Below are 207,383 nucleotides of genomic sequence, written 5' to 3' on the forward strand. Positions count from 1 at the left end.
CTCGATCGCCATGTCGGCCGGCATGCTGCCCTCCGCGCTCGGCGTTGGTGAAGGCGGCTCGTTCCGCGCGCCGATGGCGATCGCCGTGATCGGCGGTATCATCGTCTCGACGGTGCTCTCGCTCGTTGTCGTACCGTCCTTCTTCCTGATCATGGACGACCTTTCCCGCCTGCTCGGCTGGATCTTCGGCCGTCTCGTCGGCAGAAAGGACAACGAGGACCTGCCGTTGTCACGCGAAGACCTCACCCGCCTCGCCCGCGAGAACAGCAGCGATATCGATGCGCTGGAAGAGCGTCTGACTGCGATCGAGAAGCCCGAAAGCAAGCGCAAAATCGGCAACGACACGAACGTGCTGCGGCTGCCGCCATTCGCGGCCGAGTAACCAGGACATCACAAGAGAAGAGGCCGGGCATCGACCCGGCCTTTTTTGTTTTCCGGACTTATCGCAGCCTTGGCTTCGCGGTGCTGTCTCTCACGACCAGTTCGAGATCGAGGGCCTCATGGTCTGCCGGCAGCGCATTTTCGAGGATCGCCGTCACTGCGCGCCGGGCGATTTCGGCAAAAGGCTGGGCGACCGTGGTCAGGCGCGGCAGCGAGGTCGCCGCCTCGGGCACGCCATCAAAGCCGATGATGGAGACATCTTCGGGCACCTTCAGCCCCTGTTCGGCCAGCCATTGCATGGCAAACAGCGCAACCTTGTCCGACATCGCCAGAATGGCCGTCGGCGGATTGTCGGAGGAGAAGAGGGCTTCCATTGCCGTCAGCGTGCTCGGCCTGTCATGCAGTGTTCCTTGGATCGGGACGGCTTCACGTGGGATGCCGTATTCTGCCATCGCCTGCCAGTAGCCGTGCATGCGGTCGCGTGGCGTGGCCTCCATTTCGGGGTTCACACGCTCCGGCGCCACCAGGCCGACAAGGCCATCGACATCGCCGATCGACAGAATCGCGATGTCACGGTGCCCGAGTTCCAGCAGATGCCGCGCAGCCACCGCCCCGCCCGAGACATTGTCGATCCCGATTGCCGGAATGGTCTCGTCCTCGATGCCGAGCGCAAGCGCGATGAACGGCAGCTGACGCTGCCGGGTGAGCTCCACCAGCCTCTCCCCGCCTTCCACGCACAGCAGGATGAAGCCGTCGACAAGCGCGCTGTTGATGTTCCAGGCAAGCCGCTCCTCGTTCATTGCCGATACGACAGCAATACCGGTGCCGCTTGCATCACAGACCTCGCCGATCGCGGTCATCAGGGAGCGTGCCCAGGGATCGTCGAAAAAATAGGCGAGCGGCTCGACGGCGGCGACGCCGATCGCGTTCACCCGCCCTGCCCTGAGCAGCCTGCCCTTGATATCAGGCCCGCCGTAACCGAGTTCGCGGGCGACATTGAGCACCCGTTCCCGCACTTCCTCCCGGACCACGTCCGGACGGCTGAAGACATTCGATGCCGTACCCTGCGATACGCCTGCCGCCTTGGCGACATCAGCCAACCTCACATGCCCTTTGCCCAAAGCTACTCCTTGCAGGTACGAATTTGGCGCACTCTAGCAAAAGATTGTATCGGTTCAAAATAAACTTGACATCGCCAAGGATTGGGAAGAGGATTGAATCGGTTCAACAACTCCACTGAGGTTTTGAATCGATTCAATATTGAGGAGACAGAGCGATGCTCCCGATCAGTTCGCTATTCAAGGATCTCTATGAAGACCGCTGGGGTATCCCGCGCAACAGGCAGCTTGCCGAGGAGGCCGAACGCGGCAAGCGTCTGTTGGTGCTCCTGCTCTTTATCCGCCGGTTCACCTGCAACCGTAAGGATCCGGACGCCTGGTCCTTTACCATCCCGATCGATCGCCGGCTTCGATGAGAGGCTCACCTGCAGCGTTTGACCAAAATCAATCCCTCCGCGCTCCACTTCCCCTATTCTGGCATCATCAAGGGGATATTGGCGGCATCAACCGCTGCCGGAGGCCGGAACATGAACAGAATGCTGATGCCGAGCAGCCGCGACCGCGTGCTGCTTTCCAGAGCCGGAATATTTGCAGAACTGGACAGCACGGAGACCGAGGCGCTGCGCGCCTGCTCCACCGTGATCTCTTCCGTTCCGCACGACATTCTCTTTCAGGAAGGCGAACCTGGCGTTTATTTCTACATCGTGCTGGAGGGCTACGTCCGGCTCTTTCGTTTGAACGGAGAGGGTCGCGAGGCAGACATCCGCATCTGCGAGCCGGGCGACAGCTTCGCCGAATGTCTGATCCAGGCAGGCGGCGTCTATCGTTATGGCGCCCAGTCGATGGACAACACGGTGCTTGCCCGCTTCCACATCGGCAAGGTACGAGCCCTCTTGGCGGAACACCCACAGATCGGCACCGCAATCATGCGCAGCCTGTCGCTGCATCTGCTGTCGACGATGGAATGCCTTGCCAATGACCGGATGCAGACGGCACCGCAGCGCGTGGCGCACTACCTTCTCTCGCATTGCGTGGAGGAAGGACCGGCAACGGCATCGCTGCGGCTGCCCTTCCCGAAGAACCTGCTCGCGCGCAAGCTCGGCCTGGCGCCGGAGGCATTATCCCGTGCCTTCTCGACGCTCAAATCGGCAGGCGTTACCGTGCGCGGCCGCTTCATCGCCATCAGCGACGTTAATACGCTCAGGCAGATATGAAACTAGGAGACCAGGTCCCAGAAGCCATACTTCTTGTCGTGTCGGCGTTTCAGTTCCGCGAGATAAGCTTCGTGGGTGCCGGCGCTGCTGAAATCAGTGATGTGTGGGGAGAGAGACACGCATTCCGCGAGATGTCGCGCCGCATGCTTGTAGCGGCTGGATCGCCCGCTATCGAGCGTAAAGTCGATCATTGAACGCAAAACGAGTGTGGCCGCGAGCGGATGTTTCTCGGCCAGCGCTTCGGCAGCCGGTGTCATCAGTTCGTAAAAGTCACCATCGAGTTCTGCCTTCCGCTTGACGACAAGCTTTGCCGCCTCTGCTAGCGCCGGCCAACCCAGGAAAAAAGTCAGCGCCCGGTGCACGTCCGGGAAAGCATGGACATAGACGAACGCCTTTTCCTCGGCCTCGATATCATCGAAGTCTGGCAATCGCTTCAGGAATGCGCGCAGATGCACGTCGTTCAGCGACTGCTCGAACGACTTCCATCGATCGGCCTGAGCCTCGTCCGCGCGTCCCAAGGCGTCGAGCGTCTCGGCGCGGGCGAGTTGCCACTCGACGGGAATTTCAGTTCGGCCTCCGGTATCGACTCCGTCCAGCATCTGAAGTGCTTCGTGAGCGCGCCCTGAGAAAAGCAGACGGCCGGCGATATCTGCAGCCACCAAGGGGAACCTGCGAGTCTTTTCGGGCTGCTGGGCGATATATGCATCGACATCGCCCTGAGCGTCCGCGATCTCCTGCAGAGCGATACGCACCGTCAGCTCACGCTGATTCCCATAGACTTCGTCCTCGTAGATCGGACCCTTGGCGCTCCAGCCGATGACCCGGCGGTCGTCGGCTGCGGGCTTTGTCTGAGGCTCTTTCGACCACTGCACGAACAAGGTTTTCAGATATTCAAGGCCATCGTTGCCGAGCGCTGCAACCATAGCCGTGATCAGCTCGTCATACTGGCCGTATGCGTTACCTTGAACGGCTGCGAAGATCTTGTCGGCGAGGGTCTCGGCATCGACACCCGCCGCCCTGGCGATAACACCGGCATCTGTGCAAGCTTGATGAAAACTCTCCATGAGCGAGCCGCTGCCGTCGTCGGATCGCTCGAAGATCGAATCGGCGAGCGCCAGAAATTGCCAGATCAGCTCAAAGCCTTCTTTCGGATCGTCCACGGCAACGATATCGACAATCGCCTTGCGCTGCGTTTCGAGATCCGCCTTGAGCTTCTTTACCTTGTGCCAGTCTATGAAGGTACGGGCGCGAGCGATACTTGCGAGCCGCTTGCGTATTTCACGCGCCATTTCGGCGCTGCTTGCGTTGCCGGCGAGCTCCATGCGAAGCCGTTGCTTGTGAGCGGCGCTGCCGGTGCTGATTTCGATCAGCAGCTCGGCAAGTCGCTGCGCACCGAGCGCTTCCAGGTTCTTCGCATTGAGGGTCGTCTTCGCCGCCATCGCTCTTCGTTCTCTGATTTGTGCGAACGTTACCCTGCAAGGCGTGTCAGTCCAAGATCGGGCGCCGGATAATCCAAAGCCCTTCCTGATCGGATTGAAACATTCCGTCCGTCCGAACGGCGTCGGGTGGTCGACCATCCGGCGCGCCGTTGCCGGGCTCACATCTAGAGACCGCCCTGCACCCGCAGGAAGTCGACGATCGAACTGATGCCGTCGCCGCGCTTCATGTCGGAAAAGACAAAGGGGCGGGTCGCCCGCATGCGCGTCGCATCTCGGTCCATCACCTCGAGGTCAGCACCGACATAGGGCGCCAGATCCGTCTTGTTGATGACGAGAAGGTCCGATCGGGTGATGCCCGGCCCGCCCTTGCGCGGAATTTCCTCGCCCTGGCAGACGGAAATCACATAGATGGTGATATCGGCGAGATCGGGCGAGAAGGTCGCAGCCAGGTTGTCACCGCCGGACTCGATGAAGACGACATCAAGATCCGGGATGCGCTCGTTGAGATTGGCGATCGCCTGCAGGTTGATCGTCGCATCCTCGCGTATGGCAGTATGCGGGCAGCCGCCGGTCTCCACACCGACAATGCGTTCGGACGGCAGCGCCTGCATGCGCACCAGCGCCTCTGCGTCCTCGGTCGTGTAAATGTCGTTGGTCACGACAGCGACGGAATAGTCGTCACGCATCGCCTTGCAGAGCTTTTCGGTCAGCGCCGTCTTGCCCGAGCCGACCGGCCCGCCGATACCAACCCGCAGGGGTCCGTTTCTTGATTTCATGTGTCTTACTCCAATCGAAGTCAGATGATAGCGAAGCGCTGCTTTCCCGCCACCGTCAAATGACGCAGCTGCGCGGATAATTTCACCTCACGAGCGGAACAGCCGTGTCTGCTGCGTCTCGTGACGAAGGCCCGCAATATCGGCCTGAACCGTCGCCGAACCCAAATCGTCGAGGCTGGAGCGGGCTGCACGCGCGGCAATGTTTATTACATGCTCCTCCAGTCCGGCGAGGATGGCAACGCCGTCCTTCTGCCCCGCAACACCGAGCCGGATACCGGCGGAAACGGCCTGGGAGAGATAGGCATGCAGAAAGGCGGCAAGTGCCTTGTCCAGCTGAATGCCATGCGCACCCGTTACCGCGCCGATGGCGACTGGATAGGCTGCTCTTTTCGGCAACCGACCGAAGACATCGTCCGGCCAGGCTTTTGCAGCGGCAAGGAAAGCTTCCCCGAGGAAGATCGTTTCCTGATGTCGTTCGCGCGAGCCGGCAAGGGCAGCGGCAAGTTCGGCAAGCCCAGCAAGGTGGGCCGCGTCGCTATGGCTGCGATGACCTTCGGCAAGGAGCACCGCATCGTTCCATACGGAGCCATTGCCGGTCAGCGTCTCCAGCCAATGCCGCAGCATGCCGGCATCTTTGACGAGACCGTCGGCCACGGCCCGCTCAAGACCGCCCGAATAGGCGAATGAACCAACGGGAAAAGCCGGAGAAAGCCATGCCGTCAGACGCAGCAGAGCCTGCAGCTCGCGATCCTCACCCATCAGGTTTCAGTCGTGCTTGTGATGATGGCCGTGGTCGTGTCCATGCTCGTGGTCATGGTCGTGATGATCGTGCCCATGCTCATGGCTGTGCCCGTGATCATGGTGGTCGTGGTCATGATTGTCATGCCCGTGCGAATGCCCGCCATGCGAATGATAGGCGCCGCGTGCCGGCTGGAAGGGCTCGTTGATCTCGAGCACCATCGCGCCCAGTCCCTGCAGCATGCTGCGAATGACGTGGTCGCGCAGGATCAGGATGCGATCCTCCTCGATCTGCGCAGAAAGATGGCGGTTGCCGAGATGCCAGGCGAGTTCGATCAGATGCGCGCGGTCGCGGCCGCGCACTTCGAACAGCTTTTCATCGGCAGCAAGGATTTCGATCAGCTCGCCATCCTCGCGCACCAGCATGTCGCCATTGGCAAAAAGCACCGGCTCCTTGAGATCGAGCATCACCATCTCGCCGTTCTCCAGATGCAGGAGCTTGCGGCGCAGGTGCCGCAGATCATGCGGCAGCTTGACCTGCGCGGTCGGGTGAGAGGAAGGGGTGCCGGCGGGAACATAAGAGGTGACGCGCTGCATGACATATCCGTTAAACTGGGACCTAGACCATGCAAAATAGCCCTTCGCGATGCAAGCACCAATGCACGTTTCGTAAACGCCCCTTCGGAAAAGGTCCTAAATTCCGGATGCCTGCAGCAGGCTCATCTCATTGGGTCCAATACCCTGCACGCCAAGCCCATTTTCGACAAGGCCATGCCAGGCATGATTCAGCCCTTCCCGCTCATGAACGACGCGATTGCGGCCGAGCGCCTTGGCGAGATAGAGCGCCTTGTCGGCAGAGGCATAGACCGCCTCCTTGTCGCGTCCCTCATGGAGATCGGCAATGCCGCCCGATATCGTGATGGCAACCTCATGCCCGTCCGCCAGAATCGGCCGCGCGGCAACCTGTGCCCTCACCCCTTCGATGCGCGCCACCCGTTCCGCCGGCGTCCCGCCCTGAACGACGACACCGAACTCCTCACCACCGAGCCGCGCTACGACCGACGCGCCATCAAAAGCCGCGGAAAGCATGGCTGAGACGGCAGTGATGACAGCATCTCCGCAGCCATGGCCGAAACGATCGTTGATCGCCTTGAAACGATCGACGTCGAAAATGGCGAGACAGGCATCCCCTTCCACCTTCTCCAAAGCATCGGTGAAAGCGCGTCGGTTCAACAGCCCGGACAGCGTATCGGTGCGGCTGAGCTTTTCGAACTTGGCACGCGAAACGGTCAGGTCATGAATGGCGAAGCCTGCAACGAGCGACAGCACGCCCGACACCATTCCACCGATCAGCCAGGAAAGGAGGATGGCGAAGACCATGGCATGCCCAAGAGTGATCGGCAGCATTCCCATTAAGTCGAGCGGAGGCAGCGTTATCAGGATGATGAAGCCGGACAGGATAACCGCCAGAAAACTCATCTTCAGCGCAAAAGTATAAACGGTTCTGCGATGCTCGAAACTGCCTAGCTCAGCCTGAAGCGATATCCAATTTTCCATGAGAATCGACCTTCCTGCTCAGCGTTTCCTGGGCATTGATAGGGGCGCAATTGCTGCGGGGGTCTTAATCCAATCGCTAAAATTCGAGTGATTTCAGGGGATTCAGTCAATCTGTTTTTTCTAGCAGGAGGTGCAACTTTTCGGGACAGGAATTATCATTATGAGAAATAAACATAAGACACTGATTCTAAAGTAACTTTATAGAGTATAATCGAGGCCTGTTTCAGAATGATCTATGGCTGAAAAACCACAGTCTATCTCCTGATTTTCACAACCCTCTGGAGAGTGATGTTCAGATTTCACTTTAAGGGCCGCAACGCGGCGAAGCGCGTCAAAAAGACAAGGGCCAAAACGGAAAATAACGCGGCGTCATCAGCAGCGCCAAAGTTGTGGGACCACGATTGTACTTCAATTAAAGAGGAGAAGTGAAAGCGCCAAAGTTTGCGGCAGCGGGTTCCAGAAACCGCTTCGCAAGCCGCCTTTGCACAGGGCAGCCGCAGTCTAGAGCAGATCCTGCGATCGATGAATCGATTGTGAGGTGACGCGGCGCAGCGAAGCTGATTCAACATCCACAACGAAGAGGTGGATGATGGCACGAGCACTGAGCGACGATCTTCGATTACGCGTATTGAAAGCGTCTGCGGCTGGCATGTCAGCGCGGCAGGCGGCTGTCCGGTTCGGGGTTGGGATTTCGACGGCAATCCGGTGGATCGCGAGAGCGAAAGACGGCGAGCCGACCCCCCGGCCGCAAGGTTGGAGACGACCGTCGGCTCTCGACGCACACGCGGCTTTCGTTGTCGAGATGATCGACGATCGCAAGGACGTGACGCTGGATGAAATGGTCGAGCGTCTGTGCGTTGAGCGGCAGGTCGGCATCAGCCGGAGTGCGCTCGGTGCTTGGCTGCGAAGCCGCGGGTGGACGTTTAAAAAAAGTCCGCACATGCATTGGAGCAGGATCGACCAGATGTCTTGAAGCGGCGGCGAGCCTGGTTTGATGGCCAGCTCGATCTCGATCCAGAAAAGCTGATCTTTATAGACGAGACCGGTCTGTCGACCAAAATGGCGCGCCTGCGCGGACGCGCAATGCGAGGCGAGCGTTGTCGAGCAGGTGTGCCGCATGGCCATTGGAAGACTACGACTTTCACTGGAGCGTTGCGCCTCAGCGGAATGACCGCCCCCTTCGTCTACGATGGCGCGATGAACGGCAACGTCTTCCTTGCTTATGTCGAACAGGTGCTGCTGCCCACCCTGAAAATCGGCGACGTGGTTATTATGGATAACCTGCCTGCGCACAAAACAGCCGGCGTCCGCGATGCCATCGAGCGCGCCGGCGCCAAACTCATGTTCCTGCCGCCCTACAGTCCTGACTTCAATCCCATTGAGAACGCATTCTCCAAATTGAAAGCCATGTTGCGGGCTCGGGCGGAGCGAAAGATCGACGCTTTGTGGGATGCGGTGGGCGCCTTGATGCCTCGCTTCACGACGGCAGAATGCGCCAACTACTTCAAGGCCGCGGGATATGACCCAGATTAAACAGGATCTGCTCTATGTGTTTGCCTCCGGCAACATCGACATGCATAACCGATCTGTCGATCGTCAACGCGCGAAACACCGGCATCGGCTTCAGGTCAGCCGAGGTCGGCGTCTCCAGATAGAAGGAATGACCGCCCCATCCGAAAATCAGTCATTGGGCGGCAGGATCGCTCAGCGGAATGCCCGCATCTTCAAGAAAGGAAAACGACGCCCGGAGCCGATCATCGAGCGGGATCGCAATATCCGTATGGATCGGGCCGGAAAGCAGCAGAATGCGTTGCGAGGGTGTCATACCAGAGGCTTCGGCTGCGACGAGCAGCGGCCTTGGAATGAAGGTGCCACCCGCCGCCAATAGCAGAAGCAGCGCGGTTGCCCGTATCAGCCATCGCGCTGCCAGCTTTAAACCACCCACAGATGAAACGGCCTCAAAACAGGAAGTAACGCTGCGCCATCGGCAACACCGTTGCCGGTTCGCAGGTCAGCAACTCGCCATTTGCCCGCACCTCGTAGGTTTCCGGATCGACCTCGATATCAGGGGTGAGATCATTGTGGATCATCGACGCCTTGGAAATGCCGCCACGGGTGTTCTTGACGGCAACGAGATCCTTGGCGACACCGAGACGACCCTTGATGCCGGCATCGAGCGAAGCCTGCGAGACGAAGGTGACCGAGGAATTCGTCAGGCTCTTGCCGAAGGAGGCAAACATCGGCCGGTAATGCACCGGCTGCGGCGTCGGAATCGAAGCGTTCGGATCGCCCATCGGAGCCGCCGCGATGGAGCCGCCGAGCAGCACCATATCCGGCTTCACGCCGAAGAAGGCCGGGTTCCATAGGACGAGGTCGGCACGCTTGCCGACTTCGATGGAGCCGATCTCGTGCGACAGGCCATGCGCGATCGCCGGGTTGATCGTGTATTTGGCAACATAGCGGCGGACGCGGAAATTGTCGTTGTCGCCCTTTTCTTCCTTCAGGCTGCCGCGCTGGCGCTTCATCTTGTCGGCCGTCTGCCAGGTGCGGATCAGCACTTCGCCGACACGGCCCATGGCCTGGCTGTCCGACGAGATGATCGAGAAGGCGCCGATATCATGCAGGATGTCTTCGGCCGCGATCGTCTCCTTGCGGATACGGCTTTCGGCAAAGGCAATGTCTTCGGGGATCGACGACGACAGGTGATGGCAGACCATCAACATGTCCAGATGTTCGGCGATGGTGTTGACCGTATAGGGCCGCGTCGGATTGGTAGATGACGGAATGACGTTCGGCTGGCCGCAGATCTTGATGATGTCGGGTGCGTGACCGCCACCCGCACCTTCCGTGTGGAAGGCATGGATGGTGCGGCCCTTGATGGCGCCGATCGTATCTTCCACGAAGCCGCTCTCGTTCAGCGTATCCGTGTGGATCATCACCTGCACGTCATAGTCGTCGGCAACCGACAGGCAGCAGTCGATGGCGCCTGGTGTCGTGCCCCAGTCCTCGTGCAGCTTCAGCGAGGTGGCGCCAGCCAGCACCATTTCCTGCAGCGCGCCCGGCAGCGACGCATTGCCCTTGCCGGCAAAGGCAAGATTCATCGGGAAGGCATCGGCAGCCTCGATCATGCGCGCAATGTGCCAGGGGCCGGGCGTGCAGGTCGTCGCCAGCGTGCCGTGTGCCGGCCCTGTGCCGCCGCCGAGCATGCAGGTCACGCCGCTCATCAGCGCCTCCTCGATCTGCTGCGGGGCGATGAAATGGATATGGCTGTCCATGCCGCCAGCCGTGAGGATCTTGCCTTCTCCGGCGATCGCTTCCGTACCGGGACCGACGATGATATTGACGCCGGGCTGCATATCCGGATTGCCCGCCTTGCCAATCGCCGCGATACGACCGTCCTTCAGGCCGATATCGGCTTTGTAGATGCCGGTGTGGTCGACGATGACGGCATTGGTGATAACGGTATCGACCGCCCCACCTGCCCGCGTCACCTGGCTCTGGCCCATACCGTCACGGATGACCTTCCCGCCGCCGAACTTCACCTCCTCGCCATAGGTGGTGAAATCCTTTTCGATCTCGATGAAAAGCTCCGTATCGGCAAGGCGGACCTTGTCGCCGGTGGTCGGACCAAACATGCGGGCATAAGCCGCGCGGGAGATCTTGTAGGGCATCTATCAGGCTCCTTGGGAGGAAGAGACGAGCGGTTTTCCGGCAAGCCGCCTGAGGCGGCCGGCTGCAATATAGGAATCGACGAGCTGCTTCTCGGCGGCAAAGGGATGCCATTCCCAGCCCACATGGCCGAAGCCTGCGAGTGTCACCTCGTCGTCGGGAAATCTGTCGAGCACTTCGCCAATCACGATCATGCCGCTGCTCGGCACGACATAAGGCGCTGGCGAGAAAGCAGAAAGCGCCTGATCGACGGCGTCATGAATCTCTTTGTCAACGACCCAATGCTGCTTGCCAGCTTGCATGCAGAAGTCACTGAATTGGCTGGTGTAATCGTCGCAGAAATCATCGAGTTCGGGATGAGAAACGGCAAGCGGCGCGCGCATCGCCTCGAATTTTGCGGGATCGCGCACACTCCAGATTTCGGAGGCTTCGACAACACCGGGATGGGTGCGCCAGCTTTCGGAGCCGAGCATGGTCTTGGCGGGACGGCCGGTATTGCACACGGCGACCACATCGGTATGCGTGCCGCCAGCATCATAGGAGCGGCACTCGTTGAAGCGGATGACAAAGTCGGCGGCATCGATGATCTCCGCCGCTCCTTCTCCGACTTCGCCGTTGCCCACGATCATGATTGTCCTGCCCACTTAATTGCCCATTCCTTCGGCGAGCGCCTTAAGCTCTTTGGTTCTCAGATCCGTCATATCGGCAAGGCAACCTGCCACCAGCATTGGCTCCATCGTGCCGCCGCGTGCCTGGAAGCCGTAGTTTTCGCACTGGGCGTCGCGATAGGTGATCCAGGCGCGCTGCGCCTTGAGCAGCGCCTGCTCGGCGCCCTTCATGTCGGCATCGAGATCCTTGTCGATCGCCACCATGGCAGCACGGGTCTTCTTGTATTGGGCATTGAGCCCCTTGTCGGCCTCTTCATAGCGCGCCTGCGCGCAGCTCGTCATGTCGGATTGTGTCTGCGCATTGTCGCAGTCTACGTCCTCGGCATGGGCGGCACCAGCGGCAAGCAGCATAAGCGCTCCACCGATGAGCCCTATCTTCATGCGCATGAATGTCCTCCCGTCATTTTCTTTTGATTAGAGCCGGCCCATGACGAGCTGGCGGAAGCCATAGACTTCGCGTTTGCCGGACAGCGGAATGAGCGTCACCGAGCGGGTCTGGCCAGGCTCGAAGCGCACCGCCGTACCCGAGGGAATATCGAGCCGCATGCCGTGGGCCTTGTCGCGATCGAAGGACAGGCCGGCATTGGTCTCGGCAAAATGATAGTGGCTGCCGACCTGTACGGGACGGTCGCCGGTATTGGAGACCTCGAGCGTCACAGTCGGCGCGCCGGCATTGAGCTCGATCTCGCCGCCTACAGCAATGATTTCGCCAGGGATCATCTGTTTCTCCTTAAGCCGCCTTGGGCGCGCAGCCCTCGGCCTTCAGAACACGTTTCGTGGAGGCCGGATTGTTCGCAAGTTTTGCCGCAGGCCGGATCGGCCTGACAACGAGATTGCCACCGCAATTCGGGCACTCACCCTTGAGGATATTGTCAACGCAATCCGCACAGAACGTGCATTCGAATGTGCAGATCATAGCTTCCGCGCTGTGAGGCGGCAGATCCTTGTCGCAGCATTCGCAATTGGGTCGAAGCTCCAGCATGGCGTACTCCTCAGCGGATCGGTTCGTGCACGGTCACCAGCTTCGTGCCATCGGGGAAAGTCGCCTCGACCTGCACGTCATGGATCATCTCGGCAATGCCCTCCATAACCTGGTCGCGACTGATCACATGGGCGCCGGCCTCCATCAGTTCGGCGACCGGGCGGCCATCACGCGCGCCCTCGACGACGAAATCACTGATAAGGGCAATGGCTTCCGGATAGTTCAGCTTGACGCCGCGCTCCAGCCGTCGGCGCGCCACCACGGCGGCCATGGAAATCAACAGCTTGTCTTTTTCTCTCGGGGTGAGGTTCATCGTCTATCCGCTTGTTTAACTCATAGATTCCAGACTTTCGGCACAGGCGCTCCATTGCGCAAGGCGGAAATGACAGGGATGAGGATTTTTCTGAGCGCAAAGCCATCGGCTGCGGCAAGGCGCACGACAATCTTGTCGCTCCAGGCGCTTGCCCCGCCCATATGCCCGTCCACCAGCGGCCGGACCTTGGCAAGATAGGCTTCCGACATCGGCCCGGCATACAGCACTGTCGCAAAGGCAACCTGCCCGCCAAGCACAGCCTGCTCTGCCGCCAGTAGCGCCACCGCATCGGAAAGGCGCAGTTCCTCGGCATGAACAAGTTGGCCCGAGCGGCGGATGCGCCAACGATCGCGAAACAGCCCCGTCTCCACCGTCTCACCCATTGCCGTGCGGCCGAGCAGGATGGCTTCGACGGCAAGGAACTCCGCGCTTTCGTCGAGATCGACATCCAGACGGCGAAACAACGAGGCGCGATCGAAAAGAATGGTCTCCTGCGGCAGCCAGTCGACGCGGGCACCCGGCCCGACCTCGATCTGCGTCGTCACTTCTGCCGTGCCGGCCGATGACTTGTAGATCTTCTCGCAGGCCTGCGTCGTTACATCGATGCGCGTACCCGCCCCCGCCGATACGCTCCAGTTCATCCGGTCGCCACCGGTCAGCCCGCCGGCCGTGTTGATAATAACAGCCTCCATCGAGGCATCGAATGTATCCGGCAGACGGATCTTTGCCGCACCTTCCTGATAAAGCTCACGGATTCGCGTACGCCCATCCTGCACCTTGGCAGCAAGATGCCCGCGTCCTTCCGCTCTCTGCGGTCTCGTGATACCCGCCGCCGCGCCTGTCATGCCACCCCCGTGCAGATGCCATCCTGTCTGGCATCTTGCGTTGAATGTGTCTGTTGACTGCAACAAAGCAAGTCCCGTGCCGCTTTCCGAAAGCCCGCACCCCCACGGGCCATAAGGATGGCGCGGAAGGCATCTGCCGCAAAATGCGGCAGATGCCAGCGCGTTGGCCAGAAAGATCATACGGTTAGATGGCGGCGCGCTTCCGGCGTATCCAGCGTCTCGGCAAGACCCTCATGCACGATCTCGCCGCGATCCATGATGTAGACATAGTCGGCAAGCTCGCGGCAGAAATCGAGATATTGCTCGACCAGCAGGATCGCCATGCCGGTGGAATCGCGCAGGTAACGGATCGCCCGGCCGATATCCTTGATGATCGACGGCTGGATACCCTCGGTCGGCTCGTCGAGTACAAGAATTTTCGGCCGCGTGACCATGGCGCGCCCGATCGCCAACTGCTGCTGCTGCCCGCCCGAAAGATCGCCGCCGCGACGCGACAACATCGACTTCAGCACCGGGAAGAGACTGAAGATATCGTCGGGGATGTTGCGGTCGCGGCGGCCAAGCGGAGCAAAGCCAGTCTCGAGGTTTTCCTTGACGGTCAGCAGGGGAAAGATCTCACGCCCCTGCGGCACATAGCCGATGCCTTGCTTGGCCCGGGCAAAGGGCGGCAAGCCATTCAGCTTTGCCTCATTGAAGGTAATCGTGCCGGCCGAAAGCGGATGCTGGCCGGTGACGGCGCGCAGCAGCGAACTCTTGCCGACGCCGTTACGCCCGAGCACGCAGGTGATCTTGCCCATCTCGGCCTTGATCGAGATGCCGCGCAGCGCCTGCGCAGCACCATAATGAAGATTTGCGTTTTCAACGGTCAGCATCTCAGCGCCCCAGATAATTCTCGATCACTTTCGGATCGTTGCTGACGAAATCGATGGATCCTTCCGCCAGCACCGAGCCTTCCGCAAGGCAGGTCACCTTCACACCGAGATCGCGGATGAAGCCCATATCGTGCTCTACGACAACGACGGATCGTGTCTTGGCAATATCCTTCAGCAGGATCGCCGTTTCCGCCGTCTCGGCGTCCGTCATGCCGGCAACAGGTTCGTCGACAAGCAGCAGCTTCGGCTCCTGCGCAAGCAGCATGCCGATCTCCAGCCACTGTTTCTGCCCATGCGACAGGTTGGCGGCGAACTCATCGCGGCGATGCGTCAGCCGCACCGTTTCCAGGATCTCATCGATACGGTCCTTATCTTCACCTGACAGCCGATAGAACAGCGTCGAAAACACCGTGCGGCGGCGGTTGAGCGCCAGTTCGAGATTGTCCCAGACCGTATGGCTTTCGAAGACCGTCGGCTTCTGGAATTTCCGGCCGATGCCGAGCTGGGCAATATCGGCCTCGTCTCTCTTGGTCAGATCGATATTGCCATTGAAAAAGACCTCACCTTCATCCGGCCGGGTCTTGCCGGTGATGATGTCCATCATCGTCGTCTTGCCGGCACCGTTCGGGCCGATGATCGCTCTCAGTTCACCCGGTTCAATGACGATAGAGAGCGAGTTCAGCGCCTTGAAACCATCGAAGGAGACCGAGACACCATTAAGATAGAGCACGCTGTTGGGTTTGACGTCGGGGATCATGGGTCTACTCCGCAGCCTGGATTTTTGCGTCGACGCCTTCTTCATCTGCCGCTGGCGGCACGCCGTTGGATACAGGCTTCCGCTTGCCGAAATATTGGGCGAGCGTGCCGACGATGCCCCTCGGCAGCAAAAGCGTGACAAGCACGAAGAGACCGCCGAGCGCAAACAGCCAGTAATCGGGGAAGAGGCCGGTAAAGATCGTCTTGCCGCCGTTGACGAGGATCGCACCGATGATCGGCCCGATCAGCGTCGCCCGCCCGCCGACAGCCGTCCAGATGACGACTTCGATGGAGTTGGCCGGCGCGAATTCGCCGGGATTGATGATGCCGACCTGCGGCACGTAGAGCGCGCCGGCAATGCCCGCCATCATCGCCGAGACAACAAAGGTGAAGAGCTTGAAATGCTCGACACGATAGCCGAGGAAGCGCGTGCGGCTTTCCGCATCACGCACGCCGACCAGCACCTTGCCAAATTTCGACCGCACGATCGCCGAGGCAATCATCAGCGAGAGTGCCAGGAAGATTGCGGTGGCTGCGAAGAGCGTGGCCCGTGTGCCGTCCGCCTGCACGTTGAAACCAAGGATATCCTTGAAGTCGGTCATGCCATTATTGCCGCCGAAGCCCATGTCGTTGCGGAAGAAGGCAAGCAGCAGCGCATAAGTCATGGCCTGCGTGATGATGGAGAGATACACGCCGTTGACGCGCGAGCGGAAGGCGAACCAACCAAAGATGAAAGCGAGCAGACCGGGTACGAGCAGCACCATCAGTGCCGCAAACCAGAACTGGTCGAAACCGTACCAGAACCAGGGCAGTTCCTTCCAGTTCAGGAAGACCATGAAATCCGGCAGGATCGGATCGCCATAGACGCCCCGCGGGCCGATCTGACGCATCAGATACATGCCCATGGCATACCCGCCGAGCGCGAAAAAAGCGCCATGTCCGAGCGAAAGGATGCCGCAGAAGCCCCAGACGAGATCGAGCGCCAGCGCCAAGAGCGCATAGGTCAGATACTTGCCGAACAGCGCCATGATATAGGTCGGCACATGCAGCGGATTATCCGCCGAGGTCGCGAGGTTCAGCACCGGCACCAGCGCTGCGACAGCCAGCAGGATGGCAATGGCAATGGAGATCCGGCGATCGAGAGACCGGAGAAGGAAGGCCGTAATCATGCTTCCACCGCCCTTCCTTTGAGTGCGAAGAGCCCGCGCGGACGCTTCTGTATGAAGAGAATGATGAGGACAAGCACCAGGATCTTGCCGAGCACGGCGCCGGCAAAGGGCTCGAGGAACTTGTTGACGACACCGAGCGACAGAGCACCGACCAGCGTGCCCCAGAGATTGCCGACGCCGCCGAAGACCACGACCATGAAGCTGTCGATGATGTAGCTTTGGCCGAGGTTCGGCGAGACGTTGTCGATCTGCGAGAGCGCCACACCCGCCATGCCGGCAATGCCGGAGCCGAGCGCGAAGGTGAAGGCATCGACCCAGCCGGTGCGGATACCCATGGAGGAGGCCATGCGCCGGTTCTGAGTGACGGCGCGCATCTGCAGGCCAAAGGCAGAGCGCTTCAAGAGCATCAGCAGCGCCACGAACACCGCCATTGAGAAGACGATGATCCAGAGACGGTTCCAGGTGATCGACAACCCGCCGAGTTCGAAAGCACCCGACATCCAGCTCGGATTGCGCACTTCACGATTGGTCGGGCCGAAGACCGTGCGCACCGCCTGCTGCAGGATCAGTGACACGCCCCAGGTGGCGAGCAGCGTTTCCAGCGGCCGGCCGTAGAGATAGCGGATGACGATGCGCTCGATGATCAGACCGACGAAACCGGTGAAGACGAAGGCGGCAGGCACGGCAAAGGCCAGCGAATAGTCGGCCATGCCGGGAAAATTCGCGGTGATATATTCCTGCACGACATAAGTCGTGTAGGCGCCGATCATCACCATCTCGCCGTGCGCCATGTTGATGACACCCATGACGCCGAAGGTGATCGCGAGGCCGATGGCCGCAAGCAGCAGCACCGAACCGAGCGATAGCCCGTACCAGACGTTCTGGACGATGTTCCAGAGGGCCAGGCTGCGGTTGATTGTGCTGACATGTGCCTGAATGGCAGGCTTGAGATCATCAGGCGCGGTTGCCAGCGCCGTGGTCAGGATGGTCAGCGCATCGCGGCCGCCGCGCGCGGCAACCGTATCGATCGCCTGCCGCTTTTCATCGGCGCTCGCATCGCTCTTCAGCACCATGACGGCTCGCGCCGCTTCCATCGTGCTCTTGATCTCGGCGTCCTTTTCATCCGCCAGTGCGGAATTGAGCAAATCAAGATTGGCTGGGTCGGCATCCTTCAGGAGCCCCTGGGCGGCCGCGAGGCGGGCACCACGATCAGGGCTCAACAGCGTCATCTGGCTCATCAATGTGCCGATGAGCGTACGCACCGAATTGTTGATCCTGACCTTCGACATCGTATCGGGATCGATATCTGCAATTGCTTCACCGGTGAGCGGATCGGAAAAGGTCGGCTCGTCATCCGTGCCGCCCTGAACGAGGACGGGGCCTCCCGCATCGGAATTGACGTAAAGAAGGCCATCGCTCAGTTGCTGCAATATCTGGCTGACATGCGCATCCTTGGAAGCGACGAGCGCCTTGATGGCCGCTTCGCGCTCCGGAAAACCGCCGACGCCAAGCGCATCGACAAGAGCGTGGACATCATCCTGTGCCTTCAGGCCTGCCGTCACGCCGGTAAGCGTCAGGCAAAGGGTTAAAAGAAAGATCTTGATGGCGCGATACATCGGCTTTCCCGCCTAAATCGTTGGCCTGTCGGCAATACCGCTGGGGACGGAGCTTCCGCCCGGATATGAAATCCGGACGGAAGTCTTAATGGCTCATGTCGGACAGGCGAACTCAGGACCCCTTGCCGCCGCACTTGCCGGTAGCAACGTTGAAGTTGCCGCAGTTCATCGGCTTGCGCCAATCGGAGATCAGGTCCTTGGAGTCCGGCAGGAAATCGGACCATTCGTCGCCGACGACTGCGGGGGTCTGCTGGACGATTTCGAACTGGCCGTTCGCCTGGATTTCACCGATCAGCACCGGCTTGGTGATGTGGTGGTTCGGCATGACGGTCGCCGTGCCGCCCGAGAGGTTCGGAACAGAGACGCCGATAATGTGGTCGAGAACCGCATCCGTATCGGTCGTGCCGGCAGCCTGAACGGCCTTAACCCAGGCATTGAAGCCGATATAGGCAGCTTCCATCGGGTCGTTGGTCACGCGCTTGTCGTTCTTGGTATAGGCATGCCATTCCTTGATGAACTTCTTGTTGATCGGCGTATCGACCGATTCGAAGTAGTTCCAGGCGGCGAGATGGCCGACGAGCGGCTTGGTGTCGAGACCTGCAAGCTCTTCTTCGCCAACCGAGAAGGCGACGACCGGAATATCGGTTGCCTTGACGCCCTGGTTGCCGAGTTCCTTGTAGAAGGGCACGTTGGCGTCACCGTTGATGGTGGAGACGACGGCGGTCTTCTTGCCGGCCGAGCCGAATTCCTTGATCTTGGAGACTTCCGTCTGCCAGTCGGAGAAACCGAACGGCGTATAGTTGATCAGGATGTCTTCCTTCGGAATGCCCTTGGATTCGAGATAGGCTTCCAGGATCTTGTTGGTCGTGCGCGGATAGACATAGTCGGTGCCTTCGAGCACGAAGCGCTTCACGCCTTCGGTGTTCATCAGGTAGTCGACGGCCGGGATCGCCTGCTGGTTCGGAGCGGCACCCGTGTAGAAGATATTGCGGGAGGATTCTTCACCCTCGTACTGGACCGGGTAGAAGAGCAGCGAGTTCAGCTCTTCGAAAACCGGCAGGACCGACTTGCGCGAAGAGGAGGTCCAGCAACCGAAAACGGCCGCAACCTTGTCCTTTTCGATCAGCTCGCGGGCCTTTTCGGCAAAGAGCGGCCAGTCGGAAGCCGGATCGACGACGACGGCTTCGAGCTTCTTGCCGAGGAGACCGCCCTTCTTGTTCTGCTCGTCGATGAGCATCAGCATGGCGTCTTTCAGCGTGGTTTCGGAAATCGCCATCGTGCCGGAAAGCGAGTGCAGAACGCCGACCTTGATCGTGTCGTCGGCGGCAACCGCACCGTGGAAGGCGGCCGATGCGGCCATGACCGCGCCGAGTGCTGCGCCTGTAATAGTGGATTTGAGATTCATCTGGTTGAACTCCCCTCTTCTTGTTCCGCAACAGGGCCGGAAACGGAGATTAACTGTTGCTTAAAGAACTATCGGGTGCTGCAACGCAAAAACACATACGCAAAATGACGTAGGCGGCAGGGGCAAACGGGCAGGTAAAGACAAGACAGGGCATCCCGCAGAGAGGACGCCCTGCCAGTTCGATATTATCCGCCGATCGTCAAGGTGACCGACGTCGGGCCATAGGAAAGGGTCGCCTTGTGGCCGGAGATGGTGAACCTGTCGAAGATGCCGGTGACGGCTCCTGCTCTAAGAATCTCGATCTTCGTTCCGGGCGCCGGGGCGTAGCCCGAGGCAAGTGTGACGTCGAGGTCGCCGGAGAGCGCCGCATTGCCCGCGATGATCAGGGTGCCCGCGCCGTCGGCGCCGAGCGTCGGCTTCGCCACGGCATTGGCGAGCTGCTGGTAATCACCGCCCACGGTGAGGGGCTTATCGGCCGCCAGGACGAGAGAACCGCCCTTCACGGACAGTCCGCCGGTGCCGAAGGCCGAGGGCGAGCCTGCCACCAGCACGCCTTCTTCCAGCACCGTGCCGCCGGCATAGCTGTTGACGCCGGAAAGGCCGAGAATGCCGCTACCGCGCTTCGCCAGTTTGCCCTTGCCGCCAATATCGTTGCGCCAGGTATCGATCGCATTGAAGCCGCCCTTTGCGGCATCCATCGTCACGGTCACGTCCTGATCGAAGGCGCCATAGCCGTCTGCGGCGGCAAACAGGTTGAGGCGACCGTAGCCTTCAGCATCATCGAGCAGCGGATAGCCAGAGGCGATCTCCGTCGTGCCAAGCACGTCGCGGCGCTGCTCGCCGTCGAGATAGGGCAGACGCGTTTCGAGAAGCGCTTCGGCTCCTTGCGGCACGCGGGCCGGCTGGTCGGTCCCATGGATGGTGGGCAGGCCGTAGCTCAGGCGCTGCAGCACGTAAGCGCGGTTGGCGTCATGATCAGCGAAACGGTCTGCGGCGAGCGGCGCTGCATGAGCCACGACTTCGAGAGCGCCCGCATCCGCAACGCCCGATTTAGCAATGAGCCATGACTGCGCTTGGGCGTAAGCATCGCTCTTCAGCGCGGCGTTGTCGGCCTTGCTCAGATTATAGACGACCGTGGCGGTGCCGAGCATGCGACCGCCCATCACGTCGAGCGGAGAATGCATGCCGGCAAGGATACGGTCTTCGCCCAGTTCGGCGGCGCGCGTGATCATTTCCTGGAAGCGCTGTGGCACGAGATAGGCCATGGCGAGCGCATCCCGCCAGGCCTCCGCCGTGTGCCCGCTCGGGAAGCCACCGTCCTCGACCGGCTTGCCGCTCTTGGCGGGCTCAAGCGTCGGCACCACCGACACCTCCTGGCTCCAGCGGTAGGGACGGCCATATTTGAAATAACGCTTTGCAGGCTCCGTCGAACCGTCACCGCTTGCGGCGTTGATGAAGTCGATTGCAAGCCCCATGTCCGGATTGGCGTCGGTTTTGTTTTCCGCGTCCGGCTTGCTGCCGGCGCCGCGATTGTTGCCCTTGTCGTCATGTTTGACCGTCGTCGCATCGGCCGCGACCTCAGTGATCGTCGTGGTCTGCTTGGAGCCCGCCTTCCAAGCATCCATCAGCGGGCCGAGGCCATCGACGATGCTGGCATTCTTGCCGCGGCGATCGTCGAGATAGGCGGCTACCGCCTGTTCGGCCGTCCGCGCCTTCGTCGCCTTGACGACATAAGCGATATTCGCATCGTGGACGAGCTTGTTGACGACCTGGCCGTCGGTTTTGCTGAAGGGAATGCCGTCCCAATCCGTTTTGGCAACCGCGGGGCAATTGTCCTTGGCTGGGGTCTCTATGCCGGCATCGACGAATGGCGTGCGCGGCGTCCATACGTCGAGGAAGCCGGAGAGAAGATGGACGGCGGCATTGGTGTCCACTGTCGAGAAGCAGGCATCGCCGCGCTTGTTGGTGTTTCCGGCCTCCGAATAAGGCGCTTTCGCCGCCGTTGCCTGCTCGGCAGCGGCAAGCGATGGCACGATCGAAAGAAGGCAGACGAGCGCGGTGCTCAGGCGGCAAAGGCTTGGAACAGACATGGTGATACCCGAGATGGTTGAACGGACGGCGGGAGAGTTAGAGCCCTTATGTGACAGACCAGTTTCAAAAATATTGCCGTTCTGTGAATCTGTCGGCGTTCCGCCTCTTGCCTTTCCCGCCCATCCCGCCAAAAGTGGCTCGGAGACGATAAGCTGACCGGAACGCCGGAAAGAGGGCATGACAGCGCGCCAACGCATCATTCCGGTGAGACGCGAATATAATCGCTGGGTCGCCAACCAGACGCTCGAAGATTACGCGCTGCGTTTCACCGCAAAGAGCGCCCGACGCTTCTCCTCCCAGCGCATCTCGCAAACAGCGATCGGCGCCATTTCCTTCCTGGCGCTGGAAGCGATCGGCGGCGCCATCACGCTGTCCTACGGCACGACCAACGCCTTCTTCGCCATCATCGTCGCCTCCATCGCCATGCTCGCGATCGGTCTGCCAATCAGCCGCTATGCCATCCGCCACGGCGTCGATATCGACCTGCTGACGCGCGGCGCGAGCTTCGGTTACATCGGCTCGACGATCACCTCGCTGATCTATGCAAGCTTCACCTTCATGCTGTTTGCAATCGAGGCCTCGATCATGTCGGGCGCACTGGAACTGACGCTCGGCATACCCCTATGGATCGGCTACATCATCAGCGCCGTCATGGTGATCCCGCTCGTCACCCACGGCGTGCGGCTGATCAGCAAGTTCCAGCTCATGACCCAGCCCTTCTGGATCGTCCTGAATATCCTGCCCTTCATCTTCATCGCCCTGATGGATTGGCAGCAATTCGATGTCTGGCGCGCTTTTGCGGGCATCCGCCATGCCTCCGGCCCGCCCGGCACGGTCGCAGATTTCAATCTTGTGGAATTCGGCGCGGCCTCCGCCGTCATCCTCGCGCTCATGTCGCAGATCGGCGAACAGGCGGACTTCCTGCGCTTCCTGCCGCCGGATCCGCAGCGCAAATGGCGCCACCGCCTCGCCGTTTTCCTCGCCGGTCCCGGCTGGGTCATCATCGGCGCACCGAAACTGCTGGCCGGTTCATTTCTCGTCGTGCTGACTTTCACATCCGGCGTGCCGGTCGACCGGGCCGCCGACCCGGCACAGATGTACCTGACTGCCTTCGGCTATATGATCCCCTGGCACAATGCCGCCCTGTTGCTCATGGTCGCCTTCGTGGTCGTCTCGCAGCTGAAGATCAATGTGATGAATGCCTATGCCGGCTCGCTCGCCTGGTCGAACTTCTTCTCGCGCCTGACGCACAGCCATCCCGGCCGCGTTATCTGGTTGGTCTTCAACGTGGCAATCGCCCTGCTGCTGATGGAGCTCGGCATCTATCGGCTGCTTGAAGAAACGCTCGGTATCTTCTCGATCATCGCCATGGCCTGGCTCTGCACCATCTCGGCCGATCTCTTCATCAACAAGCCGCTCGGCCTTGCCCCTCCCGGTATCGAATTCAAGCGCGCCCACCTCTACGATATCAATCCGGTCGGCCTGGGCGCCATGACATTGTCGGCCGGCATCGCGCTGATTGCCCATTTCGGCACCTTCGGTTCGATCGCCGCCTCGCTTGCCCCTTACATCACGCTTGTGATCGCGCTGGTCGCCTCGCCTGCGCTCGCCTGGGCAACCAAGGGCAAGTTCTACCTCGCCCGCAAGCCGCGCCATGCCTGGAAGAACCTGACGACCATCACCTGCTCCGTCTGTGAGCACCCCTTCGAGCCCGAAGACATGGCGTGGTGCCCGGCCTATGCCGCGCCGATCTGCTCGCTCTGCTGCTCGCTCGACAGCCGTTGCCACGATATGTGCAAGCCGAACGCCCGCCTCAACGCGCAGGTCGGCGCCGTCGCAAAGACCCTGCTGCCGGAAACCATCGTCCAGAAACTGACGACCCGCCTCGGCCGCTACGGCATTGCTGTGGCACTGGCACTGACGGCCGTGGGCGCGATCCTTGCGATGATCGCCCATCAGGTGGCCTCGGCCTCGCCGGAGACCGCCGAAGTCGTCAACCGCACCATCCTGATCGTCTTCTTCGTCTTCTCTGTTATCGCCGGCATTGCCTGCTGGTTCTATGTGCTCGCCCATGACAGCCGCGTCGTTGCCGAGGAGGAATCCTCCCGCCAGAACACGCTTCTGCTCAAGGAAATTGCCGCTCACAAGAAGACCGACGCAGCCCTGCAGACCGCCAAGGAAACGGCCGAAGCCGCCAACCGCGCCAAGAGCCGCTACGTTGTGGGCTTGAGCCACGAACTGCGCACGCCGCTGAATGCTGTCCTCGGTTACGCCCAGATCCTCGAACGCGACGAGACGATCCCCGCCCCGCGCCAATCCTCCATCAAGGTCATCCGCCGCAGCGCCGAGCATCTTTCCGGCCTGATCGATGGCCTTCTGGACATCTCGAAAATAGAAGCCGGCCGCCTGCAGGTCTATTCGAACGAGATCAACATCCAGGACTTCCTCGACCAGATCGTCGACATGTTCCGGCCGCAGGCGCAGGCGAAAGGCCTGTCCTTCATTCACGAACGCTCGCAGGCCCTGCCGCAATTCGTGCGCACCGACGAAAAACGACTGCGCCAGATCCTCGTCAACCTGCTCTCCAATGCGATCAAATTCACCGATGAAGGCAGCGTCACCTTCGATGTCGGCTACCGCAGCCAGGTCGCAACCTTCACCGTCTCCGACACCGGCCGTGGCATCGCCGAACAGGATCTGACGCGCATTTACGAACCCTTCCAGCGCGGTGAAGCAGAAAGCGTGCGGCCCATGCCCGGCCTCGGGCTTGGCCTGACCATTACACGCCTTCTGACCAACACGCTCGGCGGCGAAATCGCGGTCACCAGCGAAAAGGACAAAGGCTCGACCTTCCGCGTCCGCCTGATGCTGTCTGCCGTGATCCGCCCGGCCGCTCCGCCGCAGGAAAAGAAGATCGTCAGCTATGACGGCCCACGCCGCACGATCGTCGTCGTTGATGATAACGAGGATCATCGCGAGATGATGCGCGAGATCCTGGTGCCGCTCGATTTCATCGTGCTGACGGCCGCAAGCGGCCTGGACTGCCTGACGCTCGTTGAAGGCATCGAGCCAGATCTGTTCCTCGTCGATATCTCCATGCCAAGCATGAACGGCTGGCAGCTCGTTTCCCGGCTGCGTGAGACGGGACGCGCCGCGCCGATCGTGATGCTGTCAGCCAACATCGGCGACGCAGCCGCTCACAGCGACAGCGACGACAGCCACAATGATGCGATCGGCAAGCCGGTCGATATCAAACAACTGCGCGATAAGCTGGCCCTGCATCTCGGCCTGAAGTGGCTCTATGCCGACGATCAGGCGCCGGCTCCGGCACCTGCAGCCATATCTCTGAAAAGCCCGGGAGCTGCACATCTGCAGGAACTGCTGCGGCTTGGCGAGATCGGCTACATCAGGGGCATAGAAGCCAAGCTCGCCGACCTTGCCAAAGTGGAGGCAAATCAGCCATTCACCGAGGAGCTCCGCTCCTATGTCGCCGCTTTCGATCTCGCCGGCTTCATGGATTTCCTGCACAAATTCGAAGAAAAGGGTGAAACCGTTGGCTGAGCTTCCTCGCGACATCGTTCTCTTGGTTGACGATTCGCCCGAAGCGCTCGGCTTTTTGACCGACGCGTTGGAACAGTCTGGCTTTTCCGTGCTGATCGCCACATCAGGCTCGGCCGCGCTCAATATCGTTGAGCGCATAACGCCGGATCTCATCCTGCTCGATGCGGTCATGCCTTCGATGGACGGTTTCGAAACCTGCCGCAGGCTGAAGGCCAATGCCGCCGTCGCCCAGGTACCCGTCATCTTCATGACGGGGCTGACCGAAACTGAGCATGTCGTACATGCCTTGGAATCGGGCGGAGTCGACTACCTGTCGAAACCGATCAACATCGATGAACTGCGTGCCCGCATTCGCGTTCATCTGCGCAACGCCCGCTCGGCCCAAAGCGCGCGCGTGGCGCTCGATGCCGCCGGCCGTCACCTGCTGGCCGTGAAGGGCAATGGCGCGATCCATTGGTCCACGCCACAGGCCACCCGCCTCGTCAATGCCGCCATGGGAAGCGACGATGGCATGGAGGTCGTCTCCCGCACAATCGGCACCTGGATGAAGGAGCGTGCCACTGCCGCGCGTGACGCCCTCATCTCCATCGCTCATGTCGGTCAGGCCGCTCTTCAGCTCGCCTTCCTCGGCGCCATCGGCCCCGACGAATATCTCTTCCGCCTGACGGCTGCCAACCAGCGCAGCGACGACGAAGTGCTGCGTCGGCATTTTTCACTGACGCAGCGCGAATCCGAGGTGCTGATGTGGATCGCCAAGGGTAAGGCCAATCGCGATATCGGCGAAATCCTCGGCCTCTCCGCACGCACCGTGAACAAGCACCTCGAACAGATCTACGTGAAGCTCGGCGTCGAAAACAGGGCATCCGCCGCCGTGAAGGCGGCGCATGTGCTGCATGAGATGTGAGAGTGTCGGAAGGCCTCAGACAACCCGATCCGGCACGTCCCGCCCTTCGAAAAATGCCGTCACATTCTCCACGACCTTCACCCCCATCGCTGTGCGCGTTTCCTCGGTCGCGCTGCCAAGATGCGGCAGCAGGACGACATTTTCCATCCGCCGCAGCGCTTCCGGCACATGCGGCTCCGCCTCGTAGACATCGAGCCCTGCGCCCCGGATCGTGCCTTTGGCAAGTGCGGCAATCAGTGCCGTCTCATCGACCACGTCACCGCGCGCGGTGTTGATGAGGAAAGCGCCCGGCCTCATTGCTGCGAACCGTGCCGGATTCATCAAATGCCGGTTTTCCGCTCCTCCAGGGCAATGCAACGAGACGAAATCGGAAGCCGCCAGCACCGCCTCCACCGAAGCAAGCTGACGTGCGCCGTAGCGTACTGCTTCAGCCGGATCGACCTGTGAGCGGTTGTAGAACACGACATCCATGCCGAAACCGAAATGGCAGCGTTGCGCGAAAGCCTTGCCGATCCGCCCGAAACCGATGATGCCGACAGTCTTGCCGGTCACCTTCGTGCCGATCATATGTGTCGGGCACCAGCCCTTCCATTCCCCGGCACGCAGCTGCCGCTCGCCCTCTCCGCCGCGGCGCGCGACGGACAGCAGGAGCAGCATGGCGATATCGGCGGTGCAGTCGGTCAACACGCTAGGCGTATTCGTCACCGCAATGCCCCTCGCCTTGGCTGTGGCGATATCGATATGATTGAAGCCGACCCCGAAATTGCCGAGGATCTTCGTGCGGAGATCACCCGCAAAGACCGCTGCCGGCAGCTTGTCGGAGACGGTCGGCAGCACCGCATCATAATCCGCCAGCGCCTGACGCAGCTCGTTTTCGCCGAGCGGCACATCATCCGTATTGAACGTTACGTCGAAACGCTCGGCGAGCACGGCTTCAACCGCGCCAGGCCAGCGCCGGGTGACGAGAATGCGGGGTCTGGGCATCGATCTGGTTCCTCCATCCTTTGCCTTTGGCTTAGGACATGCCGGCCGGGAATGGAATGGTCTTTGAGTTGACGAGCACCAATCCGATGCCGCTGGGCAAGACGAAAGAAGCCCGGTCGATGACCGGGCTTCCATGAGAGGCATCACTGCCAGAAGCTGAAATTAGTCGGCCTTCTGGAAGTAGCTGTACTTGCCGTCTTCGCCCTTCTTCCATTCATACATGACGTAGCCCGGAAGCTTCGGGTCGCCCTTTTCGTCGAAGGAGATGTCGCCGAGAACGGTCGGGAACGGACCCTTTTCCTTCATGGCCGCAGCAACCGCTTCAGCGTCCGTAGAACCGGCAGCCTTGGCAGCAGCAGCGATCGTCTGCAGCGCAGCGTAGGAATAGAGCGTGTAAGCTTCCGGGTTGAAGCCGGCAGCCTTGAACTTCGCGACGAGGTCCTTGTTGGCCGGGTTGACCGTCGGATCCGGGCCGAAGGTGTTCAGGGTACCGGCAACGGCGTCACCAGCGATGGAAGCAAGTTCGTTCGAGACGATACCGTCACCCGAAACGAGCGCTGCCTTCAGGCCCTGGTCGGCCGACTGGCGGATGATGAGACCGGCTTCGGTGTGCAGACCGCCCCAATAGATGATGGTAACGCCGGCTTCCTTCATCTTTGCGATGAGGGCCGAGAAGTCCTTGTCGCCGACGTTGACGCCTTCGTACATGGCTTCGGTGACGCCAGCGGCATTCAGAGCCTTCTTGGTTTCGTCAGCGAGGCCCTGGCCATAAGGAGTCTTGTCGTGAATGACGGCGATCTTGGCGTCCTTGAAGTGGTCGGCCAGATACTTGCCGGCGATGGCGCCCTGCTGGTCGTCGCGGCCGCAGGTGCGGAAGGTGTTCCAAAGGCCACGCTCGGTGAAGACCGGGTTGGTAGCAGCCGGTGTGATTTCGAGAATGCCGTTTTCGGCATAAACTTCCGAAGCCGGGATCGAAACGCCCGAGTTGAAGTGGCCAACAACGAACTTCACGCCGTCAGCAACGAACTTGTTGGCAACGGAGATACCCTGCTTCGGGTCAGAAACGTCGTCGCCGAGCTCGATTTTGATCATCTCGCCGTTGATACCGCCAGCAGCGTTGATGTCAGCAGCTGCCTGCTCGGCACCCTTCTGCAGCTGCGCGCCGAATGCAGCGTTTGGACCCGTCAGCGGGCCGCCAACGCCGACAAGGATGTCAGCTCGTGCGATGCCGCCGAAAGCGACGATCGCCGTCAGTGCCACCGCTGACAAGAGAGACTTCTTCATATTGTTACTCCCAATTTTTGGGCGGGTTCTTCCAAGGCCCGACGCAAACCCCACCTTTGACTGCGCCGGGAAAGCTGTTCCGCTCTGAAGGCAATTCATGCCTAGTTTCAACGGGCTGTCAATGTTTCTCCTTCCACGAAAACGCGGAAGTTTTTTCGTACAGCCAGTAATAGTTGTTGACCATTTGATTGGTACGGCGATAGCGGAACCCGGCTGTCGAGAAGATCAGCAAAGTTACGAAATCGATAATATAGAAGAGGGCGCTGAGCATTGGGCCGTTAAACAGCGCATGATGCAGGAACTGCATCGCCCATGCGAGCAGGAACGTATAGAAGACGACCAGCGGATAGTTGTTCCAGCCGTCCGCAACCGCCCTGCCGGCACGCCACGCCGTCCAGAAACCGATGAGCACAACGAGAGCTCGGATGACGAGCTTCACGCCGTTGTCGCTTTCGAAGAAAAGTCCCTGCATAATCAAACTCTCCCTTCTGCCGCGATCAATGCCGCCCGCCTTCGAGATAGGCAGCACGCACCTCAGGATTAGCAAGCAGTTCCTTGCCGCTGCCGCTCATCGTTACCTTGCCGTTGACCAGCACATAGGCCCGGTGCGACAGCTTGAGTGCTGCGAATGCGTTCTGCTCCACGAGGAAGACGGTCAGCCCCTCCTTCTCGTTCAGCATCTTGATAGCTTCGAAGATGCCCTTCACAATCAGCGGAGCGAGGCCGAGCGACGGTTCGTCGAGCAGCAGCAGCTTCGGGCGCGCCATCAGCGCGCGGCCAATCGAAAGCATCTGCTGTTCGCCACCTGAAAGCGTGCCGCCACGCTGCGACTGACGCTCCTTAAGACGCGGGAACATAAAGAAAATCTTTTCTACATCCTCATGAAAGTATTTGAGATTATCGAGACCGGCGCCCATCTGGAGATTTTCCAGCACGGTCATTCGCGGAAAGATGCGTCGTCCTTCGGGCGACTGAGCGATACGTAACCGCGCGATCTCATGCGTCGGCAGCTTGGTGATATCCTGACCGTCGAAGACAATCGAGCCGGTACGGGCCTGCGGGCTGCCGCAGATCGTCATCATCAGCGTCGACTTGCCGGCGCCGTTCGCGCCAATGAGGCTGACGATTTCACCCTTCTTTACCTCAACATCGATGCCGGCGAGCGCGCGAATATTGCCGTAATAGGTCTCGACGCCCTGGACCTTGAGAAGCTGTTCTCCGGCCGCCATCAGATTGCGCCCCCTTCTACGGTCGCGATGACCTCTTCGACTTCTTCATCCTCGACACCAAGATAGGCTGCAATAACCCTCGGGTCGTTCTTCACGTGGTCGGGGTTTCCGTCGGAAATCTTCTGGCCGTATTCCAGAACGATGACGTGGTCGGAAATTTCCATGACCACCGACATGTCGTGCTCGATGAGCAGGATAGAGGTGCCGGTTTCGGTGCGAATCCCTTTCAGCAAAGCATTGAGCGCTGCCGATTCACGCGGATTGAGACCGGCAGCCGGCTCGTCGAGGCAAAGCAGCTCCGGACCGGTGCACATGGCGCGAGCGATTTCCAGACGACGCTGGGCGCCGTAAGGCAAGTCGCCGGCCGGATCGTCGGCACGGTCGATAAGGTCGGCCTTCTCCAGCCAGTGGCGTGCAAGCTCGATGGCTGCTGCCGCTTCCTTCTTGTAGGGACCTATGCCGAGCAGGCCGAGCACCGTGTAGCCCGACGCTTTCATCAGCTTATTATGTTGGGCGACCAGCAGGTTTTCCAGAACGGTGAGGCCCGAGAACAGGCGGATGTTCTGGAAAGTACGGGCAACCTTGGCTTCCTTGGTGATGCGGAAGTCCGGCAGGCGCTCGAGAAGGTACTGCTTGCCGCTGTTCTGCGTCAACGTAATCATGCCCATCGTCGGCTTGTAGAAACCGGTGATGCAATTGAAGACGGTCGTCTTGCCCGCACCGTTCGGGCCGATCAACGCGGTGATTTCGCCGCGCTTGGCCTCGAAGGAGAAGTCGTTGATGGCCATCAGGCCGCCGAACTTCATCGACAGGTGCTCGACCTTGAGCAAAGTGTCATTCGACATCGTATTCTCGACGGGGCTCATCAACCATGGCCCTCCTTGGTAAAGCTTCCGGATACGGCCTTACGTTCCTTCAGGAAGGCAGTCGGCTCACGGGAGCCGACGAAACCGCGCGGCTTGAACAGCATGACGATGACCATGGCAAGGCCGAAGAGCAGCATGCGGTAGAGTTCAGGCGTGAACTCCGGTCCGAAGACGACTTTGAGGAAGTCCATTTCGCGGAGCACTTCCGTACCGCCGACCATGACGACGGCGGCGATCGCAATGCCCGTCAGCGAGCCCATGCCGCCGAGAACGACGATCGCGAGGATGACAGCCGACTCCAGGAACACGAAGGATTCCGGCGAGACGAAGCCCTGACGTGCGGCGAAGAAGGAGCCGGCGAAGCCACCAAACATCGCGCCGGTAGCGAAAGCCGTCAGCTTCGTCGTCACCGTGTTGATGCCGAGCGAGCGGCAGGCAATTTCGTCCTCGCGCAATGCTTCCCACGCACGACCGATCGGCATGCGGCGCAGCCGGATCGTCACATAGGCGGTCAGCATGCAGAGCGCCAGGATAACGTAGAACAAGAAGATTTTGTAATAGGCCGATGATGACGGCAGGCCGAAGGCCTTGGTGAAGTTGTTCGCCTTGCCGACATCGAAGGTCCAGATACCGAAGACCGAAGCCTTGGCGATCCCGGAGATGCCGAAGGTACCCTTGGTCACTTCCGTCCAGTTGATGATGACGAGGCGAATGATCTCACCGAAGGCAAGCGTGACGATCGCCAGATAGTCGCCGCGCAGGCGCAGCACGGGGAAGCCGAGAATAACGCCCCAGAGAGCGGCAAAAATACCGGCGAGCGGCAGCAGCACCCAGAAGGACAACCCGAAATGGGCCGACAACAGCGCATATGAATAGGCGCCGACTGCGTAGAAGGCAACATAGCCCAGGTCGAGCAGACCGGCGAGACCAACGACGATATTCAGACCCCAGGCAAGCATCACGTAGATCAGGATCTGGATGCCGAAATTGTCCACCCACTTCAGCGCGCCCTGCGGACCGAGGAAATAGGCTGTCAGCAGCGGATAAACCACCAGGAACAGCAGGGCGATCTTCAGGAAATGCGTCCGGAAGAAACCTTTCTCCGTCGAGATCTCCAGTTCACCATGACGCGCCTTCGAAAGCTTGCGCTGATCAAGATGCGGCCTGACGAAAACGACCATGATGAAACGGCCGATGGCAGCAACCAGCACGAAAATGGCCAACAATCCCCAACGCTGAACGACGATCAACTCGTTGTTGATGTTCTGCTGCGTGCCGAGACCGACATAGAGGACGAACAGGCCAAGTGCGATGAGGCCGGAGAAGAAGGCTTCCCTAAGCCCCTTCTGGACAAGCCCGGCGTCGGACTTGCCAGCGGAAGTGTCGATGTTTGCCATGACTTATACCTTCTCGACTTCCGGCCGGCCGAGAATGCCCGTCGGCTTGAAGATCAGCACGAATGCAAGAATGGCGAAGGTAGCGACATCCTTGTACGCGATGGTGAAATAGGCCGACCACAGGGATTCGATGAGACCGATCATCAGCCCGCCGAGAACAGCGCCCGGCAGTGAGCCGATGCCGCCGAGAACGGCCGCAGTGAAGGCCTTGACGCCCGGGATGAAACCATCATTGAACGACGCGACACCATAATACATCAGGTACATCGTGCCGGCGACAGCTGCGAGTGCCGCACCCATTATGAAGGTAATCGAGATGGTCTGGTCGACATTGACGCCCAGAAGGGCGGCCATCTTGCGGTCCTGTTCGGTCGCGCGCTGAGCACGTCCGAGTGCCGTCTTGTTGACGAGATACCAGAAGGCAGCAAGCAGAACGACGGTCACGACAATGATGATGATCTGCTTCAGCGAGATCGAGAGACCGCCGATATTATAAACCGTGCCGACGAGTGGTGGAATCGGCTTGTTGCGCGGACCCTGCGTGACCTGGATGAAGTTCGACAGCGTGATCGACATGCCGATCGCGGTAATCAGCGGTGCCAGGCGGAATGAGCCGCGCAGCGGGCGGTAGGCGACGCGCTCTATCGTCCAATTCCACAAACTCGTCATCAGCATCGCGACCACAAGCATCGCCAGCAGCAGCACGGCTACCGGAAGACCTGCGAAGATGGATGTGAGAACGAGAAAGACGATAAGAGCAGCGAAGCCACCGAGCATGAAAATGTCGCCATGGGCGAAGTTGATCATGCCGATAATGCCGTAAACCATCGTATAGCCAATAGCCACAAGGCCATAGATGGATCCGAGAGTCAGCCCATTGAAGAGCTGCTGGACGAAATACTCCATATGTCATTTCCCCTGGATGCGAACCAAATTTTAAGTTGCATCTCTTATTGGTTTTATCGCTCATGCTTTCACATGCGCCACTAGCTCGCATTGCATAGCGGTTTCGTCGGAAATGTGAAGACAAAAAGGATTTACTGCGTCAGAATCTTGGGCAAACAGGCGTAGATGGCGCAATTCGAACCAAAATCCACACAAAAGCGGCATCGTTTGGCAAATTTTTAGCCAGATCAGGCTTCGTCAATTAATCTTTGGGCACCGAACGAAACCGAAGATGCTCGCCCTCTGCGCAAACTGTTCCACACGTAAGGAAGTTGACGAAATTTCAAACTCCAAGATGCCATCTATTGCAAATGACATTTCACGGGCAGCCGCTTCTGACGCGGTTTGTGCAAACCTCGCGAGCCTGTGCTAATGTTGCGGCATTCCGGCAAAAGGGTGCGGCATCACTTCCTATACATTATATGTAGCGCGGTGGTCTCAAGACGAATTTGCAGACGAACGGCAGGAATATGCTGAAAACATTTGAACGGGCGGCACTCGAAGCCGGCAAAGCCATCATGGAAGTCTTCTGCGATGGCTGCCCAGTGGAAATGAAAGCTGATGAAAGCCCGGTGACGATCGCTGACCAGGAGGCCGAGCGCACCATACTGGCGCATCTGAAACGCAGTTTCCCTGGGATCCCCGTTATCGCCGAAGAATCGGTAGCCGCTGGCAGAGTGCCTGATATCGCCGGAAAGTCCTTCTTTCTGGTCGATCCGCTCGACGGCACCCGCGAATTCCTGGATAAGCGTCAGGAATTCACCGTCAATATCGCCTATGTGGAAGATGGCATTCCCGTCGCCGGAATCGTCTATGCCCCAGCGCTCGGCATCGCTTTTTCCGGCGACCGCGGAAGCGCGGAGAAACTGCTGATCGACGACAACTTTGCGATAACGAAGAGAATGCCGATCAAGGTGCGCAAACAGCCGGCAGAGAGTATGGCGCTCGCGAGTTTCCGGCATGACAGCCCGGAGACCGGTCTCTTCCTCGCCAGGCATGCAATCTCCAAATGCACCAACATCGGCTCCTCCCTGAAATTCTGCCTGCTGGCGGAGGGCAAGGCCGACGTCTACCCGCGCTTCACCCGCACCATGGAATGGGATACCGCGGCCGGCGATGCGGTCTTGCGGGCGGCCGGTGGATCGACTGTCACGATGGATGGCCAGCCGCTCATCTACGGCAAAACCGGTGCAGCTGCCGATTTCGACTTCGCAAATCCCCATTTCGTCTCTTGGGGCGGCACCAAGCCTGCGCTCGAGCGGGCATGACGGGACGGTCGCCGAAGTTGGCCTCTTTCGGCCTCTTCGCGTTAATATTGCAGCAGGGCGATCTTACATCGGCGCCCGGATGCCCCTCGGCCTGGAGAATCACTCGATGATTTCCGTCTCCGGTCCTCACTTTCGTTTCGGAGCCAGCGCCTTTTCCGTTCCGGTCGCATGCTCTCTCGACACAATGTCGCCACAATCAGCAAAGCGCACGTCGTGTGACTTCGGTAACATTGCTGCGGCAGGAAGACACAATTATGGTAGCTAAACCATAGTTTCGGAATATCGGCTCCAGCAGTTTCTCTGCTCCCATTCTGGCACAATAGACGATAAATTCGATCCTGGTGAAATCGGGATCGCCCCGGCCCTGCCGGGAATGAACCGTTTTGGCACGGTGTAAGCCACAACCAACGCAACCGTCGTTTGCTGTGTCGAATCTGCCAAGCACATATAATTCCTAATAAAAACCCCGGTTGAAAAATAAAACTCCTGATTTTGCATTAACTTAACGCAACTGCGAAGTTTGCTGCGATGCGAAATTTCTCTGGACTCGGTTAAACAAATGTCGCAAATTTAGGATGTAGTAGGGTTAAACGTCGCCTAACATTGTCGCGCCTTAATCTGGCGCTAACCAAGCCATCGAATGACACCGCCGAGAGCTTCAAAATACAAAGGGTAGATCCTTGAGCGTCATGGACCTTAACAAAAGTATTTCTGAAGAGAGCTTTCGCGTTACGCCTGTTCATCAGGTCAACGCGAGGTTCCCAGTTGCCGCACTCGACAGCATCGTTCTGCCACCTGCCTCCGTGCAGTTCGCGCTGAAACGAGCCTTCGATATTTTTGCTTCGATCAGCGCACTTATCGTGCTTGCTCCGCTTCTTCTGGTCGTCGCCGCCCTGATCAAGATGGACAGCCCCGGTCCGGTGCTTTTCAAGCAGACCCGCTGGGGCAAGAATTGCCGCGCCATCAAGGTCTACAAGTTCCGCTCGATGCGTACCGACATGTGCGACGTCACGGGCGTTGCCCAAACCGTGAAGAACGATCCACGCGTCACCCGCGTCGGCGCTTTCCTGCGTCGCTCGAACATTGATGAACTGCCGCAGCTTCTCAACGTACTGAAGGGCGACATGTCGGTTGTCGGGCCGCGCTGCCATGCAATCGGCATGCGTGCCGGCGGCATGCTCTACGAAGAGCTGGTTCCGCAATATCATCACCGCCACGCCATGCGTCCCGGCATCACCGGTCTGGCGCAGATGCGCGGCCTGCGTGGCCCGACAGACCGCCCGGCCAAGGCCCGCGCCCGCATCGCCAGCGATCTCCATTATGTCGAGAACTTCTCGCTGGTGATGGACATCCGCATCATCATCGGAACGCTGATTTCCGAACTGAACGGCGGCAAAGGCTTCTGATTGGAAAAAGAGAGGGTATCGGCCGTCAGAGCAGCCGATACCGGAATGCGCGGGCGACAGCCTGCATGCGGTTGACCGAATCCAGCTTTCGCATGGCGCTCTTCAGATATCCCACCACTGTATGCGACGAGAGATCGAGAATGATTGCAATTTCGTCGCTGCTCTTGCCCGCGGCCGACCAGCGCAGGCATTCGATCTCCCTCCGTGTGAGGCTTTCCGATGGCCGGTCTTCCGGCTTCTCGTCGCTCGGAAGCGTGTCCAGAAGCTCCATGCAGCCATAAAGCAGCGTCGTTGCTTCTTCGCGAGAGGGCATCGCACGCGTACCCGAAAAAGCGAAGATGTATTGTTTGAGGTCAGCGTCGTGCAGCGCGAAAGCGAAGGTATGCTTCAGCCCGTGCATCTGAAACATCGTGTTCAGACGACGGTTTTCCTGATTCGCTGCATTGCCGCCAAAAGGCCCCTCATCGCAGAAGACGGGCATAATGGTGCGCTTCATGACAGCAACCAGCTTGCTGCAATAGAAAAGGTCCGCCTCCTCGTAAAAGTTGACGAGGCTCTGCGGCCAGTTGCTGATCAGCTTGTTTTCGAGAAAGGCCGTTCGATCCCCACGCGGGAATACGGAAAACAGGTGGAATTCGAACCCGGCAGCCTTCGTCAGCTCGTCCAGGCGGTCTGCACCGTCGACGGCGGAAATGCCCGTAGAACCGGCTCCGAAAGGCGAAAATGCGGTATCATCGGCGCAGTCACGGACTGCGCGTTCACGTCTCTTCATTCTCTTTGTTCCTTCACGGGCCTGGCTTCGGCTCGGCCTCGCAACCGGCCGCGGATTGGACGCGCCGGACGATCAGGAAAGACAGCGTTTGCCCCGCATCCGAAGGATACGAAGCATTCAAATGGCAATCTTTATTGATACTGCGAGAAGAACGGAGACGAAGTCTTTGCGCTCATACTTATGTTGCAGCGCTTATAAAATTATCTGGGAAAAATATGTAACATTTATTCCGCATGGCTCCCATGCAGCCGCCTCAAATTGACGTAACGGCAGGAGATCCGCAAATCACCGGCAACTGGCGTCTAAAGTTGTTATCAAAGTCTTACGATGGGTTTAGGCAATTTTTAAATGTGGCAAGTTAGAGTGGCGTCCGTGGTCTTGCGTTGTGTAGAGAGTCCAATGACCGAAATGATACGTCCCCGAGTAAAATATGTCATCGGCCCCGATGGCAGCCCCCTGACGATTGCGGATCTCCCGCCGCCAAATACGCGGCGCTGGGTCATCCGCCGGAAGGCAGAGGTTGTCGCGGCCGTTCGCGGTGGCTTGTTGAGCTTGGAAGAAGCCTGCGAGCGTTACACGCTCACTGTCGAAGAATTCCTGTCCTGGCAGTCCTCCATCAACAGCCATGGTCTCGCCGGCCTGCGCACTACGCGCATCCAGCAGTACCGCCACTGATCACGTTCCAGTCGATTTGATTATTTCGGGCCGGACGCATTTCCCTCGAGGGAGTGAAGAAGGCCCGAAATCATTGCCGAGGCTGCGTAACACCAGAGGCCGGGCTGCGTAAACGCATTCGCAAGTCCGGTCGTCTTCGCCGCCGCAATCACGATCGCGACGAGCAGCACGTCCATCATGGACCACTTGGACAGATGCGGCACGACGTTGCGATAAAACAGGCTGCCGGTACTGCCGGCAGCCATGGATTCCGCCGCGACCCCGATCATCTTCAGAACCGGCAGCACAATCGAGACGAGCGCAACGAGTGCCGCAAGCGCCACGTCGTCGCCACTCCAGAGCGAAGCCACGATTTCCAGGAGCGACGGCGTCTCGTCGAAGAACCAGAGCTTCTCGAAGCGGACAAGCGGCAGGACAAGGCCAAGCGCCAGAAGAAACGGTGCTGCCACCAGCAATATGGGCCGGACTGCCGAAAGCCTGTTCAATTTCCCGCCTCCTCTTTGAACACACTGTCTCCTGCCGCCACGGCTTGGCATGCCGATGCCGCCATGTCACGTTCCCGATCACATAATTCGTCAGGAGACAGACATGGATATCAGGATTGAGGAAAATACGTCAGGCGGCCGCTATGTTGCAGCGCTGGAAGGCCATGAAGCGGAAATGACCTATTCCCGCACATCGCCGAAACTGATCATCATCGATCATACCGGTGTGCCGGACGCTTTGCGTGGTAAGGGCATCGGCCAGGCGCTCGCCCTTCATGCGGTTGAGGCCGCCCGAAATGGCGGTTGGAAGATTATCCCGCTCTGCCCTTTCTTTAAATCACAGGCGCAGCGCCACCCCGAATGGAACGATGTGGTGAACTGATCGCGCCCGTTATCCGACGGAAACACCAAAAGCCATGCATGACGGACACCGCGCCCGTCATGCATGGCTTCTGTGGTTATCTCCCAAGGCGCCGGGATCGGCGCCTGCAATATTCGTCAGGCCCGGGCGCGAACTGCGCCGTCGCGCTCTTCGAGTGCGGTTGCCCTGGCATATTCCGCCTGCATTTCCTCCAGCACCAGTTCCAGCGCCTCCTCCTGAACCTTCAGTTCCTTGATCGAAACCTGAAGATTGTCGGCGCGCTGACGTGCGGCCTTTGCAAAGGTCGGATATGCGAAGTGATTCGGGTCGGAAATACCGGACTTCTTTTCCTCGACGACGATCTGACTCTCCAGATCCTTCGTCATCCGTTCAAATTCGGACATCATCATCTGCAACTGCTGCAGCTGACGACGTTTTTCGTTCACCTGAAACTCTTTCAGACGAACGAGGCTCTCTCGCGACTTCATACGCATTACTCCCGTGATGCGAGACCCCGGCTCAACTTGAAACCGCCCTTACGCGCCGCTTTGACACGGTTTGCCGAAAAAATTCCTGCGATATTAACAAAAACCTACCGCTGGTAACCTTTCGTTTACGGGCATCGTTAATGATAGGCCCGATGATTTAAGGGTCGGTAAACACCAGGACAGGAATGCCGAACCTTTTCATTGGCGAGTCAGATGAATCACTTAGCGCGGCTTCTTAATGTCATAGTTGAGAAATGTGTTTTGAGATTCCTATTGGAAAACAGTGAAATGGAAAAATTATTTAATAAATTCGATACACCTTGCCAGAGTGAATTAGAATTTGTTAACCATTTCGTGGCAGCTTCCAAATCACGTAGCTTATTCGGTATCGCGTAGGGGGCCATGCCACCTTTCGGCGGCGGTAAAGGGGATAATTATGCGGGTACTTCTCATTGAGGACGATAGCGCTACGGCGCAGAGTATCGAATTGATGCTCAAATCTGAGAGTTTTAATGTTTATACGACAGATCTCGGCGAAGAAGGCGTGGATCTGGGCAAGCTGTATGATTACGACATCATCCTTCTGGATCTAAATCTTCCCGACATGTCCGGATATGAAGTGCTTCGTACTCTCCGCCTGTCGAAGGTCAAGACACCGATCCTGATCCTCTCGGGCATGGCCGGTATCGAAGACAAGGTTCGCGGTCTCGGCTTCGGTGCCGACGACTATATGACCAAGCCCTTCCATAAGGATGAGCTGGTCGCCCGCATCCACGCCATCGTTCGCCGTTCCAAGGGCCATGCCCAGTCGGTCATCGTCACGGGCGAGCTTATCGTCAACCTCGACGCCAAGACCGTCGAAGTCGGCGGCCAGCGCGTTCACCTGACGGGCAAGGAATACCAGATGCTGGAGCTTCTTTCGCTCCGCAAGGGCACCACGCTCACCAAGGAAATGTTCCTGAACCACCTTTACGGCGGCATGGACGAACCGGAACTGAAGATCATCGACGTCTTCATCTGCAAGCTGCGCAAGAAGCTCGCAAATGCTGCCGGCGGCGCCAACTATATCGAAACCGTCTGGGGCCGCGGCTACGTGCTGCGCGAGCCCGATGGTGCAGAATACGCCGAAACCGCCTGATCCGCCGAATCCCCTTATCCTTAAAAATCCCGCCCTCGTGGCGGGATTTTTGTTTTGGCGCTGCTATCCCGACATGAAAAAGCCGCCCCGAAGGACGGCTCCCGTTAACGATTTGCGCGACCTGCTCAGGCGGCGATTGCGCGATTTCCGAACACGGCGGTGAGGATCTTGCGGTCGAAAGGCTTGAGCAGGAAGTCGGTGGCCCCTGCCCGCTTGCCGGCCATCAGCTTCTTCAGGTCGGCCTCGATGACACAATAGTAAATCTTCACCTCTTTGCCGCCGTCCATGGTACGGATGCTGGCGATGAGATCGAGCGCGCCTTCCATACCTGAATCGACGATCAGATATTCGGGAAGTTCGGCCTGGCAGTGCTGCAGCGCCTCTTCGGCACTCGAAGCTTCGCTGACCAGAAAATCGAGTTCGGAAAGGATTCGCTTGCCGACCTTGCGAACAATGTCCGAACTGTCGGTGATCATGAATCTCTGCATGGCGGCTCCTTATCCCTCGCGCTGTCTCCGTCGAGGGCCTTCCTAACCTTTGAGGATAGGTTCATCAGGCTAAGGAATCGTTACCGCACCCGCGTCGGCCAGCGATCGATGAATTAGGCTGCGGCGACCTTGGCCGTGAAGACGATCTCTTCGGCGCTGGCCGAATAATCCAGAATCATGCCGCATTCTTCCGCCAGCAGCACAGTATAATAAGGCTGGATCGAATGCGCATCGATCGCTTCCTCGACGGTACCGGTGGCGATTTCGACGAATTTCGGCGGCATGCGCATCAGTTTGCCCCTGGCGACGAGCCTGAAGCTGGCATCGAATTCGGGGTTTTCCAGCGTAATATCCAGATTGCCGCCGCGCGGAATGGACGAATAGGCCACGAGGAAGAGATTGAGAAGCAGCTTGACCCTGTTCTTGGCGACGATCGCGCGCGGGCCGCTCCAGCTCACTTCGGTCTTCTTCTCGGCCGCGGCAAAATCCTTGGCTGCACGTTCGGCCTCGCCGGTATCGATCGAGGCGCCGACGGAACCGGATGCACCGAAGGCAAGGCGAGCGAATTTGAGACGGACCGAAGCATTGAGCGCACTGGTGCGGATGAGATCCATCGCGTCCGAATCCGCTCCGCCTTCGTCAAGAAGCTCCAGACCGTTATTGATCGCGCCGACCGGCGAGATCACGTCATGGCACACACGACTGCACAGAAGCGCAGCCAGGTCCGGGCCGGACAGAGTGAGATTCGGGTTCTTGGACATCATCGTCTCCTGAGGGCGGCAGTGTCATTCCGCCCGGTAGTGTGCCTGATCAAAATTGCGCGAAGTTTGCGACCGTACTCGTCGCCATAATGACACCATATTTGGTAAACCGATTGTTAAGACGATCGGCGCAAAATGCATCAAATGCCAATGCCCCGACAATGACGAATGGATGACATCATGCGCCTCCAATTTCTCGGAAGATTTATCGGCTTCTGCAAGTTGCTGACCGCTATCATGGTATCGTCGGTGATGATTACGGGACAAGCCGCAGCGCAGCAGAACAACGGCCAGTACACGGTGCAGGAAATCGTCGATGCCGGTCACTCCTTCTTCGGCGAGACCAGCGGCGGCCTTGCCAAGGTCGTTGAAAGCGCCTTTCAGAAATACGGCCTGCCGAACGGCTATATTCTCGGCCAGGAAGGCGGCGGCGCGTTCATCGCCGGCCTCACTTACGGCGAAGGCCAGCTCAATACGAAGAATGCCGGCGAGCACCCGCTTTACTGGCAGGGTCCGTCTCTGGGTCTCGACTACGGCGGCCAGGGCTCCCGCGTCATGATGCTGGTCTATGACCTGCCCTCCATCGACTCCATCTATGCGCGCTTTGGCGGCGTCAGCGGCTCCGCCTATGTCATCGCCGGCTTCGGCATGACGCTTCTCAAGAACAACAATGTTCTGGTCGTGCCGATCCGCACGGGCGTCGGCGCCCGCCTCGGCATCAATGTCGGCTATCTGAAAATCACGCCGAACCCGACCTGGAACCCCTTCTGAAAAGCTGAAATCGGCGCTAATATCCTTGGGAATATGGTCTTGCCGGTGCCCGCAGCCTTGCCGATGCGCCCACTGCGTGCTTAATCAACCGGACTGACCCGTATCAACCTTCGAATCGATGGCCGCGCCGTGATCGAATATGCTCTCTTGTTCGGATTGGGCTTCCTGACCGCGGCCTTTCTCGTCTTTCTGATCTCGCCTGCCGTTCACCGCCGCATCGTCTGGTATACTGAAAACCGCCTCAAGGCGACGATGCCGTTGAGCCCGCAGGAAGTGCGGGCGCAGAAGGATATGGTACGCGCCCTCTACGCCGCCGAAAACGCCCGTACCGCGCAGGACCTTCATCGCGAACGCGAGAAGTCGCTTTCCCTGCAGCTTCGCCATGATTCCCTCGCCGTCGATGCCGGCAGGCTTGCCTCGGAAGTCAATGAGGCGCGCGCGCAGATCGGCGAAATGCAAGTTGAGGCTGCAGAGCAGCGCTCACACCTGCGCAAGGACGAGAACTATATAAGCCAGTTGAAGACGAGCCTGCATATTGCCGAACAGGCGGGCTCCAACAAGGATACCGAGCTGGAAACGCTGCGTGCCCGGCTTTCCAGGCTCGCGGAGCAGACCGACAATCTGAAGATCGATCTTGCTGCGCGCGATACTGAGGCCGAGAGCCTGAAGTTCCGCGCCAATGCCCTGCGCGACGAACGCGATACGATGCGCCAGGACATGACCGTACTGCAGAAGCGCGCCAAGGACGCCGAACAGAAGCTCAGCCAGCAGCAGCACATGATCATTCGCCTGGAAGACAAGGCTGCCCGTGAGGCTGCCTCTGCCGCGGACAAGGAGGCCCTGCTCGGCCGCCGGCAACAGGAAATCGCCAAGCTGAAGGATCAGTTGAAGGCTGCCAATGCCGAACTCCGCAAGGTAGCCAAGGTGCTGCGTGATGCGGGCCTCTCCAAGGCTGTTGCCGATCTGCCCGCCGAAGCGACCAGTGAAACAGAAACCTCTGAACTCGATCTCTCTGCTGTGACAGCGCAGATGAGCGACAATGTGCGCCGGCGCAGCGCAGCACTTGCCGACCATCTGCAGAAGGCAAGAAACAATACCGGCCGTGATGGCGCTCTTCGCGAGGAAATCACCTCGATCGCCGCCAACGTAGTAGCGCTCACGGCGCTAAAGGAAGGCCCGTCCTCTCCGATCCTGCCCCTTCTGCCTGATGGCAGGGAGAAGAAGGGAGCAAACGATCGTGTGAACCTCGCGGACCGCGCAGCTGCTGTTATCGCCGATCCGCAGCGCTGAACCCGTCAGATACGCGCCATCGCCGAAGATATGGCAAAGAGCGCAATGCCCGTCGCCGTCGCCACGTTGAGGCTGTCCAGCCCTTCGGACTGCGGAATGCGTGCGCTGCGGAAACGGGAAAGCACCGCCTCCGGCAGCCCCTCGCCCTCGGTACCGACGACGAGCGCCATGCGATCAGAAGCCGGTATCCGCCGGATATCCGTCTCGCCACGTGGGGAAAGCGTCCAGATCGCAAAGCCGCGCTCGGCAAGACCAGAGAGAAGAGCGAGCGCATTGCCGCCGCGATGATAGGGCATGCTCAAGACCGAACCGACGGAAACACGCAGCGCCTTGCGATAGAGCGGATCACAGCAGGTCTCGTCGAAGAGGATCGCATCCGCCTTGAAGGCAGCGCCGTTGCGAAACATCGACCCGGCATTGTCGTGATTGGAAATGCCGCAGCCGACGAGCACAAGCGCCTGCTCCGGCAGCGTATCGAGAAACACGGTTTGCGCCGACTGTTCGCGGCGACCGAGCGCTAACACACCGCGATGCATGTTGAAGCCGACAATGCCGTCAAGAACATCGGCGTCCGCCACATAGACGGGCACGTCGTCGGGAAAGCGGTCGAGAATGTCCGCCACGCCGTCGAGCCGGTTGCGGAGCAGCAAGATCTTCTCCGCCGAAAATTCCCTGCCTGAGGCATGCGCCGCGGCGAGCATGCGCAACACGACGGTACCCTCGGCGATAAAGCGGTTCTGCCGGCCCGTCAGGTCGCGCTCACGAATATCACGAAATTCCACAATACGCGGATCGTCGGCGCTTTCGATCGTGAGGGGCGTTCCGGCCATGCAGGCCTCAATTGCCCGATAGCGTGATGTCGGCCACGATGCGGCTCGCCCTGATATCGAAGACCAGCGCCTTGCGCTTGCCGTTGACATCTGTGCCATAGAACAGGATCTGCCCGCCTGAAAGCGACGTTTGCTCGACCTTGAAGCCAAGCGGCAGTGAGGCCGTCGAACTCACCGGCGCGTCTGAGGGAACACCGGAAGAGCCTGCAGATGCTGTGGTCTGGGAGGGTTCAGCGCGCGTCACCTTGTAGACAACGGCGCCGAAGACCGCCATAAGGCTCACGAACATGATGGCGCCTGAGACGATCTGCAGGCGAACCATCTTGCGCCGGACACTTTCCATAGCCGGGTCGAGGGGCTTTTCTTCCTGCTCGTCGTCGGCTGGCTCGAATTTCGTCATCTATGGCGTCCCGTTCTAAAAATACGTCGGAGAAGAAGCGTCTTGAGCGACCCCTTTAAACAAGCAGATGACAATAGAAAAGTCCTGACCGCCGACGAGACAGCCGAAGGCCGTCTCGACGCATGGCTGACCGCGCAGGTTGGCGAGGAATTTTCCCGCAGCCGCATCAAGGCACTGATCAAGGACGGACAGGTCTTTTTGAAGGGCGCGCCGATTACCGATCCTCAACGGAAGGTGCGAGCCGGCGACAGCTACGAGATCACCCTGCCCGAGCCCGAAGATCCGGCCCCGAAGGGCGAGGACATTCCGCTCGAGATCCTCTACCAGGATGAAGACGTCATCGTCATTTCCAAGCCGGCTGGCCTGGTCGTTCACCCTGGCCCCGGCAACTGGACGGGCACGCTCGTCAACGCGCTGATCCACCATTGCGGTGACACTCTCTCCGGCATCGGTGGCGTGCGCCGCCCCGGCATCGTTCATCGCCTCGATAAGGATACGACCGGCGTCATGGTCGTCGCCAAGAACGATATGGCGCATCGCCATCTCTCGCTGCAGTTCGCCGACCACGGCCGCACCATGCCGCTGGAGCGCGCCTATCAGGCGATCGTCTGGGGCCGTCCGCGCTCGCTCTCTGGGACGATCGACGCGCCGCTCGGCCGCGCCACCGGTGACCGCACCCGCCGCGCCGTCAAGCGCCCCGAAAACGAGAACGCCGACGAGGCGATCACCCATTACGAAGTGCTTGAGCGCTTCCATGAAAGCCCGGATGCGAGCGCGCTTGCCTCCCTCGTCGAATGCCACCTGGAAACCGGCCGCACACACCAGATCCGCGTCCACATGGCTCATATCGGCCATCCGCTGCTGGGCGACGCCGTCTACGGCGCCGGCTTCAAGACCAAGGCCAATCTTCTGCCTGACGAAGCCCGCAAGATCGTCAAGGCTTTCGACCGCCAGGCGCTGCATGCCTACATGCTGCAATTCGAGCATCCGCGCACCGGCGAGGTGATGCATTTCGAAGTGCCCCTGCCGGATGACATGGTGGAGCTAGCTGACGCCCTGCGCGGATGAGACATGGCCGCTGCTATTTCTTGGAGCCGGCACCCAGAACCCGATGCGTGGCATTGTCGAGAGCATGGCTGGTGTCACGCCCGTCCTGCGCCAATCCCCTTGCGGTATTCCCACAGGATGAAAGAGCGGCCGAAAGCGAAAGCAGCAGGATGACGGCAAGAGCTGGTCTGATCATCAGGTTCCCTCATCAAAGCGGCTGGGCAAGAGTGCCACCGCCACTGGAAAAATGCGGCAGCTGTCGGTAAAATCAATGCCTCTGGTTGGCTCTGGCAAAGACCGGATAACGCCCTCGTGAACGCCGAGGCGACCTTGAATCCCTGTTTCGCCATACTTATTTGTAAATAGACTTATTGCGGGCTTGGAGAGAGCCGCATGTCCCGGTTTGCCTTTAACGCGAGGGCGCGTTCCATCGGGAACCGGAATCCATATAAGGAGGGTGCATCATGGCCCGAAATAACTTGCCGTCCATTACCGCCGGCGAAGCCGGTCTCAATCGTTACCTCGACGAAATCCGCAAATTCCCGATGCTGGAACCGCAGGAAGAGTACATGCCCGCCAAGCGTTACTCCGAGCATGGCGATCGTGATGCCGCCCACAGGCTCGTCACCAGCCACCTGCGTCTCGTCGCGAAGATCGCCATGGGCTATCGAGGCTACGGCCTGCCGATCGGCGAAGTCGTGTCGGAAGGTAACGTCGGCCTCATGCAGGCCGTCAAGAAGTTCGATCCGGAACGCGGTTTCCGCCTTGCCACCTACGCCATGTGGTGGATCAAGGCCTCGATCCAGGAATATATCCTGCGCTCATGGTCTCTGGTGAAGATGGGTACGACCGCCAACCAGAAGCGCCTGTTCTTCAACCTGCGCCGCCTGAAAGGCCGTATCCAGGCCATCGACGACGGCGACTTGAAGCCGGAACACGTGACCGAGATCGCCACCAAGCTGAACGTCTCTGAGGAAGAGGTCGTTTCGATGAACCGCCGCCTTTCCGGCGACGCTTCGTTGAACGCGCCGATCAAGGCTTCCGAGGGCGACAGCGGCCAGTGGCAGGATTGGCTCGTGGACGACCACGACAGCCAGGAAGACGTGCTGATCGAGCAGGATGAGCTCGATACCCGTCGCCGCATGCTGGCCAAGGCCATGAGCGTCCTGAACGACCGCGAACGCCGCATCTTCGAGGCCCGCCGCCTCGCCGAAGATCCGGTAACGCTGGAAGACCTTTCGGCCGAGTTCGACATCAGCCGCGAGCGCGTCCGCCAGATCGAAGTACGTGCCTTTGAAAAGGTGCAGGATGCGGTCCGCAAGGAAGCGCTGGAGCGCGCCAAGGCTGTGCGTGTGGTCGAAGCCACTGCGTAAGCCGATTGTGTCTGTATGAAATCAAAAAAGGCGGGTCCTTATGGCCCGCCTTTTGTTTTGCGTGATTTTTAAGCTCCGGAAGAACCGGCCTTACTGGCTGGTGGAAAGGTCCCCGAGCGCAGTCCATTCCTTAATCGCCGTGGTGAACGCATTCCCGCCGGTGGCGCCCTTCTGCATGGTCAGCAGCGCACGACGACCGTTGCGGTAGGTGATTGGAATGTCGATCCAGTCGCGGGTGCCAAGCAGATCCAGATTGGCCTTGCGCGCATCCGGATAGTCGTTGAGCGCGATCATGTGGAAATCGTCGGTAATCTTGGCGGGCACGGCAATCAGCGGATCGCCGCGATCCTGCTCCGTGCGCTTCATCGAGATGCGCTGGACGCTGTCGATGCTGCCGCCCTCGAAATTCGGCGGAACGGAGAAGACGATCTCGACGAGATGGCTTGCCGGCAGCGACGGGTCAGAATTGCGCTTGAAGGTCAGGAGAGCAGAAAGGTTACGCTCCGGCACGGTGACGTTGCCCTGCACGGTGGCTTCCTGCCGGCCGTCTTGCCCGGCTTCATGCTGTATGGTCCAGACAACCGAACCTTCGATGGCCGTCGGCGAGCTTTCGCCGATCCGCTCCTCGTAGAGGAACATCTTTTCCGTGGTGCCGACTGGCGTATTCTGCGCCGGTGCGGCCACCGGACCATTCGGCGTCAGATTTTCGGCAGGCGCAGCATCGGACTGGACGCTCGGCGTGCTGGTATCGGCTGCAGCGACGTTCTGCTCGGCAACCGACTTGCCTTCCGCCGTCGGCGTACCCGGCATTGCTGCCGCGCCGTTATCGACTTCCGTGCCATCGGCGAGCAGCCGCTGGGTGAACTTGGTATTGGCGGCCGAGCCGTCCAACGAGGCAACTTCCTGATTGGGTCGCGCCGGAGGCACCGCGGCACCCTGATTTGCCGGCGGCGTCGTGGCCGGCGTACTGCTCGGCGACACCGATGTTGTCGCCGGCGTGGCTGTCTCGTTGTGCACGGCTTGTGACGGTGCGGAGCTGACGAGGCCGTCGACCATCTCCTTCACCGCCTCGCGGTTCATCCAGCCGGCATAGGCGCCACCACCGATAATGCCGAGCGTAACAAGGATCGCCAGAATGGTCCCGATGCCGAAGCGGCGACGCTTCGGCTCCATGCGGAAGCTCTTGCCCTGCATCTTGGAAGCGACGATCTGGTCCAGATCCATCGGCGGGTTGCCGTCGTCGTCATCGGCAACAGCAGCGTTGCGGCGGTCGTAACCGCGCAGCGCACGCGCCTCACGCCAGCCTTCGCCTGGCGCGGCCGGTGCTGGAGCCGCAGAGCCGGAACCATTGCCGGCATGTACTTCGGCGAAGATATCGACGTCGTCGAAATGAGCTGAAGCCGGTGTCTTCTTGCCCGTGCCGGCCTCGAGCGGCGGCAGGTCGTCGAAAGCGGCCGCTTCCCAGGAGAAATTCTCCTTGGCTGCCGGCATGACGGCCGGCGAAGCGCTGTTTCCGAGCGTCGAGATGACCTCATCGAAAGCGCGTGCCGAAGCATCGGCGGGAATGGCAGGCGCAGCCTCTGCATAGGACTGGAGTTCTTCGCGCGCCCATTCGGTCTCGGCTTCCTGTGGCGCAGGGGCCGGCGTTTCCGCAGCCGGTTCGGACCACATACGATCGAAATGAGCCGCCGCATCCGCAACAAGCGGCTCCTCGCGTGTATGCTCGACGAATTTCTCGACTTGCGCCGGCGGCTCGAAATCGGCCATCGGCTCTACGAGCCGGTTCGACGCACGCTCCATGCCGCGTGGAACCGGCTGCTGAACCTCTTCGTGCCGAAGCTCTTCTTCCACTTCGTGAACGGTTTCGGCCACCGGCTCGGCAGCGACCTCTTCGGGCAACGGCTCTTCCGGATAGTGCTCTTCTGGATGATGCTCTTCTACAGGCTCATGAAGACGCACGGGTTCGGCATGAATCTCTGCCTGCTCCGGCGCACGCCATTCCTCTGCTGGAGTCTCTTCCTCATGAGGCGGATGCCACTCGGCATGCTCGGGCACTACCTCTTCGGCGGAAGTGGCCGCATGAACGACCTCTTCCGGTTCGGCGGGCTGCTGCTCGGGGGCGGGATGTTCTGCTTCCTGCTGCTCAAGGCTTTCATCAGCAGAGGCTACGGCAACAGGCGCTGCCGCTGCGACAGGCTCGTGTTCTAGAGCAGGTTCCTCTTGGGAGATCTCGGGCTCCGGAGCGGCTGCGACCGGCTCTTCGACATCGGCAGCTTCTGCATGCTCGGCCTCGACGTCACGGATTGCGGCCTCGAGCTTGTCCAACTGGCGTTGCAGCATCGCTTCCGGCGGACGCGGCTTCATGTTCTCGAGCTGCCGCTGCACAGCGCCGCGCGCACGCTCGTAGACCTTCACCCGCATCTCGGGCGTATTTTCAGACAGGCCGTCGACTGCCCGCCGAATAACTGCAATAAAATCCGCCATCAGTACTTTCTCAAGAAGTCCGGCACACTCCCGAACGGTCGCCCTAGGTGACCCGCGACATTAATCCTCAAACGGATCGGTCACAAGTATGGTGTCGTCACGCTCAGGACTTGTGGAAAGAAGCGCGACAGGCGCCCCGATCAGCTCTTCGACCTGGCGAACATATTTGATCGCCTGCGCCGGCAGATCCGCCCAGCTGCGGGCGCCGACCGTCGATTCCTTCCAGCCTTCCAGCGTGACGTAGATCGGCTCCACTCGAGCTTGCGCCGCCTGGCTTGCCGGAAGATGGTCGATCTGTTCGCCATCGAGCATGTAGCCGACGCAGATCTTCAATTCATCAAGGCCATCGAGCACGTCGAGCTTTGTCAATGCAATCCCGCTGATGCCGTTGGTGGCGACCGACTGGCGAACGAGTGCGGCGTCGAACCAGCCGCAACGGCGCTTGCGGCCCGTCACCGTGCCGAATTCATGGCCCTTCTCGCCGAGGAACTGACCGATCTCGTCCGTCAGCTCGGTCGGGAACGGACCTTCGCCGACGCGCGTCGTATAGGCCTTGGTGATGCCGAGGATATAGCCGAGCGAACCCGGACCCATGCCCGAACCGGCAGCGGCCTGACCGGCCACAGTGTTGGATGAGGTCACGAAGGGATAGGTGCCGTGATCGATATCGAGCAGGCTGCCCTGCGCACCTTCGAAAAGGATACGGGCGCCTTTGCGGCGCTGCTTGTCAAGGAACAGCCAGACCGTATCGCGGAAGGGCAGAACGCGGTCGGCGATCGACGTCAGTTCGTCCATGATCGTCTGGTGGCTGACTTCGGCAACGCCCAGACCACGGCGAAGTGCGTTATGGTGGGTCAGGATGCGATCGACCTTGCCCGGCAGAGCTTCGAGATCGGCAAGATCCATCACGCGGATGGCGCGGCGGCCGACCTTGTCTTCATAGGCCGGGCCGATGCCGCGCCGCGTCGTGCCGATCTTTGTCCCGCTGTTGGATGCTGCATCTTCGCGGTAGGCATCGAGCTCGCGGTGCAGGGAAAGAATGAGGGTCGCGTTGTCGGCGATGCGCAGATTTTCCGGCGTGACCTTCACGCCCTGCGCTTCCAGCCGGCCGATCTCGGCGATCAGCGCATGCGGATCGACGACGACGCCGTTGCCGATGACGGCCATCTTGCCGGGGCGCACGACGCCGGAGGGCAGGAGCGAGAGCTTGTAGCTCGTGCCGTCGATGACGAGCGTATGTCCGGCATTGTGTCCGCCCTGATAGCGTACAACGATGTCAGCACGTTCCGAAAGCCAATCGACAATCTTGCCCTTGCCTTCGTCACCCCACTGCGAACCGACCACGACCACGTTCGTCATCAAACTCTTCCTGTTACCGGCGGAGAACCGCACACCTGCTCAAACCCGCGCATCTATAAAGCTTTGTTTTTGGGAAAGCGACCCTGTTATCACCGCAGATTCGGCTTTTTACGTGACAAATCAGCCGCCGGCAGGCTAAGCCCGGTCATGAAAGCCTGCCAGAGACGCCCCAAAGACGACAAAGACGGGAAGATCACCCTTTGCAAGCCACAGCCTATATCTGCCTCGTCATTGCAACTCTTTGCTGGGGCGGCAATGCCGTTGCAGGCAAGCTGGCACTCGGCCATGTCAGCCCGATGATGCTGACTTTTCTGCGCTGGTTCCTGGCCGTCGTGCTGATCGCCGCCGTCTCGCTGCCGCAGTTGCAGAAGGACTGGCCGGTGGTGCGCAAAAACCTGCCCCTCCTCTTCTTCTATGGCGTGATCGGCTACACGACCTTCAACGCCATGCTCTATTCGGCCGTGCAGTACACGACGGCGATCAATGTCGCCATCGAACAGGCCGGCATTCCCATGCTGATCTTCCTGCTGAATTTCGTCTTTTTCCGCACCGGCGTTTCGCTGGCCCAGGTCGTCGGCTTCGGCATGACGCTTGTCGGCGTCGCATTGACGGCTGCCCATGGCGATCTCGTCACCCTGCTGCAGCTCAGCCTCAACCGCGGCGATGCGCTGATGCTGATCGCCGTCGCCGCCTATGCCGTCTATACGATCTTCCTGCGCTGGAAGCCTATCGTCGACTGGCGCACGCTGATGGCAATCCCAGCTCTCGGCGCGGCCCTGACCGCCCTGCCCTTGCTCTTGTGGGAAGCCTCCCGCAGCGCGGCCCAATGGCCTGACGCAGAAGGCTGGGCGATTGCCTTCTACACGGCGATCTTCGCTTCCCTGCTGGCGCAGATACTTTATATCAGAGGCGTCGAGGAAATCGGCGCCAATCGCGCCGGCCTGTTCATCAACCTCGTCCCGGTTTTCGGCACGCTGCTTTCGGTCGCCCTGCTCGGCGAAACGCTGCAGCTTTTCCATATGATTGCGCTGGCGCTGACACTCGGCGGCATCGCCATCGCCGAAAAGGGACGGCCGAAGGGTTCCGCAGCCACGGTGCCCGCTTCGCCTGTCGACTAACCAAGCTCCAGTGTCGTCACGCCATAGACGTTCTTCAGCGGGATTTCCGGCGCCGGACCGCGATACATGCGTGCGGTTTCCATAACCGGCTCGAGCCCCACGCTTTCCGCCAGCGAGATCGCCTCGGCATTGGCAGCAGGGATATCGATAAAGATCGACGCGCCGTGCGCCTGGGGGATGAGGCCGGCCAGAAGGGCGGCGGCACTGTCCGCATCACTCGCGAAAAGCGGACCGATCTTATAGCCTTCATAACAGCGGCGGATCGTGCCGTAACCGCGGATCTTGCCGTTCTTGCGCACGACGAGCGAACTGCGCCCCTTGCGGCCCGTGCACCAGGCGGCAAGGAAAGCGGCACGAGGCTGCGGAAAAATACCGCTGTCGTATCGCACGAGGCCTTCGAGTCGCGCATCGGGAACCGGCTGCGCGACGAGCGATGCCTGCGGCACAGATGTCGGCACGCCGCCATAGCGGATTGTCGTGTAAGCGGCGTCGAAACCGGCTTTGCGATAGGCTTCCTGCTGGGCGGCAACACCATCGAGACCGATCGTACGGTCTCCCGCCGAAGCGATGCCGGCGTTCCAGATCGCCTTGCCGAAACCCTGGCCACGGAAATCGGGATGCACGATGTAAAGACCAAGGAAGGCGAAGGTATCGCCATATTTGACGACCGAAATGGAGCCGACCGGCACCTCGCCGATGGCACCAACAAAAAATCCGGAAGGATCGGCTTCATGGAATGCGATCGCATCGTCGAGGCCTGGATTCCAGCCCTCCTGACGTGCCCATTCCAACGCAAGCTCCAGTTCACCGGGCCGCATGGAACGAACGGCAAATTCCGAATTCATGCAACCTTCCCAGATTGAGACCCGCAAGTCCATTCCGCGATCCACCCAGCAATCGTCAAGTCGATTGTCAATATGCTCAGACCGGTCATGATGAACTCGCGTTCACGGCTTGAATGATGCGTGTCGTCGTTTTTCAATACAATGCAAAAGAACTTCGACCCCGCATTACCATGAAACAATGTAATTGCAATCTCAAGAAAATTACTGCGCCCGCACGATGCTTCCGGCGGGCGCAAATCGAAAAACGGCAGCATCAAGTATTTAAGCTTCAGCGCAGAAACGGACCCAGCGCTTCGGCAGCACCGATGGTCTGGGCAGCCTGGGTCAGAACGCTGTCGAAAACGAAGCCGACGACGATGGTCAGCTGGCGCGAATAGGCTTTCAGCTCATATCCCTCGCTCTCGGCCTGAGCCGGCGCGTGCAGAGCGAAAGGAACGTTCGGGCGAACGAAGCCGGCGCTCGTGGTCAACGGCTCCTCCGGCATATGACCAATGGCCGAGGTGTACATGAGGTCGCGGCCGAAACCACCCGGGCCAAAAGCAAAAGCCGGCTGGCTTGCGGTCGATACAGTGATTGCGAGCGTCGCGGCAAGAAGAAGTCTGCTCATCTTGAGTTCCCCGTTTTCCAGTCGGCCGGGCGATGTCTGCCTGGCCGCAGCGCCGGTCGCATCTGTCCATGCCCGGTCACTTTCATGAGGGTCACTCTACATGCCGGTATTTGCAGGGTTTTTAAGCCGATCCGTACAATTTTATTGAAACGCGATTTTTTAGACTGCCGCTCTTCAAGCAGAAAACAATCTTTACCATACGCCTTGACGGTATCTTCGCATCCTTACTTCTAAGGTGCCTCAAAACGAAACAGGGGCAAAAACGATGCACGAAGTTCCAGTCAAATCCAGGATTATCCAGAACGTCTATTTCAGCCAGGAGGATGGGCGCCTGCGCATCTGCTTCCGCAACGGTGAAGAGCGCTTGTTCGAAGGCGTACCGGCCGACGACGTCAATACGATGGTGACGGCACCCTCGCCGGGTCAGTATTACATCGACCGGATCAGAAAACAGTACCGTCGCATCGCGGCTTAACGCGCTTCGATATTTTTCCCGGCGTGGCTTTAAATCGAATATGCCACGCTCCGGTCGAGATCGATTGCCACATCGGTGCGAGCCTTATAAATGATGACTTCCGTTGTCCGAGGTCTCGCGAACTGACGATGCCATCGTCCGATCAGAACATGAAACTGGCGCCGCAGCCGCGAAAGGGCCGCGCCGTCATGTGGCTGTTGATTGTTCTGTCCGTTTCAATAGTTGGCGCAACGGTGCTGCTGTCGAATGACATGCGGCACCTGAAGTCGCTGGCTCACCACTTCGGCATAGAGCTTTTCCCGCCCGCGGCACCCCCGCCTCCCCCGCCGCCCAAGGTCTTCCGCCGCACCGAACCCGTCAGTGTCAAGATCCCGCCGCGCATGTTCGAGCAGCCGCAGCCGGCTCTCGCGAGCGTTTTCCTGCGAACCTGGCGGATTTCCGGCCCGGCCATGTGCGAGGCGCTGCGTTCTGCCGGCATCGAAACAAGCGAATGGACGGAAACGGCCTTCAATTCCGATACGTTCGAATGCTCTTACGAGCATATCTATAAGAAGGAGAAGGACCACGTCGTCAGCTCGCTCTTCCTCGTCGTGCGCGGCAATGGCAGAGGCACGATTACGAGCATGCGCGTGAAGCTCGTTGGTCCCGCGACCGACGGCAACGGACAGCTCGATCCGAGCATATTGCGCGTCTTCGAAACCATGCTGACGCAGCCGGCGTGGCTGGATTTCCATGATGCGCTGGCGGCAATCCGCAATCTCAGGGATGTGAAGGAGGAAGGCTTCGGTGCCCTCATCAACTTCACTCAGGAATATTCGCGGCCGGGCGCCTTCAACTTCACGCTCCTGCTTCAGGAGACCTCCGCCCAACAGCGCCGCACGAAGGATTATTTTTCCCCTAAGACCTGGTTGCCCGCGCCCAATCCCTCCTGGCAGGTGCCGGAGCTCATCTTCTGGCGACGCGCCTGATCATTTCGCGCTGGCAACGAACTGTACCTCAGGCATGTCATTGAGCAGCCCGGCAAGGTCCTGACCGTCCCGCCGGCAGAATCACCCGCAAGGACATCCCCATTTCAAAGCCGGACGAAACGCCTTGAACGCTCGCTGAGAGAGCATTGTTCCGCTGCAGGTTGCGCTTGATTGTCATAATGCTCCCGGCTCAATTTAGCGCGTCAAACTTCAGGCGCATTTAACTCAAAATAGGTGCGGCCAAGCTCTTTCGATCCTTGACTTGAATCGGCCAGGGATTAGCTTTGACGCTGTCTTGAACCGCTCGTCGGATCCAGCAGCCACTTCTCTCGCGCTAAACACTTCGGGGAGTACCGCATGGAAACTAGACTGCAGTCCAAACTCATTGAAGCGATCGATTACAAGCGCGAGACCCGACACCTCACGCTCTATCTGACCAACGGCCAACGCCGTCATTACGAAGATGTCCCTGAAGGCATCGTCGTCGGACTCGCCGCAGCTGCTTCTCCTGGCGACTTCTACATGAGCCAGATCCGGGGCCGCTTCCGCACGACCTGAAAAGTACGGCACGCACCCAAGGCGTGCCGTCTCGGTGCATCGAGGTTTACTTCGACGCATTCAACAATTGGACCATTCGCAACCGAGATTGGTTCTCTTCCATTCATCGATTACATTTATACGGTCTGAGAAACTTCAGCCGGTCACACTGCGCGATTTGTCGTTGTGGCCGGTTGGTGCAAGAAGGTGTCCCATATCGGCGGCGCTTGAGGGATAGCCGAGCGCAAAGCCCTGCAGGCTGTCGCAGCCCAGCCATGACAGCGTGAGGGCATGAGCTTCGGTCTCCACCCCTTCGGCGATCACTTCCACACCGAGAGCCTTGGCGATTTCGACGATCGATCCGACCACACGCCTCTGCTCAGCCGATTCCACGACATCGGTGACAAGTTGGCGGTCGATTTTAAGTCGCTTCGGTTTCAGTCGTACGAGGCCGATGAGCGAGGCGTGACCGGAACCGAAGTCATCGATCTCGATATCGATGCCCATCTGCTTGATGAGGTCGATATTGGCGAGGAATTTCTCATCGCAATCGTCGAGGAAAATCGTTTCCACCAACTCGAAGACGATGGCGCCCGGCGGAATGGCGAGCCGGCGCAGCTTGTCCAGCAGAGCTGGATCGGCAAGACGCGCAGGCGAGATATTCACGGCGATGCGCGGCACACTGCAGCCCACGGCCTGCCAAGCGGCGCGATCTTCGAGCGCGCGCTGGAGGACCATGGCATCGATCTCTGCGGAGAGCCCATATTCGTCGGCAATGCGGAGGAAGACGCCCGGCGCAAGCACGCCCTTTTCCGGATGGTTCCAGCGTACCAGCGCTTCCAGTCCGGTGATCTCGCGAGTGCGCGCATCGAGCTGAACCTGATAGTAGGGAACGACCTGACCCTGCTCCAGGGCTTGAGCGAACTCCTCGGCGAGGCGGCGCCTGCCGCGCAGGTCTTCTTGAAGCTGCCAGCTGAAAAATTCGATACGGTTGCGGCCGAGTTTTTTCGCCTGATAGAGCGCCAGATCGGATTCAGCGAGCAGATTGCGCGCCTGCCTGTCGCTGCTCCAGGATACGCCGATAGACGCGCCGGATTGCAGCATCTCCTGCCCGAAACGGATTTTCTTCCGCAATCGCCGCTGCATATCCTCGACGATAGCCTTCAGTTCGTCGAGGCCGACGAAGTTGGTCAGCACGATGACGAATTCGTCGCCGCCGACACGCGCAGCCATGCCATTTGCGGGAATGGCAGCGGCGATTCTGAGCGATGCCGCGCGCAACACGGCATCGCCGGCGGCGTGACCATGGCTGTCATTGATCTGTTTGAACTGGTCAAGATCGAGATGCAGAACGGCAAGCGTGGACACGCCCTTGTCCGTTGGCAGTTCCGCAAGCCGCTTATCGAGCAGACGCCGGTTCGGCATTCCCGTCAAGTAGTCGTGGTCGGCCACATGCTCGATCCGCGCATTGCTTTCCTCAAGCGCCTGCGCCCGGGTCTCGGCCACCATCTTCTGCTTGCCGAGTTCGACGTTGAGCAGCACGTCAGATGTCACGTCCCATTCCGCGCCGATGAAGGACGGAGTGCCTTCCTCATCGACGTAGAAATGTGCACGCGACCTTAAATGCCTTATCTCTCCGCTCGGCAGAATGATGCGAAACTGCGAGTCATAGGCGCCGCGGGCGGCGACCGCTCGCTCGAAATCCTGCTCGGCCCGTTCCCGGTCCTCAGGATGCAGGGCATTCGACCAGACCCAGGTCGGCACTGTCGGCTCCGCCTGGCCGGTACTGTATAGGCGATGCATCTGCGCATCCCAGAGAATAACATCCCGGTTGATGCTGTGCTCCCACACACCGATCTGCGAAGCGTCCAGCGCAAGCTCCAGCCTCCGGAGAAGATTCTGGAACTCTCGCTCGGATCGCGTTGGTTTGTCCTCGGGCAATTCGGTTTCAGCCTTCGAAGCCTGCAAAACTCATAGTATAGTCGCAAGCCCCCATTAATGAAGGCTTTTCAGAAGTACCGAACTAGTTACTAGGTGAACTGTTCGTACGACTGCCTCCTTTTCGATCAGTGTTGTTTTTAGCCGGAAATCCCCTCAATCAGTGATTGTGGCGCGGTGAATTCTTGGCAATCTGCCGGAAGTCAGCTGCCCCCTCGATGACAGCACCGTCCGAGAGTTGTGTCACCGAGTTGCGGTAGATGCGCTGCCACGGCGTTGCATCGGCCAGCACTGGCGGAATTCCGTCGCCTTTGCGTCGTTCAATTTCGGCCTCGCCGACCAGCATATCGCAACGTCCATGGTTGAAATCGATGCGGACGATGTCGCCCGTCCGGAGCCAGGCAAGTCCACCGCCGGCGGCACTTTCGGGCGAAGCATTGAGGATCGAGGGGCTGTCCGACGTGCCGGACTGGCGCCCATCACCGATCGTCGGCAGACTGTTGATGCCACGCTTCAGGATATGATCAGGCGGCTGCATGTTGACGACTTCGGCAGACCCCGGCCAGCCGAGCGGACCGGCACCGCGGATGATGAGGATCGTGTTCTCGTCGATACCAAGCTCCGGATCGTTGATGCGCTTGTGGTAATCCTCGGAGCCATCGAAAACGACGGCCCTGCCTTCGAACACGCCTTCGCGGCCCGGTTCCTGCAGATAACGCTTGCGGAAATCCTCGGAGACGACGCTCATTTTCATAATGGCGAAATCGAAGAGATTGCCCTTGAGCACAAGGAAGCCGGCCCGCTCCTTCAAAGGCTCGTTGTAGGGCTTGATGACATCGCGGTCGCGCGCCTCACGTCCTCTCAGATTCTCGGCCATGGTCTTGCCGGTGACGGTGCGACAATCCCCGTTCAGCTTATCCGCCTGCAGCAGCTCCCACATGACCGCAGGCGTGCCGCCGGCACGATGGAACTTCTCGCCAAGATAGGCCCCTGCCGGCTGCACATTCGCCAGCAGCGGAATGTCAAAGCCGTGCACCTGCCAGTCCTCAGGGTAGAGCTCGACGCCCGCATGTTTCGCCATGGCAGCAAGATGCGGCTGGGCGTTGGTCGAGCCACCGATTGCAGAATTGGTCTTGATGGCATTGAGGAAGGCGTCACGCGTCAGGATATCCGACGGCTTCAGGTCTTCGAACACGATCTCGACGGCGCGACGGCCGGTGCGATAGGCCATCTGGCCGCGTTCGCGATAGGCGGCGGGGATGTTGCCACAGCCCGTCAGTGACAAGCCGAGCGCCTCGGCCAGCGCGTTCATTGTCGAAGCCGTGCCCATAGTGTTGCAATGACCGACGGAGGGTGCCGAATCGAGCGCCGTCTGCAGAAATTCCTCTTCGTCGATCTCGCCGGCCGCAAGCTTCCGGCGTGACTGCCAGATCGCCATTCCGGAGCCGGCAAGCTTGCCCTCGTGCCAGCCATCGAGCATCGGCCCGCCCGAGAGAACGATGGCGGGAATATCGACCGTCGACGCCGCCATAATTGCCGAAGGCGTTGTCTTGTCGCAGCCCGTCGTCAGGACGACACCGTCGAGCGGATAGCCGTAGAGGATTTCAACGAGGCCGAGATAGGCGAGGTTGCGGTCGAGTGCTGCCGTCGGGCGCTTGCAGTTCTCGAAGATCGGATGGGTCGGAAATTCAATCGGGATGCCGCCCGCGTCGCGAATACCGTCACGCACGCGCTTGGCCAATTCGATGTGGACGCGGTTGCAGGGCGTCAGATCGCTGCCGCTCTGGGCAATGCCGATGATCGGCTTGCCGGACCGCAATTCCTCGGGCGTCACACCGTAATTCATGAAGCGCTCCAGATAGAGTGCCGTCATATCGATATGATCGGGATTATCGAACCAGTCCTGCGAACGCAGGCGGCGCTTGGCGGTCTTGCTATCGGTCATCTCTTTCCTCCCGGTCGGGCATTCCTGTCTTCGAGATGGAGCAACAGGGCACTGTGATCTGTCTCGCCGTTGCCTTTGGCAACAAATTCGGTGAATTCGGCATGCACCGCTTCCGTCAGCGGCAGCGTGAGGGATAAGGCCTTCGCCGTTGCCATGACCGCGTCGAGATCCTTCAACTGATTGGCTGAAGAACCGCCCGGCGCGAACTGCCGGTCGATCATGCGTTTGCCGTGGATTTCCAGAATGCGGCTGTCGGCAAAGCCGCCGCGCACGGCATCCCGGAACGCCGCCGGCGAACCACCGCCGGCCTCGATCAGCATCATCGCCTCTGCGACAGCGCCGATCGTCACTGCAACGATCTGCTGGTTGGCGAGCTTGGCAAGCTGCCCTGACCCATCGGGCCCGACATGGGTGACGCGCCCCATCGGCGCGAAGACATCAGCCAATTCGGTAATGAGGGAAGCATCCCCGCCCGCCATAATGGCAAGCGTCCCGGACGAGGCCCCGACCACGCCGCCGGAAACCGGCGCGTCGATATGGCGGATACCCTGTGCGGCAAGCTTCTCCGCATGCGCGCGCGCGAAAGGCGGCGCGATGGAACTCATGTCGATGACCACAGCGCCTGGTCTCATGGCTTCGGCAGTGCCCATGTCGAACAGCACCTGTCCTACGGCCTGGGCATTGGTCAGCATGGAGATGACGATATCGGCTGCAGAGGCGGCTTCGGCGGGCGTGGAAGCGACATTGGCGCCATCGCTGGAAAGAGCCTCCGCCTTGGCGCAATCACGGTTCCAGACAGTAAGGGAAAAGCCTGCGCCAAGCAGTCGCCGCACCATCGGCGCCCCCATGAGCCCGGTGCCGAGGAAAGCGATCTTGCGCTTTCCGCTGTCATCAGATGCGTGTGTCACCCAGCCCTCCCCGAACTGTTGCCTGCCCTTGATAATATCCTCACCTCAGCATGCAACCGTTTTGACGGACGTAACGCATTTTTGTCGCAGCGCTCACAAACGAAACGGGCGAGGACCAAGGTCCCCGCCCGATTTACCCGACAAAGGAGAGGTTACTCCGCAGCGACCTTCATATGGTCGTCTTCGTCCTGCGGATGATTGTCGTTGTGCTGGATGAGCGGACGGTTGCCCGTCATCCGGCGCAGGAGCACATAGAACACCGGCGTCATGAAGATGCCGAAGAAGGTCACGCCGATCATACCCGAGAACACCGCGACACCCATGGCCGCACGCATTTCCGAACCGGCACCAGTCGAGGTGACGAGCGGCACGACGCCCATGATGAAGGCCATGGAGGTCATGAGGATCGGGCGCAGGCGCAGACGGCTTGCCTCGATTGCGGCTTCCCGCGGCGTCCTGCCTTCGAACTCCAGTTCGCGGGCAAATTCCACGATCAGGATCGCGTTCTTGGCCGATAGACCGACAAGGACGACGAGGCCGATCTGCGTGAAGATGTTGTTGTCTCCGCCGGTGAGCCAGACGCCAGTCAAGGCGGCAAGAACACCCATCGGTACGATCATGATGATCGCCAGTGGCAGCGTCAGGCTCTCATACTGGGCAGCGAGCACCAGGAAGACGAGCAGCAGGGCGAGCGGGAAGACGACGACGCTGGAGTTGCCGGCAAGGATCTGCTGGTAAGTCAGGTCGGTCCACTCGAAGTCGATGCCGGCAGGCAGCGTCTCATTCAGGATCTTTTCGATCGCAGCCTGTGCCTGCCCGGACGAGAAGCCCGGAGCCGGACCACCGTTGATATCGGCAGCGAGGAAGCCGTTATAACGGTTCGCACGCTCCGGACCCGTACTTGCATCCACCTTCAGGAGAGCTGCGAGCGGAATCATCTGGCCCGATGCCGAGCGAACCTTCAGCTGGCCGATATCTTCCGGCTGAGCACGGAACTTGGCATCGGCCTGTACACGAACGCTGTAGGTGCGGCCGAAAGCGTTGAAGTCGTTCACGTAGAGCGAACCGAGATAGATCTGCAGCGTCTGGAAGACGTCGGTGACGGAGACCCCAAGCTGTTCGGCCTTGGCACGGTCGAGATCGGCGTAGAGCTGCGGCACGTTGATCTGGAAGCTGGAGAACAGGCCGGCAAGTTCGGGCGTCTGGTAGGCCTTGGCAAGCACGGCCTTGGTTGCTTCGTCGAGCGCCTGGTTGCCCAAGCCTGCTCGATCCTCGATCTGCAGTTTGAAACCGCCCGTCGTGCCGAGACCGTTGACCGGCGGCGGCGGGAACATGGCGATGAAGGCATCCTGAATGGCACCGAACTTCTGGTTCAGGGCCATGGCAATCGCCCCGCCCGAAAGATCGGGCGTCTTGCGTTCCTCGAAATCCTTCAGCGTCACGAAGACGATGCCGGCATTCGACGAGTTGGTGAAGCCGTTGATCGACAGGCCCGGGAAGGCGATCGCGTTGGCAACGCCCGGCTGCGCCAGAGCGATGTCGGTCATGCGCTTGATGACGTCTTCCGTGCGGTCGAGGCTTGCGGCATCCGGCAACTGGGCAAAGCCGATCAGATACTGCTTGTCCTGCGACGGCACGAAACCGCCCGGCACCGTATTGAAGATGCCGTAGGTCGCTCCGACCAGCGCAAGGTAGATCACCATGACGATGCTCTTGCGCGACACGAGACCACCGACGCCCTTGCCATAGGCGTTCGAACCGGCGCCGAAAGCGCGGTTGAAGCCGCGGAAGAACCAGCCGAAGATCGCATCCATGAACCGCGTCAGCCAGTCCTTCGGCGCATGATGCCCCTTCAGAAGAAGGGCAGCGAGCGCCGGAGACAGCGTCAGCGAGTTGAAGGCAGAAATGACGGTCGAGATCGCGATCGTCAGCGCGAACTGGCGATAGAACTGACCCGACAGGCCGGAGATGAAGGCGAGCGGCACGAAGACCGCGACGAGTACCAGCGCGATCGCGATGATCGGGCCGGAGACTTCCTTCATGGCCTTGTAGGTCGCCTGGCGCGGACTGAGCCCGGCCTCGATGTTGCGTTCGACGTTTTCAACGACGACGATCGCGTCGTCCACGACGATACCGATCGCCAGCACCAAGCCGAAAAGGCTGAGCGCATTGATCGAGAAGCCGAACATATACATGACCGCGAACGTACCGATGATCGATACCGGAACGGCAATCAGCGGAATGATCGAGGCACGCCATGTCTGCAGGAACAGGATAACGACGAGAACAACGAGCGCGATGGCTTCGAGCAAAGTGTCGATGACCTTCTCGATCGAGGCGCGAACGAACTTCGTCGTATCATAGACGATCTCGTACTTCACGCCTGTCGGCATGGCGAGCTGCAGCTCATCCATGGTCGCTCGGACATTGTCGGCGATCTCGATCGCGTTCGAACCCGGCGCCTGGAGAACGGCGACAGCGACAGCCGGCTTGCCGTCGAGCAGCGAACGCAGCGTGTAGTCGGCAGCACCGAGTTCGATCCGGGCCACGTCGCGCAGGCGGGTGATTTCGCCATTGGCGCCCGTCTTGACGATGATGTTGCCGAATTCCTCGGGCGTGCGCAGTCGGCCCTGGGCATTCACGTTGAGTTGGAGATCGACCCCCGGCTGGCTGGGAGAGGCGCCGATGATACCGGCAGCAGCCTGGACGTTCTGTGAGCTGATCGCGTTACTGATGTCGCTGGCGGCAAGATTATGCTCGGCAGCCTTCTGCGGATCGATCCACACGCGCATCGAATAGTCGCCAGCGCCGAAGACCTGCACCTGGCCGACGCCGGCGATGCGGGCGAGCCGGTCCTTGATGTTCAGCGTCGCATAATTGCGCAGATAGGTGATGTCATGGCTGTTCCCATCGGAAACGAGGTTGACGACCATGATGAAGTCCGGCGAGCTCTTGACCGTGGTAATGCCGAGCGCACGAACTTCGGCCGGCAGGCGGGGTTCGGCCTGCGACACGCGGTTCTGAACGAGCTGTTGCGCCTTGTCCGGGTCGGTGCCGAGCTTGAAGGTGACCGTGACGTTCAAAACGCCGTCCGATGTCGCCTGGCTGGACATATAGAGCATGCCCTCGACACCGTTGATCTGCTCTTCGAGCGGTGTGGCCACCGTTTCGGCAATGACGGTCGGGTTCGCGCCGGGATAGGTGGCGCGCACGACGACCGACGGCGGCACGACCTCGGGATATTCCGAGATCGGCAACGCCCTGAGGCCGATCAGGCCGGCGACCACGATGAGGACCGAAAGAACACCGGCAAACACCGGGCGGTCGACAAAGAATCTGGATATGTTCATTTTAAAGCCCTCTCCGGGGTGAACATGGATGCAAAATCCCTCCCCGGCGGCCTGAAGGCTCGCCGGCGGGTCATGTTATTTCGGCCAATGCCCCCTCCCTGAGGGAGGGGACTGCATCTTATTGAGCGGTCGCGACCTTCTCTTCCATCTGCGGTGCGACGACTGCGCCCGGACGGATGCGCTGCAACCCATTGACGACGATCTTGTCGCCGACCTTGAGGCCGCCTTCGATCACGCGTTGGCCATCGAACAGCGAGCCGAGCTGGATCTGCCGGTAATTGACCTTGTTTTCACCGTCGACGACGAAGACAAACTTCTTGTCCTGGTCGGTGCCGACGGCGCGGTCACTGATAACGATCTTGTTCTCGGCCTTCGGCTGGCCCATGCGCACCCGCACGAACTGGCCGGGGATCAGCCTGCCGCCGGGATTGTCGAAGACTGCCCGCACGGCAATGGTACCGCTGGCAGCATCGACTTCGTTGTCGACGAGCTGAAGCTTGCCCTTGATCGGCGTTCCCTCATCGGCAAGCGTGCCGATTTCGACCGGGATCTGTTCAACCGCCGGCAATGCGGCGTCAGTTGCCGGAAGCTCCGAAAGAGCCTTCGTGACCATCTCTTCGCTCGCGTTGAAGCTTGCATAGATCGGATCGACGGAGACGAGCGTCGTCAGCTCAGGCGAAGCCGAACCGGCAGCGACAATGTTGCCGACCGTGACCTCGATCTTGCCGATGCGGCCGGAAACCGGAGCGCGCACCTGCGTGTAGTCGAGATCAAGCTGCGCGGACTGGAGGGCGGCCTGCGCCGAACGCAGGCTTGCCTGGGCTTCAGCCAGCGTGCTCTGGCGCTGGTCGAGATCGCTCTGTGAGATTGTGCGGTTGTCCGAGAGACGGCGGCCACGGTCGAGTTCGGTCTGCGCCAGGCTGACCTTGGCTTCGGCCGAAGCGACCTGGCCCTGCGCCTGAGAGACGGCCGCCTGATAGGGAGCCGGATCGATGGCGAACAGCAGGTCACCCTGCTTGACCAAGGCACCTTCACGGAAATGGACCGATTGGATGGCGCCCCCGACGCGGGGACGGATCTGCACACGGTCGATAGCCTCTAGACGACCGGAGAAGTTCTCCCAGTTCGTCACGTCGCGGCTGGCGACGACAGCAACTGTCACCGGCACGGCCGGAGGCTGCGCAGGTTCGGAGGCGGCCGTGGCGGTTGCGCTCATCGGCAGTTCGAAAAAGATGGCAGCGGCCGAAACGGACGCAGCAACACCCAGACCGGCGCCCACCAGGGCCCAGCGCTTACTTCTGGACGTCATTGGTACTCTCCTTGCGGCCCCGAATGGCCGTAAAAAATCAGTTCGTCTTCAATGTAATTGTGGCTGAACGCTCACGTCCTGAAGGAAATCTCCGAAGTGGCGGCTGACGTTGCCCTGCCACGTGGAAATCCCCTCAGATTTTCCGCCGTAAATGGATGGCCAACCTGTCCCGGCGGGGAGAACATGCTGGCGCACGCCAACGCCTGCCTTCTTCAGGCGAGCGGCGTAACCGATTGTTTCGTCATGCAGCGGATCATCCTCCGCCGTAAAAATCAGGGCCGGCGCAACACCGGCAATACGCGAACAGAGGCACGGCGCAGCATAGGGATGGCAGCCGCCGCCGCTCAGATAATGGCTCCAGCCTTCCGTCCAGCGCTGGCGCATACCGATCCTGTCCGCCTTGCGAATCGAAGACGTACCCATGAAAGGATCGAGAAGAGGAGAAATCAGGATCTGGCCGTCAAGCGCATCCGGAATCTGGTCACGCGCCTTTAGCGCGACGCCGGCGGCGACATTGCCACCCGCCTCTTCACCGGCGACGAAAAGCAGCGACTTGCGGTCACCAAGACCAGCTTTCTTGAGGGCAAGATAGGAAAGGATCGAGAAGGAAACTTCGAGCGCCTTCGGAAAAACGTTGCCCGACAGCGTGCTGTAATCGGCAGATACGACGATCGCACCCGCCTTTGCGAGGCTGCTGGCGATTGGGCGGTCGGCATTCGGATCGCTATCGAGGAATGCCCCGCCATGCAGATAGAGCACGATCGGCGGCCCCTTGCCGAAATCAGCGCCCATATAGACGCGCGCAGAAACGGGGCCAGCGGCCACCTTTTCCAGCACCATGTCTTTGATCTCGGGCACCATCGTCTCTATCTCTTTGCATATGACGGATAACGCCCGCCTCTTGCATTTTGAACCAAAAAGATATTGTTATTCAATTCGGGGAATAAGAAGCGATATCGCGATAACACTATTCCAAATTCCGAACAATGTTGCAACGCAAACTGCGGACTTGAACCGATGGATCAACTCTCGGCAATGCGCGTCTTCATCCGCGTGGTGGAGACGGGCAATTTCACCCGCGCCGCCGACATGCTCGCCATGCCCAAGGCGACGGTGACCAATCTCATTCAGGGGCTGGAAGCGCACCTGCGCACCAAGCTCCTCAACCGCACCACCCGCCGCGTCATGGTGACGACGGACGGTGCCCTTTACTACGAACGCGCCGCGCAGATCATTTCCGAACTTGAGGAGCTGGACGGCAGTCTTTCAAACTCTCAGAGCCTGCCGACGGGACGGTTGCGGGTCGAGATGGCCGGTGCCTTTGCCGACTCCATCATCGTGCCGGCGCTTTGCGATTTCTACCAGCGTTACCCCGATATCCGCATCGACCTCGGAGTCAGCGACCGCACTGTCGATTATCTCGCCGAAAACGTCGACTGTGCGCTGCGTGCCGGCACGCCGGCCGACCAGTCGCTCATCGCCAGACGCGTTTCCGAGATCGAAATGATCACCTGCGTTGCGCCTCTTTATGTCGAGAAATTCGGCTTGCCGCAGCGGCCGGAAGAGCTTGAAACGGAACATTATTCCGTCAATTATTTCCGCGCCCAGAACAATCGCACGGTGCCCTTCGAATTTCGCAAGGACAATGAGGTTGTCGAGGTCAATCCGCGCTACATTGTTTCCGTCAATGACAGCCGCACCTACATGACCGCGGCTCTTGCCGGCCTCGGCCTCGCCCAGATTCCGATCTTCATGGCACGTGAACCACTGGCAAAAGGCGAGCTGGTTCAGACCCTGAAGGAATGGACGCGTGAGTCACTGCCGCTCTACGTTGTCTATCCGCCTAACCGGCACCTCAGCAACAAGGTTCGTGTTTTTGTCGACTGGCTGGTGAAACTGCTGGCGGATGCAAATCTCAACGCCCGCTGAAAACGCCGACTCACAAAAAGAAAGCGGCCCGTGACGGGAGGGATAACCGTCACGGGCCTTGATCTGATGTCTTGAACTGAAGGCCTGTCGCACCGCAGGAAGGCGCGGCAGGCCCTGGAGTGGAGGTCAGGACGCTGGCGGCAGTGTGCCACCCGCGTCCGTCTATCCTGATATAGGCGCGCTTAGCCGGATAGTAAGGGGCTGTACTCAGCAGACTGTTCACAACTTTGCGACAGGCGGTTATCTCCTGATAGCAGGTTTCAGCAGATCCTCGATGCCAATGCGGCGGAAGAGTTCGGCCCGGACACGATCGGCAACGCCGTTGACGATTTCCGCACCGTCTTCCGACGGGTCGATATGTGTGCGAAACGGCCGCTTGCCGAAAGGCATATTCACCACATCGACAATGGCAGTCGCAACGGAAGCAGCATCCGCATCGGCAGGTTCGAGCGAGGCAAGACCCTTCAACGCCAGTTCCGACAGACCCCTATAGGGACCTTCGTTATATTCAGCAGCGCGGGCCGTATCGGCAGGCGAACCGGAATGGGCGAAGTGGTTCGTGCCCTTGGTGAAGGCACCGGGAACGATGATCGTCGTTTCGATGCCCCAGCGTGTCAGTTCACTGGCATAGGAGACGGCAAGCGAGTCCATGGCGGCCTTGGCGGCGAAATAGGGAGCAAGATAGGGAGGCGTGCCGCCGCGTGCGCTCGAAGAGGAGACCCAGACGACCAGCCCCTGCCCCTGCTTGCGCAGATGCGGAAGCACTGCGCGGTTCACGCGCTGGGTCGAAAGCACGTTGATATCGAAAAGCTCAGCATATTGCTGCGGCGTGAAGGCTTCGGCCGGGCCGAAAGACATATGGCCGGCATTGTGGATGATCGTGTCGATTTGGCCTTCGGCGGCGATCACCTTCGCGACACCGGCTTCGACGGAAGCATCGGAAGCGACATCCAGTTCGACAGCCTTCAGATTGACGCCGTTTTCTCTGGAGAAGGCTTCGACGGCCTCGACCTGCGGCCCGTTGCGGCCTTCGGTTTCGCGCATCGAGGCATAAACGGTATGGCCGGCCTTGGCGAGCGCGCGAGCGGCAAGGGCGCCGAAACCGCTGGAAGCGCCGGTGATGACGATGACTTGCTTGTTCATGATCCTGTTCCTTCTGTGCGTGGGGTTGGTTGAAAAAATGCGAGGGAAAACCTTGGCGGCGCGTCACGCCGCCACGAAACCTGCGTCAGACCATGCCGCCATTGGCGCGCAGCACCTGACCGTTGATCCATGCGCCGTCAGAACCGGCGAGGAAGGCAACGACGCCTGCTATATCCTCCGGCGTGCCGAGGCGTTCGAGCGGGTTTGCCTTGGCAAGGCGGTCGATCAGCTCGTCGGACTTGCCGTTGAGAAAGAGGTCGGTGCCTGTCGGGCCGGGAGCGACCGTATTGACGGTGATCTGGCGGCCACGCATTTCCTTGGACATGATAGCGCTCATCGTCTCGACGGCGGCCTTCGTGGCGGCATAGACGCTGTAGGTTTCCGGCTTCAGGCCAACGACCGAGCTCGAGACGTTGATGACCCGGCCACCGTCATGCAGACGCTTGGCAGCCTCACGCAGCGTATTGAACGTACCCTTGAGGTTGACGCTGATCTGACGGTCGAAGGTCGCGTCGTCGACATCGGCAAGGCGGGAAAGCAGCATGATGCCGGCATTGTTGACGAGGACGTCGACACCGCCGAAGGCTGCCTCTGCAGCGTCGAACATACGGCGCACGGCATCGGCATCGGCAACATCGGCCTGTGCCGTCAGCGCCTTGCCCCCGGCCTTTTCGATCTTCTGGGCCAGTTCCTCGGCACGTGCCGCATTGCCTGAATAGTTGATGACAACGGTGAAGCCGTCCTTTGCAAGACGTTCGGCGATCGAAGCGCCGATGCCACGGGAAGCGCCGGTAACGAGAGCGACCTTGTTTTGATTGGCAGACATTTTTCTTCTCCTTTGGTTCGGCGCCCGCAGCGCCCTTTCGATGAGAAGAAGATGTCCCTTTTCACTTGACGGATAATGAGCCATTATTCGGCATCACTATCCGGAGAATACGAACAAACAAAATGGACAGGTTCGATGCCATGCGGGTCTTTTCCCGCGTCGTGGAGCGCCGCAACTTCACGCTTGCCGCCGAAGATACCGGCCTGCCGCGCTCGACGGTGACGGATGCGGTCAAGCAGTTGGAGGCGCGCCTTGGCGTGCGCCTGCTCCAGCGCACGACGCGCCATGTCAGCCCGACGCTCGACGGTGAGGCCTATTATCAGCGCTGCCTGTCGATCCTCGCCGATATCGAAGATGCTGAAGGCGCTTTTGCCGGCGCCAAGCCGAAAGGGCTGCTGCGGGTGGACGTCCATGGCACGCTGGCCCGACATTTCGTGCTGCCGAGCCTGCCATCCTTTCTGGAGACCTATCCCGATATCGAGTTCTATATGAGTGAAGGTGACCGGTTGGTGGACCTGGTGCGCGAAGGCATCGATTGTGTGCTGCGCGTTGGCATACCGCAGGATAGCGACATGGTCGCCCGGCGGGTCGCCATGCTGGACGAGATTACCCTCGCCTCGCCGTCCTATATCGCCGCTTTCGGTCTGCCCGAGCATCCCGACAGGCTGGATACGCATCGCATGGTCGGCTTCCGCGCGACCGGCAGCGCCGGCCCGCTGCCGCTGGAATTCATCATCGATGGCAACGTCCGCAACATCACCATTCCCGCAACCGTGACCGTCAACGCCGCCGAGAGCTACATTTCCGCCGCCCGAATAGGCCTCGGCATGATCCAGGTCCCGCGTTATCACGCCGAGCACGATCTTGCCGCCGGCACTCTCGTCGAAGTGCTCGCCGATTTTCCGCTCACGCGGACGCCGGTATCGCTGCTTTATCCACGAAACCGCCAGCTTTCGCCGCGCGTGCGCGTCTTCATCGATTGGCTCGTTAAGGTCTTTGCTCGACAAACCGCCGAAAACACGGTTCACTCATATTAGCGTTTTCGGAGGAACGGACATGGCACTCAGCGATATCATCGTCTACCAGACCGGTGAAGGCTTCGTCGTCGAGTTCGGCGGTGAAGGCGAAGACCGGATCGCGGTCACCCTGCGCGAAGCGTCCGATCTCACCCATGACAATGCAATCGCCAAGGCCAGAGCGCTGCTGACCTCCGCATTCGAACCCGTTCACGGTGATAGCGCCCGCAGCAAGGATGCTGCAGTGCTGGAGGAGGAATTGAACGAAGGGTTGGAGGATTCCTTCCCGGCAAGCGATCCGGTCTCCGTGACCGTCACCTCCATTCCAATGCGCGATCCCAACGCCGGACACTAAACCTGTGTCGAGACGATGTTATCGACGCGGACCTCACCGCGCACGATGCCACGCTCGGTGATCTCAGTGTGCGCCGCTTCTTCGATGACGGTATAGAGTTTTTCGTTGCGGAACGCGCTCGCATTCTTTGTCGACTTGTCTTCCGCCGGCGAACCGTCGATTTCCAGAAAATCGAGCTCGGCTTCTGCAGCGACGATACGTGCATCGCCAGGCGTCAGAGCTGCAACGACCACCACGCCATGGGAAGGCGCAAGATCCCAGTTGGGATCATCAGGAGCGGCGACAGGCACCAGCCGATAGAGCTTGAGATCATCCATGATCCATTTCCTTGTAATTGTTGGCTTGCGTTCCAAACGCCAGCCGGCAAATCATTGTTCCGGGTGGTGGATGAGCAAAGAGGATGTTATCGGCACTCTTCATGACAACCGACATGATCAATGGCGCGATCGGCGCCGGCCCGCTTGCCGGGGAAAGCCTGCGCCATTTCTTTGAACGTGATGCGATCGAGGTCGCCCGCGACCTGCTCGGCTGCCACCTCACGGTCAACGATGCAGGCGGGCGGATCACCGAGACGGAAGCCTATTACCCCGACGACCCGGCCTCCCACAGTTTCCGCGGCCCGACCAAGCGCAACGGCGCTATGTATGGCCGTCCAGGCAATGTCTATATTTACCGCATCTACGGCATGTACTGGTGCCTGAACTTCGTCTGCTCACCGGGCTCGGCGGTGCTGATCCGTGCCCTGGAGCCGGAAATCGGCCTGCCGGTCATGATGGAGCGGCGGGGCACCGATGTGCTGGCGCAACTCTGCAGCGGCCCCGGCAAGCTCTGCCAGGCACTCGACATCGATATAGCCATCAACGACCGGACGCTCGACAAGCCGCCTTACGCGATCTCACCGTCTGCGCCCGTACCAATCGTCTCGGGCAAGCGCATAGGCATCACGAAAAATGCCGAAGCACCGTGGCGCTTCGGCATTCAGGGATCGCGATATCTGAGCAAGCCGTTCCGCTAATGGCGGAACTTCACTGTCACTCCATAACGGCGCTGTGGTCCACGGCCGGCGCAGCCTTCGGCTTGCGAAGCAGCAGCACCAGCGGCATGACGGCAAGCGACATCAGCATCAGCAGTTTGAAGTCATCTATATAGGCGATGATGGTCGACTGCAGCGTGATGACGTCGTTGAGCGCCGCACGGCCGATCGCCGTCAAAGGACTCAGGCCCTGTGCCGCCGTCGCATTAAAGGCGTGGTTGAACGGCGTCACATAGGCCGCGATCGACTCGTGATTGCTCTGCGTATTCTCGACGATCAGCGCCGAAACGATCGAGATGCCGACCGAGGAGCCGATATTACGCGACAGATTATAGAGGCCCGTTCCGTCGCCGCGCATCTGGGCTGGCAGCGTCGCAAAGGCAATTGTCGTCAGCGGCACGAAGAGGAAACCGAGGCCGGCACCCTGGATGAAGCCGACCGAGATGATCGTCCACTGCGACACGTCAGGCGTCCAGCCGGTCATGTCGTACATTGCCCAGGCCGTCAGGCCGAGACCGAGCAGCAGCAGCCAGCGCGTATCCACCTTGCCGATCAACCGGCCGACGATGAACATGCAGAGCATGGTGCCGAGGCCGCGCGGTCCCATGACAATACCCGCGGTGATGACCGGATAGCCCATCAGCGTCTGCAGATACGGCGTCATCAGCGCCAGCGAGGCGAGATAGGTGATGCCGATCACGAAGATGAAGACCATGCTGACGGTGAAATTCTGGTCGAGGAACAGCCGCGGATTGACGAAGGATTTCTCCGCCGTCAGCGTATGCACCAGGAGCAGATAGAAGGCCGCGGCGCAGACGATCGCTTCGATCATGATCTCGCCGGAGGAAAACCAGTCGAGCTGCTCGCCGCGGTCGAGGAAAAGCTGCAGCGAAGCAATAAACAGGCTCATCATCCCGAAGCCGAACCAGTCGAGCTTGGCGAGCACATCCCTCTTCGTCTCCGAGACGAATATGACGATGCCGGCAAAGGCGAGCGCACCGATCGGAATGTTGATGTAAAAGACCCAGCGCCAGCTGATATTGTCGGTCAGCCAGCCGCCGATGACAGGACCCAGAACCGGCCCGACCATGACCGAGACGCCGAATAGGGCCATGGCCGAGCCGCGCTCCTCGACGGAATAGATGTCGAGAAGGATGCCCTGGGAAAGCGGAACCAGCGAGGCGCCGAACAGGCCCTGCAGCAGGCGGAAGGCGACGATCTGCGGCAGCGATTGCGCCAGACCGCAGAGCACGGAGGCGACGACGAAGCCGACGATCGCCGTCAGCAGTACGCGCTTGCGGCCAAACTTGGCGGCAAGAAAGCCCGACGGCGGCGTCATGATCGCGGCAGCGACGATGTAGGAGGTCAAAACCCAGTTGATCTGGTCGGCGGAAGCCGAAACGCTGCCTTGGATGTAGGGCAGCGCCACGTTGGCGATCGTCGTATCAAGCGCCTGCATGATGACGGCGAGAATAACGCAGGCCGTGATCGCGCCGCGATTGGCAACCGGGGTTGCCGGTGATGCAGGAGCAGTGCTCATGGCCGTTACTCTTGGCTCTTGGCTTGGCCCAGGAGATTGTTGACGAAATCAGGCAAGCCCCGCGCATGACCTGTATCGACATCGACGACCGTGCTCATGCCGACGCGGAGCGGCGGTTTGCCCTGAGAGTCGTCGATGCTGACGCGCATCGGAATACGCTGCACGACCTTCACCCAGTTGCCGGTCGTATTCTGTGCCGGCAGCAGCGAGAAAGAAGAACCCGATGCCGGGCTGATGCTCTCGACCTTGCCCTTCCACAGGACGCCCGGATAGGTGTCGACGTAGATATCGACCGACTGGCCGGGCTTGACGTAGGTGAGTTCGGTTTCCTTCGGGCTTGCGGCGATCCACAGGTGCGAGGTCGAAACAAGCGAGAAGGCCTGCTGTGAAGCCTGCAGGTAGGAGCCGACCTGCAATGCGTTCACGTTGGTCACGACGCCATCGAACGGCGCCTTGACGACGCTGTGATCGAGCTCGCGCTGAGCGTTGTCGACCTGCGACTTGGCCTGCAGGTACAGCGGATTTTCCTCGACTGGCTGGTCGGCATTGCCGCCGAGCTGGGCAAGCGTCGTTGCGGCTTCCGCCTTGGCGACCGAAACCTTCTGCTGCGCGGCCTCGAGATTATGCTTGGCTTCGTCATAGGCCGATTGCGTCGCGCTGCCGTTGTTGACGAGGCTCTGCTGCCGGTCGAACTGCTCCTGGTAATAGGGCAGATCGGCTTCGGCCTGGGTGATCTCGGCAAGCGACTGCTGGTAGCTGGCCTTGAGGTTCATGATCTGGTTGCGCTGCGCGCCGAGCTGCGCCTTGGCGCCGTCAAGCGCGATCCTGAAGGCGTCGGACTGCAGGCTGAAAAGCACCTGTCCCGCCTTGACCTGTTCGTTCTCATGCACGTTGATCTTCGCGACGATGCCCGAAACATCGGTCGTGATGCCCACCATGTCCGCCTGGATATAGGCGTTGTCGGTCGACATGACCTGGCCGCCATTGACGTAATAATAGCCGCCGACGACGAGCGCCAAAGGCAGCAGGGCAAAGAGGACGGGGCGGGTGAAGCTGCGCCGGCGGCGGACCTTGTTGCCGCCAGGCGCAGCCACCGCGGCAGCCGCGGGCGCTGAATTGGATGAAGGCGCCTCAGCCACCGTTTCCGGTTGTTGGGGAATGTCTTTTTCTTCGAGAGGGTTCTTGGCATTCGCGTCGGACACGACGCGCAGCGAGGATTGGTCAGCCATGTTTTGTCTCATTCTCGGCGACCGGAGACCGGCACGCCTGCACCAGGTTCGTCTTCATTACGGACAGGATGTGGAAAAGCTGGTCGCGCTGTTCGGGCGTGACGCTTTCCAATGCTTCGCCGCGCGTCACGTCGCCGATTTTGCGCATTTCGGCGAGAATCGGATGGGCTGCTTCACGCATGTAGAGCAGCCAGATGCGCCGGTCGGTCGGATGCTGGCGGCGTTCGATCAGGCCGCGCTCGGCAAGCTTGTCGAGGATGCGGACCAGCGTGATCGGTTCGATTTCGAGGATCTCGGCAAGCCCACTCTGATGGATGCCTTCATTATTGGCGAGATAGGCAAGTGTCTGCCACTGAGACCGCGTCAGCCCAAGGTCCTTTGCGCGCTGCTCAAACCGCTTGCGAAGCAGGCGGGCAACGTCGTGCAGAAGAAAACCGAGTGTTGGATTGTTGGTCATATACCTTCGCCGGCTAGTAATAAGCATCCTTATGATGTTAATAGATATATTGAGCATGTACGGCGCACAAGGATGCAGCCTCAAGATTCCGCACCTGCGGCCAAAATGCCGCAGCCGGCACTAAGGAGGGCCTTCGATCCGGTCTTTCGAGAGATTCAAGCAGCGGCCGAAACTCGTCACAGCAATGCGATAAAGCGACACATCGGCAGAAGTGCCGGGGTTAGAGGAACTCCAAATCAACGCAATCAATTGACATTTGCAATTTTTGGATTCTCCCGTTTATAGTCTGCCTTCATAGAGTTAGGGGGGAAGCAGAATTTTCTCCCTCCGGTTGATTTCGAGGCGCTGGCTTGCACCTGTCATCTTCCCGGCAGCCAAGCATGACTAGAATTCGGACTTGGGACGAAGGCTCATGCTTTCGTTCCAGCAGGTATGAACAGCTTATCTCAAGCATAGGTTCAGGCGGCTGCATTCGGCCGCCCGCAAGGGGGACCGGAATGGCTTATTCACTTCGACAGACACTAGCGCTCGGCTGCTTCGCGGCCCTCCTGCCGCTTACCGTTGAGGCGCAACAGGCGTCTGCTCCCCCACCCGTCACCGTTGCCAAGCCCGTGGTGCGCGATGTGGTCGACAATGATGAGTTCATCGGCCGCTTCGAGCCTGTCGATGAGGTATCCGTCCGCTCGCGGGTCGGGGGTTACCTGCAGGAGATCGACTTCACCGACGGCGCTCTGGTGAAACAGGGCGACCGCCTCTTCGTCATCGATCAGCGCCCGTTTGTCACCGCGCTCAATCAGGCGAATGCCGCGCTCGAGGCGTCGAAATCGGCTCTGGTCTTTGCCGATGCGCAATATAAGCGCGCCCAGTCGCTGGCTTCGAGCGGCAGCCAGTCGGCGCAGACGCTGGACGATCGCCGCCGCGAATTCGATTCAGCCCAGGCCAATGTCCGCGGCGCTCAGGCTGCAGCCGATCGCGCAGCTCTCGACATGGAATATACGGAGATCACTGCGCCGCTCAGCGGCCGCATCGACCGGCGCCTGATCTCTGCCGGCAATCTCGTGCAGACAGATCAGACCGTGCTCACGACGATCGTCTCACTCGATCCGATCGATTTCTATTTCGATGTCGACGAGCGCCGCCTGCTCAATTTCGCTGACACTGCACGCAAGCTCGGCAAGGACCTCCAGCAGGGCGGCGGCGGACTGGATGTGACAGTCACGATCTCGGATCCCAATGCCAAGCCATTCAAGGGAAAACTCGATTTCGCCGAGAACCGGATCGACAATGAGAGCGGCACCATTCGTCTGCGTGCCCGCTTCCCCAACCCCGATCTCGTCCTTCAGCCCGGCCTCTTCGGCCGCATTCAGGTCGAAGCCTCGAATACCTATCAGGCCGTTCTTGTCCCCGACGAGGCGATCGGTTCCGACCAGAACGAGCGTGTCGTTTACGTCGTCGGCGCCGACGGCACGGTTTCGACCAAGCCCGTGAGGCCCGGCCCGCGGCTCTATGGCTACCGCGTCATTCGCGAGGGACTCGACGGCACCGAGACGATTATCGTCAATGGCCTGATACGCGCTCGGCCCGGCGCAAAGGTCACGCCTCAGATGACCGAATTGCCGAAGGAGCGGACGGACGCGCCGCCGGAAACCGCCGGTGCGGAGAGCGGCCAATGAGATTTGCCCATTTCTTCGTGGACCGGCCGATCTTTGCGGCCGTCATCTCCATTGTTCTTCTCGTCGTCGGCAGTATTGCTTACACGCAATTGCCGGTCTCCCAATATCCGGAGATCGCACCGCCGACCATCGTCGTTCGCACCTCCTATCCAGGCGCCGACCCGCAGACGATCGCCGATACGGTTTCGACCCCGCTCGAACAGCAGATCAACGGCGTCGAAGACATGCTCTACATGTCTTCTTACTCCAGCGCCGACGGCGCCATGTCGCTGACGATCACCTTCAAGCTCGGCACCGATCTCGACAAGGTGCAGGTTCTTGTGCAGAACCGCGTTTCCATCGCCCTGCCCCGTCTTCCCGAGGAAGTCCAACGGCTTGGCGTGACCACCGACAAGAGCTCGCCTGACCTGATGATGGTGGTGCATCTGCTGTCGCCGTCGCATCGTTATGACCAGCTCTACGTCTCGAACTATGCGCGCAACCGCATACGCGACGTTCTCGTGCGCCTTGATGGCGTCGGTGACGTGCAACTCTTCGGTGAACGCCAGTATTCGATGCGAATTTGGCTGGACCCGGAGAAGCTCTCCGCCTACGGGATGACTTCAGATGACGTCGTCGCCGCATTAAGAGACCAGAACGTCCAGGTATCGGGAGGCAAGATCGGCGCTCCGCCGGTGACCGGCAAGAATGCGTTCGAATATACGGTACGAACGGACGGGCGTTTCTCGGATGTCCGCCAGTTCCGGTACGTCATTGTGAAATCGACGGCCACCGGCCGGCTCGTGTCGCTGCAGGATGTCGCCCGTATCGAACTTGGCGCACAGGATTACGTCACCAACAGCTATCTCAATAATGACCCTGCCGTTGCTCTCGGCATCTTTGCCCGGCCAGGAACCAACGCACTGGATACCGCCCATCAGATCCAGGCCATCATGAAGGACCTGTCTCAGAATTTCCCGCAGGGGCTGGAATATCGCATCGTCTATGACACGACCGAATTCATCTCGGATTCGATCTACGAGGTCTATAGGACCATCGCTGAAGCGGCGATCCTCGTGGCGATCGTCGTCCTCGTTTTCCTGCAATCCTGGCGAACCGCCCTCATTCCGATCATCGCCATCCCCGTATCGCTGATTGGCACTTTCGCAGTCCTGCTCGCCTTTGGCTTCTCGCTCAACATGCTCACCCTGTTCGGCCTCGTACTGGCGATTGGTATCGTTGTAGACGATGCGATCGTGGTGGTGGAAAATGTCGAGCGAAACCTGGCGCGCGGCATGACTCCGAAACAGGCGGCGCACGTCACGATGGACGAAGTCGGAACCGCCGTCGTCGCCATCTCGCTGGTGCTGATCGCAGTCTTCGTGCCGACGGCCTTCATTCCGGGGATTTCCGGTCAGTTCTACAAACAGTTTGCGGTGACGATATCAGTCACCACGGCAATTTCCGCATTGAATTCACTGACCCTTTCGCCTGCGCTCGCAGGCATCTTGCTCAAAACCCATAATCATGAAAGCAAGCGCAGGAATATCTTCTCCCAGTTGGGGAGCGGTCTTGCAAATGGCTTCAACCGCGGCTTCGATCGAATGAGCTTGGGCTATTCCTGGATCGTCCGGCATCTGGTCAGCAGCTGGGTCGGATTGACCGCTTCGCTCGTCGTCTTCGCCTGCCTGCTGGGCGCGACCTGGTATATGGGACAGAAGGTTCCCTCGGGCTTCATCCCGACTATGGACCAGGGTTATGCGATCGTCGTCATCCAGCTTCCGGACGGCGCCTCGCTGGCACGTACCGACGCCGTCGTCAAACAGGTGGGTGACATCGCCCGCACGGTGCCAGGCGTCGGTAATGCCGTGCAGTTTGCCGGTTTCAGCGGGGCGACCTTTACCAATGCCTCGAATGCCGGCGTCGTCTTCGTCCCGTTCAAATCCTTTGCCGACCGTGAAGAAGGCGGCGAGACCGCCAACAAGATCATCGGCGAGCTCTACGGCAAGCTTCAGAGCATCCAGGAAGCCTTCATCATTGCCATCCCGCCGCCATCCGTGCGTGGCGTCGGCAATTCGGGCGGCTTCAAGATGCAGATTTTGGATCTTGAGAGCTCTGACATGACGCGTGTCCTGGGTCTCGCTCGCCAGATGATGGGCGCCGCTGCAACGACCCCGGGACTGACCGGCGTCTTTACGACATTCTCGGATGCAAGCCCGCAATATTTCCTTGCAATCGACCGCGACAAGGCACGTTTCCTGAACGTGCCGATCCCCAATATCTTCAACGCATTGTCCATCAACCTTGGTGTCGCCTATGTGAACGATTTCAATGCGTTCGGGCGCGTCTACCAGGTTCGCGCCCAGGCTGACCGGCAATATCGCATGGATAGGGACGACATTCTCGCGCTGAAGGTTCGATCGGCAACCGGCGCGCTGGTTCCGCTTGGCACCCTGATGGATATCCAGGATTCCAGCGGTCCGGCACTTGTCCAGCGCTACAACATGTATGTCTCGGTGCCGCTTCAGGGCAATCCGACGCCCGGCACATCGACCGGCGACGCGATCAAGAAGATGGAAGCGCTGGCGGGGCAGATCCTGCCGCCCGGAACGAGCTTCGAGTGGACTGAGCTTGCCTATCAGGAAACCCACACCGGCAACACCGCGATCTATATCTTCGCCCTATCGGTGATCTTCGTCTTTCTTGCGCTTGCGGCACAATATGAAAGCTGGGTCCTGCCTCTGGCAATCATCCTCATCGTTCCGCTCGCAGTGCTCGCCGCATTGATCGGCGTGTGGCTCAGGGGGATGGACAACAACGTCCTGACACAGATCGGCCTGATCGTGCTGATTGGTCTTGCTGCCAAGAACGCCATCCTGATCGTCGAGTTTGCAAGACAGGCGGAAGAGGAAGGGAAAAGCGTCGTGGATGCCGCAATCGAAGCAAGCCATCTTCGCCTGCGCCCGATCCTGATGACGGCCTTCGCCTTCATTTTCGGCGTCCTGCCGCTTGCCATCGCCACCGGCCCCGGTGCTGAAATGCGTCAGTCGCTCGGCACGGCCGTCTTCTCCGGCATGCTGGGTGTAACGTTCTTCGGCCTGTTCCTGACGCCGGTCTTCTACGTCGCGCTGCGCCGCTGGCGCAAAAAGCCGGCGAAGGTACCGGCTGCTCATGCAGATGCCGAGGAAAACGCAGCCTAGAGCAACTCCAGCAGCAAAGGTGCTTAGCGGTCCTGCCTCCGGAATTGCGAGAAAACAAAGGGAGGACATTTCGTGTTTCGAAGAAAAACGGAAATACTCTCAGGCTCAGGTGGAGAAGAGGTGAACCTGCCCCTGCCAGAAACGGGCAACGGAGAGCTTGCCGCTCCTGAAGGCGCGGGTATCGAGGTTCAGCCGCATCGGCTGTACATCCGGCTGGTCGCTGGGTGTATGTCCGTGCACGATGAGTTTCGGCAGCGGCAGTGGGCTTTCCAGGAAGCGCTGGCGGATGAAGGCCAGGTCGTCATCCGCTTGCTCTTCGAGCGGCACGCGCGGATCGATACCGGCATGCACGAAGACGACGTCAGGCGTATCAAGCATGATCGGCATGGCGCGGATAAAGTCGATATGCGTATGCGGCAGCGACTGGCGGATGAAGGCGTCCAGCTGCGCACCGGAGCGGAAGACAAGCGGCAGATGATCGGGATCGAGGCCGTAAGATCGCAGAAGCTCGGCAGCACCCATGGTCATCCAGTCGTCATAGGATGCCCAGCCGTCGATATAGTCGAGCATGACGATCTCATGGTTGCCGGCAAGGCAGATGCGCTCGAAGCCTTCGGGCGCCGGATCCATGAGATGGCTGAGGACATGCGCCGATTGAGGGCCGCGATCGACATAATCGCCGAGCATGACGATGAGCTTGGTGCCCGGCAGATGCTCGGCATCGCGCACGATCGCCTCTTCGGCTTTCTGCAGCAGGTCGAGACGCCCGTGCACGTCGCCAATGGCATAGGTCGGGACTTCGGCTATATCCATGCTCACGCGCGGACGCGGCTGACGTCCAGCCTTCGAACCCTCGCGGTTTCGTGCAAGAGAATCGCTCATCATCATTCCTGATCACTTGGCCGTCCCTTAACCATAAGTAGAGCATACGGCAAGGCGATCAAGCTGGTAAGAAAATTCGGCCGGCCGGGCTTTTGTGGAAAAACCGGCCTTACCTAAGCCGATGCAATCGCGCACTTTTTTAACACTAGGAAAGAGTGGCAGATGGGCACCGTATCGCAGTTGCACGACAATGTGCGCCCTCCGGCGCACCGCATCGAGACCGAGGAAGAAGCCGTCTCCGCGGCCCGCAAGCTTGCGGCTGCCTTTCGCCGGCAGGCAAACGAGCGCGACATCAACCGCCTCATGCCCAATGCCGAGCTCGACACGCTCTCGCAATCCGGCCTGACGGCAATCACCGTGCCCCCGGAATATCAGGGACTCGATGTTTCGAACGCCCTGCTCGCCGAGATCGTCGCCATCATCGCCGAAAGCGACGCCTCGATCGGCAGCGTGCTGGCATCTCACTTCCGCGTGCTGGAAGGGCTGCGCAACCAGCCTTCGGAAGAGCTGAAGAGCACCCTCTTTGCCCGCGCACTGGACGGCGACCGTTTCGCCGCCACCCGCTTTAGCGATCAGGCAACCCTCGTTGCCGAAGGCTCCGGCTTTCGCCTGACAGGCCGGTCGGAACAGGCACCAGCCATTCTCTTTTCCGACTGGATCGCCGCGGCAGCGATCGATCCCGGCGGCCGCAGGGTAACGCTCCATCTTCAGCGTGACAGCGACGAATTGCAGGCGGTGGACGATTGGGACGCCTTCGGCCTGCGCACCAACGGCACGGCAACGCTGATTGCCGGCAAGCTGCATGTGAATGCCGATACCGTCACCGCCGCCCTATCCGGCGATTACGCCACGGAAAAATCCTTGGGCCTTCTGCTCCAGGCAGCCGTCGGCCTCGGCATAGCCCGTGCCGCCTTTTCCGATCTGCTTGTCATGGCGAAGGACCCCTCTGCCCTCTCTGGCAAAATCGGCGAGCATGCAATCCGTATCGAAACCGCGACCGGGGCACTGGAACAGGCGGGCCGCAAGCTTGATATCGCCCAGGTAAGCCCCGCCGAAGCAGCCATGGCGGAAGCCTGTTTCTCCGCCTCATCCGCCTGCCTTGTCGCAACCGAGGTGGCGCTGAACACGGCAAATGCTCTCTTCGAACTGGCCCGAGGTGCGACCGGCAGCATAGCGCTCAACCTCGACCGTCACTGGCGCAACGCCCGTATTCACGACATGGCGATTCACCGCGAGCCACTGCTGAACGCAGCTGGGGCGCATATTCTGAAAATCAGGGAAAACTGAAGCAATTCCAGCAGAAGTGTACAGCGGTTTTGCTGGAATTGCGGAAAACGAAGAGAGCGGATCAGCTCGCGGCAGAAACCGGGAGCTTCTCCTCGACGGTTTCGATACCGCCTCCGGCAACGAACTGCTCGAGCGTCATATTGTCGAGAATGGCGGCGATCGCGTCCCGGACTTCGGTCATCGAGCGCCGCACCTGACAGGTCTCGGGATCGGCACAATCGTCGCAGGCCTCGTAAGCCGTGCGGCTCGCGCACCGGATCGGCGCAAGCGGCCCATCCAGCGTGCGGATGACGTGACCGATGCGAATCTCCGACGCGGGCCGCGAGAGCGAATAGCCCCCGCCCGGCCCCTTCTTCGATCGCAGAATGCCGACATTGCGCAATTCCAAGAGGATCGTATCGAGAAACTTCTTCGGGATGTTGTTGCGCGAGGCGATATCGTTGATGAAGGCGGTTTCGCCCGGCGCCAGCCGAGCCAGATCAACCAGTGCCTTCAATCCGTATTTTCCCTTTTTCGTCAACATTTGGGTCGCCCTGCACTTTGCGGCATTATGCTTTTGTAATAGCAGGCAAATAGAGTCAAAACCATGAAGAGACAACAAAATAACCCGTTTTTATAGGTTATTTTGGCGATTTATGTTGCCGCAAAACCGCTCTTCCGAAGTCTTCTGAAGTTTAATGCCGGTCCCCACACCAACAGGCTGATGCGGGACCGGAAATCGCGGGAGCTAGACTGTTTTCAGCATGCCGCCATCGACGAAATAGGTAGAACCGATGCTATAGCTCGACCGGTCGGAGCAGAGGAAGACGAAGAAGTTTGCGAGCTCCTCCGGCGTGCCGAAACGCTTGGATGAGGCATGTTCATCTGCCACGCTCTGCAGGTAACCCTCCCAGTCACCGCCAGTCTCGGCCGTCAGTTGCTTGGCAGTCTTGATCCAGTCGGGTGTCAGGATGAGGCCGGCATTGACGCAATTGACGCGAATCTTGTCCTTCACGAGCTCAGTGGACAGCGTCTTGGAAAACATCATGAGCGCCGCCTTTGTGACATTGTAGATCGGCTCGTACCACAGCGGCTGCACTGCGCAAATCGAGGCATTGTGAAGGATTACCCCGCCGCCGCGCTTCTTCATCTGCGGCGCAATTCCGCGGGCAAGGCGCACCGCGGCCATCACATGCAGATCAAAATACGCCTGCCACTTCTCGTCGGGCGCTTCCATGACAGTCTCGTTTGAGCCGGTGCCGGCATTGTTGATGAGAATATCCGCTCCACCACGGTCGGCTGCCGCCGCGATGATCGCCTCCGTACCTTCGATAGTCGCCACATCGCTTTCGACCGCAATGGCACTGACGCCGTATTTTTCAGCGATGCGCACGGCTTCGGCATCCAGCCGCTCGCGTCCACGCGCAGACAAAATGAGGTTGGCGCCCTCGGCCGCCAGCCCTTCGGCGATCGCCAGCCCGATGCCGACGGAACCGCCGGTGATGACCGCAGTCTTTCCCTTCAATCCCAGATCCATGAAATCCTCCCGAATGCGGCCGGCAGCTCCGGCCGATCCGTCAACTCTTCCGGCATTGGTTCTGCCCGTCAAGCCGTGACGGAAAATCATCGGCGTCAGAACCCGATCCCTCTTGCCGCAAGCTGCGATCTGTCGCATGCCTGCAGGCGTGGCGGAGGAATTTTCATGCGACTTTATTCAGCTTGCATCGAATGGCTGTTTGCCGAAGAAGGCGATCATTTCGCTGATCGCATCCGCCGCGCCCATGCCGCCGGTCTCGAGGCGATCGAATTCTGGCGCTGGACGGACAAGGATCTCGACGCGATCGAAGCTGCATTGAAGGAAACCGGCCTCAAGGTAACGAGCCTTGTCGCCGAGCCGATGATTGCGCTCACCAACGCCGCCAATCGCGAGACCTGGCTGAAAGGCCTTGCCGATTCCGTTGCCGTCGCAAAACGCCTCGGCGCGCCTGTCCTGATCGCGCAGGCCGGCGACGATCTTGCAGGCTTCACGCGGGATGAACAGCGCAAGGCGCTCACCGAAACGCTGCGGGCCGGCGCCGATATCCTTGATGGCAGTGGCGTGCGCCTCGGCGTCGAGCCGCTCAACATCCGCATCGACCATATCGGCTATTTTCTCGATTCCACCAGCGAGGGGCTGGATATCGTCGATGAAATCGCCCGGCCGGAAATCGGCATCGTCTATGATATCTATCATTCCGCCGTGATGGACGAGCGCTCGGAAGACGTTCTGGCCGGCCGTGTCGACCGCGTCTTCCACGTCCATGTCGCCGACCATCCCGGTCGCAATGAACCCGGTACCGGCACCATCGATCTCGCCGACCGCCTCAACTGGATCTTCACTGCCGGCTACACCGGAGCTGTCGGTCTTGAATACAGGCCGACAGCATCGGATGCCGATGCGCTAAAAGCGGCAATTGCGACCTTGGGCTGACGCTCAGTATTCTGCCGTCCTCCGGCAGCATCAGCCCGATCACGTTACAAGAGCGCTGTGCTGGTCGGTTTCCGATCCAGGCCTTGCGTGATCGGCAGCTGCCACCACCTTGCACGGACCGGCCGAACGGCGCACGACGATGCGTGACGCGATCATCACGCGTCGGGCAGGCATGCCGGGCAAGCGCGGATTTTCGATACGTTCGAGGAGCAGTCGGAGGCCGACAGCCCCGCCTTCCTGTCCTTCCATCTTCACTGTCGTCAGCGGCGGAGAAATCTGCGTAGCCGGCGAGAAATCACCGAAACCGACGACCGAAACATCGTCGGGAATACGATAACCCTGCCCCAGCAGCTCGGAAACCACCGTCAGCGCCAGTCCGTCATGAGCGCAAAAGAAGGCCGTCGGATGGATGCCTTTTGCTTTGAGGTCCCGGAAGACTTCGCCGAAGCCGATCTGCTCATCGAACCGCAACACATGCAGCGAAACGTCCTCGTGGCGTTCGGCAATCTCGCGCGCGCCATAAAAGCGTTCACGACGGCCACGGAAGCCAGGCGTGCCGTTGACATAGGCGATCGATCGGTGCCCGAGCTCGATAAGGTATTGCAGGACCGCCTGTCCCGCCTCATGGTCAGTCCCGGTAACCTGATCGGCCTGTTCCAGCGGATCGACCCAACCAAAGCGCACGATGGGAACTCCGGTGGCCGTTGCCGCCATGATCGCTTCCCGATCATGCGGTCCGACGAGCAGCAGACCTGCGCAGGAGCGCCCCAGCTCTTCCAACTGATCGGCACTATGGGTCCAGCGGATGCGCAGGGCCATGCCCAGCCGATGGGCCTCGCGCTGCACACCATTCTGGATCTGCATGTAGAGTTCACTGTTGACGGCATCGAGATCATGGAAGACGACGGCGATATCGTTCGTCTGCGATTGGCCGACAGGACGCGTATAGCCCAGCCGCTCGGCCGTCGCGCGGATCAGCGCGCGCGTCTCCTCACTGACGCCGCTCTTGCCTGCCAGCGAGCGCGAGACCGCATATTTCGAGAGGCCGACCTCCCGCGCAATCGTCTGTAAGGTGACTCGCCCCCTGCTTCCCACTCTACACCTCGATTTCCCGTCCGGCTTTCGGAGCGCTTCGCTACACCTTCCCTACCGGAATTGCAAATTCTTGCACTAACAAAACATAACGCTTTACCTAACAATATCCAAATGTATTCTTTCTGTTATCCCATCCTGACGCCAAAAATAACGATAAGGGCTGGGAATTTTTGGAGGAGAACCCAATGATCAAGCTGAAACGTCGTGCGTTTCTGGCCGGGACTTCGGCCGTTCTGATCCTGCCGGCCCTGCCGGTTTTTGCCGCCGACCTCAAGGAAGCGGATATTCTGAAGGAGAAGGTTTCAAGCGGCGCGCTGCCGGCCCTGAAGGACCGGCTGCCGGAAAATCCGCTCGTTGTCAAACCGGTTGAAAGCGTCGGCAAATATGGCGGCGACTGGAATATGGCGCTCGTCGGCGGCGGTTCGCTGTCGATGCTCTTCCGCTATCAGGCCTATGAGCCCCTGCTGCGCTACACGCCCGACTGGTCCGGCGTGACGCTCAACGTCGCCGAAGCCTTCGATGGCAATGCGGATTCCACCGAATACACCATCCGCCTGCGCAAGGGCATGAAGTGGTCGGACGGCCAACCCTATACCACCGCGGACGTGAAATTCTGGTACGATACCATCCTGACCGACAAGCGCGTTGCCGTGAACGGCCAAGGTCACTGGAAAACTGCCGGCAAGCCGGCCAAGCTCGAAATCGTCGACGAACAGACGTTTAAAGTTATCTTCGCAAAACCTAACGGTATGTTCCCGCTTCAAGTCGCCTGGTCCAACAGCGACCACACGACCCGCTGCCCCAAACATTACCTCGAGCAGTTCCATATCGACTATAACCCGAAGGCCGACGAGCTTGCCAGGGAACGCGGTTTCGAAACTTGGATCGCCGCCTTCCAGTCCGCCTCCGGCTTCCAGGACGACAATGCCTTCTTCCTGAACTCCTCGAAGAAGCCCTGCCTGCATGCCTGGATGTTCACGACAGCGCCCGGCGAGAATACCGAACGCGCTATTGCCGAACGCAACCCCTTCTACTGGAAGGTGGATACGGAGGGTAACCAGCTCCCCTACATGGACCGCATCGTCTATCAGATGGTCGCCGATCCGCAGGTGCTGCTCCTGAAGGCCATGCAGGGCGAAATCGACCTGATGGACCAGTATATCGCCACGCCGAACAACAAGTCGGTGCTCTACGATGCGCGCGAACAGGGCAAGTATGATTTCTACACGCTGACTTCGACCGAAGCCAATGTGATGAATTTCGTCTTCAACCTGAACCACAATGACGAGACCAAGCGCCAGCTCTTCCGCAACAAGGATTTCCGCGCAGCACTCTCCATGGCGCTCGATCGCCAGTCGCTGATCGATGCCGTGCTCGTCGGCCAGGGTGCGCCTGCCCAGCCTTCGATCAAACAGACCGATCCGCTCTACAACGAGCAACTCGCCACACAGTTCACGGGCTACGATGTCGACAAGGCGAATGCCATGCTCGATACGCTGATCCCGAAACGCGACGACCAGAACTTCCGTCTCGACGAGAAGGGCCGCCGCCTGACGGTGATCTTCGAGATCGACCAGGCGCGCGCCGTCTTCCTCGATCTGTTCCAACTCGTCATCCCGATGTTCCAGGCGGTCGGCATCGATGCGCAGATGCGCACTATGGACCGTTCGCTTTGGGAAACCCGCGTCCGCCAGGGCCGCGATTTCGATGCGACGGCCCACCAGTTCGGTGCGAATGGCGGCGTCGCTGCGATGCTCGACCCGCGCTACTACGTGCCGACGGATTCGAATGCCATGTACGCTCCGGCCTGGCAGCTTTGGTATCTCGACCGCAACAATGCCAATGCGGAAGAACCGCCGGAAGAAACGAAGAAGCAGCTCGAACTCTACGACAAGCTGAAATCGACCTCCGACCCGGCGGGTCAGCAGGAGATCATGAAACAGATCCTGCAGGGTGCTGCCGACAACTTCTATGTCTTCGGCATTTCCCTGCCGCCGGATGGCTACGGCATCGTCAAGAACAACATGAAGAACATCACCAAGACCATGCCGAATTCCTTCGGCTGGCCGACACCCGCGCCCACCATGCCGGAGCAGTTCTACAAGGTCTGACGGCCTAAAACAGCTTGATGCATTGCAGGCGCCGGCCCCGCTGGCCGGCGCCGCGGCCCCTCCTTTGCCGATGATTGGATGAAGACGATGCTCGACGCCAGAAGACAGAATACCGACACCCTGCGAACGCCCGACTGGTTCAAGACCGCAACGCGCTGGACCCAGCTCACCTTCGTGGAGGACGACCCGGAGAAATATGATCCGGCCTTCTGGGTCGACGTCTTCAAGCGCACGAAATCGAATGCGGTCTGCCTCAGCGCCGGCGGCTATATCGCCTATTATCCGAGCGAAGTGCCCTATCACTACGTAAGCAAATATCTGGGTGATAAGGATATTTTCGGCGCGCTCGTCGATGCCGCCCGCAAGCTCGACATGCATGTCATGGCCCGCGTCGACCCGCATGCGATCCATGACGATGCCGCCAAGGCTCATCCCGAATGGGTGATGATCAATGCCGACGGCACGCCGCGCCGCCACTGGGCCTATCCGGATGTCTGGGTCACCAATGCCTATGGCGATTATAACACCGTCTTCATGCCGGAAGTGGTCAAGGAGATCGTCCGCAAATACGATATCGACGCCGTCTTCGCCAATCGCTGGCAGGGCCATGGCGTCGATTACAGCGAAGACAGCGCCCGCCGCTTCAAGAATATGTTCGGCCACACCCTGCCGAAGAAGCCCGATGCCGAGGATCCGGCATGGCAGGCCTGGGTGCAATGGCGCCGCCGCGTTCTGACCGACATGATCGCCCAGTGGGACCAAGCGGTTAAAGCGATCCGTCCGCACGCGAGTTTCATCCCGAATATGGGCGGCGCCTCGCTGATGGAATTCGACCTCTCGGTCATCGCCAAACACTGCCCCTTTCTCGTCGTCGACCATCAGGGCCGCAAAGGCCTCGAGCTCGGCTGGTCCGCCGGCCGCAACGGCAAGCGCATCCGCGCCACCTTCCCCGATCGGCCTGTCGTCCTCATCACCTCGATCGGTCCTGAGGAGGAATATCGCTGGAAGGATGCTGTCACCTCGGGCGAAGAGATGCAGCTCTGGATCAACGATGGCACGGCCCATGGCCTCTATGCCTGGTTTACCAAGTTCAACGGCGTCGTGCCCGACAAGCGCTGGGTGGAACCAGTCGCCGAGGCCTTTGCGTTGCAGGCAGCCGTCGAGCCGGTGCTCGAAAGCATGCATCCGACGGCCGAAATCGCTGTCATCGATCCCTCAACCACGCTCCGCCACTGGGCGCCGGAAGAGCGACACAGCGCCGAGAAGCATGATCTCGGCTTCTACCATGCCCTCGTCGAAGCCCGCTTGCCCTTCGAGCTTGTCTCCGATCAGGTTCTGACGAAGGAAAATCTCGACCGCTTCAAGCTGATCATTCTCGCCAACGCTTCCTGCCTTTCGGATGCTCAAAACGAGGCGATCCGCGCCTATGTGGAGCGCGGCGGCAGCGTCATCGCCTCCTATGAAACCTCGCTTCGCGACGAGTTCGGCAAGAAGCGTAGCGAGTTCGGCCTCTCCGACGTGCTGGGCGCCAAATTCGTCTCCGGCCCGCGCGGCATCGTCAAGAACACCTATGTAGCGCTGTCGGGCGATCATCCCATCAATCAGGGCTATGACGGTGCCGAACGCATCATCGGCGGAACACGCCTCATCCATGCCAACCCGACCGGCAATGCGACGACGCCTTTCCTCTACGTGCCCGATTTCCCGGATCTGCCGATGGAAGAAGTCTATCCGCGCAAGGCTCCGGAAGGCGCCGGCGTTATCGCCCGTGAAACCGGCAAGGGCGGCCGCACGGTCTATATCCCCTGGAACATCGGCGAAATCTTCTGGGAAGTCTTCGCCGTCGACCATGGAAGGTTGATTGCCAATGCGGTGCGCTGGGCGCTGGGCAAGAACTCGCGCGTCACCGTCGAAGGTCCTGGCGTCATCGACATAGCGCTGCGCGAAAATGCCGAAGGCATCGCACTCAGCCTCTTCAACCTCACCAATCCGATGATGATGAAGGGGCCGATACGCGAAAATTACCCTCTGGCGGCTCAGACGGTTTCAGTGGAAATTCCTCAGGGCCAGTCGGTAGCCAAGGCTTGGCTGACGGTGTCCGACCGCGCCGCAGACTTCAGCGTCAAGGATGGTCGTGCACTGGTGGAGGTGCCGGGCATTGAACGGCTGGAGGTGTTGCACCTCACCTGGAAATGAGGTGGACGAGCCCAAGAGGAACGCTTTCGGCCTGGAGAGGCCGAAAGCGGATGGGAGATCCGAAGGAAGCGCCTGACCGGCGCTCTCAACGGGAGGAGAAACATTCCGATGCTTGGCTATATTTTCAAGCGCGTACTCTACATGATTCCGACGCTGATCGGCATGTCGCTGATCTCGTTCCTGATCATCCAGCTGCCACCGGGTGACTACCTGACCTCGATGATCGCGACGATGAGCGACAGCGGCCAAGCCGTCGATCCCGCGCAGATCGAGCGGCTGAAAGAGATCTACGGCTTCGACGATCCCTTCTACATTCAATATCTCAAATGGATGTGGGGCATCGTCAGCCGCGGTGATTTCGGCTGGTCCTTCGAATGGAACCAGCCGGTCTCCGGCCTCATCTGGGCACGCATGGGCTCGACGCTGGTCATCTCGCTATTGAGCCTTCTCTTCGTCTGGATCGTCGCCCTGCCGATCGGCATTTATTCCGCCGTGCGCCGCCACTCGATCAGCGACCACGTCTTCACCTTCTTCGGTTTTATCGGACTGGCAGTGCCGAACTTCATCCTGGCGCTGACACTGATGTATGTCGCCTATCGTTATCTCGGCCAAAGTGTCGGCGGCCTCAACTCGCCCGAATTTGCCGAGGCGCCCTGGAGCCTCGCCAAGGTCGGCGATTTCCTCGCCCATCTCTGGATACCGATCATCATCATCGGCGCGTCGGGTACGGCCGCCCTCATCCGCATCCTGCGCGCTAATCTGACGGATGAGTTGCACAAGCCCTATGTCATCACCGCGCGTGCCAAGGGATTGCCGGAATACAAGGTGATCATGAAATACCCGGTGCGCATTGCACTCAACCCCTTCGTCTCGGCGATCGGCTGGGTACTGCCGCATCTCGTCTCCGGCGTCACGATTACCGCCATCGTCCTGAATCTGCCGACCGCGGGTCCCCTGCTTTTCCGTGCGCTTGTCTCGCAGGACATGTACCTCGCCGGCAGCTTTATCCTGCTGCTCTCGGCATTGACCCTCGTCGGCATGCTCCTGTCGGACCTGCTGCTTGCGCTGCTCGATCCGCGCATCCGGTTCAATTGAGGAGGCGCCGATGACGCACGAAACATTCGCAACCCATAACGGTCCCCTGCATGTCGCCGCCGACGGCCCTTCGATCAGCCCGCTGAAGCAGGGCAAGACCGTATCGACAGCAGCCATCGGTCCCTGGCGGCTGATTGCCGGCAAGCTGATCCGCCAGAAGGTGGCGATGGTCGCCGGCGTGATTATCCTGCTCCTCTATCTCATCGGTCTCTTTGCCGAATTCCTGGCGCCTTCCCTGCCCACAACCTCCAAGCCGCAATATACCTACGCGCCCCCGCAGGGCCTCAGCTTCTTCGTTACCAAACCGGATGGCAGCTCGGAATTCAATTTCCATGTGAAAGGCTACAAGGTGGAAATCGACAAGGTGGCGCTGAGGCGCACCTTCGTAGTCGACGATAGTAAGGTCGTGCCGGTCGGTTTCTTCGTCAGGGGCCCAGCCTATTATCTATGGGGCCTGATCCCGATGACCACGCACTTCTTCGGCCCGATCAATCCTGACGATCCCATGTACCTGCTCGGCGCTGACCGCCTCGGCCGTGACGTTCTCACGCGGCTGATCTACGGCACCCGCATTTCCATGTCGATCGGCCTCGTTGGCGTCGCCATGTCACTGGTGCTCGGCGTCGTGCTCGGCTCGATCTCCGGCTTCTACGGCGGCTGGGTGGATACGCTGATCCAGCGCGTCATCGAAGTCGTCAGCGCCATGCCGACCATCCCGCTCTGGCTCGGCCTGGCCGCTGCGATCCCACTCACATGGTCGCCGGTCAACGTTTATTTCGTCATCACCATCATCGTCTCACTGCTTGGCTGGACAAGTCTTGCCCGCGAAGTGCGAGGCCGCTTCCTGGCACTGCGCAGCGAGGATTTCGTGACCGCCGCGAAACTCGACGGCTCAAGCGAAGCAAGGCTGATCTTCCGCCACATTCTGCCCTCGCTGACGAGCCATATCCTCGCCGTCGTCACACTCGCAGTGCCGACGATGATCGTTGCCGAAACCTCGCTTTCCTTCCTCGGCATCGGCCTCAAGCCGCCTGTTGTCAGCTGGGGTGTGCTGCTGCAGGACGCCCAGAACATCCGCACGGTCGCGACCGCGCCCTGGCTGCTGATCTGGCCGTCACTGGCGGTCGTCATCGCCGTCCTGTCCTTCAACTTCTTCGGTGACGGCCTGCGCGATGCGGCCGACCCCTATGACAATTGAGGAGGAAGCCATGACCGATCTTCCCGATGACGTCGTCCTCTCGGTTGAAAACCTCTCGATCGACTTCCGGCTGCGCACGCATATCCTGCACGCCGTCGAAGATGTCAGCTTCCAGCTCAAGCGCGGCCAGACGCTCTGCCTCGTCGGCGAAAGCGGCTCGGGCAAGAGCGTGACGGCCCGCTCGTTGTTGCAGATCGTCGACAAGCCCGGCACCATCGTCGGCGGCCGGATCCTCCTGCGCAACGGAAGCGAGATCACCGATATCGCCACCTTTCAGCCCGGCAGCCGCACCATGCGGGAGATCCGCGGCCGGCGTATCGGCCTTATCTTCCAGGAGCCGATGAGCTCGCTCTCACCGGTCCACACGATCGGCTCGCAGATCGTCGAGGCGATCCGCCTGCACAGCAATCTCGACAAGAAGGCGGCCCGTGCCCGCATGGTCGAGCTGCTGCGGCAGGTCGAGATCCCCAATCCCGACAAGATGGCCGATCGCTACACGTTCGAATTCTCCGGCGGCATGCGCCAGCGCGCCATGATCGCCATGGCGCTAGCAGGCAATCCTGACATCCTGATCGCCGACGAGCCCACGACCGCTCTCGACGTGACGACGCAGGCAGAAATCCTCGATCTCATCAAACGCCTGCAGGTGGAGCGCGGCATGGCGATGCTGCTCATCACCCATGATATGGGCGTGGTCGCGGAAGTGGCTGACGACGTCGCCGTCATGCGCTTCGGCCATATCGTGGAGCGCGGCTTGGTCGATACCATCTATCACGCCGCCACCCATCCCTATACGCGCCAATTGCTGGCCTCGACGGTGAAGCTCACCCATCACGTCGAAGGCAGGCTGCCGGCCATCGCGCTCTCACCGGAAGCGCCGCAGCCGATCCTGTCGGTGCGCAATCTCAGCAAGACCTTTGGTTGGCACGGCAATGCCAATACGCTGCGCGCCGTCGACGACGCCAATTTCGACCTCTATCCCGGCGAAAACCTTGGCATCGTCGGTGAAAGCGGCTCGGGTAAGACGACGCTCGGCCGCCTTATCCTGCGCACCGTGGAACCGACGACCGGTACCGTCCTCTATCGCGGCAGGGACGGAGGCGAGACCGACGTCACCAAGCTCGGCAAGAAAGAGCTTCGCAACTTCCACCGCGAAGTCCGCCTAGTCTTCCAGGATCCTTTCGCCTCGCTCAACCCACGCATGACCGTCAAAGAGGTGATCGGCGACCCGCTGATCGTCAACGGCCTTGCCAAGGGCAAGGCGCTGGAAGATCGTGTCGCCGAATTGATGCGCCTCGTCGGCCTCGATCCGATGGGCATGGAGCGCTATCCGCACGCTTTCTCGGGCGGCCAGCGCCAGCGCATCGGCATCGCCCGCTCACTCGCGCTCGATCCGCGCATCATCATCGCCGATGAAGCAACCTCGGCGCTCGACGTGTCCATCCGCAGCCAGATCCTCGACCTTCTGCTCGATATCCGCCAGCGGCTGAACCTGAGCTTCATCTTCATTTCCCACGATATTTCCGTGGTACGCTACTTCTGTGACCGCGTGGCCGTCATGCATCGCGGCAAGATCGTCGAACTCGGCGAGGCCGAACAGATCTGCACCGCGCCGCAGGAAGCCTATACGAAGAGCCTCATTTCAGCCGTTCCCAATCCCGACCCGCGCGATAAGCGCATGCTGCACCGGCATCGTTTCATCGCTACCGCCAATGCCTGAGGATGTTCCAGTGCCGAAATTCTCCGCCAATCTTTCCTTTCTCTATCAGGACCTCGCCTTCCTTGACCGTTTCGCCGCCGCCGCAAAAGACGGCTTCGGTGCGCTCGAATATCTCGGCCCCTATGCCGAACCGAAGGAAAAGGTCGCCGATGCGCTCAAGGCAAACGGCCTGAGGCAGGCGCTCTTCAACGTTCCCTCTGGCGATTGGGCCGGCGGCGAACGCGGCATTGCCTGCCTGCCGGATCGCATCGAGGAATTCCGCAACGGCATTTCGCTGGCCCTCGACTATGCCAAGGCGCTCGCCTGCCCGCAGGTCAACGTCATCTCCGGTCTCGTGCCTGATGGTGCCGATCTCGATACGCTGGAGAAGGTGCTGGTCAAGAACCTGAAATATGCCGCTGAGCGTGCTGCCGACGCCGGCGTGAAGCTGCTGATCGAGCCGATCAACTTGCGCGATATTCCCGGCTTCTTCCTGTCCAGCACCGATCATGCCGAGCGCATCCTCGACAAGGTCGGTTCCGACAATCTCTACATCCAGTATGATTTCTACCACATGCAGATCATGCAGGGCGACCTGATCCCAGCCTTCATCCGGCTGAAGGACCGGATCGCCCATGTGCAGATCGCCGACAATCCCGGCCGCAACGAACCCGGCACGGGCGAGATCAATTACGGCTTCATCCTCTCCGAACTCGACCGCCTCGGCTACGACGGTTGGGTTGGCTGCGAGTACAAGCCCAAGGCCGGCACCAGCGAAGGTCTTGGCTGGATGAAACCCTATCGGAAATGAGCGAGACATGAATATCGGTTTTATCGGACTGGGCGTCATGGGCCGCCCGATGGCGGAACACCTGATCGATGCCGGCCATTCGCTGCATCTGAGCCGCGTGAAGGAAGCCTCCCAGCATCTCGTCACCAAGGGCGGCAAGCCTGCTCACAGCGCTAGGGCTGTCGCGGAAGCCGCCGACATCATCATCCTGATGCTGCCGGATACACCTGACGTCGAAGCCGTGCTCTTCGGCGATAACGGTGTTGCCTCCGGCTTGTCTGCAGGCAAGCTCGTCATCGACATGAGCTCGATCTCGCCTGTCGCCACCAAAAGCTTTGCCAAGCGCATCGAAGCGCTCGGCTGTGACTATCTCGATGCGCCGGTCTCCGGCGGAGAGGTCGGCGCCAAGGCCGCCTCGTTGACGATCATGATCGGCGGCAAGGAAGAAGCTTTCGAGCGCGCCCGGCCGCTCTTCGAGAAGATGGGCAAGAACATCACGCTGGTCGGCGGCGTCGGCGACGGCCAGACGGCCAAGGTCGCCAACCAGATCATTGTTGGCCTGACCATCGAAGCCGTCTCCGAAGCTCTGCTCTTTGCCAAACGCGCCGGCGCCGATCCGGCCAAGGTTCGCGCCGCCCTGATGGGGGGCTTTGCCGCCTCGCGCATCCTGGAAGTTCACGGCGAACGCATGGTCAAGGAAACCTTCGATCCCGGTTTCCGCATCCGCCTGCACCGCAAGGACATGACGCTTGCCGTAGACGCCGCCCGCGCGCTTGATCTGTCGTTGCCGAACACGGCGGCCACCCAGCAGCTGATGAATGCCGCTGTTGCCAATGGCGACGGCGAACGCGACCATTCCGCCCTTATCCGGACGCTCGAACTCCTCGCCGGAGGGCCGCGCTAGATCAGGACCACCTAGAACACCCGGACAACATCTTCGATTGCCTCCTGCCGGAGCCTTTTCTCCGGACGGCGAAGCCATGTCCGGACATCGATAGAGAAGGACAGGACAATGCTTAGAAACGATATCCAATTCCCTTTCGGCGCCGTCTATTTTCGCAAGTCCAATCCGCCGCGCGACGATTGGGAACGCGACTACACGACGGCAGGCGAAGATGGCCTGAACATCTTCCGCCACTGGTTCATGTGGAGTGCGATCGAAGTGACCCCCGGCGTCTACGACTGGGAAGAATATGACCGCCAGCTCGATCTCGCCGCCAGGAACGGCATCAAGACTGTTATCGCCGAACTCATTCATGCCGTGCCGGACTGGGCGGTACGCAAGTATGCCGATGCACTGCAGGTCAATGCCGACGGCACCAAGCTCGGCTCCTATATGGGCGTCTCGGCTGCAACCGGCGGCTTTTCCAACAATGGCGGCGGCGCCGGTGCGCTAACTCTGAACTGCCCGGAAGTGAAGGAGGCGGCCGGCAGGTTCCTGACGGCACTCGCCACTCGCTACAAGGATCACCCGGCGATCTACGGCTATGACGTCTGGAACGAGGTCAACTATTCCGCCGATGTCGATTACAGCAGCTATGCCAAGGCCGCCTTCCGCAAATGGCTGGAGAAGAAATACGGCAGCCTGAAAGTGCTGGCCAAAGCCTGGCATCGCTACAGCTACGCCGAATGGGATGATGTCGAGCCGCCGGTCCACATGGCTCCCTATCCCGAATGCATCGACTGGCTGCAGTTCAAGCGCGACAACTTCTATGGCCAGATGCAGTGGCGTATCGATACGATCCGCGCCGTTGATCAGAAGAATGTCATCGCCGCCCACGGCATATCAGGCGCGATCCCCAACATGGCCGCCAATGGCTGCGACGACTGGCTCGCCGCCTCCAAGGTGGAAATCTACGGCTTCACCTGGATCCAGGCCCGCAAGGGTACCGAACCCTGGAAGACCTGGTATGGTGTCGATATCAACCGCGCCGCTGCCCGCGGCAAACCCTTCTGGCATGCCGAGCGCCAGGGCGGGCCGCTCTGGCTGCAGCCGCAGGTCATTGGCCGCGACAAAGAAGACGGCCGTGTCGCCGAGCCCGAGGATATCCGCATCTGGAGCATGACCTCCTTCGCTGGCGGCGCCCGCGGCGTGCTGAACCTACGCTGGCGCCCGCTACTCGACGGCCCGCTCTTCGGCGCCTTCGGCGCCTATGGCATGGACGGCAGCCGCACGCCGCGATCCGACATGCAGAGCGCCATGGCAAAGTGGGCGAACGACCCGGCGCAGAAGACACTCTGGGACGCAAAGCCGGTGCGTGGCGAAGTCGGCATTCTCGTTATCCCCGAGACGCAGGAATGGGATTATCTGCTGAATTACGACCGCAAGGAAAAGCCCTATCCGGAAGCCATGTGGGGCGCCTATCGCGCCTTCCTCGCACAGGGACTGCAGCCGGATTGGGTCCATATCGACGATATAGACGCCTACGATTTCCTCTATTTCCCCTACCCGATCATGTTTACCGCCGAACAGGCAGCACGCCTTAAGGCCTGGGTGGAAAAGGGCGGCACGCTGATTGCCGAGGCCTGCCCCGGCTATTTCGGCGACCGCGGCCATGTCGGCCAGGTGCAGCCGAATATGGGGCTCGACGAGGTCTTCGGTGCCCGCGAGGAAGAAGTGGAATTCATGCCCGATATCGGCAACCGTATCCACTTCAAGTTCGACGACTTAGCCGTCGATGGCGGCGGTCTCCTCCAGTCCTACCGCCTGACCGGCGGCACCGGCCGCGGCACGTTCGATGGCGGGCGTCTTGCCGTCGTCGAAAACCGCTTCGGCAGGGGTCGCACCCTTCTGATCGGCACCAACCCCTCGGTCGCCTTCTACCGCACCGACGGCAAGGCCAATGCCGCCTTCTTCGCCGAACTGGTGAAATGGAGCGGCAGGACACATCATGCGACGCTTTCCAATCATGCGGTCTTCGCCCGTATCCATAAGGGCGAAAAGGGCAGCTTCCTCTGGCTGGTCAATCCGACGCGCAAGCCCCAGACAACGACAGTCACGCTCGCAAACGGGAAACTGTCAGGCGGCAAGCCGGCATGGCCGGTAAACCATGCCTATAATGCCGAGCGTATCGAAGTGCCGGCCCGCGATGTCCTGATCTTGCCCCTCGCGTAACTAGCGTGCGGCAAGCTGCTCGACCCAGCCGCCTTGCGAAAGCGCGGCGCGGTCGAGTTCGCTTTCGATGCGGCCGGCCTGCATCAGCACGGCCCGGTCGCACATATGCGCGACGACCCCGGGATCGTGGCTGACGAGCACGAAAGTCATGCCATGCGAGGCCTTCAGGTCGTTCAGCAGGTTCAGGATTTCGGCCTGCACCGAGACGTCGAGCGCCGAAGTCGGCTCATCGAGCAACAGCAGCCTCGGCTTCAAAAGCAGCGCGCGGGCGATCGCCACGCGCTGCCGCTGCCCTCCTGAGAGCTGGTGCGGATATCGCCCGGCTGCAGAGGCTGGCAGGCCGACTTGATCGAGTGCGATGCGCACCTCTTCCTCGATATTGCGCATACCACGCAGCGCCAACGGCTCGCCGAGAATACGGGAAATGCGATGGCGCGGATGCAGCGAGGAATAAGGATCCTGAAACACCATCTGGATGTTGGAGCGCAGCGCGCCGGTGATCTTATGTCCTGGCAGCAATTTCTCATCGAAGACCGTGATGGAGCCCTGCCAGTTGGTGTTCAACCCGGCGACAGCACGCAGCACCGTCGTCTTGCCGCAGCCGGAGGGACCGATCAGACCGAAGGTCTCGCCCGGCGCGACCTCGAAGCTAACGCCGCGTACGGCGGTAAAACCCTTACCGTCGCCCTGAAAGGTCACCGAGAGATCGGAGACGGAGAGCGCGCTCATGCCTCGCCTCCGTAAACCGGCAACTGCGTCCCGTAGGTCGCGGCCGAAGGCCGGGCAGCCCAGAGCGCCCGCGTATAATCCGATTTGGCATTGGCAAGATCGGCAGACGCCATCTGCTCCTCGATCCTGCCGTGCCGCATCACCATGACGCGATCGGCATAGCGCGAGACCTGCTGCAGATCATGACTGATGAGCAGCAGCCCCATGCCGAGCTCTTCGGTCAGCGATCGCAACAGCGTCAGGATCTGCTCCTGCAGGCCGCGATCCAGCGCCGAAGTGGGCTCGTCGGCGATCAACAGTTTCGGCCGGTTGATCAGCATGGCGGCGATCATCACGCGCTGTCCCATGCCGCCGGAAAGGGTGGCCGGATAGCTCGAATAGACGCGCTGCGGATCGGGCAGACCGACCTTGTCCAGCATATCGAACGCCCGCTTGCGCCGCTCGGCAGCAGAAAGCCTCGTATGCAGGAGCAACGCCTCTTCCACCTGCCGGCCAACCCTGTGGGCTGGGTTCAGTGAATATTTCGGATCCTGCAGGATCAGCCCGAGGCCGCTGCCGCGCAGCCTGTTCCAGCCGGATGCGGAAAGCGTCGTCAACTCCTGCCCGTCGAAGGCGAGACGCTTTGCCCTCACTTCCGCCCGACGCGGCAAAAGACCCATGATCGCCCTACCCGTCATCGACTTGCCGGAACCGGATTCGCCGACGAGCGCAACGACCTCGCGCCCGACCGAGAAGGAGATACCATCGACAACATGCACCGACCCTGCCTCCGATGGAAAGGCGATCGACAGATCCTCAACGGAAAGCAGCGGCTCAATCATGGCGCGGATCCAGGATATCGCGCAGGCCATCGGCCAGCAGGTTGAAGGCGAAGGAGGTGATCAGAATGGCAAAGCCCGGCACGGCCGCCACCCACCACTGATCGAAGATCACCTGCGTTCCCTCCGAAACCATCGAACCCCATTCCGCCGTCGGCGGGCGCACGCCGAGACCGAGGAAACCAAGGCCGGCTGCCGCAAGAATGATACCCGAGAGATCGAGCGCCAGACGGATGATCGCCGAAGGCAGTACTAACGGCAGGATATGCCCCCAGAGCAACCGCACCCCGCGAATGCCAACCATTTCGGCCGCCGCCAGATAATCGCTGCGTCTGAGCGCCGCAGTCTCGACGCGGGCCTGGCGCGCATAGGCGGGCCAACTCGTCAGCGCCAGCGCCAGCGCGCCGTTGATCAGCCCCGGCCCCATGATGGCAACGAAGGCGAAGGCGAGCAGAAGCCGCGGGAAGGACATGACGATATCGGTCATCCGCATCAGCACGCGCTCTGTGATGCCGCCGAAGAAACCCGAGAGGATGCCGACCAGAATCCCAAGCGGCGCCATCAGCAGTACCACGACGAGCACCAGCAGCAGCGTTGGCCGCGCGCCATAAATGATGCGTGACAGAATATCCCGGCCGAAACCATCCGTACCGAACCAATGCGCTGCACTCGGCAGCATCAAACGATTGGCCGTTTCCTGCAGGTTCGGATCGTAGGGCGCAATCAACGGCGCCAGCAGCGCAAGCGCCAGAATGAAGAGCACGACCGCACTGCCCGTCGTCGCCGAAGGCGAACGCAATACGCTCCGCAGGAAAGATGGGCCGCCGAGCGGCGCCTGGACGATCGCGCTCATCGCTTCTTCCCCGATTCCAGCCGCGCCACACCGAGATCGGTCAGCGCGTTGAGAAGCACGAAGGAAGCACCGACGACCAGTGTCGCCCCGAGGATCGCCGGCATGTCGCCAGCAAACATCGCAGTCGTCAGATACCGGCCGATGCCTGGCCAGGCGAAGACGGTCTCCGTCAGCACCGCGCCTTCCAGCAGGCTCGCATAGGAGATGGCTATCACCGTCAGCAACCTGCCGGAGACGTTCGGCAGGATATGGACGAAGACGATGCGCCCAAGGCTCGCACCCTTGGCCCGCGCGGTCGTCACATATTCCTGCCCAAGTTCGGTCAGGATCGCGGCGCGCGTCAGCCGCGAAATCGCGGCGAGCGCATGGAAGGCAAGCACGATCGCCGGCAGCGCCAGATGCGCCAGCGCATCGCGAAAGGCGCCCACTTTGCCCGATATCCAGGTATCAACAAGCGCAAAACCAGTGACCGATTTGACGGTATATTGAAAGACGACATCCGCCCTGCCCGGCCCCGGCGCCCAGTGCAGCCTCGCGTAGAACAGCAGCAGCATTAGCAGGCCGAGCCAGAAGATCGGCACGGAGTATCCGAAGAGCGAGACGAAACGGGCGAGACCATCCACCCAGGACCCCTGCCGCATGGCGGCTGCAATGCCAAGCGCCAATCCTACGCCGGCACCAAGGATGATCGCAGCCGTCGCAAGCTCGATCGTCGCCGGAAAGGTGCGGGCGATATCCTTCGCCACCGGCTGGCCGGTCGAGATCGACTGGCCGAAATTGCCCGACAGAGCCGTCTTGACATAACGAAAAAACTGCACCGGCAGTGGCTGATCAAGCCCGAGTTCCAGCCGCGCCTGCTCATAGGTCGACTGGCTCGCATGATCGCCGACGAGTTGCAGCGCCGGATCAATCGGCGACAGCCGCGTCATCGCAAAGGTCACCAGCGCCAGCCCGAAGAGCGTCAGCGCAAAGGACCACAGCCATTTCGAAAGCGGCCAGAGGAACGACAACTCCCGCCAGCTGTTGCGCTGGCGGGAGTTGGTCATCTCGGCACGATTATGCGTTGCCGTTTGCGGCACTTATTTCGCTACCTTGTCGTAATAGACCTGGTCTGCGTTGAGACCCTGCACATAGTTCTTCACCTTGTCGCTTAGCACGACCTGATCATTGCCTTGAAGCATGAAAACGAAGGGCGAGCTTGCCTGGATCTTCTTCTGCAGATCCTGATAGAGCGCAGCACGCTTGGCGGCATCCTGCTCCTTGACGGCGGCGAGCGTCTCGTCGGTCAGTTCCGGGATTACCCAGCCGGCCTGCTTGGCAACCGTATTGGCCGAATTGTCCTTGTTGATCGCGAAGGCGCTGGCGTTGGAATGTGCGTCGAAATAGTCCGGGATCCAGTAGCGCAGCGTCATCTCGAACTTGCCGGAACGGCCGCGGGCATAGATGTCGCTGGCAACGCCCGGCTGGATGTCGAGCGTGATGCCGGCCTGGGCGAAGGTCGACTGCAGCGACTGGGCGACCGAGAGGAACGGCTGGTCGTTGAAGACGATGAATTCGACCTTGAACGGCGTCTTGATGCTGGCGTCAGCAAGGATCTTCTTGGCCTTCTCGACATCGAGCTTGAAGGGCGTGTCGCTGAGAGCGCCCGGGAAACCGTTCGGCAGGAAGGCCTGGTGAACGCTGCTCTGGCCACGCAACAGGTTCTTGGTGATGCCGTCATAATCGACGAGGTAACGTGCCGCTTCCCAGAAAGCCGGATTGCCGAGCGTCGGGTTCGCCTTGCTGTTCAGCAGGATATAGTCCTGGCGGGCGGAGGGAACGGAGAGCACCTTGATACCGCTCTTGTCCTTCAGCGCTTCGATCTGGTCGGCAGACAGGCCACGGGCAATATCGGCATCGCCCTGCTCGACGAGCAGGCGGCGGGCACCGACGTCAGGCACGTTGCGGATGATGACGCTTTCGAGCGTCGGCTTGTCGGAGGAATTGGCATTGGCCTGCAGCACCAGCGCCTCATGCGGGGTGTAGGTGGCGATCGTATAGGCGCCGCTGCCGGCCGAATTGGTCTTCAGCCAGCCATTGCCGAAATCATTGTCCTTGGCCTGCGCCGAAATCGTCTGCTCATCGACGATGGAGGCGATCGGCGCCGTCAGGATCGACAGCGCGAAGCCGGAGCCGACATCGGCCGTCCAGGTGAGTTTGACGTGCTTGTTGTCAACCTTGGTGATGGCGGCATCGACATTGTCGGCCTTCCAGCCGAGTTCGTTGAGGATGAAGGCCGGCGACTTGTTGAGCTTCACGGCGCGCGTCAGCGAGAAGATTACGTCTTCGGGGCGAACCGGATTGCCGGAGGCGAACTTGGCGTCGGCGAGCGCAAAGGTCAGGCTCTTGCCATCGCTGCCGGCTTCCCAGGTGGCAGCGAGTGCGGCCTCGATCTTTGTCCCGTCATCGCGGTTGGACTGCACGAGGCGCTGATAGATATTGTTGAAGGACTGAACCGTCGTCAGCTCGAAGCCTTCGGCCGGATCGAAGCTGACGGCATCGTCGATCGACTGGGCAACGACGAGCACATTTGGCGGCGTTTCGGCGTGTACGGCCGGCGCGCTGAAAACCAGAGCCAGGCTGAAAACGGTGCCGAGCAATTTGGCGCGGCTGGTGATGATGGACACGGAAAACTCCCCTCGGGTGATGAAAAACTCAGTTGGCGCCTTCGGCAAAAGCTTCAAGCTCGGGGTCGAAATCAACCTCGACAACATTGATGTAGACGGCAGTGGCAATCATGACGCCGGCAAAGGCCACGAGATCGACGAGCACCTTGGTGTCGTAGCGCGCCTTCAGCTTGGCCCAGATTTCGGCGGGAACGGCATTGGAATCGGCGACAATAGCCGCGCCAAAACGTTTAAGCAGCGATTCGGTCTCGCTCAACTCCAGAGCATCGGGGTTGAACCCGTTCTTGATCAGCGCCCGGCGAAAGAAGGTGATGGCGATATCGGACTTCAGGGCCTTGGAGATCGAGTGCGAGAAGATCCAGATTTCCCGGTCGCTGATGGCCGGATTGAGCTCGGCCCGCAGGGTAAACCATTCGGCGTAGATGCGGTGCGCCTCCGGCGAATGCAGCAGCGTCCGCTTCATGTTGGTCATGTTGCCGCGAACCCGCACTTCCTCGTCATGAGCTGCGCGAATCTCTTCGGAAGCGGTGTCGTAATCGATATGGGGAAGCTGGCTCATGCGGATTGCTCTTTCTTTGTGCGATAAAGGCTAACGACGTGGCGAGATATTGTGCAGTCCATATTCATCCAGCTTTTTCCGGTTTTGACGAAAAATATTCCGCGCATCGTAACTGGCTACAAACGAACTTTTCGCCACAGATATATCAGCATTTCCGTACTAGACGTTCTTGACATCAGCATACAAATGACACGATGAAACCGATTTGAAGCGTACATGATGGGGTGCAGAAGCCAACCCGCCGGCCCTGAACCCGCAGTGGTAGACGATCCTCACAGGCCGCCTCCGGGCGGCCTGTTTGGCGTCAAGAGGTCAGGCGCGGAAAATAGGTCGTCGGCACGATGACCGGCGGCTGGCCTGGGTGAAAATCGCCGGGATTGGCGATGAAATCCACGATATGCTCGACATAGATGCCCTTGTCGTAGCCGATCGAGGAAATCGGATAGGCATCGAAATCGGTCAGCGACAGGTTGTCGAAACCGTAGAGACGGAAGCGCGTCGGCCGGTTGGCGGGAAAATCGGCTCGGCAGACATCGAGAATGCCCATGGCCATCGCATCCGACGTGCAGAAGATCGCATCCGGGCAATCGGCGCCGGTCAGTTCCCTTGCCGCCGCATGCCCGCTCTCATAGGAATAGTCGCCTTGCACCGTGCGCACCAATTCTATGCCGTTCTTCGCGAAAGCCTGCTTGTAGAAAGCGATGCGCGCCTGCTCCATCGGCGAGGACGAACGGCCGGTAACGAGCCCCGCCCGGTCCACGCCTTTCTTCGCCGCATCGGCAACGGCTTCGGCGATGCCGATGCCCTCATCGGGAATGACAACCGGCGAAAGATCGTCATGCAGACCGTTCAGCATGACGACAAGATCGGAGCGGAACATGCGCCTCACCGTGGCCGCATCCGCAAAATCCGAAAAGACCAGCGCCGCATCGACATGGTAGGCGACGCCATTACGCAGAAATTCCTCGACGCGGGCGACCGACCCAATGCGGATCATGATGACCTGCTTGCCGGTCGCCTGGATCTGGTCAAGCAACCGGTCGAAAAGGTCGAGGTCGGACAGATCATGGATGTGGTTGACGACCACGGCGACGAGATTGACCGTCTTGGTCGTCAGGCTCTGCGCCAGAAGATTCGGCTTGTAGCCAAGCCGGGCGGCCGCCTCGACCACGCGTTCACGTTTATCGGCCGAAACCGGCCGTGGCTCGTTGGAAAGCGCCCGGCTCGCAACCGCGCGCGACACTCCTGCCAGCTTTGCAACATCGGCAATCGTCGGAGCGGCATCGCGGCCAGTGTTCTGTGTCATATTCGAGCGCTTTCCAACCTGTCATGGCGTGATAGCGCACAGTCGTGCATCTTCGCTATCGGAAACTTCCGATCCTCCACTTCCACGGCACTGAAACCGATGCCAACCGGCCTTTTTCGCCGCAATGCCAGCCAGCAACTCTTGGCCGCTGGCCTCGCCTTACCTAGATTGCCATGAGAAGCAGGAGGAGCGGCATGAGCGACGATGACGGCCACGAGCATATCGACTGGCGCGAACATGGCGTGAAGGTCATCCCCGGCAATGCGCTCGATCCGAATACCGCCCAGACGCCGGGCATGAATCGCGCGACCGCCATCAACAATGCACGTGCGGGTGCGGAAAAAATCTGGGCGGGCACGGTAACGATTCATGCTAACGCCAAGACTGGCGCCCATCACCACGGCGATCTCGAAAGCATCATCAATGTGGTAAAGGGCAAGGCCCGCATGCGCTGGGGCGAAAAACTCGAATTCACCGCCGAAGCCGGCCCCGGCGATTTTATCTACGTGCCGCCCTTCGTGCCGCATCAGGAGATCAATGCCAACCGTGACGAGACGCTGGAATGCGTGGTCGTGCGTTCAGGCCAGGAACCCGTCGTCGTCAACCTCGATATCGAGCCGGTCGAAAAGCCCGAAGACGTGCCGTGGATCGACCCGATTCACCGCCACTAGTACCACACCACAGAGATTATGACTCTTTGACGGGGTAAGCTTTGCGGAGCTTTTGGCGAGCATTTTCGGTTGTGAACATCCATTGGATCTTTGCGCCATGGGTGTTGCGTTGCTGCTCCCAGGCTGCGACTTCGGCGATGATGGTTTCTTTGTTGTCGATACGACGGTCGAGGCATTGGCTACGCAGGACACCGATCTCGATCTCGACCATGTTGAGCCAACTGGCGTGCTTGGGCGTGTGGTGGAACTCCAGTCGCTTCAGCACCCTTCGAGCCTCCGGGGCGGGAAATGCGTCGTAAAGCGCGCCGGCGGAATGGGTGGAGAGGTTGTCCATCACCACGCGGATGATCGGGGCGTCGGGATAATCGACGTCGACCAGTTCGCGCATGCACTCGGCGAAGTCTTGGTTGGTTCGCCGATCAGTGACCTTGACCCTGCGCCAGGGCCGGTGGGCGTCCATGAAGACAAACAAATTGACCGTGCCGTTTCGGCGATACTCGCAGTCGTGGCGTTCAAGCTGGCCAGGCTTGGCCGCAATGGGTTCGCGCACTTCGCCGATGAGTTGGGTCGGGCTCTCGTCGAAGCAGACCACGGGCTTTTGTGGATCAGGCGTTTCTGCGTAGAGGTCGAGAACATCCTCCATGCGCGCGACGTATTCCCCATCGATCTTTGGGATGCACCACATGTCTTTGCGCCAAGGCTTGAGATGGTTCTCAGCCAGCCGGCGACGCACGGTCTCCGAGGACAACTCGTCATGGTCGGTGAGCCGGATCATCTCATCGGCCAGAAGCTCCAGGGTCCAGCGGGCTCGCCCGGGCGGCGGCTTTGAGCAAGCGGTCGCTACCAACAGCGCCTCCTCCTTGCTCGATAGCTTGCGCTCAACACCCGGACGCGGTTCTTCGCTGAGTGCCCCTTCCAGATTGGCTTCCACAAACCGGCGCTTGGTCCGGTAAATCGTCGATCCGCTGACGTTCAAGGTTGCCGCGATCACCTCGTCGCTGAAGCCTTCGTCCGCTGCGACCAGGATCTGGGCGCGCTTGATCTTGCGAGACCTGTGGCACCCCCCGCTCAACAAAGCGGCCAGTTGGTCACGTTCCGATTGGCTAAGCTCTATGTGAAACTTTATATTCATCGACACCTCCTTCAGCGTGGAGACGCAGATGAATCCCAAAATGAGTCCCCCACTTGACCCGCAAGCCGCAACGGCAAGACGGCGCCTTACGCAGATCCAAGGCCAGTACCTGGCCTTCATCTACGCCTACAGCCGCATCTTCAAACAGCCTCCGGCCGAAGCCGACATGCGGCGCCACTTCGGTGTTACGGCTCCGTCTGTTCACCAGATGGTGCTGACCCTCGAGAAGGCGGGCTTTATATCCCGCGTGCCAGGCGCCGCACGCAGCATCCAACTTCTCATCCCACCAGAAGCCCTGCCCATTCTACGATAAGACAAACCGTCATAATCTCTGTGGCGGGCTACTAGGTGCAAATTTAGGCGGCGGCGAGGATCATCGCCGCGCCCTTCTCCGCCACCATCATCGTCGGCGCATTGATATTGCCGGCCGTGATGTTCGGGAAGATCGAGGCATCGACGATCCGCAGACCATTGATGCCGTGCACCTTCAGCGAAGCATCGACGACGGATGTCGTTGCATCCGGCCCCATCGCAGCCGATCCGCAGAGGTGATAGATCGAACCGGAATTGCCCCGGAAATAGGTGAGCAATTCCTCGTCAGTCTGGGCCTCTGCCGAAGGCGGCATCTCCATTTCGGTAATGGCCCGCAGCGCCGGCGCTTCCATGATCCGGCGCACCAACCGGCTGCCCTGGATCACCTCTTCCTCGTCATGGACGGTGCCGAGATAGTTCGGCCGGATCTGCGGTGCGTCCGTCAGCTCGGGAGAGATGATGTTGATAGAGCCTCGGCTCGTCGGCCGGCAGGAATTGAAAGCAAGTAGAAAGCCCGAATAGGGTTCCGGCTTCAGCCCCGCCTTCGGATCGGTCGGGATGCGGTATGAGAGCGGGTTGAAATAAAGCTGGATATTCGGCCGCTCTTCCTCCGGACTGCCGCGCAGGAAGGCGCCGGCCTGATTGACGCTGAGCGCCAGCGGCCCCCGTCGCGTCAGAATATAACGCAAGGCCTGCCGCGCCTGCCCGAAGATCGTGCCGAGTTCGTCATTCAGCGTCGGCACGTTAGAGCGGTAATAGAAGCTGACGCAGAGGTGGTCCTGCAGATTCTTGCCGACCGCCGGCAGATGCCGGATCAGCGGAATGCCGAGGGATTGCAGAAGGGCACCATCGCCGATACCAGAAAGCTGCAGCAGCTTGGGCGTATCCACGGCACCGGCCGAGAGAATAACCTCCTGGCGCGCCGAATAACTGGTGATGCCACCCGGACCGATTACCTCGACACCAGTCGCGCGGGCTTCAGCATCGACGATCACCCGGCGCACCCGGCTATCGCGCAGGATCGCGAGATTGGGTCGCCCTAGCGCCGGCCGCAGATAGGCGAGCGATGAGGAGGAGCGCACGCCGTTCCGCGTGTTGATATCGTAAATGCCGGCGCCTTCGATGCTCTCGCCGTTGAAATCCGCATTCAGCGGCAGCTGCAGTTCGGCACAGGCTTCCAGGAAACAGTCGGTAATCGCATGCGACTGGCCGCGCATCGGCGTCACATGAATTGGGCCGCCACCGCCATGATATTTGCTCTCGCCGTCCGCATGCGTCTCCAGCTTGCGGAAGAAGGGCAGCACATCCTCATAGCCCCAACCGAGATTACCGGCAGCCTTCCAGTCGTCGAAATCGTCGGCGGCACCGCGCACGAAGATCATCGCATTGATGGAGCCGGAACCGCCCTGCACCTTACCGCGCGGCGCATAAATGCGCCGGCCGTTGAGCGCCGCTTCCGGCTCGCTCCAATACATCCAGTTGACCTTCGGATCGTAATAGGAGCGCGCATAGCCGACCGGAATGCGGAACCACGGGGAGCTGTCATTGCCGCCGGCTTCGATCAGCAGCACATTGTGCCTGCCGCTCTCGCTAAGGCGCGCGGCGAGAATGCAGCCGGCCGAGCCGGCGCCGACGATGATGTAATCATATGTCGTCATCTTCGTTCTCAGCCGCGGGCCGGCGCGAATGCCTTGACGTCGGCGGGCTTGTCATCCATTTGCAGATGCAGTCGCTGCCCTTCGTAGGGCGAGTGTTTTGCGACGACATCGAGATTGAGCTCCACGCCCAGTCCCGGTTCATCTGACGGGATCAGGTAGCCGTCCTCGAAGTGCAGCGGTATCTTCAGGATCTCAGCATAGAAGCCCGAGAAATCGACAATCGCTTCATGGATCAGGAAATTCGGCGAGGAAGCAGCAAGCTGAATGCTCGCCGCAGCGCCGATCGGGCCGTTGTAGAGATGCGGCGCGATCTGCGCATAATGCGCCTCCGCCATACCGGCGATCTTCTTGGATTCGAGAATGCCGCCGGCACGCGCCACGTTCATCTGCAGGATCGAGGCCGCTCCCGTTTCCAGCACGCGTTGGAACTCGTATTTCGTCGTCAGCCGTTCACCTGTTGAAATGGGGATCGAGGTCTTGCGGGCGACTTCCGCCATCGCCTCCTCCTGGCCGGGAGGCACAGGCTCCTCGAACCACAGCGGATCGTATTTCTCCAGCCGCCGCGCTAGCCGGATCGCCGAAGACGGCACCATCTGGCCATGCGCGCCGAACAGCAGATCGGCACTGTTGCCGATAGCCGCGCGGATTTTGGCGCAAAACTCTTCGCAGCGGTCCATCACCCCGAGCGACACCTGATGGCCGGAATAGGCCGTATAGGGGCCTGCCGGATCGAACTTGACGGCGGTAAAGCCCATCTCGACCATCTTCACCGCGCATTCGGCAGCAAGGTCCGGATCGTTATAGTCGTATTCGCCGGCGGCATTCTTCGGATAGAGATAGGTATAGCCGCGCAGCTTCTCATGCACGCGCCCGCCGATCAGTTTATGGACCGGCTTGCCGGCAGCCTTGCCGATAATGTCCCAGCAGGCGATCTCCAGGCCGGAGACGATACCCATCATCGTCGGGTCCGGGCGCTGGGTAAAACCGCTCGAATAGGCAAGCCGCCAGAAGCGCTCGATATCATGCGGATCATGGCCGAGCAGATAGCGCTGGAAGACGTCTTCGATCAGCGGCACGAGCGCCTGCGGATGGAAGGCGGTCGAATAGATCTCCCCGACGCCCTCGATGCCGTCAGCGGTCGTCAGTCGTACGAAGATCCAGTACATGCCGCCGATATGCGGCGGCGGGACGGCGATGACATGGGTGGAAAGCGATGCGATCTGCATGGCCGTAATCCTCAATGCTTGAGTATGACGAGGCGCGTCTGGGTGAATTCGAGCATGCCGTGCTTGCCATCGTCACCGCCGAGACCCGAGCGTTTCCAGCCGGCGTGATAGCCCTGATAGGGATCGGCCGGGAAACGGTTGACGTAGAATTCGCCGGCCTCGATCGCGTCGGAAAAGCGCATGATCGTGCGATGATTGTTGGTGAAGAGCACCGAGCTCAGACCGAACTGGTGGTCATTGGCAAGCGACAGCGCTTCCTCGGCCGTGTCGTAGGCAACAACAGGCAGCACAGGCCCGAAGACCTCTTCGGCGATGATCTCCATGTCCTGACGGCAATTGGATAGCAGCGTTGGTGGATAGAAGAAGCCCGGACCTTCAGGCAGGATGCCGCCGGCCTCGACACGCGCCCCATCCTCTACCGCCTTCAAAACAGCCTTGTGCACATTCGTCTGTGCAGCCTTCGTGGCGAGCGGCCCGACGCGTGATGCATCAACCGAGCGGTCCCCGAAGGCACGTGCGGCAAAGCCGGCCTTCAGCTTGGCAAGCAACGCGTCATGGATGGAGCGATGCACATAGACACGCTCCGGCGCGGTGCAGAGCTGTCCGCAATGATTGGTCTTGGCGGCAACGAGCTGTGCGGCAACGGCATCGAGGTCCGCATCCGGCTCGATGATGACGGGCGTCTTGCCGCCGAGTTCCAGCGACGGCTTGGCAATGTTCGCCTTGCAATAGTCAAGTACCACGTGGCCAGCCTGCAGGCTACCGGTCAGGGTAATCATCCCGACCTTGGGATGGGTGCAGAGCGTCGCCGCGACTTCATGCGACATTGTGAGGATATTGATGAGCCCGGCAGGCAGTCCTGCCTCAGCCACGGCTTCGGCAATCTCGAAAGCCGATGTCGGTGTCGAATTGCTCGGACGCACGACGACTGCATTGCCGGCGATGAGCGCCGGCGCGATCTTGCGCACCAGCGTGTACACCGGGAAATTGAAGGGTATCAGGCAGGCGACGACGCCGATCGCCTCGCGCTTCAGAAGCAGCGTCTCATTGGCATTGTCGCTCGGGATGATTTCGCCCTCGATGCGGCGCGCCCATTCGGCGTGATAGCGCATCAGTTCGGCTCCATAGATGGCCTCGCCCGTCGCGTCGGCAAGGCTCTTGCCGGATTCCAGCGCTAGCGCTGCACCGATCTTCTCCGCCCGCCGCTCAATGACGACCGCGAGCTTGCGCAGTGCGTCGCCACGCGCGATGGTCGGCAGCGCCCGCCATTCCTTCTGCGCCCTCGCCGCTGCCTCGACGGCCTCGACTGCCTCTCCGACACTCGCGGACGGCACCCTGGCGAATTGGGCTTCCGTTGCCGGATTGAGCACCGGCACCAGCGTGCCGGAAGACCGGAATTCTCCGGCGATAAAATTGCGATAATCCGTCATGACGACATCCTCAGGACAATAGCTAACTCCACGCATGCCGGCTCAAGCCGGCCACGCGTTGAAACGGAACAGAGTGCCGACGCCCGAAGGTGGCGGCTAGAACGCGCTGCGGCCCGGCGCCGCATCGAGAAGCGTTTTCGTATAGGGATGCGTCGGCGCCTGCAGTATTTGGGCCGCACTGCCGCGCTCGACGATTTCACCCTTCTGCATCACCACGATCTCATCGCTGATCTGGGCGGCGACACGCAGGTCATGGGTGATGAAGACGATGGCGAGCTGAAGCTTCTCCTGCAGCTCGCGAAGCAATTTCAGAACCTGCGCCTGTACGGAGACGTCGAGCGCCGAAACGCTCTCATCCGCGATCAACACATCCGGCCGCATCGCAAGCGCCCGGGCAATACCGATGCGCTGGCGCTGACCGCCTGAGAAAGCAGACGGCTTGCGCCAATAGGCGCTCTTCTGCAGCCCAACGAGATCAAGCAGCTCTTCCGCACGGCGGCGCGCTTCGCCAGCCTCGACACCGGCAAGCATGGCGGAACGGGCGATCACCGGCCCGACGCGGCGGCGCGGATTGAGCGAGCCGAACGGATCCTGGAAGATCATCTGGATCGACCGGCGCCGCACCCGCAGCGGCGCTGACGAAAGACCGAGAAGATCGGCACCCGCGACTTCCACACGGCCGCTCTTCGGCTCGATCAGGCGGATCATCGCCTTGGCAAGCGTTGACTTGCCGCAACCGGATTCGCCGACGATGGAGACCACACGGCCCGGCAACAGGCTGAGCTCCACGTGCTTCAAGACCTGAACGCTGCCGTAGGAATGCTGCAGATCGTGCACTGCAAGCACTGGCTCCTCCCCCGTCTGCGCCGCCGGACGGCCATGCGGCGTCAGGCTCGGGACGGCAGCGATAAGCTCCTTGGTATAGGGATGATTTGGAGCCGTCAGCACCTGCTTCGCATCACCGATCTCGACGATCTCGCCATGGCGCATGACCGCCACGCGGTTGGCAATATCGGCGACCACGCCGAAGTCATGGGTGATGAAGACGATGCCGTGGCCATGCACGTCGCGCAACTCGCGCACCAGCTTCAGCACCTGTGCCTGGGTCGTCACGTCGAGCGCCGTCGTCGGCTCATCGGCAATCAGCACGCGCGGGTTCATGGCAAGCGCCATGGCGATGACAACGCGCTGGCACTGGCCACCGGAAAGCTCATGCGGATAGGCCTGCAGGATACGATCAGGGTTCGGCAGATGCATCGACTCGATCAATGCGCGGGCACGCTTCTTCCGCTCGGTCGCATCGAAATCCGAATGCAGTTCGAAGACTTCCTCGACCTGCGCGGAAACCGTCATCGCCGGATTGAGCGAGGCGATCGGCTCCTGGAAGATCATCGCGATATCGCTGCCTCTGATGGCGCGGAAAGCCCGCTCGGAGAGGCCGACGAGATTGGTATCGCCGAGCACCACCTTGCCGTCAACAATCTTCAGCCCCTCGGGCACCGCACCCATCAGCGCACCCGACAGCACCGACTTGCCCGAACCGGACTCGCCGACGATGCAGAGGATTTCACTCGGCCTGAGGTCAAAGCTTGCGGCTTTCACCGCGAAGGGCCGGTCGGCGCCCTTCGGCAGGGCGACGCTCAGATTTTCGACCCGGAGGATCGGCTGTGTTTCGTTGCTGCTCATGCGCGTCTCCCCTGCGCTTCCGAGACTTCCCGCAATCCGTCCGCCAGCAGGCTCAAGCCCAGCATCAGCGACGAGATCGCAAGGCATGGAAAGATAACGAGATGGGGGAAGGCGATCGCCATGGCGCGGCCTTCATTCACCATCGTGCCCCAATCAGGCGTCGGTGGCGGCAGGCCGAGGCCGAGGAAGCCGAGCGTGCCGATGGTGATCGCCGTGTAGCCGAGGCGCAGGCAGAAATCGACTGCGAGCGGCCCGCTGGCATTGGGCAGGATATCGAAGAGCATGATGCGCCAAGTGCTTTCGCCCTGCGTTACTGCTGCCGCCACATAATCGCGGCTGGCGACGTCGATGGTGATCCCGCGCACGATACGGAAGATCGCCGGCGCACTGCCGAAAGTCACAGCAAGCACGATGTTGAAAGGCGAAGAGCCGACCACGACGATGATGACGATATAGAGCACCAGCACCGGGAAGGAGAGCACCACATTGGCGATGTAGGAGAGCACCGCATCGCCCCAGCCGCGCCAGTAGCCGGCGACAAGACCGAGTACCACGCCGACCACATAGGCGGTCACCGTCGCGAGCGTCGAGAAGATCACGACGGTGCGCGCGCCATAGATCAGACGCGAGAGGATATCGCGACCGAGCTTGTCGGTGCCGAGCCAGAACACGCCACCCGTTGGAGCCGCTGTACCCGGCTTTACAAGCGGCAGCAGCGTGCGGATCGGATCGAAAGGCGCGAGCAGCGGCGCGAAGATCGCCACCAGCAGCCAGCCGATCGTCAGGAAACCGCCGATCAGGATGATTGGATTGGAGACGTAGGATCTGACAACTTTCACCATGGCGCCCTCACTTCCGACCATTGGCTGCATCGAGCAGCGAGACGCGGGGGTTCAGCCAACCATAGGCGAGATCGGAAAGGATCTGGGTGGCGACGACGACGACAACGCTTACCATCGCGCAGGCTTCGACGAGGCGGATATCGCTGTTGAGTGCGGCGTCATAGAGAAGCGTGCCAAAGCCCTTATAGGCATAGAAGACCTCCACGACGATGACGCCGGACAGCAGCCACGGAAATTGCAGCATGATGACGGTGACGGGCGTAATCAGCGCATTGCGCAGCGCGTGCCGCCAGACGATGCGCGCGGTGCTCGCCCCCTTCAGCCGCGCCGTGCGGACATAATGCGTGCCCATGACTTCGATCATCGAGGCGCGGGTGACGCGCGCCAGATAGCCGGTCGAATAGAAGCCGAGCACCAGAACCGGCAGAATGATCTGCTGCAACGAGAAGCCGCTAAGCATGGTGCTGGCACCGGGCAACCAATGCAGCCAGAATACGAAGACGGCAGAAAAGAATACTGCGGACGCGAAATCGGGGATCGACGTCGTGGCGATCGCAACGAAGGAAATGACGCGATCGAGCAACGAACCCGGGCGCATACCGGCAATGACGCCTGCAAACAAACCGACCGGAACGATGATGAGCAGCGCACCACCGGCAAGAATGCCGGAGGCCGCAAGCCGATCGGGGATCAATTGGGCAACCGGCGCACGATAATAGGTGGACATGCCCCAGTCGCCGGTCACGAAGGACCAGAGCCATCGGCCGTACCGGATGATGAAAGGATCGTCGTAACCGTTGGCGGTCAGCCACTGGGCGCGCTGTGCCGGCGTCGAGAACTGGCCGAGGACTTTGACGGCGACATCGCCGACATTGACCTCCAGTGCCAGGTAAACGAGCAGCGACACGGTGAACATCACCGCGAGCGCGCTTGCCAGTTTACGGAGAATGAAAGGGAAAACGGCCACGAACCACCTCTTTACCGGGTCGGGGCCGCGCCTGGCGGCCCCGCCGAAGATCAAGTCTTGGCGAGCCAGACGCCATCCATGCGGAAATAATCCGCCGGATGGAGCACGAAACCGCGGACGGTGGTGGCGGCGGCGCTGAAGCGGTTCGGCCAGTAGGGCTGAACGATGACGGCGGAATCCTGCAGGATCTGCTGGACATCCTTCATGGCCTCAGGGCGCTTGGCCGGATCGACGACGGCCATCGCCTTATCGAGCGCGGCGTCGAATTCCTTGCTTGCGAAATGGCTCTCGTTCCAGGCGCCGCCGGAGCGGTAGGCGAGATCGAGCGTCATGGCGCCGAGCGGACGGTGTGCCCAGTAGGTGAGACCGAAAGGAACCTTGTCCCAGATCGGCCAGTATTGAGAGGCCGGCAGCACATTGAGCTTCAGCCGGATGCCGGCTTCGGCCAGATTCTGCTGCAGCACCTGCGCGGTATCCTGTTCCCAGGTACCCTGTGTATTGCCGAGCGTCAGCTCAAGGTCCAAACCGTCCTTGTAGCCGGCTTCTGCGAGCAGGGCCTTGGCCTTCTCGACATCGCGGGGCACAGCCGGCAGCGCGTAGTAATCGGGCTGAACCGGGGAGACGTGGAAGTTGGCGCCGACTTCACCTTCACCGCGATAGGCGACGTCGAGCATCTGCTTGTTGTCGGCGGCAAGCTGCACCGCCTTGCGGACGCGAATATCGTCGAACGGCTTCTGGTCGGACTGCATGCGCATGACGAGCGTATGTGCAGCCTTGCCGGTCAGGATCTGGATGTTCGGCAGCGACTTCATGAGATCGTATTCGGCGATCGTCGCGCGGTAGATGATATCGATCTGACCGCTCGAAAGTGCCGCCAGATGCGTGGTGATATCGGTACCGAGGTCGATATACTGGATGCCATCGAGATGAACAGGCGTACCCCAGTAATCGGCGCGCTTGGAGAAGACTGCCTGGCGGCCGACTTCATAAGCGTCCAGCTTGAAGGGGCCGGTACCGATTGGGTTGGCCGGCCAGTTGGCGCCACCCTTGACGAAGTCACGATGCAGCATCGGGCAGGTATAGGAATAGAGCTGTTCAGGCAGCGAGGAAACCGCGCGCGACAGCGTGATGCGAACCGCATGGTCGCCGGTCTTCTCGACCTTCTCGACTGCCGAGAAGGCTGTCTTGTTGGAAGACTGCGAGTCAGGCGCGATCCAGCGCTGTATGTTGAAGATCACGTCTTCGGGCGTAAATGCATCGCCGTTCGACCACTTGGCGCGCTCGTCGAGCTCGAAATCCCAGGTCTTGAGATCGGCAGACGGCGTCCAGCTCTTGGCGAGATAGGGATGGGTGACGTTGTCGGCATCGACGAAGGTCAGGAATTCGAGGCTGTTGCGATAGAGGTTCGAAGCCTCGATCCAGCTCGTCATCATCGGATCGGTCAGTTCCTGGATCTGGCAGCCGAAACGCAGCGTGCCACCGTCCGTGGGCGTTTCCTCAGCGAGTGCCGGCTTGCTTTCGCCAAGGAAGGCACTGGCGGAAGCCGCCGTCACACCGAGCCAGGCGACTGCGCGCAGGAAGCCGCGGCGGTCGATCTTGCCGGCGCGGACCCGTTCGCACAGTTCCGGCACCGAGGGATGCAGCGGTTTGCCGCTATTGGTCTTCAATTCAGTCATGATCTGCCTCCTCCTTGAATGGGCAGTATGGTCGCTATCAGGCACCCTCTGTGCCAGACACGATGCGCAGGGCGGGCTTTTCACTGTCGTTCATCATACGATTGCTGAAGCGGCTGATGATCCAGGATCGAAAGCCTGCAATCAGTGGATCCACCAGCCCTTCCGCATCGGTCTTCAGGTAATAGCCGAAGCCTTCGTAATAATGTGCGGTGACCGGGGCAACCAGCCGGCCGCTTTCTATTTCCTCCCGAAACAGTGCCGGATCTGCCAGCACCAAACCTTGCCCCGACAAGGCGTACTGAACCCCGAGGCTGGCGCTGTCGAATGTCACACCACGCGCCACGGAAACCCCGCCAAGGCCGTTCTGAACGAGGAAGCGCTGCCAGGTGAGGTAGGGCTCCATGTCGACGATCTTGATGTGGATGATTTCGTTTGCCGCAATGAAAGCCGCGATATCCGAAACCCCTCCCCTGACCAGATCGGGATGGCAAAGGATCGTCGGCCGCTCCTCCCAGAGCAGGTCGGTGATCCATTCATCGACGGCCGGTCGCGTGTAGACGACCGCCACATCGAATTCGCTGTCCGGCACCCCGTAAGGTGTCGAAATCTCCAGCAGCACATCCGGGAAGCTGCGCCGGAAATCGGTCAATAGCGGCACGGTGAGCTTCATCGCAAAGCTCGGCGGCAGATTGATGCGCAGCTTGCGCTGGCGCTGTTCGTCCGGCGCGCAGACCTCCTTCAGCGCCTGCTCGATACGGTCGAAACCCTTGCCGATACCGGCGGCGAGCGAGCGTCCGTCATCCGTCAGCGTCGTGGCCTTGTGCCCGCGTTCAAAAAGCTTGCGCCCGATGCTCTCTTCCAGACCGATGACATGCCGCGAAAGCGCGCTTTGCGAAATGTTGAGCGCGGCGGCCGCCGCCGTGAAGCTGCCGTGATGCGCCACAGCCTCGAAGGCCCGTAGTGCATTCAGCGGCAACCGGCGGCGATCGACCGCAGGCTCCTTCTTCGTCTGAGGAGAGCGATCCTCCGTCATTATCCCGCAAGCCCGCCGAACAGGACATACTTGCTCTCGAGATATTCATCGAGCCCTTCGCTGGCACCTTCGCGGCCGAGACCGGATTGCTTGACGCCGCCGAAGGGGGCGACTTCCGTCGAGATCACACCCTCATTGATGCCCACCATGCCCGCTTCAAGCGCCTCGGCCACACGCCAGGCGCGGCCAAGATTCTGTGTGAAGAAATAGGCCGAAAGACCGGTTTCCGTATCATTGGCAAGCGCGATCGCTTCTTCTTCGCCCTTGAAGCGGAAAAGGCCGGCAACCGGACCGAAGGTCTCTTCGGACGCGAGCGCCATATCGGTCGTCATGCCGGTCAACACCGTCGGCTCGTAGAACAGGCCGCCACGTTCGTGCGGCTTTCCGCCGGTCAGCACCTTGGCGCCCTTTTCGACGGCATCGGCCACATGCCGCTCGACCTTCGTCAGCGCCGGCGCATTGATGAGCGGTCCCTGCGCCGCGCCGTCCTCGATGCCGGGCGCCACCTTCATGGCCGCAACCGCCTTGGCAAGCGCCTCCGCATAACGGTCATAGACGCCGTCCTCGACGAGGATGCGGTTGGCGCAGACGCAGGTCTGCCCGGTATTGCGAAACTTGGAGGCGATCGTACCGCGCACGGCCTGATCGATATCGGCATCGTCGAAAACGATGAGCGGTGCATTACCGCCAAGCTCGAGGCTGATGCGCTTCACCGTATCCGCACTCTGGCGCATGAGCAGCTTGCCGGTTGCCGTCGATCCCGTAAATGAGAGCTTACGAACAACGGGGCTCTTCATCCAGACGCCGACGACATCGGCCGGCGACTTCGTCGTCACCACGCTGACGACACCGGCGGGAACGCCGGCCTGTTCGCCAAGGCGGGCAAGCGCCAGTGCCGAAAGCGGCGTGTCTTCAGCCGGTTTGATGATGATGGTGCAGCCTGCAGCAAGTGCCGGTCCGACCTTGCGGGTAATCATCGCCAGCGGGAAGTTCCATGGCGTGACCGCTGCGACAACACCGACCGGCTCCTTCATGACGACGATGCGGGCATCGGCTTTGTGGGACGGCACGACGCCGCCGTGGGCACGGCGGCCCTCTTCGGCAAACCAGGTCAGGAAACCCGCCGCATAAGCAACCTCGCCGCGCGCCTCCGCAAGGGGCTTGCCCTGCTCGGCCGTCAGAAGCCGCGCAAGGTCTTCCTGATTGGCAAGCATTAGCTCCGCCCAGCGACGCAGCACTGCAGAGCGCTCGGCGGCTATCGTCTTGCGCCAGGTCTTGAAGGCCTTCGCAGCGGCATCGACCGCCTGCTGGGCCTCAGTCGCGCCGCAATCCGGCACGGTCGCAAGCTCGCTGCCGTCGGCTGGGTTGAGCACGGCGAAGCGCCTGCTGTCAGCAGCACTACCCCAGCCTCCGCCGATCAGCGCATTGTCTTCGATGAGTTTCATGTCAGGCGACCTTAGGCGTGAAAAATGGATTGCCGACCGTTGCTACGCCTTCGGCAAGCTCGGCACGCGACGGCCAACCTTTCATCAGTGCACGCTTGGCTGCAAGATGCGTCGCAGCCTTGTTGTTATGATATACTTCTTCGGCATCGTTTGCCGATGGATTGACCCAGACCGCGGCGATCGCCACCCAGTCGTCCTCGGCCTCGGCCGGCAGCGAAGCATCGAGCAGTGCGGCGGTGATGCCGGCAGCGACACCGGCCTGCGCAGGCCCCCAGGTCATCAGCTCATGCGACGAACCGGATTCCATCACTGCCTTTGCGATGAAGAGCGTCACGGGTTTCGCCGGCAGGTTCGGTTTCAACACCGCCTGGAACGGCAGGTGGCCGGGGCCGGGGCTTGCGGCCGCACCGGCGAGCGCTCCAGAGATCGGGCCATTCTTCGGGCCGAGATAGAGATTGATATGGGCAGCGTTCGGGCCGGAACCCTCGAAGCCTTCACCGATGTAAAGCATTGAAATCTCCAATAGCGATGCGAGTCGAGGCCATTATGCCTTCGAAAGAGCGCGGGGGCGACGGATCGGATTATAGTCGTTGATCATGTCGCGCGGGCGGTAGGGCTCTTCAAGGAAGGTGCGTTCTTCGGCCGTGAGCTCGATCGCAGCAGCTTCGATCGCGGCAACGACATGCTCGGGGCTCTCCGTGCCGACGATCGGAACCGTGCTGTTGCCGGAACCGATGACCCAGGCCTGGGCGATCTGGCTCGCCGTCTTGCCGCGCTTGGCAGCGACTTCGTTGACGCGCTTGGCAATCTCCTGGTCGATCTCGTCGCCGAACCAGTCGAGATAGAGGTCATGGGCGATACGCGGCGCAGAACCGCCACCGGCAAGATAACCGCGGGCGAGCGGCGAGAAGGTGGTAACCGCGATGCCCTCGTCCCTGCAGTAAGGCATCATTTCGCGCTCCTCCTCGCGGTAGAGCAGCGAATACTGGCACTGCATGTTCACGAACCGCGTCCAGCCGTTCTTGTCGGCGACATGATTCATCTTGGCGAACTGCCAGGAATACATGGTGGAGGCGCCGATATAACGCGCCTTGCCTGACTTCACGATATCGTGGAGCGCGCTCATCGTCTCTTCAACAGGCGTTTCCGGGTCAAAGGCGTGGATGACGTAGAGATCGACATAGTCAGTCCCCATCTGCTTCAGCGACTTGTCGATCGACGCCATCAGATGCTTGCGCGACAGGCCTTTGTCGTTCGGATCGTCGCTCATCGGGTAGAAGGCCTTGCTGGCGAGCACCAGCCTTTCGCGGTCCGTCAGCGACAAAAGTGTGCGCGCAACGACCTGCTCGTTGACACCGGTCGAATACCAGTCCGCCATGTCGAAGAAGTTGATGCCGACATCGAGCGCCTTCTTGAGGATCGGCACCGACTTCTCCTCATCGAGCACCCAACCCTTCCACTTGGATGTGCCGATACCCATGGTACCAAGGCAAAGCGACGAAACCTTCAGGCCGGTCTGGCCAAAGCGCACATATTCCACAGCAATGTCCTAAAAGTGTTTCTCCCTGTTAGGACTATGGCGTGGCGACACTATTGTGACAAATAGGTTTATTCGATGCGATTATCTCAAAATGAGATATCGCGCCACAGGTGCCTGCGCCATGGGCTTCCCTTGCTGCGACGCCTCGGCACGCCATGGAAGTCGTGACAAGGTCCGATGGATTCTCATCCGTTTGCGTGCCATCTGCAGCGTTATTGTTGCGGAAGTCATCAGGACAAGTTTCGAAGCCATTTACACAGAAACGGACCTGCCGCTTCGTATGGCCGGACCAAAACCTAAGTATAGTTATGTGGACAAGCTCTTCGATCTATCTTCAAGTCGTAGCTCGGAACCGACCTGACCATTCACGGTTTCAAGCTGGTGGCACCGCCCCTTGCCACCTCTAGGGCAGGCGTTCCCCTCCGCCAAAGCCCCGCGGATCCTCCCATCCGCCATAGACCGTCCCGCCGCCCGGGACGGTCTTTCCTTTTGGTTCACCGGCCTTATTCGCCCTTTACTTCCAACACTTTTGTATAGCTTTGCGCGGCCAAACACCGCATTAAGCTACGCAGAGTTAACCGGTGTGAATAAAGACCGGAGCCACAGCGAGGGGGCATGGGACCATCTGTATTGCTGAAACTGATCAACCGGCGAGGAAAACCTTCGCATGAAATCACGCTTGGCCTGATCGCACTGGTTCTTGGCGCCGCCGTATTCTACGTCGATACCTTCACCGAGATCCAAAGCGCCATCGCGGTTCTCTATGTGATCGTGCTGCTGCTGGCCGCAGAAATGCTGACGAGGATCGGAACAGCGCTGCTTGCGGTGATCTGCGCCGCTCTAACACTTTTTGCCTATCTCTATTCGCACGGCTTGGTGGAAGATGTTCCGGCGCAGTTGCGCTTTGCGGTTTCTCTGGCCGCGATTACCATCACCTGTGCCCTCATTCTCCGGAACGAAACCGCGCGCGCCGGGCTTATCGAGGCCAACCTGCATCTTCGCGACAGCGAGACCCGCTTCCGCTATATTTTCGAGCATAGCCGCATTGCGCTCTGGGAGCGCGATTATTCCGGAGTGCGCGCCTTCCTGATGTCCTTGAAGGCGGAAGGTGTGAGCGACCTCAAGGACTACTATCGAACGAATCCCGGTATCATCGCCACCTGCACGGGCCTCATCCGCACCATCGCCTTCAACGATGCGGCCCTGGAGCTGCTCGGCCATGTCGCCGACGGCCTGCCATCGCGCACGATGCGCCGTTACATCGCCCCTGACGACGATACTTTTCTGGAGCTGATGAATGCCATCTTTCGCGGAGAGCGGCATTTCGAGGGCAAGGGCAACCTGGTCACTGAAAACGGCGAGACCCGGCTCGTCATCATGAGCATGAGCTTTCCCGAGGATCCCGCCGCCTTCAACCGCGTGGTGGTCGGCATGGTGGATATCACCCAGCGGGAAATGATGCAGAAGGCCCTGCGTGAAGCACAGGACGAGCTTGCCCGCGCTTCACGCGCAGCAACCGTCGGCACGCTTTCCGCCTCCCTCGCCCATGAACTCAACCAGCCGCTTGGCGCCATTGTCGTCAATGCACAGACGCTGCTTCGCTGGCTGAACCGCGAACCGCCAGATCTTGCCGCCGTGCGCCGCTCGGCCGAGCGCATTATCCGCGACAGCCAGCGCGCAAGCGAAATCATCCACAACACCCGCTCCATGCTGTCCCATACCGACCGCACGCCTGAATATGTCGATCTCGAAGCGCTGATCGAGGAAACCCGCGCCTTGATGGAGCACGACTTCCAGCGAGACATGGTGAGCTTCGAGCTCGACCCGGCCGAAAAGCCGCCCGCGGTGAAAGCGATCCGGATCGAGCTGCAGCAGGTGCTGATCAATCTCGTTACCAACGCCATACAGGCCATGCAGGAAACAGCAATCGACCAGCGCAAGATTCTGATCTCGCTCGCCAGGAAGGATGATATATTCGTGACGCTCTCCGTCAGGGATTTCGGCCCCGGCATCAGCGAGGAGGCCATGGCGAAGCTCTTCACCCCCTTCTTCACGACCAAGCCCGCCGGGATGGGCATGGGGCTCTCCATCTGCCGCAGCACGCTGGAAGCCAGAGGCGGCCAGCTCACCGCCGGTAACCATCCTGAGGGCGGCGCCATCTTCGAAATGATCATACCGATTGAGGACGACCATGACCGACACTAATGCCGCATCGAAGGCAGCCGCTCAGTCCGCATTGCCGATCGTCTATGTCGTCGATGATGACGAATCTATCCGCGAGTCGCTGGTCGATCTCTTTCGGTCGATCCAGATGGAAGCCTCCTCCTTCGCCACGACGACAGCTTTTCTCGACAAGGCCGATCTGCACCGGCCCGGTTGTATCCTTCTCGATGTGCGCCTGCCCGGTCTCAGCGGCCTGGATTTTCAGCTTCATCTCGAACGGATCGGCAGCAGGATGCCGATCGTCTTCATGACCGGCTTCGGTGATATTCCGATGAGCGTGCGCGCCATGAAGGCCGGCGCCGTCGACTTCCTGACCAAACCCTTCCGCGATCAGGATATTCTCGACGCCGTTGGCGTCGCGATCGAAAAGGACATGGCTCGCCGGCGAGAGATGGCCGCGAGCGACGCCGTTGCCTCGCTGGTCGATACGCTGACCCCTCGCGAGCGGGAAGTGATGGCTGCCGTCGTCAAGGGCTTGATGAACAAGCAGATCGCTTACGATCTCGGCATCAGCGAAATCACCGTAAAGCTGCATCGCGGCAATGTGATGCGCAAGATGCAGGTCCGCTCAGTAGCCGACCTGGTGCGCAAGTCCGAGATGCTGGAAGGCAGATAGCGGAACCTAGACCCTTGTATGATACCGCGAGACAATCCCGAGCCCCATAATGAAACCCAGGTAATACAAGAATAAGCAAGGCTACCAATCTCGTGTCACATACATCCACAATCGCGGTCGTTGACGACGACCAGGCCATTCGGGAGGCGCTCGATGATCTGATCCACTCCTGCGGCTACCAGAGCAAGCTTTTTGCCTCTGCGGAAGAATTTCTGGCCTTTGACGACAGAGCGGCGATCGACTGCATGCTGGTTGACGTCAAGATGCCGGGCCTCAGCGGCATCGAACTGCAGGAAATCCTCAACGGCGAACCTGAAAAGCCGCCGATGATCTTCATGACATCCTATCGCGACGAACGAACCCGCACGGCCGCCATGGAAGGCGGTGCCCTGGCCTTTCTCGGCAAGCCGGTTGAGTTCGATTCCCTCATCAATTACCTGGAAATGGCTTTGAAGCCGTAAGGCTCCACTGCGTCTCATGCCGGAGTATTATTTCCGTGTCTAGGTTATTTCAAATTATACACCTATGTATAATTCAATGCTAAAATAAAAAAAGTAATATATACCTTGTTATATCCAGTTCACTGGATAGAAAAACGAGGTGAACGCCATGATAAAGCTCAAGCGTCCGATATTTATCAGCGTCGGGAAGAACATCCTGATGGATGTGATCTTCTCCAACATCATGACCGGTGCGAATTACAAGTTCCATTGTGCGCTTCTGCGTCTGGAACCGGAAAATCCGATCTATGAATACCTGCCGGTCCGCATTGCCGCGCATCGCCGCCCGGAAGACATAAGCGGGGCGCATTTCTAATCCCCGTCTGGCGCTGACAGCTTTCCGCAAGCCGACAAGCTCGGCTTGCGCACCGACATCATCGCCGGTAACTGGCCGCAGGAACTGATCGACCGCTATGATGAATCCGACCTTTTCCGACGAAGCGGGTAGACGTCATGCGGGTGAAACAGGCATCACCTCGATTAGGACCCATTTGTCACGATTTTCGTCGTATACCGTCTGAGACGGCTCCAATCCCTGTTTGTCGTCGAAGCAACCGAGTGCCACCGCTGTGAGCCCAGGCCGGAATTCGGGTTTCCAGAAAACCGTGGTGCCGCAAGCCGGACAAAAGTAAAATTCCAGCGATCTGCCACTGTCTCCGATCCGGCGATAGACGGCGGCCTTGCCAGTTTCTTCGGTTGCCTCAGCGGCAAAAAAGACCGCGACTCCGAAGCTCGATCCGGTCCGGCGCTGACATGCGTTGCAATGACAGACCGATACCTTTCGAGGGCGGCCATGTGCTATGAGTGCGAGGGCGCCGCATGAACATGAGGCTTTTCTCTTCATCGACGGGGTCTCCTCTTTTTCGCAAGGTCCAGCAAAACTGTACAGCCGTTTTGCTGGCATTGCATAAAAGCAGAGAAATCAGGTCGGCGGCGCATCAAGCGCATGCAGAATGCCGCGCAGTTCGGCGAGACCGCGAAGACGGCCGATTGCCGGATAGCCGGGTGTGACATTCTTCTGCAGGTCGTCGAGCATGCGGTGGCCATGATCCGAGCGGAACACGATCGACTGATCGGCGCGGCGGCGGCGGTCCTCGGCAACCAGCTCCTTCAGTACGGCAACCATGTTCACATCGCCTTCGAGATGCGCACTTTCATGGAAGGTGCGGCCATCGCCCTCGCGGGTCGTGGCGCGCAGATGGGCGAAATAGATACGCGAGGCAAAGCGACGGGCAATTGCCGGCAGGTCGTTGTCGGCGCGCACGCCTAGACTGCCGGTGCAGTAGCACATGCCGTTGGCCGCAGCCGGCACGGCATCGAAAAGCGCTGCATAATCCTCAGCCGTCGAAGCGATGCGCGGCAGGCCGAACAGCGAGCGCGGCGGATCGTCAGGGTGCAGCGTCAGCTTTACGCCGCGCGCTTCCGCAGCCGGCACGACAGCTTCCAGGAACTCGATGAGATGCTGGCGAAGCTTCTTCGCATCGATGCCCTGGTAGGCGACGAGCTTCTCGCGGAACGCCGGGATGGTCAACGGCTCGGTCGTCGAGCCGGGCAGAGCCGAGGTGATGATGCGGGTAATTTCGGCGATTTCCGCTTCGGTCATACTTTCATAGACGGTCTTGGCTCGCGCCTTGTCTTCGTCGGAATATTCCTCGGCTGCACCCGGGCGCTGTAGGACGAACAGCTCGAAGGCGGCAAAGCGCTCATGATCGAAGCGCATGGCGGTTGCGCCGGTCGGCGTGACATAGTCGAGGTCGGTGCGCGTCCAGTCGACCACTGGCATGAAGTTGTAGCAGACGATCGGGATGCCGCAGGCAGCGACAGCTTCGAGGCTGGCGACCCAGGCTTCGATTTCAGCCTTGGCCTGCCCGCCCTTGCGCTTGACGGCATCGGGGATCGGGATGCTTTCGACGACGCTCCAGGTCAGTTGAGAGCGGCCGGCAGGCGTCGTTTCGATCAGCGACTGGCGCTCGCGCACCTCCGCCTCGGTCCATACGCGACCGATCGGCACCTGATGCAACGACGAAACGATATTCGTCGCACCGGTTTGGCGCACCTCGTCCAGCGTGACCGGCGCCTCCGGCCCGAACCATCTCCAACCTTGCCGCATTTCGTTTCTCTCCCTTGGTCTATCGTTCGTTTTCTCAGCAGAAATAGTCAGGGAACTGCGATCGCAGTTCCGCCACGTCGGGTATAACGGCGCTCAAGTGATGAATCATGGCTTCCCGCGCCGCTGCGATATCATGCGCCGCGATGGCGTCGCGGATCTCCATGTGTTCGCGCACGACGTTGTCCATGCGGCCAAGCACTGGCAGCGTCAGGCGCCGCGCTCGGTCGATCTGCACCTTCACCGTCTTCAGAATTGTCCAGATACCAGGATAACCGGCAATCTGCGTGATCGCCTCGTGGAAGGCTTCGTCCTCTTCGTGGAAGCTTGAGGCATTGCCAAGTGCGGCATGGGTCTTCTGCCGGGCGATAATCACATCGAGGCGCGCAATGTCAGCCTCCGTCGCAATACTTGCCGCCATCTCGACCGTCGTTCCCTCGAGCGCCTTGCGCACGACGACGGCCTCCGGAATCGCAGAGACCGGCACCCGCGAAACCACCGTGCCCGATTGCGGATAGATATCGACGAGGCCGCCTTCGGAGAGCCTCAGCAGCGCTTCACGCACAGGCGTACGGCTGACGCCGAAATCCTCGGCGATGCGCTTTTCCTGCAGCACCGTGCCAGGTGGAATCCTCAGCGACACGATATCGGCATGCAGCCGCTCGTGGATTGCCGCCGCCGTCGTCACGCGCCGGATCTTTCCGCCGGCATCGCGCGGTGCCGGGAAGGCGAGGAGTTCAGGGTCGGAAGCCTGCCGCATGCATGATCTCAGGACGTTGACACTTTCGTGCATACTAGTATATCAATTGAATTCTGTTGCCAAGACATGCCGCGGAGGAGAACGCCGGCATGGCATTGCACCCGGAGGAAAAGCTTCGAGCTGCGAACATTTGATGCCGCCGAAAAACCGGCGCATCGAGGCATGGGACGTGCATTGCGATGCAAACGGGCGGCGCTCGGGGTCAAAGGCCGGCACCGCCGTAATGGAGGAGGATAGAATGAAGATCACACGCAGAACATTCGTCGGCGGAGCTGCCGGCGTCGCCGCGGCCGGGATGTTGCCGTTTCGGGCTTTCGCTCAGGCGAAGGCGCCTGCAAGCCCGGTGACCATCACCATCGTCGATGTCGCCGGCAACCTGGCGCTGACGCAGGGCATGTTCGAAAACTACGCCAAAGCGAAGCCGGAATTCGTCTCCAGCTTCTCCTTCACCAAGGCCCCGGCCCCGGAGCTGCCGGCCAAGATCCAGGCCCAGCAAGCCGCCGGCAAGGTCGATATCGACCTCGTACTGACCGGCACGGACGCGCTTTCAGCCGGTGTCGACCAAGGTCTCTGGATCGACCTGTCCAGCCACAAGTCGGCACTTCCCAACCTTGAAAGCATCCTGCTGCCGCAGGCATTCAAGATGCAGGCGCTGGCCAAGGATCAGGGCGTCGTCATCACCTATTACCCGTCCGGCCCGTTGATCGAATACATGCCTGACAAGGTGGCGACCCCGCCGAAGACGGCACAGGAGCTGCTCGACTGGACGAAGCAGAACAAGAACAAGTTCCTCTATGCCCGCCCTGCAAATTCCGGCCCCGGCCGCACGCTGCTGATGGGCCTGCCCTATCTGCTCGGCGACAGCAACCCGCGCGACCCTGTCAATGGCTGGGCCAAGACCTGGGAATATCTGGCTGCGCTCGGCGAGAACATCGAATACTACCCGACCGGCACCACAATCGTTTTCAAGGAACTCGGCGAAGGCACACGCGACATCGTCGCTACGACGACCGGATGGGATATCAACCCGCGCGCACTCGGCATCGTCCCAGAGGAAGCCAAGGTCGGCAAGCTCGAAGGTTTCCACTGGGTCACCGACGCGCACTATGCGGCGATTCCGAAGGGCGTTTCCGACGAGAAGATCGGCGTTCTGCTCGACGTCCTCAACCACATCTACCAGCCACAGCAGCAGGCGATCGCCTATGACGCCGGCTATTTCTATCCCGGCCCGGCGGTCAAGGACGTCACCCTCGAAATGGCCCCCTCAGAAAGCCAGGAAATCATCAAGGAATTCGGCCGGCCGGAATATGCCGACTGGATCGCCGGCAGCCCGCTGGAAGTGCCGCTCGAGCCCAAGCAGCTCGTGCAGGCCTTCCGCATCTGGGACGAAAAGATCGGCGCCAAGAAGGGCTGAGCCCTGATAATCGAATGAGCCGGCGCCGGTTTCCGGCGCCGGATTTCTAGCGGCATGACCGCCGATAAATGGAGATCGCATTGACTTTGCCGGTTCAAAACGCAGCAGCGCTGTCATCGCGGAAGAATGCGCGCCTTGAGCTTGATGGCATCAGGCGATCCTTCGGCGCCTATAACGCCCTCGACGGGATCGACCTCGCGATTGAACCCGGCGAATTTATCGCGCTTCTCGGCCCCTCCGGTTGCGGCAAATCCACGGCGCTGAATTGCATAGCCGGCCTGCTTGGCCTTTCCGGCGGTGAAATCCGCCTCGGCGGCAACCGCATCGACCAACTGGAGCCGGAAAAGCGTGGCTTCGGCATGGTCTTCCAGAGCTACGCCCTCTTCCCGCATATGAGCGTGCGCAAGAATGTCGGCTTCGGCCTTGCTATGCAAGGTATTCGCGGCGCCGAGGCCGACAAACGCGTCATCGATGCACTGGCCCTCGTGCGCCTCGAAAACCAGGCGGACAAGCTGCCCGGCCAGCTCTCCGGCGGCCAGCAGCAGCGCGTCGCCATTGCCCGCGCTATCGTCATCCGCCCGCCGATCGTGCTGATGGACGAACCACTCTCCAACCTCGACGCCAAGCTGCGCCTGGAAATGCGCGCCGAAATCCGCGGCATCCACGATCAGATCGGCTCGACCACCATCTATGTCACACACGACCAAGATGAGGCACTTTCGCTTGCCGACCGTATCGTCGTCATGAGCCAGGGCCATATTCAGCAGATCGGCACGCCGCAGGATCTCTACCAGCGACCGGTCAACCTCAATGTTGCCGATTTCATGGGCTTCCGCACCCGCATTCCCGGTCGCGTGGTCTCCGTCTCCGGTAATGAGGCAGAAATCGAAGCCCCCGGCGCGCGGCTGACCGGCACCATGCGCGATACGCTCAAGGTCGGCGATGCCGCCGTTCTCTCCGTACGTCCGGAAGACCTCGTCGCGACTACCGACGGCACCGGCATCCCCGTCACCGTTGCCAGCACCGAATATCGCGGCCGCGCTTTCTTCGGCATGGCCCGCTCGAAGGATGGATCGGAACTCTATTTCCGCGCCGATGATGCTTTGCCGCGCGGTGCCGCCGCCTCGCTTCAGCCAGTCGCAGGCCGCTCGCTCGTCTTCAAGGGGGCAGCATGAGCGGCCCGTCGCTGAAAACCAGGCTTGCCGCACAAGGCCTCGACGGCACAACGCTGCTTGTGCTGCCAGGCCTCATATTCATGATCGCCCTCTTCATCTATCCCTTCGTCTATGGCGTGGCAGATTCGCTGATGCCGAAGGATGGCGGGAGCTGGTACGAGAACTACGCGAAGTTCTTCTCCGACCAGTTCCAGTACGGCACGATCGCCAATACCATGTGGCTCGCCTTGCCTGTTACCATCGTCAACCTGGCTTTCGCAGTCCCTGTTGCGTTTCGCGTCCGGCTGATGCGCCGCCAGCGTCTGCTGACGACGATCCTCGTGCTGCCGATCACGCTCGGCACCGTCTTCGTCGCTGATGGCCTGCTGACCTTTCTCGGCCCGCGAGGCTGGTTCAACGAGACGTTGATCCTGTTCGGCATCCTGGATTCGCCAGTCAAGCTCACCAACAACTACTGGGGCGTCTTTGCCTCGCTGCTGATAACCGGTTTTCCCTTCGCCTTCCTGCTGACGCTGTCCTACATCACCGGCATCGACCCAGCGATCGAGCAGGCTGCCGCCACGCTCGGCGCCAATGCACGGCGGCGCTTCATGCGCGTTTTCCTGCCGCTCCTGGTGCCCGGCCTTGCCGTGACCTTCTGCCTCTCTTTCGTGCAGGCCTTCGCCGTTTTCCCGTCCGCCGTCCTGCTCGGCGCTCCGGCCGGGCCGACGCGGGTCATCTCGATCGCCGCCTATCAGGCCGCTTTCGAGCAGTATGACCATTCCTACGGCACGGCGATCGCCCTCATCATGGGTGGCGTCGAGCTCATCGTTGTCGTCGCCATTCTCGGCGCACGTTCGTTCTTCTACCGCGGCCCTGCCGGCGGCACGAAAGGCTGAGCCATGATCCGTGACCAGGGTCTTACTTCGAAGATCTGGCGTATCGCCGTCTGGGCGCTCGCCACCCTCTTCGTCCTCAATTTGCTTGCAGTCATCGCAGCCGTGATCGTCAATTCCTTCGCCACACGCTGGCTCGGCACATGGCTGCCACGCGGCTGGACGGATCGCTGGTACTTCAGCGCCTGGAAAGAGTTCCAGCTTTCCAGCGTCGTCATCGTCACCTTCGAGATGGCCTTCGTCGTCGTCCTCATCTCCGGCATTCTCGGCGTGATGACCGCCTATTCACTGGCGCGGCGCGACTTTCCGGGCAAGCGCGCCATCATCCTGCTCTTCCTGCTGCCGCTGCTGATTCCACCGCTGACCTATGGTATTCCGCTGGCCACAGTCCTTTACCAGCTGGGTCTCGGCGGCACGTTCTGGGGCGTAGTACTGATCAATCTCGTGCCGTCTTTCCCCTTCGTCGTGCTCGTCATGATCCCCTTCATCGAGCAGATCGATCCGCGCATCGAAGCGGCCGCCCGCGTCTTCGGTGCGGGCACCACCAGCCTCTTCATCCGTATCCTGCTGCCGCTCTTGCTGCCCGGCATGCTGGCAGCACTTCTACTCGTTCTGGTACGCACGCTGGCGATGTTCGAGCTGACCTTCCTCATCGCCGGACCGCAGACCCAGACGCTCGTCGTCTCTCTTTATTACGCGGTCTTCGCATCCGGCGTACGCGCCAGCCAGTCGATCGATGCGATGGCGGTGGTCTATATGGTGACGACGCTCTTCTGGCTCATCATCGCCCTGCAATTCGTCAATCCGACGCAGATCGTCGCCCGAGCCAAGCAGCAATCGGCGCATTGAGATGTTGCTGCCGGAGACCAGCAGCAACCTTTGCAATCAATAGACTTCGGGAACGTACATTTCCTGAGGAACGGCGCTGCGTTGATAATCGTCGTGGCGCACGCGCTCAGGAAGCACGATCTCCTGCTTCGGCACGTCCTCATAAGGGATCTGGCCCAGCAGATGCGCGATGCAGTTCAAGCGCGCTCGCTTCTTGTCCACCGCCTGGACGATCCACCACGGCGCTTCGTCGATATGCGTGCGGTCAAGCATCTCTTCCTTGGCCTTGGTATATTCCTCCCAGTGAACACGGCTCTGCAGGTCCATCGGCGAAAGCTTCCACTGTTTCAGCGGATCGTGGATACGCATGTTGAAGCGGAATTCCTGCTCCTCATCGGTGATCGAGAACCAATACTTGATGAGGATGATGCCGGAACGCACCAGCATGCGCTCGAATTCCGGCACCGAACGGAAGAACTCTTCCAGCTCATCCTTCGTGCAGAAGCCCATCACACGCTCGACACCGGCGCGATTGTACCAGCTGCGGTCGAAGAGCACCATTTCGCCCGCTGACGGCAGATGTGGAACATAGCGCTGGAAATACCACTGGTTCCGTTCGCGCTCGGTCGGTGCCGGAAGGGCGACCACGCGGCAGACACGCGGGTTGAGGCGCTGGGTCACGCGCTTGATCGCGCCGCCCTTGCCGGCGGAGTCGCGGCCTTCGAAAAGCACGACGACCTTGAGCTTCTTGTACTGGACCCAGTCCTGAAGACGAACGAGCTCATGCTGCAGGCGGAAGAGCTCGCGGAAATAGAGCTTGCGGTCGAGCGTCTGCTCGGCCGGGCCTGACATGCCTTCAGCAACCAGCTCGTCGAGCCGGTCCTCCTCCATCTGCATTTCCAGCTCCTCGTCGAAGCTGTCGGCGATTTCGTTCTTGATACGGTCGAGCTGAGTGTTTTCGATCATGGCACGCTCCCTATTCAATCCGCTCGATAAAGCACGTTCTCGCCATAGCTATATGACAGAGTTGCGACGATCGAAATTTTGCTTTGGCAAAACGCAAAATCAGGAGCGCGAACACCGTCGGCCGAAGCTTTCATGGCCGTTTTGCCAAGCCCAATTGGGGGGTCTGACTGATGGCGGCACCTTGTGCCATGTCGAGTTTTATGTATACATTGATGTTGCTGAGCAATTTCGCGACATCAGCTTTTTCCTCTGGAGGAGAGAGGGAAAACGTTCAGGTCGCGGGCATATCTCCCGGAGAGAGATATGGTGCGCAACAATGGGAGGAGTATACATGATTTCGTTTTCGAGAAGACTATTGATAGCCGGCGCGGCGCTCGCCACGCTTGCCGGCTTGCCTGCATTTGCACAGGAAACGGTCAAGATCGGCGTGATCCTGCCGATGACGGGTCCTTTCGCCTCAACCGGACGCCAGGTCGAGGCTGGCGCTCGCGCATACATGGCAATCAATGGCGACACGGTTGCAGGCAAGAAGATCGAACTTGTCCTGCGTGACGATGCCGGCACCGCCGATCAGACCCGTCGCATCGCCCAGGAACTCGTCGTCAATGATGGCGTCAAGATGCTCGTCGGCTTCGGCCTGACGCCACTTGCCATGGGTGTCGCCCCGGTTCTGAACCAAGCCAAGGTCCCGGCCATCATCACTTCGGCCACGACCTCAGCCATCATGAAACAGTCGCCCTATTTCGTGCGCACCTCGATGGCCGGCCCGCAATCCGCAGTTCCGGTCGCCACTTGGGCCGTCCAGAACAATATGAAGCGGGTCGTCACGCTGGTGACCGATTACGGTCCAGGCATCGACATCGAAAAGGGCTTTACCGACCAGTTCAAGAAGGAAGGCGGCACGGTCGTCGAAGCGCTCCGTGTTCCCTTGCAGAACCCGGATTTCGCCCCCTTCCTTCAGCGCGTGCGCGATGCCAAGCCTGATGCCCTCTTTGTCTTCGTCCCCTCGGGCGTCGGCGCAATCTTCATGAAGCAGTTCATCGATCGTGGCCTTGCCGATGCAGGCATCAAGCTGATCGCCACCGGCGACGTGACCGATGACGACCTCCTGAACGGCATGGGACCGGCTGCCAAGGGCGTGATTACCGGGCATTTCTATTCGACCGATCACGACAGCCCGGAAAACAAGGCCTTCGTCGCCGAAGTTCGCAAGACCAACAAGAACATGCGCCCGAACTTCATGTCGGTCGGCGGTTATGACGCCATGCATGTCGCCTATGCCGCACTCGAAAAGACAGGCGGCGATACGGACGGAACCAAGCTTATCGACGCCATGAAGGGCATGGAATTCGTCAGCCCGCGCGGCCCTGTTACCATCGATCCTGATACCCGCGACATCGTACAGGACATCTACATGCGCGAGGTCAAAGAGAAGAATGGCGAGCTCTACAATGTCGAGTTCGCGACTTACCCGAAGATCCACGATCCGAATACGGCTGCCAAGTAAGCCTGTGAAGCAGGCGGCGGAAGCGATTCCGCCGCCTGGATGCAGTGAGGTCTCATGCTGACAATCCTGTTCGACGGCATCGCCTACGGCATGCTTCTCTTTGTTCTCGCCTGCGGATTGTCGGTCACGCTGGGCCTGATGAATTTCGTCAATCTGGCGCATGGCGCCTTCGCCATGGCCGGCGGCTATATCACCGTCATCATGATGAACCGCTACGGCATTTCCTTCTATTGGTGCCTGCCGGCCGCCTTCATCCTTACGGCGTTTATCGGCGTGGTGCTCGAACGTCTGCTCTACCGTCGCCTCTATTCGGCGTCGCATCTCGATCAGGTGCTGTTTTCGATCGGCCTTGTCTTCATGTCGATTGCCGCGATTGACTATTTCATGGGCGGCCAGCAGCAGTTGATCAATCTGCCGCCCGAACTCAGCGGCCGCTTCGGCTTCATGGGTGTCGATATTGGCCGCTACCGGCTCTTCATCATTGTCATCTGCGCGGTGCTGACGGCAGCACTCCAACTGGCGCTCACCCGCACCCGCTTCGGCAGCCAGCTTCGCGCCGCCGTCGATGATGGACGTGTCGCGCGCGGCTTAGGCATCAATGTCTCCGTCATCTTCGCGCTGACCTTCGCTCTCGGTTCCGGCCTCGCCGGTCTCGGCGGCGCGCTCGGCACCGAACTGCTTGGCCTCGACCCGAACTTTCCGCTGAAATACCTCATCTATTTCATGATCGTCGTCACCGTTGGCGGTACCTCGTCCATCACCGGCCCCTTCATCGCAGCACTTCTGCTCGGTATCGCCGATGTCGCCGGCAAATATTACGTGCCGCAGCTCGGCGCCTTTATCATCTATGCCGTCATGATCCTTGTGCTGATCCTCCGGCCCCATGGCCTCTTTTCCCGGGAGGGCGGCCGATGAGCGGCGAACGTAACAACGCCTCTATGGAGGCCATAAGGCTCTTGAAGCGCGCCGGCCGCTGGCAGATCTGGGAATTTGCTCTCTGGCTGGTCGCTATCACCGCGATCTTCGTCCTGCCGTCACAAATGCTGATCCTGACGGAGATCGCCATCCTGGCACTCTTTGCCATCTCGCTGGATCTGATCCTCGGTTATACCGGCATAGTCTCGCTCGGCCATACCGCCTTTTTTGGCCTCGGCGCCTATGCGGCCGGTCTCTTCGCTGTGCATGTCTCCGGCGAGCCAATCGTCGGCCTGCTGGCAGCCGCTGTCGTGAGCGGCCTCTTCGGCTTCCTGACAAGTTTCCTCGTGTTGCGAGGCTCCGATCTGACGCGCCTGATGACCACCTTCGGCGTCGCCATGCTGCTCGCCGAAGTCGTCAATCAGGCAGCCTGGCTCACCGGCGGCGCCGACGGTCTGAGCGGTGTGATGCTGAATCCGATCCTCGGCTATTTCGAATTCGATCTCTGGGGCCGCACCGGCTATATCTACTGTCTGATCGTGCTGGTCGGTCTGACCTACGTCGCCCGCCGCATCGTCAATTCGCCCTTCGGTCTGTCACTGAAGGCGATCAAGCGCAACCAGCGCCGTGCCTCCATGCTCGGCGTCTCGCCCGCCCGCCGTATCGTCGCGATCTACACGATCTCGGCCGCGTACGCCGGCATTGCAGGCGCCCTGCTGACGCAGACGACGAGCTTCGTCTCGCCCGACGTGCTCGCCTTCCACCGATCGGCCGAGGTACTGCTGGTGCTGGTCATCGGCGGCGTCGGTTATCTCTATGGCGGCGTCTTCGGCGCGGTCCTCTTCTCCATCCTGCGCAACTGGCTCTCAGTCATCACCCCGCAATACTGGATGTTCTGGATCGGCCTCGTGCTCATCATCATCGTTCTGGTCGGACGCGAGCGTCTCACAAGCTGGCAGACCCTCCTGCCGGGCACGGCACGTAAACGCGAGACGCAGGTGCCGCACACCGTCGCGGAGGAAAGCAAATGACGCTTGCGCTGGAAACCCGCCATCTCGTCAAACGCTTCGGTGGCTTCGTCGCCACCAACGACGTCTCGCTGCAGATCCGCCAGGGCGCCCGCCATGCGCTGATCGGACCGAACGGAGCCGGCAAGACCACGATCATCAACCTGCTGACCGGCGTCCTGACACCGAACAGCGGCGAGATCCTGCTCGCTGGCGAGGACATTACCGGCCTGTCCTCCTATCGACGCGTCGGCAAGGGTCTTTCCCGCACCTTCCAGATCAACCAGCTCTTCGGCGATTTCACGCCTCTCGACTCCGTCATGCTGGCAATCAGCGAACGCAAAGGCCATGGCCGTTTCGCCTGGCGGCCGCTTTCGGCAGACCGCGAAGTGGCTGATGAAGCCGCCAGCCTGCTGGAGCGTTTCCGCCTAGTCGATGCCATGGGCACGCCGACAACACTCCTGCCCTACGGCAAGCAGCGCCTGCTGGAGATCGCGCTGGCGATTGCCATGCAGCCGAAGGTCCTGCTGCTTGACGAGCCGGCCGCCGGCGTTCCCGAAGAGGAACGCCATGAGGTCCTCGGCATCGTCCGCGACCTGCCGGCCAATGTCACGGTCGTATTGATCGAACACGATATGGACCTCGTCTTTTCCTTTGCAGACCGCATCTCGGTGCTCGCCGCCGGTGCGCTCTTCGCCGAAGGGACTGTCGCCGAAATCTCTGGGGATTCGCAGGTCAAAGCTATCTATCTCGGGGAGGACGCCTGATGGCCGAACTGCTGCGGATCGAGCGCCTCGTCGCCGGCTATGGCGAGGCCCATGTCCTCGCCAAGGTGGATTTCACGCTGGAGGAAGGTCGCTCGCTGGCATTGCTCGGCCGCAACGGCGCCGGCAAGACCACTCTGCTCAACACGATCATCGGTGTCACCACCCACCATGCCGGCTCCATCCACTTGCAGCAGCGCGACATCACCCGGCTTAGGGCAGAGAAGCGCGCGCCGCTCGGCATCGGCTGGGTGCCGCAGGAGCGCAACATCTTTCGTTCGCTGACGGTAGAGGAGAACCTGATGGCCAGCGCCCGCCCCGGCGCCTGGAATGTCGGGCGCGTCTACCAGATGTTTCCGCGCCTTAGGGAGCGCCGCCGCAACCTCGGCAACCAGCTCTCCGGCGGAGAGCAGCAGATGCTCGCCATTGCCCGCGCGCTGATGCTCAATCCTAAGGTTCTGCTGCTCGACGAACCGCTGGAAGGCCTCGCCCCGATCATTGTCGACGAGCTTCTGGCCGCACTTCGCCGCATCGTCACCGGCGAAGGCATGTCGGCGATCATCGTCGAGCAGAAGGCCCGCAAGGTACTGCCGCTGACCGACGAGGTCATCGTTCTCGAACGAGGCGCGGTCACCTACCGCAACACGTCCGAAGCGCTTCTCGCCTCACCCGAAACTCTGGACGCTCACCTGGGCGTTTGAGGATTAAGCTTCGCGCGGTGGCACGCGGGTGATGCTCGCACCGAGCGCGTTCAGGCGTTCCTCGATCCGCTCATAGCCGCGTTCGATCTGCTGGGCATTGTTGATGACGCTGGTGCCCTCGGCGCACATAGCGGCGATCAGCATCGCCATGCCGGCGCGGATGTCCGGGCTCTCCACCTGCGCGGCCCGCAGCTTGGAAGGACCGGCGACGATCGCGCGATGCGGATCGCAGAGCACGATGCGCGCGCCCATGGCGATCAGCTTGTCGACGAAGAACATCCGGCTTTCGAACATCTTCTCGAACATCAGCACCACGCCTTCGCATTGTGAGGCAGTGACGATGGCAATCGACATCGTATCGGCAGGGAAAGCCGGCCAAGGCTGGTCTTCGATCTTCGGAATATGGCCGCCGAAATCCGGCTGGATCTTCATCTCCTGCCCCGCCGACACCACGAGATCGTCGCCCTCGATGCGGCAGCGGATGCCAAGACGCTCGAAGGTCATCAGCGTCGAGCGCAGATGCTCAACACCCGCCCGGCGGATGGTGATTTCAGAACCGGTGACAGCAGCAAGGCCGATCAGCGAGCCGATCTCGTTATGGTCGGGACCGATCCGGTGCGATGCACCACCGAGCGGTTGGCCGCCATGAATGGTCATTGTATTGGTGCCGATACCCTCGATCTTCGCGCCCATGGCGATGAGGAAATGCGCGAGATCCTGAACATGCGGCTCGGACGCGCAATTGCGCAGGATCGTCTTACCCTCGGCGGCAACAGCCGCACAGAGCGCGTTTTCCGTCGCGGTGACCGACGGTTCGTCGAGGAAGACGTCGGCGCCGCGCAACTGCTTCGCGCGGAAGCTGTAGGAGCCGTTGACGCCGATTTCGGCGCCAAGCTGTTCCAGAGCCAGGAAATGCGTATCGACGCGGCGGCGACCGATGACATCGCCGCCCGGCGGCGGCAACGTGATCTCGCCACAGCGCGCCAGCATCGGACCGGCAAGCAGGATGGACGCCCGGATACGAGCGCAGAGGCCGGGATCGAGATCGGCCGGCTTGAGATCGCTCGCTTCGATTTCCAACTCGTTGCGGCCGAGCCAGCGTGCCCTAGCACCGACGGACTGGATCAGTTCGACCAGCGCTTCGACATCGCGAATACGCGGCACATTGGTCAGATACACCAGCTTGTCGGTCAGCAGCGAGGCGGCAATGATCGGCAAGGCGGCATTCTTATTGCCGCTCGGCTGGATCTCGCCGGCAAGGCGATGGCCGCCCTCGACGATGTACTGAATTCGCTCATGCGGCTGGGCCTGTGCCACTGCTGTCATCCTTGTTCGATTCGATTTTTCAGAGGGCATATCTGCTTTGTCATTGTGACATCGGAGTGATCGCCCATTGGGAAGTGTGGCTGTTTTAGCGCCCCCGCGCGTGGACGGCTAGAGCCAGGGCGACCGGAGGGATCCATAAAAAACGGCGCCCTCCCGAGCGCCGTCGTGAACACCGTGGATGGTGGTGTCGAACCTCAGCTCTTCTTGCTACGCCAGCTGTCGGCGTAATTCTCGCGAGCTTCACGGGAATAGGGCGTGGGCGACACGCGTACACGGATTTCCGCCTGCTTGTGCGGTTCGACCGAGGTCTTCCCTGACCCACCATCGGGTTCGCCCCAGACGAGGGTCAGCACGTCGCCGACCTCGACATCGGCATCGACGATGCCGAGCGAAAGCATGCAGCGTTCATTGTAGCTGTAGCCGTTGAACATCGACATACCGACCATCTTGCCGTCGCGCAGGATCTTGTCGGCACTGGTCGAGGCATAGTTCGGCTGCGGGAAGTCGATCCATTTGAAATGATCCTCGCCCGGACGGAAGGCCGAAGCGATGACGTTGACGACATCTTCGGCATTCCACTCGAAGGTCACCTTCTTGCGACTCGTCTGGCCCTTCAACTTCTCGAGCGCGGACTTGCCGATGAAATCGTCCTTCTTCCAGCCGATGTAGAAGTCGTAGCCGAGTTCGAACGGAGTGACGTAATAGTCCTCGATATTGCTGGAAACGAAACTGCCGCCGATCGCGCCCGTTGCTTCGTAGCTGTCGGCGCCGAGCCAGTCGCGATAGGCCGCCAGCATGCCATCACCCGTGTAGATGCCCGGCAGCGGCGACGGGATCCAACCGGATTCCAGCGTGTTGGTAGAGTAGGCACGGCTGCCGCAACGCACGAGATCGACGCCAGCCGCCTTTGCCGATTCCAGGATCACCGACTGGATATAGGCCTTGTCTTCGTAAGGACCCCAGATTTCCAGGCCCGGCGCACCGGACATGCCGTGGCGCAGCGCATTCACCGTCTTCGAGCCGACCTTGATTTTGTCGACATGGAAGAACTTGATGTCAGGGATCGGCCCACCATTCATCCTCTCGAATATCTTGGGAGCATCCGGTCCCTGGATCTGGTAGCGGTAATGCGTACGTAGCACACGTTCGCCTTCCGGTCGCGAAGGCGAGCGCGGATCATATTTCAGGCGCACATTCCACTTGCCGTATGCTGCACAGAACATCAGCCAGTTGGAAGTCGGCGAGCGGCCGACGAGGATGAACTTGTCCTCGCGTTCGCGGAAGATGATCTGGTCGCCAATCACATGACCGGCCGGCGTGACCGGCACGAAATGCTTGGCACGGTTCGTATCGAAATTCGAGAAGGAGTTGACGCCGTGATAGGCGAGGAACGTCTCCGCATCCGGACCCTCGACGGTCAATTCGTCCATATGGTGCGACTGATCGAAGAGGACGGCGGAGTTGCGCCATGCAGCCTGCTCCGAACGCCAGTTGGAAAACTCGGCCGCTACGACCGGGTATACATACATGCCGACCTTGGAATTGCGCAGCAGCTCCACAATATTGCCGGCCGACTTCAAAACTTCGGATAGGTTCGATCTCGCCACCTGATGTCCTCCCATTGGCATGCGATAATGTATACATGAAATGCCCAATACGATCAGATTGCAAGCCTATTTTCTTCCGGCAGCACGGTATTCGATGCGGCAGAAATGCAAGAGGGCGGCCTCAGGCCGCCCTCTCGAAGCCGGATTTAGCCGAATTACCGGTGAATCAGCGCAAGCCCTCTGATCTGCTCGATCAGGGTTGGATCTTCCGCCAGAATGTATTCAAGATTACGTCGCGCCGTGCGTGCATGCTCCCTGGCGATCGCTTCCGCGCGACTGCCTTCGCGTGCTTCGATCGCGCTGACGAGCGCCCTGTGCTGGTCCTGTGCGGATCGGAGCGAACGGCGGAAGGTGGCAATGTCAGCCTTGTCGGGCAAGAAGGCGGAGGGTGAGGCAAAGGGCAACGAGCTCGCCCGTTCCACCTCGCGGCGGATGATCTCGCTGCCGGCGAGCGCCGCAAGCTGGTGATGAAATTTCTCATTCAGGTCGGAATAGGCGTCGAAATCGACATCATCGAGTTGCTCGCCGAAACAGGCGTCGAGCTTGATCACCGTATGCTTGATCTCATCAAGCGCTTCGGGCGCGGCACCGCGCTCTGCAGCGAGCCTTGCCGCCATGCCCTCCATGACGCCGCGCACCTCGATGGAATCGACCACGTCGGCAAAGCCGAAACGGCGAACCACGAAGCCACCATTCGGCAGGCGATCCAGAAGCCCCTCCTCCGTCAGCCGCGACATCGCCTCGCGCACCGGCGTACGTGAAATATCCAGCGCCTCCGCCAATGGCACCTCGAACAGCCGCGTGCCTCCCTGCAATTCGCCGCTCAAAATCTTTTCCCGCAACTCGATAACGGCGCGACGGCCATGCGTTGCGGCTTCACTCTGCTTCATCGGCGCCTCCAATCCCGGCTAAATGTATATAACAGCGCGAACGCATACAAAACCCCAGCCCGAAGCCACTACCTTAGCATGGATCTGTATGCATAACAGCGCTGCCTTCCCATAGAAACGACGATTATCGAACTACACCCGCCAATCTCTTGACATAATGTATACATTTGTGGTGTCTGGTTTGCGGGAGGAACATCGATGACAACGCTCGCGCTCATTCCAGGGCTCGTGTCCGACAGCATCGTCTGGGCACCGCTTGCCGACGTTGTCGCGCACCGTATGCCTGTGCATACGGCCGATGTGTCCCACAGTTCTTCGATATCAGGCATGGCGGAGAGCGTTCTCGCCGCCACCGAAGGTGATCTTATTGTTGCCGGCCATTCCATGGGCGGGCGCGTCGCCATGGAAATGGCGCGCATTGCGCCGGATCGCATCCGCGGACTGGTGCTCGCCAATACCGGCCACCACCCGAAACGCGATGGCGAGGAAGTCAAGCGTCAGCAGATCATCGATCTCGGTCATCACAGCATGGAAGAACTGGCTGACCAGTGGCTGCCACCCATGCTCGACCCCGCCCGGCTTACGGACGCGGAACTGGTCGGCAATCTGCGCGCCATGGTGCTACGTGCCGGCCCCGATGTGCATGAGCGGCAGATCCGTGCGCTGATCAACCGGCCGAATGCCAGCGCCTATATGGCCGGGCTCGGCTGTCCCATCCTGCTTGTCGCCGCGCGCCACGATGGCTGGAGTCCGATCGTCCAGCACCAGGAAATCGCCGATGCGGCGCCGGATGCGGAGCTCGTCGTCATCGAAGATGCCGGCCATTTCGCCCCTGTGGAGCGTCCGGCCGAAGTGACTGCCGCGATCATCGATTGGCTGATGCGCAGATTTGGAGGAATTGATGCCTGAGAAGACAGCGACCATTCCCGATACGCCGCTCTTCGACCGGGTCGGCTCGATCCGCGGCTACCGGCTCAATAAGATGGCGATGGCGCTCGGCCAGCCGGTGAACCGCGAAGCCTTCAAGGCGGATGAAGACACCTATCTCGCTCGGTTCGGCCTGAGCGATGAGGAGAAGGCTGCAGTCAAGAGCCGTGACTGGCACGAGATGGTGCGCCTCGGCGGCAACCTGTTCTTCATCCTGAAAATTGCTGCTGTCGACCCGACGCCGATCACTGAGATCGGTGCCGCGCAGGCCGGCATGTCGCATGAGAATTTTCTCTACGAAAGACTGGGGAAGAAGAAAAATGGCTAAGATCATCGGCGGCCTCGGAACGAGCCACGTCCCTTCGATCGGCGCAGCCCTCGACAAGGGCCTGCGCGACACGCCGGACTGGAAGTCTTTCTTCGATGGCTACGAAGCCGGCAAGCAGTGGATGCGTGAGGCGCGGCCCGACATCGCCGTCGTCGTCTTCAACGATCATGGCAACAGCTTCTTCCTCGACCGCGTGCCGACCTTCGCCGTCGGCGTGGCGGAAACTTATCAGCCGGTCGATGAAGGCTGGGGACCGAGGCCCATTCCAGCCTTCGAAGGCGCCGCCGATTTCTCCTGGCACTTCGTCGACAGACTGGTCGAGCGTCACTTCGATCCGCTGGTCTGCCGCGAGATCGAGGTCGATCACGGCCTGCAGGTGCCGATGGAGCTGTTCTTCGGCCGGCCTGAACGCTGGCCGGTCAAGGTTCTGCCGATCTGGGTGAATACGATCCAGTATCCCATCCCCACACCGCAGCGCTGCTGGGAAATGGGCAAGGTCTTGCGCGAGGCGATTGAAAGCTGGCCAGGCGACGAGCGCGTCGTCATCCTCGGCACCGGCGGCCTGTCGCATCAACTGCAGGGCGCCCGCGCCGGCTTCATCAATCAGACAGCCGATCGCGCCTGGCTGGATGGTATCGCCGCCAATCCCGAACCCTACCGCGCCATGAGCCGCGAAGATTATGTCGAGCAGTTCGGCTCTGAAGGCGCCGAACTCATCATGTGGCTTGTCATGCGCGCCGCGATGAACGAGCGGGTGAACCTCATCCACAAGCACTACCATGCCCCGGCCTCCATGACCGGCGCCGGCATGGTCGTTCTGGAAAACGCCGCCTGATGCCCGCCTTCTTCCTCATGCGCTGCCTGCATCATGCCGGGCAGGAGGCTGCTCGCGATCTGCACCGCCCGGCCCATCGCGCCTGGGTGCAGTCGGGCGGCGAGGGCCTTGCGACGGTGCTGATCGGCTCTGCGCTGCAGGACGAGAGCGGAGCCTCGATCGGCAATTTCGGTATATTGGAAACGACCGGTATCACTGCGGCGAAAGCGTTTGCGGAAGGAGACCCTTTCAACAAGGCAGGCATCGTGGCAAAGATCGAGCTGACGCCACTGCCTGCGACATTCCAGGCTGGACGCGTCAGCGATCCGATGACACCAAGGACATAGAGTTTAGTTCCGCCACCAGCGGGAAGAGTGCCCCGGAGAGGGGCGATGAGGGGGCCGGCGAAGCAAGAGAGGGAACGACGGGAACGAGAGGGACGGTCGCTTGCAAGCCACGGCCCCCTCATCCAGGCCGCGACGGATCCTTGCTTGCTCAACTCTTCTGCGGTTTCAGCCGTATCTCCAGCACGCGTCCGACAGTTTCTTCCAATCCGTCTGCCTGCCCAACGCCGCAGGCGCCCATGCGCTCCTGCACTTCGGCGATCTCCGCTGCCAAGCCGCCGCAAAGCCCGAGCGCATCCAGCGTTGCGGCACTCTCCCGCATCTCGGCCGCCCGTCGCCGGCCGTGCCGCGTCGTGCGTTCCATCTGGTATTCGGCAAATTGCGGCCAGTTGAGGCCGGGGAAAGAACCCGAAAGCGAGGAGAGGATTTCCTCATAGCAGCCGGACGCCTTTGCCGCGAGCAAGGCCTCGACGGTGATCGCCTCCAGCCCTTTCACGAAAAGGGAACGCACCATCTTGATCGCCGTCGCGGCACCGGGCGCCATACCCGCAATCTCGGCAGAAAAACCGAGGCGGAGAAGTTCCGGCAATAACCTTTCGGCCGGCGCACCGGCAAGCAGCACCGGCGTCCGATGCTTGCGCGGATGAACCGGCGCCATGACGGCCATATCGAGATAATTGCCGCCAGCCGCTTCCACGGCGGCAGCCGTCTCCCGCTTTCTGCCGGGAGAGACCGAATTGATATCGATCACCACCTGCCCCTGGCGCAGACGCGGCAGGAGCGGTTCGATAGCCAGCAGGCTTTGATCGGCGGTGACGGCGCTGAACACCCAGTCAACCTCCGAAAGCCCGGCAATAGTCTCCGAAATCTCGGCGCCGCGCGTCCGCATCGCATCCCGCACGGCCTCTCCATTCGAGGCAAGCAGGATATCATAGGCGATGAAGCTCAGGCCCGGCCGACTGAGCCCTTCGTGAAATGCCCTCGCCGCTTCGCCGTACCCAAGAAACCCGATCTTCATGTCAGTCTCCACCTGCAGGGCCACGTCGCGCTCGAAGCACCGCTGCGCTTATGCAAAGACATATCCATCAAAAAGCTTGCGGGCAGTGCGCAGCACGGCCGCATCGGTCACCACACCGTCCCGGACGGTTGCGATCACGCTCATCTCACCGGTCGGATGTTCAACCGAGAGCAGCTTTTCGTCACCATCGGGCACGATGGCGAGTTCTACCGCTGGCCCTTCCGGCAGCAAACAGGCCGTCGCTACGCTGACGGCACCGAGTACGCCGATCGCATCATGGCAACGATGCGGAATGAAGGTGCGCGTCGAAATCGCGCCACCGGCTCTTGGCCGCGAAACCATCGTCATCTTCGGCACCGATTTCTTCGAGACATCACCGAGATTCATCATCGGCCCGGCCCTCAGTCGGATTGCCTCCAGCTTTGCCCGCAGCTCCTTGTTGGCTTCAAGCTCATCAGACGTTTCCATGCCCTCAATGCCGAGATCACTGGCCAGCATGACGACACAGGGCATGCCGTTATCGATCAGCGTGCATGCGACGCCCTCAATGACATCGACCGCATGCCCCGTCGGCAGAAGCGCACCGCAGCTCGAACCCGCGGTATCCGCGAAAGTGATCGGCACCGCAGCTGCCGTGCCCGGCACGCCGTCGATACGGGCATCCCCTACGTAGGTGACGCGACGATCCGGCGTTGATATCTTCGCGGTGGCGATCTGCCCGGTATTTTCCATGAAGATGCGCACGTCCGTCTGCCCGTCCTCGGCCTCGATCAGGCCGCGCTCGATGGCAAAGGGCCCGACACCGGCAAGGATATTGCCGCAGTTCTGCGCATCGGTGACGATTGGCTCATCGACGAAGACCTGCAGGAAGAGATAGTCGACATCGGCACCAGGCCGCTGCGACCGCTTTACCACGGCCACCTTGGAGGTCAGCGGGTCCGCACCTCCCATGCCATCGATCTGTCGCGGATCGGGCGACCCCAGGGCGCGAAGCAGAAAGCCATCGCGATCTTCGGGCAGATCTTCCGCCAGGAAATAGCCGCCCTTGGACGTGCCGCCGCGCATCCACATGCAGCGTACGCCCTGCTGCGGAATGGCGTCAGACATATTTCAGCCCCTTCTCCGTGAGCCTTTCGCGCATCTTGTAGATGTCGAGCCCGAGTTCCCCTGCAGCAAGCCGCCGGCGCTTGTCTTCCTCCGCCGTAACACGCTGTTCGGCCTTGCCGGCGACCTCGGCCGCCTCTTCCCGGCCCACGACGCAGACCCCATCATCATCGGCAACGATGACATCGCCTGGATTGACCAATACACCGGCGCAAACGACGGGAATATTGACCGAACCGAGCGTCTCCTTGACCGTGCCCTGCGCAAAAATCGCCTTGGACCAGACCGGAAAATTCATCGCCTTGAGATCGGCGACGTCGCGCACGCCGGCATCGATGACGAGCCCGCGGCAGCCCCGCGCCATGGCAGACCTCGCCAGCAGATCACCGAAATAACCGTCCTCGCAGGGACTGGTTGGCGCAAGCAGCAGAATGTCGCCCGCCTTGATCTGCTCGATTGCCACATGCAGCATCCAGTTGTCGCCGGGAGGCGCGGAGATGGTCACCGCGCTCGCCGCGATCCTCGCGCCCGGATAGATCGGCCGCATGTAGCTCGCAAGCAGGCCCTTGCGGCCTTGCGCCTCATGCACTGTCGCCACTCCGCAGGCAGCGAGGCGATCGATGACGGACTGCTCCGCCCGTGCGATGTTTTGAACGACGACACCCATCAGAGTTCATCCACGGTGCGCGGGAAGACGGACTGGAAACCCTCCGCATGTGTCGACTTGCGGCCCCCGGACTGTCCGCCGGAATTGCGCGTGAAGTGGTTGCCGCGATTTTCGGCGATGTTCTTGTAATAATGCCAGAGGTGTTCCTGCCCTTCCATGCACTGGATCGCCGCCCACTTCTTCTCCCAGACGGGCGAGATATCGAGGAAGACGTCGGGCTTCCATTCCATCTGTTCGGTCTGGTGCGGCTCGAAAAGATAGAGCTGCGGCGCACCCAGGATCTTCTCGCCGGGATTATGACCCCATGCCTGCGCAATCATCCGCGCCTCGAGTGCCACCTGCGTCGCATACATATGGTCGGTATTATAGGGATCCCATTTGGAATGGCTGAGCATGAATTCCGGCTGCACGGCGCGGATCACATCGACCAGCCGGAATTTTGCCTCCTGATCGACGACAAGCGGATAATCGCCGAGATCGAAGAACTGGATGTCGTGCGCTCCAAGTGCCTTGGCGGCATTCTCGGCCTCGACGCGACGCTCTGCCTTCACCTTTTCCAGCGTCATCCGGGCATTCTTCCAGAGCTTGGCGCTCTCGCCGCGTTCGCCATAGGACAGGCAGACAACGGTGACTTCATAGCCCTTTTCCTGATGCAGGGCGATCGCACCGCCGCAGCGCCAGACGAAATCTGCCGAATGAGCGCTGATGACCAAGGCCGTCTTTGCCATGAACTAGTCCTTCCTCCCCACGGGGGGCGTGCCATGCGTATGAAATGTCTCGATCGTCTTCAGGCCCCAGGCCTGGCCCTTCTTGCGCTCGGTCTCCGTCCAGGTGACGGTCGGCCAATCGGGTCTCAGGATCAGCCGCGCCCCGGCATTGGCGAGCTCGACGCGATTGCCCGAGGGTTCCCAGACGTAGAGGAAGAAGGTGCCCTGGATTGCATGCTTGTGCGGGCCGGTTTCGATATGGACGCCGTTTTCGAGGAAGATATCTGCCGCGCGCAGAATGTCCTCGCGCTGATCGACGGCGTAAGTAACATGGTGAAACCGCCCCCTCGCCCCGGTATGGTCCTCGGAATAGGCGATATCATAGGTCTTGTTGTTGACAGTGAACCAGCAACCGCCAAGCCTTCCGTTGTCGAGCAGGATCTGCTCCGTTACCCGGCTGCCGAGCGCCCTGATCATGAAATCACGGATCGCCCTGACATCGCTCGCAAGCAGGTTCAGATGGTCTAGCCGGCGCGGGCTGGCGCCGCGTCCATGATATCGTTGGGCAATATTCTTCAGCGCCGGGCGCTCACCTTCAGGCGCCTCGTAGACATGCGTGTCGTAATAGAGTTCGAAAATATGGCCGTCCGGATCAGTGAAGCGATAGGCATGGCCATGTCCCGCATCGCCTTCCACCCAGCCGATACCGCGGCCCATCTCCTCGATCACCTTTACCCGGCGCTCCAGGGCTTCCGGAGACGAAGTGCGATAGCCGACATGCCCGACACCAGTCGTATAGTGACGCACCAGCTTCAACGTATGGAATTCGTAATCGTCGAAGGCACGCAGATAGGCGACGCCATCTTCGATCAGGCTGGGTGTAAGCCCATAGACCCGCGTGAAGAAATCGAGGCTTTGCTCGAAACGGTCGCTATAGAGCTCCACATGACCGAGATGGGCGACGTCAAAGCACGGCTCTGTCATGCAGCAATCCCCCGGCAGTGGCCTCGCCAGCCCTCAAAAATCTCATGATGATCCTCCTCGCAGGCGAGCGCCTCCACGTTCGCTTGCCGTCGAAAACACTAGAAAGGTCGCCGGCAGCAGGCAATTTCGTTCTGCTGACGGGTCATAAGCTGAGGTTACAGATACCCATAGAAGCGGGCGGAAAGGACGGCCGCCAAAACTCCCTCCGGCGACCGCCCACCTCGGCCAGAAACTGTCGCGGGCAGGCTGCCTTCAGGCAGTTCAGCTCCTCTTTCCGCAGCCGGAATGCATACTGACTTCTCAAGAAACCCACTGAATTTCAGCATTTAACACGGAAATCGACTCATAATGATTGAATTTGGCTTTATAATGTATACATTTTGAAGATGCGGAGGAGCATCGAAGGGAGCGATGAAATGGCCTTACTGAATTTCGCCGGCAAGTCGAGAGGGCACGCTCCGGAGCCGGAATTCGCGGACATAATCGAGGGTTGGTCAATCGAGGTCATGCCGCGCACGGCCGCTAAGATCGATGATTTCCGCGCGCTTCTGCCGATCGGGACGCGTGTCTATATCGCCCACCTCGACGGCACCCCCATCGAGGACATGGTTGCAACAGCAAGACGGCTGAACGCACAGGGTTTTCCAGTCATGCCGCACATCCCGGCTCGCAGCATTCCTGATATCAGCACATTGGCAGACTGGCTCGAACGCTACCGCAGTGAAGCCGACGTCCGCCAGGCGCTGCTGCTCGGTGGCGGCAGGACCACCCCCATAGGCGATTTTCACAGCTCGATGCAATTGATCGAGACTGGCCTTTTCGATCATCACGGCTTCACGCATCTGCATTTTGCCGGGCATCCGGAAGGCAGCCGCGCTGTCGATCCGGATGGATCGACAGCGCTTGCCGATCGGGCACTGCTCTGGAAGCAGGATTTCGCTTCGCGCACCGAAGCGAAGCTCGCCCTCACCACCCAGTTTACCTTCGAGCCGCAACCCCTGATCGATTGGGCGGAGCGCATTCAGGAGGCCGGTGTCACCATGCCTATCCATGTCGGCATTGCAGGCCCGGCACAGCTGCAAACGTTGATAAAATACGCGATCTCCTGCGGCATCGGTCCATCCATGAAGGTGCTGCAAAAGCGCGCCATGGACATAACCAAGCTGCTGCTCCCCTATGAGCCAACGGAACTCGTCGCTGCCCTTGCCGATCACAAGGCAAGAAGGCCTGAAAGCCTCATCAGCCGGTTACACATCTTCCCGCTCGGCGGCATTCAGGTGGCAACAGACTGGATGAACAAGCACCGTTCCGTCGAAACACCTATTGCGCTACCCTGATGCGGCCCGGCAGCGGGCTTTCAGGAAGAGCCATGCCGACGCCACTCCACCCAAATCTGCGCCATATCAGGCTATTCGTCGCCTGCGCCGAGACCGGCTCGCTGACCTCGGCCGCAATCACCCTCGGCATCACCCAGCCGGCAGCCTCGCAGGCCCTTCGGCGACTGGAGGAGTTGCTGAACGCAACTCTTATCGAACGTGATACCATGGCGTTGACGGCGGAAGGGAAAGTCGTCCTGAAGCGGTTCGGCCGCCTCAGTGATCTCATCCGCCAAGCCTGCGCGCCCATGGCAAAAGCGGCAATCGACACTATCGAGACGCGTCTGACGTGGCCGCACCTTCATGCCATCACGGGTTTTGCCGAGCATGGCAGCTTCAGCGCCGCAGCCCGAATGCTCTCACTATCAGAACCAGCCATACAGCGCGCCGCCCGCGAAGCCGAAGCCATGATGGGCATTTCCCTCTTCGAAAATTCCGGCAGGAATGTTCGTCTGACCACCATGGGTCTTTCCGCCGCCCGCTGGCTCGGCCTGGCACTTTCCGAATTCGAAAGCCTGCGTGACGAACTCCTGGAGGCTCACAACCACTATGCCGGTCGTATTTCGATCGGTACCCTCCCGCTGACGCGCACGTTCCTCGTGCCCGACGTGATCGCCGTTCTCGCCAGCCGCTATCCGCATGCGCGTTTCGAAATCATGGAGGGCAGTTATGAAGTCCTGATCGACGATCTCGATCGCGGCCGTATCGATGTCCTCGTCGGCGCACTGCGCAGGAGCCTTGTCTCCAAGACCCTGTATCAGGAACCGCTCTTCGATTTCGAACTCAGCATCGTCGGACGCGCCAACCATCCGCTGAAGCGGCGTCGAGAGATCACCCCGGACGACCTCGCAGACTATCCCTGGATCGTCGCCCGGCGGGACACGCCTTCGCGTGAGACCTTCAACGCCATGGCTGCAACCTTTCCCGCAGGCAAACCTGCACGCCAGAGCGTCGAAACCGGCTCGCTCAATGCGATCAGGGGCGTGCTCCTGAAATCCGATCATCTCGCCCTGCTCTCTCGCCATCAGATCCGCTATGAACTGGAGGCAGGCTTCCTCTCGGCGATCGATTATCCGCTGCCGGATTCCCGTCGCCCCGTCGGCGTCACATTGCGCCGCCACTGGCTGCCGACAGCCCTTCAGGCTGAATTTCTGGCCCTGCTGAGGGAGCATTCGATAGGGCTGGATTGATATTTAGCGTCACTCTTCGGAGCCCCTTGCCGTGCTTTCCAAGCTTCCGGCAAGCAACGCAACACAATATGCTGCGGCATCTGACTCTCTGAGAACCTGCATATGAGCCAAGAAAAATACCGCGTGCTCGTAACGAGTAACGCGCTGGCGAAGCCTGCTTGCGAAAGATTGGAACAATCTGGCATCTCACTCGAATTCACCAATGCGGCGCCGGACGAGCAGGCTCTGCTCGAAGCCGTCAGCAAGGGACCAATCCACGCAATCCTGCTGCGCGGCAACCCGCCGATCACGCGCCGGCTCATCGAAGCGGCGACGTCTCTGAAGATCATCGCCAAGCACGGCGCCGGCATCGACAGCGTCGACCTGCAAGCCGCCCGCGATGCCGGTGTCGCCGTTACGACCGCCGGGGAGGCCGGCGCCGGTGCGGTCGCGGAACTGGCTCTCTCGATGATCATGGCTCTGGGCCGCGACTTACCCCGGCTGACGGATCGCATACGGAGCGGCGATTGGGATCGCAGCGGATATCAGGGCCGCGAACTTGCGAGCAGAACACTCGGCATCATTGGCCTCGGCCTTATCGGCGGACGGCTTGCGACAATGGCCCATGCGCTGGGCATGAAGGTGATCGCCGCAAGGCCGGGCGGCACACCGCGAACGGAAGGGTTCCCCGTCACTGCTGTTGCCTTCGAGGAGTTCCTGCAAACGGCCGATATCGTCAGTCTCCATTGCCCCGCAACGCCGGAGACATCGGGCCTCATCGACGCAACAGCGATCGGCCGGATGAAAGCCGGCGCGCTGCTTATCAATACTGCCCGCGGCGCATTGGTGGATGAGGCAGCCGTTGCCGCAGCACTGCATTCCGGCAAACTTGCGGGGGCTGCTTTCGACACTTTCTCGGAAGAGCCGATCAATCCGGAAAATCCGCTGCTGAAAGCGCCTAACGTCATCCTGACGCCGCACATCGCTTCACAGACGGCTGCGGCTGTCGAGCGGACAGGGCTTCAGACGGCAGATAACATCATTGCCGCACTGCTTGGAACGGAAACCACATTCTGAACACGAATGGCTTCCCGCTCGACCGCGAGGAGCCGTGTTCGTCAGATGGGTGCACGCGGATCATGCCGCGCGAGACGGCGCAGCAGATAATCGACCTCGGCGCGCGCCGTGGTGCTGAGCGCGCTTCCTGGCTTGCGCTGCGCGTCCGAGGTGATGACACCCCGGCGCATGAGAACATGCTTGCGTACGGCGAGACCGACGCCGAGCTGCTGCTCATAACGGATCAGCGGCAGATGCGCGTCGAAGAGATCGTGCGCTTCGTCGCGTTTGCCGGCAGCGAAAAGGCCGACCAGCTCGACTAGCATGTCGGGGAAGCCGTAACCGGTCATGGCGCCATCTGCACCGCGCTCCGGTTCGAAATCGAGGAACATGCCGCCATTGCCGCAAAGGATCGAGAAGGAACGCAAATCGCCGGCTTTCTGCATGGCGCGCAGCTTCGAAATCTTCTCCAGCCCCGGCCAGTCCTCATGCTTGAGCATGACGCAGGAAGGATGATCGGAGATGATCTTGGCAATCACGCTGGCTGACATGACGACCGTCAGCGTCAGCGGATAATCCTGCAGCACGAAGGGAACATCCGTGCCGACTGCCTCGACTGCCTGCGCGAAATACTGGATGATCTGCTCGTCGGTGCGCAGCGCTGGCGTCGGCGCGATCATGACGCCGGCAGCCCCCATGTCCATCGCATCGCGGGCGAGCGAGCGCATTGCCGCAAAGCCCGGCGCCGAGACGCCGACGACGACGGGCACCCTTGAGCGGCCGACGACCTGGCGGATGATCGCCCGCGATTCCGCAGGCTCCAGCTTCGGCGCTTCGCCCATGATGCCGAGGATCGTCATGCCGGTGACGCCGCTATCCTGATAGAAATCGGTCAGCCGGTCGATCGATGGCGTGTCCAAGGTACCATCGGGCAGGAATGGCGTGGTTGCGATTGCATAGACGCCCTTCGCGTCAATTCCGAAGCTCATTGTGCATCCTTCCACGCCTGATAGCGCGCCTTCGTTTCCGCGTTCATGGGATAGAGACCGGGAAGCGGCACGCCCCGGTCGATTTCGGTCATGATCCAGCCTTCCATGCGCTCCTGCTCCGGCGCTTCGGCAAGCACGGCATCGAGTAGGGCGGCCGGGATGAGCACAGCGCCGTCCTTGTCGGCAACGACGATATCGCCGGGGAAAACCGCGACACCGCCGCAGGCGATCGGCTGCTGCCAGCCGACGAAGGTCAGCCCTGCGACGGAAGGCGGCGCCGCCATGCCGTCGCACCAGACAGGCAAGCCGCTACCAAGCACGCCTTCGAGATCGCGCACGACACCATCACTGACCAAGGCGGCCACCTTACGCCTCATCATCCGGGCACAGAGGATATCGCCGAATATACCGGCATCCTGCACGCCCATGGCATCGACAACGGCAATACAGCCCTCCGGCATGTCCTCGATTGCCGCGCGCGTGGATATCGGCGAAGCCCAGCTTTCGGGCGTTGCCAGATCCTCACGCGCCGGCACGAAACGCAGCGTGAAGGCAGGACCGACCAGTCGTTCCTGACCAGGCTTCAACGGCTTGGTGCCGCGCATCCAGACATTCCTGAGCCCCTTTTTCAGGAGCACGGTCGTCAATGTCGCGGTGGAGACGCCCTTCAGGATTTCGATGGCGGCTGGATCGAGAGACATCATTGCACCTCATATGCTCTGGATGAGGCCGCCGTCGATGCGAATGACGGAGCCGGTAATATAGGATGCGCGTGGGCTGGCGAGAAAAGCAACTGTGTCGCCATATTCCTCAGGCCGGCCGTAGCGCCCAACCGGGATAGAGGCCGTACTTTCCGCCGTAACCTCCTCTACGGGCCGGTTCTCTCGCTTTGCCTTCTGTTCATCGAGGAAGGTAATCCGCCCGGTTGCGATGCGGCCCGGCAGCACGATGTTGGCGGTGATTCCGTCGCGGCCGACTTCGCGAGCAAGCGTCTTTGACCAGCCGACCAGCGCCAAGCGCAGGCTGTTGGAGATGCCGAGATTGGGGATCGGCGCTACGACGCCTGATGATGTTGACGTGACGACGCGGCCCCAGCCCCGCGCCTTCATGCCCGGCAGGACGGCATCCGTTACGGCAATCACCGAACGCACCATCATGTCGAAATAATTGGACCAGGTCTCCGCCGCCTGGCCGGAAGCCGGCGTCGGTGGCGGTCCGCCCGTATTGTTGACGAGGATATCGACCGGTCCGAAGGTCCCGGCGATCAAAGCCAGCCTCGTCTCGATGAGGGCGAGATCGGCGATATCCCAGCCGATGGCGAGCGCCTTGCCCCCTGCGGAAACGATAGCTTCCGCCGTCTTCGCGGCAGCGGCTTCGTCGATATCGGCAACGGCGACGCGAGCGCCTTCCGCAGCCAGCGAGCGGGCAATCGCCCCACCCAGTCCGCCACCCGCGCCGAACACCAGCGCGGTCTTTCCATTCAATTGCATGTCCAAGGCAGATACTCCGGTTTCGCTCCCATTATGGCGATCCCAAGAAGAAGAAAAATCTCGCTTTTTATGATTTCAGAAGATAGAAAAACTATTCTTATGGAAACTCGCTTTCTCGATACTTTCCTGCTGGTTGCCGAGCTCGGATCGCTGGCCGAGGCCTCCCGCCGCCTCGGCATCACGCCTGCCGCGGTCGCCCAGCGCATGCAGGCGCTGGAAGACGATGTCGGCGTGCCGTTGCTGACCCGCGTCGGCCGTCGTGTCCGTCCAACCGATACCGGCCATGCCATCATCGAAAAGAGCCGCAAGATCCTCGCCGAGGTCCGCGACCTGAAGAGTCTCGCCAATGCCGAGCTGCCCTCCGGCGAACTTCGCCTCGGGGCCATCACGACAGCGCTGACCGGACTGCTGCCATCAGCCCTTCATGAGGTTTTCGCCAGCATGCCGCTTGTTGAGGTCTTCCTGCTGCCTGGTCCCTCCACCGATCTCTATCAGCGGCTGATGGACAGGCATATCGACGCGGCAATCCTCGTAAAGCCGCCCTTTTCGATACCGAAGACATTGGAGTGGGAGCTCTTGCGGGCCGAACGCCTGGTTCTTCTTGCCCCCGCCGATTGCCGGGGCGAGAACCCGCATAATCTCCTGAAGACCCGTCCCTTCATCCGCTACGATCGGAACAACTGGGGCGGACGCCTTGCCGACGAATATCTTCAAAAACAGGGCTTGAAGCCCGCCGAGCGTCTGGAACTTGATTCTCTTGAAGCGATCTCGGTCATGGTCGCCAACGGGCTCGGCGTCTCGCTGGTGCCGGATTGGGCACGACCCTGGCCGGAGGGCCTGAACATCGCCATCCTCGAACTGCCGGTGCCCTTCCCCCCACGCGAGGTCGGTTTACTCTGGCCGCGCAGTTCGCCATCGCGCCGGCTGACCGGCATCGTGCTCGACGCATTGAAACGCTCGCAAGCCGCTGCTAGGCCCTAACCGTTACTCGCCGACATCAAGCTCTTGCGCTGATAGACGTGGATATAATCAACCAGGAGGTAAGACGGGTTCGGCGTTTCATCGATCGGCCAGCCCGATCCGAGTGCAAGATTGACCAGCGGATAGAAAGGCATTTGGAATTCCGGCGGTGTATCGAAACTCCACAGCGGCTTGCGGTCCAGATAGAAGGTCGATTTCTGCGGGCCGATATCCACACCGAACGTATGGTAGTCGCTGCTGAGCGAACCTTCGGGCACATTCGTCAGATGGCCGTCCGTCGTGTGCTGGTTGCTCGGACGCCAGACGTGATACCCCATGCTGAACTCGCCGGGCGCACGGCCGTAATATTCGATCACGTCGATTTCCGAAGTGAATTTGGATCGGTCGAGGCCAATCAGCCAGAAGGCCGGCCAAACGCCCTTGCCGGGCGGCAGCTTCATGCGTGCTTCAAAGTAGCCGAATTTCTGGGAGAATCCCTCCCCTTTCGGATTGGTCGAGGCGAGCAGCCCGGAGCGCCACTGACCGTCAGCTTCCTTCCGTGCCTCAATCCGCAGAATGCCGTTATCGACCGTAAAGGGGAAACCGTCCATGGGGTCGGTAAAGCGCGCATCGCCGAAATCGCCGTTCCACGGCGTATGAGCAATCCAGCGCGATTTGGTCTCGCCCCATGCCGAAACGTCGAGCGTGTCGAAGTCTTCGGCAAAGGTCATCTGGAAATCGTCGAGGTTGAGCGGCTCTTCCGCTTCGCTGGGCCGGGGGCCTGGCGGGCCGAAAAGGCTGATGACGATCAGAAGCGCAAATCTTCCGGCGAATTTCGCGTGACGCATTTTTCTCCCTCCCGGAGGTTTCGACCCCGTCGCGGGGTTTTGCGAGTCGATCATGAAACGACGACCCCGTTTCGCCGGGGTGTGATCTTCCTGATAACGATGGCTTCCAGGCCGTCGGGCCGCCCGACGGCCTGCCACAAGAGCAGGGAGAAAACCCAGAAGATCGCAAGCGCGGCACCGCTGCAGAGGCCGACGCCGATGACGAGTTCGATGCCCAGAGGCATGGCGATCAAAACGGGCTGAACCCAGAGCAGGAAACCGATCATCGGCAGGCAGGCCGAAAGCGGCCGGATGAACGCGTAAAGCTGCGCGCCGATCGAGGCACCGATCAACCGTTGCGTGATGACAAGGCAGACTACATAGGAAACGACGGCGGCAATGACGCGAGCCGCCAGGGCACCGTCAAGCCCGAACATCATCACGCCGAGCACCGTAATCGGCGCCCTCACTGCAAATTCAGCAAACATCCGCAACGCCACATAACGGGTCTTGTCGAGAACCATCACGAGCGGCGGCATGATGGTCGTCGGCAGGCCGATCAGGCTGACGATGCAGAGCCACTGCAGGATCGGCGCCGCAAAGGCCCACTTCTCGCCGACGACGATGCGCAGGATCGGTTCGGCCAGGAAAATGATGACGAGCAGGATAGGTGACGCCACGACCATGATTGCGTTGGTCGCCTTCAGATAGGCGGCGATCTGCTTGCCCCGGTCACTGACATTGGAAAAGGCGGCCATCAGCGGGCGCATCAGCGGGCCGACGAATGTCTGATAGGGAATGCCTGCGAGATTGTCCGCAACGCTGAAGGCGCCATAGGTGGAAAGGCTTGTAAAACGCGGCAGCAGCAGCCGGTCCATCTGCCAGTTGAGCGAGTTGAGAACCTGCGAAATCGTGTTCCAGCCGATCATGTCCTGGAAGTGCTTCCATTCCGAGAGGCTGAGCCTCGGTCGCATCGGCGCGAAGATATAGGAGACGATGGTCGCCGCCGTCGGTCCGGCGACGGCGCCGATCGCCAGCCCCCAGTAGCTGTTGGTCGCAAGCGCGACGCCGACGCCGAAGATCAGCGTCGATCCCTTGGCAATGAGATCGAGGGCGAATTCGCGCCGGAAATCGAACCGCTGCATGAAAAGCACCATTCGTGGGCTGATCACGCTGCGCATCGCGGGCGCGATTGAAACCACGGCAACCAGCGAAAAAAGCCGCGCATCGTTATAAATGAGAGCCATCGGCCAGGCGATGATGATCATCAGCAGGCTGATCGCCGTGCCTCTGATGAGGCTCAATGTAAAGGCTGTGGCAAACATCCGCTCGGACGGCGAGGAAACGCGCACAAGTGCCTGGGTGAGCGGCAGGTCAAGGATCGCCTCGACGATGACGAGAACCGATGTGGCAATGGCGACGATCCCGAAATCTGCCGGGCTCAAAAGTCTTGCGAGAATGAGCAGGCTCACGAAATCGAGCAGTCGTGCCAGGAATTTTCCGCTGATTGTCCAGATGCTTGCTGCCGCAGTTCTATGCGATACGCTTGACACGATTTATTCCTTGGCCATGAGCAACGAACCTCTTCTGGGGAGCGCCGGGTGCCGCCGCTCCGGGTTTTTTGTGCGTGTCAGCTTACCTTCCTCCTGACGGGGCCTGCGGCCTGATGGCCATGGTTGACGAGTTGCTCGTCGATGAGGGCGCCGAGGCGATCGCGGAACACCGCTGCGGAGAATCTCAGGGCATGGTTGCGGATCGCCGCCGGATCGAGCGTATCCTCGACCGCTTCGAAGGCTGCCATCGTTTCCATCAGCGCTTCCGCAGTCTGCTCCGCAAAGCGGAAGCCGACATGCGGTGCGCAGACCGTCTCGCGTGCGCCGCCCGCATCGAAAGCCAGAACCGGCCGGCCCGACGCCATCGCTTCCACCGGCAGAATGCCGAAGTCTTCGATGCCGGGAAACAGCAGCGCGCGGCAGCGCGACAGATGATCGCGCAGAACCGGGAACGGCTGATGGCCAAGGAACTGCACCGTCGGTCCGGCGATTGATCTCAGATAGGCTTCCTGCTCGCCCTCACCGATCACAACCAGATTGCGACCCATTTCCGTGCAGGCCTTCACAGCAATATCCGGCCGCTTATAGGCGGTGAGCTGGCCCGCATAGAGATAGAACTCGCCCTTGCCTTGCCCGATGGCGAAATCATCGGTCGCAACCGGCGGATAGATGACGACGGCGTCGCGATCATAGAAGCGGCGGATACGGCCCGCGACATAGCTGGAATTCGCCACGAACGTATCGACGCGCGAGGCGGTCGTCACGTCCCAGGCGCGCAGCATCGGAGCCGTGATCGACATCATTGCCTTGCCGATCCAGGAAACACCGCGCCGGTATAAGTGGAACTGATCCCAGATGTATCGCATCGGTGAATGGCAGTAGCAGATATGAAGTGCATCCGCCCGCGTAATGATGCCCTTGGCGGGGCCGGATTCGCTTGAAATGACAAGATCATAGTTCTGAAGGTCGAAGTGCTCGAGCGCGAAGGGCATGAGCGGCAGCATCTTCGTGTAGTGGCGCGTCGAACGCGGAATCTTCTGCAGGAAGGACGTATGGATGTTGCGGCTGTTCAGGAAATCGCTGGTACGATCAGGATTATACACCAGCGTGAAGATGTCTGCCTGGGGGAACATCCGGCAGAGCTCTTCCACCACCTTTTCGCCACCACGCATCGATACCAACCAGTAATGGACGATAGCGACGCGAAGCGGCTTCGCATCGGCCCTGCTGCCGGCTTCGACGGTACGGCTTCTTGCCACGACGGGCGCATCGCCCCGGAATGCCATTGTTTCGGGGAGAGAGCTTGCTGCTTTGACAATCACCTGAACGCTCCTTGTACGATCGCCCCACCCCTCGGCTCGGGCACCACCTGTGTCGAAATCAGACTGCAGTATTGCGCGAGAAGGGCATCGCGCCATTCTTCATGCGTCGTTGCCAGATTGGGCGACAGCCGGAAGGCGCGTTCGCTCATGAGGCGGACATCCTCCCTCGGCATGTTGCGGAAGGCCATCAGCGTTGCGGCGAAGGCTTCCTCGTCGGTCGTGTCGCAGGAGATCGCCATTCCGGCCCGCTCCATTTCCTCGGCAAGGAAGGCGCCTTTGGTCATGATGACGGGAAGGCCGCTGCGAGCCGCCTCGATCGCCACGAGGCCGAACGGCTCCGGATAGCGGGACGGCATGATGAGCGCGCTTGCCGTGCGGATGATTTGGCCGATCTCGGCATGCGACCGCCAGCCCATGGCCCTGACATGATCGCCGGCCGCCTTAATCTTGGAGATAAGCGGCCCGTCGCCGATCACGCAAAGCTTGACACCGGCCCTGGCCGTGGCGGCAAGCGCATCCTCAATACCCTTTTCCTCATCCAGCCGGCCGATGAAGACGAACTCGTCATTGTTCTCGGCCGCGACACGCTCGGCCGTCAGCGGCGCGATCGGATTGCGGATGGTGACGAGCCGTTCCGGCTGGTAGCCGGAGCCCACAAGGAACTCGGCCATCTTCTCATGGAGCAGGATGATCCTGCCGAAGGCGGGGCGGCTTCTGAGCGCGCGAAAGAGATTGGCGCCGCGGACCGTCCGCCAAAGCTTTTGCGCATAGCTGCGCTTGTCGCAGGAGGTAGTAATGCAGCCTGTCCCCAGCGGGCGCCGCTTGCAGATCTCCTGCGCCTGATAATCGAAAAAGGCCCCATTGGGACAGCCGGTGAAGAAATCGTGTGCGTGAACGACGCATCGGGCGGCAACGGGCACGAGCGCGTCGAAGACGGCCGGCGACAGGATCTGATGCCAGCCATGGACATGATAGGCAGTCTTCGGCGTATCGTTGGCGCGCACCCATGCAGAGATCATATTGCCGGCAGCGGGATTGTGAATGCCGGTCGCAAAAGCCTTGGCACGGCTGGAATTCAAGAGGTCACGGCTGTTCAGCTTGACGATTGAGACGCCGAAAGATGCAAGCTCCTCGTTCGCTCCATCGTCGCCGCAGATATAGGTCACGGCAATACCCAGTCCGCAGAAGAGCTTCGCCGAAAGGACCGCAAGCGAGGTCGCCCCACCCCTCGCCGTAGAATAGTCATCGATGATGACTACACGGTCGAGCACCGGGCGCACAGCGATGCCGTCCCTCCATAGTTTTGCATAGCGCCCGGAAGCCGGCCACCGTACCGTTGAAACGGCAGATCCATTCTCATCAGGACGCAATTGGCCGATGTCGTTCATAGAAGCTCTCCGACGACAGACACAATGGATGCTTTTTGACGGCTAGGCCCCGACGCCGTCCATGCGGGGTGGAGTGGTCACGGACCGGCTGCGGGTGGCAGCCGGATCGTGACGAAGCGCATTATTTTGCCGACACTGCACCGTCGGCATAGGCTTCCAGCGCCTTGCGGTTGAGGATACGGATCCTTCCCTGGGCTCCTTCGATCACCTTGCATTCACGCAGGCGTCGCAAGCACTGGTTGACTTTTTCACGGGACGCCGGAAGCGTCGCCGCCAGATCGTTCTGGGAGATTACCAGCACGTCCCGGTTGGCCGGCGTGTCCCTTCCGTAGACCGAAGATAGCCGCAGAAGCATTCCCGCCAGCCGCGATTGCAGGCTCGATCCGGCGTTCGAAATGATACGGCGTTCCAGCTCGGAAACGCGCGCAAGCGTTCTCGAAAAGACCTTCTCCTGAAACTGCGGATCGGTTGCGTACCTTTCCCGTAACAGACGGCCCTCGAAGAAGTATAGCTCGCAATCCGAACTGGCTCTATACTCCAGATTCAGCATTTGCTTGCGCAATACTTCAAGCTCGCCGATCAAACCTCCCCTCGGAATGATCTCGACGATGAACTCCCTGCCGTCCGGCAACATCGTGCTGGCACTGACCAGCCCGCGCTGCACGCGAGCGAACATGTCCACAAAGACTCCAGCGCCTGCAATAAGTTCGCCGCGACGGAAGTTGCGTACAGTCGCGCGGCAGAACGGGAAGTCGTCGTCACCCGAGATGCGATTGTTCAAAGACGTATCCGGAACAACGCTAATAGCCGCTTTGCCCACTGCGACTCTATAATCTCTCGTTTGTGTAGCTCCGTCCATGCGCATAACTCCCCAACAAAAAACAGATTGGTCGTAGCTGATGCTGCGCTGCATCATTTATATTGTCCTAACTTGAGAGTCAAATAACAATCGAAGATGACAAGAGCATCTCAAATAATAGCAACAATACCACTAGTTATATAGATTATATTTTTTCTAGTATCCGTCGAATTCAGGAGGAGTACTACGCCAAACTGCCCATTTTTGGGGCTATCAGGATTAAAATCGTTCAAAAAAATAGCTGCAACGCCCGGCTTCACCTACTCAAGCCGTGCGCGCAAGACGTCATCTAAGTTAAATTTTCGAATAAATTAGGATGCAGAAGCCCCCCTGCCGCCGAATTCGTAGAGAATTCCGTAGCATTACTGTGTTAGCATAAAGAATTTGCTAACCATTATGACCGCGGTCACAGACAAGCACATTGCGCTGCACCAAACTTCATGAGGTTCTAAACTTTTGGAGTCGGTCGATGACTTGGGAAGCACAGAGTATTGAAGTTCGTGAGCCCTGGCCGAATGTTGACCAGTCCGAGCCGAATAACGATCGTCGCATAGTATCGCGGCCTCACGTGGTCGGCAGGGCATCCAAGCGGGCGGTTGATATCGTGATGGCAACCACCGCTCTGGTTCTGCTGTTGCCTCTGATGCTGATCGTGGCACTCATCGTAAAGTTGAGCGACAAGGGCCCGGTCTTCTATTCGCATACGCGCATTGGATATGGAGGCGCCGCCTTCGGCTGTCTCAAGTTCCGCACCATGAAGACCGATGCCGCCGCTCAGCTCGCCGAGTTGCTGCGCGCCAATCCCTCAGCGCGAACCGAGTGGGAAACAACGCGGAAGCTGAAGAACGACCCGCGCATCACCGCTGTCGGCGATATCCTGAGGAAGTCCAGCATCGATGAGCTCCCGCAGCTCATCAATATCCTGCGCGGCGAAATGAGCGTCGTGGGGCCGCGGCCGGTGACGGCCGAAGAACTCGCGCGTTACGGCGAACATGTCACGAGCTACATGGCCGCGAGGCCAGGCCTGACCGGACAGTGGCAGACCAGCGGCCGGAACGATGTCAGCTACGAATATCGAGTAGCGCTCGATGTCGAGTATGTCCGCGACTGGTCGCTCACACGCGATTTCATCATCATCGCGAAGACCGTTCCCGCCCTGTTCTCGCAGCGCGGCTGCTACTAATCCAAGAACGACGTATGGCCCGCCTCGGCCATACGCACCTGCTTGATATCTACGAAGAAGACCCTCTCGCCCTTGGATCAGGACACTATGAACTCAAATCACGTCTTCAGCAGCGTCTCCCCGATATCTTTGCCGGCCACCGCCAGCGGTAGTTCGTCGCTGACGCTGCGGGACATGTCCTTTTTCGTCAGGATGCGCTGGCCTTGGATCGTGTTTACCACCCTGGTCTTCCTCGCGCTCGCCGCTGCCTATCTCTTCATTGCCAAGCCGACTTATGTGGCCAGTACCCAACTCATGGTCTTCCCGCAGGTGAACGGCTCGGATGCTCAAAGGGCGTTCGCCGAAGACGCCTTCATCGATGCCCAGCTCGAAATAGCAAAGTCCAGCGACGTCCTTGGCGGCGCCGCCAGCGCGCTGAATCTCGCCAACGATGCGGCCTTCTCCGATCAGGCCCTTTCCCTGCAAGACAAGGTCAAGGATTGGCTGACGGGCAACCCGGCGGCTACCGCACAGTCCGAAACGGCACCTGGGGACGCGGCCTTGGGCGATGCCCAGCCCGCCGCAGCGAACCGGGAAGCGCCGCGGACCGACCGGGCGATCGCGCGGCTGCGCAATATTGTCGCAATGCGCCGCATCGGCCAGTCGACGATCCTCGAAATATCTGCCTCCGCCTCCAACCCGCAGAAAGCGGTCGAGATCGCCGATGCGGTTGCCCAGCAGTATATCCGCAAGAATGTCCAGATGAAGGCTGCTGCGGCCCAGCAGTACAGCGAATGGCTGGAACAGTTCGTCAATGAGCAACAGCGCGGGCTTGCCGAGGCCGCGAGTGCGCTTGCCACCTTCAAGGCAAATCCGCGCGACCAGTTCAAGCTTGCCGAACTGCAGAGCGCGACCGACGCCCGCCGCACCCTCTTCGAAAACACCCTTACGCAATACACCGAGGCCAAGCAGCGCATTTCCTATCCGGTTTCCGACGCCACCATCGTTTCGCAGGCAACCTCACCGCTCTCCAAGGCGCGGCCGAACAATTCGCTGATCCTCGCCTTCGCGCTGGTCGTTGGCGCTGGTTCCGGCCTCGGCCTTGCCATGATCCGCCACGTCAGCGACAGGCGCATCATGCGCACACAGCAACTCTCACAGGCGGCTGGCCTGTCCTTCGTCACACCTCTGGGACGCGCAAAGAGGACCAGCCGCGCCGCGGCGCTGCCTGCTGCCGACGACAGCGGCACCGTCGCCTATCCGCTGATCCCCGGAATGGCAGCACTTGGTGCGACTGTCACCGGCTTCCGCCGCAGACGGCGCGTGGTGATAGGCATCGTTGCCGTCAACCCGGGCGGCGGGGCATCCACCATCGCCTGCGAGCTCGCCGTGCTCTCGGCGATATCAGGCGCGCGTACCCTGCTGATTGATGCTGCGGCGACAAAACCCTCGCTCAGCAGATCCATTGCGCCGAACAGTTCAGCCGGCCTGATCGACGTGCTCGACAATATCGAGGCGATCCGCACCGCCACCCTCTCGCTGACGCCGACGCTGAAGTTCCTGCCGCTTGGCAGGGTCCGCGCCGTGACACCCGCCATCCGCCTGAGTTCGCGCCGCACCCAGCTCAACTTCAACGATCTGAAGAAGGAATTCGACGCCATATTCGTCGATATTTCCGCCTTCACCTCGTCGCCGGACGCCAATGCGCTCGCTCCGGAGCTGGACGGTGTTCTCGTCGTAACCTCCTACGGCCGCACTTCGATTGACGAGACCGTTCGCGTTATCGACAGCATGCGCAATGTCGGCGCAGAAATCCTCGGCGCGATCATCAACAACACACCGTCGAGTGTTCAGGCATGACGGCTCCGATCTCACAGGCACCGAAGCTGAAGGTCGCCGTCGGCATTGCCTCCGCGGGCCGGCCGGCGACGCTTCTGGAGACGGTAACCTATATCGGCAACCTTGAGCCTCAGCCGGAGCGTATCATCGTCTGCGTCCCCAACCTGGATGATGCTGCCGGGCTCGCCGACCGCAAAAACGTGGAATTGATGGTCGGCCCTCGCGGACTGACCTGCCAGCGCAATCGGATCATTGAGGCTGCAGGCGCGGACATGGATGTGCTGATCTTCCTCGACGACGATTTCATTCCCGCGCCCGGCTTCATTCCACGCATGACAGCCGTTTTCGCCGACAATCCGGACGTGGTCATCGCGACCGGCGACGTTCTTGCCGACGGCATTCTCGGCGAGGGACTGACCCAATCCGAAGCCATAGATGTCATCAAGAACGCAGGCGAAAGAGGCGAGCAGGTGACCGAAGTCTACAACGCCTACGGATGCAACATGGCGGTTCGACTGGCGCCAATCGTCGGCCACGGGCTCGCCTTCGATGAAGAACTGCCGCTTTACGGCTGGCTGGAAGACGTCGATTTCAGCCGGTCCATCGCCCGCTACGGACGGTCGGTACGTATTTCGGGCGCCTGCGGCGTGCATCTCGGCGTCAAGTCCGGGCGCCAGCCCGGCAAGAGGCTGGGCTATTCGCAAGTCGCAAATCCCGCGCATCTGATGCGCAAGGGCACCATGTCCTGGACCCGCGCCCTGGCGCAGATCGGCCGCAATATCTTGGCGAACACCCGTGGCGCCCTGCTTAATGATAGCGCAGTCGACCGTCGTGGCCGGCTGAACGGGAATTTCCTGGCTTTGTCCGATCTTCTGATGGGACGTGCGTCTCCCATGCGCATCCTCGAACTCAGCCAGTCCTCAAATCGCGAGATGTCTTCGCCATCCATCGCGGCAAAACGGAGGTAGCCCAATGTCTTTCCTTGATCGTCTTCCGTTCGTTGGCCTTGCCGCCGTCTTTACCTGCGCGATGGGATGGAATGCTGCTCATGCCGACAGCTACACGCTCGTCCCCGAGGACAAGATAAAGCTGCGGGTCGTGGAATGGCGTTCCACCGATTCCAAATATGCGAGTTGGGAAGCGCTCGATGGAACCTATAGTGTCGATGACGCAGGCAATCTTTCGATCCCGATCGCCGGCCAGATCAGGGCCTCCGGTCAGACGACCGAGCAACTGTCGGATGCCATTTCAGACGCGTTGGCCGCAAAAGCCGATCTTCCGGTAAGGCCTTTTATCGCCGTCGAAATTGACCAGCACGCGCCGATCTTCGTCAATGGCAGTATCGAGCGGCCGGGACGCTATCCCTTCGAGGCCAATATGACCGTCATCAAAGCCGTCAGCATCGCGGGCGGCTACATGCGGGCGCGTGACGACAGCAGCTACTACGACCGAGACCGCATTCAGGCGGCCGGTGACTATCGCACAGCCGTCCTGAACCGGCGCGATCTCTTGATGCGTGCAGCACGCCTGCGTGCCGAGATCGCCGGTCAGTCCGATTTCGGCACGCCTGCGGAGATCGCCGGCATACCCGATATCGACAAGCTCAAGGCAGAGGAACTGAACCTGATGCGCCTGCGGGCTGTCGAGACCAACAGCAAAGTCGAGGCGGCTGATGATCTGAGCCGTCTTTACACACAGGAAATCCAGTCTCTCGAAGCCAAGATCGTTTCCCAGAAGCGGCAGATCGAACTCGCACAGCAGGAGTTGAACAACGTCAACAGCCTCGTCAGCAAGGGCCTGACCAGCAATACCCGCCAATTTTCCGTCGATCGGAACTTGGCAGAAACCCAGAGCGAACTGCTGGATCTGGAGATCGCGCTTACTAAATCGCGTCAGGGTCTGAATGAGAGCCAGCGCGAAAAGGCCGACATCATCAACAAGCGCAATGCCGAAAACCAGCAGGAGCTGAATACGATCAACCTCGCGATCAACAAGGCGGGGATCGACATGCAGGTGGCGCAGCTTCTCGGCGATCAGGCTGGATACAGCGCCGAACTCGCCCGCATGGGTGCGGAATCGACGCTCCTCGGCACGACCAAAAAGAACTTCAAGATCGTTCGCCGCAACGAGGACGGTAGCTACAGCAACATCGTCGCAGATGAAAACACGGCCCTGTTGCCGCACGACATCATCGAGATCGGCGTTGAGGCCGCTGCCGATGCCTCATCTGCTGCATCACAGCCCCAGCAGCCGGCCGCCGCCCTCATTCCTAATGTAGCCCGAACCGATGCGCCCCGTCCGAACTGGGTATCGCAGACGGGATCGAACTAGGAGACCACGATAGGAATATGCCTGTTAGCGTTGGAGTTGAGTTCATGTCCGCATTTGCCGTCTTGTTGTACCGCACGCAGGACCTGCGCAGCATAGCGGCAGGGTATCTTCGATCTGCGTTGGAGGTTGCGGCATGACAATTGAACCGATCGGCTTCCTCGTCCTCCTGCTCGGCCTGGCGCTCGTCTATTATGGATCCCGCTTCGCGATCACGGCGCTCTGCATCTCCACGCTGCTGGGCGCAGCCGCAGCCTTCCAGCTTCCGGCGCTCGGCGGCAGTAGCATTCAGCCGAGCCATCTCCTGCTGCTCTTCGTCACGATCGGTGTGCTGCTGCGTCCGCGCCAGAAACAGGCGGCGCTGACGAGCCTGGCCTATCCCGGTCCCGGCTTCTGGTTTGCCGCCTATGTTCTGTTTTCTGCTGTATCGGCCTTCTTCCTGCCACGCATTTTTGCCGGCGCGACGCTGGTCTATTCATCCGCACGCAGCAGTTCCGGCTTGATGTCGGTCATGGCATCGCCGCTGGCGCCGGGTTCATCCAACATCACGCAGTCCGTATACCTGCTCGGCGACCTCGTCTGCTTCGCCATCGTCTGCGGTCTTGCACGGCTTGGACATGGACGCTTCATTGCCCGCCAGCTCATCGTCACCGCACTCGTCTGCCTGGGTTTCGCTCTGTTCGATATTGCGACCTTCACGATAGGCCAACCCGACCTGCTCGATTTCATGCGCAACGCCAACTACACGATGCATACAGCCGAAGTCATTGGCGGCTTCAAGCGCATCGTCGGCTCCTTCCCGGAGGCAAGCGCCTATGGCGCGGCGGCTCTGGTATTTTTCAGCTTCACGCTCATCCTCTGGCTTGAGCGTTTCCCGAGCCGCTTCACCGGCTTTGCAACGGTATCGATCGGCCTGACCCTCATCCTCTGCACCTCGACGACGGCCTATGTCGCCGGCCTCTTCATGATCGGCGTTGCGATCCTCTTCAGCCTCAAACGGCTTCTGAGCGGTAAGGCAACCCGTCCTTATGCGACCTTCCTTTTGATCACTCTGCTGATGGTGCCCTGCGTAATCATGGCTGTAGCCCTGATCCCGAGCGCCTGGAACGCCGTCGGCGATTTGGCGAACATCACACTAGCCAACAAGCTCGAATCGCAATCCGGCGAGGAGCGAACCGCTTGGAACACGCTGGCGCTCATCTCTTTCGTGGAGACGGCAACCTTCGGGGCGGGCCTCGGCACTGTTCGTACATCGAGCTTCGCCGCCGCACTTCTGTCGAACGTCGGCCTCACCGGCACAGTTCTCTTCGTGCTCTTCCTTTACAGCCTTCTGACGGCTGCTGCCCGCAGCAAACTGGCGAACCGTGAAAACCGGGCAATTGGAATGGCCGCCGTTTTCGCCTCCGTCGCGCAGATTGCTTCCGCGACGATTTCCGGAAGCAGCACCGACCTCGGCCTGCTTTTCAGCATCACCGCCGGGCTCGCAAGCGGTTGCCTGACCGCCCCTTATGCGCAACCGAACCGCATGACCCGTCTGCAGAGGACACCGGCATCTCTGATGAGTACGCCGGTATTTTCATCGCGATGAGGTATGGGGCAGAAAAGATGTCGGCGATCTCAGCTTTGCTGCTGCTTGCTCGGCACAGGGGCCGGATCGGCGATCGCACTATCCTTGGCCGGCCTGCGGCTGCGGCGCCAGAGCCCGACCACGAAGACGCCCGTCACGTAACAGACCTGCATCAGCACGAGGATGCCGAGACCGTAAAGCGCGGCTCCAAGCAGCGACGAGTTTTGATAAGCTACGATGCCGAAACCGAGAGCCACGACGATCGCAAAAATAGCGAAGGCCCAGGCGCGAATGGCCGCTCCGGCTGCGAGCGAAATCAGTATCACAATGATCGTGCCGTTCAGCATTGCGATGCCTTATCCCTTTCTATCGTCCCACATGCGCCCCATGCCGATCTTCACATTACAGGGTTAAATCCACAACACCCGGCTTTTGGTAGTGGAGCGATAGCAATGGTTAATTTTCTCACAATCCGCCGCGATCAAAACGCCGACGAGGCACGATCGACTCCCGATCGGATCAGAAATTACCCGCTTGCAACAAGTACAGGACAGCACCTCGACAAAGAGAAATTTTTACAGACTCGATCAAAGACAGTTGCCGACGAAGAACGACGAGAAGGATTGTACCATGAGTAATCAGTGCGTGGCCTACGTTACGGATGTCGAATATTCCTTTCCGACTATTCTCTCGGCGCTGCAGGCCCGAAAATTTGCAAATCCTGAGACGGATGTTTGCGTTCTCATGTCAGAACATTTGGACAATTTCGAGGAGCTGAAGAGCCTGCTGGCGTTGAGCGGTGTCAAACTGATGGACGCAACGGAAGCGCTGCACGAATCTCTCGGCAAGCTCGATGGCTCGCATTTCATGGGCCGTATCAGCGTCAGCACCATGGCCAAGCTCGTACTCGCCCAGATCCTGCCTGATAATTATACCCAGATCATCTATCTGGATGGCGACACACAGATCGTCAGCAGCCTTGCCGATCTCGAAAATGCGTTCGCCCCTCCCGGAAAGTTCTTCGCAGCGCGCGACTACACTTCCATCCATGGCCTGCTGCAGAACGGCAAGGACAGCAGTTACTTCAATGCCGGCGTTCTGAAATTCCACCGCGACGGCTGGATCGGGCCGGAAGCGCTGCAACTCTTTGCGACGAACCCGGATGCCTGCGATGGCAAGCATGATCAGGGCGCATTGAACTATGTCTGCGGCTCCTCACTCATCCTGGTGTCGAACCGCTGGAACTTCCCCAAACAGTTCCTGCACCTGGTGGACATGTCCTCGCTCGCCATCGTCCACTATATGGCGCACCCCAAGCCTTGGCATGGCACGTTCTTCCCATGGAGCGATACCGAAAGCCAAGTCTATATCGATCTGCGCAGGACACACCCAGCCTATAACGCGCTGTACCGGGGCATCAGCTTCGACCGCAAGGTTGTTTACAAATATCGTTCAATGCGCGAGCGCGTGAGACATGCCCTTCAGAATGAGATGCCCAATCCGCGCGTCCAGACCCTGCTTGCCGGCGACTATGTCTGCTGACGAAAAGTCGGCTCGATCCCTGCAGGCAGAGCCGGTCCTTAAAACCGGCGCGAATGTTCAGGAGTAGAAATGAGCGCTTTAACGACCAGCATCTCGCACTATGCCAAGGCGCGGCTGCGCCGTTCGCTGAAGGCCGGCCAAGTCACCTATGCCGGGCTGCGCGACAGCCTGAAGCAGGCCCGCCATGTCCTGATCTGCGTGATCCGCGACGAAGGACACCGGATGGAGTTCTTCCTGCAATATTATCGCGATCTCGGCGTCGAGCACTTCATCTGCATCGACAACGGTTCGAGCGACGGCACGGCCAAGCTCCTGTCCGGCATGAACGATGTTTCGCTGCTCTCGGCCACTGGCTCGTACAAGGCGGCGCGCTTCGGCAATGACTGGATCAACGCGGTCATGAACCGCCATTGCCAGCAAAAATGGGTTCTCTATGTCGATGCGGATGAGTTTCTCGTCTATCCGCATTGCGATACGCGCTCGATCAGCCAGCTGACCGCCTATATGGAATCCGTCGGCGCCCGCTCGTTGCGCTCGGTCATGATCGACATGTACAGCCGCAATCCCGTCAGCGAAAACATCTGCGAGCCCGGCCGCAATCCGCTCGATGTGTGCAGCCTCTTCGACCGCTCAGGCTATGAATCGCATTTCGACAGGAACAGCCGCACCATCTGGATCAAGGGCGGCGTGCGCGGCCGTGTCTATTTCCGCGGCCGCACCTGGGATGGTCCCGCACTCAACAAGATCCCGCTGATCTACGTATCCGGCGAGCGCCTCTATCTCAAATCCTCGCACCAGGTCTGGCCGCTCTCCCTCAACCTCGGCGAAATGCGCGGAGCCGTCGGCATCAGCGGTGCCCTCCTGCACTTCAAGTTCCTGTCGAGCTTCCTCCACAAGGTCGCCGACGTCGCAAACCGCTCGGAGCACACCGCCGAATACACGATGTATTCCTCCCCCGAAGACGCCCGGAACTTCGCCTACACTGGCACCGGCAGTTACCGCCACTGGAAGGACCTCTCCGACAACGGTCTTCTGCAGGGCGAAGGCTGGCAGCACTGGCGCAGCGCCTCCGATGCTGAAGTGAGGCAGAAGAGCTTACCTGCTCCGGAGAAAGCGACCTCTCCGACGCAAAGGGGCGATGTCATCTCAGGCGAAGCAACACCGTCGCGTTAACGCTTTGCGGGCGCGTATTAACGCCCGCGTTTACGGTAACTTACTTCCCCACGCAATCGTGCAGTCTATGGTGCCATTCTGGTGAAATCAGGAAGCGATCATGCTGAGACGCATTCTCCTCGCCGGGCTCTGCGTGCTTGCAGGCTGCGGCCATCCGACTGGGGTAATGACCCCTGTCGCTCTCACGACCGGAGCGCCGAAGACGGCGCAGGTGGACATGCTGGTGGCTACGACACGCCAGCCTTCCGGCGATCCCACGACGCTTTTTAACGGTGAGCGCAGTCCCAAGCCCTACCTGACGGACATCGCCATTTCCATTCCACCGAAACGTGCAGCCGGCACAGTTCAATGGCCCGATCGGTTGCCGCCGAACCCGGCAACTGATTTTGCCGTCACGCGGGTCCAGCAACTCGAGACACGAACAGATGGACGTGCCTGGTTCAAACAGCATCTTGTAGACGGACATGCCCTCGTCTTCGTACATGGCTTCAACAATACATACGAGGATTCCGTGTTCCGGCTGGCCCAGATCGTCCACGACAGCGGCATGAAGGCCACGCCGGTCCTTTTCACCTGGCCCTCGCGCGCCAAGCTGACAGCTTACGAATACGACAAGGAAAGCACGAATTATTCGCGCACAGCACTCGAACAGGCGCTGCGGATCCTCGCGCAGGATTCGAGCGTCAAGGATATCACCATCCTCGCCCACTCCATGGGAACCTGGCTCGCCATGGAATCCCTGCGCCAGATGGGCATTCGCGACGGACATGTGAACCCCAAGATCCGCGACGTCATTCTTGCCTCGCCCGATATCGACATACAGGTCTTCGCCAAACAGTACGTGGAGATGGGAACGCCCCATCCAAAGTTCACGATCTTCGTTTCGCAGGATGATCGGGCTCTGGCGGTATCGAGCTTCATCACCGGAAAAGTATCCCGGCTGGGCGCCATCGATCCCTCCAAGGAGCCCTATCGCAGCAGGCTGGAAGAGGCCGGCATTACTGCCATCGATCTGACGAAGGTCAACACGGGCGACAAGCTCAACCACGGCAAATTTGCCGAAAGCCCTGAGATCGTCCAGCTGATCGGCCAACGGTTGATAGCCGGCCAGCCTCTGACGGATTCCAATATCACCCTCGGCGAAGGTGTTGCCGCCGTCGTCGGCGGCACGGTGCAAACAGTGGGCAAGGTCGCTGGTACGGCCGTCGCCGCCCCGCTCGCGATCGCCGAACGTCCGCCGGTCGCTGCAAAGCCAGTGAAGGTCGAAGACACACTGCGCGCCGATCCGCAATCCAAGCCGCTGACACAGTGATGGCTTGATTTACGCGGCCGTTACATCTCGCAACACCGCCATTTACGGTAACGTACTTCCGCCCCCTGCGCTTACGCGCGAAGCTTTCAGCTCACACTCCGGAGGTGACGATGGCACTGGCATTCGGCGACGCACATGCCTCGAACGCAGCACCCGAAGGCATGGTCTGGATTCCCGGACGAACCTTCACCATGGGATCGAACGATCACTATCCGGAGGAGGCGCCTGCCCATCCCGTGAAGGTCGATGGTTTCTGGATCGATGACATCCCAGTCACGAACCGCAGGTTCACGGAATTCGTCAAGGCGACCGGTTATGTCACCTTCGCCGAAAAGACTCCCGACGCCAAGGATTACCCAGGCGCCAAACCCGAGATGTTACGTGCGGGATCGCTGCTCTTCTTCCAGCCGAACACCGTTAGCGGGCCCGATATCACGCAGTGGTGGACGTTCAAATTCGGCGCGAACTGGCACCGGCCGCGCGGCGGCATCAGCGACCTGCGCGGCAAACTCGACCATCCTGTCGTGCATGTGGCCTGGTGCGATGCGAAGGCCTATGCGGATTGGGCGGGGCTAGAACTGCCCACGGAAGCGGAATGGGAACTCGCTGCGCGTGGCGGCCTCGACGATGCGGAATTTGCCTGGGGTGACGAATTGATGCCGGGCGGCGTTCCCATGGCCAATACATGGCAGGGAACCTTCCCGGTGAAGTCCACGAAGCCGAAGGGCCACGAACGGACCTCGCCCGTTCGCAGCTTTCCGCCGAACGGCTATGGCCTTTACGACATGATCGGCAATGTCTGGGAATGGACCGCGGACTACTGGTCCGACCGCCATCCCGAACCATCGGCAAAAGCCTGCTGCATTCCGAACAATCCGCGCGGCGCAGGCGTGGAGGCGAGCTACGACCCGCGCCAGCCCGATATTCGTATTCCGCGCCGTGTGCTGAAAGGCGGCTCGCATCTTTGCGCACCGAATTACTGCCGCCGCTATCGCCCGGCCGCTCGCCATGCCGAGCCGGAGGACACTTCGACCAGCCATCTCGGTTTCCGCTGCATAAAAAGAGCACCCGCATCCCAGGAGCCCATGTCCCAGGAGAATGTCCATGAGCAGGTCCGCGCAAGCCGTTGACGCCAGCCTTGCCTCCCTCTTCGTTGCTCTCGTCCTACTGATTGCGGCGTCATGGAGCCCTGTCCTCGCGCAGGAACCGCTGCCTTCGTGGAACGGTACGCCTGCCAAAACCCGCATCATGGATTTCGTCGAGGCAACCGTCACCGAAGGCGGAGAAGGCTATGTCGCGCCCGCAAAGCGCATCGCCGTCTTCGACAATGACGGTACGCTGTGGTCCGAGCAGCCCTATTATGTACAGCTTGGCTTCATGCTCGACCGGGTCAAGACGCTCGCGCCGCAGCATCCCGAATGGAAGACCAGAGAACCCTTCAAGAGCATCCTCAGCGGCGACCTGAAAGGCGTCGCGAGAGGCGGTGAAAAGGGCATGGTAGACCTTGTAATGGCGACGCATGCCAACATGACGTCAGATGAATTCAGCAAAATCGTCACCGACTGGTTTGCGGCATCAAGACATCCGAAAACCGGCAAGCCCTATACCGACATGACCTATCTGCCGATGCGTGAACTGCTGGACTATCTGCGCGCCAACGATTTCCGGACCTTTATCGTCTCGGGCGGCGGCGTGGAGTTCATGCGTCCGGTGACGGAACAGCTTTACGGCATCCCGCCCGAGCAGGTGGTCGGCAGCACGATTGCCACCCAATATGATCTCGCCGGCGATGTGCCGGTTTTGAAACGCCTGCCGAAGATCGATTTCATCGACGACGGTCCCGGCAAGCCCGTCGGCATCAACAAGTTCATCGGCCAGCGGCCGATCTTCGTAGCCGGCAATTCGGATGGCGATTACGAAATGATGCGCTGGACGACATCAGGCAAAGGTCCCGGCTTCGCCATCCTGGTCCACCACACGGATGCCGATCGTGAATATGCTTATGACCGCGATTCAGCCTTCGGAAAGCTGGACAAAGCCCTGAACGAAGCCGAACGCCGGCACTGGCTGGTCGTCGACATGAAAAACGACTGGAAAAAGATCTTCGCTTTCGAGCAGTGACGAAGCGCTCGCGTGATTGCCACCAACGCTCTTGCGCAATCTTAGAAATGGAAGACCAGACCCAGAATCGGACCATGTTCGACGATGTCGTTGGTCAAGGTGTCGTCGCTGTAGTTCACGCCGAGGGCACGGTAACCGGCCATTGCGGAAATGGCATCGTTCCATTTGTAGCCGATACCCGCCATCACATCCCAGTCGAGATCAGCGCCACCAGCTCCGATCAGGCCCCACGCGGTCAGATAGACAGTGGGCGTGATCGAATATACACCTCGGACACCAGCCATGGCATCCACCCAGGTCGCATCATCCTTGGCTGAAGCCCCACCCAGGGGACCGCCGGAAAACGAGATCGTCGTTTCCGTATACCAGATTTTTACGCCGCCGATGACATCGAGCCGCCCCCGAGGATCTTCGAGAACCGTATAACCCGCGCCGATCAGCGCCGCAAACGTCTCTTGCTTCAGATCGACCTCATCGGCCAAAATCCCGCGCGGCGTAGCTGCGTCCGTCGTTATGCGGGAATAAATGATATCGGTCACGATGCTGAAGCGGTCATATCGGGCGTCACCTGCCACCATGAAGGCAAAATCGAGGTCGGAGAGAATATCACTGAAACTCTCGTCGACATGAACTTCCGGAAGACCGAAGACCGCCGCATCACCGGTTATGCCGGCGATCCAGAAATAGGGAGAAACTGAAAACGTCCATTTGTCGGGATTGGTGGGCTGCGGCTGCGGAGCGAGAACGGGAGCAATGTCGGCAGCTTGAGACATGACCGGAGCGGCCAGAATGGCCGCGGAAAGCAACAGCATGGTGGTTCGCATCAACAATCCCTCTGCTCACCGACAAAATTTCATCCGCCCTGTCGCAATAGGATACATCTGCGGCTCCAGACGGAAGTACGTTACGGTAAACCGCAGTGTAAATGTGATCGTAAACGAGCTTATCGCCGCGGAACTGGCCGCCGAAGGCGAGCTTTGCAGAAAGCCGAGGTCGAACAAGTACGTTGCCGTAAACGCGACCCGATTTACGGGTCGAGGGCACTTGTAACATCATTGAATGCGAACACTGCTCCAGCCTTGGCGAGACCTGCCTCGATCTCAGCCGAAAGCAGCGGCTGGAGGCGTTTTGCTTCCAGCTTCCGCCGGAGGGTCCGTTCGAAATCCGGATCCCTGCCCCGCACATCGGCAAGTCGCGCCTTGGCTTGATCGGAACCGAGCTGACCGAGTGCGGCAGCGCGCAAGGCGCGCACGACGAAATCCGCGCAGTTCACCTGCTCGGCAAGCAGTGAGGCCTCCGACCATTCGCCGCGGCGATAGGCATCGAGAGCAAGAACGAGCATGGCGTCGCGCGGCACAATATCGACGGCACGGCCGGCATCTTGCGCCATAGCAACACCAGCGTCGAAGTAACCGGCTGAAAACAGCACGAAAGCGAGCTTTGCCACAGCATCCGGATTGCTCGGGTTGAGCGAGATCGCCCGGTTTCCGGCCTGCAGCGCTGCATCGATGCGTCCATCGGCGAACTGCGTCATCATCAGCGCCACATAGGCGCGATCCGACATGGGGGCGATTGAAACCGCGCGGTTCGCCAGACCGAGAGCATGGTCGCGCACGACAGCATCTTCGGCCGCGGCCTCCGGCGCGATCAGGACGCGCGCAAGCAACGCCTCAGCGTCGGAATTGCTCGGATCGGCGGCAAGCGTCCGTTCGAGGCAGGAGCGCACCGCGGCCATATTGTCCGAACTGCCGTCATCAAGCTGAAATTCTGCACGCAGGACGCAGGCGTTGCCGATCGAGTCTGTGCTGCTGGCATGCGTTTCGATATTGTTGATCACCCCCCGCGTCGCTGCAAAGCGGCGCGCAAGAACATCGACGATCTCCTGGCGGGTCGCTGCCGGGCTCTTTCCGTCAATGGCAATCGTTTCCAGCCCCGATTTCAGGAGGTCGCCGGACTCGCTGTCGACGATCTGCCACCAGACACTCCTGAGATCGCCGTCGCCGTAATATTTCATGTCGATTTCATAAGCCCGTCCTGCAGCCTTCTGCGCTCGCGCACCGGCATAACCAGCCTTCGCCACCGTCAACGTCTGGAATTGCGTCAGCGCCGTCAACAGCATGTCACGCGTCTGGCTGGCCTCGCCTTGCATCCTAGTCTCAACCGCATCAATGGAAAGCGCGACCGACGGGCGGACTGTCAGGGACGGCTTCGAGGCATAGAGAACGACGCCGGCAGCGATCGCCGCGCAGAGCAGCAGCGCCATCCCCGTATGGACCATCAGGGGCCGGCGAAAAGGTGAAAGGGCATCGGAGCCTTCTACAGCCAGGCAAACAGGACCATCATCAGACGTCTCGGGCAGATCGCTTTCCAGCACCACTTCTTCTTCGTCATGCTCGTAAGGCACATACGACCGAGGGAAAAGCGTCACATAAGTACCCTTGGGAATGTGGATCGTCACATCCTGCTCGGCACCGAAAGCTTCGTAATAGTTCTCGACCGACGAACGCAGCCGGCTCACCTCGATGCGCACGATCGGATCGTTCGATGCATCGAAATTACTCGCTCGCCCGAGGACATCAAGTGCGATGGAATAGGCCTTGACCCCCTCTTCGCAGCCGGCAAAGCGCCGTTCCGCAAGATACCGCAGAATGGCCCGTTGTCGTTCCGTAGCATGGAATCTGGGATCGGACAGAATTCGTTCGAGTTCTGCCCTGGCCTCCGACAGCGATACTTCGCATGTCCTCGCGTTGTGTACTTCAGCACCCATGACCGCCCCGCACGCGCTGAATAGGCTAAAGCATAACAGGGACGTTTATCGCCGAGGCGGCGACAGGTTGCAACTGAAAATTCTAACAAAACCAGTAGGCGATCGGTTTTAACGTGACTCAGCGCCTCAATTCGGCACGTTAGAGCCGTGCTCCAAAACATATAGGATGATATCGGATTCGATTTCGGCACAGATGGTCTCGTATTCCACGACCATCGGACAATGCCCCTCCCCGGGCTGTCGCATGAGGCGCTCCAGGGCTAGGCTCGCTTCCTCATAAGCCTCAAAGAGATCGCTCAGCGAGCGGGATTTCGATGCGAGAAGCTGCAGTCTGCCCCGCACTGCGGGCAATTTCAGCATGAGCCGCCACAGCCCACGCTGTGCGGTTTCCGTGCAGTTCCACTTGATGCCTCCTTCCTTACCCATTGGAGATCCGGGCCTCCTGCTCATCCCGCCGACTATGGAGCGACAGGTGCAAGATGGAAGTACGTTACCGTAAATCCGCCGCCATTTACGCCTCTTACCCCGCTTTTACGCCGGAGTTTACCGTAAAGTACTCCCATAAACGCATCGGCTGTGCTCATCCTTCCAGCGTGGAAGGATGAGCACATGGACAGATGGGTGACGACCTCTGCTGCCGCCGGGAGACATAACAAATGATCAGGCTGGCGGTATATCTTCTGGCTTTCCTCGTCGTGACCGCGGCGACGGCACAGACCGCGCCACCGCCACCCCAGCAAAAAATCGACCAGTTGATAGGCCTGCTGCAGGATCCTGAGATCCAAACATGGCTGGAAAGCCGGAAGAAGGAGCAGGACGCAACAGCCGCAGCCGCCCAGCCATCAGGCTTTGCGACTTGGGAAGAGCGGCTGCGCTCGCGCATCCATGGTATTGTTGCTGCAGTTCCGCGCATCCCCTCCGAAGTGTCCGAAGGCGCCGCTCGTGCTCGCCAGGATGCCGTATCGCATGGCTATGCGCCGATCTTCCTGATTTTTGCCGGCCTGGTCGCTGCAGGCGCGGCCGCCGAATGGCTCTTCAGGCGCGCCCGGTCTCCCTCGATCGGCCCGGTCGCTCGCCTTCTTCCGGTCGCGGTTTTCACCCTGGTCGTTGCAATCATATTCTTCGCCGTTGAATGGCCGCCGCTCGCCCGGCTGGTTCTGCTCGCCTACTTGGTCGCCTTCGTCATCTACCGCGTAGCCGCTGTCTTGATTGGCCTCGTGGAGAGCATCCGCCCCTCACTCGCCATCCGCGCCCAGCTTTTTGTCGGCATCGCACTGTTTGCCGCGGCAACCGCAACGCTCGGCGCACCGCTTGGCGTCGATCAGGCAGTCACGGAGGCCATCTCCTATTGTTTTTCTCTTCTTCTGCTGGCGCTCGCGATCGAAACGGTCTGGTCGGCATTGGCCCGGTCCATTGTCATAAAAGCAGGCCTCACCGCCTTCCTCGCCCTGTTGTGGATCCTCTGGTGCCTTGATCTGCAAGGCCTTTTCTGGCTCGGCGTCTACGCTCTCGTCCTGCCGGATCTGTTGCGCGCCATAGGCAGAGCAGCGGCGACGCTCACGACGGCGCCGTCAGGAAGCGCCAGGAGCATATTGCTCGTCCGCGGCAGCCGGGCGATCATCATAGCACTCGCCGTTGGCTGGCTGGCTCTCGTCTGGCGCCTCAGTCCGGATTCCCTTGCAAATCAGAACGCGACGTTAGCCGCCGTCCTCCATGGACTGCTGAAAGGTATCATCGTGCTGCTGATTGCCGATCTTCTCTGGCAGCTTGCCAAGGGCTGGATCGACCGCACCATTACAACCTCGGCAGATGCGACCGGCCTCGCCCCTGCCGAAGTGGCGAAACGCGCGCGATTCCGGACATTACTGCCGATCTTCCGCAACGCGCTGGCCGTCATGGTGGCGGTCATGGCCGGCCTGATTGTGCTGGCGCAGCTCGGCGTCGAGATCGGTCCGCTGATCGCCGGCGCTGGCATCTTCGGCGTGGCGATCGGCTTCGGTTCGCAGACCCTCGTCAAGGACGTCATCAGCGGCGTTTTCTATATGCTCGATGACGCCTTCCGTGTCGGCGAATATATACAGGCGAAAAACTACAAGGGAACGGTAGAAGGCTTCAGCCTGCGCTCGGTGCGGCTGCGCCACCATCGCGGCCCCGTCTTCACTGTACCCTTCGGAGAGCTCGGCGCTGTGGAAAACATGAGCCGCGACTGGGTGATCGACAAGTTCCGTATCTCGGTCGCCTACAACACCGACATCAACAAGGCCCGCAAGATCACCAAGACGATCGGAGCAGAGTTGAAAGAAGATGCCGAGCTCGGCCCGCTTTTCATCGAACCGCTCAAGATGAAGGGCGTCGAGGAATTCGGCGACTACGGCATCGTCCTGAGCTTCGCCATGACGACGGTGCCCGGCATGCAGACCTATATCCGCCGCAAGGCCTACGCCATGATCCGCGAAGCCTTCCAGAACAACGGCATCGAATTCGCCCAGCCGATGGTGCAGGTCGGCGGCGACGACAAGAACGGCGCTGCTGCCGCCGCAACAGCCACGCTCCGCGCCGCCCAGCAGGCGAAGGCCGCCGGCACGGAGGGCTGAAATGACCGTCGCGGAGTCCGGGCAGGGCACCCGCACCCGCATCATGCGCGGCGCCCCTAGTCGGCTTCGACGAGATAACGCGTGAGCTCGGCGCTCGACATTTCGCGTGCAAGACTTGCGGCTTGACCAGCCCACATATTGCTGAAGTCCGACCTGCCTTCTTTTTCGGTCACAGCCCTCAGCGGCGCCAGCGCGCCGCCGGCGGTCGGGAATGCCGGCGCAGTCTTCGACAGCGGTCCGATCTCCCGCATGATGCGATTGACGATGCCGCGAGCCGGGCGGCCGGTAAAGATATTGGTGAGGGCCGTATTGTCGTCCCGTGCCGATTTCAGCGCTTCACGGTGGAAGGCGGTAACCTTTGCTTCCGGTGTCAGCAGATAGGCCGTACCCACCTGAACCGCGGACGCACCAAGCACAAAAGCAGCGCGGACACCACGCCGGTCGCTGATGCCGCCAGCCGCAATGACGGGCACGGGAACGGCATCGACGATCTGCGGTACGAGCGCCATGGTGCCGACCTGCGTTATCATGTCATCGCTCAGAAAATTGCCCCGGTGACCGCCTGCTTCCAGCCCCATCGCGATGACCGCATCGACACAGCGTTCCACCAGCCAGCGCGCCTCTGCGACTGTCGTTGCCGAGGCGATGATTTTCGCGCCAGTGCGCCGCACGCGCTCCAGCAGGTCCTGCTCCGGCAGACCAAAATGGAAGCTGACGACCTCCGGCCGGTAGCTTTCGACGAGTGTGCAATAGTCGTTATCGAACGGCGCCCGCGCAGCCGTTGGAACCGGTGCAGCGGGATCCAGCCCCAACTCGACGTAATAGGGTGCGAGCACAGTGCGCCATCTCATCTGGGCAACGGCGTCAGTTGCCGGATTGGTATGTGCGAAGAAATTCACATTGATCGGCTTTGATGTCGCAGAGCGTATCTGATCAAGCGCAGCTTTTGTCTGTTCTGTTGTCAGGAGTGCTGCGGGAAGCGACCCGAGACCGCCGGCTTCGCTGGTCGCGATCACCATCTCAGGCGTGGTCGCACCCGCCATTGGGGCCTGAATGATGGGAAGTTCGATCCCGAAGAGGTCGATGATACGATTGTCCTGCCAGTTGCCCATGACGCGATATCCCTGCGTTTCACTTGACTGCAAAGCGAATGGCGGCCCTGACGGCCGCCACGCTATTTGTTTTCGCAATTCCGGACACAAAACCGCTAAGCACTTTTGCTGGAATTGCTCCGTATTATTTCTGTTTCGCTGCCTTTTCAGCAAGCTGCTTGCGATATTCGGGCACAGGCAGACCGCCCACCCCCCAGCTCTCCATCTCGATTTCATCGATGACGACGAAGGTGCTGTCATGCGGCTTGCCCATGATGTCGAAGAGCAGATCGCTGATACCCTTGATGAGGGCGGCCTTCTGTTCCGGCGTGGTGCTGCTTGCACCCGGAGCCGTGCCTTCTCGTGTCACCTTGATATTCACATAAGGCATTGTCGTTCTCCTTGAAGGACGGGCGCTCTTCAGGCGCGCCGTCCGTTGCTTCCCCTTGCAGCCATTACCAACGGCCGGCGTGCTGGCCGCCATCGACATTCAGCGTCTCGCCGGTCACGAAGCCGGCATGCTCCAGATAAAGCACGGCATCGACGATTTCGCTCACCTCGCCCAACCGGCCGACCGGGTGCAGGTCCTTGAGGAAATCATGCGTTTCCGGCGCATGCATGGGCGTCCTGATGATGCCCGGCGCGACCGCATTCACGCGAATACCGCTCTTGGCATATTCGATGGCGAGCCCGCGCGTAACGGCATCGAGACCGCCCTTGGTCAGCGTCGCAAGACCCGTGGGAACACCGGCGATCGGCTGATCCACAAGGGCCGTCGTAATCTGAACGATGTGACCATGGCCCTGCTTCAGCATCTGGGCGATGGCAAACTGCGTGATGTGGAAGAAGCCGGCAACGTTGACGTTGATGACGTTATCGAAATCTTCGACGGTGTAATCGGTGAACGGCTTGCCGATGAAGATACCGGCATTGTTGATCAGCGTGTCGACACGACCGAAACGCTCCACGGCCGTCTTGATCACCTGTTCGGCGACAGCGCGCGCACCGACGTTGCCGGGGACTGCGATAACGCCCGTATCGGACGACGGCTGGATGTTGCGGGAGTTGGCGACAACAACGTACCCTTCCTTGCGATAGGCCTCGACGATACCTGCGCCGATACCCTGCGAAGCACCGGTAACGACTGCGACTTTCTGTTCATTGCTCATGATATGTCTCCTTGGAAGATCGGCGCTTTGCGCCACGTGTTGGGATGTTCAGGCCGTCAGGTCGACGACGAGCGGTTTGCCTTTTTCGAAGAGCTTCAGGCGGTCATCGAGGTTGAAGACCGAGAAAGCGTGCGCGAGCTGGTCCTGATTTTCGCGGAAGTGTACCCAGCCTTCGTTATGCGCAGGCACGAGCAGCGCGTTCGGGAAGGCATGTGCCGCCTCCAGAGCATCTTCGCTGCCCATCGTCATGTGGAAGCGGCCACGGGGCTCGGCAGCGCCCGTAAACAACAGCACGACTTTGGGAGAAAAGAGCCGCGCAACCTCGGCCGTGCCCTCGTACCAGACCGTGTCGCCGGTCACGTAGAGAAAGTCGCCAGGCTTTTCGCGGCCGAGTGCGAAGCCGACGACATCGCCGGAAATCGGCTCGATACCGACAGGACCGTGACGGGCCGGTGTTGCCGTGACCAGCAGCCTCTCGCCACCGGCGCCTTCCAGCGTGGCGGTTTCGAATGGAGCAAGCCCAAGGGCATTACCACCCAGCCGCTTCGCACCGGTCTGGGTCGTGTAGGTAGTGCCGACCGTCGGCAGCATCGCCCGGCCGGCACTATCGAGATTGTCGAGGTGCTGGTCGTGGCTGAGCAACACTGCATCCAGCCGGCCGATCTGCTCGACCGACAATGCAGGACCGGAGGTTTTTTCGAAGCGTACGGGCTTTTCCCTGTAGAGGCCCGGCGGGTCGAATGTCGGATCGGTCAGAAGCCGAAGCGCGCCGTATTCGATCAGCACGGTCGGTCCGCCGATAAGCGTAAGATTGAGACTGGAAGAACTCATGTTCGGCAACCCTTCTGTTTCAAGGTCGCCTCCTGTCTAGTCCCGTTTCCTTCTGCGAAAAATTCGCTATTCTTTGTCAATGGCTGATAAAAAACGCACAGAGCCGGACTGGCAGGACATCAGGGTCTTTCTCGCGCTCGGACGGCACGGAAGCCTATCGGCCGCCGCCCGGACGCTGCGCGTCAACCATGCGACGATCGCCCGCCGGCTTCATTCGCTGGAGGAAACGCTCGGCGAAAAACTCGTCGAGCGTCGCCCGGACGGCTACGTGCTGACCCCAGCTGGGACCCGTGCGCTCACCGCAGCAAGCGACATGGAAGCCTCCGTCCAGACGCTCGGACGGGGCTGGAAGGATGACACGCCGAAAGGCCTGGTGCGCATCAACGCCTCGCCCGCACTCTCGCAAGGCTTCCTGATCCCCCGTTTGGCGGAGATCACCAAACAATATCCGGGCCTCGATATCGACCTCGCGACTGACCTGCGCACCATAAGCCTCGAACGTCACGAGGCCGACATCGCCATACGCCTGGGAAAACCGCAGGACGGCGATTTGATCGCCAAGCAACTTGCGACGATCGGATACGGCTTTTACGGAACGCAGGAGGTTTGCCGGCAGGTCGAAAACGGCGCCGAACCCGTCTTCATCGGATTTGACGAGGTAAACGGCTATGTGCCCGAGGCGATCTGGCTGGCCCGCCACTTCTCGCACGCGCGCGTGTCTTTCCGCACCAACAATCAGGTTTCCCAGGCGATGGCTGCCAAATCAGGCGCAGGTCTGGCACTCCTGCCGCATTACATCGGCCGTCTGGAAGGAAACCTCTACCCCTGCCCGCTCGAACTAGTCCCGCCGCCGCGGGAAGCCTGGCTTCTCACCCGACGCCAGCAGCGCAAGGATCTGCCGATCCGGACCGCCGCCGAATACATCACCAAGATATTCGCGACGGAACAAGCTTTATTCGAGGAATGAGACCTCAACACCCGAAGCCGGGCTTCCTCAGAAGGACAGGTCGAGCACACGGCCTTCGAACAGGCGATCCCGCGAACCCTCGAGATGCGCCCGCATCAGGTCACGGGCATCTTCCGCCCTGCCCTCGGCGATCGCCTTGTAGATTTCGTTATGCTCCTGGTACACCTGCTCCAGGCCCGGCCGCGGACCAAGCAACGAAAGCCCATGCAGATGCATGCCGACGGCGATATGCGCTTTCAGCGCATCCATGGAGGCGGTGTAATAGTGGTTGTTGGCTGCCTCGGTGACGGCGCGGTGGAAGACGAAATCGGCGTCCACCCGGTGAAGCTGATGGCTGGTCGCCTCACGCAGGTCTGCAAGCGCGGCCGCGATTTTCTGGATCGCGGCATCGTCACGGCGCTTGGCGGCAAAATAGGCGGCCGCCGGTTCGATCGTCAGGCGAAATTCGTAGCAGCGCTGGATATCGGCAATCGTCTTGACCGGCGAATAGGCCAGCTGGGCCGTTGGCGAACCATGCGCGCTGACGAATGTGCCGGCTCCCTGCCTTGCATAGACGATCCCCTGCTCGCGCAGGCGTGCCAGCGCATCGCGCACGATCGGGCGCGAGACGCCGAGCATCGAAGCCAGTTCGTGTTCGCCCGGAAGGCGTGAATCCGGCGGGTAATTGCCGGCGCGGATGCGTTCCATCAACTGGTCGAGGACACGGTCGACCAGCTTCACGGCCCTGCCGCGCTCCGGCCGCGCCTGAGGCGCAGCTTCAGGATTCACCGATCCGCCATTCGCTTCGTCCACTCTCATTCTCCCTGCTGGCATCCGTTACGCCGCCTGATTCCGAACGATCAGTCTTAGCAAACTATCGGAATTGCCGAAGCCCCCCGACTTGACGGCACATCGAAATTGCCGCCCGTTGACGCCGGTCACGTCAAACCACGGAATACCGGCCTCGATTTCCCCCTTCGGCAACAGGACCGAAACGCCCAGTTCACGGAAAACGGCAAGCGCAGTATCGCCGCCGCCCACCATGATCATATCCGGGTTCGTATCATCTATGACCGATTTCACGCCCTGCGCAAAGCGAGCGGCAACAAGCGCGGCATCGCTCTTGATCTCGCCGGTGCAGCGCAGCAGTGCCGGCAGCGCCAACCCCTCGCCGCTTTCGACCGCACCCATCGGCGCATCGACGACGATGCGAAGTACATGCGAGGCCTCGAGACGATCCATCTGCACGGCCGTGATGGGATCGCGGGAGCCGAAGGCAAACAGCGTCTTCCGCGTCGCAAGAAATTCGGGCACCAGCCGCGCAGTTCCGCCGAGCCGTCGCGCCAGGGCCGAACCCAGACCACGGGCGCCGACGGCAAGGGTGGAAAGCCAGTCGTTCTCCACGACGACAATATCGAGATCGGCATCGTCTTCGGCATCGGCAACCATCACGTCACGGCCAAATCCGGCAAAGAGGTCGGCTATCGGCAAAGGATGCTCCACACCGCGCCCAACTACGCAACCACGATAGGTGATCCGCTCCTGATCGGGAATGGCAGGTGCCATGAGGATTGTCTTGAGACCCAGCACATCTGCCAGCGCAGTGCTTTCGGCTGCGATATTGCCCTTCAGCCGGGAGTCGATCTTCTTCATGAAGATTGCCGACCCGGCAGCGCGCAGGGTCTCGGCAACGGCCCGCACACGCGCGGCCGCTTCCTCCTCCGGCAGGCTGCGCGAGGCAGTATTGACCACAACGACTTCGGCGCCGGTTTCCAGCGCCATGCCAGCCGCTTCGACATCGATCGCGACGGCGACTGACAACCCGGCCTCTATAAAGGGTGTGCCCGTATCGAGCGAGCCGGTCAGGTCGTCGGCAATGATGGCGACTTTCAACGTCATGAAGTCTGCCCCGGATTGACCGCATGGCAGGCAACGAGATGGCCGGGCTTCGCTTCCTTCCATTCCGGAATGACCTTGCTGCAAACCTCCATGGCGATCGGGCAGCGCGTGTGGAAACGACAGCCTGTCGGCGGATTCAGCGGGCTTGGCACATCGCCCTGCAGGATCTGACGCTTACGTGTCCGCTCAAGCTCCGGATCGGTTTCCGGCACGGCTGAAAGCAGCGCCTTCGTATAGGGATGCAGCGGATTGTCGAAGAGCTCTTCACGCGTTGCAAGCTCGGCCAGACGGCCGAGATACATGACGCCGACGCGGGTGCTGATATGACGTACCACCGCCAGGTCATGCGCGATGAAGAGATAGGTCAGGCCATATTTTTCCTGCAAATCGAGCAGCAGGTTGATGATCTGTGCCTGGATCGACACGTCGAGCGCCGAAATCGCCTCGTCGCAGACGATGAACTTCGGCTGACAGGCAAGCGCACGCGCAATGACGACGCGCTGGCGCTGGCCGCCCGAGAGCTCGTGCGGGTAACGCTGGGCAAACCGCGTCGGCAGGCCGACATCCGTCAGCAGGGCCGCAACCTTGTCCTTGAGCTCGGTCTTGGTGGCGAGCTTGTGGAAGAGGATCGGCTCGCCGATCGCCTCTCCGACCGTCATGCGCGGGTTCAGCGTTGAATAGGGATCCTGGAAGACGATCTGCAGGTCACGGCGGAAGGGCCGCATCTGCTTTTCGTCCAGCGCCGCGAGATCCTGGCCCTTGTAGACAACCTTGCCGCTCGTCGCCTTGTAGAGATTGAGGATGGTGAAGCCGGTCGTCGACTTGCCGCAGCCGGATTCACCCACGAGGCTCAGCGTCTCGCCTTCCATGATCTCGAGATTCACGTTGTCGAGCGCATAGACGGTCGCCGAACGCTCGCCGAAAGCCCCGAGCTTGACATGAAAATGCTTGACGAGGTTTTCGACCTTCAGGAGCGGTTGAGCACCCATCACGCGGCCTCCTGCATTCTCTGGACGACGAAACAGGCAGCGCGGTGTGCGCTGTTGCCGGAAACCGGCTCCAGCCGCGGCACACGCTCATGACAGACGGCTTCCGCCAGCGGGCACCGCGGTGCAAAGGGGCAGCCGCTGGGGCGACGGCCGGGCTCGGGTGGCGTGCCGCCGATTGAGGACAGGCGGCTTGCGGGCGCATCCGAAAGCTTCGGGATCGAGGACAAGAGGCCACGTGTATAGGGATGGCTGGGACGAGCATAGAGCTCGTCCACCGGCGCATCTTCCACGACCGTGCCGGCATAGAGCACGGCGACGCGATCGACGAGACCGGCGATCAGCGCGAGGTCGTGGGTGATCCAGACGACGGACATGCCGAGCTTGGCGCGCAGATCCTTCACCAGATCGACGATCTGGGCCTGGATCGTCACATCGAGTGCGGTCGTCGGCTCGTCGGCGATCAGCAGCTTCGGATTGCAGGCAAGGCCGATCGCGATCATCACGCGCTGGCGCATGCCGCCGGACAGCTCGTGCGGATAGGCCATCAGCCGCTCTTCCGGTCCCGGAATGCCGACGAGACGCAGAAGCTCGACGGCGCGAGCCCGTGCCTCTTTCTTCGACATCTTGCGGTGATAGATCAGCGGCTCGCAGATCTGGTCGCCGATGCGCATCACAGGATTGAGCGAGGTCATCGGATCCTGGAAGACGAAACCGACATCGCCGCCGCGCACCTTGCGCAACTCGCCGTTCGACATCTTCTGCAGGTCGCGCCCGTCAAACGTCGCCGAACCCTTCGCTACCTTGATCTTGTTCGGCAGAAGCCGCATCAGGCTCAGCATGGTCAGGCTCTTGCCGCAGCCGGATTCACCGACGACGCCCAGCGTCTCACCCTTGTTGACGTAGAGATCGATGCCGTCGACCACAACGGCCGGGCCGCGGCGCGTATCGATCTCGATGGTGAGATCCTTCACGTCCAGCAGGCGTTCATTGCTTGGTGCGTTCATCATTTGCCGCCTCGCGGATTGAGTGCGTCGTTGAGACCATCGCCGAGGAAGCTGAAGGCTACCGAGGCAAGGCCGAGCACCGCCGCCGGAGCGGCGAGGAGATGCGGATAATGCTGCCAGACACGCAGGCCGTCCGAGATCATGTTACCCCAGCTCGGCGTGGGCGGATTGACGCCAACACCGAGGAAGCTGAAGGCACTTTCCAGCACCATGGCGGTGCCGAGGCCGGCGCTGACGGAAACGATCAGCGGCCCGAGCGCATTCGGCACGATATAGCGCAGGATGACGATCCAGTTGGAAAGGCCGAGCGCCTGTGCCGCCATGACATAGGGGCGATTGCGGATCGACAGGACCTGGGCGCGGACGAGGCGCGCATAGGGCGGCCAGGAGATCAGCGCCATTGAGCCGAAGACGAGGAGAAAATCTACCCAAACAGTCTGGCGATAGAAGGGATTGAGGGTCGCGAGATACTGCGCCTCCATCCACCTGGTGATCGGCGTTTTCAGCGATGCATTGATGACGACGACGAGCAGCAGGTTCGGCACCGACATCGTCATATCGGTCAGCCACATGATGACCCGATCGAACGGATTGCCGAAGAAGCCGGCGACAGCGCCGAGCACGAGCCCGATCAGGACAGCGATGAAGGTGACGATGACGGCGACGAGGAAGGCTGTGCGCGTGCCGAACACGATACGGCTGAAGACGTCGCGACCAAGATCATCGGTACCGAAGAAATGCGCCAGCGACGGTGGCGCATTGCGCGAAGCGAGATCCTGGCTGAGATAGTCATAAGGCGTGAGAGCGGGGCCGAAGATCGCCGTGAAGGCGAGGATCACGATCACGATCAGACCGAAGATTGCAAGCTTGTTGCGCCTCAGGCGATGCCAGGCATCACGCCACAGATTGACGGGCGGCTCCTCGGCCGTATCGATCGTCGAAAGAGGGATTGCGGACATGATCAGCGGCTCCTTCTGGAGTCATTGGCCCGCGGATCGAGCAGCGGATAAAGCACATCGACCAGCAGATTCGATACCATGACCAGGAAGGATCCGATCAAGGTGATCGCGAGAATGACGGGATAATCGGAATTGATGAGCGCCTGTACGGTCAAGCGCCCGAGGCCTGGCAGGCCGAAAACGAGCTCGACGAAGATGGCGCCGTTGACGATGGTGATCATGATGAGGCCGAGCTGCGTGACGACGGGCGTCAGCACCGGGCGCAGGATGTGCTTCAGCGCCACCACGATTTCCGGCACGCCCTTGGCGCGCGCGGTGCGGACGAAATCTTCGGACAGCACCTCGATAACGGCGGCGCGCGTCTGGCGCACGATCAGCGCGATCGGCTGGAAGGACAAAACGATGAGCGGCAGGATGATGCGCACGTCAAAGACGCCGCCCCAGCCATAGGGCACCTTGATCATCGGCAGCAGCACGATCAGCGCCACCATCAGAAGCGGACCTGCGACATAGGCCGGGATCGCCCAGAGAAAAAGCGCCGTGCCGAGGATCGTGTAGTCGACGCGGTTGTTCTGATTGAGGGCGGCGATCATGCCGAGCGGGATCGCGACGACAGCCGTCAGGATGATGGAACAGAGCGCAAGCTGGAAGGAAACCGGTGCAGCAGCAGAAACCATCGCCCAGACCGAGCGGCCCGATGTCAGCGAGTTGCCGAACTGGCCGTGCAGGAGGTTCCAGACGTAAAGGCCGAACTGCTCGATGAAGGGTTTGTTGAGGCCCGCACTTTCGCGGATCGCCTCGATACGCTGCGGGTTATAGGCAACGTCACCGGGCGCGCGAAGGAAGATCAGCTTGATCGGGTCGCCAGCACCGTAGAATGCCATCGCATAGACGGCCATCATCACGATCAGGACCGACGGAATCCAGATGGCAAACCGCGTAAGCACGTAGCGTAGCAAGGCCACCTCCCATTCTTGCCCGGCGCATTCCCGCAGGAGGTCGCAGCCGCCGGTTCTTCTTGAAATATAGCGCGAAGGTCTTGCGACCTTCGCGCCGCTGCTTCGGCCGCATCATGCGGCCATGTTATCGACCTTAGCCGATGGAAACATCCCAGGGAGCCACAACCTGCCAGTCGAGGTTCTTTTCCATTGCCTTGACGTCCTTGGTCGCCCAGCGCGACATCGCCTGAGAATACCACGGGAGGAAGACCCAGTCGTCGCGGAAGGCCTTCTGGGCTTCCTGCGCGAGCTTCACACGATCCGGATCGTCGGCAGACTTGGTCGCTGCCTCTGCAAGCAGGCTGTCCACCTTGTCGTTCTTGTATCCGCCGAGCTTATTCTGGGCGTTTGACGAGGTAGAGGCGATGGAACCGGCGAGATAGGAGACGGCATCGGGAACACGTGTGCCGACGTCGTCACGGAAGATCTGAACCGAGTTCTGGTCAGGACCAGCATAGGCATCCTGCTGCGGCTTCATGTCGACGGCGGTGATGCCGAGGTTTTGACGCCACTGCTCGGCGATGAACTGCGCAGCCGCCTGGATCGCCGGGCCGGAAATGCCGACGAACAGCAGCTTGGGAAGACGCTCTGGGCCGCCATAGCTCGATTCAGCCAGCAGCTTCTTGGCCGCTGCCGGATCATACGGATAGGGCTCGAAGCCGGAATTGTCGGCACCCGGAACCGAATTCAGGATCTGGTCGGCCTTCTTGTGCGGACCATCCGGATAGGACGCCTTGAACAGGCCGTCGCGGTCGACCGCCATGATCAGCGCCTGGCGAACCTTGGGATCATCCATCGGCGCGCGAGAGGTGTTGAACCAGAAATGCTGGCTGGTCGGGATGAACGGGCCGGCAGAAAATTCCGGGCCGAGATCCTGGACGATCGTCGAGGTGATGAGCTCGGTGTGAGCATTGTATTCGCCGGATTTGATCAGCGAGGTCGCGGTGACATTGTCTTCAATCGAGCTGATCTCGATGCGGGCGAGTTTCGGCTTCGGTCCGAAGAACTTTTCGTTCGGTTCAAAGGTCAGCGTACCGGCGTCGATATCGAGAGCCGTCAGCTTGAAGGGGCCGGAATAGACCGCGCTGCTGTCCGGCTTGTACCAATCGGCCATTTCCTCGCCGTCACTGCCGCGCGACTGGGCAGCCTTGGTGATCGGGACGATGTGGTTGGCAAGACGCATGAAGAAGATCGGATCGGCTTCCGTCAGCGTGCAGACGACCGTCGATTCATCAGGTGTCGCAACGCCCGTCAATTCGTTGCCGGAGCCGGCGGAGATTTCCTTGTAGCCCTGAACCTTGCTCAGCACCTGATCGACACGCTGGTTCTTCGTATTGGGCATGGAAGAGACTTCCCAGGAGCCCTTGATATCGGCCGAGGTGATCTTGCTGCCATCGGAGAAGACCGCTTTCGGGTCGATCTTGAACGTCCAGACCTTCTTGTCCGGCGAGTCCCAGCTCGTGAAGACGTAGGGCTGGATCTTTCCATCAGCGTCGAAATACATCGGCGAAGCCCACCAGAACGAATTCCAGCGGAAGGTTCTGCCGCCGCCACGCAGCGGCGACCAGTCCTGGTCGAAAGCAGGATTGATGGCCTTCAGGACCTGGCCATCCTGCGCCATGACGATGCGGGCACTCGCGCCGAAAAGCGAGAAGCCAACGCCGGCTGCAAGCCCCAGCTTCAGCGCGTGACGCCGGGAAATCTGCGAAAAGTCTTGGTCGTTGCGAATTGTCATTTGCTCCTCCATGGCAAATAGCGCGCCTTTCGAAAGACCTCCCCGAAGCTGCGCGATATACCGCAGACATTTGCGCGATAATGTAAATCTGTCAATGGAAAATAACTGACGAAACTCCAAACTGCAAGATCGCAATTAATTACGACGTTAAATCAATATCTTAAAAATAGGCACGTAGAGATTTCAAATTTGTAAGATTGACAACTACCTCGCATTGGGATGAATACGACAGCACAGGAACGTGCCGGGAAGGCCCGGTCTGAAGAGGAGGATACCTTGAGCAATCACAAGATTACAGGCGTCTACAGCGCCGCCACCACCCCTCTCAACACCGATGGCAGCCCCGATCTCGGTCTCTTCACCGAACATTGCCAGCGGCTGATCGAAGAAGGTTGCCATGGCGTTGCGCTGCTTGGCACGACAGGCGAAGCGAACTCCTTCTCTTCTGCCGAGCGCCGCGCGCTCCTCGAAGCCGCTCTGAAGGCCGGCATTCCCGCGGACAAGCTCCTGCCAGGTACCGGCGTCGTCGCCATTCCCGAGACGATTGAACTGACGAGGCACGCGCTTTCGCTCGGCGTCACCAAGGTGGTGATGCTGCCGCCCTTCTATTACAAGGGCGTTTCCGACGAAGGCCTCTTTACCGCCTACGCCCAGATTCTGGAGAAGATCGGCGACAGCCGGCTGCAGGTGATCCTCTATCACATCCCACAGGTTTCGGGCGTTCCGCTCTCCATTCCGCTGATCAGCCGACTGGTCGAAGCCTTCCCGGATACAGTTGTCGGCATCAAGGAATCTGCTGGCGATTTCAATAACATGCAGGCAATTATCGCCGCCTGCCCGGGTTTCTCCGTACTCTGCGGCGCCGACCCGCTGCTGCTGCCGCTACTGAAAGCCGGCGGCGCGGGCTGCATCACCGCCACGTCGAACCTTGTCGGAAATTCCCTGCGTACGGTTTACGACCACGTCCATGACGAGGCACGCAATGCAGATGTCGAGACAGCGCAGGCTCGCATCAACGCTTTCCGCACCCTGTCGAACTCCTATGTGCAGATCCCGGCCATCAAGGCGATGGTGGGACTGAAAACCGGCAATGTCGGCTGGCGGCGCACTCGCCCGCCGCTAATGCCGCTCAACGATACCGAATATGCGGCGCTCGCCGAAAGCTACGCAAAGCTGCCGTAAGGAGGAAGAACCATGAAATCCACAGGCTTGAAGCCAGAGGACGTTCCGGCGCTGATGGACGGTTTGCTCAGGGCAAATGATGCCCAGGCCGGTCGTTTTGATGCCTATCTGCCGTCTCCCTGCATTCAGAACCACGCCGCCAACCTGGCGTTTCTTGCCGACGGCACCCTGACCTGCGTCTGGTTCGGCGGCACGATGGAAGGCATGGGCGACATCTCAATTTACATGTCACGGTTGGCCCCTGGTTCTAACCGCTGGTCCGAACCGGAAAAAATGACTGACGATCCGGCGAAATCCGAACAGAATCCCCTGATTTTCAGCGCTCCTGATGGGTACGTCTGGCTGATTTATACCTCGCAGACATCCGGCGATCAGGACGGCGCAGTTGTCAAATGCCGCATCTCCGAAGATGGCGGCAGGAGCTTTGCACCGCCCACCATCCTCTGCGACGTGCCCGGCACATTCGTGCGCCAGCAGATTGTCGTCAATGGGAGAGGTGATTGGCTGCTTCCCATCTTCCGCTGCATCAGTTTGCCTGGGCAGCGCTGGAGCGGCGACGCCGACACGGCGGGCGTGCTGATCTCCCGCGACCGCGGAAAAAGATGGCAGATGAAAGAGATAGAAGGCAGCCTGGGCGCGGTGCACATGAATATCGTGCCGCTCGACGGCGACAGGATGATCGCCTTTTTCCGTGATCGTTATTCCGAGAATATCCGCGCCTCTGTGTCATCGGACCAAGGCGAAACCTGGAGCGCACCGGGACCGACCAATCTGCCCAACAACAATTCCTCGATCCAGGCAGCTGGCCTTAAGGATCAGAGGGTTGCGATGGTTTACAACCACAGCAACGCCGCTTCCTCCGACGCCCGGCGTCAGTCCCTCTATGACGAGATTGAAAGCGACAAGGCTCCTGCCGTCGAAACGACCGATATGCCGACCAGAAAAGCGGTCTGGGGTGTTCCGCGCGCACCGTTGAGCCTCGCAGTTTCCGCCGATCAAGGCGGTCATTTCGAGCGTAAATTCGACCTTGACACAGGCGACGGCTATTGCCTGAGCAACAATTCGAGGGACATGCTCAATCGCGAGTTCTCCTATCCCTCAATCACCCAGGGACCGGACGGTGCGCTTCATGTGGCCTATACCTATTACCGGCGCGCCATCAAATATGTACGTCTTCCTTTGGAATCAATCGCTTAACGACCGACGGGATCACAAGCAGCGCATGGGAGGGCCAATCGGCGAAGGCAGTTGGCCCTCCCATCTGAATTCTTATTTTTACAAATGCACGACAATCCCTTTACAAGTCCTGCCACCCTTTCCGCCAATCACCAATACTCAAAATTATATGTTTAATTTCAATATATTGAACATAATTTTGAGCACTACACGTGGCACGTTCACTACCAAACTGAGCTGCCAAACAAGAAAAATCTTCATTCATTCTTGCCAAAAACCACCGGACGGGATAACAAATTTACATCATTGACGACCCAGTCCGTCGCGCATCAGGAGGGCCACCTATGGTCAGTTTGGATTCACCTATTGCCGTTGTCCGGCCCCACCTGATCGAATTCGGCCTGGAGGCCGCGGGAAAGCTCGGCGCCTGGGCCGCAAACAAGGGCTATTCCCGAACACTGGTCATTTCGGATGCATTCAACGCGACACGCATCGATCTGTTGCAGCTGAAGGGTAACGTTTCGGTCTTCTCGGACGTGACGCCTGAGCCGGATATCGCTAATCTCGACAAGGTGCTCGCGGCAGCAGAAACCGCACAGGCAGACCTTATCGTCGGCTTCGGTGGTGGCAGCGCCATGGATCTTGCCAAGCTGGCTGCCGTGCTCGCCGGCTCGTCGCAGAGCCTTCGCGATGTTGTCGGCCCCAATAAGGTTCAGGGGCCGCGAAAGGTAGCGCTTGCGCAGGTGCCGACAACATCGGGCACGGGCAGCGAGGCCGGTATCCGCGCGCTGGTCACCGATCCCGAGACCAAGGCGAAGCTTGCTGTCGAAAGCCTTCACATGCTCGCCGATATCGCCGTGATAGATCCTTCCCTGACTTTCTCCGTCCCGGCCCGCACCACCGCTGCAACCGGTGTCGATGCCATGGCACATTGTGTCGAGGCCTTCACCAATCGCAAGGCGCACCCGATGATCGACATCTACGCCATCGAAGGAACGCGGCTTGTCGGCAAATATCTCGCAAGAGCCGTGCGCGACGGCTCGGATGCCGAAGCACGTGCCGGTCTTTCGCTGGCCTCGCTCTATGGTGGTTTTTGCCTCGGCCCGGTCAATACGGCTGGCGGCCATGCGCTCGCCTATCCGCTCGGCACCCGCTGGCATGTAGCCCATGGCGCGGCGAACGCATTGATCTTCCCGCATGTTCTCGCTTTCAATACGCCAGCCGTGCCGGGAAAGACGAAAGCGGTGATGGAAGCGCTCGGCTATGACACATCCGACACCGTCGAATCGGTCTTTGATGCGGCCTATGCTTTCTGCGCCGAACTTGGCATCGAGATGACACTTTCCGGCCTCGGCGTGCCTGAAAATGATCTGGATGCCATGGCCGACGACGCCTTCGCCATCCGCAGGCTCCTGGATAACAATCCGCGCGACTTGACGCGCACTGATATACGCTCGATCTACGAGGCGGCCTATTGAGGCAGGGCTTTCAAGAGGAATTGACTGATGGACAGAAATGCAAAAGTCGCAGTAACCCTCGGCGATCCCGCCGGCGTAGGCCCTGAAGTGATCGTCAAGGCGCTGGCTGCATTGCCGGTTGCCGAACGTCGCGACTTCGTCATCGTTGGCAATACGGAGGCTCTGGAACGGGCCGTACGCGCAACCAATATCAGCCTCAGCTTCGGCCCTTCCGCCTCCGAGGATGGAAACAACATCGCCGTGGATGAGGTCGCGCTGGACGCTCCCCTCCCCGAGATTGGCAAGGTCAACCCAGTCGCTGGCGATGCATCCGTCCGTTACATCGCTCGCGCCGTTGATCTCGCCATGTCGCAGGAAGCCGACGTCATCGTCACGGCGCCGATCAACAAGGAAGCCATGAACCTCGCCGGCCACCATTACGATGGTCATACCGGCCTGCTGGCGCATCTGACCGGCTCCAAGAGCTCCTTCATGCTCCTCGCCTCCGAGCGTCTGAACACCATCCATGTCTCGACCCACATCTCGCTGAAGGGCGCGATAGAACGAGCCAAGACTGAACGTGTGCTGGCAACGATCGAAGCCGGCCACAATCACTTCATGCGCCTCGGCAAGAAGGCCCGCATTGCCGTTGCCGGTCTCAACCCCCATTGCGGCGAGAACGGCCTTTTCGGAACAGAAGACACGGAATTCCTCGCACCCGCCGTCGAGCTCGCACAGGCCAAAGGCATCGACGTGGTCGGCCCGATTTCCGCCGACACGGTCTTCGCCCGCGCCTATAATGGCGCTTTCGATCTAGTGATCGCGCAATATCACGATCAGGGCCACATCCCGATCAAGCTCGTCGCCTTCGAAACCGCCGTCAATGTCTCCCTCGGCCTGCCGATCGACCGAGTCTCCGTCGACCATGGCACCGCCTTCGACATCGCCGGAACCGGCAAGGCCAACCACGTCAACATGCTCTCGGCGATCGCCTATGCGCGGTTGATGGCGAGATCGCCGCGCCGAAGAGGCTCTGCATAACGAAGATCTCGGTCATGTTCCGTCCCGGGGCTCTGGCGTTATCGTTGAAAACTGCGCGTGCCGGTCGCCGTACCACCGCGCGGACCTGTTCTCGTCACGCTGCACGAATGCGTGTTGGCGCTGCAGTTGCGGACGCGTGAGGCACTGTTGCCGTACGGCCCAACGGTCTCCCTCGTAGCCGTGCATTCCCCGCCGCCGCACGTCCGCGTATGGTTCGTGGAGCCTCCATAGACACCTGTCGCTGAACGCGTCGCGGTGCAACTTCCGCCGGCGCAATTGACAGATCGGTCATAGGAGGTGACGCGTCGCGGAGGAGCGACGGGATAGGCCGGATAGGGGCGATAATAACGTGCCCAGCTTCCATACCATGGATAGGCAGCATAGTAGTTGTCCCAGTAAACCTTGTTAAAGGCGATGATCGTCACGCTGACGGAAGGCGCCACTGCGGATGTAAGCACCACCGGTCCGCCTTTGTAGACGACCTGGATATAGTTGGCCGCCACCCAGCCACGATAGTTGGCAAAGCTTATGTCGCACCAGGTATAGCCGGTCAGGCATCCGTGGGTGACAATCCGGGCGCTGCCCGGAACAACGGTCACAACCGGATATCCGGTCGAAGGACCAGCTCTCAGGTTGACGTTTCCCGTCGCAACCGCGACCGTGGCCGCAGCGGCGATGGATGAAGCGCCGGCAAAAATGGCCAGCGCCAGCAACAATTTCTTCAGCATCGGGTTCTCCTGTCGTGTTGCAACGCCGGCTGGCGAAGCGGGAATAAGGAGAAGATCGGTCTCGAAGTTAGCTGCGGTCTTTCACCGGCGTTACGTTTTGTTGCGATTTGTATCAGCCGCGGCGCTCTCACCCGGCCGGGTGGCGTTTTCGGCGACAATCCGGCCATCCCTGAGTTCGATCGTCCGGTCGAAGAGGTCCTGCACACGCGGATCGTGGGTGACAACCGCTACGCCTGCCTGTCTCGTATCGGCAATCTGCCGAAACAGAGAGATCACCTGCCGTCCGCGCGCACTGTCGAGCGCCGCCGTCGGCTCGTCGGCGAGAATGAGAGCAGGATCGTTTGCCAGCGCCCGGGCGACGGCCACGCGTTGCTGTTCGCCTCCCGACAACAGAGCCGGAAGATTGTCGACGCGATGCGCGAGATCGACATTGCCAAGCAGCTGCGAAGCATAATCGCGCGCCGCGCGCGCCGGCACATCGTCTATCTCGAGCGCGAGCGCCACGTTTTCGACCGCCGACAGAAACGGAATGAGATTGGCCTTCTGGAAAATGAAACCGATGTTGGTGCGTCTGAAGTCACGGAGGCCGTCGAGGTCGGCATCGGGTTGGGAAACGAGCCGGTCGCGAATATAGATTTCGCCGGTCGTGGGCGGCTCCAAAAGGCCGGCGATCAGCAACAGCGTACTTTTACCGGACCCGCTGGGTCCCAGAATGCCAACGACTTCGCCCGGATGGATATCGAAAGAGACGCCGTCGAGGGCGCGCACCACTGTCTCACCGCTGCGGTAGTGGCGGCACGCGTTGCGGACGCATAGGATCGGCATGGCGTTCATGACAGGATTTCCTGCGCCCGGACCTTGAGAGCCCTCGAAATGCCAAACAGGCTGGCAAAGCCGCAAATCGCGGCCATGGTGAGCGCAAGCACGCCGATATCGGCGGGATCGATCACTACCCTGCGTGGAAAGCAGGGAAAGATTAAATGGGACAGGACAAGTCCGAAAAGCAGGCCACCTGCCCCGATCAGATAGGACTGTTCGGCAATCATCCTGATAATGACGCCATTGCGTGCGCCAATCAGCTTCAGCATGGCGATCTGATGGCGCTTTTCCATGGTCAGCATGTAGATGATAAGCGAAACGACGATGGCCATCACCAGCATAAGGACCGCGGTGAAGGCGAGGATTTGCACTCTCAGCCGCCAAAGCCTCTGGTTAAGAAGCAGGTTTTCCTGATCGGCCTTGCTCAGAACGTTTGCGTCTCCCCAGGCCATGATCGCCGCGCGGACGGCCTTCTCGTCAGCAGCCTGCTCGAGCGTTATCAGCGTTGCGGCAATCTTGCTATCCTGTTGCACCGAGCTATCGCTTGTGCTTTGGCCGGCGCCTGGTTCCTTTCGGGCAAGCAGCACCTCTTCGCTTGTCCGTCGCTGGGCGATCGCCATGGCATCGTTCACTGAAACGAAGAGCAGTCCATCGCCACTCATGTCGACCATCCCTCGCGTCAGGCCAACGATGGTATAATCGTCCTGCCCCAGCCGAACGCGGTCGCCGAGACCGAACCCGATGCTTGCGTCTGCAATAGCCTCGAAGTGGCCGTTTTCCAGATATCGACCTGCTGTCAACGGCACCCATTCCCCCCGGTCCTTCGGATAGTCGACCCCCGTGATGGAGGCGCGCAGCTGCCGATCGCGAAAGGCGAATTGTTGGCTGATCTGCACGAAACGGCGGACATCGGCCACGCCGGCAATGCCCTCCACCCGGTGATCCATATCGGAGGATATCGCCGAGCTTTCCGAAAAGGGGCCGGAACGCCCGCCTTGCACCACCCACAGATCCGCGCCGATCCGGTCGATAATCAACAGAGCATCCTCGACGATACCCCGATAGAGGCCGATCATGCCGATCGACGCGGTTACCAGAAAAGCCACGCCGGCCGCGGTCATCAAGAACCGGCCCAGATTGTGGCGAATGTCCTTGAGGCCGAGATTCATGGCCGAAACTCCGGCTCGGTGATGGGCATGAACGCGTAGACGCGCTTCGGGTCGATCACGACAACGTCGCCCTCATTGAGACCGTTCCGCACCTCGACGCGTTTTCCACCGATTGATCCGAGTTCCACAGGCCGCCAGACAACCCGGCCTCCAACCACCGTCCAGACCCCTGGATGCCCATCCCTTCGAACAATTGAGGCACCTGGAACGGCAATGACGCCGGTCCTGCCGTCGAGGGCGATGGTCGCGCTGCCGCGCTGCCCGATCGCCCAGTTCAACGGCAACAGGTCCGGCGCGATATCGACGGTGAATTCCCGCGTTTCGGTATCGACTTCCCGCCCGATACGGCGCACCTGGCCGCTGACCGGAACCTTGTTCTGCGAATTGAACGTGATCGTTACGTCTTGTCCTCGGGATAGGGAGGTGATCGCGCTTTCGTCGAAACGGGCGGTGAGTACGATACTCGAAGGATCGACGACCTCCACGATCGCTGTGCCGGGCGAAACGATGTCGCCGAGATTGAGGTTGCGAGCCACCACAATTCCGTCGATCGGAGCGCGGATCACCGACTTGTCCAATTGTGCCTGATTGACTTCCACCGTTGCAGCGGCCTCAGCTTCCTGTGCCTCGGCCTGCAGAACGAGGGATCGTGCTTTGGCGAGATCGGCTTCGGCTTGCTGGACCGCGGTTTGGGCCGATTCCAGCGCTGAACGCGTCGACGTTCCGGTGCGCTGCAACTCCTCCTGCCGGGCAAACGTCGAGCGGGCATTCGCAAGCGTGGCTTCAGCACGTCGGCCGTCGGCATGCGCCGCTTCCACGGCCTTGCGCGCAGCCTCTTGTGAGGCAAGAGAAGCGTTGAGTTGCGCTTTCAGCTCTCCGGCGTTGACTTCGGCAATGATCTCTCCCTTGCGCAGCATGTCATCGCGGTCGACATGAAGGGCGGTAATCACCCCCTGCAAACTGGAGCTGACATTGGCCTTGATAGTCGCGTCCAATGTGCCGGGGCCTTTTATGTCCGCCTGGAAGAAGCTGCGGCCCACCGGCATCAATTCTTCGGACTTGGGCATCAGATAGCGCATCGACAGCAGAATTGTCGCCACCACGAGCATGCCGCCAACAAGTATCATCACCGTCCTACCTGGCCGCAAGGGCGCGGAAGAGGGACGGACGAGAGCGCCGGGCAGCCGATCTTCGCCAGATCGAAGGCCGATTGGCGAGACCCAGGTCAATTGCGCCGGATCGACTCTTTCTTCCATGCCGGCTTCACCCGTCCGTTGATGGGTGGCGATTTTCCCGCGCGGAGACTCTTCTACTGGCATATTGGCTGAACTTGAATGCAAGAGACTATACTCCAGACAATGTTGTACCCGACGGACGAGACGACGCTCCCTCGAAGGCGCGGGCACCATCACGGGATGCTGTCCAAGCCCGAAACCACCGCCCCCGGAACCAGGATTGCCACCGTCGGGAAATTTCATTGCTGGGCCATCAACCGGGCTTTTCAGGTTGTTGAGATATTTTTCCGGCCGGTATCGTTTTGTACACGCGCGGGTTTTCCTATTGATTTCACGACCACGAAATGTCCTGTTGAAGATCATGGAGAAAGAGACAAAAACCATCCTGATCGTTGATGACGACCCCGAGATCCGGCGGCTGGTTGGCGATTTTCTGCATCGCGAAGGTTTCGATGTGGAGCTGGCACAGGATGGAAGGGATATGGACAAGGCGCTTGAACGCGTCAGGCCGGACCTCGTCATCCTCGATCTGATGCTTCCTGGCGAGGATGGCCTGTCGATTTGCCGGCGGCTGGCGTCGGAACGGAGGTTGCCTGTCCTCATGCTGACGGCGAAAGGGGACGAGACAGACCGGGTGGTCGGGCTCGAGATCGGCGCCGACGACTATGTCGTCAAGCCTTTCGGGCCGAGGGAACTCCTCGCGCGTGTCAGGGCGCTGTTGCGTCGGACGGGCGCTCAACCGCTTCAGCTTGCCTCGCGCCGTTATGCCTTCGACCGTTTCGTTGCCGATCTCGACGCCCGCCAACTCCGCACCGAGGAGGGCGGTCTCGTTGCCCTGACCAGCGCCGAGTTCGACCTGCTTGCCTGTTTCGTCCTGCGCCCGCGCCGCGTGTTGTCGCGAGACCAGATACTGGACTGGACCCATGGGCGCAGCGCGGATCCTTTCGATCGCACGGTCGACATTCTTGTCTCGCGCGTTCGCAAAAAGCTGGACAGCCTGAGTCCTGGCTGCAACCTCATCAATACCGTACGCAATGGCGGCTATCTCTTGAGCGCACCAGTTCGGCAGGTCTCATAAACATGCGTTTCGGCCTGACCGCGCGACTGCTGGCGATCGGCGCGAGCGCGCTTCTCGCTCTCTGGATCACTCTGATTGCCTTCTTCTACTGGACGAGTGACCTGTCGCGAACCGCTAACCGTCTGCCGCCCGAACAATTGAAGGCGATCATCGATCTCGTATCCAACATCGCCCCCGACGAGCAGCAACTCGCCCTCGCGGCTCTCCAATCCTCAATGCTGGAGGTGCGGATCACCGACAGCTCATCGGTGCCGGCTGCAGGCGACGACCTGGCCGATAGCGCTGATTTCGCGCTTTATCGGCAGTTTCTCGGCGAAAAACTCATCCACATTCAGTTAGGGCACAACACCGAAGGCCTCCGACCTGGCTTGTGGACCCGCACAGCGCGGCCGCTCAAATTTTGGGTGGCACTCGACAACGGCAATATCCTCGTCGCCGAAGCGCGCACGCCCTTTGTCGTAACGTTTTATGGTTTGCCGGCGGGAACGGGCGCGGGACTGTTGGGAACCCTGTTCGCCTGCATCGCCTTTTACATGCTGCATCGGGAAATCAGGCCGTTGACTAGACTAGCCTCCGCCGTCGACCGCATGGATCCCTCAGGCGACCCGATCCCGCTTCCCCCTACCCGCGCGACGACGCCGGAAATCGGCGCGCTGGTCAGGGCTTTCGACAGGCTCCAGAACCGGCTTCACGCCATGACGCGTTCCCGTATGGCGTTGATCGGGGGGATCCAGCACGATGTCCGCAGCTTTGCGACGCGACTGCGGCTCCGGCTCGAACAACTGCCCGATGACGCAGAAAGGGAACGGGCCACGTCCGACATCGAGGACATGATCGATCTCCTCGACAATGCTCTTCTGACGTCGCAGGCGGGTGTCGGAGCGCTCAACGAGGAGATGCTCGACCTCGCTGAATTGCTGCGCGCCGAAATAGCGGATTTCAGGAGTGCGGGCCTGCCCGTCATTCTGGAAACGGACACAACGCAGGCCGAAACGTGGATCATCGGCGATCGCCTGGCGCTTCGGCGGATCATCGGCAACCTCGTCGACAATGCCGTCAAATATGGCCGGCGAGCGCATGTGACGATGGCGGTCGAAGAGGGCCGGGCAAGAATTTCAATCGAAGATGAGGGGCCGGGATTTTCAAAAGAAGAACGGGAGCTGCTGCTGGAGCCTTTCGTTCGCGCAGAGCCATCCCGCGCACGAAAAACGGGTGGAGCGGGGCTTGGCCTTGCTGTCGCGCAAACCCTTCTGGAAGCACAAGGCGGGACGATCACACTTGCGGATGGCAAGCGTGGCGGTCTGGTGACTGTTACTCTTCCGCTATTCGAGACGACTTGAACCAGACGAGGGCATGCCGCCCTTCTAGCAACAAATCGCTACATTTTCCTACAGGCGAGCAAATTCGTCGCAAACTGCGCCGTTCATGGTGTCACCATCAACGAACCACGGAGGTTGCCATGAAAAAAACGGTGCTATTCTCTTTCGGCGCAGGCGCGCTGCTGCTCGCCGCCATCCCTCTGTCAGGGATGGCCCAGGATCAAAACGCGAGTGCCAGCCCCGCCGAAGATACCCACGGCGACCAGCGTTTCGAGGTGGACAGGAACGGTTATCTCGACGTCCGTGCCCTCGCCGACCACCTTGACGACCTGCGCTATTATTATACTGGCAAGGCAAGTCGCCTTCGGCTTGCCGGCATGCTCTCGGCGCAGGAGACGGCCATAGGCATCCGCGCCGACCAGAAGGATGCCTGGCGTGCTTATACCGAAGCCTTGCTTGCGTTGGTTCCCGATCGCGACTCGGTCATTTCGGTGATCGGAGCGCCCGATGAAGACCTGAAGGGACCGGAGGCATTCGGCCGGGCGGAGGCTCTTTCCGACGTCATGGCAGGATATGCGGACAAGGCGCAGATACTCAAGAAGGCGATCACGGACCTTCGCGCCAAATTGACGGCGGAACAACTGGAGACGGCCCGCATGCCGCGGCTCATCCGGGGGTGACATGCTTCGGCCGAGTTTTCGGATCGATTGATTTGCTCTCCGTTGACCACACCTCGGCTGTGACTTTCGGCACGTACCCCAGTGCCGGAACGGACGGGTCGCCGCCCATAGACCACACCCGGCCCGTCCGCCCTTCCTCTCATGCAACCCCTTTTCGGGAGATCAGGAATGAAAATCTATTTGATCGTCGCCTTCGTGGCGCTTGCCGGCGCGGCCAATGCCCAGGAGGTGAGCCGCCAACAGATGCGAGACATCCGCTCCGCCTGCGAAGCGGATGTGCGGCGGCTCTGCAACGGCGTCCAGCCGGGCGGCGGAAGGCTGCTGCAATGCCTCCAGCAGAACGCGTCGAACGTCTCGGAGACCTGTACTGCCAAACTGATGGAGATCAAGGCAAGCCGTCAGTCGAATTGACCTGGCCAGCTCGCGCTCTCCCGGCAAGAATCCCCGCCGACAGAAGGCAACTGGCCTCACCGACATGGCGCGGCCAGTTCACATCAGCTTTGGTCAGGCATTCAACCGCTATATCGCTTTATGGTGAGCTTAGAGCAGATCCTGCGATCGATGAATCGATTGTGAGGTGACGCGGCGCAGCGAAGCTGATTCAACATCCACAACGAAGAGGTGGATGATGGCACGAGCACTGAGCGACGATCTTCGATTACGCGTATTGAAAGCGTCTGCGGCTGGCATGTCAGCGCGGCAGGCGGCTGTCCGGTTCGGGGTTGGGATTTCGACGGCAATCCGGTGGATCGCGAGAGCGAAAGACGGCGAGCCGACCCCCCGGCCGCAAGGTTGGAGACGACCGTCGGCTCTCGACGCACACGCGGCTTTCGTTGTCGAGATGATCGACGATCGCAAGGACGTGACGCTGGATGAAATGGTCGAGCGTCTGTGCGTTGAGCGGCAGGTCGGCATCAGCCGGAGTGCGCTCGGTGCTTGGCTGCGAAGCCGCGGGTGGACGTTTAAAAAAAGTCCGCACATGCATTGGAGCAGGATCGACCAGATGTCTTGAAGCGGCGGCGAGCCTGGTTTGATGGCCAGCTCGATCTCGATCCAGAAAAGCTGATCTTTATAGACGAGACCGGTCTGTCGACCAAAATGGCGCGCCTGCGCGGACGCGCAATGCGAGGCGAGCGTTGTCGAGCAGGTGTGCCGCATGGCCATTGGAAGACTACGACTTTCACTGGAGCGTTGCGCCTCAGCGGAATGACCGCCCCCTTCGTCTACGATGGCGCGATGAACGGCAACGTCTTCCTTGCTTATGTCGAACAGGTGCTGCTGCCCACCCTGAAAATCGGCGACGTGGTTATTATGGATAACCTGCCTGCGCACAAAACAGCCGGCGTCCGCGATGCCATCGAGCGCGCCGGCGCCAAACTCATGTTCCTGCCGCCCTACAGTCCTGACTTCAATCCCATTGAGAACGCATTCTCCAAATTGAAAGCCATGTTGCGGGCTCGGGCGGAGCGAAAGATCGACGCTTTGTGGGATGCGGTGGGCGCCTTGATGCCTCGCTTCACGACGGCAGAATGCGCCAACTACTTCAAGGTCGCGGGATATGACCCAGATTAAACAGGATCTGCTCTAGTACTACAGTTGCGTTTGATGCCTTGCTTTGTAGTGAGAAAGCATTGCGGATGCTTGATGCCTGCGTCGCCAGAGTGACCATGCCAAGATGAGGCGAACTCTAATCGGGGGCTGTAGCAGGAGGCGTTTGATCAGATAGCGGATCTCTGCGACGCTGGGCACGAAGGCCATGGTGTTGGTCAGGCGGCGATTGGCGGGTTTGGACTCGTTTCGTTCGGTTTGCCAGCAGCGGTGCGGCGTAGATCGGCGCCGAGTTTGGCGAGGAATGCAGCGGCTGCCATGACGAGCGTCATGTGCCGCTTCCAAGCATGCCAGGATCGCGCTTCGCAATGATCCAGGCCGAGATCGTCCTTCGCACGCTGGAAGCATTCTTCCACGGTCCAACGCAGCCCGGCAGCGCCCGCCAATTCGCTCAATTCGGTACCGGCGGGCGCAAAGACAAAGTAATAGGCGCGCGCATCGGGTTCGCGTCGGCTGCGCCGGATCAGAAGCCAGCGCTCCCATTGTGGATCCGGGCGAGAGCTGAGAGGAATACGGGCCCAATCATAAAGCCGAAGACCCTTGGCACCTTCGCCTGCTGCATGGCTCTGCCAAACCTCCGGTTTCAACTCATCAGCCATCGTTTCGGGATCGGTCTGCTCGATCCCTTGCTCACGCACAAAGCGCAGGCAATGATTGGAGCGCACTGCCAGAACATAAGGCTGGCCACGGCTTTCCAGCATCCGGCGCAGCTTGGAATCCGAACCATAAAGCGCATCCGCCAATACCCAGGCACAAGGCACGCCGGCATCCAGCGCATCGGCAATGAGCTTGGCTGCAATGGCCGGTTTGGTCGCGAAGGCTTGGGACTGGGGGACGTGAGCCGAAGCACGGCGGGCTTCATCCTCGGCCCACTCCTTCGGTAGATAAAGTTGCCGATCGATCAGGGTCTGACCGTAGCGGCTTGCATAGGCAAGGAAAACACCGATCTGACAGTTCTCGATCCGGCCGGCCGTGCCGGAATATTGTCGTGCGACACCGACTGAATGGGCGCCTTTCTTCAGGAAGCCGGTCTCATCGACCACAAGAACGCCGTCCGCGTCACCGAGAGACTCTATTGCATAAGCGCGAACCGTATCGCGCAATGCGTCAGCATCCCAATGGCTGCGCCCCAGCAGCGATTGCATCCGATAAGGGCGCTCCAGTCCTGCCTGTTCCGCCATCAGCCAGCCAGTCTTGCGCTCTACTCCCGACAACAACCCATCCAGAAAGGCACCGCACGATGCGCGCAATTCTCGGCGACCAAAGACCGAGCCCAACCGCACCTTCAAGGCATCGAGCTCACGATGCCACGCCAGAACCGACCCGGACCAACCCGCAACCGACATTGAACTTCCCTCCCGCCAAATGCGGGAAGTGAATCATGATTTCCGGTAAAACGCAACTGTAGTACTAGCTGCCGACTTATTCCGTCTGGCTGCGATTTTTCCGAGGGCCTGTGAGCTTTGACTATGTGACTGGTGGGACAGGCAGCCAGCGGTGAAGCCCAAAAACGCAAAAAGCCCCGCGGAGGGGGCTTTTGTGGATCGCAGGGATCGTTGGTTGCGGGGGCAGGATTTGAACCTGCGGCCTTCAGGTTATGAGCCTGACGAGCTACCGGGCTGCTCCACCCCGCGATATTTCATTCCGGACGTTGTGCCCGGGAGCGATGTCAGGCGTAGCCTGACGAGGTGAGGCCGTTAAGAGATCGATCCGGTGGATCGATCTTAGGCCGAACGGGCTGCTCCACCCCGCGTTATCCAGGCGACACTTGTGTCGTCCGTCCAGGTCTTTTGCCTGTTGGCAAAAGACCGATTGCGCAAATCCGTAGGATTTGTCGCGGCTACGCAAAGCGCTTGCGCTTTGCGGATTGTTGCCGAGCAAATTGCGAAGCAATTTGTCTCGTGTTCATGATATAGGGCGCTAAAGACGAAAGGCCGCTTTGGAAGCGGCCCTTTGTATCGGCTTTGGGCCGTTGGTTTCGTTCAGAGAAGATTGTTGTCGATTTTGCGCATGTTGCTTTCCGAAGCTTGTTCAGCTTCGGGCACATGCGTTTTTCACGAGTTGCGTTTAGCAGACCTGGCAGCGACCGACTCTCCCGCGTCTTAAGACGAAGTACCATAGGCGCTGGGGCGTTTCACGGCCGTGTTCGGAAAGGGAACGGGTGCAGCCACCCCGCCATAACCACCAGGTCAGCGAAGCGCAACTTGTGTGAGAAGCTGGTTCACTGAGCGACTAATAAGTAGTCGTCAGTGATTGGTTTTGAACACGTCTTACCTTTCGCGAGGCACCGTCGGAGCAAAGCTCCGCAAGCGCAAAGCGCGTCGCCGGTTGTCCGGCGCGCCGTCCGCAGCGCCTATGGCGCGTGAGGACAGAAGGTCAGGCTCATCGAACTACCGGACGAATGCGGTGCATTCGCCGGGCGATGAGCATAGTCAATGAGAACGATCAAGCCAATCGAGCTATTAGTACCGGTAAGCTTCATGCGTTGCCGCACTTCCACACCCGGCCTATCAACGTGGTCGTCTTCCACGGCTCTGATAGGGAACACTCGTTTCCAGGTGGGTTTCCCGCTTAGATGCCTTCAGCGGTTATCCCGTCCATATATAGCTACCCTGCTATGCCCTTGGCAGGACAACAGGTCCACCAGAGATATGTCCATCCCGGTCCTCTCGTACTAGGGACAGATCCTGTCAATATTCCTACACCCACGGCAGATAGGGACCGAACTGTCTCACGACGTTCTGAACCCAGCTCACGTACCGCTTTAATTGGCGAACAGCCAAACCCTTGGGACCTGCTCCAGCCCCAGGATGCGATGAGCCGACATCGAGGTGCCAAACAACCCCGTCGATATGGACTCTTGGGGGTCATCAGCCTGTTATCCCCGGCGTACCTTTTATCCGTTGAGCGATGGCCCTTCCACGCGGGACCACCGGATCACTATGACCGACTTTCGTCTCTGCTCGACTTGTCAGTCTCGCAGTCAGGCGGGCTTATGCCATTGCACTCGACGACCGATTTCCGACCGGTCTGAGCCCACCATCGCGCGCCTCCGTTACTCTTTCGGAGGCGACCGCCCCAGTCAAACTACCCACCATACACTGTCCCGGACCCGGATAACGGGCCGCGGTTAGACATCCATGACGATAAGGGTGGTATTTCAAGGATGGCTCCACAGAAACTGGCGTCCCTGCTTCAAAGCCTACCACCTATCCTACACATGCCGACACGAATGCCAGTGTAAAGCTATAGTAAAGGTGCACGGGGTCTTTCCGTCTGACCGCAGGAACCCCGCATCTTCACGGGGAATTCAATTTCACTGAGTCTATGTTGGAGACAGCGGGGAAGTCGTTACGCCATTCGTGCAGGTCGGAACTTACCCGACAAGGAATTTCGCTACCTTAGGACCGTTATAGTTACGGCCGCCGTTTACTGGGGCTTCGATTCAAAGCTTGCACCTCTCCTCTTAACCTTCCAGCACCGGGCAGGCGTCAGACCCTATACGTCGTCTTGCGACTTCGCAGAGCCCTGTGTTTTTGATAAACAGTCGCTACCCCCTGGTCTGTGCCACCCCATCATACTTGCGTAAAATGGGGTCACGCTTCTTCCGAAGTTACGCGTGCAATTTGCCGAGTTCCTTCAACATAGTTCTCTCAAGCGCCTTGGTATACTCTACCTGACCACCTGTGTCGGTTTCGGGTACGGTCTATACGGTGGAGCTATTTCCTGGAACCGCTCCGCTGCCCATCCAATCCAATAAGAATGAACAACTTGTGCGATCCGTCACTTCCACCAGGCCCACGAATATTAACGTGGTTCCCATCGACTACGCGTGTCCGCCTCGTCTTAGGGGCCGGCTAACCCTGCTCAGATTAACTTTAAGCAGGAACCCTTGGTCTTTCGGCGAGAGGGTCTCTCACCCTCTTTATCGTTACTCATGTCAACATTCGCACTTCCGATACCTCCAGGAGCCCTCACGGGTCTCCCTTCATCAGCTTACGGAACGCTCCGCTACCACTCCTCAAAGAGGAATCCTCAGCTTCGGTGCATGGCTTCAGCCCCGTTACATTTTCGGCGCAAAGACCCTTATTTAGACCAGTGAGCTGTTACGCTTTCTTTAAATGATGGCTGCTTCTAAGCCAACATCCTGGTTGTTTTGGGATCCTCACATCCTTTCCCACTTAGCCATGACTTGGGGACCTTAGCTGGAGGTTAGGGTTGTTGCCCTTTTCACGACGGACGTTAGCACCCGCCGTGTGTCTGCCTGGTAGTACTTCCCGGTATTCGGAGTTTGGTTAGGATCAGTAAGACGGTGAGTCCCCATAGCCCATCCAGTGCTCTACCCCCGGGAGTATTCGCCAGACGCTCTACCTAAATAGATTTCGCGGAGAACCAGCTATTTCCGAGTTTGATTGGCCTTTCACCCCTAGCCACAAGTCATCCCAATCTATTGCAACAGATGCGGGTTCGGTCCTCCAGTTGGTGTTACCCAACCTTCAACCTGCTCATGGCTAGATCACTCGGTTTCGGGTCTAATGCAACAAACTATATCGCCCTATTCAGACTCGCTTTCGCTGCGCCTACACCTACCGGCTTAAGCTTGCTTGTTACACTAAGTCGTTGACCCATTATACAAAAGGTACGCCGTCAGGGTTGCCCCCTCCGACTGTTTGTAGGCATCCGGTTTCAGGTACTATTTCACTCCCCTTGTCGGGGTGCTTTTCACCTTTCCCTCACGGTACTTGTTCGCTATCGGTCATGCACGAGTACTTAGGCTTGGAGAGTGGTCTCCCCATGTTCAGACAGGATTTCACGTGTCCCGCCCTACTCTAGGACATTAA

193 protein-coding genes, 1 tRNA gene, 2 rRNA genes and 1 pseudogene (2 of these 197 cut by a window edge) are annotated in these 207,383 nt (G+C 60.3%); 79 read left to right on the plus strand and 118 right to left on the minus strand.

The features are described 5' to 3' along the window. On the plus strand, positions 1-382 hold the end of the coding sequence (locus KQ933_RS14700) for an efflux RND transporter permease subunit (protein WP_216755572.1). The gene continues 2,942 nt to the left of window position 1, outside the view; only the last 382 of its 3,324 coding nucleotides appear in the window; its start codon lies off the left edge, out of view; it ends in the stop codon at positions 380-382. A 58-nt stretch (positions 383-440) separates the two neighbouring features. On the opposite strand, the gene KQ933_RS14705 is transcribed toward KQ933_RS14700, so the two are convergent. Next, positions 441-1,502 (minus strand): LacI family DNA-binding transcriptional regulator, encoded by a 1,062-nt coding sequence (locus KQ933_RS14705; protein ID WP_216755573.1) that lies wholly within the window; start codon positions 1,500-1,502, stop codon positions 441-443. A 155-nt stretch (positions 1,503-1,657) separates the two neighbouring features. Here KQ933_RS14705 and KQ933_RS14710 point away from each other — a divergent pair, with 155 nt between their 5' ends. Further along, positions 1,658-1,855 carry a hypothetical protein gene (locus KQ933_RS14710; protein ID WP_216755574.1) on the plus strand — a complete coding sequence of 66 codons (198 nt, stop codon included), beginning with the start codon at positions 1,658-1,660 and terminating at the stop codon, positions 1,853-1,855. Between the two features lie 111 nt (positions 1,856-1,966). Next, entirely contained in the window at positions 1,967-2,653 is a 687-nt protein-coding gene (locus KQ933_RS14715) for a Crp/Fnr family transcriptional regulator (RefSeq protein WP_216755575.1), read from the plus strand. A 2-nt stretch (positions 2,654-2,655) separates the two neighbouring features. Here KQ933_RS14715 and KQ933_RS14720 read toward each other — a convergent pair whose 3' ends face one another. The 5 genes from KQ933_RS14720 to KQ933_RS14740 form a co-directional block, all read right to left on the minus strand. Continuing rightward, the gene (locus KQ933_RS14720) at positions 2,656-4,092 is read right to left on the minus strand and encodes a DUF6880 family protein (protein WP_216755576.1); all 1,437 of its coding nucleotides are present in this window, start codon (positions 4,090-4,092) and stop codon (positions 2,656-2,658) included. Between the two features lie 164 nt (positions 4,093-4,256). Continuing rightward, on the minus strand, positions 4,257-4,868 hold the full coding sequence (gene ureG / locus KQ933_RS14725) for an urease accessory protein UreG (protein WP_216755577.1): 612 nt from the start codon (positions 4,866-4,868) through the stop codon (positions 4,257-4,259). Positions 4,869-4,955: 87 nt separating this feature from the next. Next, positions 4,956-5,627, minus strand: coding sequence for an urease accessory protein UreF (locus tag KQ933_RS14730; RefSeq protein WP_216755578.1), 672 nt, complete (start codon positions 5,625-5,627; stop codon positions 4,956-4,958). Between the two features lie 6 nt (positions 5,628-5,633). Then, positions 5,634-6,203, minus strand: coding sequence for an urease accessory protein UreE (ureE, locus tag KQ933_RS14735; protein WP_216755579.1), 570 nt, complete (start codon positions 6,201-6,203; stop codon positions 5,634-5,636). 96 nt (positions 6,204-6,299) lie between these two features. Continuing rightward, positions 6,300-7,163: a GGDEF domain-containing protein gene (locus KQ933_RS14740; protein ID WP_216755580.1), complete on the minus strand. Its 864-nt coding sequence runs from the start codon at positions 7,161-7,163 to the stop codon at positions 6,300-6,302. Positions 7,164-7,752: 589 nt separating this feature from the next. On the opposite strand from KQ933_RS14740, the gene KQ933_RS14745 reads away from it, so the two are divergent. Further along, positions 7,753-8,696, plus strand: a protein-coding gene (locus KQ933_RS14745; RefSeq protein ID WP_216755581.1) for an IS630 family transposase whose coding sequence is annotated in 2 segments (ribosomal slippage) — positions 7,753-8,089 and positions 8,089-8,696 — 945 coding nt in all. Because the reading frame shifts where the segments join, the coding sequence is not laid out codon by codon here. 25 nt (positions 8,697-8,721) lie between these two features. Here KQ933_RS14745 and KQ933_RS14750 read toward each other — a convergent pair. From KQ933_RS14750 to KQ933_RS14815, 14 genes and pseudogenes are all read right to left on the minus strand, one after another. Continuing rightward, positions 8,722-9,108, minus strand: a pseudogene (locus KQ933_RS14750) (DUF2459 domain-containing protein); the annotation flags it as partial. Positions 9,109-9,121: 13 nt separating this feature from the next. After that, a complete protein-coding gene (gene ureC / locus KQ933_RS14755) occupies positions 9,122-10,834 on the minus strand; it encodes an urease subunit alpha (protein WP_216755582.1) in 1,713 nt (570 codons plus the stop codon). A gap of 3 nt (positions 10,835-10,837) precedes the next feature. Further along, the gene (locus KQ933_RS14760; protein ID WP_216755583.1) at positions 10,838-11,461 is read right to left on the minus strand and encodes a Urease operon accessory protein; all 624 of its coding nucleotides are present in this window, start codon (positions 11,459-11,461) and stop codon (positions 10,838-10,840) included. Positions 11,462-11,476: 15 nt separating this feature from the next. Beyond that, positions 11,477-11,887 carry a lysozyme inhibitor LprI family protein gene (locus KQ933_RS14765; protein WP_216755584.1) on the minus strand — a complete coding sequence of 137 codons (411 nt, stop codon included), beginning with the start codon at positions 11,885-11,887 and terminating at the stop codon, positions 11,477-11,479. 27 nt (positions 11,888-11,914) lie between these two features. Beyond that, positions 11,915-12,220 (minus strand): urease subunit beta, encoded by a 306-nt coding sequence (locus KQ933_RS14770; RefSeq protein ID WP_216755585.1) that lies wholly within the window; start codon positions 12,218-12,220, stop codon positions 11,915-11,917. 10 nt (positions 12,221-12,230) lie between these two features. Beyond that, the gene (locus KQ933_RS14775) at positions 12,231-12,482 is read right to left on the minus strand and encodes a DUF1272 domain-containing protein (RefSeq protein WP_216755586.1); all 252 of its coding nucleotides are present in this window, start codon (positions 12,480-12,482) and stop codon (positions 12,231-12,233) included. Between the two features lie 10 nt (positions 12,483-12,492). Further along, positions 12,493-12,795 carry an urease subunit gamma gene (locus KQ933_RS14780; RefSeq protein WP_183732241.1) on the minus strand — a complete coding sequence of 101 codons (303 nt, stop codon included), beginning with the start codon at positions 12,793-12,795 and terminating at the stop codon, positions 12,493-12,495. Between the two features lie 20 nt (positions 12,796-12,815). After that, entirely contained in the window at positions 12,816-13,640 is an 825-nt protein-coding gene (locus KQ933_RS14785; protein ID WP_216755587.1) for an urease accessory protein UreD, read from the minus strand. Between the two features lie 176 nt (positions 13,641-13,816). Continuing rightward, positions 13,817-14,512: an urea ABC transporter ATP-binding subunit UrtE gene (gene urtE, locus KQ933_RS14790; RefSeq protein WP_216755588.1), complete on the minus strand. Its 696-nt coding sequence runs from the start codon at positions 14,510-14,512 to the stop codon at positions 13,817-13,819. A gap of 1 nt (position 14,513) precedes the next feature. Continuing rightward, entirely contained in the window at positions 14,514-15,269 is a 756-nt protein-coding gene (urtD, locus tag KQ933_RS14795; protein WP_216755589.1) for an urea ABC transporter ATP-binding protein UrtD, read from the minus strand. Positions 15,270-15,273: 4 nt separating this feature from the next. Then, a complete protein-coding gene (urtC, locus tag KQ933_RS14800; protein ID WP_216755590.1) occupies positions 15,274-16,437 on the minus strand; it encodes an urea ABC transporter permease subunit UrtC in 1,164 nt (387 codons plus the stop codon). Continuing rightward, positions 16,434-18,053 carry an urea ABC transporter permease subunit UrtB gene (gene urtB, locus KQ933_RS14805; protein WP_216755591.1) on the minus strand — a complete coding sequence of 540 codons (1,620 nt, stop codon included), beginning with the start codon at positions 18,051-18,053 and terminating at the stop codon, positions 16,434-16,436. Before urtB ends, urtC begins: the two co-directional genes overlap by 4 nt. Positions 18,054-18,165: 112 nt before the next feature. Then, a complete protein-coding gene (gene urtA, locus KQ933_RS14810; RefSeq protein WP_216755592.1) occupies positions 18,166-19,458 on the minus strand; it encodes an urea ABC transporter substrate-binding protein in 1,293 nt (430 codons plus the stop codon). Positions 19,459-19,643: 185 nt separating this feature from the next. Next, positions 19,644-21,548 (minus strand): phosphatase PAP2 family protein, encoded by a 1,905-nt coding sequence (locus KQ933_RS14815; RefSeq protein ID WP_216755593.1) that lies wholly within the window; start codon positions 21,546-21,548, stop codon positions 19,644-19,646. Between the two features lie 178 nt (positions 21,549-21,726). On the opposite strand from KQ933_RS14815, the gene KQ933_RS14820 reads away from it, so the two are divergent. Both KQ933_RS14820 and KQ933_RS14825 read left to right on the plus strand, forming a co-directional pair. Continuing rightward, positions 21,727-25,110: an ATP-binding protein gene (locus KQ933_RS14820; protein ID WP_216755594.1), complete on the plus strand. Its 3,384-nt coding sequence runs from the start codon at positions 21,727-21,729 to the stop codon at positions 25,108-25,110. Continuing rightward, entirely contained in the window at positions 25,103-26,014 is a 912-nt protein-coding gene (locus KQ933_RS14825; protein ID WP_216755595.1) for a response regulator transcription factor, read from the plus strand. The genes KQ933_RS14820 and KQ933_RS14825 overlap by 8 nt, the downstream gene beginning before the upstream one ends. Positions 26,015-26,029: 15 nt before the next feature. On the opposite strand, the gene KQ933_RS14830 is transcribed toward KQ933_RS14825, so the two are convergent. The 7 genes from KQ933_RS14830 to KQ933_RS14860 all read right to left on the minus strand — a co-directional run bounded on the left by KQ933_RS14830 (position 26,030) and on the right by KQ933_RS14860 (position 32,680). Next, on the minus strand, positions 26,030-26,998 hold the full coding sequence (locus KQ933_RS14830; protein ID WP_216755596.1) for a D-glycerate dehydrogenase: 969 nt from the start codon (positions 26,996-26,998) through the stop codon (positions 26,030-26,032). 162 nt (positions 26,999-27,160) lie between these two features. After that, entirely contained in the window at positions 27,161-28,282 is a 1,122-nt protein-coding gene (locus KQ933_RS14835) for a branched-chain amino acid ABC transporter substrate-binding protein (RefSeq protein ID WP_216755597.1), read from the minus strand. A 118-nt stretch (positions 28,283-28,400) separates the two neighbouring features. Further along, entirely contained in the window at positions 28,401-28,754 is a 354-nt protein-coding gene (locus KQ933_RS14840; protein WP_216755598.1) for a DUF6867 family protein, read from the minus strand. Positions 28,755-28,779: 25 nt separating this feature from the next. Further along, positions 28,780-29,511: an ABC transporter ATP-binding protein gene (locus KQ933_RS14845; RefSeq protein ID WP_216755599.1), complete on the minus strand. Its 732-nt coding sequence runs from the start codon at positions 29,509-29,511 to the stop codon at positions 28,780-28,782. Further along, positions 29,511-30,377: an ABC transporter ATP-binding protein gene (locus tag KQ933_RS14850; RefSeq protein WP_216755600.1), complete on the minus strand. Its 867-nt coding sequence runs from the start codon at positions 30,375-30,377 to the stop codon at positions 29,511-29,513. Before KQ933_RS14850 ends, KQ933_RS14845 begins: the two co-directional genes overlap by 1 nt. Beyond that, complete coding sequence (gene livM, locus KQ933_RS14855; protein ID WP_216755601.1) at positions 30,377-31,774, minus strand: high-affinity branched-chain amino acid ABC transporter permease LivM; 1,398 nt, start codon at positions 31,772-31,774, stop codon at positions 30,377-30,379. Before livM ends, KQ933_RS14850 begins: the two co-directional genes overlap by 1 nt. 3 nt (positions 31,775-31,777) lie before the next feature. Next, entirely contained in the window at positions 31,778-32,680 is a 903-nt protein-coding gene (locus tag KQ933_RS14860; protein ID WP_037104538.1) for a branched-chain amino acid ABC transporter permease, read from the minus strand. Between the two features lie 509 nt (positions 32,681-33,189). Here KQ933_RS14860 and cysQ point away from each other — a divergent pair. Both cysQ and KQ933_RS14870 read left to right on the plus strand, forming a co-directional pair. Further along, positions 33,190-33,987, plus strand: a complete 798-nt coding sequence (gene cysQ / locus KQ933_RS14865) for a 3'(2'),5'-bisphosphate nucleotidase CysQ (protein WP_216755602.1) — start codon at positions 33,190-33,192, stop codon at positions 33,985-33,987. Between the two features lie 680 nt (positions 33,988-34,667). Beyond that, positions 34,668-35,393 (plus strand): sugar transferase, encoded by a 726-nt coding sequence (locus KQ933_RS14870; protein ID WP_216755603.1) that lies wholly within the window; start codon positions 34,668-34,670, stop codon positions 35,391-35,393. Positions 35,394-35,418: 25 nt separating this feature from the next. On the opposite strand, the gene KQ933_RS14875 is transcribed toward KQ933_RS14870, so the two are convergent. After that, the gene (locus KQ933_RS14875; protein ID WP_216755604.1) at positions 35,419-36,165 is read right to left on the minus strand and encodes a LuxR family transcriptional regulator; all 747 of its coding nucleotides are present in this window, start codon (positions 36,163-36,165) and stop codon (positions 35,419-35,421) included. A 399-nt stretch (positions 36,166-36,564) separates the two neighbouring features. Here KQ933_RS14875 and KQ933_RS14880 point away from each other — a divergent pair, with 399 nt between their 5' ends. Beyond that, positions 36,565-36,840, plus strand: coding sequence for a DUF1153 domain-containing protein (locus tag KQ933_RS14880; protein ID WP_007533628.1), 276 nt, complete (start codon positions 36,565-36,567; stop codon positions 36,838-36,840). Positions 36,841-36,860: 20 nt separating this feature from the next. Here the strand turns inward: KQ933_RS14880 and KQ933_RS14885 are convergent, their stop codons facing one another. Next, positions 36,861-37,376, minus strand: coding sequence for a paraquat-inducible protein A (locus KQ933_RS14885; protein WP_216755605.1), 516 nt, complete (start codon positions 37,374-37,376; stop codon positions 36,861-36,863). A gap of 52 nt (positions 37,377-37,428) precedes the next feature. Between KQ933_RS14885 and KQ933_RS14890 the strand changes: the two genes are divergently transcribed. Continuing rightward, entirely contained in the window at positions 37,429-37,707 is a 279-nt protein-coding gene (locus tag KQ933_RS14890) for a GNAT family N-acetyltransferase (RefSeq protein ID WP_216755606.1), read from the plus strand. A 116-nt stretch (positions 37,708-37,823) separates the two neighbouring features. Here KQ933_RS14890 and KQ933_RS14895 read toward each other — a convergent pair whose 3' ends face one another. Further along, the gene (locus KQ933_RS14895) at positions 37,824-38,174 is read right to left on the minus strand and encodes a flagellar export protein FliJ (RefSeq protein WP_132653380.1); all 351 of its coding nucleotides are present in this window, start codon (positions 38,172-38,174) and stop codon (positions 37,824-37,826) included. A gap of 436 nt (positions 38,175-38,610) precedes the next feature. Here KQ933_RS14895 and ctrA point away from each other — a divergent pair, with 436 nt between their 5' ends. Then, entirely contained in the window at positions 38,611-39,312 is a 702-nt protein-coding gene (gene ctrA / locus KQ933_RS14900) for a response regulator transcription factor CtrA (protein ID WP_112562832.1), read from the plus strand. A gap of 125 nt (positions 39,313-39,437) precedes the next feature. Here ctrA and KQ933_RS14905 read toward each other — a convergent pair whose 3' ends face one another. Together KQ933_RS14905 and chpT are read right to left on the minus strand one after the other, a co-directional pair. Beyond that, positions 39,438-39,800: a response regulator gene (locus tag KQ933_RS14905; protein ID WP_216755607.1), complete on the minus strand. Its 363-nt coding sequence runs from the start codon at positions 39,798-39,800 to the stop codon at positions 39,438-39,440. A gap of 113 nt (positions 39,801-39,913) precedes the next feature. Continuing rightward, on the minus strand, positions 39,914-40,561 hold the full coding sequence (chpT, locus tag KQ933_RS14910) for a histidine phosphotransferase ChpT (RefSeq protein WP_253958243.1): 648 nt from the start codon (positions 40,559-40,561) through the stop codon (positions 39,914-39,916). Between the two features lie 180 nt (positions 40,562-40,741). Here chpT and KQ933_RS14915 point away from each other — a divergent pair, with 180 nt between their 5' ends. Further along, the gene (locus KQ933_RS14915) at positions 40,742-41,332 is read left to right on the plus strand and encodes a DUF1134 domain-containing protein (protein ID WP_216755609.1); all 591 of its coding nucleotides are present in this window, start codon (positions 40,742-40,744) and stop codon (positions 41,330-41,332) included. A 129-nt stretch (positions 41,333-41,461) separates the two neighbouring features. Then, positions 41,462-42,622: a hypothetical protein gene (locus KQ933_RS14920; RefSeq protein ID WP_216755610.1), complete on the plus strand. Its 1,161-nt coding sequence runs from the start codon at positions 41,462-41,464 to the stop codon at positions 42,620-42,622. 5 nt (positions 42,623-42,627) lie between these two features. Here the strand turns inward: KQ933_RS14920 and KQ933_RS14925 are convergent, their stop codons facing one another. Beyond that, positions 42,628-43,452, minus strand: a complete 825-nt coding sequence (locus KQ933_RS14925; RefSeq protein WP_216755611.1) for an RNA methyltransferase — start codon at positions 43,450-43,452, stop codon at positions 42,628-42,630. 7 nt (positions 43,453-43,459) lie between these two features. Further along, positions 43,460-43,852: a hypothetical protein gene (locus KQ933_RS14930; RefSeq protein ID WP_216755612.1), complete on the minus strand. Its 393-nt coding sequence runs from the start codon at positions 43,850-43,852 to the stop codon at positions 43,460-43,462. Positions 43,853-43,894: 42 nt separating this feature from the next. Here KQ933_RS14930 and KQ933_RS14935 point away from each other — a divergent pair, with 42 nt between their 5' ends. Continuing rightward, positions 43,895-44,920, plus strand: coding sequence for an RluA family pseudouridine synthase (locus tag KQ933_RS14935; protein WP_216755613.1), 1,026 nt, complete (start codon positions 43,895-43,897; stop codon positions 44,918-44,920). Positions 44,921-44,933: 13 nt separating this feature from the next. On the opposite strand, the gene KQ933_RS14940 is transcribed toward KQ933_RS14935, so the two are convergent. After that, the gene (locus KQ933_RS14940) at positions 44,934-45,095 is read right to left on the minus strand and encodes an entericidin (RefSeq protein ID WP_216755614.1); all 162 of its coding nucleotides are present in this window, start codon (positions 45,093-45,095) and stop codon (positions 44,934-44,936) included. 268 nt (positions 45,096-45,363) lie between these two features. Between KQ933_RS14940 and rpoH the strand changes: the two genes are divergently transcribed. Beyond that, complete coding sequence (gene rpoH, locus KQ933_RS14945; RefSeq protein WP_216755615.1) at positions 45,364-46,272, plus strand: RNA polymerase sigma factor RpoH; 909 nt, start codon at positions 45,364-45,366, stop codon at positions 46,270-46,272. Between the two features lie 90 nt (positions 46,273-46,362). Here rpoH and KQ933_RS14950 read toward each other — a convergent pair whose 3' ends face one another. Together KQ933_RS14950 and KQ933_RS14955 are read right to left on the minus strand one after the other, a co-directional pair. Next, positions 46,363-48,756 carry a hypothetical protein gene (locus tag KQ933_RS14950; RefSeq protein ID WP_216755616.1) on the minus strand — a complete coding sequence of 798 codons (2,394 nt, stop codon included), beginning with the start codon at positions 48,754-48,756 and terminating at the stop codon, positions 46,363-46,365. 60 nt (positions 48,757-48,816) lie between these two features. After that, on the minus strand, positions 48,817-50,115 hold the full coding sequence (locus KQ933_RS14955; protein ID WP_007815162.1) for an adenylosuccinate synthase: 1,299 nt from the start codon (positions 50,113-50,115) through the stop codon (positions 48,817-48,819). A gap of 200 nt (positions 50,116-50,315) precedes the next feature. Between KQ933_RS14955 and KQ933_RS14960 the strand changes: the two genes are divergently transcribed. Continuing rightward, entirely contained in the window at positions 50,316-51,233 is a 918-nt protein-coding gene (locus tag KQ933_RS14960; RefSeq protein ID WP_216755617.1) for a DMT family transporter, read from the plus strand. Here KQ933_RS14960 and KQ933_RS14965 read toward each other — a convergent pair. Further along, complete coding sequence (locus KQ933_RS14965) at positions 51,230-52,078, minus strand: GNAT family N-acetyltransferase (RefSeq protein ID WP_216755618.1); 849 nt, start codon at positions 52,076-52,078, stop codon at positions 51,230-51,232. The genes KQ933_RS14960 and KQ933_RS14965 overlap by 4 nt on opposite strands. 268 nt (positions 52,079-52,346) lie before the next feature. Next, positions 52,347-52,685 carry a hypothetical protein gene (locus KQ933_RS14970; protein WP_216755619.1) on the minus strand — a complete coding sequence of 113 codons (339 nt, stop codon included), beginning with the start codon at positions 52,683-52,685 and terminating at the stop codon, positions 52,347-52,349. Positions 52,686-52,950: 265 nt separating this feature from the next. Here KQ933_RS14970 and KQ933_RS14975 point away from each other — a divergent pair, with 265 nt between their 5' ends. From KQ933_RS14975 to KQ933_RS14985, 3 genes are all read left to right on the plus strand, one after another. Then, positions 52,951-53,160 carry a KTSC domain-containing protein gene (locus KQ933_RS14975; protein WP_183732335.1) on the plus strand — a complete coding sequence of 70 codons (210 nt, stop codon included), beginning with the start codon at positions 52,951-52,953 and terminating at the stop codon, positions 53,158-53,160. Between the two features lie 128 nt (positions 53,161-53,288). Further along, a complete protein-coding gene (locus KQ933_RS14980) occupies positions 53,289-54,128 on the plus strand; it encodes a DUF6030 family protein (protein WP_216755620.1) in 840 nt (279 codons plus the stop codon). A gap of 357 nt (positions 54,129-54,485) precedes the next feature. After that, entirely contained in the window at positions 54,486-54,686 is a 201-nt protein-coding gene (locus KQ933_RS14985; protein WP_113299799.1) for a KTSC domain-containing protein, read from the plus strand. A gap of 135 nt (positions 54,687-54,821) precedes the next feature. On the opposite strand, the gene KQ933_RS14990 is transcribed toward KQ933_RS14985, so the two are convergent. The 6 genes from KQ933_RS14990 to KQ933_RS15015 all read right to left on the minus strand — a co-directional run bounded on the left by KQ933_RS14990 (position 54,822) and on the right by KQ933_RS15015 (position 64,976). Next, positions 54,822-56,633 (minus strand): bifunctional diguanylate cyclase/phosphodiesterase, encoded by a 1,812-nt coding sequence (locus tag KQ933_RS14990; RefSeq protein ID WP_216755621.1) that lies wholly within the window; start codon positions 56,631-56,633, stop codon positions 54,822-54,824. A 130-nt stretch (positions 56,634-56,763) separates the two neighbouring features. Continuing rightward, on the minus strand, positions 56,764-58,548 hold the full coding sequence (locus KQ933_RS14995; protein ID WP_216755622.1) for an IlvD/Edd family dehydratase: 1,785 nt from the start codon (positions 58,546-58,548) through the stop codon (positions 56,764-56,766). After that, positions 58,545-59,456 (minus strand): NAD(P)-dependent oxidoreductase, encoded by a 912-nt coding sequence (locus tag KQ933_RS15000; protein ID WP_216755623.1) that lies wholly within the window; start codon positions 59,454-59,456, stop codon positions 58,545-58,547. Before KQ933_RS15000 ends, KQ933_RS14995 begins: the two co-directional genes overlap by 4 nt. 152 nt (positions 59,457-59,608) lie before the next feature. Then, positions 59,609-62,806 (minus strand): efflux RND transporter permease subunit, encoded by a 3,198-nt coding sequence (locus KQ933_RS15005; RefSeq protein WP_216755624.1) that lies wholly within the window; start codon positions 62,804-62,806, stop codon positions 59,609-59,611. 118 nt (positions 62,807-62,924) lie between these two features. Further along, positions 62,925-64,115, minus strand: a complete 1,191-nt coding sequence (locus KQ933_RS15010) for an efflux RND transporter periplasmic adaptor subunit (protein ID WP_216755625.1) — start codon at positions 64,113-64,115, stop codon at positions 62,925-62,927. Positions 64,116-64,163: 48 nt separating this feature from the next. Further along, a complete protein-coding gene (locus KQ933_RS15015; protein WP_216755626.1) occupies positions 64,164-64,976 on the minus strand; it encodes an alpha/beta hydrolase in 813 nt (270 codons plus the stop codon). Between the two features lie 156 nt (positions 64,977-65,132). Between KQ933_RS15015 and KQ933_RS15020 the strand changes: the two genes are divergently transcribed. Continuing rightward, on the plus strand, positions 65,133-66,044 hold the full coding sequence (locus KQ933_RS15020; protein WP_216755627.1) for a LysR family transcriptional regulator: 912 nt from the start codon (positions 65,133-65,135) through the stop codon (positions 66,042-66,044). A gap of 240 nt (positions 66,045-66,284) precedes the next feature. On the opposite strand, the gene KQ933_RS15025 is transcribed toward KQ933_RS15020, so the two are convergent. Both KQ933_RS15025 and KQ933_RS15030 read right to left on the minus strand, forming a co-directional pair. Beyond that, positions 66,285-67,187 (minus strand): SDR family oxidoreductase, encoded by a 903-nt coding sequence (locus KQ933_RS15025; RefSeq protein WP_216755628.1) that lies wholly within the window; start codon positions 67,185-67,187, stop codon positions 66,285-66,287. 85 nt (positions 67,188-67,272) lie between these two features. After that, positions 67,273-68,013 (minus strand): SDR family oxidoreductase, encoded by a 741-nt coding sequence (locus KQ933_RS15030; RefSeq protein ID WP_216755629.1) that lies wholly within the window; start codon positions 68,011-68,013, stop codon positions 67,273-67,275. Between the two features lie 122 nt (positions 68,014-68,135). Between KQ933_RS15030 and KQ933_RS15035 the strand changes: the two genes are divergently transcribed. Both KQ933_RS15035 and KQ933_RS15040 read left to right on the plus strand, forming a co-directional pair. Next, complete coding sequence (locus tag KQ933_RS15035) at positions 68,136-69,050, plus strand: LysR family transcriptional regulator (RefSeq protein WP_216755630.1); 915 nt, start codon at positions 68,136-68,138, stop codon at positions 69,048-69,050. A 19-nt stretch (positions 69,051-69,069) separates the two neighbouring features. Then, a complete protein-coding gene (locus KQ933_RS15040; RefSeq protein ID WP_216755631.1) occupies positions 69,070-69,384 on the plus strand; it encodes a hypothetical protein in 315 nt (104 codons plus the stop codon). On the opposite strand, the gene KQ933_RS15045 is transcribed toward KQ933_RS15040, so the two are convergent. Beyond that, the gene (locus KQ933_RS15045) at positions 69,381-69,701 is read right to left on the minus strand and encodes a hypothetical protein (RefSeq protein WP_253958244.1); all 321 of its coding nucleotides are present in this window, start codon (positions 69,699-69,701) and stop codon (positions 69,381-69,383) included. The genes KQ933_RS15040 and KQ933_RS15045 overlap by 4 nt on opposite strands. Positions 69,702-69,784: 83 nt before the next feature. Between KQ933_RS15045 and KQ933_RS15050 the strand changes: the two genes are divergently transcribed. Beyond that, on the plus strand, positions 69,785-70,399 hold the full coding sequence (locus KQ933_RS15050) for a DNA-3-methyladenine glycosylase (protein WP_216755632.1): 615 nt from the start codon (positions 69,785-69,787) through the stop codon (positions 70,397-70,399). A 16-nt stretch (positions 70,400-70,415) separates the two neighbouring features. On the opposite strand, the gene KQ933_RS15055 is transcribed toward KQ933_RS15050, so the two are convergent. The 3 genes from KQ933_RS15055 to KQ933_RS15065 are packed head-to-tail and all read right to left on the minus strand — an operon-like array spanning position 70,416 to position 73,643. Next, positions 70,416-71,957 (minus strand): DHA2 family efflux MFS transporter permease subunit, encoded by a 1,542-nt coding sequence (locus tag KQ933_RS15055; RefSeq protein WP_216755633.1) that lies wholly within the window; start codon positions 71,955-71,957, stop codon positions 70,416-70,418. 5 nt (positions 71,958-71,962) lie between these two features. Then, positions 71,963-73,186 carry an HlyD family secretion protein gene (locus KQ933_RS15060; RefSeq protein WP_216755634.1) on the minus strand — a complete coding sequence of 408 codons (1,224 nt, stop codon included), beginning with the start codon at positions 73,184-73,186 and terminating at the stop codon, positions 71,963-71,965. Then, positions 73,179-73,643, minus strand: a complete 465-nt coding sequence (locus KQ933_RS15065; protein WP_216755635.1) for a MarR family winged helix-turn-helix transcriptional regulator — start codon at positions 73,641-73,643, stop codon at positions 73,179-73,181. Before KQ933_RS15065 ends, KQ933_RS15060 begins: the two co-directional genes overlap by 8 nt. Before the next feature lie 497 nt (positions 73,644-74,140). Here KQ933_RS15065 and KQ933_RS15070 point away from each other — a divergent pair, with 497 nt between their 5' ends. Then, positions 74,141-75,316 carry an efflux RND transporter periplasmic adaptor subunit gene (locus tag KQ933_RS15070; RefSeq protein WP_216755636.1) on the plus strand — a complete coding sequence of 392 codons (1,176 nt, stop codon included), beginning with the start codon at positions 74,141-74,143 and terminating at the stop codon, positions 75,314-75,316. Beyond that, positions 75,313-78,495, plus strand: coding sequence for an efflux RND transporter permease subunit (locus KQ933_RS15075; protein ID WP_216755637.1), 3,183 nt, complete (start codon positions 75,313-75,315; stop codon positions 78,493-78,495). Before KQ933_RS15070 ends, KQ933_RS15075 begins: the two co-directional genes overlap by 4 nt. A gap of 105 nt (positions 78,496-78,600) precedes the next feature. Here the strand turns inward: KQ933_RS15075 and KQ933_RS15080 are convergent, their stop codons facing one another. Beyond that, positions 78,601-79,377 (minus strand): metallophosphoesterase, encoded by a 777-nt coding sequence (locus tag KQ933_RS15080; RefSeq protein WP_216755638.1) that lies wholly within the window; start codon positions 79,375-79,377, stop codon positions 78,601-78,603. 162 nt (positions 79,378-79,539) lie between these two features. On the opposite strand from KQ933_RS15080, the gene KQ933_RS15085 reads away from it, so the two are divergent. After that, the gene (locus KQ933_RS15085) at positions 79,540-80,664 is read left to right on the plus strand and encodes an acyl-CoA dehydrogenase family protein (RefSeq protein ID WP_216755639.1); all 1,125 of its coding nucleotides are present in this window, start codon (positions 79,540-79,542) and stop codon (positions 80,662-80,664) included. 61 nt (positions 80,665-80,725) lie between these two features. Here KQ933_RS15085 and KQ933_RS15090 read toward each other — a convergent pair whose 3' ends face one another. Together KQ933_RS15090 and KQ933_RS15095 are read right to left on the minus strand one after the other, a co-directional pair. Then, positions 80,726-81,187: an Rrf2 family transcriptional regulator gene (locus KQ933_RS15090; protein WP_113428484.1), complete on the minus strand. Its 462-nt coding sequence runs from the start codon at positions 81,185-81,187 to the stop codon at positions 80,726-80,728. A gap of 204 nt (positions 81,188-81,391) precedes the next feature. Beyond that, positions 81,392-82,180 carry an SDR family NAD(P)-dependent oxidoreductase gene (locus tag KQ933_RS15095; RefSeq protein ID WP_216755640.1) on the minus strand — a complete coding sequence of 263 codons (789 nt, stop codon included), beginning with the start codon at positions 82,178-82,180 and terminating at the stop codon, positions 81,392-81,394. A gap of 165 nt (positions 82,181-82,345) precedes the next feature. On the opposite strand from KQ933_RS15095, the gene KQ933_RS15100 reads away from it, so the two are divergent. After that, a complete protein-coding gene (locus tag KQ933_RS15100) occupies positions 82,346-83,113 on the plus strand; it encodes a TIM barrel protein (RefSeq protein WP_216755641.1) in 768 nt (255 codons plus the stop codon). Between the two features lie 39 nt (positions 83,114-83,152). Here the strand turns inward: KQ933_RS15100 and KQ933_RS15105 are convergent, their stop codons facing one another. Beyond that, on the minus strand, positions 83,153-84,208 hold the full coding sequence (locus KQ933_RS15105) for a LacI family DNA-binding transcriptional regulator (RefSeq protein WP_216755642.1): 1,056 nt from the start codon (positions 84,206-84,208) through the stop codon (positions 83,153-83,155). A 185-nt stretch (positions 84,209-84,393) separates the two neighbouring features. Here KQ933_RS15105 and KQ933_RS15110 point away from each other — a divergent pair, with 185 nt between their 5' ends. From KQ933_RS15110 to KQ933_RS15145, 8 genes are all read left to right on the plus strand, one after another. Then, the gene (locus tag KQ933_RS15110; protein ID WP_216755643.1) at positions 84,394-86,319 is read left to right on the plus strand and encodes an ABC transporter substrate-binding protein; all 1,926 of its coding nucleotides are present in this window, start codon (positions 84,394-84,396) and stop codon (positions 86,317-86,319) included. A gap of 87 nt (positions 86,320-86,406) precedes the next feature. Further along, positions 86,407-88,515: a family 10 glycosylhydrolase gene (locus KQ933_RS15115; RefSeq protein WP_216758918.1), complete on the plus strand. Its 2,109-nt coding sequence runs from the start codon at positions 86,407-86,409 to the stop codon at positions 88,513-88,515. A gap of 108 nt (positions 88,516-88,623) precedes the next feature. Beyond that, positions 88,624-89,610, plus strand: a complete 987-nt coding sequence (locus KQ933_RS15120) for an ABC transporter permease (RefSeq protein ID WP_037104433.1) — start codon at positions 88,624-88,626, stop codon at positions 89,608-89,610. Between the two features lie 10 nt (positions 89,611-89,620). Beyond that, positions 89,621-90,808 carry an ABC transporter permease gene (locus KQ933_RS15125; protein WP_216755644.1) on the plus strand — a complete coding sequence of 396 codons (1,188 nt, stop codon included), beginning with the start codon at positions 89,621-89,623 and terminating at the stop codon, positions 90,806-90,808. Between the two features lie 10 nt (positions 90,809-90,818). After that, entirely contained in the window at positions 90,819-92,528 is a 1,710-nt protein-coding gene (locus KQ933_RS15130) for an ABC transporter ATP-binding protein (RefSeq protein ID WP_216755645.1), read from the plus strand. A gap of 10 nt (positions 92,529-92,538) precedes the next feature. Beyond that, the gene (gene otnI / locus KQ933_RS15135) at positions 92,539-93,318 is read left to right on the plus strand and encodes a 2-oxo-tetronate isomerase (protein WP_216755646.1); all 780 of its coding nucleotides are present in this window, start codon (positions 92,539-92,541) and stop codon (positions 93,316-93,318) included. A 7-nt stretch (positions 93,319-93,325) separates the two neighbouring features. Continuing rightward, on the plus strand, positions 93,326-94,201 hold the full coding sequence (locus KQ933_RS15140) for a 2-hydroxy-3-oxopropionate reductase (RefSeq protein WP_216755647.1): 876 nt from the start codon (positions 93,326-93,328) through the stop codon (positions 94,199-94,201). Between the two features lie 108 nt (positions 94,202-94,309). Continuing rightward, positions 94,310-96,412 carry a beta-galactosidase gene (locus tag KQ933_RS15145; protein ID WP_216755648.1) on the plus strand — a complete coding sequence of 701 codons (2,103 nt, stop codon included), beginning with the start codon at positions 94,310-94,312 and terminating at the stop codon, positions 96,410-96,412. Here KQ933_RS15145 and KQ933_RS15150 read toward each other — a convergent pair whose 3' ends face one another. The 7 genes from KQ933_RS15150 to KQ933_RS15180 form a co-directional block, all read right to left on the minus strand. Next, entirely contained in the window at positions 96,413-97,141 is a 729-nt protein-coding gene (locus KQ933_RS15150) for an ABC transporter ATP-binding protein (RefSeq protein ID WP_216755649.1), read from the minus strand. Continuing rightward, positions 97,138-97,962, minus strand: a complete 825-nt coding sequence (locus KQ933_RS15155) for an ABC transporter ATP-binding protein (RefSeq protein ID WP_216755650.1) — start codon at positions 97,960-97,962, stop codon at positions 97,138-97,140. Before KQ933_RS15155 ends, KQ933_RS15150 begins: the two co-directional genes overlap by 4 nt. Beyond that, a complete protein-coding gene (locus KQ933_RS15160; RefSeq protein WP_216755651.1) occupies positions 97,955-98,812 on the minus strand; it encodes an ABC transporter permease in 858 nt (285 codons plus the stop codon). The genes KQ933_RS15155 and KQ933_RS15160 overlap by 8 nt, the downstream gene beginning before the upstream one ends. Then, the gene (locus KQ933_RS15165; RefSeq protein ID WP_216755652.1) at positions 98,809-99,891 is read right to left on the minus strand and encodes an ABC transporter permease; all 1,083 of its coding nucleotides are present in this window, start codon (positions 99,889-99,891) and stop codon (positions 98,809-98,811) included. Before KQ933_RS15165 ends, KQ933_RS15160 begins: the two co-directional genes overlap by 4 nt. Then, positions 99,892-101,478, minus strand: coding sequence for an ABC transporter substrate-binding protein (locus tag KQ933_RS15170; RefSeq protein ID WP_216755653.1), 1,587 nt, complete (start codon positions 101,476-101,478; stop codon positions 99,892-99,894). It lies immediately after the preceding gene. Between the two features lie 28 nt (positions 101,479-101,506). Next, complete coding sequence (locus KQ933_RS15175) at positions 101,507-102,037, minus strand: hypothetical protein (RefSeq protein WP_216755654.1); 531 nt, start codon at positions 102,035-102,037, stop codon at positions 101,507-101,509. Between the two features lie 304 nt (positions 102,038-102,341). Continuing rightward, positions 102,342-103,343 (minus strand): LacI family DNA-binding transcriptional regulator, encoded by a 1,002-nt coding sequence (locus KQ933_RS15180; RefSeq protein WP_216755655.1) that lies wholly within the window; start codon positions 103,341-103,343, stop codon positions 102,342-102,344. A gap of 194 nt (positions 103,344-103,537) precedes the next feature. Here KQ933_RS15180 and KQ933_RS15185 point away from each other — a divergent pair, with 194 nt between their 5' ends. Beyond that, positions 103,538-104,014 (plus strand): cupin domain-containing protein, encoded by a 477-nt coding sequence (locus KQ933_RS15185; RefSeq protein WP_216755656.1) that lies wholly within the window; start codon positions 103,538-103,540, stop codon positions 104,012-104,014. A 16-nt stretch (positions 104,015-104,030) separates the two neighbouring features. Here the strand turns inward: KQ933_RS15185 and KQ933_RS15190 are convergent, their stop codons facing one another. Next, positions 104,031-105,146 (minus strand): IS630 family transposase, encoded by a 1,116-nt coding sequence (locus KQ933_RS15190; RefSeq protein WP_216755657.1) that lies wholly within the window; start codon positions 105,144-105,146, stop codon positions 104,031-104,033. 40 nt (positions 105,147-105,186) lie between these two features. On the opposite strand from KQ933_RS15190, the gene KQ933_RS15195 reads away from it, so the two are divergent. Then, positions 105,187-105,459, plus strand: a complete 273-nt coding sequence (locus KQ933_RS15195; protein ID WP_216755658.1) for a LexA family transcriptional regulator — start codon at positions 105,187-105,189, stop codon at positions 105,457-105,459. A 43-nt stretch (positions 105,460-105,502) separates the two neighbouring features. Here KQ933_RS15195 and KQ933_RS15200 read toward each other — a convergent pair whose 3' ends face one another. The 11 genes from KQ933_RS15200 to KQ933_RS15250 all read right to left on the minus strand — a co-directional run bounded on the left by KQ933_RS15200 (position 105,503) and on the right by KQ933_RS15250 (position 118,961). Further along, positions 105,503-107,116, minus strand: coding sequence for a GMC family oxidoreductase (locus tag KQ933_RS15200; protein ID WP_216755659.1), 1,614 nt, complete (start codon positions 107,114-107,116; stop codon positions 105,503-105,505). Between the two features lie 8 nt (positions 107,117-107,124). Next, a complete protein-coding gene (locus KQ933_RS15205) occupies positions 107,125-108,342 on the minus strand; it encodes a mandelate racemase/muconate lactonizing enzyme family protein (protein WP_216755660.1) in 1,218 nt (405 codons plus the stop codon). An 11-nt stretch (positions 108,343-108,353) separates the two neighbouring features. Next, positions 108,354-109,772, minus strand: a complete 1,419-nt coding sequence (aldA, locus tag KQ933_RS15210; protein ID WP_253958245.1) for an aldehyde dehydrogenase — start codon at positions 109,770-109,772, stop codon at positions 108,354-108,356. 96 nt (positions 109,773-109,868) lie between these two features. Next, a complete protein-coding gene (locus KQ933_RS15215) occupies positions 109,869-111,458 on the minus strand; it encodes an ABC transporter ATP-binding protein (RefSeq protein WP_216755662.1) in 1,590 nt (529 codons plus the stop codon). Further along, positions 111,455-112,300 carry an ABC transporter permease gene (locus KQ933_RS15220; RefSeq protein WP_216755663.1) on the minus strand — a complete coding sequence of 282 codons (846 nt, stop codon included), beginning with the start codon at positions 112,298-112,300 and terminating at the stop codon, positions 111,455-111,457. The genes KQ933_RS15215 and KQ933_RS15220 overlap by 4 nt, the downstream gene beginning before the upstream one ends. A 7-nt stretch (positions 112,301-112,307) precedes the next feature. Continuing rightward, positions 112,308-113,267: an ABC transporter permease gene (locus KQ933_RS15225; protein WP_216755664.1), complete on the minus strand. Its 960-nt coding sequence runs from the start codon at positions 113,265-113,267 to the stop codon at positions 112,308-112,310. Between the two features lie 50 nt (positions 113,268-113,317). Continuing rightward, positions 113,318-114,943 carry an ABC transporter substrate-binding protein gene (locus tag KQ933_RS15230; protein WP_216755665.1) on the minus strand — a complete coding sequence of 542 codons (1,626 nt, stop codon included), beginning with the start codon at positions 114,941-114,943 and terminating at the stop codon, positions 113,318-113,320. Positions 114,944-114,980: 37 nt separating this feature from the next. After that, positions 114,981-115,976 (minus strand): LysR family transcriptional regulator, encoded by a 996-nt coding sequence (locus KQ933_RS15235; protein ID WP_216755666.1) that lies wholly within the window; start codon positions 115,974-115,976, stop codon positions 114,981-114,983. After that, complete coding sequence (locus KQ933_RS15240; protein WP_216755667.1) at positions 115,976-117,421, minus strand: NAD-dependent succinate-semialdehyde dehydrogenase; 1,446 nt, start codon at positions 117,419-117,421, stop codon at positions 115,976-115,978. The genes KQ933_RS15235 and KQ933_RS15240 overlap by 1 nt, the downstream gene beginning before the upstream one ends. 1 nt (position 117,422) lies before the next feature. Then, on the minus strand, positions 117,423-117,932 hold the full coding sequence (gene fae, locus KQ933_RS15245) for a formaldehyde-activating enzyme (RefSeq protein WP_216755668.1): 510 nt from the start codon (positions 117,930-117,932) through the stop codon (positions 117,423-117,425). Positions 117,933-117,965: 33 nt separating this feature from the next. Further along, positions 117,966-118,961 carry an aldo/keto reductase gene (locus tag KQ933_RS15250; protein WP_216755669.1) on the minus strand — a complete coding sequence of 332 codons (996 nt, stop codon included), beginning with the start codon at positions 118,959-118,961 and terminating at the stop codon, positions 117,966-117,968. A gap of 615 nt (positions 118,962-119,576) precedes the next feature. Between KQ933_RS15250 and KQ933_RS15255 the strand changes: the two genes are divergently transcribed. From KQ933_RS15255 to KQ933_RS15270, 4 genes are all read left to right on the plus strand, one after another. Then, positions 119,577-121,166, plus strand: coding sequence for an ATP-binding protein (locus tag KQ933_RS15255; protein WP_216755670.1), 1,590 nt, complete (start codon positions 119,577-119,579; stop codon positions 121,164-121,166). Further along, positions 121,153-121,800 carry a response regulator transcription factor gene (locus KQ933_RS15260; protein ID WP_216755671.1) on the plus strand — a complete coding sequence of 216 codons (648 nt, stop codon included), beginning with the start codon at positions 121,153-121,155 and terminating at the stop codon, positions 121,798-121,800. Before KQ933_RS15255 ends, KQ933_RS15260 begins: the two co-directional genes overlap by 14 nt. A gap of 92 nt (positions 121,801-121,892) precedes the next feature. Then, positions 121,893-122,261: a response regulator transcription factor gene (locus tag KQ933_RS15265; protein ID WP_216755672.1), complete on the plus strand. Its 369-nt coding sequence runs from the start codon at positions 121,893-121,895 to the stop codon at positions 122,259-122,261. Between the two features lie 148 nt (positions 122,262-122,409). Further along, on the plus strand, positions 122,410-122,616 hold the full coding sequence (locus tag KQ933_RS15270; RefSeq protein WP_216755673.1) for a hypothetical protein: 207 nt from the start codon (positions 122,410-122,412) through the stop codon (positions 122,614-122,616). 135 nt (positions 122,617-122,751) lie between these two features. Here the strand turns inward: KQ933_RS15270 and KQ933_RS15275 are convergent, their stop codons facing one another. The 3 genes from KQ933_RS15275 to KQ933_RS15285 are packed head-to-tail and all read right to left on the minus strand — an operon-like array spanning position 122,752 to position 125,167. Next, positions 122,752-123,204, minus strand: coding sequence for a GFA family protein (locus KQ933_RS15275; RefSeq protein ID WP_367882481.1), 453 nt, complete (start codon positions 123,202-123,204; stop codon positions 122,752-122,754). Positions 123,205-123,222: 18 nt separating this feature from the next. Then, entirely contained in the window at positions 123,223-124,410 is a 1,188-nt protein-coding gene (gene uxuA, locus KQ933_RS15280) for a mannonate dehydratase (protein WP_216755675.1), read from the minus strand. Positions 124,411-124,444: 34 nt separating this feature from the next. Then, the gene (locus KQ933_RS15285) at positions 124,445-125,167 is read right to left on the minus strand and encodes a GntR family transcriptional regulator (protein ID WP_216755676.1); all 723 of its coding nucleotides are present in this window, start codon (positions 125,165-125,167) and stop codon (positions 124,445-124,447) included. Positions 125,168-125,405: 238 nt separating this feature from the next. On the opposite strand from KQ933_RS15285, the gene KQ933_RS15290 reads away from it, so the two are divergent. The 4 genes from KQ933_RS15290 (at position 125,406) to KQ933_RS15305 (ending at position 129,480) form a co-directional block, all read left to right on the plus strand. Beyond that, positions 125,406-126,581 (plus strand): extracellular solute-binding protein, encoded by a 1,176-nt coding sequence (locus KQ933_RS15290; RefSeq protein ID WP_216755677.1) that lies wholly within the window; start codon positions 125,406-125,408, stop codon positions 126,579-126,581. Positions 126,582-126,649: 68 nt separating this feature from the next. Continuing rightward, positions 126,650-127,756: an ABC transporter ATP-binding protein gene (locus KQ933_RS15295; RefSeq protein WP_216755678.1), complete on the plus strand. Its 1,107-nt coding sequence runs from the start codon at positions 126,650-126,652 to the stop codon at positions 127,754-127,756. Further along, positions 127,753-128,634, plus strand: a complete 882-nt coding sequence (locus KQ933_RS15300; RefSeq protein ID WP_216755679.1) for an ABC transporter permease — start codon at positions 127,753-127,755, stop codon at positions 128,632-128,634. Before KQ933_RS15295 ends, KQ933_RS15300 begins: the two co-directional genes overlap by 4 nt. A gap of 3 nt (positions 128,635-128,637) precedes the next feature. Next, on the plus strand, positions 128,638-129,480 hold the full coding sequence (locus KQ933_RS15305) for an ABC transporter permease (protein WP_216755680.1): 843 nt from the start codon (positions 128,638-128,640) through the stop codon (positions 129,478-129,480). 36 nt (positions 129,481-129,516) lie between these two features. Here the strand turns inward: KQ933_RS15305 and ppk2 are convergent, their stop codons facing one another. Then, entirely contained in the window at positions 129,517-130,425 is a 909-nt protein-coding gene (ppk2, locus tag KQ933_RS15310) for a polyphosphate kinase 2 (RefSeq protein ID WP_216755681.1), read from the minus strand. A gap of 331 nt (positions 130,426-130,756) precedes the next feature. Here ppk2 and KQ933_RS15315 point away from each other — a divergent pair, with 331 nt between their 5' ends. Genes KQ933_RS15315 through KQ933_RS15335 form a run of 5 tightly spaced genes read left to right on the plus strand, consistent with a single transcriptional unit; the run spans position 130,757 to position 135,319 of the window. Continuing rightward, entirely contained in the window at positions 130,757-131,932 is a 1,176-nt protein-coding gene (locus KQ933_RS15315; RefSeq protein ID WP_216755682.1) for an ABC transporter substrate-binding protein, read from the plus strand. A gap of 54 nt (positions 131,933-131,986) precedes the next feature. Then, complete coding sequence (locus KQ933_RS15320) at positions 131,987-132,847, plus strand: branched-chain amino acid ABC transporter permease (protein WP_216755683.1); 861 nt, start codon at positions 131,987-131,989, stop codon at positions 132,845-132,847. Continuing rightward, on the plus strand, positions 132,844-133,878 hold the full coding sequence (locus tag KQ933_RS15325) for a branched-chain amino acid ABC transporter permease (protein WP_216755684.1): 1,035 nt from the start codon (positions 132,844-132,846) through the stop codon (positions 133,876-133,878). Before KQ933_RS15320 ends, KQ933_RS15325 begins: the two co-directional genes overlap by 4 nt. Continuing rightward, positions 133,875-134,621 (plus strand): ABC transporter ATP-binding protein, encoded by a 747-nt coding sequence (locus KQ933_RS15330; protein ID WP_216755685.1) that lies wholly within the window; start codon positions 133,875-133,877, stop codon positions 134,619-134,621. Before KQ933_RS15325 ends, KQ933_RS15330 begins: the two co-directional genes overlap by 4 nt. After that, the gene (locus KQ933_RS15335; protein ID WP_216755686.1) at positions 134,621-135,319 is read left to right on the plus strand and encodes an ABC transporter ATP-binding protein; all 699 of its coding nucleotides are present in this window, start codon (positions 134,621-134,623) and stop codon (positions 135,317-135,319) included. The genes KQ933_RS15330 and KQ933_RS15335 overlap by 1 nt, the downstream gene beginning before the upstream one ends. Positions 135,320-135,322: 3 nt before the next feature. Here the strand turns inward: KQ933_RS15335 and murA are convergent, their stop codons facing one another. The 3 genes from murA to KQ933_RS15350 form a co-directional block, all read right to left on the minus strand. Beyond that, positions 135,323-136,636: a UDP-N-acetylglucosamine 1-carboxyvinyltransferase gene (gene murA / locus KQ933_RS15340; RefSeq protein WP_253958246.1), complete on the minus strand. Its 1,314-nt coding sequence runs from the start codon at positions 136,634-136,636 to the stop codon at positions 135,323-135,325. 203 nt (positions 136,637-136,839) lie between these two features. Next, positions 136,840-138,252 carry an aminomethyltransferase family protein gene (locus tag KQ933_RS15345; protein WP_216755688.1) on the minus strand — a complete coding sequence of 471 codons (1,413 nt, stop codon included), beginning with the start codon at positions 138,250-138,252 and terminating at the stop codon, positions 136,840-136,842. Between the two features lie 155 nt (positions 138,253-138,407). Continuing rightward, on the minus strand, positions 138,408-139,142 hold the full coding sequence (locus tag KQ933_RS15350; RefSeq protein WP_183732551.1) for a GntR family transcriptional regulator: 735 nt from the start codon (positions 139,140-139,142) through the stop codon (positions 138,408-138,410). A 198-nt stretch (positions 139,143-139,340) separates the two neighbouring features. Between KQ933_RS15350 and KQ933_RS15355 the strand changes: the two genes are divergently transcribed. Genes KQ933_RS15355 through KQ933_RS15370 form a run of 4 tightly spaced genes read left to right on the plus strand, consistent with a single transcriptional unit; the run spans position 139,341 to position 141,558 of the window. Beyond that, positions 139,341-140,051, plus strand: a complete 711-nt coding sequence (locus KQ933_RS15355) for an alpha/beta fold hydrolase (protein WP_216755689.1) — start codon at positions 139,341-139,343, stop codon at positions 140,049-140,051. After that, on the plus strand, positions 140,044-140,397 hold the full coding sequence (locus KQ933_RS15360; protein WP_216755690.1) for an extradiol ring-cleavage dioxygenase: 354 nt from the start codon (positions 140,044-140,046) through the stop codon (positions 140,395-140,397). Before KQ933_RS15355 ends, KQ933_RS15360 begins: the two co-directional genes overlap by 8 nt. Beyond that, the gene (locus KQ933_RS15365; protein WP_216755691.1) at positions 140,390-141,232 is read left to right on the plus strand and encodes a class III extradiol dioxygenase family protein; all 843 of its coding nucleotides are present in this window, start codon (positions 140,390-140,392) and stop codon (positions 141,230-141,232) included. Before KQ933_RS15360 ends, KQ933_RS15365 begins: the two co-directional genes overlap by 8 nt. After that, positions 141,232-141,558, plus strand: a complete 327-nt coding sequence (locus KQ933_RS15370) for a YciI family protein (RefSeq protein WP_216755692.1) — start codon at positions 141,232-141,234, stop codon at positions 141,556-141,558. The genes KQ933_RS15365 and KQ933_RS15370 overlap by 1 nt, the downstream gene beginning before the upstream one ends. A gap of 148 nt (positions 141,559-141,706) precedes the next feature. On the opposite strand, the gene KQ933_RS15375 is transcribed toward KQ933_RS15370, so the two are convergent. From KQ933_RS15375 to KQ933_RS15395, 5 genes are read right to left on the minus strand one after another with little or no spacing between them, the layout of a single operon-like run. Next, positions 141,707-142,573, minus strand: a complete 867-nt coding sequence (locus tag KQ933_RS15375; protein WP_216755693.1) for an NAD(P)-dependent oxidoreductase — start codon at positions 142,571-142,573, stop codon at positions 141,707-141,709. A 48-nt stretch (positions 142,574-142,621) separates the two neighbouring features. Beyond that, entirely contained in the window at positions 142,622-143,668 is a 1,047-nt protein-coding gene (locus KQ933_RS15380; RefSeq protein WP_216758919.1) for a 4-oxalomesaconate tautomerase, read from the minus strand. A gap of 4 nt (positions 143,669-143,672) precedes the next feature. Then, a complete protein-coding gene (ligK, locus tag KQ933_RS15385; RefSeq protein WP_216755694.1) occupies positions 143,673-144,344 on the minus strand; it encodes a 4-carboxy-4-hydroxy-2-oxoadipate aldolase/oxaloacetate decarboxylase in 672 nt (223 codons plus the stop codon). Then, on the minus strand, positions 144,344-145,072 hold the full coding sequence (locus KQ933_RS15390) for a PIG-L deacetylase family protein (protein ID WP_216755695.1): 729 nt from the start codon (positions 145,070-145,072) through the stop codon (positions 144,344-144,346). Before KQ933_RS15390 ends, ligK begins: the two co-directional genes overlap by 1 nt. A gap of 3 nt (positions 145,073-145,075) precedes the next feature. Further along, positions 145,076-146,035, minus strand: coding sequence for a VOC family protein (locus KQ933_RS15395; protein WP_216755696.1), 960 nt, complete (start codon positions 146,033-146,035; stop codon positions 145,076-145,078). A gap of 416 nt (positions 146,036-146,451) precedes the next feature. On the opposite strand from KQ933_RS15395, the gene KQ933_RS15400 reads away from it, so the two are divergent. From KQ933_RS15400 to KQ933_RS15410, 3 genes are all read left to right on the plus strand, one after another. Next, positions 146,452-147,372 (plus strand): methylenetetrahydrofolate reductase, encoded by a 921-nt coding sequence (locus KQ933_RS15400; RefSeq protein WP_216755697.1) that lies wholly within the window; start codon positions 146,452-146,454, stop codon positions 147,370-147,372. A 32-nt stretch (positions 147,373-147,404) separates the two neighbouring features. Next, a complete protein-coding gene (locus tag KQ933_RS15405; protein ID WP_216755698.1) occupies positions 147,405-148,601 on the plus strand; it encodes a LysR family transcriptional regulator in 1,197 nt (398 codons plus the stop codon). A gap of 102 nt (positions 148,602-148,703) precedes the next feature. Then, on the plus strand, positions 148,704-149,657 hold the full coding sequence (locus KQ933_RS15410) for an NAD(P)-dependent oxidoreductase (protein WP_216755699.1): 954 nt from the start codon (positions 148,704-148,706) through the stop codon (positions 149,655-149,657). A gap of 41 nt (positions 149,658-149,698) precedes the next feature. Here the strand turns inward: KQ933_RS15410 and KQ933_RS15415 are convergent, their stop codons facing one another. Genes KQ933_RS15415 through KQ933_RS15425 form a run of 3 tightly spaced genes read right to left on the minus strand, consistent with a single transcriptional unit; the run spans position 149,699 to position 152,115 of the window. Beyond that, positions 149,699-150,625, minus strand: coding sequence for a dihydrodipicolinate synthase family protein (locus tag KQ933_RS15415; protein WP_216755700.1), 927 nt, complete (start codon positions 150,623-150,625; stop codon positions 149,699-149,701). Next, on the minus strand, positions 150,622-151,326 hold the full coding sequence (locus tag KQ933_RS15420; RefSeq protein WP_216758920.1) for a ribonuclease activity regulator RraA: 705 nt from the start codon (positions 151,324-151,326) through the stop codon (positions 150,622-150,624). Before KQ933_RS15420 ends, KQ933_RS15415 begins: the two co-directional genes overlap by 4 nt. A 9-nt stretch (positions 151,327-151,335) precedes the next feature. Beyond that, positions 151,336-152,115: an SDR family oxidoreductase gene (locus KQ933_RS15425; RefSeq protein WP_216758921.1), complete on the minus strand. Its 780-nt coding sequence runs from the start codon at positions 152,113-152,115 to the stop codon at positions 151,336-151,338. Positions 152,116-152,214: 99 nt separating this feature from the next. Here KQ933_RS15425 and KQ933_RS15430 point away from each other — a divergent pair, with 99 nt between their 5' ends. Beyond that, positions 152,215-153,096: a LysR family transcriptional regulator gene (locus KQ933_RS15430; protein ID WP_216755701.1), complete on the plus strand. Its 882-nt coding sequence runs from the start codon at positions 152,215-152,217 to the stop codon at positions 153,094-153,096. Here the strand turns inward: KQ933_RS15430 and KQ933_RS15435 are convergent. The 5 genes from KQ933_RS15435 to KQ933_RS15455 all read right to left on the minus strand — a co-directional run bounded on the left by KQ933_RS15435 (position 153,093) and on the right by KQ933_RS15455 (position 159,030). Then, positions 153,093-153,923 carry a glycoside hydrolase family 16 protein gene (locus tag KQ933_RS15435; RefSeq protein WP_216755702.1) on the minus strand — a complete coding sequence of 277 codons (831 nt, stop codon included), beginning with the start codon at positions 153,921-153,923 and terminating at the stop codon, positions 153,093-153,095. The two genes, KQ933_RS15430 and KQ933_RS15435, sit on opposite strands and share 4 nt — an antisense overlap. Positions 153,924-153,973: 50 nt before the next feature. Continuing rightward, positions 153,974-155,455: a lipopolysaccharide biosynthesis protein gene (locus tag KQ933_RS15440; RefSeq protein ID WP_216755703.1), complete on the minus strand. Its 1,482-nt coding sequence runs from the start codon at positions 155,453-155,455 to the stop codon at positions 153,974-153,976. A gap of 77 nt (positions 155,456-155,532) precedes the next feature. Further along, the gene (locus tag KQ933_RS15445) at positions 155,533-156,777 is read right to left on the minus strand and encodes a glycosyltransferase family 4 protein (RefSeq protein ID WP_216755704.1); all 1,245 of its coding nucleotides are present in this window, start codon (positions 156,775-156,777) and stop codon (positions 155,533-155,535) included. Beyond that, entirely contained in the window at positions 156,774-158,165 is a 1,392-nt protein-coding gene (locus KQ933_RS15450) for a glycosyltransferase family 4 protein (RefSeq protein ID WP_216755705.1), read from the minus strand. The genes KQ933_RS15445 and KQ933_RS15450 overlap by 4 nt, the downstream gene beginning before the upstream one ends. A gap of 121 nt (positions 158,166-158,286) precedes the next feature. Next, complete coding sequence (locus tag KQ933_RS15455; protein ID WP_216758922.1) at positions 158,287-159,030, minus strand: Crp/Fnr family transcriptional regulator; 744 nt, start codon at positions 159,028-159,030, stop codon at positions 158,287-158,289. Between the two features lie 463 nt (positions 159,031-159,493). On the opposite strand from KQ933_RS15455, the gene KQ933_RS15460 reads away from it, so the two are divergent. Beyond that, positions 159,494-160,207, plus strand: a complete 714-nt coding sequence (locus KQ933_RS15460) for a sugar transferase (RefSeq protein ID WP_216755706.1) — start codon at positions 159,494-159,496, stop codon at positions 160,205-160,207. A gap of 98 nt (positions 160,208-160,305) precedes the next feature. Here the strand turns inward: KQ933_RS15460 and KQ933_RS33745 are convergent, their stop codons facing one another. Continuing rightward, the gene (locus KQ933_RS33745) at positions 160,306-160,428 is read right to left on the minus strand and encodes a hypothetical protein (protein WP_301925011.1); all 123 of its coding nucleotides are present in this window, start codon (positions 160,426-160,428) and stop codon (positions 160,306-160,308) included. On the opposite strand from KQ933_RS33745, the gene KQ933_RS15465 reads away from it, so the two are divergent. The 4 genes from KQ933_RS15465 (at position 160,418) to KQ933_RS15480 (ending at position 165,941) form a co-directional block, all read left to right on the plus strand. Next, complete coding sequence (locus tag KQ933_RS15465) at positions 160,418-162,046, plus strand: Wzz/FepE/Etk N-terminal domain-containing protein (protein WP_253958247.1); 1,629 nt, start codon at positions 160,418-160,420, stop codon at positions 162,044-162,046. The two genes, KQ933_RS33745 and KQ933_RS15465, sit on opposite strands and share 11 nt — an antisense overlap. Then, positions 162,043-162,993 carry a glycosyltransferase family 2 protein gene (locus KQ933_RS15470; protein WP_216755708.1) on the plus strand — a complete coding sequence of 317 codons (951 nt, stop codon included), beginning with the start codon at positions 162,043-162,045 and terminating at the stop codon, positions 162,991-162,993. Before KQ933_RS15465 ends, KQ933_RS15470 begins: the two co-directional genes overlap by 4 nt. A 4-nt stretch (positions 162,994-162,997) precedes the next feature. After that, a complete protein-coding gene (locus tag KQ933_RS15475; protein WP_216755709.1) occupies positions 162,998-164,356 on the plus strand; it encodes a polysaccharide biosynthesis/export family protein in 1,359 nt (452 codons plus the stop codon). 133 nt (positions 164,357-164,489) lie between these two features. Beyond that, the gene (locus tag KQ933_RS15480) at positions 164,490-165,941 is read left to right on the plus strand and encodes a hypothetical protein (RefSeq protein ID WP_216755710.1); all 1,452 of its coding nucleotides are present in this window, start codon (positions 164,490-164,492) and stop codon (positions 165,939-165,941) included. Between the two features lie 29 nt (positions 165,942-165,970). Here KQ933_RS15480 and KQ933_RS15485 read toward each other — a convergent pair whose 3' ends face one another. Next, positions 165,971-166,267, minus strand: a complete 297-nt coding sequence (locus tag KQ933_RS15485; RefSeq protein ID WP_216755711.1) for a hypothetical protein — start codon at positions 166,265-166,267, stop codon at positions 165,971-165,973. 283 nt (positions 166,268-166,550) lie between these two features. Between KQ933_RS15485 and KQ933_RS15490 the strand changes: the two genes are divergently transcribed. The 5 genes from KQ933_RS15490 to KQ933_RS15510 all read left to right on the plus strand — a co-directional run bounded on the left by KQ933_RS15490 (position 166,551) and on the right by KQ933_RS15510 (position 172,068). Then, positions 166,551-167,462, plus strand: a complete 912-nt coding sequence (locus tag KQ933_RS15490) for a glycosyltransferase (protein ID WP_216755712.1) — start codon at positions 166,551-166,553, stop codon at positions 167,460-167,462. A gap of 69 nt (positions 167,463-167,531) precedes the next feature. Continuing rightward, positions 167,532-168,635 carry a glycosyltransferase family 2 protein gene (locus tag KQ933_RS15495; protein ID WP_216755713.1) on the plus strand — a complete coding sequence of 368 codons (1,104 nt, stop codon included), beginning with the start codon at positions 167,532-167,534 and terminating at the stop codon, positions 168,633-168,635. A 100-nt stretch (positions 168,636-168,735) separates the two neighbouring features. Next, positions 168,736-169,947: an alpha/beta hydrolase gene (locus KQ933_RS15500; RefSeq protein ID WP_216755714.1), complete on the plus strand. Its 1,212-nt coding sequence runs from the start codon at positions 168,736-168,738 to the stop codon at positions 169,945-169,947. 110 nt (positions 169,948-170,057) lie between these two features. After that, complete coding sequence (locus KQ933_RS15505; RefSeq protein ID WP_216755715.1) at positions 170,058-171,077, plus strand: formylglycine-generating enzyme family protein; 1,020 nt, start codon at positions 170,058-170,060, stop codon at positions 171,075-171,077. Then, positions 171,052-172,068: an HAD family phosphatase gene (locus KQ933_RS15510; protein ID WP_216755716.1), complete on the plus strand. Its 1,017-nt coding sequence runs from the start codon at positions 171,052-171,054 to the stop codon at positions 172,066-172,068. The genes KQ933_RS15505 and KQ933_RS15510 overlap by 26 nt, the downstream gene beginning before the upstream one ends. A 41-nt stretch (positions 172,069-172,109) precedes the next feature. Here KQ933_RS15510 and KQ933_RS15515 read toward each other — a convergent pair whose 3' ends face one another. The 3 genes from KQ933_RS15515 to KQ933_RS15525 all read right to left on the minus strand — a co-directional run bounded on the left by KQ933_RS15515 (position 172,110) and on the right by KQ933_RS15525 (position 175,261). After that, the gene (locus KQ933_RS15515) at positions 172,110-172,892 is read right to left on the minus strand and encodes an outer membrane protein (protein WP_216755717.1); all 783 of its coding nucleotides are present in this window, start codon (positions 172,890-172,892) and stop codon (positions 172,110-172,112) included. A gap of 203 nt (positions 172,893-173,095) precedes the next feature. Then, the gene (locus tag KQ933_RS15520) at positions 173,096-174,835 is read right to left on the minus strand and encodes a hypothetical protein (RefSeq protein ID WP_216755718.1); all 1,740 of its coding nucleotides are present in this window, start codon (positions 174,833-174,835) and stop codon (positions 173,096-173,098) included. Positions 174,836-174,961: 126 nt separating this feature from the next. Further along, positions 174,962-175,261: a hypothetical protein gene (locus KQ933_RS15525; RefSeq protein WP_216755719.1), complete on the minus strand. Its 300-nt coding sequence runs from the start codon at positions 175,259-175,261 to the stop codon at positions 174,962-174,964. A 230-nt stretch (positions 175,262-175,491) separates the two neighbouring features. On the opposite strand from KQ933_RS15525, the gene KQ933_RS15530 reads away from it, so the two are divergent. Beyond that, positions 175,492-177,429: a mechanosensitive ion channel family protein gene (locus KQ933_RS15530; RefSeq protein ID WP_216755720.1), complete on the plus strand. Its 1,938-nt coding sequence runs from the start codon at positions 175,492-175,494 to the stop codon at positions 177,427-177,429. A gap of 56 nt (positions 177,430-177,485) precedes the next feature. On the opposite strand, the gene KQ933_RS15535 is transcribed toward KQ933_RS15530, so the two are convergent. From KQ933_RS15535 to KQ933_RS15550, 4 genes are all read right to left on the minus strand, one after another. Beyond that, the gene (locus KQ933_RS15535) at positions 177,486-178,541 is read right to left on the minus strand and encodes a nitronate monooxygenase family protein (RefSeq protein WP_216755721.1); all 1,056 of its coding nucleotides are present in this window, start codon (positions 178,539-178,541) and stop codon (positions 177,486-177,488) included. Between the two features lie 124 nt (positions 178,542-178,665). Next, positions 178,666-178,911: a 4-oxalocrotonate tautomerase family protein gene (locus tag KQ933_RS15540; RefSeq protein ID WP_216755722.1), complete on the minus strand. Its 246-nt coding sequence runs from the start codon at positions 178,909-178,911 to the stop codon at positions 178,666-178,668. A 64-nt stretch (positions 178,912-178,975) separates the two neighbouring features. Next, positions 178,976-179,689 carry an SDR family NAD(P)-dependent oxidoreductase gene (locus KQ933_RS15545; RefSeq protein ID WP_216755723.1) on the minus strand — a complete coding sequence of 238 codons (714 nt, stop codon included), beginning with the start codon at positions 179,687-179,689 and terminating at the stop codon, positions 178,976-178,978. 48 nt (positions 179,690-179,737) lie between these two features. Further along, positions 179,738-180,520 (minus strand): MBL fold metallo-hydrolase, encoded by a 783-nt coding sequence (locus KQ933_RS15550; protein WP_216755724.1) that lies wholly within the window; start codon positions 180,518-180,520, stop codon positions 179,738-179,740. 79 nt (positions 180,521-180,599) lie between these two features. Here KQ933_RS15550 and KQ933_RS15555 point away from each other — a divergent pair, with 79 nt between their 5' ends. Next, complete coding sequence (locus tag KQ933_RS15555) at positions 180,600-181,487, plus strand: LysR family transcriptional regulator (RefSeq protein WP_216755725.1); 888 nt, start codon at positions 180,600-180,602, stop codon at positions 181,485-181,487. Between the two features lie 27 nt (positions 181,488-181,514). Here KQ933_RS15555 and KQ933_RS15560 read toward each other — a convergent pair whose 3' ends face one another. The 7 genes from KQ933_RS15560 to KQ933_RS15590 form a co-directional block, all read right to left on the minus strand. Then, positions 181,515-182,279 carry a FadR/GntR family transcriptional regulator gene (locus tag KQ933_RS15560; RefSeq protein WP_216755726.1) on the minus strand — a complete coding sequence of 255 codons (765 nt, stop codon included), beginning with the start codon at positions 182,277-182,279 and terminating at the stop codon, positions 181,515-181,517. Between the two features lie 24 nt (positions 182,280-182,303). Then, positions 182,304-183,365: a four-carbon acid sugar kinase family protein gene (locus tag KQ933_RS15565; RefSeq protein WP_216755727.1), complete on the minus strand. Its 1,062-nt coding sequence runs from the start codon at positions 183,363-183,365 to the stop codon at positions 182,304-182,306. Further along, positions 183,362-184,354, minus strand: coding sequence for an ABC transporter ATP-binding protein (locus KQ933_RS15570; protein ID WP_216755728.1), 993 nt, complete (start codon positions 184,352-184,354; stop codon positions 183,362-183,364). Before KQ933_RS15570 ends, KQ933_RS15565 begins: the two co-directional genes overlap by 4 nt. After that, a complete protein-coding gene (locus KQ933_RS15575; protein WP_216755729.1) occupies positions 184,354-185,361 on the minus strand; it encodes an ABC transporter ATP-binding protein in 1,008 nt (335 codons plus the stop codon). Before KQ933_RS15575 ends, KQ933_RS15570 begins: the two co-directional genes overlap by 1 nt. After that, positions 185,358-186,317, minus strand: a complete 960-nt coding sequence (locus tag KQ933_RS15580) for an ABC transporter permease (RefSeq protein ID WP_216755730.1) — start codon at positions 186,315-186,317, stop codon at positions 185,358-185,360. Before KQ933_RS15580 ends, KQ933_RS15575 begins: the two co-directional genes overlap by 4 nt. Positions 186,318-186,319: 2 nt before the next feature. Next, the gene (locus KQ933_RS15585; protein ID WP_183802751.1) at positions 186,320-187,276 is read right to left on the minus strand and encodes an ABC transporter permease; all 957 of its coding nucleotides are present in this window, start codon (positions 187,274-187,276) and stop codon (positions 186,320-186,322) included. 133 nt (positions 187,277-187,409) lie between these two features. After that, complete coding sequence (locus KQ933_RS15590; protein ID WP_216755731.1) at positions 187,410-189,050, minus strand: ABC transporter substrate-binding protein; 1,641 nt, start codon at positions 189,048-189,050, stop codon at positions 187,410-187,412. 276 nt (positions 189,051-189,326) lie between these two features. On the opposite strand from KQ933_RS15590, the gene KQ933_RS15595 reads away from it, so the two are divergent. The 4 genes from KQ933_RS15595 to pdxA all read left to right on the plus strand — a co-directional run bounded on the left by KQ933_RS15595 (position 189,327) and on the right by pdxA (position 193,906). Then, positions 189,327-190,232, plus strand: coding sequence for a dihydrodipicolinate synthase family protein (locus tag KQ933_RS15595; RefSeq protein WP_216755732.1), 906 nt, complete (start codon positions 189,327-189,329; stop codon positions 190,230-190,232). Between the two features lie 12 nt (positions 190,233-190,244). Beyond that, positions 190,245-191,429: an exo-alpha-sialidase gene (locus KQ933_RS15600; protein ID WP_216755733.1), complete on the plus strand. Its 1,185-nt coding sequence runs from the start codon at positions 190,245-190,247 to the stop codon at positions 191,427-191,429. Positions 191,430-191,752: 323 nt separating this feature from the next. Then, positions 191,753-192,886 carry an iron-containing alcohol dehydrogenase gene (locus KQ933_RS15605; RefSeq protein WP_216755734.1) on the plus strand — a complete coding sequence of 378 codons (1,134 nt, stop codon included), beginning with the start codon at positions 191,753-191,755 and terminating at the stop codon, positions 192,884-192,886. Between the two features lie 27 nt (positions 192,887-192,913). Further along, entirely contained in the window at positions 192,914-193,906 is a 993-nt protein-coding gene (gene pdxA, locus KQ933_RS15610) for a 4-hydroxythreonine-4-phosphate dehydrogenase PdxA (RefSeq protein ID WP_216755735.1), read from the plus strand. A 38-nt stretch (positions 193,907-193,944) separates the two neighbouring features. Here pdxA and KQ933_RS15615 read toward each other — a convergent pair whose 3' ends face one another. From KQ933_RS15615 to KQ933_RS15630, 4 genes are all read right to left on the minus strand, one after another. Continuing rightward, positions 193,945-194,634 (minus strand): SH3 domain-containing protein, encoded by a 690-nt coding sequence (locus KQ933_RS15615; RefSeq protein WP_216755736.1) that lies wholly within the window; start codon positions 194,632-194,634, stop codon positions 193,945-193,947. A 90-nt stretch (positions 194,635-194,724) separates the two neighbouring features. Beyond that, positions 194,725-195,468, minus strand: coding sequence for an ABC transporter ATP-binding protein (locus tag KQ933_RS15620; protein WP_216755737.1), 744 nt, complete (start codon positions 195,466-195,468; stop codon positions 194,725-194,727). Continuing rightward, a complete protein-coding gene (locus tag KQ933_RS15625) occupies positions 195,465-196,622 on the minus strand; it encodes an ABC transporter permease (protein ID WP_216755738.1) in 1,158 nt (385 codons plus the stop codon). The genes KQ933_RS15620 and KQ933_RS15625 overlap by 4 nt, the downstream gene beginning before the upstream one ends. Further along, positions 196,619-198,220, minus strand: coding sequence for an efflux RND transporter periplasmic adaptor subunit (locus tag KQ933_RS15630; RefSeq protein WP_216755739.1), 1,602 nt, complete (start codon positions 198,218-198,220; stop codon positions 196,619-196,621). Before KQ933_RS15630 ends, KQ933_RS15625 begins: the two co-directional genes overlap by 4 nt. On the opposite strand from KQ933_RS15630, the gene KQ933_RS15635 reads away from it, so the two are divergent. From KQ933_RS15635 to KQ933_RS15655, 5 genes are all read left to right on the plus strand, one after another. Continuing rightward, positions 198,219-198,935, plus strand: a complete 717-nt coding sequence (locus KQ933_RS15635) for a response regulator (protein WP_216755740.1) — start codon at positions 198,219-198,221, stop codon at positions 198,933-198,935. The genes KQ933_RS15630 and KQ933_RS15635 overlap by 2 nt on opposite strands. A gap of 2 nt (positions 198,936-198,937) precedes the next feature. Beyond that, the gene (locus KQ933_RS15640; protein WP_216755741.1) at positions 198,938-200,275 is read left to right on the plus strand and encodes an ATP-binding protein; all 1,338 of its coding nucleotides are present in this window, start codon (positions 198,938-198,940) and stop codon (positions 200,273-200,275) included. Between the two features lie 119 nt (positions 200,276-200,394). Then, positions 200,395-200,934, plus strand: coding sequence for a hypothetical protein (locus KQ933_RS15645; RefSeq protein ID WP_216755742.1), 540 nt, complete (start codon positions 200,395-200,397; stop codon positions 200,932-200,934). Positions 200,935-201,102: 168 nt separating this feature from the next. Continuing rightward, positions 201,103-201,345 (plus strand): cysteine rich repeat-containing protein, encoded by a 243-nt coding sequence (locus KQ933_RS15650; RefSeq protein ID WP_183732720.1) that lies wholly within the window; start codon positions 201,103-201,105, stop codon positions 201,343-201,345. Positions 201,346-201,562: 217 nt separating this feature from the next. Next, positions 201,563-202,506 (plus strand): IS630 family transposase gene (locus KQ933_RS15655; protein WP_216755743.1). Its coding sequence is split into 2 segments (ribosomal slippage): positions 201,563-201,899 and positions 201,899-202,506, totalling 945 coding nucleotides; the frame shifts between segments, so codons are not numbered across the junction. 194 nt (positions 202,507-202,700) lie between these two features. Here KQ933_RS15655 and KQ933_RS15660 read toward each other — a convergent pair. The 4 genes from KQ933_RS15660 to KQ933_RS15675 all read right to left on the minus strand — a co-directional run. Then, positions 202,701-203,888, minus strand: coding sequence for an IS701 family transposase (locus tag KQ933_RS15660; protein ID WP_216755744.1), 1,188 nt, complete (start codon positions 203,886-203,888; stop codon positions 202,701-202,703). Between the two features lie 211 nt (positions 203,889-204,099). Continuing rightward, positions 204,100-204,176 (minus strand) — tRNA-Met (locus KQ933_RS15665). A gap of 440 nt (positions 204,177-204,616) precedes the next feature. Continuing rightward, positions 204,617-204,731 (minus strand): 5S ribosomal RNA (rrf, locus tag KQ933_RS15670). Between the two features lie 252 nt (positions 204,732-204,983). After that, positions 204,984-207,383, minus strand: a 23S ribosomal RNA gene (locus tag KQ933_RS15675); it runs 487 nt beyond the window's last position.

Origin of the sequence: Rhizobium sp. WYJ-E13, assembly GCF_018987265.1 — a bacterium.
Classification (GTDB): domain Bacteria; phylum Pseudomonadota; class Alphaproteobacteria; order Rhizobiales; family Rhizobiaceae; genus Rhizobium.

Excerpts from the sequence above, each read along its gene's own strand:
- KQ933_RS14710 (WP_216755574.1), top strand. The coding sequence starts at position 1,658 with ATGCTCCCGATCAGTTCGCTATTCAAGGATCTCTATGAAGACCGCTGG.
- KQ933_RS14715 (WP_216755575.1), top strand. The coding sequence starts at position 1,967 with ATGAACAGAATGCTGATGCCGAGCAGCCGCGACCGCGTGCTGCTTTCC.
- KQ933_RS14720 (WP_216755576.1), bottom strand. The coding sequence starts at position 4,092 with ATGGCGGCGAAGACGACCCTCAATGCGAAGAACCTGGAAGCGCTCGGT.
- ureG (WP_216755577.1), bottom strand. The coding sequence starts at position 4,868 with ATGAAATCAAGAAACGGACCCCTGCGGGTTGGTATCGGCGGGCCGGTC.
- KQ933_RS14730 (WP_216755578.1), bottom strand. The coding sequence starts at position 5,627 with ATGGGTGAGGATCGCGAGCTGCAGGCTCTGCTGCGTCTGACGGCATGG.
- ureE (WP_216755579.1), bottom strand. The coding sequence starts at position 6,203 with ATGCAGCGCGTCACCTCTTATGTTCCCGCCGGCACCCCTTCCTCTCAC.
- KQ933_RS14740 (WP_216755580.1), bottom strand. The coding sequence starts at position 7,163 with ATGGAAAATTGGATATCGCTTCAGGCTGAGCTAGGCAGTTTCGAGCAT.
- ureC (WP_216755582.1), bottom strand. The coding sequence starts at position 10,834 with ATGCCCTACAAGATCTCCCGCGCGGCTTATGCCCGCATGTTTGGTCCG.
- KQ933_RS14760 (WP_216755583.1), bottom strand. The coding sequence starts at position 11,461 with ATGATCGTGGGCAACGGCGAAGTCGGAGAAGGAGCGGCGGAGATCATC.
- KQ933_RS14765 (WP_216755584.1), bottom strand. The coding sequence starts at position 11,887 with ATGCGCATGAAGATAGGGCTCATCGGTGGAGCGCTTATGCTGCTTGCC.
- KQ933_RS14770 (WP_216755585.1), bottom strand. The coding sequence starts at position 12,220 with ATGATCCCTGGCGAAATCATTGCTGTAGGCGGCGAGATCGAGCTCAAT.
- KQ933_RS14775 (WP_216755586.1), bottom strand. The coding sequence starts at position 12,482 with ATGCTGGAGCTTCGACCCAATTGCGAATGCTGCGACAAGGATCTGCCG.
- KQ933_RS14780 (WP_183732241.1), bottom strand. The coding sequence starts at position 12,795 with ATGAACCTCACCCCGAGAGAAAAAGACAAGCTGTTGATTTCCATGGCC.
- KQ933_RS14785 (WP_216755587.1), bottom strand. The coding sequence starts at position 13,640 with ATGACAGGCGCGGCGGCGGGTATCACGAGACCGCAGAGAGCGGAAGGA.
- urtE (WP_216755588.1), bottom strand. The coding sequence starts at position 14,512 with ATGCTGACCGTTGAAAACGCAAATCTTCATTATGGTGCTGCGCAGGCG.
- urtD (WP_216755589.1), bottom strand. The coding sequence starts at position 15,269 with ATGATCCCCGACGTCAAACCCAACAGCGTGCTCTATCTTAATGGTGTC.
- urtC (WP_216755590.1), bottom strand. The coding sequence starts at position 16,437 with ATGATTACGGCCTTCCTTCTCCGGTCTCTCGATCGCCGGATCTCCATT.
- urtB (WP_216755591.1), bottom strand. The coding sequence starts at position 18,053 with ATGTATCGCGCCATCAAGATCTTTCTTTTAACCCTTTGCCTGACGCTT.
- urtA (WP_216755592.1), bottom strand. The coding sequence starts at position 19,458 with ATGAATCTCAAATCCACTATTACAGGCGCAGCACTCGGCGCGGTCATG.
- KQ933_RS14815 (WP_216755593.1), bottom strand. The coding sequence starts at position 21,548 with ATGTCTGTTCCAAGCCTTTGCCGCCTGAGCACCGCGCTCGTCTGCCTT.
- KQ933_RS14820 (WP_216755594.1), top strand. The coding sequence starts at position 21,727 with ATGACAGCGCGCCAACGCATCATTCCGGTGAGACGCGAATATAATCGC.
- KQ933_RS14830 (WP_216755596.1), bottom strand. The coding sequence starts at position 26,998 with ATGCCCAGACCCCGCATTCTCGTCACCCGGCGCTGGCCTGGCGCGGTT.
- KQ933_RS14835 (WP_216755597.1), bottom strand. The coding sequence starts at position 28,282 with ATGAAGAAGTCTCTCTTGTCAGCGGTGGCACTGACGGCGATCGTCGCT.
- KQ933_RS14840 (WP_216755598.1), bottom strand. The coding sequence starts at position 28,754 with ATGCAGGGACTTTTCTTCGAAAGCGACAACGGCGTGAAGCTCGTCATC.
- KQ933_RS14845 (WP_216755599.1), bottom strand. The coding sequence starts at position 29,511 with ATGGCGGCCGGAGAACAGCTTCTCAAGGTCCAGGGCGTCGAGACCTAT.
- KQ933_RS14850 (WP_216755600.1), bottom strand. The coding sequence starts at position 30,377 with ATGAGCCCCGTCGAGAATACGATGTCGAATGACACTTTGCTCAAGGTC.
- livM (WP_216755601.1), bottom strand. The coding sequence starts at position 31,774 with ATGGCAAACATCGACACTTCCGCTGGCAAGTCCGACGCCGGGCTTGTC.
- KQ933_RS14860 (WP_037104538.1), bottom strand. The coding sequence starts at position 32,680 with ATGGAGTATTTCGTCCAGCAGCTCTTCAATGGGCTGACTCTCGGATCC.
- cysQ (WP_216755602.1), top strand. The coding sequence starts at position 33,190 with ATGCTGAAAACATTTGAACGGGCGGCACTCGAAGCCGGCAAAGCCATC.
- KQ933_RS14875 (WP_216755604.1), bottom strand. The coding sequence starts at position 36,165 with ATGAAGAGACGTGAACGCGCAGTCCGTGACTGCGCCGATGATACCGCA.
- KQ933_RS14880 (WP_007533628.1), top strand. The coding sequence starts at position 36,565 with ATGACCGAAATGATACGTCCCCGAGTAAAATATGTCATCGGCCCCGAT.
- KQ933_RS14885 (WP_216755605.1), bottom strand. The coding sequence starts at position 37,376 with ATGCCAAGCCGTGGCGGCAGGAGACAGTGTGTTCAAAGAGGAGGCGGG.
- KQ933_RS14890 (WP_216755606.1), top strand. The coding sequence starts at position 37,429 with ATGGATATCAGGATTGAGGAAAATACGTCAGGCGGCCGCTATGTTGCA.
- KQ933_RS14895 (WP_132653380.1), bottom strand. The coding sequence starts at position 38,174 with ATGAAGTCGCGAGAGAGCCTCGTTCGTCTGAAAGAGTTTCAGGTGAAC.
- ctrA (WP_112562832.1), top strand. The coding sequence starts at position 38,611 with ATGCGGGTACTTCTCATTGAGGACGATAGCGCTACGGCGCAGAGTATC.
- KQ933_RS14905 (WP_216755607.1), bottom strand. The coding sequence starts at position 39,800 with ATGCAGAGATTCATGATCACCGACAGTTCGGACATTGTTCGCAAGGTC.
- chpT (WP_253958243.1), bottom strand. The coding sequence starts at position 40,561 with ATGTCCAAGAACCCGAATCTCACTCTGTCCGGCCCGGACCTGGCTGCG.
- KQ933_RS14915 (WP_216755609.1), top strand. The coding sequence starts at position 40,742 with ATGCGCCTCCAATTTCTCGGAAGATTTATCGGCTTCTGCAAGTTGCTG.
- KQ933_RS14925 (WP_216755611.1), bottom strand. The coding sequence starts at position 43,452 with ATGGCCGGAACGCCCCTCACGATCGAAAGCGCCGACGATCCGCGTATT.
- KQ933_RS14930 (WP_216755612.1), bottom strand. The coding sequence starts at position 43,852 with ATGACGAAATTCGAGCCAGCCGACGACGAGCAGGAAGAAAAGCCCCTC.
- KQ933_RS14940 (WP_216755614.1), bottom strand. The coding sequence starts at position 45,095 with ATGATCAGACCAGCTCTTGCCGTCATCCTGCTGCTTTCGCTTTCGGCC.
- rpoH (WP_216755615.1), top strand. The coding sequence starts at position 45,364 with ATGGCCCGAAATAACTTGCCGTCCATTACCGCCGGCGAAGCCGGTCTC.
- KQ933_RS14950 (WP_216755616.1), bottom strand. The coding sequence starts at position 48,756 with ATGGCGGATTTTATTGCAGTTATTCGGCGGGCAGTCGACGGCCTGTCT.
- KQ933_RS14955 (WP_007815162.1), bottom strand. The coding sequence starts at position 50,115 with ATGACGAACGTGGTCGTGGTCGGTTCGCAGTGGGGTGACGAAGGCAAG.
- KQ933_RS14965 (WP_216755618.1), bottom strand. The coding sequence starts at position 52,078 with ATGAATTCGGAATTTGCCGTTCGTTCCATGCGGCCCGGTGAACTGGAG.
- KQ933_RS14970 (WP_216755619.1), bottom strand. The coding sequence starts at position 52,685 with ATGAGCAGACTTCTTCTTGCCGCGACGCTCGCAATCACTGTATCGACC.
- KQ933_RS14975 (WP_183732335.1), top strand. The coding sequence starts at position 52,951 with ATGCACGAAGTTCCAGTCAAATCCAGGATTATCCAGAACGTCTATTTC.
- KQ933_RS14980 (WP_216755620.1), top strand. The coding sequence starts at position 53,289 with ATGCCATCGTCCGATCAGAACATGAAACTGGCGCCGCAGCCGCGAAAG.
- KQ933_RS14985 (WP_113299799.1), top strand. The coding sequence starts at position 54,486 with ATGGAAACTAGACTGCAGTCCAAACTCATTGAAGCGATCGATTACAAG.
- KQ933_RS14995 (WP_216755622.1), bottom strand. The coding sequence starts at position 58,548 with ATGACCGATAGCAAGACCGCCAAGCGCCGCCTGCGTTCGCAGGACTGG.
- KQ933_RS15005 (WP_216755624.1), bottom strand. The coding sequence starts at position 62,806 with ATGAACATATCCAGATTCTTTGTCGACCGCCCGGTGTTTGCCGGTGTT.
- KQ933_RS15010 (WP_216755625.1), bottom strand. The coding sequence starts at position 64,115 with ATGACGTCCAGAAGTAAGCGCTGGGCCCTGGTGGGCGCCGGTCTGGGT.
- KQ933_RS15015 (WP_216755626.1), bottom strand. The coding sequence starts at position 64,976 with ATGGTGCCCGAGATCAAAGACATGGTGCTGGAAAAGGTGGCCGCTGGC.
- KQ933_RS15020 (WP_216755627.1), top strand. The coding sequence starts at position 65,133 with ATGGATCAACTCTCGGCAATGCGCGTCTTCATCCGCGTGGTGGAGACG.
- KQ933_RS15025 (WP_216755628.1), bottom strand. The coding sequence starts at position 67,187 with ATGAACAAGCAAGTCATCGTCATCACCGGCGCTTCCAGCGGTTTCGGC.
- KQ933_RS15030 (WP_216755629.1), bottom strand. The coding sequence starts at position 68,013 with ATGTCTGCCAATCAAAACAAGGTCGCTCTCGTTACCGGCGCTTCCCGT.
- KQ933_RS15035 (WP_216755630.1), top strand. The coding sequence starts at position 68,136 with ATGGACAGGTTCGATGCCATGCGGGTCTTTTCCCGCGTCGTGGAGCGC.
- KQ933_RS15040 (WP_216755631.1), top strand. The coding sequence starts at position 69,070 with ATGGCACTCAGCGATATCATCGTCTACCAGACCGGTGAAGGCTTCGTC.
- KQ933_RS15045 (WP_253958244.1), bottom strand. The coding sequence starts at position 69,701 with ATGGATGATCTCAAGCTCTATCGGCTGGTGCCTGTCGCCGCTCCTGAT.
- KQ933_RS15050 (WP_216755632.1), top strand. The coding sequence starts at position 69,785 with ATGTTATCGGCACTCTTCATGACAACCGACATGATCAATGGCGCGATC.
- KQ933_RS15055 (WP_216755633.1), bottom strand. The coding sequence starts at position 71,957 with ATGAGCACTGCTCCTGCATCACCGGCAACCCCGGTTGCCAATCGCGGC.
- KQ933_RS15060 (WP_216755634.1), bottom strand. The coding sequence starts at position 73,186 with ATGGCTGACCAATCCTCGCTGCGCGTCGTGTCCGACGCGAATGCCAAG.
- KQ933_RS15065 (WP_216755635.1), bottom strand. The coding sequence starts at position 73,643 with ATGACCAACAATCCAACACTCGGTTTTCTTCTGCACGACGTTGCCCGC.
- KQ933_RS15070 (WP_216755636.1), top strand. The coding sequence starts at position 74,141 with ATGGCTTATTCACTTCGACAGACACTAGCGCTCGGCTGCTTCGCGGCC.
- KQ933_RS15075 (WP_216755637.1), top strand. The coding sequence starts at position 75,313 with ATGAGATTTGCCCATTTCTTCGTGGACCGGCCGATCTTTGCGGCCGTC.
- KQ933_RS15080 (WP_216755638.1), bottom strand. The coding sequence starts at position 79,377 with ATGAGCGATTCTCTTGCACGAAACCGCGAGGGTTCGAAGGCTGGACGT.
- KQ933_RS15085 (WP_216755639.1), top strand. The coding sequence starts at position 79,540 with ATGGGCACCGTATCGCAGTTGCACGACAATGTGCGCCCTCCGGCGCAC.
- KQ933_RS15090 (WP_113428484.1), bottom strand. The coding sequence starts at position 81,187 with ATGTTGACGAAAAAGGGAAAATACGGATTGAAGGCACTGGTTGATCTG.
- KQ933_RS15095 (WP_216755640.1), bottom strand. The coding sequence starts at position 82,180 with ATGGATCTGGGATTGAAGGGAAAGACTGCGGTCATCACCGGCGGTTCC.
- KQ933_RS15100 (WP_216755641.1), top strand. The coding sequence starts at position 82,346 with ATGCGACTTTATTCAGCTTGCATCGAATGGCTGTTTGCCGAAGAAGGC.
- KQ933_RS15110 (WP_216755643.1), top strand. The coding sequence starts at position 84,394 with ATGATCAAGCTGAAACGTCGTGCGTTTCTGGCCGGGACTTCGGCCGTT.
- KQ933_RS15115 (WP_216758918.1), top strand. The coding sequence starts at position 86,407 with ATGCTCGACGCCAGAAGACAGAATACCGACACCCTGCGAACGCCCGAC.
- KQ933_RS15120 (WP_037104433.1), top strand. The coding sequence starts at position 88,624 with ATGCTTGGCTATATTTTCAAGCGCGTACTCTACATGATTCCGACGCTG.
- KQ933_RS15125 (WP_216755644.1), top strand. The coding sequence starts at position 89,621 with ATGACGCACGAAACATTCGCAACCCATAACGGTCCCCTGCATGTCGCC.
- KQ933_RS15130 (WP_216755645.1), top strand. The coding sequence starts at position 90,819 with ATGACCGATCTTCCCGATGACGTCGTCCTCTCGGTTGAAAACCTCTCG.
- KQ933_RS15140 (WP_216755647.1), top strand. The coding sequence starts at position 93,326 with ATGAATATCGGTTTTATCGGACTGGGCGTCATGGGCCGCCCGATGGCG.
- KQ933_RS15145 (WP_216755648.1), top strand. The coding sequence starts at position 94,310 with ATGCTTAGAAACGATATCCAATTCCCTTTCGGCGCCGTCTATTTTCGC.
- KQ933_RS15150 (WP_216755649.1), bottom strand. The coding sequence starts at position 97,141 with ATGAGCGCGCTCTCCGTCTCCGATCTCTCGGTGACCTTTCAGGGCGAC.
- KQ933_RS15155 (WP_216755650.1), bottom strand. The coding sequence starts at position 97,962 with ATGATTGAGCCGCTGCTTTCCGTTGAGGATCTGTCGATCGCCTTTCCA.
- KQ933_RS15160 (WP_216755651.1), bottom strand. The coding sequence starts at position 98,812 with ATGAGCGCGATCGTCCAGGCGCCGCTCGGCGGCCCATCTTTCCTGCGG.
- KQ933_RS15175 (WP_216755654.1), bottom strand. The coding sequence starts at position 102,037 with ATGAGCCAGCTTCCCCATATCGATTACGACACCGCTTCCGAAGAGATT.
- KQ933_RS15180 (WP_216755655.1), bottom strand. The coding sequence starts at position 103,343 with ATGACACAGAACACTGGCCGCGATGCCGCTCCGACGATTGCCGATGTT.
- KQ933_RS15185 (WP_216755656.1), top strand. The coding sequence starts at position 103,538 with ATGAGCGACGATGACGGCCACGAGCATATCGACTGGCGCGAACATGGC.
- KQ933_RS15190 (WP_216755657.1), bottom strand. The coding sequence starts at position 105,146 with ATGAATATAAAGTTTCACATAGAGCTTAGCCAATCGGAACGTGACCAA.
- KQ933_RS15195 (WP_216755658.1), top strand. The coding sequence starts at position 105,187 with ATGAGTCCCCCACTTGACCCGCAAGCCGCAACGGCAAGACGGCGCCTT.
- KQ933_RS15200 (WP_216755659.1), bottom strand. The coding sequence starts at position 107,116 with ATGACGACATATGATTACATCATCGTCGGCGCCGGCTCGGCCGGCTGC.
- KQ933_RS15205 (WP_216755660.1), bottom strand. The coding sequence starts at position 108,342 with ATGCAGATCGCATCGCTTTCCACCCATGTCATCGCCGTCCCGCCGCCG.
- aldA (WP_253958245.1), bottom strand. The coding sequence starts at position 109,772 with ATGACGGATTATCGCAATTTTATCGCCGGAGAATTCCGGTCTTCCGGC.
- KQ933_RS15215 (WP_216755662.1), bottom strand. The coding sequence starts at position 111,458 with ATGAGCAGCAACGAAACACAGCCGATCCTCCGGGTCGAAAATCTGAGC.
- KQ933_RS15220 (WP_216755663.1), bottom strand. The coding sequence starts at position 112,300 with ATGGTGAAAGTTGTCAGATCCTACGTCTCCAATCCAATCATCCTGATC.
- KQ933_RS15230 (WP_216755665.1), bottom strand. The coding sequence starts at position 114,943 with ATGACTGAATTGAAGACCAATAGCGGCAAACCGCTGCATCCCTCGGTG.
- KQ933_RS15235 (WP_216755666.1), bottom strand. The coding sequence starts at position 115,976 with ATGACGGAGGATCGCTCTCCTCAGACGAAGAAGGAGCCTGCGGTCGAT.
- KQ933_RS15240 (WP_216755667.1), bottom strand. The coding sequence starts at position 117,421 with ATGAAACTCATCGAAGACAATGCGCTGATCGGCGGAGGCTGGGGTAGT.
- fae (WP_216755668.1), bottom strand. The coding sequence starts at position 117,932 with ATGCTTTACATCGGTGAAGGCTTCGAGGGTTCCGGCCCGAACGCTGCC.
- KQ933_RS15255 (WP_216755670.1), top strand. The coding sequence starts at position 119,577 with ATGGGACCATCTGTATTGCTGAAACTGATCAACCGGCGAGGAAAACCT.
- KQ933_RS15260 (WP_216755671.1), top strand. The coding sequence starts at position 121,153 with ATGACCGACACTAATGCCGCATCGAAGGCAGCCGCTCAGTCCGCATTG.
- KQ933_RS15270 (WP_216755673.1), top strand. The coding sequence starts at position 122,410 with ATGATAAAGCTCAAGCGTCCGATATTTATCAGCGTCGGGAAGAACATC.
- KQ933_RS15275 (WP_367882481.1), bottom strand. The coding sequence starts at position 123,204 with ATGCCAGCAAAACGGCTGTACAGTTTTGCTGGACCTTGCGAAAAAGAG.
- uxuA (WP_216755675.1), bottom strand. The coding sequence starts at position 124,410 with ATGCGGCAAGGTTGGAGATGGTTCGGGCCGGAGGCGCCGGTCACGCTG.
- KQ933_RS15285 (WP_216755676.1), bottom strand. The coding sequence starts at position 125,167 with ATGCGGCAGGCTTCCGACCCTGAACTCCTCGCCTTCCCGGCACCGCGC.
- KQ933_RS15290 (WP_216755677.1), top strand. The coding sequence starts at position 125,406 with ATGAAGATCACACGCAGAACATTCGTCGGCGGAGCTGCCGGCGTCGCC.
- KQ933_RS15295 (WP_216755678.1), top strand. The coding sequence starts at position 126,650 with ATGGAGATCGCATTGACTTTGCCGGTTCAAAACGCAGCAGCGCTGTCA.
- KQ933_RS15300 (WP_216755679.1), top strand. The coding sequence starts at position 127,753 with ATGAGCGGCCCGTCGCTGAAAACCAGGCTTGCCGCACAAGGCCTCGAC.
- KQ933_RS15305 (WP_216755680.1), top strand. The coding sequence starts at position 128,638 with ATGATCCGTGACCAGGGTCTTACTTCGAAGATCTGGCGTATCGCCGTC.
- ppk2 (WP_216755681.1), bottom strand. The coding sequence starts at position 130,425 with ATGATCGAAAACACTCAGCTCGACCGTATCAAGAACGAAATCGCCGAC.
- KQ933_RS15315 (WP_216755682.1), top strand. The coding sequence starts at position 130,757 with ATGATTTCGTTTTCGAGAAGACTATTGATAGCCGGCGCGGCGCTCGCC.
- KQ933_RS15320 (WP_216755683.1), top strand. The coding sequence starts at position 131,987 with ATGCTGACAATCCTGTTCGACGGCATCGCCTACGGCATGCTTCTCTTT.
- KQ933_RS15325 (WP_216755684.1), top strand. The coding sequence starts at position 132,844 with ATGAGCGGCGAACGTAACAACGCCTCTATGGAGGCCATAAGGCTCTTG.
- KQ933_RS15330 (WP_216755685.1), top strand. The coding sequence starts at position 133,875 with ATGACGCTTGCGCTGGAAACCCGCCATCTCGTCAAACGCTTCGGTGGC.
- KQ933_RS15335 (WP_216755686.1), top strand. The coding sequence starts at position 134,621 with ATGGCCGAACTGCTGCGGATCGAGCGCCTCGTCGCCGGCTATGGCGAG.
- KQ933_RS15350 (WP_183732551.1), bottom strand. The coding sequence starts at position 139,142 with ATGAAGCAGAGTGAAGCCGCAACGCATGGCCGTCGCGCCGTTATCGAG.
- KQ933_RS15355 (WP_216755689.1), top strand. The coding sequence starts at position 139,341 with ATGACAACGCTCGCGCTCATTCCAGGGCTCGTGTCCGACAGCATCGTC.
- KQ933_RS15360 (WP_216755690.1), top strand. The coding sequence starts at position 140,044 with ATGCCTGAGAAGACAGCGACCATTCCCGATACGCCGCTCTTCGACCGG.
- KQ933_RS15365 (WP_216755691.1), top strand. The coding sequence starts at position 140,390 with ATGGCTAAGATCATCGGCGGCCTCGGAACGAGCCACGTCCCTTCGATC.
- KQ933_RS15370 (WP_216755692.1), top strand. The coding sequence starts at position 141,232 with ATGCCCGCCTTCTTCCTCATGCGCTGCCTGCATCATGCCGGGCAGGAG.
- KQ933_RS15375 (WP_216755693.1), bottom strand. The coding sequence starts at position 142,573 with ATGAAGATCGGGTTTCTTGGGTACGGCGAAGCGGCGAGGGCATTTCAC.
- ligK (WP_216755694.1), bottom strand. The coding sequence starts at position 144,344 with ATGGGTGTCGTCGTTCAAAACATCGCACGGGCGGAGCAGTCCGTCATC.
- KQ933_RS15390 (WP_216755695.1), bottom strand. The coding sequence starts at position 145,072 with ATGGCAAAGACGGCCTTGGTCATCAGCGCTCATTCGGCAGATTTCGTC.
- KQ933_RS15395 (WP_216755696.1), bottom strand. The coding sequence starts at position 146,035 with ATGACAGAGCCGTGCTTTGACGTCGCCCATCTCGGTCATGTGGAGCTC.
- KQ933_RS15400 (WP_216755697.1), top strand. The coding sequence starts at position 146,452 with ATGGCCTTACTGAATTTCGCCGGCAAGTCGAGAGGGCACGCTCCGGAG.
- KQ933_RS15405 (WP_216755698.1), top strand. The coding sequence starts at position 147,405 with ATGCCGACGCCACTCCACCCAAATCTGCGCCATATCAGGCTATTCGTC.
- KQ933_RS15410 (WP_216755699.1), top strand. The coding sequence starts at position 148,704 with ATGAGCCAAGAAAAATACCGCGTGCTCGTAACGAGTAACGCGCTGGCG.
- KQ933_RS15415 (WP_216755700.1), bottom strand. The coding sequence starts at position 150,625 with ATGAGCTTCGGAATTGACGCGAAGGGCGTCTATGCAATCGCAACCACG.
- KQ933_RS15420 (WP_216758920.1), bottom strand. The coding sequence starts at position 151,326 with ATGTCTCTCGATCCAGCCGCCATCGAAATCCTGAAGGGCGTCTCCACC.
- KQ933_RS15425 (WP_216758921.1), bottom strand. The coding sequence starts at position 152,115 with ATGCAATTGAATGGAAAGACCGCGCTGGTGTTCGGCGCGGGTGGCGGA.
- KQ933_RS15430 (WP_216755701.1), top strand. The coding sequence starts at position 152,215 with ATGGAAACTCGCTTTCTCGATACTTTCCTGCTGGTTGCCGAGCTCGGA.
- KQ933_RS15435 (WP_216755702.1), bottom strand. The coding sequence starts at position 153,923 with ATGCGTCACGCGAAATTCGCCGGAAGATTTGCGCTTCTGATCGTCATC.
- KQ933_RS15450 (WP_216755705.1), bottom strand. The coding sequence starts at position 158,165 with ATGAACGACATCGGCCAATTGCGTCCTGATGAGAATGGATCTGCCGTT.
- KQ933_RS15455 (WP_216758922.1), bottom strand. The coding sequence starts at position 159,030 with ATGCGCATGGACGGAGCTACACAAACGAGAGATTATAGAGTCGCAGTG.
- KQ933_RS15460 (WP_216755706.1), top strand. The coding sequence starts at position 159,494 with ATGACTTGGGAAGCACAGAGTATTGAAGTTCGTGAGCCCTGGCCGAAT.
- KQ933_RS15470 (WP_216755708.1), top strand. The coding sequence starts at position 162,043 with ATGACGGCTCCGATCTCACAGGCACCGAAGCTGAAGGTCGCCGTCGGC.
- KQ933_RS15475 (WP_216755709.1), top strand. The coding sequence starts at position 162,998 with ATGTCTTTCCTTGATCGTCTTCCGTTCGTTGGCCTTGCCGCCGTCTTT.
- KQ933_RS15480 (WP_216755710.1), top strand. The coding sequence starts at position 164,490 with ATGACAATTGAACCGATCGGCTTCCTCGTCCTCCTGCTCGGCCTGGCG.
- KQ933_RS15485 (WP_216755711.1), bottom strand. The coding sequence starts at position 166,267 with ATGCTGAACGGCACGATCATTGTGATACTGATTTCGCTCGCAGCCGGA.
- KQ933_RS15490 (WP_216755712.1), top strand. The coding sequence starts at position 166,551 with ATGAGTAATCAGTGCGTGGCCTACGTTACGGATGTCGAATATTCCTTT.
- KQ933_RS15495 (WP_216755713.1), top strand. The coding sequence starts at position 167,532 with ATGAGCGCTTTAACGACCAGCATCTCGCACTATGCCAAGGCGCGGCTG.
- KQ933_RS15500 (WP_216755714.1), top strand. The coding sequence starts at position 168,736 with ATGCTGAGACGCATTCTCCTCGCCGGGCTCTGCGTGCTTGCAGGCTGC.
- KQ933_RS15505 (WP_216755715.1), top strand. The coding sequence starts at position 170,058 with ATGGCACTGGCATTCGGCGACGCACATGCCTCGAACGCAGCACCCGAA.
- KQ933_RS15510 (WP_216755716.1), top strand. The coding sequence starts at position 171,052 with ATGAGCAGGTCCGCGCAAGCCGTTGACGCCAGCCTTGCCTCCCTCTTC.
- KQ933_RS15515 (WP_216755717.1), bottom strand. The coding sequence starts at position 172,892 with ATGCGAACCACCATGCTGTTGCTTTCCGCGGCCATTCTGGCCGCTCCG.
- KQ933_RS15520 (WP_216755718.1), bottom strand. The coding sequence starts at position 174,835 with ATGGGTGCTGAAGTACACAACGCGAGGACATGCGAAGTATCGCTGTCG.
- KQ933_RS15525 (WP_216755719.1), bottom strand. The coding sequence starts at position 175,261 with ATGGGTAAGGAAGGAGGCATCAAGTGGAACTGCACGGAAACCGCACAG.
- KQ933_RS15530 (WP_216755720.1), top strand. The coding sequence starts at position 175,492 with ATGATCAGGCTGGCGGTATATCTTCTGGCTTTCCTCGTCGTGACCGCG.
- KQ933_RS15535 (WP_216755721.1), bottom strand. The coding sequence starts at position 178,541 with ATGGGCAACTGGCAGGACAATCGTATCATCGACCTCTTCGGGATCGAA.
- KQ933_RS15540 (WP_216755722.1), bottom strand. The coding sequence starts at position 178,911 with ATGCCTTATGTGAATATCAAGGTGACACGAGAAGGCACGGCTCCGGGT.
- KQ933_RS15545 (WP_216755723.1), bottom strand. The coding sequence starts at position 179,689 with ATGAGCAATGAACAGAAAGTCGCAGTCGTTACCGGTGCTTCGCAGGGT.
- KQ933_RS15550 (WP_216755724.1), bottom strand. The coding sequence starts at position 180,520 with ATGAGTTCTTCCAGTCTCAATCTTACGCTTATCGGCGGACCGACCGTG.
- KQ933_RS15555 (WP_216755725.1), top strand. The coding sequence starts at position 180,600 with ATGGCTGATAAAAAACGCACAGAGCCGGACTGGCAGGACATCAGGGTC.
- KQ933_RS15565 (WP_216755727.1), bottom strand. The coding sequence starts at position 183,365 with ATGACGTTGAAAGTCGCCATCATTGCCGACGACCTGACCGGCTCGCTC.
- KQ933_RS15570 (WP_216755728.1), bottom strand. The coding sequence starts at position 184,354 with ATGGGTGCTCAACCGCTCCTGAAGGTCGAAAACCTCGTCAAGCATTTT.
- KQ933_RS15575 (WP_216755729.1), bottom strand. The coding sequence starts at position 185,361 with ATGATGAACGCACCAAGCAATGAACGCCTGCTGGACGTGAAGGATCTC.
- KQ933_RS15580 (WP_216755730.1), bottom strand. The coding sequence starts at position 186,317 with ATGTCCGCAATCCCTCTTTCGACGATCGATACGGCCGAGGAGCCGCCC.
- KQ933_RS15590 (WP_216755731.1), bottom strand. The coding sequence starts at position 189,050 with ATGACAATTCGCAACGACCAAGACTTTTCGCAGATTTCCCGGCGTCAC.
- KQ933_RS15600 (WP_216755733.1), top strand. The coding sequence starts at position 190,245 with ATGAAATCCACAGGCTTGAAGCCAGAGGACGTTCCGGCGCTGATGGAC.
- KQ933_RS15605 (WP_216755734.1), top strand. The coding sequence starts at position 191,753 with ATGGTCAGTTTGGATTCACCTATTGCCGTTGTCCGGCCCCACCTGATC.
- pdxA (WP_216755735.1), top strand. The coding sequence starts at position 192,914 with ATGGACAGAAATGCAAAAGTCGCAGTAACCCTCGGCGATCCCGCCGGC.
- KQ933_RS15615 (WP_216755736.1), bottom strand. The coding sequence starts at position 194,634 with ATGCTGAAGAAATTGTTGCTGGCGCTGGCCATTTTTGCCGGCGCTTCA.
- KQ933_RS15620 (WP_216755737.1), bottom strand. The coding sequence starts at position 195,468 with ATGAACGCCATGCCGATCCTATGCGTCCGCAACGCGTGCCGCCACTAC.
- KQ933_RS15625 (WP_216755738.1), bottom strand. The coding sequence starts at position 196,622 with ATGAATCTCGGCCTCAAGGACATTCGCCACAATCTGGGCCGGTTCTTG.
- KQ933_RS15635 (WP_216755740.1), top strand. The coding sequence starts at position 198,219 with ATGGAGAAAGAGACAAAAACCATCCTGATCGTTGATGACGACCCCGAG.
- KQ933_RS15630 (WP_216755739.1), bottom strand. The coding sequence starts at position 198,220 with ATGATCTTCAACAGGACATTTCGTGGTCGTGAAATCAATAGGAAAACC.
- KQ933_RS15640 (WP_216755741.1), top strand. The coding sequence starts at position 198,938 with ATGCGTTTCGGCCTGACCGCGCGACTGCTGGCGATCGGCGCGAGCGCG.
- KQ933_RS15645 (WP_216755742.1), top strand. The coding sequence starts at position 200,395 with ATGAAAAAAACGGTGCTATTCTCTTTCGGCGCAGGCGCGCTGCTGCTC.
- KQ933_RS15650 (WP_183732720.1), top strand. The coding sequence starts at position 201,103 with ATGAAAATCTATTTGATCGTCGCCTTCGTGGCGCTTGCCGGCGCGGCC.
- KQ933_RS15660 (WP_216755744.1), bottom strand. The coding sequence starts at position 203,888 with ATGTCGGTTGCGGGTTGGTCCGGGTCGGTTCTGGCGTGGCATCGTGAG.